This is a genomic window from Paenibacillus herberti (genome assembly GCF_002233675.1).
In the GTDB taxonomy this organism is placed as follows: domain Bacteria; phylum Bacillota; class Bacilli; order Paenibacillales; family Paenibacillaceae; genus Paenibacillus_O; species Paenibacillus_O herberti.
This window is the reverse complement of the sequence record NZ_NMUQ01000001.1, coordinates 1,300,487-1,531,172: the sequence shown is the minus strand read 5'-3', so window position 1 is coordinate 1,531,172 and position 230,686 is coordinate 1,300,487. Positions and strand designations below refer to the sequence as shown.

Annotated in this window: 199 protein-coding genes (2 of these 199 cut by a window edge); 48 read left to right on the top strand and 151 right to left on the bottom strand. The window is 47.6% G+C overall.

The genetic code is table 11. The annotated features are described in order from the left end of the window. A protein-coding gene (locus CGZ75_RS07035; RefSeq protein ID WP_089523508.1) for a lysozyme family protein crosses the window boundary here: on the top strand, positions 1-283 show its end. It extends 893 nt beyond the left edge of the window; the window shows 283 of its 1,176 coding nt (coding positions 894-1,176); its start codon lies off the left edge, out of view; its stop codon occupies positions 281-283. A gap of 68 nt (positions 284-351) precedes the next feature. Continuing rightward, on the top strand, positions 352-2,712 hold the full coding sequence (locus tag CGZ75_RS07030; protein WP_089523507.1) for a type IA DNA topoisomerase: 2,361 nt from the start codon (positions 352-354) through the stop codon (positions 2,710-2,712). Here CGZ75_RS07030 and CGZ75_RS07025 read toward each other — a convergent pair. Next, positions 2,673-4,499 (bottom strand): ABC transporter substrate-binding protein, encoded by a 1,827-nt coding sequence (locus tag CGZ75_RS07025; protein ID WP_089523506.1) that lies wholly within the window; start codon positions 4,497-4,499, stop codon positions 2,673-2,675. The genes CGZ75_RS07030 and CGZ75_RS07025 overlap by 40 nt on opposite strands. Positions 4,500-4,690: 191 nt before the next feature. Between CGZ75_RS07025 and CGZ75_RS07020 the strand changes: the two genes are divergently transcribed. Then, on the top strand, positions 4,691-4,882 hold the full coding sequence (locus CGZ75_RS07020; protein ID WP_089523505.1) for a hypothetical protein: 192 nt from the start codon (positions 4,691-4,693) through the stop codon (positions 4,880-4,882). A 91-nt stretch (positions 4,883-4,973) separates the two neighbouring features. Here CGZ75_RS07020 and CGZ75_RS07015 read toward each other — a convergent pair whose 3' ends face one another. Then, on the bottom strand, positions 4,974-5,726 hold the full coding sequence (locus tag CGZ75_RS07015) for an HAD family hydrolase (RefSeq protein ID WP_245850734.1): 753 nt from the start codon (positions 5,724-5,726) through the stop codon (positions 4,974-4,976). 99 nt (positions 5,727-5,825) lie between these two features. Beyond that, a complete protein-coding gene (locus CGZ75_RS07010) occupies positions 5,826-6,044 on the bottom strand; it encodes a hypothetical protein (protein ID WP_089523504.1) in 219 nt (72 codons plus the stop codon). A gap of 180 nt (positions 6,045-6,224) precedes the next feature. Here CGZ75_RS07010 and CGZ75_RS07005 point away from each other — a divergent pair, with 180 nt between their 5' ends. From CGZ75_RS07005 to CGZ75_RS06995, 3 genes are all read left to right on the top strand, one after another. Then, a complete protein-coding gene (locus CGZ75_RS07005) occupies positions 6,225-6,947 on the top strand; it encodes a phosphonate ABC transporter ATP-binding protein (RefSeq protein ID WP_089523503.1) in 723 nt (240 codons plus the stop codon). Positions 6,948-7,025: 78 nt separating this feature from the next. After that, positions 7,026-7,637 carry a DUF3298 and DUF4163 domain-containing protein gene (locus tag CGZ75_RS07000; RefSeq protein ID WP_089523502.1) on the top strand — a complete coding sequence of 204 codons (612 nt, stop codon included), beginning with the start codon at positions 7,026-7,028 and terminating at the stop codon, positions 7,635-7,637. Between the two features lie 118 nt (positions 7,638-7,755). Continuing rightward, positions 7,756-9,369 carry an amino acid permease gene (locus CGZ75_RS06995; protein WP_176444709.1) on the top strand — a complete coding sequence of 538 codons (1,614 nt, stop codon included), beginning with the start codon at positions 7,756-7,758 and terminating at the stop codon, positions 9,367-9,369. Between the two features lie 722 nt (positions 9,370-10,091). Here CGZ75_RS06995 and CGZ75_RS06990 read toward each other — a convergent pair. After that, positions 10,092-11,075: a YpdA family putative bacillithiol disulfide reductase gene (locus CGZ75_RS06990; protein WP_089523500.1), complete on the bottom strand. Its 984-nt coding sequence runs from the start codon at positions 11,073-11,075 to the stop codon at positions 10,092-10,094. Between the two features lie 167 nt (positions 11,076-11,242). Here CGZ75_RS06990 and CGZ75_RS06985 point away from each other — a divergent pair, with 167 nt between their 5' ends. Beyond that, positions 11,243-11,764 (top strand): ADP-heptose synthase, encoded by a 522-nt coding sequence (locus CGZ75_RS06985; RefSeq protein ID WP_089523499.1) that lies wholly within the window; start codon positions 11,243-11,245, stop codon positions 11,762-11,764. 40 nt (positions 11,765-11,804) lie between these two features. On the opposite strand, the gene xerS is transcribed toward CGZ75_RS06985, so the two are convergent. Further along, complete coding sequence (gene xerS, locus CGZ75_RS06980; protein WP_089523498.1) at positions 11,805-12,890, bottom strand: tyrosine recombinase XerS; 1,086 nt, start codon at positions 12,888-12,890, stop codon at positions 11,805-11,807. Between the two features lie 168 nt (positions 12,891-13,058). Beyond that, complete coding sequence (locus CGZ75_RS06975; protein WP_089523497.1) at positions 13,059-14,195, bottom strand: metallophosphoesterase; 1,137 nt, start codon at positions 14,193-14,195, stop codon at positions 13,059-13,061. A 201-nt stretch (positions 14,196-14,396) separates the two neighbouring features. Between CGZ75_RS06975 and CGZ75_RS06970 the strand changes: the two genes are divergently transcribed. Continuing rightward, on the top strand, positions 14,397-14,909 hold the full coding sequence (locus CGZ75_RS06970) for a hypothetical protein (RefSeq protein WP_089523496.1): 513 nt from the start codon (positions 14,397-14,399) through the stop codon (positions 14,907-14,909). A 56-nt stretch (positions 14,910-14,965) separates the two neighbouring features. Here CGZ75_RS06970 and CGZ75_RS06965 read toward each other — a convergent pair whose 3' ends face one another. Further along, positions 14,966-17,341, bottom strand: a complete 2,376-nt coding sequence (locus CGZ75_RS06965) for a heavy metal translocating P-type ATPase (protein WP_176444708.1) — start codon at positions 17,339-17,341, stop codon at positions 14,966-14,968. 176 nt (positions 17,342-17,517) lie between these two features. Here CGZ75_RS06965 and CGZ75_RS06960 point away from each other — a divergent pair, with 176 nt between their 5' ends. From CGZ75_RS06960 to CGZ75_RS06890, 14 genes are all read left to right on the top strand, one after another. Beyond that, positions 17,518-17,934 (top strand): ArsR/SmtB family transcription factor, encoded by a 417-nt coding sequence (locus tag CGZ75_RS06960; RefSeq protein ID WP_089523494.1) that lies wholly within the window; start codon positions 17,518-17,520, stop codon positions 17,932-17,934. A 108-nt stretch (positions 17,935-18,042) separates the two neighbouring features. After that, positions 18,043-18,972 carry a tyrosine-type recombinase/integrase gene (locus CGZ75_RS06955; protein ID WP_141136687.1) on the top strand — a complete coding sequence of 310 codons (930 nt, stop codon included), beginning with the start codon at positions 18,043-18,045 and terminating at the stop codon, positions 18,970-18,972. Positions 18,973-19,061: 89 nt separating this feature from the next. Further along, the gene (locus tag CGZ75_RS06950) at positions 19,062-20,387 is read left to right on the top strand and encodes a DRTGG domain-containing protein (protein ID WP_089523492.1); all 1,326 of its coding nucleotides are present in this window, start codon (positions 19,062-19,064) and stop codon (positions 20,385-20,387) included. Positions 20,388-20,759: 372 nt separating this feature from the next. Continuing rightward, on the top strand, positions 20,760-22,067 hold the full coding sequence (aceA, locus tag CGZ75_RS06945) for an isocitrate lyase (protein WP_089523491.1): 1,308 nt from the start codon (positions 20,760-20,762) through the stop codon (positions 22,065-22,067). Beyond that, positions 22,064-23,677: a malate synthase A gene (aceB, locus tag CGZ75_RS06940; RefSeq protein WP_089523490.1), complete on the top strand. Its 1,614-nt coding sequence runs from the start codon at positions 22,064-22,066 to the stop codon at positions 23,675-23,677. The genes aceA and aceB overlap by 4 nt, the downstream gene beginning before the upstream one ends. 658 nt (positions 23,678-24,335) lie before the next feature. Further along, the gene (locus CGZ75_RS06930) at positions 24,336-24,896 is read left to right on the top strand and encodes a copper amine oxidase N-terminal domain-containing protein (RefSeq protein WP_141136686.1); all 561 of its coding nucleotides are present in this window, start codon (positions 24,336-24,338) and stop codon (positions 24,894-24,896) included. A 67-nt stretch (positions 24,897-24,963) separates the two neighbouring features. Continuing rightward, positions 24,964-26,049 carry a hypothetical protein gene (locus tag CGZ75_RS06925; RefSeq protein ID WP_089523488.1) on the top strand — a complete coding sequence of 362 codons (1,086 nt, stop codon included), beginning with the start codon at positions 24,964-24,966 and terminating at the stop codon, positions 26,047-26,049. Positions 26,050-26,083: 34 nt separating this feature from the next. Beyond that, a complete protein-coding gene (locus CGZ75_RS06920) occupies positions 26,084-27,421 on the top strand; it encodes an outer membrane protein assembly factor BamB family protein (protein WP_176444707.1) in 1,338 nt (445 codons plus the stop codon). Between the two features lie 120 nt (positions 27,422-27,541). Further along, the gene (locus CGZ75_RS06915; RefSeq protein WP_089523486.1) at positions 27,542-28,129 is read left to right on the top strand and encodes a TetR/AcrR family transcriptional regulator; all 588 of its coding nucleotides are present in this window, start codon (positions 27,542-27,544) and stop codon (positions 28,127-28,129) included. A 69-nt stretch (positions 28,130-28,198) separates the two neighbouring features. After that, positions 28,199-29,395: an MFS transporter gene (locus tag CGZ75_RS06910; protein WP_141136684.1), complete on the top strand. Its 1,197-nt coding sequence runs from the start codon at positions 28,199-28,201 to the stop codon at positions 29,393-29,395. Positions 29,396-29,833: 438 nt separating this feature from the next. Then, on the top strand, positions 29,834-31,045 hold the full coding sequence (locus tag CGZ75_RS06905) for an IS701 family transposase (protein WP_089523485.1): 1,212 nt from the start codon (positions 29,834-29,836) through the stop codon (positions 31,043-31,045). Between the two features lie 757 nt (positions 31,046-31,802). Further along, complete coding sequence (locus tag CGZ75_RS06900; RefSeq protein WP_245850733.1) at positions 31,803-32,351, top strand: class I SAM-dependent methyltransferase; 549 nt, start codon at positions 31,803-31,805, stop codon at positions 32,349-32,351. Between the two features lie 324 nt (positions 32,352-32,675). Further along, positions 32,676-33,722 carry a zinc-dependent alcohol dehydrogenase family protein gene (locus tag CGZ75_RS06895; RefSeq protein WP_217900047.1) on the top strand — a complete coding sequence of 349 codons (1,047 nt, stop codon included), beginning with the start codon at positions 32,676-32,678 and terminating at the stop codon, positions 33,720-33,722. After that, the gene (locus CGZ75_RS06890; protein ID WP_089523482.1) at positions 33,719-34,069 is read left to right on the top strand and encodes an antibiotic biosynthesis monooxygenase family protein; all 351 of its coding nucleotides are present in this window, start codon (positions 33,719-33,721) and stop codon (positions 34,067-34,069) included. Before CGZ75_RS06895 ends, CGZ75_RS06890 begins: the two co-directional genes overlap by 4 nt. Before the next feature lie 220 nt (positions 34,070-34,289). Here the strand turns inward: CGZ75_RS06890 and CGZ75_RS06885 are convergent, their stop codons facing one another. Together CGZ75_RS06885 and CGZ75_RS06880 are read right to left on the bottom strand one after the other, a co-directional pair. Continuing rightward, complete coding sequence (locus CGZ75_RS06885; RefSeq protein ID WP_089523481.1) at positions 34,290-35,315, bottom strand: FecCD family ABC transporter permease; 1,026 nt, start codon at positions 35,313-35,315, stop codon at positions 34,290-34,292. Then, the gene (locus CGZ75_RS06880; RefSeq protein ID WP_245850815.1) at positions 35,299-36,300 is read right to left on the bottom strand and encodes an ABC transporter substrate-binding protein; all 1,002 of its coding nucleotides are present in this window, start codon (positions 36,298-36,300) and stop codon (positions 35,299-35,301) included. The genes CGZ75_RS06885 and CGZ75_RS06880 overlap by 17 nt, the downstream gene beginning before the upstream one ends. Positions 36,301-36,672: 372 nt before the next feature. Between CGZ75_RS06880 and CGZ75_RS06875 the strand changes: the two genes are divergently transcribed. The 3 genes from CGZ75_RS06875 (at position 36,673) to CGZ75_RS25105 (ending at position 41,483) form a co-directional block, all read left to right on the top strand. Next, positions 36,673-38,805 (top strand): family 16 glycosylhydrolase, encoded by a 2,133-nt coding sequence (locus CGZ75_RS06875; RefSeq protein WP_089523479.1) that lies wholly within the window; start codon positions 36,673-36,675, stop codon positions 38,803-38,805. 38 nt (positions 38,806-38,843) lie between these two features. Next, positions 38,844-40,955, top strand: coding sequence for a family 16 glycosylhydrolase (locus CGZ75_RS06870; RefSeq protein ID WP_089523478.1), 2,112 nt, complete (start codon positions 38,844-38,846; stop codon positions 40,953-40,955). Positions 40,956-41,072: 117 nt separating this feature from the next. After that, positions 41,073-41,483: a hypothetical protein gene (locus CGZ75_RS25105; RefSeq protein WP_176444706.1), complete on the top strand. Its 411-nt coding sequence runs from the start codon at positions 41,073-41,075 to the stop codon at positions 41,481-41,483. On the opposite strand, the gene CGZ75_RS06865 is transcribed toward CGZ75_RS25105, so the two are convergent. Further along, a complete protein-coding gene (locus CGZ75_RS06865; protein ID WP_089523477.1) occupies positions 41,436-42,263 on the bottom strand; it encodes a LysM peptidoglycan-binding domain-containing protein in 828 nt (275 codons plus the stop codon). The two genes, CGZ75_RS25105 and CGZ75_RS06865, sit on opposite strands and share 48 nt — an antisense overlap. A 342-nt stretch (positions 42,264-42,605) precedes the next feature. On the opposite strand from CGZ75_RS06865, the gene CGZ75_RS06860 reads away from it, so the two are divergent. Beyond that, positions 42,606-43,736, top strand: a complete 1,131-nt coding sequence (locus CGZ75_RS06860) for an RNA-guided endonuclease InsQ/TnpB family protein (RefSeq protein ID WP_089523476.1) — start codon at positions 42,606-42,608, stop codon at positions 43,734-43,736. A gap of 636 nt (positions 43,737-44,372) precedes the next feature. On the opposite strand, the gene CGZ75_RS06855 is transcribed toward CGZ75_RS06860, so the two are convergent. Beyond that, positions 44,373-44,714, bottom strand: a complete 342-nt coding sequence (locus CGZ75_RS06855) for a hypothetical protein (protein ID WP_245850732.1) — start codon at positions 44,712-44,714, stop codon at positions 44,373-44,375. 323 nt (positions 44,715-45,037) lie between these two features. On the opposite strand from CGZ75_RS06855, the gene CGZ75_RS06850 reads away from it, so the two are divergent. The 3 genes from CGZ75_RS06850 to CGZ75_RS06840 all read left to right on the top strand — a co-directional run bounded on the left by CGZ75_RS06850 (position 45,038) and on the right by CGZ75_RS06840 (position 47,025). Next, positions 45,038-45,190: a MerR family DNA-binding transcriptional regulator gene (locus CGZ75_RS06850; protein ID WP_245850731.1), complete on the top strand. Its 153-nt coding sequence runs from the start codon at positions 45,038-45,040 to the stop codon at positions 45,188-45,190. Continuing rightward, positions 45,187-45,702 carry a GNAT family N-acetyltransferase gene (locus tag CGZ75_RS06845; RefSeq protein ID WP_089523475.1) on the top strand — a complete coding sequence of 172 codons (516 nt, stop codon included), beginning with the start codon at positions 45,187-45,189 and terminating at the stop codon, positions 45,700-45,702. Before CGZ75_RS06850 ends, CGZ75_RS06845 begins: the two co-directional genes overlap by 4 nt. Positions 45,703-46,152: 450 nt before the next feature. Then, positions 46,153-47,025 carry an AraC family transcriptional regulator gene (locus CGZ75_RS06840; protein WP_089523474.1) on the top strand — a complete coding sequence of 291 codons (873 nt, stop codon included), beginning with the start codon at positions 46,153-46,155 and terminating at the stop codon, positions 47,023-47,025. Between the two features lie 42 nt (positions 47,026-47,067). Here CGZ75_RS06840 and CGZ75_RS06835 read toward each other — a convergent pair whose 3' ends face one another. Both CGZ75_RS06835 and CGZ75_RS06830 read right to left on the bottom strand, forming a co-directional pair. Then, the gene (locus tag CGZ75_RS06835; protein WP_089523473.1) at positions 47,068-49,713 is read right to left on the bottom strand and encodes a GH116 family glycosyl hydrolase; all 2,646 of its coding nucleotides are present in this window, start codon (positions 49,711-49,713) and stop codon (positions 47,068-47,070) included. Between the two features lie 337 nt (positions 49,714-50,050). Then, positions 50,051-51,745, bottom strand: a complete 1,695-nt coding sequence (locus tag CGZ75_RS06830; protein ID WP_089523472.1) for a CocE/NonD family hydrolase — start codon at positions 51,743-51,745, stop codon at positions 50,051-50,053. Between the two features lie 314 nt (positions 51,746-52,059). On the opposite strand from CGZ75_RS06830, the gene CGZ75_RS06825 reads away from it, so the two are divergent. Then, a complete protein-coding gene (locus CGZ75_RS06825; RefSeq protein ID WP_089523471.1) occupies positions 52,060-52,677 on the top strand; it encodes a TetR/AcrR family transcriptional regulator in 618 nt (205 codons plus the stop codon). 197 nt (positions 52,678-52,874) lie between these two features. Here the strand turns inward: CGZ75_RS06825 and CGZ75_RS06820 are convergent, their stop codons facing one another. The 6 genes from CGZ75_RS06820 to panD all read right to left on the bottom strand — a co-directional run bounded on the left by CGZ75_RS06820 (position 52,875) and on the right by panD (position 56,273). Next, a complete protein-coding gene (locus CGZ75_RS06820) occupies positions 52,875-53,504 on the bottom strand; it encodes an HAD family hydrolase (protein ID WP_089523470.1) in 630 nt (209 codons plus the stop codon). A gap of 362 nt (positions 53,505-53,866) precedes the next feature. Then, entirely contained in the window at positions 53,867-54,259 is a 393-nt protein-coding gene (locus CGZ75_RS06810) for a VOC family protein (RefSeq protein ID WP_141136682.1), read from the bottom strand. 97 nt (positions 54,260-54,356) lie between these two features. After that, on the bottom strand, positions 54,357-54,608 hold the full coding sequence (locus tag CGZ75_RS06805; RefSeq protein ID WP_245850730.1) for a DUF2812 domain-containing protein: 252 nt from the start codon (positions 54,606-54,608) through the stop codon (positions 54,357-54,359). Continuing rightward, on the bottom strand, positions 54,605-54,934 hold the full coding sequence (locus CGZ75_RS06800) for a PadR family transcriptional regulator (protein ID WP_141136742.1): 330 nt from the start codon (positions 54,932-54,934) through the stop codon (positions 54,605-54,607). The genes CGZ75_RS06805 and CGZ75_RS06800 overlap by 4 nt, the downstream gene beginning before the upstream one ends. Positions 54,935-55,099: 165 nt before the next feature. Beyond that, positions 55,100-55,837 carry a YheC/YheD family protein gene (locus CGZ75_RS06795; protein ID WP_089523469.1) on the bottom strand — a complete coding sequence of 246 codons (738 nt, stop codon included), beginning with the start codon at positions 55,835-55,837 and terminating at the stop codon, positions 55,100-55,102. Positions 55,838-55,862: 25 nt separating this feature from the next. Next, positions 55,863-56,273, bottom strand: a complete 411-nt coding sequence (panD, locus tag CGZ75_RS06790) for an aspartate 1-decarboxylase (RefSeq protein WP_089523468.1) — start codon at positions 56,271-56,273, stop codon at positions 55,863-55,865. Positions 56,274-56,393: 120 nt separating this feature from the next. Between panD and CGZ75_RS06785 the strand changes: the two genes are divergently transcribed. Continuing rightward, entirely contained in the window at positions 56,394-57,623 is a 1,230-nt protein-coding gene (locus CGZ75_RS06785) for a threonine synthase (RefSeq protein ID WP_342745652.1), read from the top strand. A 90-nt stretch (positions 57,624-57,713) separates the two neighbouring features. Here the strand turns inward: CGZ75_RS06785 and CGZ75_RS06780 are convergent, their stop codons facing one another. The 8 genes from CGZ75_RS06780 to CGZ75_RS06745 all read right to left on the bottom strand — a co-directional run bounded on the left by CGZ75_RS06780 (position 57,714) and on the right by CGZ75_RS06745 (position 71,359). Continuing rightward, positions 57,714-59,585 (bottom strand): beta/gamma crystallin-related protein, encoded by a 1,872-nt coding sequence (locus CGZ75_RS06780; protein ID WP_176444705.1) that lies wholly within the window; start codon positions 59,583-59,585, stop codon positions 57,714-57,716. Between the two features lie 40 nt (positions 59,586-59,625). Further along, positions 59,626-61,347 carry an extracellular solute-binding protein gene (locus CGZ75_RS06775; RefSeq protein ID WP_089523465.1) on the bottom strand — a complete coding sequence of 574 codons (1,722 nt, stop codon included), beginning with the start codon at positions 61,345-61,347 and terminating at the stop codon, positions 59,626-59,628. A 327-nt stretch (positions 61,348-61,674) separates the two neighbouring features. After that, positions 61,675-62,667, bottom strand: coding sequence for a golvesin C-terminal-like domain-containing protein (locus tag CGZ75_RS06770; RefSeq protein WP_089523464.1), 993 nt, complete (start codon positions 62,665-62,667; stop codon positions 61,675-61,677). 470 nt (positions 62,668-63,137) lie between these two features. After that, positions 63,138-66,260, bottom strand: a complete 3,123-nt coding sequence (gene lacZ, locus CGZ75_RS06765) for a beta-galactosidase, LacZ type (protein WP_089523463.1) — start codon at positions 66,258-66,260, stop codon at positions 63,138-63,140. Positions 66,261-66,511: 251 nt separating this feature from the next. Beyond that, on the bottom strand, positions 66,512-66,886 hold the full coding sequence (locus CGZ75_RS06760; RefSeq protein WP_089524594.1) for a VOC family protein: 375 nt from the start codon (positions 66,884-66,886) through the stop codon (positions 66,512-66,514). 248 nt (positions 66,887-67,134) lie between these two features. Further along, a complete protein-coding gene (locus tag CGZ75_RS06755) occupies positions 67,135-67,785 on the bottom strand; it encodes a response regulator (protein WP_089523462.1) in 651 nt (216 codons plus the stop codon). Then, positions 67,760-69,040 (bottom strand): sensor histidine kinase, encoded by a 1,281-nt coding sequence (locus CGZ75_RS06750; RefSeq protein ID WP_089523461.1) that lies wholly within the window; start codon positions 69,038-69,040, stop codon positions 67,760-67,762. The genes CGZ75_RS06755 and CGZ75_RS06750 overlap by 26 nt, the downstream gene beginning before the upstream one ends. A 96-nt stretch (positions 69,041-69,136) precedes the next feature. Beyond that, complete coding sequence (locus tag CGZ75_RS06745) at positions 69,137-71,359, bottom strand: MMPL family transporter (protein WP_089523460.1); 2,223 nt, start codon at positions 71,357-71,359, stop codon at positions 69,137-69,139. Positions 71,360-71,566: 207 nt separating this feature from the next. Here CGZ75_RS06745 and CGZ75_RS06740 point away from each other — a divergent pair, with 207 nt between their 5' ends. The 4 genes from CGZ75_RS06740 to CGZ75_RS06725 all read left to right on the top strand — a co-directional run bounded on the left by CGZ75_RS06740 (position 71,567) and on the right by CGZ75_RS06725 (position 73,614). Continuing rightward, complete coding sequence (locus tag CGZ75_RS06740) at positions 71,567-72,016, top strand: LytTR family DNA-binding domain-containing protein (RefSeq protein WP_089523459.1); 450 nt, start codon at positions 71,567-71,569, stop codon at positions 72,014-72,016. A 242-nt stretch (positions 72,017-72,258) separates the two neighbouring features. Next, positions 72,259-72,660 carry a hypothetical protein gene (locus CGZ75_RS06735; RefSeq protein ID WP_245850729.1) on the top strand — a complete coding sequence of 134 codons (402 nt, stop codon included), beginning with the start codon at positions 72,259-72,261 and terminating at the stop codon, positions 72,658-72,660. An 11-nt stretch (positions 72,661-72,671) separates the two neighbouring features. After that, positions 72,672-73,064, top strand: a complete 393-nt coding sequence (locus CGZ75_RS06730) for a DUF3021 domain-containing protein (protein WP_245850814.1) — start codon at positions 72,672-72,674, stop codon at positions 73,062-73,064. Between the two features lie 22 nt (positions 73,065-73,086). Then, the gene (locus CGZ75_RS06725) at positions 73,087-73,614 is read left to right on the top strand and encodes a hypothetical protein (protein ID WP_089523456.1); all 528 of its coding nucleotides are present in this window, start codon (positions 73,087-73,089) and stop codon (positions 73,612-73,614) included. 75 nt (positions 73,615-73,689) lie between these two features. Here the strand turns inward: CGZ75_RS06725 and CGZ75_RS06720 are convergent, their stop codons facing one another. The 10 genes from CGZ75_RS06720 to CGZ75_RS06675 all read right to left on the bottom strand — a co-directional run bounded on the left by CGZ75_RS06720 (position 73,690) and on the right by CGZ75_RS06675 (position 86,938). After that, positions 73,690-74,664 (bottom strand): phosphotransferase enzyme family protein, encoded by a 975-nt coding sequence (locus tag CGZ75_RS06720; protein WP_089524593.1) that lies wholly within the window; start codon positions 74,662-74,664, stop codon positions 73,690-73,692. Between the two features lie 67 nt (positions 74,665-74,731). Next, on the bottom strand, positions 74,732-75,595 hold the full coding sequence (locus CGZ75_RS06715; RefSeq protein WP_089523455.1) for an AraC family transcriptional regulator: 864 nt from the start codon (positions 75,593-75,595) through the stop codon (positions 74,732-74,734). A gap of 159 nt (positions 75,596-75,754) precedes the next feature. Then, on the bottom strand, positions 75,755-76,384 hold the full coding sequence (locus CGZ75_RS06710) for a class I SAM-dependent methyltransferase (RefSeq protein ID WP_089523454.1): 630 nt from the start codon (positions 76,382-76,384) through the stop codon (positions 75,755-75,757). Positions 76,385-76,419: 35 nt separating this feature from the next. Beyond that, complete coding sequence (locus CGZ75_RS06705; protein WP_089523453.1) at positions 76,420-77,628, bottom strand: macrolide family glycosyltransferase; 1,209 nt, start codon at positions 77,626-77,628, stop codon at positions 76,420-76,422. 77 nt (positions 77,629-77,705) lie between these two features. Further along, complete coding sequence (locus CGZ75_RS06700; protein WP_245850728.1) at positions 77,706-78,434, bottom strand: N-acetylmuramoyl-L-alanine amidase family protein; 729 nt, start codon at positions 78,432-78,434, stop codon at positions 77,706-77,708. A gap of 161 nt (positions 78,435-78,595) precedes the next feature. Then, positions 78,596-80,431, bottom strand: a complete 1,836-nt coding sequence (locus tag CGZ75_RS06695) for a sensor histidine kinase (protein WP_089523452.1) — start codon at positions 80,429-80,431, stop codon at positions 78,596-78,598. Then, complete coding sequence (locus tag CGZ75_RS06690) at positions 80,428-81,129, bottom strand: response regulator transcription factor (protein WP_089523451.1); 702 nt, start codon at positions 81,127-81,129, stop codon at positions 80,428-80,430. Before CGZ75_RS06690 ends, CGZ75_RS06695 begins: the two co-directional genes overlap by 4 nt. A gap of 177 nt (positions 81,130-81,306) precedes the next feature. Further along, positions 81,307-84,258, bottom strand: coding sequence for a LamG-like jellyroll fold domain-containing protein (locus CGZ75_RS06685; protein ID WP_089523450.1), 2,952 nt, complete (start codon positions 84,256-84,258; stop codon positions 81,307-81,309). A 344-nt stretch (positions 84,259-84,602) separates the two neighbouring features. After that, complete coding sequence (gene ureC / locus CGZ75_RS06680; RefSeq protein WP_089523449.1) at positions 84,603-86,315, bottom strand: urease subunit alpha; 1,713 nt, start codon at positions 86,313-86,315, stop codon at positions 84,603-84,605. Next, positions 86,312-86,938 carry an urease subunit gamma gene (locus CGZ75_RS06675; RefSeq protein ID WP_089523448.1) on the bottom strand — a complete coding sequence of 209 codons (627 nt, stop codon included), beginning with the start codon at positions 86,936-86,938 and terminating at the stop codon, positions 86,312-86,314. The genes ureC and CGZ75_RS06675 overlap by 4 nt, the downstream gene beginning before the upstream one ends. A 506-nt stretch (positions 86,939-87,444) precedes the next feature. On the opposite strand from CGZ75_RS06675, the gene CGZ75_RS06670 reads away from it, so the two are divergent. Continuing rightward, positions 87,445-87,738, top strand: coding sequence for a hypothetical protein (locus CGZ75_RS06670; protein WP_089523447.1), 294 nt, complete (start codon positions 87,445-87,447; stop codon positions 87,736-87,738). Between the two features lie 100 nt (positions 87,739-87,838). Here the strand turns inward: CGZ75_RS06670 and CGZ75_RS06665 are convergent, their stop codons facing one another. The 28 genes from CGZ75_RS06665 to CGZ75_RS06530 all read right to left on the bottom strand — a co-directional run bounded on the left by CGZ75_RS06665 (position 87,839) and on the right by CGZ75_RS06530 (position 122,855). After that, positions 87,839-88,720, bottom strand: a complete 882-nt coding sequence (locus CGZ75_RS06665; protein ID WP_141136679.1) for a glycine-rich domain-containing protein — start codon at positions 88,718-88,720, stop codon at positions 87,839-87,841. Positions 88,721-89,039: 319 nt separating this feature from the next. Continuing rightward, positions 89,040-89,825, bottom strand: coding sequence for an ABC transporter permease (locus tag CGZ75_RS06660; protein ID WP_089523445.1), 786 nt, complete (start codon positions 89,823-89,825; stop codon positions 89,040-89,042). Next, the gene (locus CGZ75_RS06655) at positions 89,818-90,720 is read right to left on the bottom strand and encodes an ABC transporter ATP-binding protein (RefSeq protein WP_089523444.1); all 903 of its coding nucleotides are present in this window, start codon (positions 90,718-90,720) and stop codon (positions 89,818-89,820) included. The genes CGZ75_RS06660 and CGZ75_RS06655 overlap by 8 nt, the downstream gene beginning before the upstream one ends. Continuing rightward, positions 90,701-91,651: an ABC transporter ATP-binding protein gene (locus CGZ75_RS06650; RefSeq protein WP_089523443.1), complete on the bottom strand. Its 951-nt coding sequence runs from the start codon at positions 91,649-91,651 to the stop codon at positions 90,701-90,703. The genes CGZ75_RS06655 and CGZ75_RS06650 overlap by 20 nt, the downstream gene beginning before the upstream one ends. Before the next feature lie 102 nt (positions 91,652-91,753). Further along, on the bottom strand, positions 91,754-92,035 hold the full coding sequence (locus CGZ75_RS06645) for a DUF3784 domain-containing protein (RefSeq protein ID WP_089523442.1): 282 nt from the start codon (positions 92,033-92,035) through the stop codon (positions 91,754-91,756). Positions 92,036-92,267: 232 nt separating this feature from the next. Beyond that, positions 92,268-93,266, bottom strand: a complete 999-nt coding sequence (locus CGZ75_RS06640) for a phosphotransferase (protein ID WP_176444702.1) — start codon at positions 93,264-93,266, stop codon at positions 92,268-92,270. 181 nt (positions 93,267-93,447) lie between these two features. Continuing rightward, positions 93,448-94,752, bottom strand: coding sequence for an N-acetylmuramoyl-L-alanine amidase (locus tag CGZ75_RS06635; RefSeq protein ID WP_425436476.1), 1,305 nt, complete (start codon positions 94,750-94,752; stop codon positions 93,448-93,450). 114 nt (positions 94,753-94,866) lie between these two features. Next, positions 94,867-95,340, bottom strand: a complete 474-nt coding sequence (locus CGZ75_RS06630; protein WP_089523439.1) for a DUF4358 domain-containing protein — start codon at positions 95,338-95,340, stop codon at positions 94,867-94,869. After that, on the bottom strand, positions 95,337-96,482 hold the full coding sequence (locus CGZ75_RS06625) for a DHHW family protein (RefSeq protein ID WP_245850727.1): 1,146 nt from the start codon (positions 96,480-96,482) through the stop codon (positions 95,337-95,339). The genes CGZ75_RS06630 and CGZ75_RS06625 overlap by 4 nt, the downstream gene beginning before the upstream one ends. A gap of 17 nt (positions 96,483-96,499) precedes the next feature. Then, complete coding sequence (locus tag CGZ75_RS06620; protein WP_089523438.1) at positions 96,500-97,906, bottom strand: MBOAT family O-acyltransferase; 1,407 nt, start codon at positions 97,904-97,906, stop codon at positions 96,500-96,502. A 29-nt stretch (positions 97,907-97,935) separates the two neighbouring features. Then, complete coding sequence (locus CGZ75_RS06615) at positions 97,936-98,598, bottom strand: GDSL-type esterase/lipase family protein (RefSeq protein ID WP_089523437.1); 663 nt, start codon at positions 98,596-98,598, stop codon at positions 97,936-97,938. A 104-nt stretch (positions 98,599-98,702) separates the two neighbouring features. Next, on the bottom strand, positions 98,703-100,526 hold the full coding sequence (locus CGZ75_RS06610; RefSeq protein WP_089523436.1) for a sensor histidine kinase: 1,824 nt from the start codon (positions 100,524-100,526) through the stop codon (positions 98,703-98,705). Next, the gene (locus CGZ75_RS06605; protein WP_089523435.1) at positions 100,523-101,197 is read right to left on the bottom strand and encodes a response regulator transcription factor; all 675 of its coding nucleotides are present in this window, start codon (positions 101,195-101,197) and stop codon (positions 100,523-100,525) included. The genes CGZ75_RS06610 and CGZ75_RS06605 overlap by 4 nt, the downstream gene beginning before the upstream one ends. 44 nt (positions 101,198-101,241) lie before the next feature. Further along, complete coding sequence (locus CGZ75_RS06600; RefSeq protein WP_089523434.1) at positions 101,242-102,318, bottom strand: Gfo/Idh/MocA family protein; 1,077 nt, start codon at positions 102,316-102,318, stop codon at positions 101,242-101,244. A gap of 202 nt (positions 102,319-102,520) precedes the next feature. Continuing rightward, positions 102,521-103,714: an oxalate decarboxylase family bicupin gene (locus tag CGZ75_RS06595; protein WP_089523433.1), complete on the bottom strand. Its 1,194-nt coding sequence runs from the start codon at positions 103,712-103,714 to the stop codon at positions 102,521-102,523. A 133-nt stretch (positions 103,715-103,847) separates the two neighbouring features. Next, the gene (locus CGZ75_RS06590; protein ID WP_089523432.1) at positions 103,848-104,219 is read right to left on the bottom strand and encodes an iron chaperone; all 372 of its coding nucleotides are present in this window, start codon (positions 104,217-104,219) and stop codon (positions 103,848-103,850) included. Positions 104,220-104,240: 21 nt separating this feature from the next. Beyond that, positions 104,241-106,496 (bottom strand): ATP-binding cassette domain-containing protein, encoded by a 2,256-nt coding sequence (locus tag CGZ75_RS06585; protein ID WP_089523431.1) that lies wholly within the window; start codon positions 106,494-106,496, stop codon positions 104,241-104,243. Between the two features lie 123 nt (positions 106,497-106,619). Next, positions 106,620-107,018: an SRPBCC family protein gene (locus tag CGZ75_RS06580; protein ID WP_089523430.1), complete on the bottom strand. Its 399-nt coding sequence runs from the start codon at positions 107,016-107,018 to the stop codon at positions 106,620-106,622. Further along, positions 107,015-107,344 (bottom strand): ArsR/SmtB family transcription factor, encoded by a 330-nt coding sequence (locus CGZ75_RS06575; protein WP_089523429.1) that lies wholly within the window; start codon positions 107,342-107,344, stop codon positions 107,015-107,017. Before CGZ75_RS06575 ends, CGZ75_RS06580 begins: the two co-directional genes overlap by 4 nt. Before the next feature lie 214 nt (positions 107,345-107,558). Continuing rightward, on the bottom strand, positions 107,559-113,264 hold the full coding sequence (locus tag CGZ75_RS06570) for a HAMP domain-containing protein (protein WP_089523428.1): 5,706 nt from the start codon (positions 113,262-113,264) through the stop codon (positions 107,559-107,561). 58 nt (positions 113,265-113,322) lie between these two features. Then, the gene (locus CGZ75_RS06565) at positions 113,323-114,579 is read right to left on the bottom strand and encodes an ATP-binding protein (RefSeq protein ID WP_245850726.1); all 1,257 of its coding nucleotides are present in this window, start codon (positions 114,577-114,579) and stop codon (positions 113,323-113,325) included. A 297-nt stretch (positions 114,580-114,876) separates the two neighbouring features. Then, entirely contained in the window at positions 114,877-115,863 is a 987-nt protein-coding gene (locus CGZ75_RS06560; protein WP_089524589.1) for an alpha/beta hydrolase, read from the bottom strand. A 186-nt stretch (positions 115,864-116,049) separates the two neighbouring features. Further along, positions 116,050-117,417, bottom strand: coding sequence for a sensor histidine kinase (locus CGZ75_RS06555; RefSeq protein WP_089523427.1), 1,368 nt, complete (start codon positions 117,415-117,417; stop codon positions 116,050-116,052). Beyond that, positions 117,417-118,088, bottom strand: coding sequence for a response regulator transcription factor (locus CGZ75_RS06550; protein WP_089523426.1), 672 nt, complete (start codon positions 118,086-118,088; stop codon positions 117,417-117,419). The genes CGZ75_RS06555 and CGZ75_RS06550 overlap by 1 nt, the downstream gene beginning before the upstream one ends. Before the next feature lie 113 nt (positions 118,089-118,201). Beyond that, positions 118,202-118,828 carry an HAD hydrolase-like protein gene (locus CGZ75_RS06545; RefSeq protein ID WP_425436475.1) on the bottom strand — a complete coding sequence of 209 codons (627 nt, stop codon included), beginning with the start codon at positions 118,826-118,828 and terminating at the stop codon, positions 118,202-118,204. 42 nt (positions 118,829-118,870) lie between these two features. Further along, positions 118,871-119,350, bottom strand: a complete 480-nt coding sequence (locus CGZ75_RS06540; protein ID WP_089523424.1) for a DinB family protein — start codon at positions 119,348-119,350, stop codon at positions 118,871-118,873. 129 nt (positions 119,351-119,479) lie between these two features. After that, the gene (pepF, locus tag CGZ75_RS06535; protein WP_089523423.1) at positions 119,480-121,279 is read right to left on the bottom strand and encodes an oligoendopeptidase F; all 1,800 of its coding nucleotides are present in this window, start codon (positions 121,277-121,279) and stop codon (positions 119,480-119,482) included. A 166-nt stretch (positions 121,280-121,445) separates the two neighbouring features. Beyond that, positions 121,446-122,855, bottom strand: a complete 1,410-nt coding sequence (locus tag CGZ75_RS06530; protein ID WP_089523422.1) for a HEAT repeat domain-containing protein — start codon at positions 122,853-122,855, stop codon at positions 121,446-121,448. Positions 122,856-122,967: 112 nt separating this feature from the next. Between CGZ75_RS06530 and CGZ75_RS06525 the strand changes: the two genes are divergently transcribed. Further along, the gene (locus CGZ75_RS06525; RefSeq protein WP_089523421.1) at positions 122,968-123,807 is read left to right on the top strand and encodes an AraC family transcriptional regulator; all 840 of its coding nucleotides are present in this window, start codon (positions 122,968-122,970) and stop codon (positions 123,805-123,807) included. A gap of 299 nt (positions 123,808-124,106) precedes the next feature. Here CGZ75_RS06525 and CGZ75_RS06515 read toward each other — a convergent pair whose 3' ends face one another. Both CGZ75_RS06515 and CGZ75_RS06510 read right to left on the bottom strand, forming a co-directional pair. After that, a complete protein-coding gene (locus CGZ75_RS06515; RefSeq protein WP_089523419.1) occupies positions 124,107-124,694 on the bottom strand; it encodes an RNA polymerase sigma factor in 588 nt (195 codons plus the stop codon). Next, the gene (locus CGZ75_RS06510) at positions 124,687-125,415 is read right to left on the bottom strand and encodes a hypothetical protein (protein WP_089523418.1); all 729 of its coding nucleotides are present in this window, start codon (positions 125,413-125,415) and stop codon (positions 124,687-124,689) included. Before CGZ75_RS06510 ends, CGZ75_RS06515 begins: the two co-directional genes overlap by 8 nt. Before the next feature lie 171 nt (positions 125,416-125,586). Between CGZ75_RS06510 and CGZ75_RS25725 the strand changes: the two genes are divergently transcribed. Both CGZ75_RS25725 and CGZ75_RS06505 read left to right on the top strand, forming a co-directional pair. Then, entirely contained in the window at positions 125,587-125,754 is a 168-nt protein-coding gene (locus CGZ75_RS25725; RefSeq protein WP_245850837.1) for a hypothetical protein, read from the top strand. After that, complete coding sequence (locus CGZ75_RS06505) at positions 125,723-125,998, top strand: cupin domain-containing protein (protein ID WP_245850813.1); 276 nt, start codon at positions 125,723-125,725, stop codon at positions 125,996-125,998. Before CGZ75_RS25725 ends, CGZ75_RS06505 begins: the two co-directional genes overlap by 32 nt. A gap of 48 nt (positions 125,999-126,046) precedes the next feature. On the opposite strand, the gene CGZ75_RS06500 is transcribed toward CGZ75_RS06505, so the two are convergent. Both CGZ75_RS06500 and CGZ75_RS06495 read right to left on the bottom strand, forming a co-directional pair. Next, positions 126,047-127,105, bottom strand: coding sequence for an RNA-guided endonuclease InsQ/TnpB family protein (locus CGZ75_RS06500; RefSeq protein WP_089523417.1), 1,059 nt, complete (start codon positions 127,103-127,105; stop codon positions 126,047-126,049). A 434-nt stretch (positions 127,106-127,539) separates the two neighbouring features. Continuing rightward, a complete protein-coding gene (locus CGZ75_RS06495) occupies positions 127,540-128,124 on the bottom strand; it encodes a TetR/AcrR family transcriptional regulator (RefSeq protein ID WP_089523416.1) in 585 nt (194 codons plus the stop codon). A 133-nt stretch (positions 128,125-128,257) separates the two neighbouring features. On the opposite strand from CGZ75_RS06495, the gene CGZ75_RS25100 reads away from it, so the two are divergent. Together CGZ75_RS25100 and CGZ75_RS06490 are read left to right on the top strand one after the other, a co-directional pair. Next, complete coding sequence (locus tag CGZ75_RS25100; RefSeq protein ID WP_176444701.1) at positions 128,258-128,422, top strand: hypothetical protein; 165 nt, start codon at positions 128,258-128,260, stop codon at positions 128,420-128,422. Next, positions 128,406-128,774, top strand: coding sequence for a hypothetical protein (locus CGZ75_RS06490; RefSeq protein WP_141136678.1), 369 nt, complete (start codon positions 128,406-128,408; stop codon positions 128,772-128,774). Before CGZ75_RS25100 ends, CGZ75_RS06490 begins: the two co-directional genes overlap by 17 nt. A 138-nt stretch (positions 128,775-128,912) precedes the next feature. Here the strand turns inward: CGZ75_RS06490 and CGZ75_RS06485 are convergent, their stop codons facing one another. From CGZ75_RS06485 to CGZ75_RS06450, 8 genes are all read right to left on the bottom strand, one after another. After that, positions 128,913-130,496, bottom strand: coding sequence for a response regulator (locus CGZ75_RS06485; RefSeq protein WP_089523414.1), 1,584 nt, complete (start codon positions 130,494-130,496; stop codon positions 128,913-128,915). After that, complete coding sequence (locus CGZ75_RS06480; RefSeq protein ID WP_089523413.1) at positions 130,493-132,256, bottom strand: cache domain-containing sensor histidine kinase; 1,764 nt, start codon at positions 132,254-132,256, stop codon at positions 130,493-130,495. The genes CGZ75_RS06485 and CGZ75_RS06480 overlap by 4 nt, the downstream gene beginning before the upstream one ends. A 69-nt stretch (positions 132,257-132,325) precedes the next feature. Next, the gene (locus tag CGZ75_RS06475; protein ID WP_089523412.1) at positions 132,326-133,924 is read right to left on the bottom strand and encodes a type 2 periplasmic-binding domain-containing protein; all 1,599 of its coding nucleotides are present in this window, start codon (positions 133,922-133,924) and stop codon (positions 132,326-132,328) included. Between the two features lie 87 nt (positions 133,925-134,011). Beyond that, positions 134,012-134,884: a carbohydrate ABC transporter permease gene (locus CGZ75_RS06470; RefSeq protein WP_089523411.1), complete on the bottom strand. Its 873-nt coding sequence runs from the start codon at positions 134,882-134,884 to the stop codon at positions 134,012-134,014. Positions 134,885-134,902: 18 nt separating this feature from the next. Beyond that, the gene (locus CGZ75_RS06465) at positions 134,903-135,808 is read right to left on the bottom strand and encodes an ABC transporter permease (protein WP_089523410.1); all 906 of its coding nucleotides are present in this window, start codon (positions 135,806-135,808) and stop codon (positions 134,903-134,905) included. Positions 135,809-136,232: 424 nt separating this feature from the next. Then, a complete protein-coding gene (locus CGZ75_RS06460) occupies positions 136,233-136,370 on the bottom strand; it encodes an adenylyltransferase/cytidyltransferase family protein (protein ID WP_089523409.1) in 138 nt (45 codons plus the stop codon). A 128-nt stretch (positions 136,371-136,498) separates the two neighbouring features. Further along, a complete protein-coding gene (locus tag CGZ75_RS06455; RefSeq protein ID WP_089523408.1) occupies positions 136,499-137,977 on the bottom strand; it encodes an Lsa family ABC-F type ribosomal protection protein in 1,479 nt (492 codons plus the stop codon). 318 nt (positions 137,978-138,295) lie between these two features. Then, complete coding sequence (locus tag CGZ75_RS06450) at positions 138,296-139,132, bottom strand: helix-turn-helix transcriptional regulator (RefSeq protein ID WP_089523407.1); 837 nt, start codon at positions 139,130-139,132, stop codon at positions 138,296-138,298. Between the two features lie 121 nt (positions 139,133-139,253). On the opposite strand from CGZ75_RS06450, the gene CGZ75_RS06445 reads away from it, so the two are divergent. Together CGZ75_RS06445 and CGZ75_RS06440 are read left to right on the top strand one after the other, a co-directional pair. After that, on the top strand, positions 139,254-140,273 hold the full coding sequence (locus CGZ75_RS06445) for a Gfo/Idh/MocA family protein (protein ID WP_176444700.1): 1,020 nt from the start codon (positions 139,254-139,256) through the stop codon (positions 140,271-140,273). Positions 140,274-140,285: 12 nt separating this feature from the next. Further along, a complete protein-coding gene (locus CGZ75_RS06440; protein WP_089523405.1) occupies positions 140,286-141,218 on the top strand; it encodes an aldo/keto reductase in 933 nt (310 codons plus the stop codon). Positions 141,219-141,484: 266 nt separating this feature from the next. On the opposite strand, the gene CGZ75_RS06435 is transcribed toward CGZ75_RS06440, so the two are convergent. From CGZ75_RS06435 to CGZ75_RS06320, 24 genes are all read right to left on the bottom strand, one after another. Then, a complete protein-coding gene (locus CGZ75_RS06435) occupies positions 141,485-142,879 on the bottom strand; it encodes a sulfatase family protein (protein WP_089523404.1) in 1,395 nt (464 codons plus the stop codon). Continuing rightward, positions 142,876-144,282 (bottom strand): sulfatase family protein, encoded by a 1,407-nt coding sequence (locus tag CGZ75_RS06430; protein ID WP_089523403.1) that lies wholly within the window; start codon positions 144,280-144,282, stop codon positions 142,876-142,878. The genes CGZ75_RS06435 and CGZ75_RS06430 overlap by 4 nt, the downstream gene beginning before the upstream one ends. Next, on the bottom strand, positions 144,279-144,833 hold the full coding sequence (cysC, locus tag CGZ75_RS06425; protein WP_089523402.1) for an adenylyl-sulfate kinase: 555 nt from the start codon (positions 144,831-144,833) through the stop codon (positions 144,279-144,281). The genes CGZ75_RS06430 and cysC overlap by 4 nt, the downstream gene beginning before the upstream one ends. After that, positions 144,830-145,864: a Gfo/Idh/MocA family protein gene (locus CGZ75_RS06420; RefSeq protein WP_089523401.1), complete on the bottom strand. Its 1,035-nt coding sequence runs from the start codon at positions 145,862-145,864 to the stop codon at positions 144,830-144,832. Before CGZ75_RS06420 ends, cysC begins: the two co-directional genes overlap by 4 nt. A 3-nt stretch (positions 145,865-145,867) precedes the next feature. Next, positions 145,868-147,283 (bottom strand): sulfatase family protein, encoded by a 1,416-nt coding sequence (locus CGZ75_RS06415; protein WP_089523400.1) that lies wholly within the window; start codon positions 147,281-147,283, stop codon positions 145,868-145,870. 18 nt (positions 147,284-147,301) lie between these two features. Then, positions 147,302-148,138: a sugar phosphate isomerase/epimerase family protein gene (locus CGZ75_RS06410; protein WP_089523399.1), complete on the bottom strand. Its 837-nt coding sequence runs from the start codon at positions 148,136-148,138 to the stop codon at positions 147,302-147,304. 292 nt (positions 148,139-148,430) lie between these two features. Continuing rightward, positions 148,431-149,816 carry an extracellular solute-binding protein gene (locus CGZ75_RS06405; protein ID WP_089523398.1) on the bottom strand — a complete coding sequence of 462 codons (1,386 nt, stop codon included), beginning with the start codon at positions 149,814-149,816 and terminating at the stop codon, positions 148,431-148,433. Between the two features lie 259 nt (positions 149,817-150,075). Beyond that, a complete protein-coding gene (locus CGZ75_RS06400; RefSeq protein ID WP_089523397.1) occupies positions 150,076-151,458 on the bottom strand; it encodes an extracellular solute-binding protein in 1,383 nt (460 codons plus the stop codon). A gap of 209 nt (positions 151,459-151,667) precedes the next feature. Beyond that, positions 151,668-153,062 (bottom strand): extracellular solute-binding protein, encoded by a 1,395-nt coding sequence (locus CGZ75_RS06395; protein ID WP_089523396.1) that lies wholly within the window; start codon positions 153,060-153,062, stop codon positions 151,668-151,670. 56 nt (positions 153,063-153,118) lie between these two features. Further along, a complete protein-coding gene (locus tag CGZ75_RS06390) occupies positions 153,119-154,522 on the bottom strand; it encodes an extracellular solute-binding protein (protein ID WP_089523395.1) in 1,404 nt (467 codons plus the stop codon). A 118-nt stretch (positions 154,523-154,640) separates the two neighbouring features. Next, positions 154,641-155,552: a carbohydrate ABC transporter permease gene (locus CGZ75_RS06385; RefSeq protein WP_089523394.1), complete on the bottom strand. Its 912-nt coding sequence runs from the start codon at positions 155,550-155,552 to the stop codon at positions 154,641-154,643. Between the two features lie 6 nt (positions 155,553-155,558). Next, the gene (locus CGZ75_RS06380; RefSeq protein ID WP_089523393.1) at positions 155,559-156,437 is read right to left on the bottom strand and encodes a carbohydrate ABC transporter permease; all 879 of its coding nucleotides are present in this window, start codon (positions 156,435-156,437) and stop codon (positions 155,559-155,561) included. A gap of 4 nt (positions 156,438-156,441) precedes the next feature. Further along, positions 156,442-158,739 carry a DUF5696 domain-containing protein gene (locus CGZ75_RS06375; protein WP_089523392.1) on the bottom strand — a complete coding sequence of 766 codons (2,298 nt, stop codon included), beginning with the start codon at positions 158,737-158,739 and terminating at the stop codon, positions 156,442-156,444. Next, positions 158,732-159,358, bottom strand: coding sequence for a YIP1 family protein (locus CGZ75_RS06370; RefSeq protein ID WP_089523391.1), 627 nt, complete (start codon positions 159,356-159,358; stop codon positions 158,732-158,734). Before CGZ75_RS06370 ends, CGZ75_RS06375 begins: the two co-directional genes overlap by 8 nt. Next, the gene (locus CGZ75_RS06365; protein WP_089523390.1) at positions 159,300-160,799 is read right to left on the bottom strand and encodes a hypothetical protein; all 1,500 of its coding nucleotides are present in this window, start codon (positions 160,797-160,799) and stop codon (positions 159,300-159,302) included. Before CGZ75_RS06365 ends, CGZ75_RS06370 begins: the two co-directional genes overlap by 59 nt. 43 nt (positions 160,800-160,842) lie before the next feature. Beyond that, entirely contained in the window at positions 160,843-161,730 is an 888-nt protein-coding gene (locus CGZ75_RS06360; RefSeq protein ID WP_089523389.1) for a carbohydrate ABC transporter permease, read from the bottom strand. Positions 161,731-161,734: 4 nt separating this feature from the next. Next, the gene (locus CGZ75_RS06355; protein ID WP_245850812.1) at positions 161,735-162,619 is read right to left on the bottom strand and encodes a carbohydrate ABC transporter permease; all 885 of its coding nucleotides are present in this window, start codon (positions 162,617-162,619) and stop codon (positions 161,735-161,737) included. 80 nt (positions 162,620-162,699) lie between these two features. Continuing rightward, positions 162,700-165,651, bottom strand: a complete 2,952-nt coding sequence (locus CGZ75_RS06350) for an extracellular solute-binding protein (RefSeq protein WP_089523387.1) — start codon at positions 165,649-165,651, stop codon at positions 162,700-162,702. Positions 165,652-165,678: 27 nt separating this feature from the next. After that, positions 165,679-166,797 (bottom strand): ABC transporter ATP-binding protein, encoded by a 1,119-nt coding sequence (locus tag CGZ75_RS06345; protein ID WP_089523386.1) that lies wholly within the window; start codon positions 166,795-166,797, stop codon positions 165,679-165,681. A gap of 101 nt (positions 166,798-166,898) precedes the next feature. Next, positions 166,899-167,825 (bottom strand): AraC family transcriptional regulator, encoded by a 927-nt coding sequence (locus CGZ75_RS06340; protein WP_089523385.1) that lies wholly within the window; start codon positions 167,823-167,825, stop codon positions 166,899-166,901. Positions 167,826-168,050: 225 nt separating this feature from the next. Beyond that, the gene (locus CGZ75_RS06335) at positions 168,051-169,157 is read right to left on the bottom strand and encodes a Gfo/Idh/MocA family protein (RefSeq protein ID WP_176444699.1); all 1,107 of its coding nucleotides are present in this window, start codon (positions 169,155-169,157) and stop codon (positions 168,051-168,053) included. Positions 169,158-170,313: 1,156 nt separating this feature from the next. Next, entirely contained in the window at positions 170,314-171,195 is an 882-nt protein-coding gene (locus CGZ75_RS06330; protein WP_089523383.1) for a prenyltransferase/squalene oxidase repeat-containing protein, read from the bottom strand. Between the two features lie 24 nt (positions 171,196-171,219). After that, positions 171,220-172,167: a helix-turn-helix transcriptional regulator gene (locus CGZ75_RS06325; protein WP_089524588.1), complete on the bottom strand. Its 948-nt coding sequence runs from the start codon at positions 172,165-172,167 to the stop codon at positions 171,220-171,222. A 79-nt stretch (positions 172,168-172,246) separates the two neighbouring features. Continuing rightward, entirely contained in the window at positions 172,247-173,533 is a 1,287-nt protein-coding gene (locus CGZ75_RS06320) for an amidohydrolase (RefSeq protein WP_089523382.1), read from the bottom strand. 93 nt (positions 173,534-173,626) lie between these two features. Here CGZ75_RS06320 and CGZ75_RS06315 point away from each other — a divergent pair, with 93 nt between their 5' ends. Next, positions 173,627-174,637: a MerR family transcriptional regulator gene (locus tag CGZ75_RS06315; protein ID WP_089523381.1), complete on the top strand. Its 1,011-nt coding sequence runs from the start codon at positions 173,627-173,629 to the stop codon at positions 174,635-174,637. A gap of 325 nt (positions 174,638-174,962) precedes the next feature. On the opposite strand, the gene CGZ75_RS06310 is transcribed toward CGZ75_RS06315, so the two are convergent. The 38 genes from CGZ75_RS06310 to CGZ75_RS06125 form a co-directional block, all read right to left on the bottom strand. Next, entirely contained in the window at positions 174,963-176,012 is a 1,050-nt protein-coding gene (locus tag CGZ75_RS06310; RefSeq protein ID WP_089523380.1) for a YeiH family protein, read from the bottom strand. Positions 176,013-176,053: 41 nt separating this feature from the next. Next, positions 176,054-177,013 carry a hydroxyacid dehydrogenase gene (locus tag CGZ75_RS06305; RefSeq protein WP_089523379.1) on the bottom strand — a complete coding sequence of 320 codons (960 nt, stop codon included), beginning with the start codon at positions 177,011-177,013 and terminating at the stop codon, positions 176,054-176,056. After that, positions 177,010-178,080 carry an Ldh family oxidoreductase gene (locus CGZ75_RS06300; protein ID WP_245850724.1) on the bottom strand — a complete coding sequence of 357 codons (1,071 nt, stop codon included), beginning with the start codon at positions 178,078-178,080 and terminating at the stop codon, positions 177,010-177,012. The genes CGZ75_RS06305 and CGZ75_RS06300 overlap by 4 nt, the downstream gene beginning before the upstream one ends. A 77-nt stretch (positions 178,081-178,157) precedes the next feature. Next, positions 178,158-179,312 (bottom strand): UxaA family hydrolase, encoded by a 1,155-nt coding sequence (locus tag CGZ75_RS06295; RefSeq protein WP_089523378.1) that lies wholly within the window; start codon positions 179,310-179,312, stop codon positions 178,158-178,160. Positions 179,313-179,316: 4 nt separating this feature from the next. Further along, entirely contained in the window at positions 179,317-179,595 is a 279-nt protein-coding gene (locus CGZ75_RS06290; protein WP_176444698.1) for a UxaA family hydrolase, read from the bottom strand. A gap of 38 nt (positions 179,596-179,633) precedes the next feature. Then, on the bottom strand, positions 179,634-180,365 hold the full coding sequence (locus tag CGZ75_RS06285; protein ID WP_089523377.1) for a sulfite exporter TauE/SafE family protein: 732 nt from the start codon (positions 180,363-180,365) through the stop codon (positions 179,634-179,636). A gap of 9 nt (positions 180,366-180,374) precedes the next feature. Next, positions 180,375-181,838, bottom strand: a complete 1,464-nt coding sequence (locus tag CGZ75_RS06280; protein ID WP_217900046.1) for an NAD-dependent succinate-semialdehyde dehydrogenase — start codon at positions 181,836-181,838, stop codon at positions 180,375-180,377. Between the two features lie 19 nt (positions 181,839-181,857). Further along, positions 181,858-182,826, bottom strand: a complete 969-nt coding sequence (locus tag CGZ75_RS06275) for an MBL fold metallo-hydrolase (RefSeq protein WP_089523376.1) — start codon at positions 182,824-182,826, stop codon at positions 181,858-181,860. Then, the gene (locus CGZ75_RS06270; RefSeq protein WP_176444696.1) at positions 182,823-183,635 is read right to left on the bottom strand and encodes an SDR family NAD(P)-dependent oxidoreductase; all 813 of its coding nucleotides are present in this window, start codon (positions 183,633-183,635) and stop codon (positions 182,823-182,825) included. Before CGZ75_RS06270 ends, CGZ75_RS06275 begins: the two co-directional genes overlap by 4 nt. Then, positions 183,613-184,719, bottom strand: a complete 1,107-nt coding sequence (locus tag CGZ75_RS06265; protein WP_245850723.1) for an aldose 1-epimerase — start codon at positions 184,717-184,719, stop codon at positions 183,613-183,615. Before CGZ75_RS06265 ends, CGZ75_RS06270 begins: the two co-directional genes overlap by 23 nt. Positions 184,720-184,778: 59 nt before the next feature. Further along, complete coding sequence (locus CGZ75_RS06260; protein WP_089523374.1) at positions 184,779-185,882, bottom strand: mandelate racemase/muconate lactonizing enzyme family protein; 1,104 nt, start codon at positions 185,880-185,882, stop codon at positions 184,779-184,781. A gap of 18 nt (positions 185,883-185,900) precedes the next feature. Next, positions 185,901-187,022, bottom strand: coding sequence for a hypothetical protein (locus CGZ75_RS06255; protein ID WP_089523373.1), 1,122 nt, complete (start codon positions 187,020-187,022; stop codon positions 185,901-185,903). Between the two features lie 38 nt (positions 187,023-187,060). Beyond that, positions 187,061-188,056: a Gfo/Idh/MocA family protein gene (locus tag CGZ75_RS06250; RefSeq protein ID WP_089523372.1), complete on the bottom strand. Its 996-nt coding sequence runs from the start codon at positions 188,054-188,056 to the stop codon at positions 187,061-187,063. A 17-nt stretch (positions 188,057-188,073) separates the two neighbouring features. Beyond that, positions 188,074-188,898, bottom strand: coding sequence for a carbohydrate ABC transporter permease (locus tag CGZ75_RS06245; protein WP_089523371.1), 825 nt, complete (start codon positions 188,896-188,898; stop codon positions 188,074-188,076). Positions 188,899-188,927: 29 nt separating this feature from the next. Continuing rightward, on the bottom strand, positions 188,928-189,803 hold the full coding sequence (locus CGZ75_RS06240) for a carbohydrate ABC transporter permease (RefSeq protein ID WP_089523370.1): 876 nt from the start codon (positions 189,801-189,803) through the stop codon (positions 188,928-188,930). Between the two features lie 59 nt (positions 189,804-189,862). After that, positions 189,863-191,137 carry an ABC transporter substrate-binding protein gene (locus tag CGZ75_RS06235; RefSeq protein WP_089523369.1) on the bottom strand — a complete coding sequence of 425 codons (1,275 nt, stop codon included), beginning with the start codon at positions 191,135-191,137 and terminating at the stop codon, positions 189,863-189,865. Between the two features lie 31 nt (positions 191,138-191,168). Further along, positions 191,169-192,023 carry a sugar phosphate isomerase/epimerase family protein gene (locus tag CGZ75_RS06230; protein WP_089523368.1) on the bottom strand — a complete coding sequence of 285 codons (855 nt, stop codon included), beginning with the start codon at positions 192,021-192,023 and terminating at the stop codon, positions 191,169-191,171. Between the two features lie 18 nt (positions 192,024-192,041). Then, on the bottom strand, positions 192,042-192,971 hold the full coding sequence (locus CGZ75_RS06225) for a dihydrodipicolinate synthase family protein (protein ID WP_089523367.1): 930 nt from the start codon (positions 192,969-192,971) through the stop codon (positions 192,042-192,044). A gap of 161 nt (positions 192,972-193,132) precedes the next feature. Beyond that, positions 193,133-193,894, bottom strand: a complete 762-nt coding sequence (locus CGZ75_RS06220) for an IclR family transcriptional regulator (RefSeq protein ID WP_089523366.1) — start codon at positions 193,892-193,894, stop codon at positions 193,133-193,135. A 146-nt stretch (positions 193,895-194,040) separates the two neighbouring features. After that, positions 194,041-194,925, bottom strand: a complete 885-nt coding sequence (locus CGZ75_RS06215; protein ID WP_141136677.1) for a hypothetical protein — start codon at positions 194,923-194,925, stop codon at positions 194,041-194,043. A 78-nt stretch (positions 194,926-195,003) separates the two neighbouring features. Then, positions 195,004-195,453: a hypothetical protein gene (locus CGZ75_RS06210; protein WP_089523364.1), complete on the bottom strand. Its 450-nt coding sequence runs from the start codon at positions 195,451-195,453 to the stop codon at positions 195,004-195,006. 140 nt (positions 195,454-195,593) lie between these two features. Next, entirely contained in the window at positions 195,594-196,043 is a 450-nt protein-coding gene (locus CGZ75_RS06205) for a hypothetical protein (RefSeq protein WP_089523363.1), read from the bottom strand. Between the two features lie 67 nt (positions 196,044-196,110). Then, complete coding sequence (locus CGZ75_RS25095) at positions 196,111-197,187, bottom strand: GNAT family N-acetyltransferase (RefSeq protein ID WP_176444695.1); 1,077 nt, start codon at positions 197,185-197,187, stop codon at positions 196,111-196,113. Positions 197,188-197,357: 170 nt separating this feature from the next. Beyond that, complete coding sequence (locus CGZ75_RS06195) at positions 197,358-197,819, bottom strand: hypothetical protein (protein ID WP_089523362.1); 462 nt, start codon at positions 197,817-197,819, stop codon at positions 197,358-197,360. Between the two features lie 37 nt (positions 197,820-197,856). Next, the gene (locus CGZ75_RS06190) at positions 197,857-198,318 is read right to left on the bottom strand and encodes a hypothetical protein (protein WP_089523361.1); all 462 of its coding nucleotides are present in this window, start codon (positions 198,316-198,318) and stop codon (positions 197,857-197,859) included. Between the two features lie 77 nt (positions 198,319-198,395). Next, positions 198,396-198,983: a TetR/AcrR family transcriptional regulator gene (locus CGZ75_RS06185; RefSeq protein WP_089523360.1), complete on the bottom strand. Its 588-nt coding sequence runs from the start codon at positions 198,981-198,983 to the stop codon at positions 198,396-198,398. 6 nt (positions 198,984-198,989) lie between these two features. After that, positions 198,990-199,433, bottom strand: coding sequence for a VOC family protein (locus CGZ75_RS06180; RefSeq protein WP_089523359.1), 444 nt, complete (start codon positions 199,431-199,433; stop codon positions 198,990-198,992). Positions 199,434-199,609: 176 nt separating this feature from the next. Then, positions 199,610-200,080, bottom strand: coding sequence for a hypothetical protein (locus CGZ75_RS06175; RefSeq protein ID WP_089523358.1), 471 nt, complete (start codon positions 200,078-200,080; stop codon positions 199,610-199,612). Positions 200,081-200,296: 216 nt separating this feature from the next. Further along, a complete protein-coding gene (locus tag CGZ75_RS06170) occupies positions 200,297-201,625 on the bottom strand; it encodes a hypothetical protein (protein ID WP_089523357.1) in 1,329 nt (442 codons plus the stop codon). A gap of 17 nt (positions 201,626-201,642) precedes the next feature. Then, a complete protein-coding gene (locus tag CGZ75_RS06165) occupies positions 201,643-202,566 on the bottom strand; it encodes a hypothetical protein (protein WP_089523356.1) in 924 nt (307 codons plus the stop codon). Between the two features lie 17 nt (positions 202,567-202,583). Then, on the bottom strand, positions 202,584-203,396 hold the full coding sequence (locus CGZ75_RS06160; protein ID WP_089523355.1) for an inositol monophosphatase family protein: 813 nt from the start codon (positions 203,394-203,396) through the stop codon (positions 202,584-202,586). Continuing rightward, positions 203,393-204,457, bottom strand: a complete 1,065-nt coding sequence (locus tag CGZ75_RS06155) for an ABC transporter ATP-binding protein (RefSeq protein WP_089523354.1) — start codon at positions 204,455-204,457, stop codon at positions 203,393-203,395. The genes CGZ75_RS06160 and CGZ75_RS06155 overlap by 4 nt, the downstream gene beginning before the upstream one ends. After that, positions 204,454-205,302 carry a carbohydrate ABC transporter permease gene (locus CGZ75_RS06150; protein WP_245850722.1) on the bottom strand — a complete coding sequence of 283 codons (849 nt, stop codon included), beginning with the start codon at positions 205,300-205,302 and terminating at the stop codon, positions 204,454-204,456. The genes CGZ75_RS06155 and CGZ75_RS06150 overlap by 4 nt, the downstream gene beginning before the upstream one ends. Positions 205,303-205,320: 18 nt before the next feature. Then, complete coding sequence (locus tag CGZ75_RS06145) at positions 205,321-206,280, bottom strand: carbohydrate ABC transporter permease (RefSeq protein ID WP_245850721.1); 960 nt, start codon at positions 206,278-206,280, stop codon at positions 205,321-205,323. Between the two features lie 63 nt (positions 206,281-206,343). After that, a complete protein-coding gene (locus CGZ75_RS06140) occupies positions 206,344-207,753 on the bottom strand; it encodes a sugar ABC transporter substrate-binding protein (RefSeq protein WP_089523353.1) in 1,410 nt (469 codons plus the stop codon). 20 nt (positions 207,754-207,773) lie between these two features. After that, positions 207,774-208,862 carry a LacI family DNA-binding transcriptional regulator gene (locus tag CGZ75_RS06135; protein WP_245850720.1) on the bottom strand — a complete coding sequence of 363 codons (1,089 nt, stop codon included), beginning with the start codon at positions 208,860-208,862 and terminating at the stop codon, positions 207,774-207,776. Between the two features lie 150 nt (positions 208,863-209,012). After that, positions 209,013-209,504 (bottom strand): hypothetical protein, encoded by a 492-nt coding sequence (locus tag CGZ75_RS06130; protein ID WP_089523352.1) that lies wholly within the window; start codon positions 209,502-209,504, stop codon positions 209,013-209,015. A 179-nt stretch (positions 209,505-209,683) separates the two neighbouring features. Then, positions 209,684-210,079: a hypothetical protein gene (locus CGZ75_RS06125; RefSeq protein ID WP_089523351.1), complete on the bottom strand. Its 396-nt coding sequence runs from the start codon at positions 210,077-210,079 to the stop codon at positions 209,684-209,686. Between the two features lie 323 nt (positions 210,080-210,402). On the opposite strand from CGZ75_RS06125, the gene CGZ75_RS06120 reads away from it, so the two are divergent. Further along, positions 210,403-211,974 carry a hypothetical protein gene (locus CGZ75_RS06120; protein WP_089523350.1) on the top strand — a complete coding sequence of 524 codons (1,572 nt, stop codon included), beginning with the start codon at positions 210,403-210,405 and terminating at the stop codon, positions 211,972-211,974. 119 nt (positions 211,975-212,093) lie between these two features. Here CGZ75_RS06120 and CGZ75_RS06115 read toward each other — a convergent pair whose 3' ends face one another. The 7 genes from CGZ75_RS06115 to CGZ75_RS06085 all read right to left on the bottom strand — a co-directional run bounded on the left by CGZ75_RS06115 (position 212,094) and on the right by CGZ75_RS06085 (position 221,550). Continuing rightward, positions 212,094-212,273 carry a hypothetical protein gene (locus tag CGZ75_RS06115; RefSeq protein ID WP_089523349.1) on the bottom strand — a complete coding sequence of 60 codons (180 nt, stop codon included), beginning with the start codon at positions 212,271-212,273 and terminating at the stop codon, positions 212,094-212,096. 373 nt (positions 212,274-212,646) lie between these two features. Then, the gene (locus CGZ75_RS06110; RefSeq protein WP_089523348.1) at positions 212,647-214,317 is read right to left on the bottom strand and encodes a type 2 periplasmic-binding domain-containing protein; all 1,671 of its coding nucleotides are present in this window, start codon (positions 214,315-214,317) and stop codon (positions 212,647-212,649) included. A 29-nt stretch (positions 214,318-214,346) separates the two neighbouring features. Beyond that, positions 214,347-215,231 carry a carbohydrate ABC transporter permease gene (locus tag CGZ75_RS06105; protein WP_089523347.1) on the bottom strand — a complete coding sequence of 295 codons (885 nt, stop codon included), beginning with the start codon at positions 215,229-215,231 and terminating at the stop codon, positions 214,347-214,349. 12 nt (positions 215,232-215,243) lie between these two features. Continuing rightward, a complete protein-coding gene (locus CGZ75_RS06100; protein ID WP_176444806.1) occupies positions 215,244-216,101 on the bottom strand; it encodes an ABC transporter permease in 858 nt (285 codons plus the stop codon). A gap of 86 nt (positions 216,102-216,187) precedes the next feature. After that, a complete protein-coding gene (locus CGZ75_RS06095) occupies positions 216,188-218,098 on the bottom strand; it encodes a family 20 glycosylhydrolase (RefSeq protein ID WP_089523346.1) in 1,911 nt (636 codons plus the stop codon). A gap of 142 nt (positions 218,099-218,240) precedes the next feature. Further along, positions 218,241-219,878: a response regulator gene (locus CGZ75_RS06090; RefSeq protein ID WP_089523345.1), complete on the bottom strand. Its 1,638-nt coding sequence runs from the start codon at positions 219,876-219,878 to the stop codon at positions 218,241-218,243. Continuing rightward, complete coding sequence (locus CGZ75_RS06085; protein ID WP_089523344.1) at positions 219,853-221,550, bottom strand: sensor histidine kinase; 1,698 nt, start codon at positions 221,548-221,550, stop codon at positions 219,853-219,855. Before CGZ75_RS06085 ends, CGZ75_RS06090 begins: the two co-directional genes overlap by 26 nt. Positions 221,551-221,752: 202 nt before the next feature. Between CGZ75_RS06085 and CGZ75_RS06080 the strand changes: the two genes are divergently transcribed. After that, a complete protein-coding gene (locus tag CGZ75_RS06080; RefSeq protein WP_089523343.1) occupies positions 221,753-222,964 on the top strand; it encodes a multidrug effflux MFS transporter in 1,212 nt (403 codons plus the stop codon). Positions 222,965-222,981: 17 nt separating this feature from the next. Here the strand turns inward: CGZ75_RS06080 and CGZ75_RS06075 are convergent, their stop codons facing one another. From CGZ75_RS06075 to CGZ75_RS06055, 5 genes are all read right to left on the bottom strand, one after another. Beyond that, complete coding sequence (locus CGZ75_RS06075) at positions 222,982-223,611, bottom strand: TVP38/TMEM64 family protein (RefSeq protein ID WP_089523342.1); 630 nt, start codon at positions 223,609-223,611, stop codon at positions 222,982-222,984. Next, on the bottom strand, positions 223,608-224,804 hold the full coding sequence (locus tag CGZ75_RS06070) for an MFS transporter (RefSeq protein ID WP_089523341.1): 1,197 nt from the start codon (positions 224,802-224,804) through the stop codon (positions 223,608-223,610). Before CGZ75_RS06070 ends, CGZ75_RS06075 begins: the two co-directional genes overlap by 4 nt. Positions 224,805-224,913: 109 nt before the next feature. Next, the gene (efeB, locus tag CGZ75_RS06065; RefSeq protein ID WP_089523340.1) at positions 224,914-226,143 is read right to left on the bottom strand and encodes an iron uptake transporter deferrochelatase/peroxidase subunit; all 1,230 of its coding nucleotides are present in this window, start codon (positions 226,141-226,143) and stop codon (positions 224,914-224,916) included. Further along, positions 226,143-227,318 (bottom strand): iron uptake system protein EfeO, encoded by a 1,176-nt coding sequence (gene efeO, locus CGZ75_RS06060; RefSeq protein ID WP_089523339.1) that lies wholly within the window; start codon positions 227,316-227,318, stop codon positions 226,143-226,145. The genes efeB and efeO overlap by 1 nt, the downstream gene beginning before the upstream one ends. A 41-nt stretch (positions 227,319-227,359) precedes the next feature. Then, complete coding sequence (locus CGZ75_RS06055; protein WP_089523338.1) at positions 227,360-228,856, bottom strand: FTR1 family iron permease; 1,497 nt, start codon at positions 228,854-228,856, stop codon at positions 227,360-227,362. 192 nt (positions 228,857-229,048) lie between these two features. On the opposite strand from CGZ75_RS06055, the gene CGZ75_RS06050 reads away from it, so the two are divergent. Together CGZ75_RS06050 and CGZ75_RS06045 are read left to right on the top strand one after the other, a co-directional pair. After that, positions 229,049-230,389, top strand: coding sequence for a hemolysin family protein (locus tag CGZ75_RS06050; protein ID WP_089523337.1), 1,341 nt, complete (start codon positions 229,049-229,051; stop codon positions 230,387-230,389). A 2-nt stretch (positions 230,390-230,391) separates the two neighbouring features. After that, positions 230,392-230,686: the beginning of a hemolysin family protein gene (locus CGZ75_RS06045; protein ID WP_089523336.1), read on the top strand. It continues 758 nt past the right edge of the window; 295 of the gene's 1,053 nt are visible here — the first part of the coding sequence; it begins with the start codon at positions 230,392-230,394; its stop codon lies off the right edge, out of view.

The window sequence follows — 230,686 nt, the reverse complement described above, 5'->3', positions numbered from 1 at the left end:
GTTTGCCATTACTGGGCAGGAACAGAGCTTTGTGCCGGAAGATCACGATCGCGCCAAAGAGATGGCTAATAATCCGTTCAATGTATATTACAGTTGGCAGAGCTTCAATACGACCATTGAGGAATCTTCCATGATCGCCGCCAAAACGGTGGTCAATCTCAGCAAAAACCGTCCGGGAGATCAGGATCCGATTAATTGGATCAACCGCAAATATGCCGAGGACCAGAACTGGTCCGTAGGTGTGAATGATATTCTGGACATGCTGGAGGATATTGCTGCCTGAGCCTTGGCTCGGCAGCCTTCCTCCCTTTGCTGTAAAATTCCTCCTTGGATTAGAGAGGAGTCGGTTGATTGAAGACACTCATTATTGCCGAAAAACCGGATATGGGACGGACAATTGCCGCCGTCATGGAGCCTAGAGCAACGAACCGCCGCACTCATCTTGAGGGCGAGCGGTTTATTGTTACTTGGGCCATCGGTCATCTAGTCGGTCTTGCCGAGCCGGATGATTATGATCCTAAGTACAAAAAGTGGCAAGACGCCGACTTGCCGATTATACCGGATAACTTCAAGCTATCCCCGAATCCTCGTACGAAGGATCAGCTCAAGGTCATTGGAGAGCTTGCACGCAAATGCGAACGGATCGTCAATGCCTGTGATGCCGGGCGGGAAGGGCAGCTTATTTTTCATCTCATCCGTCGGCATCTGAAGCTGAGTCAGCCCGTTGATCGGTTATGGATATCCGACTTGACGCCGGAGACGATTCGCAGGGGCTTTCAGCAGCTGGCAAGCGATGAAAAATACGCTCCACTTACGAGGGCGGCACAAGCGCGAAGCGAAGCGGACTGGTTGATCGGTATGAACGCATCTCGTGCTTTTACGATTCGCCATCGCACGTTATTGTCGGTTGGCCGGGTGCAAACGCCTGTTTTGGCGCTGCTTTACGACCGCTATAAAGAGATTGAGGCGTTCCAGTCCGAAACCTATTACCGGATCGAAGCTCAATTCCACCAGAAGACGGTTAAGTACAAGGGAATCTGGCAAGGAGAGAGGCTGACGGATGGAGCGAAAGCTCAGGCGCTAGCTGAAAAGGTGAAAGGGAAAAAAGGGCGCATTTCCCGTTATGACATCGTCGAGTCGAAGGAGTATCCTTATCGGCTTCATGACCTGACGCTGCTGCAGCGTGAAGCGAACGGTCGTTATGGCTTCCCTGCCAAAAAAACGCTTGATGTAGCGCAGGCTCTTTATGAGAAACATAAAGTTATTACATACCCAAGAACAAGCTCCAATTACGTGACCGAGGAAACGGTTCCGGTAATGGCCAAAGCACTAGATATGCTGCGTGGTACGGAGTATGCCGAGCTGGCGGTCGGAGCGGATCGCTCCAAGGTGCATAAGGGCAATAAGGCTGTGTGCAACCCGTCCAAGGTCGAGGACCATCATGCGATTTTGCCGACACCAAAAAAGCCAGGCTCACTGAACGCGGATGAAAAGAAAATTTATGATCTTATTGTGCGCCGCTTTTTATCCCATTATTACGGTCCGGCTGTGTACCGCAACCACACCGTGCTGACGGAAGTGGAGGAGGAAACTTTTCGTACACGGGTTAAGCAGTTGCTTGATCCAGGCTGGAAAGTGACGCAAGGCCAAGCGGACAATGAAGAGAGTAAAAAGAGCCGAGGCAAAGCAAAGAAAAACGGCGACGAAGAAGAAGAGGACGAGCAACTGCTCATTGATGGTGAATTCACTGTTGACGCCGAGGCTCCGGTGCTTTGCAAAGGGGCAAAAGCGGAAGAGAAGGCGACGCAGCCTCCTAAGGCTTTTACGGAAGGAACTCTGCTCAAGGCGATGGAAAGCGCAGGCAAGTCCATGGAAGACGAGGAGCTGCGTGAGACGATGCGAGACAGCGGTCTTGGCACTCCGGCGACACGAGCAGCGACGATCGAGAGGTTGAAGCAGGTTGGGTATATCGTGGCCGTAGGCAAAAAGCTCGAAGTTGAGCCCAAGGGCATTGCCGCAATCGAGTTGATTCGCGGGGCTGGCGTTAAGCTGCTGGCTTCTCCGGTCATGACCGGCCAATGGGAGCGGAGATTGGTGCAGATTGCCCGGGATGAAGCCTCCCATGAGACATTCATCGATAAGGTGAAGCAGTTCGCGAAGTTGATTGTTGAAAAGGTTCGGGAGCAGGCTCCAGCGCCAGCCGGTACTTTTCAGGAGCAAGAGCGCGGCAACGGCCGCCAGGGCGCTCGTAAAGGGACTACTCGTCCTGCTGCTGGCCGGGCGGCAAAAGGCGCGACAGATGCTGCGAAGGGTACGGCCGCGTCTAAAGGCGCAGGCAGCAGCCGAGCTGCGGCCGCAGCTGGCAAAGCGATTCGATCCGCGGCGGCAAACGGTAAAGGTGCTGCTGATAGCCAAGGCTCGACAACCGGCTTGAAAGTGCTGGGTCGATGTCCTCAGCCCGGCTGCAGCGGCGCGATAGTTGAAGGTAAGCGGGGCTACGGCTGCTCACAATTCAAAGAAGGCTGCCGCTTCGTCATTTGGAAGGAGCAGCATGGTAAGAAGATCAGCTTAGCGATGCTTCAATCGCTGCTCCAAAAGAGACAGACAAGCCTTCTTACGTTCACGAACGAGAGAGGGGCCGCCGTGAAAGGAAGATTGCAGCTTGAGCTTCCTTACAACGGGGAGCTCAGACTTGTCACTGCCGATTCCTGAGCATCGGATACGAGCCATATGTCTTTGAAATCCATCCATCCCAGCTTATTGATATCGATTCCGCGTACAGAAGGATGCACATAAGTGCTGATTGTCCGATGGATCAGCGTAGTAACCTGATGTTCGTCCAGCAAGCGTTGCTCGATTTGGCGGAGCAGAGAGCGTCTCTCCTCCGATGTTTCGGCAGAAAAGAGCAGATCGAGAATCCGCCTTACCCAGACAGCCAGAGCGTTATCGGTATGCTGGCGTACATAGCTGGAATCCTGCAAGTAGATTTCAAGCTCGCAAACTTCATCTTCAGCGAAAACCAGATGTAGTAGAATACAATCGGCTTCCATCACTAGATCAGGGGGATATACCGCTTGCTGCTGCTCGCATCGAATCTCTACCGGGACGCCGATTTCTGCGCAGCGCGCCTTAATCCATTTGGCATCACGAAGCTGCATGGGGCCAGTAAGCAGCTTGATCGGCGTGCCGTCATATCCGCATTCCTCCAGCAGCCGGATGGCCGTGTCAGGCTCGTATCGCTCTAATGCGGGATGCTGATGGGTTTTAGGCATATAGCTGCGAGCCGGATAACAGTGATCACCGCTCATTCGGCTCATTCCTTGACGGTCGATGGCCAGATCAATCGCTTGCCGGAAGGCGACTGATTGCTGCGGGCCGGACTTCCGGCGATTCCAGGACAACAGGCTGCAGCCATGATTAATGGTCTGAATCTTTCCCCAGCTCTGCTCTGGTCGAACCGCCATACGGGTGTCACTCGCCATGATCTGCCCCCATTTCTGGCGTGTTTCCGCGGGAATATCTTCTGGCATCACAGCAATTTGCACCTCATCCAGGTAAGCGCGTCCTTGAAAATAGGCCTCATGGACGACCAGGTCCATACGTTCGGCTGTCCAGCGATTGAGGCGGAATGGCCCTGTACCCGAAGGCAGCTGCCAATAACGCTCGGGATCGTCCTGCAATAAGTCTGCGGGCAGGATGGAGGCGACGGCAGAGCATAACAGTCTAGGCAGTAGACGGTTTGGCTGGCGCAGCGAGATCCGTACGGTGCGGCTGTCTATCGCGGTTACCGCGACCATCGTTTCAAGCAAGAAGCGGTTCGGCTGCCCGTCTGCGAGCCTTTGCAGCGTAAAACATACATCCTCTGAGGTCATTTCCTTGCCGTGATGAAACTTGACCCCTTTGCGCAGATGGAAGGTCCAGACACGGGCATCCTCGCTGCTCTCCCAATTATGGGCCAGCGCAGGTACGATCTTGTCTTCCCGCGCGTCGAAGCCGAGCAGTCGATCGAAAATTTGATGGATCAGATGAGAGTCGAACGAGAAGAACAGCCGTGCAGGATCGAGGGATACGGGAGGGCGATAAACAGGGAGGCGGAAAATATCCCGCTGCGCCTGCATGCCATCAACAAGCCGATCAGAACCAAAGTGGCCGTTAAGAAAATCAACAAAGCGATCGCGTGCTGAGGTGCGGTCACCGTGGTGTTGCATTAGCTGGAACGCCTTCTGATAATCCCCTTCAGACGCCATTAACTTGGCGGTATCAAGCAGGAATTGTTCTCTGCTCGTACAGAACTCGATGCGGGAGCGGATGCCGCGGCCACGGCCGGCATGCCATATGATCCAGCCTTCATCTTCCAGCTTGCGAATAATCAGCTTGACGTTTCGTTCCGTACAATGGAATAGCCCTGCCAGCTCTTCCAAAGTTGCTTCTACCTCGGTATCGCGGTCAAGAATTCGATAATGGTTCAACAGTAACAAAAATCGTTCTGCACTCAGCACTGCGGTTCATTTCTCCTTTTATGCTGCCGTTTTCAGAGGGACAAGCTGTAAAAAGTGGAAGGAAGCGTTTTCCAGTCCAGAAAAGAGGAAGCTATCTTTTATTATTGTACACTTTTTGTTCCTGTTATGTCATGAGATACTTCTTGTAGGGCCGGAACACCAAACTTACGACCCGCAAGGAGAGAAAAACAATGTACGAAACAATTTTCAGGCATGAGATGGATATTCGTTACTACCATCAAAACAACACGCAGGAGAGTTATTTATCTGCCGTGAACAAAAAAAGCCCGCAAGCTAATTCTTCCGATTATTTAGGCGGAGCAAGTCGCCAAATATGGAAACCGCTGCATGCTATAGTTCTGTTCACGGGACTCAGAAAATGAGGGGCCGACCGCAAGCGAAGCTGAGCAATAAGCAAAGGGCATGAGAGGAACCGGTAATCCGGAACCACTCATGCCCTTTGCTTATTTTGAATCAGGGGAGCTGCTGACGATAGTTGTCTATACCAGAGGGAACGTCGCGCAGATGCTGCAACTGCAGAAACGCCCCCTTAGGCTCCACTTCAATATGGATAATATTGTACAGCCATTCCGTCTTGGCTTCCACGTGAATGGCATGAATGCCGGCCGTTAGAGCTGGAACAACATCAGTACGAATGGAATTGCCAATCATCCACGTATTGGCGCGATCAAATCCGCCATCTATTAGAATCTGTTCCAGTGCTTCGGTGTTTTTATGCTGGCGGATGTAAATTCGCTCTCCAAAAAACCGCTGCAGCTGTAGGCGATCTACCTTGCGCTGCTGAATCAAAGGCTCACCGCCTGTATAGAGATGCAGCTCATGACCCGCTGCCAGAAGTGTCTCCAATGTCTGCTCCATGTCGGGATAGGGCTCCGCCTCTTGCTCGTACACGCTCTGGCCCATGCTCCACAACAGGTCGATTTCATTGGAGTCCTCGCTGCGACCAGTAAGGCGGCTGAAATCAATATACGTGTCCAAGAAGGATTGTGGAAAGTGGTCGCTCATAAATCCACTGGCTTGAACGCCGGCAATATCGATTTCACTCTGTTTCTGGCGGATGACGCCTTCAGTTAGATCGGGATAAGACGCGAACCAGACGAGCATTGCATCGACGAACTGATCAATGACCAGGTTGAAATATTTATTGCAATGTATAAGGGTATCATCTAGATCGAATAGGATGGTTTGCGGGATCGGTGTGGTCATTGCGGTAATATCTCCTCTGGATAGACTGGATGGGGTCAAGACTTCCTTCAATCTACCTTAAAGAAGGAACGTCAGTCAATTCAGGAGATGGTAGGCCGATCAGGCGTAGCGCTGCGATTTGGCAGCAAGATCCCTCTTGATGAAAGCAATGCGTTGTCGTACGTAGAAGTCGCGGCTCTCGCCCTTGAGCTCGGAAGGGGTGAGCGCGGATTGAGAGTCATTGTCGATAATCGCAAGACGGCCATCATCATAAAACTTGAAGGTCAGATCACGGTAGGGACGATGGCGCTCAATGAATCGAAAGTGGTTGCAGTTCATTTCGATCACACTCCTGATTAAGAGTAGATAGTAGAACATCTGTTCTATTTTTATTATAGCAAACATTTGTTCGTGTGGAAAGAGTTTTTTGTTTACCGTACACTGGTAAGATAGGGAATCGACAACGATTGCCGGACCGGGGTTATGTGCCGGACGGCCAGAAGGAGCGCAGCAGCAGCCATGATCCATATCGCACATCTGAAAAAACAGATTCCAGCGGGACCAACGGTCCTTGATGATATTAGCTTCCGCGCAGATGACGGGGAGTTCATCGCAATCAAGGGCGCAAGCGGCAGCGGCAAATCGATGCTGCTCAAATGCCTCGCACTGCAAGAGAGCTGGACTTCCGGAACGTACAAAGTAGACGGAAAAGAAGTGTCCACAACTGGGCTAGGCCGTTACCGAATCCGCAAAGAAATAACATTGATCGAGGAGAAGGCGTCTCTGAATCTGAGGCGGACCGCTCTGAAAAACGTGTTGATCGGCTCTGCGGCGCAAGCTTCGATATTCCGCCGTGTAACCGGGATGGTGCGCAGTGACGACTACATGGGTGCAATGGACATGCTTGAGAAGCTCGGCTTGTTGGACAAGGCCCATAACAAGGCGGACCAACTTAGCGGGGGAGAACGCCAGCGCGTAGCTATTGCCCGGGCATTAGTGCATGGCGCAAAGGTATTGCTGGCAGATGAGCCTGTCTCAGGACTTGATCCCCATGCTGCGGATAAGGTGCTTGGAGATCTCAAGCAGCTATGTAAACAGCAAGGCCTAATCGTTATAGCGGTTATGCATCAGGGCGACTGGGCAGAACGATATGCAGACCGGATCATCGGCCTTAATGCCGGTAAGCAGGTACTGCAGGTTAGTGGACGTAGACTTACCGAGCGCGAAAAAATGTTGCTTTAACGGATAACGGCATGATTCCCCAACCTGACCGCATACAATCGGGTAGACCGATTCTATGGATATGGCAGGTGGAGAATCATGCCGTTTGTTCAGCCGGCAGGCATTCATACTAGCCGCGTCGTTAGGCCCAAAATCGAGCTTTTGTTGCCCGTCGTCACTTTGCCTGGTGACGAGGATGCGGCAGCATCGATCAATGCGTCGATTCGATTTGCGGCCAGAACACTTTTGGAAGATCAGGGCTCTCTCGAGGACCCACGCTCCCAGATGCTAGGTTATTATGAGATCAAGAACAATCAGAAGGGGGTTCTCAGCCTCTCGCAATTCAATTATGCCTTTACTGGCGGAGCCCATGGCCTTACGCTGCAGCGGTCGCTGACCTTCATTAATTCGGAAGGAAAGACTGTCCCACTCTCAGGGTTATTTAAAAAGAATGCGAATTACGTGAGCCGGCTTTCGGAACTGGTAGCCAGACAGATCAAGCAGCGGGGGATAGAGACGCTTCAACCCTTCACAGGAATCCGCGCCGATCAAGATTATTATATTGCGGACCGGGCATTGATCATATGGTTCAGCGTTTATGAGATAACACCCTATGTGTACGGCTTTCCCTATTTCCCAATTTCTGTCTATGAACTCAGCGATTTGATCAACGAGGATGGTCCTCTGGGCGTTATGGATGTGAATGATTGAATCATGCTTACGACTGTCAATAGGTGCCGGATAACGAACCGAATATCGGATCGGATTTCGGCACTTTTCGTTTTGCATGAGGAGCGGAAGGGTTGGCTTACCAAAAGGGGGAGCTTTCATGTGGATGTGGGCCGGATTTGCTTTTTTTTGTTTGACCGCCGTCTTCTGGCTGGCTGCATTTGCTCTGGCGGAGCATCGCCGTATGAATAGCGATTATCAAACGCTAACGCGATATGCCGCTTACATCCAATTCATGCAGGATAAAACGGAGCTGAACCGATATGGAATTGCTCAGCAGCTGAAGCGGGGCTTCGGTCCGCTAGTCGCCTTCAGCATTCCGTTCAACAGCATGGCGTTGATTGGTGGCGGAGCTTTACTTTTCGCCTATGTCGGATTTTCAGGCAGCGGCAGCCTAATTGTATGGATTTGGCCGATATTAGGGATATGTGCGCTGGCAGTCCATGCGGTACAGGCCGAGCTGATGTCTTCGTTTCCGACAGCAAAAGGGGGGGCGTATGCTGCAACTTTGCTTTCCGGAAAAAGTGCAGGCCGTATGTCTGCTCTACTGCAGCTAGGCGGGCAATGGACTCTTGTTGCCTATCTGAATTTTGAAGCCTCTCGATGGCTCGGTCAAGCATGGGCGGGCTGGCAAGGAGGTTCAGCGACGACAGCTGCCGTTACGTTTTTTATCGTGTTCCTGTTGCTACAAACGCTCGCCTGCCTAGGAGGAAACAGGTGGTACGCCAGCTTCCAGGCTGGGAGTGCGATCGTTCAACTCGCTGCATGTGCGGTCTTGCTCCTTGTGCTGGCGGCCGCTTTATGGCCAGACTTCGCCTATTCATCTTTAGCAAAAGGATCTTCTGAAACCATTTCTCGTGTTCCCGTGGAGGAAGGATGGCTTGTCGGTCTGCTCCTTTTGTGGCGCTTATTTGTCGCTGGAGGTTCTGCCGAATCAGCAGCGGAGGAAACGATTGAACCGCGCATGCGCCTTCCATGGGGACAGTTCCAGGCGGCTGCATATGTGTTCACCGCTGGTTACTTGCTGCTGGCGCTGACCGCCATGTATGGCCTGGCTCATCCCTTCAGCGGTCATTCCGCTTTCTTGATCGAATCTCTCAGCGTCGTTGTTAGGAGCCGTCCAGCTTTTGCTGCAGCCTTAACTTTGCTCATCGTCCTTAGCCTGTTTACCGCTGCGATGTCGATTCTGTTCGCTTCGACGAGGCTTCTAGGCGCGTTGGCGCGCGAGAGCTCATTGCCGACTCTGGAAAAGCTCGGCCGCGTACAGGGCAAGCGGCGCAGCTTTACGGGAGCAGCTTGCTTGGCGGGGCTTATGCCGGCGGTCATTGCCGGCGTTCTGCTGCTGATGCCCGTTTCATGGGGCAGTACAGCGGGCTTGTTGCTTGTGCTTGGTTTACTTCTGCATCATGGAGGGTTGCTCATTCCGATGACTGGGCTGCTGCGAATAAGTCGCGGAGCGCAGTCTCTGGAAATGTATCCATTATGGCCACTGGGCCGAGCCAGGCAATCGATTTGCTGGATTGCAGTAGTTTTCCTGCTCATCTTGTCTGGCTTCGCTGTCTTTTACAGCCCCTACGGGGCATTAACGGCTGCAGGCTGGGGAACCGCTTCATATGCGCTGATCTATTGGCGCCGCTATGCAGCGGAGGATAGGAAAAAGAATACGACGAGCCGCCAGGATTTGCTGCAGCTGGAGCGATCTCATCCGCAGTAGACGGTGTTGATAAGGGTAGAAGTAGAGGAAATAGTGACGGGAAATGTTCAGAATAGTCTATGATATTTCCCGGGGAAGCGCATAAAACAACAAGATGGAGAGCATTTCGACATCCAGTGACGGAACGACGCAACCGATGTCGAGGGCTGTACGACTTTAAAGAAAGCAACTTTTACAGCATGCAGCGGATTGAACGACAGGCTACAAGTACAACGACTACTTGTTCGACAGTCTACAAATACTACATCTGCATAGACGTTTGTCTACGAGTACTACATCTATTTGAACGGCAGTTTATGTAATAGAGCCGCAGGGAAGGCGGTTGGCGAGTATTTCAGCTCCGTTAACGATAATTTAGAAGCAGAGCAGCTACAAAAAACGGCATTTTACGCGTACTGTAACTACTGAAATTCAATTCAGGAAGCGGGTTGCTCCAATGCGCCCGCTTCTTTTTATACTGATGACGGTAAAGGGAGAGCAGTGGATGGATGGCAGGTTTAGATGGGACATTTTATCAGTCAACACTGGCATGCCGATGTCTGTAAACTTTTATCCAACAGCGTATATCCATTTTGTCGAGCTTTTAACTTTGTAAGGATAGTTATGTAAACCATTAGTGGCATTAAATAAATCGGGTAAAAACTCGAAGCAACCGTTAAAAGAAAAAGAGGAAGGCTAGGGACGAGTCTGCCGAAACAGACTGTCCCCTTCTTCCTCAGTTTTCAGAATGGAGCCGCCTGCCAATGATCGGCGATCCTCACCCCGTGAAAACGGCCGGTCTCGATAAAAATCTCGTTGGCCTCATGGCGTGAAGCGACAACACCGGCAAGATAAATACCGGGAACATTGGTTTCCATCGTCTCGCTGTCAAAGAGCGGATAGCCCTCCGGCTCAATCGCAACACCCATCGATAATAGGAAGTCGCGGTCGGGATGAAAGCCCGTTAGAGCAAGCACAAAGTCATTTTCTAGCTCATATGGTACGCTTTCTTCACCTTGAATGACGATATTCCCCGGCTTGATAGCAACGGTTCTAGAGTTAAAAAGCATCCGTATGCGTTCTTTGCGCACGAGACTTTCAAAAACGGGCCTGACCCAGGGCTTAATGTGAGGCGAGTAGTCCCGCTTTCTGTAGATAACGGTCACCTTAGCGCCCACCCGTTCCAGCTCTAAAGCAGCGTCTATTGCGGAGTTGCTGCCTCCAATAATCGCAACTTGCATACCGGTATATGGATGCGCCTCCCGAAAGAAATGACTCACTTTAGGCAGATCCTCTCCGGGAATGCCGATTCGATTGGGATGGTCAAAATATCCAGTGGCTATCACAACGGCCTTAGAGGAATAGCTGCGTTTTTCTCCATAGCGTGCCGTCGTGTGGACAAGAAAACCGCCACTTTCCTCCTTAATTACAGCCTCAACCTTCTCATAAGCGTTGATGCGAATTTCGCTCCGTAGAGCGACGGTACGGTAATAATTAAGCGCCTCTAGGCGTGAAGGCTTCTCTTGTGCTGTCGTGAACGGCACATCGCCTATTTCCAGCAGCTCTGGAGAGCTGAAAAAACTAAGATAAGTCGGGTACTGTGAAATAGAATGGACCAGGTTCTCTTTTTCGATGATCAGGGCATCTATTCCGCGGTTGCGGAACTCCAGTGCGGCAGCCAGGCCGCAAGGTCCGGCGCCAATAATGATAATCTGTTCTTGCTGCAAGGGTACAGTCGACCTCCGTTTTTAGCGACTTATGCGCCTGTTCTACTTGCTATTGTACCTTCGCCTTATTTTGCAGGCAACTAGAGCTAAGCCCTATGGCACAGAAGCTAATTCATGTATAATGGATTCACTAACATGGTAACGTTGCTTGAAGAGGGGGATCTGGAATGCAGCGGAGATTTGTTATTGAAGCGGTGATGGTGGCGACTTATGGACAGCTGCTCGTTCCGAGCCTGCCAGTTGACTTCGTACTGCCTTACTCCACTATTCTGGAGCTTTACGAGATGAAGGACAGCCCAGAGCCTGTCATGGACGACCCGACAGAGGATGCCTTCGTACGCGGCAAAATCGGGGAGCTGATTCTGTTTTTTGAAGACTCGCTGAACCGCAAAAAGATCGAGAGAGCACTTCAGATGCCTTGGAGAGAGAGCTCACCGCTCATTTTGAACGATCGCATTCAGTTCACGGTTGTGAACTCCATGGACAATGCTCATTATGGGGAGTATTTTGATCCCGTGGAGACGGAACTGTTATTGACCGCTTCTAAGCTTGAGATTCCGATCCTTTCGGATCAGTATGAATTCCAGGACCGCCTCATCGAAGCTGAGGTACCGGTCCAGGTGTTTGATATTGAAGATTTTGATTATGCTGTTGAAGAAGGCGCTATGCCGCAGCTTTGGGATCACTGACCGTCCCACCGACCGTTTGGTGCCTGTTGGCGAGTGATTTTCACTCATCCTTACGGATGCGGTCGATAGCCTCCTGCATCGTTTTGTCGGTAAGATGAGCGTAGATCTGGGTCGTGTCGGGCGAGGCGTGGCCTAGCTGCTCCTGGGTTTTATACAGATCATTGCGCAAATAGTAATCCGTAGCGAAGGAATGCCTGAGCTTGTGCACGGATAGGTACGGCTTGCCGAACCGCTTGGCATACTTGAGGACCATCTGTTGGATGGCCCTTTTTGTCATGCGAGAACCCTCCGATTTACCATTGGCTACAGCGAGAAAAAGAGCTTTTTCTCTTCTTGGAGCAGCATAGCGGTTATCGCGAAGCGCAGTGTACTCCTGCAGGTCCTGAACCGCCTCTTGGCGAAAATAGACCGGTACCTTGAACGTATCGTCATTGCTGCCCTTACGGTAGGCATAAACGAGCTTTTTTTTGAGATCAAGATCGTCCAGATTGAGATTCAATACTTCAGAGACACGTAGCCCGGAGTGCAGAATTAGGCTGACGATACAGGAATCCCGGACCGAATTTTTCTCAAAAGAGGAAAGGCCCTGCTTGCTGAGCGTAGCATCAAGGCCGTAATCATGCTTCACATAACGCAGAAACTCGCCTAGCTCTTCCTCTTGCAGCAACTTACCTTCCAGCTTAGCCGCAGTATCCTTCGGTTTATGCGTTCGTTTGATCGCTACCTTGGCCATGACGTTGCGCTTCAACAGTGGATAAAAGTCATCATCCTCAGCAATCTGGCTTAGATAGTGAAAAAGAGAGCGCAGCGAGCTTAGCTTGCGCGAGACGGTCGTTCGGCTGTTCGCCTGGATCGGTTTAGAGGCGAGGAACATCCGGTATGCGTCGATGCTATCCATATGCAGCTTTTCCAGCTCTTCCAACGTAATCTTCGAGATGACAGGGCCGGCAGCAAGCCCTTCGGCAAGCAGCCAATTGAAAAAGGCCTCATAATCCCGGACGTACTCCAGCAGGGAGGAAGGAGACAGATCAGGCAGCTTGTAGTTGATGAATTTTTCCACAAACCACGGCATGGAGGGAACGCGCCGGTCCAGCTCCATGCGGTCTTTTACCTTCAATAGGTTCATTAGCTTCGTTCCTCCATTCAATATGTACAATTGTAACAATCAAGGATCGAGTGGACAACAGAGTTATTTACGAGCAAGTATCTTTGTAAGAATAGTTATGTAAACCATATTCGAATTTTAAAACCGCAGGTCAGAAGGCCTGCGGCCGGGGTCAGGTCGGGGGAATATTTACTTCTTAAAAGTAAACGTCACTAATAATACTTCGCTTCTACTAAACAGTCGAATTGGAGGGCCCCAGCTGCCGAATCCAGAGGAAACGAGAACATGAAGAGCGGACTTTCTCATATAACCCCAATCGAGCTCAAAAAGGCGGCGTGTAACGAGATGGTTAGGTGCAAACTGGCCGCGATGGGTATGTCCGCATAGGAGCAAATCTGCACCAGCCTCAGCTGCTTGAGCAAAGCCATATGGCTGATGGTCCATCAGGAAAATGGGAGCTGACGCATCGGCTTGGCTAAGCAGCTCTGCGGTGGAGATTCGGCCTTCAGCCGACATCGCTTCTGCTGTTTTGTCCTTGCGACCCGCGATATAAAGACCGCCGGTTTGCACCACCTGATCCTGTAGCACCGGTATGCCAGCCTCGGCCATTTTGGCCGTGTATTCGGAAATATGGCCTCCATAATATTCATGATTGCCGAGGACGGCGTAAGTACCGAGAGGCGCTTTAAGCTGTGAGATGACTTTGGCCATATTTTGCCTAATAAATGGCTTCACACTATCGTCAATTACATCTCCTGCGAGCAGTATGAGGTCAGGCTCCAGTTCCTTGCTAATGCGCACTAGCCTAGACAGGTGGCGCTTGCCGACAATATCGCCCAGATGAATATCGGATGCGGCCAGCAAGGTCAGACTTTCACGGCCTGGGACATGTTTGTCCACATGGAGGTTGAAGCGGCGCACGATCGGACTCCAGGCATTGCGGCTGCCCCAAACGAGAAGCAGGACGAGCAGAAGCAGGACGGACCAGCCCGCAGCCTCATTGTATTTCTCGCGTCCCACTCCAGCCGCAGCAGCGATCAGCCAGCCTAGGTTGGCCAAAGGCAGCAGCAGGATCAAGAACTCAATGACCGCGAGATAATAAGAAGCCGCCAGTTTGAATAGTCGCACCGGTAGGCCGCCCCACAACCTTATAAGTGCCATCGCAATAAGATAAGAGAGGGAGAGGAATGACACGACAAGCCACATCCAAACATGCTGATCAATCCCGAGACTGCTTAGGAATAGCGAAAGATTCCAGCCAATATAATACGTAATGGCTGCAAATAATAAAAGGAAAACGGTGAAACCGATTATTCTGCGAAGCATGTCTGCATTCTCCTTTGTCTGTTTTCACACTTACATAAATAGAGTACCGTGTTTTGTAACTTTGTTGCAACCTCTTGGCAGGTTGATCCGTTTATAATGATATCAGAAGCTGATTCATCCCCGGCTTCACCGGGTAATAACCGATTAGATCGAGTTACCGGGCAGTAGTTTTTCTAGGATTAGAAAGGGAGACGAGCCATTATGAAAAAGAGCCTTCTCAGCATTATTGCAACCGCGTCGATCTTGTTTTACTTCATCTCAACGGCTAATGCCGTGGGCGGGGATTATCAGCCCTTCCAGAAGACGGTAGACACCCAAACAGACTACATTAATGGACTTAGTTATAAAGACGGCAAATGGTACATAAGTGCCGATCAGATCAATTGGTACGAAGGTAAAGAGGCTGACGCCGAGTTCCTCAAAAATGAGCCTGATTCCGGACTGGACAGCGCTCCTGACGGTTACTATATTGTGAACAACGATCCTTCCGTGAAGATGTACGAGGTATCACCGGATGCAGTGGTTCTCATGCAGATTTATGACAAAACCGGCGATCCAGCAGAGATCACAACGGAGTGGAATGAGCCAATGGCTGTGGATCAATTCGCTAAGCTTTTTCCTAAGAACGAAGTACTTGATCTGAGCGATTTCCCTTATCACCTCACGGTGAAAGACGGAGTTGTGACCAAGATTGTTCAGCAGTTCATCCCTTAATAGAATAGAACAAATAAGACGCCAGCAGCGGAATCAATCCGCTGCTGGCGTTTTTGTTAACTTGCTTGAGATGTTGTAGAGGAGGAAGCTTTGCGAGACGGAAGAAGTAGGATCATACTGACCAAGGACACCAGGATCGTTGCTCCCATATCGGAGAGAATGGCGATCCAGAGTGTCAGCCAGCCTGGAATCGTCATTAGGAGGGCGATGATCTTCAGTCCAAGTGAAATGCTGATGTTAAAAGCGATAATGCGATTCGTCAGCTTCGCGGTTCGGATTGCCGAAGGCAGCTTGCCCAAATGATCTTGCATAAGCACTAGATCGGCTGTTTCGATGGCGCTGTCCGTACCTTTGCCCATGGCAATCCCGAGATCAGCGGTAGCAAGAGCAGGAGCGTCGTTGATGCCGTCGCCGATCATGGCGACCCGCCCAGCCTTCCTAAGTTCTTTGATGCGGTCTACTTTGTCTTCTGGCAACAGGCTTGCTTCGTAATCTCTAACTCCGCTTGCTTCAGCCATCCGTTTCGCAGAAATTGCATGGTCGCCAGTCAGCATGACGGTTCGGCTGATTCCGGCACGGTGAAGCTCCTTGACCACTTCCGGTGTTTCAGGTCTAAGCTCATCGGAGAGGCCGAAGATTCCTAACACTTTACTTTCATCCGCTAACAATACGAGCGTAAGGCCTTGTTCCCGATAGGACTCGATTTTTTCTTTGGCCTCGGGGGCGTTGCTGAGCTCCAGTTGATCGAGAAGTTGTGGGCTTCCCAGTACATAGGATTTTCCATCGATTGTCGCCGTTAATCCGCGTCCCAAAGCAGTTTGCGTTTCAATCGTTTCATGCTCAACGCGCTGTTCCTTCATATAGCTCATAATTGCCGTCGCCAGTGGGTGAGAGGAACCACTTTCCATGGACGCTGTTACAGGGAGGAAGCGATCATCCCAGCTTTGTACAGCGGCAACATGTGGTTTCCCTTTGGTGAGCGTACCCGTTTTGTCAAAAGCAATGATCTTAATTCGTCCCAGTTGCTCCAGAAAAGCGCCGCCTTTGACCAGTATGCCTTCTCTAGCGAGCTTGGTAATGCCGGCAAGAATAGCGACTGGTGAGGAGAGGATGAGCGCGCACGGACAGCCTACAATCAGCACTGCCAGCCCTTCGTAAAGCCAGTGACGCCACTCTCCACCAAAGAACAGCGGTGGTATGAGCATGACCAGAGCAGCAATAATCATAATTGCCGGAGTGTAATACCGTGAAAAACGGTTTATAAACAGCTCCGTAGGCGTTTTGGATTCCTGTGCCTCCTGTACCAGCTGCAGAATCTTGGCTAGGGAGGACTGTTTAAACGCCTTATCAATCCGGATTGTCAGGCTTCCTTCCTGATTCAAGCTGCCGCCAAAAACGGTATCGCCGGCTTGTTTGTCCACAGGGATCGATTCACCGGTGATGGCCGCTTCGTTGACGGAGCTATTTCCCGTCAGAATCGTTCCGTCCGAAGGAATTTGCGCTCCGGCGCTTACGAGAACGGTATGGCCTTCGATCAGATCGGATACTGCAATGGAGCGCTTTTGGCCGTTTTCAAGCAGGATTGCCTCTTTAGGGGCAGCGTTCAGAAGCTTTTCCATGGACTGTCTGGCCCGATTCATACCTAGTCCTTCAAGCAACTCGTTGATACCGAACAGAATCGCTACTAGCGCAGCTTCTTTCCATTCTTGAATGGCGACAGCTCCAATGAGCGCCACGGTCATCAGCGTATCCATCGTAAATCGCAGCTGAACGAGGTTGCGTAGGCCTTTCCAGAACGTTCTCCAGCCACTAAGCCCAATTGCGGCCAAATATAGGATTACAATGATGCTGTAAGGGAAACTGTTTTCTGCTACAAGTGCCACTAGAAATAAAGCAAAGCTGATACCGAGCTCGATGTAGATGCCCTTGCCGACAGAGTGGGAATGATCATGTCCATGATGGTCATCATCGCCGTGAGCATGGTCGTGACCGTGACCAGCGTGAGAGTGTGCATGGCTATGATCACCGTGGGAGTGCTCATGCTGACTATCCCCATGACTGTGGTTATGTGAAGCATGGTCGTGGCTGTGGTCATGATTGTGATCATGCGAATGATTATGTTTGTCTCCGTCTGTCGAGCAGCCGCAGTCGCTTGAAGAACATGAGTTCGCTTGCTCGGCCATCGGAAAGGGAGCTTTCAAAGCCGCAGCCGATCCTGGTCCATTTAGAGCCGCTTGAATGATAGCCCCATCGGATTTCAAAATTTTACGGACGCGATCCATCTCGATTCGTTCGTCTACAACTAGCCGTGCAGAGGAATAATGCAGCGTTGCTCCTTCACCATGAGGAAGTTTGCGGATTTGCCGCTCCAGGTCCATGGCACAGTTACCGCAGCTGAGTCCCTTCACTCGGAATTCATTCAAAAGTATCATCCTTCCTAAAGCTTCTCTTTACATATGAATACTTGTTCACATAATATGATTTATAAGAGATACAGTCAACCGTAATACGCCTAGTTGCTGAAATTTCATCATGTCCGTAAAACTTCCGTTTAATGCCCGGGATTTGTTATAATGGTAGACAAGCCTAATGAACCGGAGGAATGGATATGAAATCGGATGCTTCAAAAGTTCCTGAACCCTATTCTTCCGATTTCCGAGAAGAGGATCCGGTGGAGGTAGAATCAGAGCATGCTGTTCCAGAGGTTCAGCAGGATCTGACCGCCGTGAAAGCAGCGATGCTGGATGATGAATCCGCGCTTCAGCTGGCGGACTGGCTGAAGGCTTTCAGCGATCCGACGCGGGTCAAGCTTGTAGGAGCTCTGCTGCACAGCGAGCTATGCGTGCATGATCTGACCGTACTGCTGGAAATGAACCAGTCGGCCGTATCCCATCAGCTGCGATACCTCCGTAACATGCGAATCGTCAAGCGCCGCAAGCAAGGCAAAACGGTGTATTATTCTCTCGATGACGATCATGTGGAACAGATTTTCCGCCAGACGTTGCAACATATTCGGCATTCCTGAGCCTTGGAGGATGCCGTTTTTTCCGGCTTAAAAGTTGCGTGAAATACATATTTTACGCAACTTCATTTTATAGAGGTTTTTTTATAAGAAGGAAAGGAGTTGGAAGGCTTGTCTGCGACCAATCATGAGCTTCAGGAGACATATGGCGAGGAATTGGAGCTGTTCAGCATCTGGATGAAAAACCAGGGCATGACGAGCTCAACCGAAAAAGCTTATCTGGCGGATGTCAGACAATATTTGTCGATGTTGTACCCAGCTGATCTGGAGAATACCGGTAAGCTAGATATTATGCGCTATTTATCGCGCAGCCGGGAGGGAGGAGCCGGAGATGAGGCGCGGAACCGTAAACTGTCGTCTTTGAGGGCATTTTATCGATCGCTGAATGAGATGGATCGGCTGAGCAGTAATCCGGCTGCGCTTACACCAAAGTCAAGGCAGCAGAAAAACCGTATTCCGGTGTATTTAGAGGAAGGGCAGTTGCAGCAGCTGTTCCAGCATGTAGAGGGCAAACATCGGGAGCGCAATCTGTCCATTTTGCTGCTGATGGCATATGCCGGACTTCGTGTCGGTGAAATTCACCGCTTAAATATTCATGACCTTAAATTAGATGGGATTTTATCGGTACTTGGTAAAGGACGCAAGTGGCGCTACCTCCCGCTCCCGGACAGCTTGGCAGGACTGCTTCGCCGCATGATGGAAGAGAATCTGCTGGAGATGAGGCAGGGCAAGGAGCAGCCGATGTTCATCAGCCAGCTCGGGCGCAGGCTGTCGATTCGTATGATTCAGACGATTGCAGATGCAACGCTGCGGCGGCTGCAGGGCGAACTTCCCGAGCTGTCTATGAAAAAGTTATCCAGCCATAAGCTGCGACACAGCTTTGCAACGATGCAGATCCGCAGCGGCACGGACATCCGTACACTTCAGGAGCTACTCGGCCATGCGAGTATCGAGACAACGCAGATTTATACGCATATTGACAACTATCAGATGAAGGCGGCGATGGAGCAGATGTCAGGAAAGCTGCCTTCGCTTGGGTGAGTGAGCTTCCTTGCTGACTGTTTAGATTTTAGTTTATGATGATTTTATAGAATTAATAGAAGCGCTCTTGATAACGGGAGGAAGTCGATATGGGACCAGCCGATTTTTCTACCAAGCATGATCAGCTCATTACTTATATGGAAAGTTTAGAGGTTGGAACCCGCGTTTCGGTGCGCAAAATCGCTCAGGCTCTTGATGTGAGCGAAGGCACGGCTTATCGAGCCATCAAAGAGGCAGAGTCGCGCGGCATCGTAAGTACGAAGCTGCGTACCGGTACGGTGCGGGTAGACAGCCGCAAGCAGGAGAAGATCGACAAGCTGACGTTCGAAGAGATCGTGTCGATTGTCGACGGCCAGGTGCTCGGAGGGAAAGCGGGTCTGCAGAAGACGCTGAACAAGTTTGTCATCGGTGCTATGCAACTGGAAGCAATGATGGGATACATCGAACCAGACAATCTACTTATTGTTGGTAACCGCGACAAGGCGCATTATAGTGCGCTTTCGCTCGGTGCCGGGGTGCTGGTGACAGGTGGTTTTGGGACCAGCCAAGAAGTAGTAGAGCTGGCCGACAGGCTTGAGCTACCGATTCTCAGCAGCACCTATGACACGTTTACGGTAGCAGCGCTGATCAACCGGGCGATTTATGATCGTTTGATCAAAAAGCAGATCGTACTAGTTTCGGATATTTTGCGCCATGATCTTCCTCTGGCTTATTTACATAAGAATGATCTTGTCAGCGATGCAATGCGGCAAATTGACGAGACGAATCACAATCGCTTCCCCGTTGTCGACGATGACATGAGACCAATTGGCATGGTGACAACGAAGGATTTGATAGGAGCTCAGCTGGAGGAGCCTATTGCAGACCGTATGACGTCTCATCCCAAAACTTGCACGCCTCAGACCTCGGTGGCAACAGCAGGTCACATGATGGTAGGTGAGGCGATTGAGCTTTTGCCGGTTGTGGCCGCAGATGGAAGGCTTGCCGGTGTTATTAGCCGTAAGGATGTGCTGCAAGCGATGCAGCAGATTCAGCATCAGCCACAGAATGGGGAAACGCTGGAGGATCAGATACGGCGTATGTTCAATGAAGGACGCGAAGAAGATGGGCGTGTTTATTACGAAGGCCCCGCCGAGGCGCTGTTCAGTAACACGATGGGCAATTTGTCGGAAGGTGTGCTGTCCGGCCTTATCCATCATGCCGCGGTACGCACCATTCGCGATCATCGACGCAGCAACCTGATTGCGGACAGCCATTCCGTGTATTATTTTGCTCCAGTAGAGATTGATCAGATGCTCCGTCTGTACCCGGTCCTGATCGAGCTGAGCCGCAAGTTCTGTAAGGTCGAGGTTCAGGTATTTGCCGATGGCCAAAAGGTCGCACAGTCGATGCTGACTGCAAGGTTGATGGAATAGGTTTTACTGGTCATTTCAAATTTGTTGAGCAGGGTACGCGCCATACAAAAAAGACCGCGAGAAGCGGTCTTTTTTTGTGCCTCCAAATCTGTACTATAACAACAATAAAAATAGACAAAACAGTATTGAACTTTTGTGGATCTCTGTTATATAATAACATCAACAAAAAGAAACAAACTATAACAGAATGGAGCTGGTCCAGATGGATTGCCCGCACTGCGAAGGAAATGGAGAACTGGAACTCTACCCGCTAAGGAGCTTGTCCCAGCAAGTTGAGCAGAGCGCATCCACTGTGGCACCATCCGGATTCGAGCGCTGTCCGCGCTGTGAAGGATCTGGCGTTCTCGAGCTTGGTTATGGAGGGGAGTTCTGATGAGCCGCAACCAGGAAGATCAGAAGCAGCAGCTGTTGGAGCGCTGGAGCGCCCCTCGTTACGACGGCATCGAGCGGCCTTACAGCACGGAAGATGTGCTAAAATTGCGAGGATCGATTTTAATCGAACATACGATCGCATCTCGATGCGCAAGCAAGTTATGGGACTCTCTGCACGAGGAAGATTTCGTTCACGCGCTCGGCGCGCTCACCGGTAACCAAGCGGTCCAGCAGGCAAAAGCCGGCCTGAAGGCCATCTACCTAAGCGGTTGGCAGGTCGCTGCGGATGCCAATCTGGCAGGACAAATGTACCCGGATCAGAGCTTGTATCCCTCTAACAGCGTGCCGAGTGTGGTGAAACGGATCAATCAGGCACTGCAGCGCGCGGATCAGATTCAGCATTCGGAGGGCAGCGGTGACATCGACTTTTTCATCCCTATCGTGGCGGATGCGGAGGCTGGTTTCGGTGGGGCGCTGAATGTGTTCGAGCTGATGAAGTCGATGATCGAGGCGGGAGCAGCAGGTGTACATCTAGAAGATCAGCTCTCTTCGGAAAAGAAATGCGGCCATCTCGGCGGCAAAGTGTTGCTGCCAACCCAGCAGGCGGTACGCCATCTGGTATCTGCGCGGCTGGCGGCTGATGTACTGGGAGTTGATACGGTGCTGATCGCCCGTACCGATGCACATGCAGCTAAGCTGCTCACTAGTGATGTTGATCCTGCGGATCATCCATTCTTAACGGGCAATTGCTCCTCGGAGGGCTTTCATTACGTGAGAGCCGGACTGGATCAAGCCATTGCTCGCGGGCTGGCTTATGCTCCTTATGCTGACCTCGTCTGGTGTGAAACTTCGGAGCCGGATTTGCAGGAAGCGCGTCAGTTCGCGGAGGCAATCCACGCGGCATATCCCGGCAAGCTGCTCGCCTATAACTGCTCCCCCTCCTTCAACTGGAAAAAGAAGCTCAGCGATTCGGAAATCGCAACCTTCCAGCAGGAGCTCGGCAAGCTTGGTTACAAATTCCAGTTTGTCACGTTAGCCGGATTTCACGCACTCAATTACAGCATGTTCACGCTGGCTCGCGATTATCGCGATCGCGGCATGGCCGCGTACTCCGAGCTGCAGCAAGCGGAGTTTGCCGCTGAACCGCTTGGTTATGAAGCGACCAGACACCAGCGGGAGGTTGGTACGGGGTATTTTGACGCGGTAATCCAGGTTGTCAGCGGAGGACTGGCCAGCACAGGTGCACTGGCTGAATCAACGGAGGCAGCGCAGTTTGCAGCAGCTACCTCCGAGGAGGAACATGCATGAACGAGCAGCAGTTGGCTGGACTCACGCTGAATGCGCCTAAGCTGGAGCCGGAAGCCGAGCAATGGCTCCACCCGGAGGCACTCGCATTCGTCAGGCGATTGGAGGAGCAGTTCGGGGAGCGGCGCCAAGCATTACTGCATGAGCGGGCTCGACGGCAAGTGGCGTTCGACAGCGGAGAAAAACCAGACTTCCGCCAAGATACCGCCCCCATTCGCAGTGGTAATTGGAAGGTTCAGCCCGCTCCACCGTCGTTGCAGGATCGGCGTGTGGAGATTACCGGCCCAGCGGGGGATCGCAAAATGGTCATCAACGCGCTTAATTCGGGCGCTCAAGTGTTCATGTGTGATCTTGAGGACGCCAATTCTCCAACCTGGAACAATACTGTTGGCGGACAACGCAATATACGCGATGCATATGCCGGTACGATCCGCTTCACGAGCCCGGAAGGTAAGTTGTATGAGCTGGCCGATCGACCTGCTGTGCTGAAAGTACGTCCACGGGGCTGGCATATGGAAGAGAAACATGTTCTTCTGGACGGCCAGCCGATTTCCGCAAGTTTGTTCGACTTCGGACTGTTCGCTTGGCATAATGCTCGCGAGCAAGCGCTAAAGGGTGAGGGTGCCTTCTTGTATCTCCCCAAGCTGGAGAGTATGGAAGAGGCTGTACTTTGGGCGAATGTGTTTCTTCATACCGAAGAGGAGTTCCATCTGGAGCGGGGGACATTCCGTGCGACGGTGCTGATCGAGACGCTGCCAGCTGCATTTGAGATGGAGGAAATTCTCTACGCGCTTAAGGACCATATCGACGGACTCAATTGCGGCCGCTGGGATTATATCTTCTCCTATATCAAAAAGCTCCGCCGCCATCCTGATATCATCCTGCCCGATCGCGGCTTGGTGACGATGGACACGCCGTTCATGTCCGCGTATGCCACGCTTGCGGTACGAACATGCCATAAGCGCGGCGCACATTGCATTGGCGGTATGGCCGCACAAATACCGATCAAGAACAACCCCGCCGCCAACGCCGAAGCACTGGATAAGGTTCGCCGAGATAAGCTGCGCGAGGTAAGGCTCGGTCATGATGGCACCTGGGTCGCCCATCCGGCGCTTGTGCCGGTCGCAAGAGAAGTGTTTGATACTCTTATGCCTGGACCCCATCAACTCGGAGCTATTCCGGATGGGCCGGATTGCACTGCGGAACAGCTGCTGGAGCTGCCGGAAGGAGTCATTACGGAGCAAGGTGTCAGAACAAATCTGTCCGTCGGCATTCAATATGTAGCGGCTTGGCTGGGCGGAACAGGAGCGGTGCCGATTCAAGGGTTGATGGAGGATGTGGCAACAGCGGAAATATCCCGTGCTCAGCTGTGGCAGTGGCTACATCATCCAAGAGGGATACTGGCAGATGGACGGCGTTTTACGGGAGAACTGCTAGATCTGTGGCTGGATGAAGAGTTGGAGCGTCAACTAGCGGAAAGTACGGACAATGGGATGAAAATAGAATTGCTCCGCCAAGTTGCTGAATTGTTCCGCGAGATGACCGTCGCGGAAGAACTGCCTGAGTTTTTGACGACAGTCGCTTATCCCTTCCTTCGTGACATGAACTATTAATGAGATAAATCAAACTAAGAAAGGTTGATGATTACGATGAAAATGAATCCTTCACCAGGTCTCTATCCGCTGCCTATGTCAAATTCCTCGGAGACCCCGACATGCTTCACCTGCGAGAGCAAACCAGCAGCTACGGGTGAGCTTCTCTGTGCAGACTGCCAGTCAACGACTAACTTGAATAGCTCCCACTATTACATCAAGCAATACTATTACGATCATTGATGGAGAAAGCTGGCGGCTGTATAGTAGTTGCAATCAGCAATGATACTTTCTTGTAACGGCTGCCCGGATGTGGGTAGCCTTTTTATTTTAACCATCGGGGAGGGGTCTACGAAGCGGGAAAGTTGAGAATTATGACGCAGCCTGCGATGAGCCAGTAACTGGCTGCATTGGAGGCGGAGGTTGGAGAGCCTTTATTCATAAGACCAGCACGTAAAATGATTCCGACCGAGCGAAGGAAAGAGCTGTATTCCCGGCTCGCTCCGCTCATTGAAGTACTTGAAGAGACGACGATTGGCTTCAATGTTGTTTCATCACCGACTCAACCCGCCGTAAAAAGCAGATCAAATTTTTGATTATTCCCGTAACTTTCCATATTTGTATGCGTCTAAGTTTGAGATAATCCAGGTTTTCAATCGGTTAGAGGGGGTTCATTCATTTGGCACGATTAAAGAGGTCTTCTCTTATACTTTCTGCGGCAATGGCCGTCTGCTTGCTATTATCTATTCCCGCTAATGGAGCTTCTTCCAAGGCAAGTGCTGCCGAAGCAAAAGCAGGCGGTATCCGGCTTATTTTCAACGGTTCCGAGTATAAAACCAAAGCTGCTGCATTTATTGACAAAGGAGTTGCATTTCTCCCGTTAAGGGATGTCGGCGGGCTGCTTGGAAGCATAGTGAAATGGGACATAAATTCAAAAACGGTGCTCATGAGCTATCCTGAGCTTTTGGTGAAACTTAGCGCTGACTCTATGGAAGCAGCCGTTAACGATAAAACGATTCGTTTATCAAGCCCGCTCCGCAATGTAAACGGGACGTTGTTTGCTCCACTACGATTTTTTGCGGAAGTGACAGGGGCGAGTGTGCAATGGGATTCTTTAACGAATACAGCCACTATGAAACGCCTCGATGATTACGATGACATGCTGGAGCGACAAGGAGCTTGGCTTAACCGAATTACAGCTCAACAACAAAATAATTCGACGAACAAAAGTGAGTTATAAAAACCGTCTTGAGCCGAGCGTGAAGAGTTACCAGACGTACCATTCAGACAAATGGAAGCAATATAGCGTGCTAACCGACGGGAAGACGGTTACGGTCTACAACGAAGCCGTTTCGGTTGAGAAGGAATATGACATACCAAAGCTGACAGGAGTGAATGATATTTATTCCATCACTGCCATTGGCAGCGATTATCTAGTTGTACGTCCCCAGTCGTCCGGAATGCTGACGCTTATTGATCTTAAAGACAACTCCGTCGTTGTGCTTGCTGATCAACTGCTTGAGGGAAAAGAGCTGGAATACGCCCGTACCAATACAACCCCATACCGTGGCGATGAATTGCGTTACATAGGCGACATGGGTAACGGAGTGCTGGATTTTTATATGGATAGTCCAATAGACGGTAAAAAGGATGTTTATACTCGCTTCTCCTATGAGCGGCCTTCATACGAAAAGGAGAGGGCGGCGCTTCCGAAACGCCGAAATGTTTATGAGCTTGCTGCTATATGCACACCAGAAACATTAAAAGAAGTTAGTATGCAGAGTGGAGATCTAACGTATGTACCGCTTCTCAGTGCCAAAAAAGAAGATCGTAACCCGCTAAATGCAGTGTGCGGAGTCTTGAAAAAGCTGGCTGCCAAGGGAGTGGAGGAATCGTTTGAGGAGGAGGTGTTCCCGGACACCTTTTTTCATGGAGTTTGGGTTGATTTTAAAGATGGGGACTCCATATCGCTTTACGGAGCCTCTGGTGGAATTGCCACAGGGATGGGATTTGGCAAAAGGCTCGTGCTGCGTGATCAGGAGGCCTCCCGTGTATTTAAACAACTTTATGTTTCAAAGCCAGAGTTAAGCTTGCAGCCTGGGAAGGCTAAAATTGGCGATATGGTTCGGATCAAAGGGCATAATGATTCCTTTTGGAAAGAAACGAGTGAGGTTGCCGTGTTTTGGGAGCCGCTTCTTTCGACCGATGCAAGTACGAGCGACTCGAGGTTACTGATTTATACAGGAAAAGCCCGCTTTGGGATGTTTGATTTTAGTTTTAAGCTACCCGTTACAGGTAAAGCTTCAGACGGTACGATGAAGCCGCCCCAGGCAGGGAAGGGAATGATTCGGGTTTATGATTCAGCCCCTTTTGAGATCGTTGCAAAGAAATAAACAGATTAATGAGGGATTAAAGGAGGAAGTTAGGATGATGAAAAGATCCCTGACATCAATTAGCGCGGCAGCAGCCGGAGCGGTAATAATCCTTTCAGGATCATTAAACAATACAGCTACTGCATCTGCGCCTTACGGCAGCGGACAGAATTATACGCTGGAAACTTCCTTTGCGTTTGAAAATACAACGCCTGCCGCTGCGCCGATATGGACCGCGGATATAGACAAACCTGCAGAGCATAGTCGCGTCATCGTGCCACCTGTACTTAATGACAACAAGGTGTTTTATGTCAAATCCGGCAAGCTTATCGCCCGCGATATGACTAAAGGCAAGGCTCTCTGGAGCTTTGGTGCGAAGCTCCAAGGTGATACGGTTACGGCCGCTGACGGGTTTGTATTTGTTGGGGATAAATCCGGCAATGTATTCAAAGTGAATCCGAAAACAGGCAAAGGAGCGAAGATTTATCAGACAAAAGAGAAGATGATTTCCCGTGTATTGGCTGACGATGGGGCATTATACATATTTTCAGGCACAAAACTGGCCTCTATTAAAATATCGTCCGGCAAGCTGAACTGGTCCGTTCCGAGCGATAGCGGCGGCAGCGGTAATACTTATATGTTGGATAACATATTGCTCGCAGGTGCGATGGAATCAGGGGCTCTCACAGTTAACACTTATTATGCCTTTGATAAAATGACAGGGAAAACATTATGGAGAATGGACGGCAGCCATGGCGCGCTACTGAAGGTGGACGGGGATCGTTTGTACTTTAACGATGACTGGCCGCGTATGGATGGGACGGAATATCTCGCTAAATTGGATATCGTCAATGCCAAAACAGGGACAATAATCGAAGGTCTGAAATATGGGAAACCTGATCCTAACATGGATAATCTGGGTCAGAGTCCCAAAAGAGTCACAATCGAAGGAAATACCGTTTATATCGTAACCCAGACGGACAAGGTGCTTTTTTATAAGTTGACCAACGATCCAAATGCCGTAAATGCAAAATCGATTAACACTGGAGGCGAGCTAATCGCGGGTCCGTATAATGGAAAGTTCTTTTATCAAGCTCCCAGCAACCTTGGCATTTATGGGCGTAAACTGTCTGATGGGACGCTTGTGTACTATGAGGGACTGGATAATCCCGCAAGCCAGGTGAATTTTGTTCATTCTGGCATGTATGTTGGTCAGACGGACGGCGAGGTATATGCACTTAACGTAAAGACGGCCAAGGCGGAGTTCCGTTTTCAGACAGATTCTCGGAGATATGGTCCTTTCCAGGTAGCAGGAAATATGCTTTTTGTACAGGGGGAAGGCAAGCTTTACGCATTCCGCCTATCCAACGATCTTATTAAGCCAATCAGTTAAACAGTAGAGTATTCATGCGCGGCTCACTAGGGCTGCGTATGAAAAGACGTTCTTGACCGATCGTTCCGAAATGAATATACTGTGGCTAAAGGGAACTAACATCGAGGGGAGAAGAGGAGAGTGGCGCGACCGAAAGAGTTCGACCCTTCCGAGGCGCTGGATAAGGCTTTGGAGCTATTTTGGGTGAAAGGATTTGAAGCGGCTTCCGTTCAAGAGTTATGCTCAGCCATGGGCATTAACCGTGGGAGTCTTTACGAGACATTCGGAGACAAAGAAACGTTGTTTGTCAGCTGTATTAACCGGTTCCGCGAAAAACAGGAGCGCGAGCTGTTCTCGAAGCTGGAGCGGCGTGAGGCCGATCCGCGGCAACAGCTGCAGGATTTTTTGGAAGCTTCTGGCGAATCCACCATGCATAATCTGTCGCGCGGCCGGGGCTGCTTTATGGCCAATTCAACGCTTGGTTCGGCGGCCTTGCTGCCGCCTGTGGTGGAGTGTGTTGAGGCTTATATGACTTACCAGGAGGATGTCCTGTATCGTTTCCTGGAGGATGCCGGCAATCGCAGCCTGCTTCGGCAGGGCGTTAACACTCGTGAGACTGCCCGATTCCTGCTGGTGATAAAGCAGGGAATTCATGCTAGCGCCCGCACCGCGACTGGACGCGAGACGATACCGGATGCGTGCCGGATGGCGATTGAAGCCGTGTTCTAACGGTTTCCCCATGTTCATTTTGGAACGATCGTTCAAATAAAATTATCGAACTGTTAGGAGGTTGCTTCCATGAAACGAATGCTTTCCATTATTCTTATTATGTCCCTAGTGGCAACCGCTGTATCTCCGTTGTTTCCGCTTTATCGTCTCCGTTACGGACTGAACAGCCTGGAGCTTAGCTTGTTGTTTGTTTCCTATGCGGTTGTGCTGCTTCCAGTACTGCTTATCACGGGGGCCCGCGGCGCCTTTTGGGGGTTGAAAAAGGTGATTCGACTTGCGATCTGGCTGGCCGTCGTCTCGTCGATCCTGTTTTTGGCCAACAACGCGCCTTGGATGCTTTACGCAGCCCGTATGCTGGAAGGCGCAGCTTACGGACTGTTCACAGGTGCGGCGGTTCCATACCTGCTGCGCTTTGCTTCGCAAGGCCTCTCGGCTAGAGCTATTCTACTCTCGGGAATTACGATTTCGTTTGGCTTTGGCCTTGGGCCGGCCATCTCCGGATTAATTACGGAGTACATGCCCGCTTTTCCTTCGCGTACGCCATATCTTTTATTCATTTTTCTTTTGCTAATCAGCGCGGCCTTGATTGAGACACTGCCTAACAAGAAGCAGACGGAGGACGATGCACGGGGTAAAATCTCCATTGGCGTCCCGGCGGGCATGAGCCGACACTTCTGGTTGATGGCTGCCTTGCCGGTATTTACGCTTTTCACCATAAACGGCATTGTTCTCTCGTTAATCCCGACATTCGTCGTCAGTGTGTTAAAGAGTACGGATCTATCCATCAGCGGACTTCTCGCTTTGCTGTTGCTGGGCGGGGGAGCACTGCTGCAGTTACTGCCATTACCTTCTCACCCTGTAATTCGCTTAAGAGCCGGTCTCGTCATTTTGGCCGCAGGAGCGTGGACGGTTGTGCTCTCCGGGCAGGAGAGCAGTCTTCTACTGCTCTGGATCGGTGTCGCCTTACAGGCGCTAGGCACTGGATGGGTGTTCCAAGTTAGCCTGCGGCTGGCGGGTGAGCTGCCTGAAGCTAAAGATCGCCCGCGGGTTATCACCACTTATTACCTGGCTGCATATTCGGGCTTCATTGTGCCAATAGCCGGTCTTGGACTGCTGAGCAACGTATTTGGCATGACCAAGGCGATGGTGGTGCTGGATGCGGCGAGCATGCTGCTGATTCTTTTTACCATTGTCTATTCCTATTATTTCAAACGAGAATATGAAACATTGAAGGACGTCCGTATCACTGCTGCCACTTTGGATTGAATTCGATATCAGCAATTTGGTCTAATCCCAATAATGTCGTTGGCTCTTGAGGTATGATTGGCGTTTATGACTCTACCGGGAAGAGTATCAGATAGCAATTGTATTTTGAAATCATCAAGAGGCGATCCGGCTCCGTTTATTGGGGTGGATGATTCGGGAATTTAGGCATCGTGGATCTCCTGCCGCAGGTTACTGATGCACTGTCTACATAGATGTATGCTCCTCCAGTGACTAGGCATGCGCCTATAGTTCCTGCCGCAAACAATTTAAGTACGCCTTTCAAAGTTCCACCTCCTTTCCCTTAATACCGTTTAATACTATAAATGAGCAAATTCACTTCCAGTGAACTGTAAAATGACAAAAAAATAGAGACATTGCGTTCTCCTTGTGGTAAAAAGTAGTCACCACAACCGATTTTCACACCAAGGAGAAATTGCTATGTCTCATACCGTCATCGTACCTGATCATTCCGCGCTACGCAACTACTTGTTACAGCAGCGTTTGCCGCTTTACTACTCTAAACCTGTCGTCGCGCATATCGAGACATACATGGCAGCCGCTACGGCGAAAGGCTTTCGTGGCAAGGTTGTGGATCTGGCCGAGTATAGTAACTGCCATCGTACAACGCTTGGACACTTTCTGGCTGAAGGCAAGTGGGATGAAACGGTGTTGCAAAATAAAGTCAAGAACGAGTCGCTTCGGCGCGTGGTCCAAATCGCCAACCAGACGGCAGAGCCGCTGTTTGTCATTCATGATGATACGATCTCCAAGAAGACCAAGCCTTCGTCACAGGCACAATCTCCGATAGAACAGACCGGATTTCATCATTCTCATCTGGAAGGAAAAATCGTATGGGGCCATCAAGTGCAAGCGACGGTGGTCCAAAGCAGTGACACTTCATTAATTCACTCTATTGACTTGTACGACAAAACGAAAACGAATCCCGACGGCACCCCGTATACGAAAATCGATCACGTGTGCGAGATGGCTGCTACGCTTCCACTTCCACCTCATGGCGGCTATGTGCTTGTCGATTCTTGGTTTACAGGTACACGGGTCATTGATAGCTACGCCTCTGCTGGGTATCACCTAATAGGGGGTCTTAAAACCAATCGAATCATTTACCCGCAAGGCATTCGCATTTCCGTGCAAGATTTTGCCGCCCATATTCGCAAAGAAGACGTTCGCCTTGTGACCGTGAACGGAACTTCGTACTGGACGTATCGATATGAAGGCACCTTAAATGATATTGAAAATGCCGCTGTCCTTCTGTGCTGGCCAGAGCAAGCGTTTGGCGTGCCCAAAGCCCTACGTGCTTTTTTGTGCACCGACGTCTCCTTGGATGCCGAAACGATTTCCACGTACTATAGCAAACGTTGGCCGATCGAGATCTTTTTTCGCCAGTCTAAAAATAACCTGGGTTTCGACACGTACCAGGTTCGTTCGGCAACTGCCTTTATCCGTCTGTGGGCGCTGCTGGCCTGGACGCATTTGTACTGTACCACCGGTCTAGAACGACCTTGCCCATTTGGCGATGGATTGCGTACCGTTCGTAAGCAAGTCCAACTGGATCGGCTCCAGTTTGTCTACGATTGCGGTCAGAATGGGATTCCGTTTGACGTTGTTCGTAAACAATTTAAATTGGCCTAAGTGTATTTAGGATTTTCTGTATCCGATTTTGCTCGTTTATAGTTTAATAAACATATCCATTGCACTCTGGTACGGGTGTGATTTTTGTTAACTTCAATTGAATTTCCTACTTGTATTGATGAAATGACCTGGATAGAGGTCGTAAAAAGTGTAGGAGAGTTTTGCAGCCATCGGAATGAAATTTTTCTTAAGTGTGTCTTTGCTGTCGCCGGGTTCTCCGTTTTGTGCAGGGCACACAAACTCTTAGACGATAAATCCGGAAAAATTGTTTCCTCATATATCCAAACCAGTATGAATAAATGAGAGATGGAGAGTTATGAATTCGGGAGACAAATAAATATATTGGGCAGGCTTGTGGCAGCGAAGTCATTAAGGACAAAGAAATTCTCATATCTAAAAATAGGATAATGCAACTCTCTTATTTACACAGGGACGGCGAAGTTTGGACTGTTTGATCTGAAATTCAAAGTACCCGCTTCCGGCAAAGCAGCGGATGGCACGATGAAACCTCTTCAACTAGGAAAAGGAACGATAAGAGTCTTAGACTATGCTGAAATCGCTGCCATCAAATTGTTGCCGACAAAGTAAATATCATCTTAACAGCGCCACGGCCAATTAGGGTTGGGCGCTTTTTTTAATTGGTACGAGCAGCGGGAGCCCGTATATTCTAATTCAAAGAACATCTATCGGAATTTAACCATATCATACTTCCATCAACTGATTTCCGAAAACAGGAAGCGAAGTGAAGGGCATGGGAATGAATCAACCGCTGCTGTTTTTTAAAAAGTACATGCATGACCCCAAATACATGGGCAGCGTGGTGCCCAGTTCACGGTTTTTGGCTAAGCGGATGATTAGTGCAGCGCACTTGGAGCAGATCCAGACTGTCGTTGAGCTTGGTTCGGGAACCGGCGCGCTCACCCGAGAGATTGTGAAGCGGGTCGGCCCCCAAGTCCAAGTTATGCTTTTTGAAAAAGACGAACAAATGAGGGGAATTCTTCAGCGTGAATTTCCCAAATGGATGTGCAAAGAGGACGCCCTGCAGTTAAATGACTATCTCAAAACAGACGGCATAAGCGGAGTCGATTGTATTTTCAGCTGCCTGCCCTTTTATAACTTTACTTCCGATATGAGGCTAGAGATGATTCGCCAATGCGTTGATGCACTTAAGCCTGGGGGGCAATTGATCGCTTTCCAATATTCGTTGCAGATGAAGGGGATGTTAACCGAGCATTTTGAAGTCGAAAACATTTCCCTCGAGCTGTTGAATTTCCCGCCTGCTTTTGTTTATGTTTGCAGAAAATAAGGCAACAACCAGCCAAACGCCGATTTTGCTGTGCTCCAGCTGTTTTGACAAGCAATCGATCGGCGGTGGCAAGGGCTTGGGCAGTCTCGATGATACCAAGGAATTTAGCCTAGTGTTACAATTCGGCGGTTGTCTCCAACATTGACATATCGGGAAATTTCGATATAATCAGGTTAAGGAGGTCGTGGAGGTTATGGAATTACTCGAAATATTCAAAGCTCATTCAAACCGTACACGCCTTGAAATCTTGATACTACAAGCAAAACGAAGCACAATCATCAGTGCTCATGGTGAGATTACAGGGAAAGGAGTTTTGTAATTTTTTTGCCACAAAGTATCGAAAATTCCCGATATTTCTTTTTAACGAAAAGAGGAGGATTTACTATGAAAGCGATCATACTTAAATCATTTGGCGGCCCGGAATCGTTCGAACTTTGCGACGTGCCCAAACCTGTGCCGCACGCGGGGCAAGTCCTGGTCCGGGTACATGCAACCTCCATCAATCCGTTGGATTACCAGGTCCGACGTGGCGATTATTCCGACTTGGTGCCACTGCCAGCCATTACCGGACACGACGTATCTGGCGTTGTCGAAGAAGTCGGGCCGGGTGTAACAACATTCTCTCCAGGAGACGAAGTCTGGTACACCCCGCAAATATTTGACGGGCCAGGAAGTTATGCTGAGTACCACGTTGCTGCCGAAAGCATTATCGGGAAGAAGCCTTCCTCGCTGAGCCACCTTGAAGCGGCAAGCCTGAGCTTGGTTGGCGGGACGGCGTGGGAAGCGCTGATCGTTCGTGCGGGGCTAAGAGTGGGGGAAAGCATTCTCGTACACGGCGGCGCGGGAGGAGTCGGTCATGTGGCGATTCAGCTCGCAAAAGCCATGGGAGCAAAGGTGTTCACGACCGTGCGCGAAGCAAACTTTGAGTTCGCTCGGAGTTTGGGTGCCGATGTAGTCATCGACTACAAAAAGGAGGATTATGTCGACGTCATCATGCGGGAAACGGGCGGCCTCGGAGTTGATGTCGTGTTCGATACCATCGGCGGCCACACATTGTCGCGCAGCCCTGATGTGCTCGCACAACTTGGCCGCGTGGTCACGATCGTGGATATTGCACAGCCACAAAACCTCATTGAGGCTTGGGGTAAAAACGCGAGTTATTACTTCGTCTTCACAAGACAAAACCGCGGCAAGCTGGATGAGTTGAGCGCATTGGTAGAGCGCGGTCAGCTGCGGCCGCATGTTGGCGCCGTCTATTCGCTTGCCGACATTCCGCTCGCCCATGCCCGGCTGGAGAGTCCGAGCAACGGTATCCAAGGAAAAATCGCGATTGCAGTCGAGCCGTCGGCTCATCTTAAAGGTACATCATGATTTATGAGATCGCTCTACTCCCCGTCCACAAAGAACACATGGAATCGTTCAGACGTGCATTTGCCGAGGTCGCTCCTTTACTCAGCCGCGCAAAGGGTTACGGCGGTCACTTCCTCGCGCAAGGGATCGAAACCCCCCAGCTATTCAATTTAATCGTGCGATGGCAATCACTCGAAGATCACACACCGGGCTTCGAAGCGAGTGAAGACCATCGAATGTTCATGATGGGCTTACAGGAATATTTTTCGGAAGAACCGAGGGTCTATCATATTGAAGGGGCAGCTTTTGCTACGGGCGAACATGATGATTTGAACAGCGCCGTTGGCATGGGAATGCAAACACCTTAAGGATTTTGTGGCTTTAAAGCAATTGACAGTCAGAAGGCACTGTTCCTGGGGTACTGCCAACAATATGCGGATTTTTGTACGCTACGCTCTGTTTGACAGAAAAAATGCCGGTATCCTGTATGTTAAGGATTACCGGCATTTCTCAGTAGAGTAGAAAAAACGCCAAGCCGTACATAATTGAGTACTTAGCGTATATTTTCGTTAAATGTTGACGGGAGCCCTATATGATATGGGACCCTTTTTTCCTTAATAAATAGACGAAAAAAGGAGCGCCGACTGCACCCATCATAATTCCTACGGGCAGCTCAATTGGGGCAAAAATGATTCTAGAGATCGTATCAAATACGACAATGACCGAGATGCCGATTAGGGCGGAGGCCGGCAGCTGCAGGCGATAATCATGGCCAAACAGAAGGCGGGTCACATGCGGAACAATCATCCCAAGAAATCCGAGGAGTCCCACTACGCTTACGGCGCTGGCCGAAAGGAGAGCTGCAATTGCAATGACGAACAGTCGTGTGGCCTCAACACGCAGTCCTAATCCTTTTGCGTTTTGCTCATCCAAGGTGAGAATATTCATCCGTCCGGCAACCATTAGTGCGCATAAGCCTCCGATGATCGTGTAAGGAAGAAGCTGCATAAAGTGCGGCCAGGTTTTGGCGGATAAACCTCCTACCATAAATAACAGGGCTCCGTCCACACGATCGCTGTAGAAGACCAGCATGGCCGAAATACCGGAACCGAAAAACGACGAAACGGCAATCCCTGCCAATATAAGACGGACAGGCTTTACTCCATTTTGCCAAGCCAGCGCATATACTAGCATAGCAGCGCCAAGTGCACCCAGAAATGCAGCCGGCGTCATCAAATAACTATAGGCGGGGAATAAGATGATCATACCGATACCGAATAGGCCAGCACCTGAGGAGACACCTATAATATGCGGATCAGCCATCGGATTTCTCATGACGCCTTGCAGCAACGCTCCCGCAAGAGACAAGTGAATACCTACAATGGCAGCGACCAATGTTCTTGGAAACCGGACATTCCATATAATATCATGGGCACCGCCGGTTACCGTACCTCTGAACACACTAATAATCTCGGGGACGCTAATTTTAACCGCGCCTTGCACCAAGCTGAACAAGATACTGGCCAACGCAATCAAAATCAGGAAAATGAAAACTGCTGTCTTTGATGAAAAGGGGAGGAAGCCTTTCGTTCCGGCGTTACTCTTTATAAACATCAGGATACACCAATTTAGCTAAGTAGGCGAAAGGTTGATCTATACTTAATCCTGGATTATTGACGAAGTCCGAAGGCAAAAACGATAATCGACCTTCCTTAACCGCACGTAGAGAAGACCAAGCCGGATTACTTTTCATGTCTTCCTCCAATTTCTTCTTTCCATCCTCCTCCGTACCATGAACCTCAAGAAATATGAAATCCGGATCAGCTTTAATGAGAGCTTCTAGACTGTAAGGGACGGATCCTGGCCATTTTCCTGCTGGCATTTCATCGGCTACGTTATTGAGCTTTAAGCGGCTTGTTACATCCAGCGTGAGTGTACCACTTTGTTGAATGGAGACACCCATTGGCATAATTGTAATTGCTGCAAAAGATTTTGTTTCACTAGGAATCTTTTCTACAATCGATTGAATGCGCTGCTGCGTCTCCTCAAGCGCTTTCAATGCCTCTTGTTCTTTGCCAAGCAGCCCACCGAACAACTTGCCGGCCTCTACAATCTTGTCATAGGTATCGATTTGGGTTAGTGCAAGAGGAATGCCGCTGGCCGCAAGGGATTTCCTCAGCTCACCATGGAAGAAGGATTGTCCGATGACGAGATCTGGCTTTAAAGCGATTATTTTTTCCAGGCTGACGGCCTGTATTTCTCCTACATTCTCGGCAGTCTCCGCTCCTTTGGGCAACGTCGTGCCTGCTGCCGTCGCTAATCCAACTGGCTTCCCTCCAAGCTGATAGAATAAGGCCAACGCTTCAGTGTTCAGTACAACGATTCGCTCCGGCTTCTTCGCAAGAATAATTTCCTGATCCGAGGCGTCTTTGAAGGTGAGGAACGTAGCTGTATTTCCGTATTCGGCTGTTTTAGTCTTCTGCGGTGCGGGACTAGCCGACGGTGAATAACCAGGTGTTTGATTATCGGCATTGGCAGCACATGCTGACAGCAGCAGTACAACCGCCATAAAAACGGCAAAGAATAAACTCCATTTCATTTTAAACACGAACTTTTTCCACCCTTCGGTTTTGATTCAGATAGTATCTTAACGTATTTCCGTTTTTTTCAAATGACCAATTGTAGCTATAAAAGAAGGGAGGTTTTGAACTTTTTGGGGAAAAGATCATTGTGACGGGACATGACTAGGAGTGATGCGAAATATTTCAAATAAAATAAAATATTTACCAAAAATATTGAACTTTTTAGTAGATGTATAGCCCTATACTATTTGTTGAAAGCGCTTTCTATATAGGTTGGGAGGTAGATTAGGAGGGGATACGGCAGTTCATAACTATTGGCAGCGATGCAGGATCCAGTGTCATATTTCGCTGAGCAACAGGCAATTTAAAAAATTTAGGAGGAATTAGAGATGAGATTATCCACAAAAGGGTTTAGTTCGATACGTACGGTGCTGCCTATCTGTCTGCTGATGGCCGCGATCACTCCTGCTCTTACACCGGCGCCAGCTTTTGCCGATGCTCCTGCTGGTCAAGGCTACACCTTATACTACTCGGATGAATTTGAAGATAACGCTGTTAATGAGAATGACTGGATGTATCGTGATGCCGGCCCGTATAGCAAAGGCTATAACAAAAAAGAAAACGTGCGGGAAGCGGACGGGGCGCTGAACATTGATTTTAAGAAGGAATTGATTAATAGCAAGTCGTACTACACGTCCGGCGGTGTCGTCACAAAAAAGGTGTTTGGCTACGGCTATTATGAGACACGAGCGAAGATCTTCAATGGTACGACAGGTTTACATGGAGCCTTTTGGAGTATGGGACTGAGCAATCATTTATCCCAAAACAACATTACGGGATTAGCGGCAGAAATAGCTGCAGGTAACTTGCCATATTACAACCAAATAACGGAAATCGACGGATTTGAAAATCCGAATTCGGGAAATCACATATCCACGGGAACCGTTACTCATGTACCTGGTTATGCAGGACCACGCAAAGGGGTGGATGTGCCGAATATTGATCAGTGGCATGTGTACGGTTATGAATGGACGCCGGCGGCTATTAAATTTTATGTAGACGGTGTTCTGCAGCATGTGATTGATCTGTCCGTGACGCCGCAACCCTTTTCTCCAGCTAATTTCTGGCTGACGTCCTTGGTTGGTTATGATGTTGCGGATGACAGCAAGCTCCCAGGGACTACGCAATTCGACTATTTCCGTTACTATAATAAGAACTATTCTGGTGCCAACCATATTGGAAATGCAGAAATGGAGTATACAGCTAAAGAAACGGCGCGAGGTTATACCGATCAAGATACGCCTAGTTGGATCGAGATAGGAGATAAAACAGCTAGTTTTATGACGACAACGGATGCCCATAATGGATTGCGCGCCTTGAAGCATGCGAGTTCTAGCAATTATCAAGTGACGACTAAACAGCATTTGAATGGACTCGCCAGTGGAGATTATCAACTAAGTGCATGGGTAAAGAGCTCTGGGGGGCAGACGCAGGCCAGAATGGGCGTGTCTAACTATGGCGGGACGGAGATGTATGTAGATATTCCCGCATCGTCGACTTGGACAAAGGTTACTTTGAACAACATTCCAGTTACCAGCGGTCAGGCAACTATCGCTCTCACGTCAAATGCAGACTCTACGGAGTGGATGCTTATCGATGATGTGAGCTTCCACGATACTACGCCGCCACCAATTGAAAATGGAAACGAGTACGAATACCAGGCAGAAGCGCTGTCAGCTTCTGTATCTGCTGGGGATCAGTATTCGAGTTATACGGATTCAGCTGCGGGGAAAGTTTTTAGCGGCTTCCTTAGTAATAGTATCGGTGATTACATTCAGTATAATGTGAATGTGCCTCAAGCAGGAACATACAACGTGTTTGTGCGTGATCGCGTTGCGGCCAACAAAGGAATCTATCAACTAGCCGTCAACAACGCAAACGTGGGCACAACCGCCGATCAGTATGCGACAGTAACTGGTTTTGCTGAAAGCAGCCTAGGTACAGTAACGATAGGCGCGGCAGGCAATCAAACGTTCCGTTTTACGGTTACGGGGAAATCTGCCGCATCCAGCGGTTATACGCTAGGTTTTGATTCAATCAAACTGGTCAGAGCCGATAAAAAATATGAAGTTGAACTACTGCCAGCTAGCGTATCCGCTGGGGACTGGGAATCGGATTTTACTGACACAGCTGGAATAACAAGCAACAGCTTGTTAGGGAATGCAATTGGCGATTACATTCAATATACGGTGGGTGTAGCTCAACCCGGAACATACAACGTATATGCTGGCGATCGCCTGGCTTCCAATAAAGGCATTTATCAGCTGTCTGTGAACGGGACGAATGTGGGTTCCGCGGTAGACCAGTATGCATCGACATCCGGTTATTCTAAAAGCAACCTAGGCACCGTGACAATAGGGGCAGCCGGCAGCCAGACATTCCGTTTCACCGTTACAGGGAAAAATGCTGCAGCTAGCAGTTATGGTCTCGGATTCGATTATATTATTTTAGTCAAAAATTAAATGAATTAACGGAGAACTTTACTGGGAGGTATAAACACATGAATTTATCAACTCAATGGAAAAAAACGATTCGCGTGACAGTACCCGCATGTTTATTAACCGTTACTGCTCTGGTTTTTCATTCAACTTCGGCTTCCGCAGCTGCTCCAGACGGCAGTTATTCACTTTATTTTTCCGATGAATTTAATGATGCAGCGGTTAATCAGAACGATTGGTTTTTCCGCGATGCTCCTGTTATCGCTGATGGGAACGGTTACAATCGTAAAGAAAATGTGCGGGAATCTGATGGATTGCTGCATATTGATTTCAAGAGCGAAACGGTAGACGGTCACGCAGTTAGAACCGGAGGCGGTATTATCACCAAGAAGGCGTTTGGTTATGGCTATTATGAAATGAGAGGAAAGCTCTTTAAAGAAACAGCAGGTTTCCATACGTCTTTCTGGAGCATGGGGCTGAGCAATCATCTGGCCGCAAACAATGTATTGGGCTTGGATGCAGAAATTGCCGCAGGCAATTTGCCTTATTACAACCAAGCGACTGAGATTGACGGTTTTGAATATGACTCACCTTATAATTACATGAAATCCGGGACTTATACGTGGCTTTTAAACGAATGGGGTGGTCAATATGCGGAGAAACATCACAGCTTTAACTTCACGAAGGATGATTGGCACGTATTTGCATATGATTGGGCGCCTACGTACATTAAATATTACTTAGATGGACAACTAGTTTTTACGATCGATACGATTGCGACGCCTCAACCGTATTCCCAAGCTAATTTTTGGCTAACGGGGCTTCCGTATCAAGGTCTTCCGGACGTTACAAAACTGCCAGGCGAAAGCCAATTCGACTATTTCCGCTACTATTCCAAGAGTTATCCTGGAACCAACCAGATTGCCAATCCGGGAATGGAACTCAGGCCCGAAGAAACGTTCCGTGGATACACAGACCAGGATACGCCAACCTGGATTGAAACAGGTGATAAAACGGCTAGTTTTATGACGACACCGGATGCCCATTCGGGTAAGCGTTCTCTAAAACATGCAAGCACGAGCGATTATCAGGTGACGACCAAGCAGATTCTACATGGGCTTGCCAATGGGGTTTATTCGCTAAGCGCTTGGGTGAAGAGTTCAGGTGGACAGGCTACAGCCAAAATGAGTGTGCTGGACTATGGCGGCACCGAACAATTTGTCAATGTTCCAGCAGCTTCTGACTGGACGAAGATTACATTGGATAATGTTCAGGTTACGAACGGTCAGGCAACGGTCGCTTTCACCTCGTATGCGAATTCGACGCAATGGATGCTGGTTGATGATGTGAATTTTGGCGAAAAAATGGTCTACCAAGCGGAGTCGCTGCCTGTAAGCACTTCCGCCGGAGATTCGCAGGCAAACTATAACGATACTGCTGCAGGAGTGTCCTTTAATAACTTAAACTCGAACAGCCCTGGAGATTATGTGCAGTACACTCTCAACGTGTCTAAACCAGGAACATACGCGGTATACTCGAATAACCGGGTTGCTGCGAATAAAGGGATGTATCAGCTCTCCGTTAACGACGCCAATGTAGGCGGAGTGGTGGATCAATATGCGGCTGCATCCGGATATACAGAGGGCAATGTAGGCGTAGTGACGATTGGCGCGGCAGGCAGTCAGACGTTACGATTTACGGTCACAGGGAAAAATGCCTTATCTAGCGGTCATAGCCTAGGATTTGACTCTATTAGGCTGGTTGATTGCACAACGATTTACGAAGCGGAGTCGCTGCCGGCAACTACATCATATGGCGATGGGCAGAGTAACTTAAACGATTCATCCACTGGGACGTCTTTCAACATGTTAAATGCGAACGGCATAGGAGATTATGTGCAGTATACGCTCAATGTGGCGGATCCAGGAACATATACGGTATATGCAACTAGTCGAATCGCCAATAACAAAGGAAGCTACCAGCTCTCCGTCAATGGCACAAATTTAGGCGAGGTGGTAGATCAATATTCGGCAGCAAGCGGGTATTCGGAAAGTAACTTGGGCACAGTGACGATGACGGGCAATCAAACGTTCCGATTTACAGTTACAGGGAAAAATGGTGCATCTAGCGACTATGATCTAGCATTTGACTCCATTAAGCTAGTTAAAAACTAAAGGAAAAGCCGTCTCCTTGAACTGTGACCCGTAAGATGGACACTTTGAAAAAAGTGACCTTCTTGCGGGTCATTTGTGTTTAAATCAAGATAATGAGAACAGAGTGAGGTATGGAATATGGGCAAAACTAGTGGCGCATCAAAAATATTCACCGAATACGAAATGAAACAACTGGAATTAAACCGAAACGTTCAGCACGTAACGGACAAAGCCATTACATACGCTCCGGCATTTAAGTTGGCTCGTGCAAGGGGAATTGTTGGGATAACGCCTCCATGGAGTCTTTCTTTGGTCATAACTTTGCCAATTGGTATTTCCGTAATGAAAGTTAAGATACTTATCACCTCGTTCCAAATCATTCTGCGGCAGGACCTGATCACGCATCGACGGCTGGATCGTATGGGAGTTCTTGTGCAAACAGCCTTGACCGTTAACCGGTCAAGGCTGTTTGCAAATCGTTATGCGATAGAGCAAGCCCACCTATTTAGCAGGCTTGGCCGGGATGGTGATCGAAACTCCCGCTTTTAGACCGGCATCCGCATCTAGCCCATTTTTCTTAGCTATGTGGCCCGCATGCTTGCCAGTGCCATAAAAGCGGATCGAGATGCGATAGAATGTGTCTCCGGGAAGGACGAGATAAGTCGCCGGAAGCTTGACCTTGGAATAGTCGATCTCCTTCGTGCCGTTCGTCGATAAGCTTTTCTTGCCTTCTGAGGATGGCTTCGACGATCTCGGAGGCAGCGTCAGCTTGTCACCTGGCTTCATGTCGTTCACGAAAACAATGCCGTTCTTCTCTGCGATCAGCGAGACGTAGTCCTTAGAGCCGTATTGCGCGACCGAGATTGATGTTAACGTATCGCCTTCCTTAACGATATAGGTGCCTCCGGATCTGGAAGCAGTTGATTTCGCCGAAGGCTTCGCTGGAACCTCGGTCGGCTCCGGTTTCTCTGTCGGTTGTGCCGGAGCCTTGTTTGGCGTTGCTGTTGGAGACGGATTGGGCTCTTCATAGGCGCCTTCGTCCGGCTCGGGGGAAGGCGCCGGATCCACGCTTGGAGACGAGGATGGAAGCGGCAACTCCGATACTGCCTGCAACTCCGTGCCGGTCGGGACGGGCGAGGGCGAGGCCGAAGGCAAGCTGGAGGCGAGCTCCTGGTTGTCCTTGTCGAAGGGATACATGACAAAAAAGAGAGCGAACAGCACGACGGCCAGTCCTGCGGCCGCCAGTACCCCGTTGATGACGGTCGTATTTTCCTTCTTTTTCCGCTCCGATCGGGAGCGGAAGCCGGTTTCATGCATGTCGGACGGCATAGGGACCTCCTTGCGAGAAATTGCGTTCAGATAGAACCAGTTTACCCCAGATTGAAGACGTCGTAGATAAGATGGGCAAAAATCAGGTCCTTTGGACTAGACTGTTCAAACACTACATGCTACTCGCACGTTATTTAATAGGTAATTAGAAATGGAATGAGAAGGACGTAGCCTAAGCGAAGGCACGGAGGTGAATTCAACACTTTTAGTGTCAGGATTCTCCCGTCCTCTATAGGCGGGGGATGAATGACATGCTTGTAGGATAAGCTCAGCTTCCTTTGACTGTTCGCCTATTTTATCACCCATTTCGTGCTAAAATAGGAATGAAGGAGGTGAAGAAAATTGCTGATAACAACGAAGATTAAGCTCATTTTGGAGCAAGAACATCATGAAAAATTGCTAGAAACCATGAAACGATATAACGCTGCTTGCACCTTTATCAGTCAGTTCGCTTTTGAGCAGTCCGAATATAACCGCATCAAACTACAAAAGCTCGTTTACTATGACGTTCGCGATAAATTCCAGTTATCGTCTCAGATGACCATTCTAGCTGTACGCAAAGTAGCGGATGCTTATCGTGCGGATAAGGCTAAAAAGAAAAAGGAATACAAGAAGCCCAAAGGCAAGAAAAACGTGGAGAAAACGATTTCGTTTCGTGAAACCGGTGCAATGAGCTATGACGCGAGAACGTTATCGTTTACTGGACTAGAGCTTGCTTCGATCTTAACGCTGGATGGACGCATTAAGGTGCCGATGGGGATCAGCCCATATCATCAGGGTGTTATGCAGGGCAGGAATATCCGAGGACAAGCCGACCTTGTTTGGCATGATGGTGTTTTTTATTTGTTACTTGTAGTTGAGCTTCCAGACAACGAGCCCTACGAGCCAATTGACGCCATAGGGGTCGATCTGGGCATAAAGAATATTGCTGCCGATAGCATGGGAGAATCCCACTCCGGCGATACGGTTAATGCGGTAAGGTATCGGAATGCCAAACTTCGTGCGAAGCTCCAAGCAAAAGGAACAAAGTCCGCTAAACGTCTACTTGCTCGCCGCAGACGCAAAGAAGCCCGTTTCTCCAGGGACGTGAATCACTGCATATCCAAGCATATGGTTGAGAAAGCCAAAAGGCACCGTTCGCTGCTTGCACTAGAAGACTTAACAGGCATTCGTGAACGGATAACGGTTCGTAAGGCTCAGCGTCGAAACCAGCATGCTTGGGCATTTGCACAGCTTCGCTCGTATATCGAATACAAATCCTTGATTGCAGGCGTGCCAGTCGTTCTCGTTGATCCACGCAACACAAGCCGAGAATGTCCACAGTGCGGGCACATTGCCAAAGAGAACCGCAAAACGAGAGATTGGTTCCGTTGTCAGGCTTGCGAGTACGCTGCTCCTGCCGACAATGTTGCTGCTCTGAATATTCGGAGCAGGGCACTCGTCAGCGTGCCGAACGTAGGAGTCGCTATCTAAGGACTACTTACAAGCACCCACCTCTAAGCGTAGCGAAGGTGGTGTGTAGTTGACCACTTATGTGTTAATATATAAAGTAACAATCTCCTAAAACGAATAATTTGAGAGTAGAAAGATCAAAAAGGAAGAATTGGAAACCAGATCGAAAGTTCTATAGGGGTAGTAAGCTGCGACCAAACTATTATGCTCGGATAATTGGAAGAGCATAATAAACAACAAGAATCCTTTATGAACTGTTTCTAGAACAGAATTGGGATTTTGACACACTAGTCCCGCAATGAAGAAGTTTAATTGTGGGACTAGTGTCAAAAAATCTAATGATAGCGTTGAGTCATCATTGAAGATGAGGATGCAATTGTGACATTGGACAACAATAAAAGCACTGCAAATTCAAAAGCCCCCTTTTATTTTAACCATACATATTCACAAAACTCGTATTTTATACATATGTCTGTGATTGTGGAAAACCCCTTATGTATCAATGGTTTTTATATAGTGTCATACATTATATATGTCTTTTTCAGATATCAAAATTATAAGTTCCAAGGTTTCGCTCTCCTTTCGCGCTCCGGCTCTGCTCCGCCGAGATCTTCCGATGAACGAAAAAGCAGCTGATAGCTGCGGCCATTTTTCCTCCTATGATTCACTTATTATGATATTTATGTTGGACTGAATGTCCGCTTGCAGGAATGCCTTTGCTTCTTCATTTCCTGTCAACTGCAGAAAAATAGGCTCTTCTGTATGGCGCGCAATGACCGTAAATGTTAAGAATGGACAGCATTTTCGCTCCATGCTTACCCATTCATTGATAAGCTGCAGCGTTTCCGCATCTCCAGGAAATTGATATTGATATCCGTTTTCAAGCTCGGAAATGCTGATCCTTCTTGTTTCAAGCCCTCCCCAGATACTTTTGTACTCTACGCGTTGTTCCCTTGTAAATACAGTATGACAGCATGCCACCGGTATATCTTGTTCCATATCTCTTATGCTCCTTTCGTCTTGCAAGAGTTGCAACCACATCCTGTTGACATACAAGTGGATCCATTTGTTTTTCGTCTATGATAAATCATGATGGTAACTACGATGAATATAAGCGCGACACCAGCAATAACAAACGGATTCAAAAAGAAGGAGGATATCCCTATAACAGCTAGACCTCCAATAAGCGGCAGCGCGCAGCATAAAGCGCATGCCCCTAATATTCCAAGACCGGCAAGCCAACTGCCCTTTTTCATTTACATCACCTTCCAAGAAAGTTATAATGCAATTCATAAAACATAAAGCTAACTTTAAGTCAAGAGGTGATTGTTATAGCTGGATTGAGTATTGGTCAGCTCGCGGCAAAGGCAGAGATTAATGCCTCGACGCTGCGTTATTATGAATCCGTTGGGCTCCTTCCTCCTCCTGAACGCAAAAATGGTCAACGCCGATATAGAAAGGTGGGAGATTTTTGATAGAAACAAAACGTCTTATAATTAGAGAAATGGTGCAGTCCGATTATGATGCATTGTGCGGAATATTGTGTGATGAGGAAGTAATGCGTGCTGCTTATGAAAGTGCATTCAACTTAGAAGAAGCACAAAATTGGCTTAACAGACATCTTAAAAGATATGATGAGTATGGTTTTGGACTTTGGGCTGTTGTATTAAAAGAAACAAACGAAATGATTGGTCAATGTGGCTTGACAATGCAAGGCTGGAGAGAAAAAGAAATTTTGGAAATAGGATTTTTGTTTCAAAAAGCGTATTGGCACAAAGGTTACGCAACAGAAGCGGCAATTGCTTGCAAGGAATACGCTTTCTCAGTTCTTAATGCAAATAGGGTTTATTCTATTATTAGGGATACAAATATAGCCTCTCAAAAAGTTGCTGTTCGAAACGGTATGAATATTATTGATAAAGATACTAAGAATTTTAGGAATATAGATATGGAATTTTTTCTGTATTCTGTAGAGCGAACAAAATGAGCATAATACAAATTAAAAAACAATTGATAATGTAATATGCCTTTAAATTTTGCTGGAGAACTTATCTATGTTCGTTTTGTTCCAAATGTGGTTCTACGTGACGAATTTAGTCAGGTGAGTTCTAAATAAACAAAGGAGCCCCAACTTGTGTGGAGGCTCCTTCGCGTTTCATTGAAATTTCTCGAACTCATTTTTTAGCCAAATCTGATTCTGCTGAGCAACATATTGTTTATCAGATGCTCCACCAGTTCGGCCTTTGTGGACTGCATATAACGCTGTCTAACACGTTCTAGGTCACGGTTAATCTGATTGCTCAATTTTTTGCATTACTTTACTCTCGGGTAGCAGAATAAGTATTTGATTGAGTGCTGAGTTTAGTTCAACTCTCATCTTAAAATTATTACTGTAGTTAAGACTAATTTATATGTATAAATAATTGGAGGTTTCCCGATGAATTACTCATTCACTTCCCGCAAAACAGATGACAGAAGCAATGTCGATCTGGCCTTATACGAATGCGGTGCAGAGCAGTACCGCCCTAACTATCATGTTGGGCCGGCTGCAAGAGATTATTATCTGATCCATTACATCGATAGCGGCAAAGGGAAGTTTATAACGAAGAACCGAACCTACGAAGTGAGCAAAGGAGACGGTTTTGTTATTTATCCAGGAGAAGCCGTATACTACGGAGTTGAGGAAGACGACCCGTGGCATTGCTACTGGGTAGGCTTCCATGGGCTGAATACTATACAATATCTAGAGCATTGCGGCTTGAACGATGAGAATCGCTTGTTTCATTTCGATGATGACGGCCTTCTAATCGATAATATGTCAGCTATCATTCAATCATCCAGCAATTATTCCGTACCGTATATTAAAAGCTTAGGATTATTGTATATTTTCTTTTCTCTATTAACAGAGCAATACAATAAAAATAATAAAAATAGCACGAATTTAAGCAAAGAAAATATACATGTGCTGCAAGCTGTGCAATATATTCAGCATCAATATATGCACGATTTTAAAATATCCGAGCTTGCCGACCGCTTGGGGTTTAATCGCAGCTATTTTTGTTCTATTTTTAAAAAGCATATGAAGGTTTCTCCCAAGCAATACTTAATGAATATTAGAATCTCTCGAGCCTGTGAGCTGATGAAACACTCCGATCTGAATATTTCTGAGATTGCCCGCTCCACTGGCTTCAACGATCCGTTATATTTCTCCAAAATTTTTAAAAAACTAAGATTTCATTCTCCGCAAGTATATAAAAGTCAGGAGCTATGGAAGCAAGAAGACAACTCCCTAGTAGACAAAACAAGGTAATACCCTTTGAAAGCGGTAATACCTTGTTTTTACAATGATTATTTATTGAGCTTCCCGGAACGCGACTAATTTCATATCGGGTTTAAGCGAGATGATTCCATCAAATTTTATGATTGTGCGGTCTGCATTTTCAATAAATTTGAAACTCAAATTCTCGCCATTGACCTGTATTTGTTCAATTGACTTGATATTCAGAACGAGTGTTTGAAAGCTTATTTCGCCGACCGTACACTGGAGCTCAAAAGTATCCGACTTCTTAATGAAGCGGCCATACCCGGAAGGCGCAAACCAAGGAGCTTGAATGCTCTCCACCGGAGGAACAAACGTAACCGTGCTTTTTGGAACATCCAATTTAAAGCCCGAAGCAGATAATAGAATCGACCATCCCGCCATGGCCCGGTAGTAATGATCGCCGCATTCTTCATGATTAAATATTCTTCCCGCATGAATATACCTTTGATCCACGTTATGGGATAACTCAATCGCCTCATTAACATGTCCATACTCCATTAATGCCGATACAAAAGCGAACTCAATACCAGACCAATTGGCCTCTGCCTGAACATTGCGATGGGTATATAACGTTGGTTTGGCATGCTTCGGGTATACCGCATTGATGAGTCCCGTCTCCGTGTGGTAATTATGATTAAATACAGCTTTCAGCGCTTTTTGTGTCAGCTCTTCCGGGATGAAATTGCCTAATCCGATCAGCTGCGCAAACCACTGTCCATCAATTTGATCCGCCATGCAGCACTCATCTCTTACTTCGCCATCCACCCACAAGCTAAAATACTCGTCATTCCATAACTTCTGTTCAAAATTCTTTTTGCCAATTTCCAGCATGTTCTGCCATTTGATTTTAAGCTGCTCTTCTCCAAGGTCTTCTGCCAAGCGGGAGGCCGCAAGCAAAGCCGCCAACCACAAGCTGCTTATATAAGACGGCGTTCCTTTGAATTGCCACGCATCATACGTATTGCTTGCGGTCTCCGTATCCGGCAAACAATCTCCGTCCTGGTCTATTTTTTCAATGCTGTCCATAGCCAGTACGATGGAATCCCAAAGCCTTCTCACATAGTCGATATTGCCGGTCCAAAGATAATCGCGGCAAACGAGCAAGACGTATTGCGGATTCATGTCCACGCGATCAAACCCGTTATCTACGGAACAAAAATCGGGAGTAAAGAAATGATGCACTCTTCCGTCTTCTCTTTGAAACTTTGCCCCTAGCTCCATCTGCCCTAGCTGCAGATCCGGAAATAACGCCAACAGATTAAACGATCCCTGATACGTAATATCCATCGTATGAAATCCGCAGCTTCCATAACCTTCCCAAATGGAAAAATCCCCTTGTTTAGACCACCAAGAGCTTTTAATTACGGTATTTAATTGATTCGTCCAATTGTTCACGAAAGAAGGATGAGTGTCAGAAGCGACTACCTCGTTCGCGAACCTTTTCACCTTATTTAAAATATCGTTCGAATTGGCGCTCAGATAGTCATTCACTTCTTTGGCATCCTTGAACCAATTCGTATACATATGCCCAACAAAGCCGCCTTGATCGCTAAAGTGATTCGGGAAATACCAAGAAACGATAAACTGAATATCCTTTTTCTCTCCCGGTTTTAACGTAACACTGGAACAAAGCGCGGCATCTCCCCAAGCCTCATGCCCTTCGGCATCTTTAAGGATGCTATTCATTTGTTCTCTGATGACGCGTATAAATTTTATTTTCCCGGCTCTATCCGCCAACAGCGCTTGATCGATCTCAAGAATGCGTTGATATGGAGGATTTGAGCTAGCTATTTCAAGAATTTGTGACATCAGCTCGTTAATCTGCAGATCGTTTAATTGCTGCAGCTCGTCATCGGTTATCTGGGCGATATGTCCAGGAAAGGTCTCCGTCCCTAAGTTCGGCAGCCTGCCCGTCTCTCTAAAGTCAAACAGATACGATTGCTCCGTAACGCCAAATTCGCCCTCTAACACAAAATTAGCAAAGTAGCTGGAGAAATCACCTTGAATATAACTGTTATCTCCACCGCCGACGGAAAAGCTAATACTCCCGTTTTGTTGGTGAGAGTCGTTCGAATCGCTGCTCATTGTAACGGAAACACGATCATCGCTTTTGTGAAGGCGATTTTTCAGCTCCCGGTTACTCAACCCTCTATTAATCGGGTTTTTCAGTTTTCCGAGCAGGGATACTTCGACATTCTCGTCGCTGGTGTTTTCAATCGAAAAAGTCGCATAGAACCCTGGAGTTCCGCTTACACGAGAATCTAAAGGTACAAAAGGAGAAGTGAACTCCGAACGAATTTTAACGGGAAGACTTTCATCCAAGTAATTAAGCTCACTGATTGGAAAAGACGCCTCATAGTGTATTTCTTTGACTTCTTTGTGCCAGGAATACATCATCGACCGAAACTCTCCGCCATCCAAGTCATGGGACAGTTTTCTGAATTTCGGCATATCCGTTCCTTGTTTGGTGCGGATATAAAAAGGCATTACATTTGTATCGTAATCGTACAGGTTTTCCAGCTTGTATTTTTTAGCTTCTCGCGATGCCCATTGCCCCAGGTTAAAAATATGCCAATCCTTCAGCACGCCATTTTGATTGATTTCTACCGTCCCTGAACCAATCCCACCTAGAGCCATTCCATTTCGCTGCATTTTCTTGTTTATAATCGTTTCCATGATTTCGCTGATCCCTCCTGTTGATCAAATTATAGTCCTGATGAACGTGAAGGGATTATACACAAAATTTGCAGAAATATGGACAAATGTTAGTTTTTTGAACACAAGATAGGACTACTAATCTCAACCAAAAATAGCTGTTTGGTATTGTAGGACCATTTATAAAATTAGATTCAGCCTTTTCAGTTAAAGTTATTATGGGTAAAAGTGGTGTCAAACTAATATTGGATTAACAACTCCACAAGCTCTCATTGCATTATAAGATTAGGTCCAAAATGTTTTCCAATGGAAACATTTTGGACCTAAGAACCCCCCCTACATTTTTACGAAAATAATACTAAATTTGCTTGGGAATCACCGGTACCAAGAGGAATGAATCATACTTCCCACCTGTATAAATCGAATGAGTTCCTTTGTTCACTGTAGCAGTGTGCCCATACCCCCTTGACCCACCTACTGAGTTTTCTGCGTTAATTATTTCACTGCCTTTTATAATCAGCACCAAACTTTCTCCACTATTTAAGAGAATGCTTGAAGGCAATATCTCAATTTCTACCGGCACAATCTCACCTTTAGTAAGCTTCAATAATCTCTTGTGCTTCAGTACCGGTTGATAAGAAGTAGATCTCTCCGTATCCAGCTCTCTATGGGAAACCCTTAGCCATCCATTGGATACCTGACCGTCTTCAATATGGTTAAAATCAGGTAGATACACTTCATTGCCACGTTTGTCATACTTCTTAATGCCGACAAAAATATCCATATCATCCGTGTCACCTGCGGAAACCCAGAGTTTGAGCTTCATAATTCCGGTCAGCTCGATGTTCTCGTCAGTTGTAAAAGTAAACTTTAAATCATTGTTTTCTGTCTGACCAGGCTCGGCATTATAGGTAAGTTTGATTTCTTTCTGAACAGGGTTCTGCTGCAGGGAAGTCGCTTCACCATTCAGATGAAGTTCAGTATATTGAGTACTAGCTATCGGCCATTCATTCGCACTGCTAATATGTCCCTTATAGAATTTCTCTCGGACCTCATAACGTACCCGAGGCGTATCCATCCAATCATTCTCAATGCCTTTCAGGAAATAATCGAAGAACTCCTTCTGTAATTCCAGCGATTCACGCAGATAGTAGGTTTCCCACTCCTTGCGGCCGTGGACTAGCAGCCACTTGTCTTTGGATGAAGCCTGTTTAAAACCTTCAAAGGTACCGCGGGAATGCAAGCCATGAGTTGACCAGCTGGCGCATACCAACATTGGTACATTAATATCGGACAAGTTGACCTGTCTTTCTTCCCAATACTCATCAAGTAACGGATGCTCTTTCTGCGCCTCAACCATACCTTCTACTTTATTATTTGGCCATCGGCCTTTCAATAAATCCTCGAAAGATGATGTGAACACTGTTTCCGGTATTCCGCCGTGAAAGTACCATTCCCGGTAAAGATCAGATGTGCCTTCCCATGGGATGATCGCTTTCAGATGAGGAGGATTCGTAGCGGCCACCTGCCACTGAGTCATGGCCAGATACGACACGCCGTTTAATCCCACATTTCCGTCGCACCATTCCTGAACGCCGGCCCATTCGATGACGTCATGATAATCTTGCGTTTCCTGTTTCGTCCAAGGATACAGTTCACCCTCCGAATTTGAACTCCCCCGTGCTGCGATTTTTACCATTACATAGTCGTTTGGCACCCAAAAACCGGGATCAGGTGACTCAAAGGGTGTATAAAGTGATGTGACGATACTACCTAACGTCGGCCAGACTTGACGAAAAATATCATAGGGAGGCAAGCCATCTTTATTATATGGATCCATACTCATTACTGCTGGAAACTTTCCAGGTTTATCAGGACGGAATACATTGACGTATAGCGTGATTCCATCCCGCATTTTGATGGGAACATCCTTTTCCATTATCATCTCTTGATTTCCATAATGCGCAGTAGTCATAACTATATTGTTCAAACCTGATTTAGTGTCATTGGGATGTGTTGGTTTCAGATCAGGGCGTCCCATAAATTTGTTCATTTTAAATTACTTCCTTTCATTTAGAAATGGATTGTCAGATCCATTAGATTCATTAGCTTAGCTTAAAACAGTATCTCCAAATTTGAGTGAAAATTGGCTTATTTAATGTCTAATTTAGCTTAGCGTAAAATTTTTATTAAAATGTTGGCTGTACCCCTCCTCAATATTTAGTTATAATAATGAACAACCTGTTGTTTATTACACTTCAAATTATAAAATTGGAATAGGTTCGGTACAATAATTAAAAATGGAACATGTGTTGGTTACGGAACATCTTTAATCATTGTGTTGGGTAAAATAAAGGAGGAATTGGCATGCGCAATATTAATCCTGATTTACGTGTCATTCGGACCAAAGAATCTATTCGACACGCACTAGTAGAATTAATAAATGAAAAAGGTTTAGAAGCAATTACGGTTAAAGACATAACAACTATGGCGAAAATAAATAGAGGCACATTTTATGCACACTATCAAGACAAATATGATTTAATGATTAAATGTGAAGAGGATATTATGATAGATATGTCCAAAATTACAAAACAAAACTACCCTAGTGTTATTGCCGCACTTGAAACTGACTCCCAGAATTTGGCGCCATTTTCGTTTGCAGTTTCATTATTTGAATATTTAAATATAAATAGTGGATTTATGAAAGCGGTGTTAGGTCCAAAAGGGGATTTATCATTTCAAACAAGACTGAAACAATTTATGTGGGAAACACTTTATGGAAATAATCCAAACGCATTTCTAAAGGAAGAAAATTTCCTTGTGCCAGGACAATATTTAGCTGCATATATGGGAACTGCTATAATAGGTGTAATCCAACAATGGTTGGAAAGCGGCAGGAAAGAATCTCCTCAAGAAATGGCCCGTATCTTAACGAACTTAACGGTTAATGGTCCCTACTTTGCTGCTGGTTTAAAAAAATAATCTTAAACATGACTATTTGCTCCGCGATGAAGATGTATGTGTGAGCTAGTACTCATGCTGCTCAACGGCTTTGATATCTGCTATTATGAACTTTCAGGCTTTTTTTTGGCTCATAGCATATTGACACAATATCACCATCAATTATGAATCAATCATGACCCCATTCGATTTATTGACACACGCTGGCAAATGCTCACTCAGGTTACATTCAGAATAATGTCCTTTAGTTCAATTAGAGTCTTAATTCGATAGCTGGCCTGTGTGAAGTCATGTGTTTTTGTGAAGTCGTTATGGACAATAGCACAGTCGATACCAGCCGCAACGGCTGAGTGTAACCCTCTGTTTGAATCCTCTACAACCAGCGTCTCTTCTTTGGTAGCTCCGAAGCGCTTTAGGCCGGTCAAATATGGTTCCGGGTGCGGTTTGGTGCGCTCGTAGTCTTCGCGAACAAGGACGAATTCCATGAATTGTTTAATCTGGCGCTTTTCATGAATAAGTTGAAAATCAGCACGTTTTGCAGTCATCACGATGGCCATGCGGACGTACTTTGACAGTTCGACTAGAGTTTCAACTACGCCTTCAATCTCTATGGCTTCTGTTCTTAAATATTCCTGATAATAGACGTTGCGGACCTCACGCTGCTTGCTGATGGTCTGTGCCGCCCTAGCTTGGGTCCAAGTGCCCAATGACTGGGTCATGTCGCGGAGGTATTGATCTTTATCCAGGGTAAATCCAATGTCAGCCAGAGCACGTTCTCCCGCTTTGTAATAACAGAATTCAGTATCAACCAGAACACCATCATGATCGAAGAGTATGTACTTTTTCATTGTTTCGTTCTCCTTTGTAGCTGCGGCAACCATAAGTTTCTTGTTCTTGCGAGTTCTAATCTCGTCCTACTTTCGACTTCGCGAGCAACTTTTCGTTTTATTAATTCGTGAATTAAATTAAACCTTCCTGCCCATCAGCTAGTCATATAAAGAAATGTGGCTAGGCGATCAGTTGGTCCCCATGCTCCTGATGTTATGTAATTTTGGCTCCACCTATATCGAAAGTTTTCCCGATGAATTATCGCACACCAATTAATAGCATGTCTGCTGATGATATTGGAACTTTAAGAGGTAACCTCTTAGCCTTTCGGCAGTTTCCTCCCCTCCCGCATCAGACGAATACGGCGCGGGATCTAATTCGTCTAACCAATGATCCGGGTGACGAGCTCAGGTTTCCACTGCACATACTCGACAAGACTACCGTCAGGATGCCGAATATTGTTGAACGCACCGGTTTCGCACTCCGTGTATGGCACCACCATAGTTGCGCCCACACTGATTAGTTGCTCTGTGATCCTGCGGAGATCGGTGACGACCACTGGTCCAGTGGCTTTTCGAGCCCAATTAAGGGCGTCGTCCTCACCGGCGATAACAAGGAAGTCGCCAATAGCAGCTTGTTCCACCTCCAGCGAGCCTATCTGCAGATCGGAAGGGTCGCCGATGATCGTGGAAAGCATCTTTGGGTCATCAGACCAGAAGCGCAGATCAGCGGGTCGGCCGACTAGCATTTCAAGAGTGGGCAGTGCATCATCCATGGAACGAACAGTCGCGCATAAGTCTTCAGAATCATCCGGCCATCAGTCTTCACATTCTCTGCAACTTCCTTGGTCGGGAACTTAGGATCATCTTAGGTTACCAGTTACCACTCTGCAAAAGCTTAACCCATCCACCTTCTAATAAAGATTTAGACAGCGAATTGGTCTGATTTTTATCGAACCCGATCCTATATGTTCTTTTTCTAGACTCGCCTTGCTGAAAATAAAATTTCCGTGTTCCTCGGTTTATTTTCACTAATTCATGACCCTTTTCTGCCATTGATGAGAGCCACTCTTCGGTTTTCTGCACATCGTAGCTCCAGAATGGCTTAAATACTTTTGTAATCATAAAAACCCCTCCCCGTACTTCAGTGCATTCTGGTACAGCTCTTTAAGTCTATCGATCTCAGCAGTAATTAATTTTTGTCCAATTTCTGTCACTCCGTATACCGTTTTTCTTTCCTCGTCGGCAAATACGGTTATAATCCCGTCTTTCTGCATTTTTGTTAAAGTTCCGTATACAGTGCCTGAACCTAATCGAATCCGTGAATTGGATATTTCCTTCACGTGTTTAACAATTCCATATCCGTGACGCGGTTCAGCTAAGGAAAGGAGGATATAAAATGCCGTTTCTGACATGGGTATATACTTTTTCATCACTTTTTCAATGTCCAGTATATCCACCTCACTTGTCTTTGTATCAATCAACTATGTCCTATCTCTATATATCACGTCGTGACTATATCACAGCGTGACATAATATTCAACAGTAACTAAAAAAGACCTGTCGGCACCCATCTCCTCAGGTCGTTAGTCGCGTTGTCGTTCCAATCTCTAAGCTTATCCTTTCCATCCATCTTTATAGGTTGCAGCGATCTGCTTGATTTTATGATACGTCTTACGGTCGCGAAGTTTGGCGAATAACGCATGCGACGGATAATCTAAATTCACCTCAATAATCCAAATATTCCCTTTTTTATCTATGCCAAAATCAATTCCAATCTGCCTTGAATATTTATAACGGTCGGCGCGTTGGCAAATTCGGTAGCTAAGCTCCCGTAGCTGTGCCTCTTTTTTGGCGATGCCCTGCTGCCCGGCGCTGCTCAGCGCAGCAGAAACCGTCTCCACATAACCCCCTCCGCGCCTGACGTTTGTGATGATGCTATTTTGTCCCGCGACTTTGGCCAGCATCCCGACATAAGTCCATTTGCCGTGATGGCGCATCATCATGACTCGAATGTCAAACGGTCTCCCTTTCGTACGCGCGAGTGGAATGGCTTTCTGAACAACGAATCTTGGTTTGCTCTGGATTCCCAACTTCTGGTGCAAAGCATCCGTGGTCGGTAGAACGGCGGCAGGTTTGCCCCGGACTTTGACATACGTGTACGTCCCCTGCTCTGTCTTCCAAGCCTTTATGATTCCTATCCCTTGATGCTCGTCATTCGGTTTAATATAGACAGCCTTATAATTCTTTAGAAAGCGTTTAAGCGACGCGCTGTTATACTCGACTGTCGGGGGCATATGACGACGAATAACGTCGTCTCCGGAAAAAAATCGGTGAAGCTGCCATTTTCCCATGTGCGCCTGCCTTTCTCCCGCAAGGTTACTCTGAGTGATGCTCGAGATTCCGGTCCTGGCGCTGAATCGTCAGATCCAGCTCTTCAACGTTCTCGATCCGATTGGTTCCGTCTACATAGACCACCTGAGGACGCAAATGGATAAGCTCCTCTTCGTTGAACAGTCCCATACTGAGCACGATAATCAGATCTCCAGGTTCGAATAATAGGGCAGGTGGGCCGTTCAAACAGACCTTGCCGGAGCCTTCGGGGGCAGCAATGGCGTAGGTGATCCAACGCGTAGCATTGCGCAGACTCGTGATTTGGACGATTTCCTGCGGCTCAATATTCGCTGCTTTCATTAGCAGCGAGTCGAGTGTGATGCTGCCGACGTAGTCCAATCTTGCCTCGGTGACGGTAGCTCGATGAATTTTGCCTTTGCACATGTTGCGAAGCATGTGAAGTGCGCCTCCTTCAAAATAACATCCAATCATTATATGGGTTTTCGTTAATTAGGTTTGGGCTTTATGTCTGAACTAGGCATCTGCAGTTGCATTCTCTCCCGTTTGGCGTAGCTTATGGTAGGGACATTTGTGATAGAAGAATCTACCATGCTCAACAAGGAGATAAAAATGAACAAGTGTTGGTTAAGATGTGTAAAATGTTCGCGACAATCGGAATTTCAATTAGAAGGCCGATGCGCTCAATGCGGGGGAACGCTGCTCGTAGACTATGACTTGGAAAAGGTCCGTTCGACGTTTACTAGGAACAGTCTGTCCCAGCGCAAGCTCTCATCGCTCTGGCGATATCACGAATTACTGCCAGTCAGGCATTTAGATTCAGCTGTATCGCTCGGCGAAGGAGGAACGCCTCTGATTCGTCTGCAAGGGTTGGGATCGACACCAGACAAGAAACAAATCTGGATTAAAAGGGAGGAACAAAATCCGACCGGCAGCTTCAAAGCGAGAGGGTTTTCGGTATCCGTCTCTCTCTTAGCCGAGAGAGGCATCACCAAAGTTGCCGTTCCATCGAATGGCAACGCTGCCTCCGCGTTAGCGGCTTACGCCGCTCGTGCGGGTATTGAAGCGCATGTTTTCTTACCAAGCGACTGCCCGCCGTTGATCGTGGAAGAATGCAAGCTATATGGCGCGCATGCCACGCTTGTGGACGGCATGATTCACGATGCGGGAAAAGTGATTGAAGATCGGAAAACGGAGCAAGGCTGGTTCAATGTTGGAACGTTACGCGAGACAGGCCGTGTTGAAGGCAAAAAAACGATGGGCATAGAACTCGCCGAGCAGCTTGGCTGGCGGTTGCCAGATATCATCGTCTATCCGACCGGAGGCGGCTCCGGAATTATTGGAATGTGGAAAGCCTTTCACGAATTGATCGCGCTTGGCATGGTAGAGGGAGAATTGCCTCGTTTTATTAGCGTTCAAGAGGAAGGCTGCCAACCGCTTGTTGATGCCATGGCGGATGCTGCAGGCGCGTCAAAAGCTATCAAATGCGAGATCGACCATTCGGTAAGCCCGACGGGTTTACGAGTTCCTTTGCCTCCGAATCTGGATCTTGTCGTTTCTATACTGAAAGAATCGAGAGGAACTGCGATTTCCGTCAGCAAGGACGAAATAAAATCAGCACAGCTAACCTTGGGCAAGCAGGGTATCTCTTCCTCACCGGAAGGTGCCGCCACGCTTGCAGGCTGGTTGAAATTGCAGCATACAACCGATGTCGACTCTGCAGCGACGGTGGTGCTTTTTAATACGTCGCATGCAATGAAGTATTATCCTGTTGGCGTATCGAATTAGTTTCACGATCTAGATGAAAGCCCAAAAAGACCTGGCAGCGCTTAGCCCCCGCCCCAGGTCTCCACTGTAAATAGACATGATAAATCCTGTTTAAGTCGGCAGAACCTTGATTGAGCTGGCCTTGTCATTCCACCCCCCTAAGCTTGGATTGCTGGAAGTATAAGTAATAGAATTCCCTTGATAGTTCTCGTTTTCATAAACGACCGCTTTGTAAGGTCCGACAGTTCTGACTGAAGAAACCTGATCATTCCCAAGTATTGATCCTCCCATATCGGACACATCGGAAGTCAGGCGCATAAACTTCCCCTCATAATTGGAGTGCTGATACACGAACACCCCGTTTTCATTTGTGGTTGGGATGACTTTAATGGAGCTGATTCGATCGCCCCATCCTCCGAGGCTGGCAGAACCATTGACATTGTATTGATAGGAATTGCCTTGATAATTGACATCGTCGTACACCTCAACCCGGTAGTTACCGACGATTTGAATGGACGAGGCCGAATCGTTGCCGACATTCGTTAAGCTCATTCTAGGCTCATCGCCGGTTAAGCGAACTCTTTTACCAGTAAAATTATCATGCTCATACACATACACGCCGTCATCCTGACCTGCTCTGTCAACCCGTGCCGATGTTGCGGTGTTGTCTTGACCGAGCGTGCTCAGATCAGCAATGCTGGATGTAAGAAGCGTTTTTGTTCCCGTAAACCCGGAGTTCGTAAACAGCTCCACTTTATAAGGCCCGACGATTTTAATCGAGCTTGCTGTGTCGTTGCCTAGAACAAAATCAGTCAGGTTATCGACATCTCCAAGCAGACGGTTTACTTTACCTTGGTAGTTTGGATGTTCGTACACATAGACACCGTACTCAGTGCCGCTTGCATCCTTTTCCTTCATGTTAAGCCGTTTAATGACGTTTACAATATCGGTATAATTGAAAAAGTCCGTCTGGATGACATTAACACCCTTGCTCGGCCAATCGCTTTGCAGACCGTTCATGACAATGGCATTGGCAGAAGCAGCTACGCTGGCGACGGAAGTGCCGATTGCCGGAGTGACCATATTTTGCAGAATGTGCAGTTTATCAGGATGCTGTGCGGCCACATTTACTTCTGCTTCAATGTCGCCCCTCAAGCTCCCCGCGTTGTCCCGGTTCATCCAGACGGAACGCATATCGAGGCTTCGATTCCAAATATACGGCTCGTTTTTAAATTGACTTGGAACCGGTCCTGACGCTTTTGTTGTTGCTCCCGACCAGTAATTATGAGAACCGTAATAAATGAGAACCCGCTTATTCTCTGCCCACATCTGACCCAGCGTGGTGTCCACACCATAGGATTGCGGCAGCAGCATATCGCCAAGATAGTACATGAGCCGGTTTTTCAGATGTGTGTAGCTGACGTCGCTCATGACATGAAAAAGCTGAAAATCAAGAATGACAATTTCTTTCGGGTTGGCATCGAGGAAGCTTTTGGTGGATGCCAAAATCTCTTCCATGCCTTCGCCATAAAGGCCGTGCATCGTACGGAGCGTTGTCTCCTGGTTACGGAAAGTAAGGCCGTCGAACCATTGGTTCGGACCAGGCCGCAGATCGATATATCGGATGCCAGCATTCAACTGCTCCGCGACATTAAAGTCTTGAGTTCTGCCTTGTGCTTTGGCAACATCCGTAGGAATAACATATTGATATATTTGTGTCGTGTTGATCAAATCGGGTGACAATGCATTGTCGAAGCCAGGGTCGTCAAAAACACCGGTGCCGGAATCATGCGACCCGGGAAGAATGACATCGCGGAGCTTGGTGTTAGCAAAGTTTGGATTTATTTGGTTTACCTGTTCCATCCAATTTCTGTTTGTAGAGGAATTGAAGTCTGCGCTTGCCGGAGTAGGAGGGATAACCGTCACACTTGCAGACAACATTAACAGCGTTAAACCTAATATCCACCCTTGCTTTTTACGCATGCAGACACGGCTCCTTTGGGTAAATCTGTTTTTTTGTTTGTTAACGAGATGGTTTGAACTTAATTTTCGTTTTTTCATCGCTGTTCTTTTGCTCAAGCAGCTTGAGGTAATCGTCAAGTCCGGCTGCCTGCATCTGTTTCAAAGCACTATCGATAATTTTTTGCGCCTCTGCTGCGCTGTTGCTGTAGTAGGCTTTAACCAGACTATCCTTGTATTTTGTAAATGCTGCAGTCAGATCCGTTCCCGTCGTGAACTCGTTCAGGAACGATTTGGGCGTATAGGCGTCAACTACCGTCGCCTTGGCTCTTTTTTCATCCCACTTCCAATATTCGATAGCTTTTAGGCCAAGCTCGCTGTCCTTCTTCAGCCTGTCACCGTATTCCATCTCGCCAAAGTCTTCCATATCGGCTTTATCCGTTTGGCCGAGCAAGCCGCCCCAGAAGTTTCCGACTCCAGCAAATCCGAGCTTTTTCGCCTCGGCGGCATTGGAAGCTTTTAGGTCTAACACCTCTTGTTTGACGAGTGGGTTACCCTTCTCATCCAGCGTATAATCCCGTCCTTCAATACCGTATTTCCAGAGCAGCTTGCCTTCGCGGCTCGCCAGGAAATCGGCGAATTTAACGATCTCTTCCGGATTTTTCGTCGTGGAAGGGACGGCCCAAGCGGCATAACCGCTCTTGAAGTCAACTTGCATTTGATATGGATTGCCCTCGACATCATTAAACGGCCCGAGTGGCAGGTAGTGCAGATCTTGATTAAAGTCGAGATAGTTGTTCATATCTCCGATAATGCCCCACGTCTGGTTTAAAGCTCCTTCTTCAGCACGGGCTTGATCTATCGTGTAAAACTCGGGATGCATCAGCTTTTCTTTCAGCAACTTTTGCATGAACTCTACTTTTTTCATTACGACAGGAGTCTGGGCTTCATGCAGAATCTTGCCGTCCTTGCCTTGATAGATCCACTGATCGGTATCTCCCCATTGCAAGTCGCTGAACATTTGGCCAACTTCCTTACCGCCCCAGTAGCTAGGACCGATCGGAACGACCGGATTACCGGTGGTATCTTTAAAGTTTCCGGCTTTGATTTTTTTCGCCAGTTCGTACAGTTGCTCCGACGTGTTGATTGAGCTTGGATCGATTTTCAGAGCTTCTGCGATATCCTTGCGGATATAAGGACCTCCGACATATTTGCGGGTTGTATAACCGCCTTCGCGGTTAACATCCATATGCACGATGTACGATCCTCCGTTAAATTCGGGACGGAACATAACGCCATACTTCGTATCATTAGACAGGAATCCGTCCGATAAATAGTTGCTGTACACTTTTGTATCTTTAAGTAGCGGTGTCAAATCGGTAAACATGCCCTCGCGTGCCGCTTTAAGCAAAACAGGCATTTCCTGGCGGCCACTGTTGTTCAGATAAAAGGCGATGAAGTCTGGCAGGTTGCCCGATGCGATCCCGGCGGTAAGCCCTTCAATAGCTTTGTTCGCTTTCATAACTTCCACTTCGTAGTCGATTCCAGTCATCTCTTTAATTTTTGCAACTATTTCCGGGTTCATTTCGGAGGTTTGATCATCAGAATCCATAAAGATAAGTCCCTTAATTTTCCGATCCGCAATCCAAGTAGCCGGTTTATCGGCCGGCTTCGCAGACGGTTCTCCGCTAGCGGCCGGCTTTTCGTTGCCGGCGTTGGAGCATCCAGCTAGCAGAGAGGCCACCACTAATGGTACTGCAACCAGCCTCACCCATTTTTTTCTCATTCTTTTACCCCTTTTCCCAAATTAATTTATGAAGACGCTGATTGCGCTTTCACCAATGGTCATAGCTTGCAACTAATCTGGTATCGATTTCATATTGAGGCAGTGCCGATCCAGATAGGCTTCGACTGCGCACCTTACATGTCTATAAAACAATCGCATCTCTTATTCCTGCTTCTTGTATTAAGAAAAGTAAGTAATGAAATTTTCATAAAGCGGCAATGCAAAAAAACCAAGGAGTTAAGCAGCCTGTTGCCGCTCTGTTCCTTGGGTAATTAGCTATTCAGAAGATTACAGCTGCAAAAATGGACTTTCCGCCTCTCGGAAAAACTAAGGGGTTACACGCATGAATTGAACCGCATCTGCTCGTACCACTTCTTCAGTATTCCCCGGCTTAGTGACTTCCAATTTGACAGATGCGGACGAGCCCACTGCAAAGTTGAATCCACTCCCATCCCCCAGCTCTACCCAGGACGAACCGTTTTGTTCCTGGTTGATTGCGAATACCTGGTTCCCTTCCTGAAAACTCACGGTATATTTAGCCGTTTTGTCACTGTATATATGGGCAGGATACATGACAAGAACTCTGTACTTGCCTGCCTCTGTAATCGTTGGAGTCCAAGTTGCAAAAGCGCCGGTGCCGGATGAATATCGGGTTGCCGACCCGTTATATCCTGTGAGCCCGCTACCTAACCAGGAACCACTCTCGCTATAGCCCGGCTCGCCGTTATCGATTGTAATCGACGTTTGTGGGGAGCCGTTAACTGCGCTAACCGCGAAGTTGTCAAACTGCCGAAGGACCCAATTATTGCTTCCCCAGTCTGTCGTTCCGATGGTCGTATTCCCGCTAAAATAAGTGGAATCGGTTACATTTGCAACCATAATGCCACCTATGAATGCTTTGATATTGTTCCCGCTAAACTCCAAAGATAATGTTTTCCACGTGTTAACGCCGAATCCAGTGACCGTGCCACTGGACAAAGAAGTTCTGCTGCTAGAATCTTTTCTGAGCAACTCCCAATTCCCAGAAGTATCCAAGCTGAGCCAGTGCCCTTTACGCTCATACTCGGAAGTATATTCCGCCGTGTTATCTATCCTGCCTCCTACATACACTTTTCCCGCTTCCTCTGCGAGCGCATCAACTTGGACTTTATAATTCGTCCATGCCATGTCCCCGATTTCGGATATTGGATCCCTGACTTCGGAATAAGCCCAGTGAATCGGTTTATCCGTAACCACTTGTCGGAGTACTTTTCCGGTTCTTCCACCGCCTGCGGTTGCAATCTCAAAACCGCCCCCTGCATCGACAAAATACTTCGCCATACTTCCAACATTGGAGTTATCGAAATTGTCGCTGTACGGGAATGGGAAAACGTGAACAATTCGGTTAAGTACCTTTCAGGCAGTGCAGGAAAATTTGTTTATCGCAGCTTGGGGCGGTTGCCGTCAACCCATTTCAGGTCCAGCAAGTGAGATCTTCTTTTTTTCCTATTATTCACACCCTTTTCAAGTTAGTTTTATGTAAACCCGGTGTACACGAGCCAGGATCAACACCTACATCGCGTAACCTAGGGAGTTTTCCATAGGCATGTGCTGCTGAAGTTCTTGAAATTCGCTGCTGTCATCTCCTAGAGAAAAATTTTATGTAAGGGGTTTCATTAAATCTGCAACTAGTCTAAAAGAGATCGCTCTCTATGGAGTTCCATATCTTCGTAAGATGGTTTCAAATATCGTATCCCTTTTTAAATAACAAAAAACCTCGGCTGCTTGAGCTAGCCGAGGCCTTTTGTTATTTAGTTAACTCTACCCTGCAGCGTAAAGCTGAATGAATAGCTTTTATCAGCCAGCAGCAAAAATTCCGGATGCGGCTTTGAACCCCAGGTATCATCACCACCGACACCCATTTGACGATAATGGATACGGACAACCGTTTTGTCGCTTGCCGGCAGTTTATAGACATGATCATTTGCCTCAAGCTCAAATGGTGTATAGGGTAACGCGTTCAGCTCGAAAGTAGGTTCGCCTGTAATATGCAGCGCAACACCACTTTGATTAGAGATCGCGGCATGACGGACATCCACCTTGTTACCGCATTCCTGCGGTCTTAGATAAGGCACGAATTGATCGGCAACTTTACCTTGATGCAGGCCGATTTTTGCGCTCAATTGACGATCCAAGTAGGATTCATGCGGCCCTTTGCCATACCACTCCAGGTCTGTAAACGAGCCATCCATACTAAACATGATACCGACTTCAGGAATTTCTGGCAGGTTGCTTCCTGGAACCAGCAGCTGCTGTACTTGGATCGCTCCGCTACCCAGAATGGTATAAGTAATCGAGCAAGCCGATTCCGATGTTGTGGGCAGCACATAAGCGGCGTGTACGATAACACGATCGGCAAGCGACTCCCAACGCAGCGAGCAAAGCACACGTTCTTCGCCTGCACTTCTCCAAGTTGCACAACGCTCATGCTGTTTATTGCCGCGGTCGTTATCCGTGTATGCGCGCCAGAAGTTCGGCATGAGCGCATCCTGGAGAAGTTCACTTCCGCCAAAATTATAGGAAACCAGGCTGCCGGTTGCTGTATCAATTCCAGCAGTGAAAGTCTCGCCGCTTACAGTCAACAAGCCGGATTGAACGGCAACATTAACCGGACTGTAGTTCTTCACAGCCTCAACAACAGCTGCAACTGGCTTCTCAGCAGGAAGCACGAATTGCTCGAACGACACTTCATGACCGGCTTCCGCCCACTTCTCCGCTTTCTTCGTCACAAAGCTGATCGTAAGCACGGCTTCCCCGCTTTGTTCACGCTTCGGCAGCTCAAGCTTAATCTCTTTGCCCTCAAGAGGCGCGACCGCTACGGTAACATTACCTTCCGCACTTATAACACCTTCCACGGCAATCGTCCACTGAAGCAAATAAACCTCTAAATTCATAAACAGGTTTTTATTTTTAATGGTGTAGATGCCTTGTGCGCCATCCACTTCGGTAATGGTTATATTTTCATAACATTTCTTAGCTTCAATCAACTTTGGTGAAATGGAACGGTCGGCAAACAAAAGGCCGTTTCCACAGAAATTTCCAGAATGTGGTGATTCACCGAAATCTCCGCCGTACGCTAAATATTTCGTACCGTCCGCTTCTGTTTTCCAAAGGCTTTGGTCTACCCAGTCCCAAATAAAGCCGCCCTGCAGCACCGGATAACGATCAAACAACTCGGTGTATAGATGCAATCCGCCCAGGGAGTTACCCATAGCATGGCTATACTCACATAGAATATAGGGCTTTTTCGGTCCGGGCGCATTTGCATAATCAATCAAACGATTCGGTCGTATATACATGTAGCTTTCGATATCGGTGGCATCGGCGGATTGCTTATAATTCACAACACCTTCATAGTGAACGATCCGTGTCGGGTCTGCCTCGCGAAGGAAATCATGCATTTTCACGAAATTATCACCGCCATACGCCTCATTGCCAAGCGACCAGATGACGATCGAAGGATGATTTTTATCCCGCTGCATCATCGAATTCGCACGGTCAATAACGTTCGCTGTCCATGCTGGAATGTTGCCAGGCACCGTCGTCGGAAGCATCTCGGTCTGACCGCCGGTCCAAGTGCCATGTGACTCCAGATTGGTTTCGTCAATTACGTACAAGCCATATTCATTACAAAGCTCATACCACAACGGATTGTTGGGATAGTGGGCGGTACGCACGGCATTGATATTGTACGCCTTCATAAGTTTAATGTCCGTAATCATATCTTCAAGCCCCATCACACGGCCAGTGTCACAGCCAAACTCATGGCGGTTAACTCCTTTGAAGACGACGCGCTGTCCGTTAATGAGCATTAGTCCATCTTTAATCTCGAACTTTCGGAAGCCCGTCTGCGTGCTGAGTGCCTCAAGCAGTTCCCCATTCTCATCCCTCAGGCTAATAACGAGCGTGTAGAGGTTCGGCTCCTCTGCGCTCCATTTCAGCGGATTGATGACATGCGTCGAAACCTCAACTTGAGTTTCCGCAATACTGCTGCCAAGCGTTGTTGTTACCGTGATCCGATCTACAAACACAGCGTTCCGCTGAGCATCATACAATTGTGCCTCAACAGTAACGGAACCCATATCGGCTTCCCAATAATTCGTCAGCGTCGCTTTAACTTTAAGCTCTGCATCCTTGTACTCCTCGTCAAGCTCAGTTGTTACGAAGAAATCGTAGACATGCGCCTTAGGAACCGTATACAAGTAAACATCGCGGAAAATACCACTCAGCCGCCAGAAGTCCTGATCTTCCAGCCAGCTGGCATCGCACCAGCGATACACCTCAACCGCAAGCTTATTTTCGCCTGCTTTCAAATAGGGTGTAAGGTCGAATTCAGCCGGTGTAAAGGTATCCTCGCTGTAGCCCACCAGCTCGCCATTGACCCACACGTAGAAAGCGGACTCCACGCCTTGGAAGCTGATAAAAACAGGTTGCCCTTGCCAATTATCTGGCAGCGAGAATGTACGGACATACGAGCCCACAGGATTGTACAGGGTTGGCGCAAACGGGGACTTCAATTCCGGCTCTGACGTCTCCCATGGATAGCGAAAATTCGTATACTGCGGGTAATCGTATCCCTGCAGCTGCCAATGTCCAGGTACCTTAATGTCATTCCATTCTGTATGATCAAAGCTGTCCTCGTAGAAATTCGAAATTCGCTTGGACGGCGACTCCGCAAAAGCAAACTTCCATATGCCGTTAAGCGACATATAATTGCGCGAAGCCGGGCGGTCGTTGTTTAGCGCTTCTTCCACTGAATCAAAAGGCATTAGTGTTGCGTGCGCTTTCATTCGATTAAGTTCAAAAATTTCCGGATTATTGTTCCATTCCGGATAGCCGTTGGTCGTCGGAGTATACTTAAACTTTTGTTTCATCAAAGTTTACCTCTTTCGTCATTAAGAAGGTAGGTTCCACGAATGAATGAACGATTCGGAACCCTCTCTCTTTTTATTAGAATAGTATAGAAGAATTGATAATTTAATATCATTCAGCAAAACAACAAAACATAGTACTTATTCAACGATATTTTGTAGCTTTCCTGAGAAAATAAAAGACCGGAGACGTTTGACATGTCTCCGGTTAATTTCATTAGTACGACCTCTATTTTTTTATTAAAGAAACGATCTTATTTCTTTTCCGATACAGCAAAGTAATTTTCTTCATTGTCGGCAAAGTTAAAAACTCTGCCGGAGGGAAGTTGCACAATGTCTCCAACTTTGATGTTCTTGTTCTTGAGATCGCTGTACAACGCATCGAAATTGTCCGTGAAATACATCATAGATGGTGTCCCGAGATTCATTCCAGGGTTCATTTTGGCAACTAACTCCTTACTGTGAAGAACAATGCTAGTTGCTGCACCCTTAGGAGCGACTTCAATCCATCTCATCGGGCCATTGGTTTCTTCCACGATGACCTCGAAACCTAGTTTTTCTGTCCAAAAATCTCTGGATGCGTCTTGGTTATCCACATACAACATAACTTGGCCAATTTTGTTGATCATCATTTATACACTCCTCATATGAAATAATTTAATTGTCGGCTCAAACCGAAGGCTGTAAATCCGCCGATTCGCATCGACTCGTACTTCCACAATCCTGCAAATCAAATATAAACAATAAGGAATATTCTTGTCAAGGAATACATAAAATTAGCCCGACTTGAATTACTCTGTATGAGTTCAATCGGCTCCCATTGTGGAACGTTGCGTCAATACGCCCTTTACAGCTAAAAATAAAGCAGGTGCGAAATTTAAAGCTTAACCCAACCATTTTCAACGGCTATTGCAACTGCTTGGGATCGGGAATCGACCCCAAGTTTGTTGTAGACATTGGTTAAATGAGCTTTCACGGTGCGTTCGGAAATAGCTAGACGAACGGCTATTTCTTTGCTTCGCAACCCTTGAGCTGCTGCCTGGAGCACCTGTTGTTCTTTAGCGGATAGCTCGGTCGTAATAGGGCTGGCCGGGGTGGGCTTCAATCGCTCTCGCTGAACGGCCATGACCCGGGACAGGATGTCCTGCTGCAGCAGCGTTTCCCCGCGCAGCGCCGCATCAATCGTTCGGAATAGATGCTCCCTGCCGGTATCCTTAAGCAAATACCCTTTTGCGCCCAGTGACAATCCCTTCATCATCCATTCATCTTCGTTATACGTAGTGAGGATGACGACCGGAATATCAATGCCGCGGTCAATCATCGCTTCCATCGTTTCCAGCCCGTTCATCTGCGGCATGTACAAGTCCATCAGAACGAGATCTGGCATACTCTCATCCATAAAACGAAGGGCTTCGTTTCCATTAGCTGCCTCACCAATGACTTCATAATTATCCTCGGTCTCCAGAATCATTTTAAGACCTTCTCGAACGACGAAATGATCGTCAACAATCAGAATTTTGCAATTCATGGTTCAGTCCTCCCTCCTCCCTGATTGAAATAGCGTAATGATAGGGTACATCAAGCTTCACCAGAGTGCCTGATGCACGATCGCTCGAAATGGCAAGCTCCGCATGTAAGAGGCGGGCGCGCTCCTGCATAACGATCAACCCGTAGTGTCCCGGCTCATGAGTGATCTTTTCGACATTGAAGCCGGTACCGTTATCGCGAATTGTAAGCAAGAAACGATCTTCGTTATACCGCATTTCAATCCTTACTTCCGAAGCCTTTGCATGACGGGCAATATTCGTCAGCGATTCGCGAACAATATACTGCGCATGTTCGAAAAGTATTTTAGATAACTCTGGTATGGGGTCGAGCATTAGTTCAACCCGAATGCCTGTCGCCGACGTGAAACGTTCCGTCTCGAGCCGCACCGCATCAGCGAAAGATTGCGCGGGTTCGGCAAGAAGCCTCAGATTGTCGATCGCTTGGCGTGCCTCTGCGAGGGCTATCCTTGCGCTTTCTCTAGATTGCCTTATGATTTGCCCGGCACGATCCATATTGCCTTTAGCAATATGAGCATCCGCAGCGTCGAGCTGCATCACGATGCCGGCCAACCCCTGCGCAAGCGTATCATGTAGATCACGCGACATCCGCTGACGCTCATTCGCAAGCGTCAGTTTTTCGACTTCCCCATGTGCCTGCTCCAGTTCTTTCAAGAAGCTCTCCGTGCGATGCCTGGCAATCACTTCATTGCGAAATATACGTGTATAGGCAATGATAATCACATTTAACATAGTAAAAGCCGACAGATTAAAAAGCAGGTGTAATGAATCGTCGATTGACAAAACGATGATTGTAACAATGGGATAAAAAACCAACGCAACACCGGCGACCTTCAATTTACGCTGATAAATTACCACACTCTGCCCGATCAGCAAGGAGTATAAACCAGTAATTGGGGGGTATCCCTGTGGCATCAAGAAAGCGCAGATTGTAATCAGAATCCCCTGGAAGCTGATATAAAACCATGGTTGACGGCGAGTGAGTGCCTCGGAATGCCAGTAAAGAGCGCAGTGAAGCAATAGGACGAGGTGAAAAAACAGCATTGGAATCGGATTAAACTCGAGAATCCACTGCATCAGTACCGATGCGATATATATCCCCATAATCCAGACAAGAATATGTTTGCGCGCATCCAGAAGCGTAGCCGGGATATCGGTAGATGAGCTTTTTTTCCAATCTTCATCCTTATTATGCATTCCATTTCCTTCTCGATTCACCGTGAGGGCTCCTCCTTTTTTTAGTTTCGTCCATGTATTTATATCGGCAAGAGAGCGATCGCAGCAAGCGATCGCTCTCGATAGTATACCCTCTCTTTACCGGGTAGCACTTTTCTTCGCTTTAGTAGCTGAGACCGCTAGTTGATCATCGCTTGATGCGGAGAAAGATTTATCTTCTTCAAGGGCAGAGCCTTCCACATCGATATTTGGTAGGATTCGGTCCAGCCATTTCGGCAAATACCAGGAGGAACGGCCCAGTAAAGTCATGATCGCCGGAAGTACAGCAAGTCTTACAACGAAGGCATCGATTAGAACGCCAAAAGCTAACGCCAGGCCCATGGATTTGATCATTGTATCTTCCGCAAAGACAAAACCTGCAAACACACACACCATGATTAGAGCTGCTGCCGTGACGACGCTGCCGCTGCTCTTAATTCCGAACAAAATCGCGCCCTTGGCGTCATTTTTATGAACGAACTTCTCGCGCATGCGGCTGACCAGAAACACCTCGTAATCCATCGCGAGACCAAACAGGATGCCTGCAGTCAACATCGGCAAAAAGTTGAGTATCGGTCCCGATTGTGTAATGCCAAACAAATTTGCCAAATTTCCGTCTTGAAATACGAATACAACAAATCCAAGCGTCGCTGTCATCGTCAGCAGGTATCCAAGCACGGCTTTGAGAGGTACAAGCAGCGAACGAAATACAAGAAGCAGCAGAATAAAGGCCAGACCGACTACGAGCAGGCCGAATACCGGCAAGGCTTCGTTCAGTTTTTTTGTAATATCGACATCCATTGCTGTCGATCCGGTAACCATCAGCCTGACTCCGTACTGACTTTCCGTATCTTTCGACTTTGCACGAATCGATTCTACGAGCTTGCCTGTTTCTTTGTCAAGAGGGCCGCTTTGCGGAATAACGGTAAGAATGGCCGCGGCTCCATCCTGATTAGGAACCGGAGGCGCGGTATTCGTAATCCCTTCCATGCCGCTTATCTCTTTAGCAGCCTGTGCGATTGCCGATTGAGGATTCTCAACGCCGTCCGCTGTAGCAAGCACGATAAGCGGACCATTGAAGCCGGCGCCGAATCCATTGGCCAGTAAGTCATAAGCTCGTCGCTCCGTTGTCTCCTCAGACTTCATCCCATCATTCGGCAGACCGGTCTGCAGATGTAGCGCCGGGAGGCTGATGAAGCCGAGCAGCAGAATACCAACTAGCGCAACAGGAAGCGGAAATTTGGTAACAAAACGTCCCCAGGCATTGGATTCCCGTGCCGGAACATAGCTGTTCTTGTCTCCAGCGGCTTTTGGCATTAAACGATCACCAAGTAGCGACAGCACGGCAGGCACAACTAAAATCGCAATTAGGACGGCGATGAACACGGTCAACGCGGCACCAATTCCCATAACAGTAAGGAAAGGAATGCGGGTGACAGACAGGCCTATTAATGCAATAATTACGGTTATTCCGGCAAAAACAACGGCACTCCCTGCCGTACCGGTTGCAGCCGCAATGGATTCACGAATGCTCTTGCCTGCCAGTAAATTCTGGCGGTGCCGGGACAGAATAAACAAACCGTAATCAATTCCCACGGCAAGTCCGAGCATGATGGCCGTAGTAAGCGATATCGCCGCCAAATCGACATAATTTGAGCCGATTAGAATAAGCAGAACACCAATCCCAAGTCCTAAGATTGCTGTTATAATCGGCAGCCCGGCGGCAAGCAGCGACCGGAAGAAAATAAGCAGAATCAGGAAAGCCATGGCGATACCGATAACTTCCGAAATGACCCCAACTTTCGGTATTTCCGGTGAACCGGAAATACCGCTTTTCTCCACTTGGAATCCAGCATCCCGCAACTTTTCGACTTGCTGATCCAACGCTTCAATGGATGATGCCGTCACATCTGCGCCAGTTACTTTATACGTAATCGTTGTATAACCAATTTCCTTGTTTGGACTAATTGTGCCGAAATCATAAGGGTCTGCGATCGATTCCACCGCATTATCCCGTGAAATAGTCTTTAGACTAGACTGTATGGCCTGCTTCGTATCCGACGATTCCAAAGACTTTCCTTCGACTTTGAAGACAAGTTGAATCGTACCGGGATTCAAGTCTGTTTCTGAAGGAAATTTTTTATCCATAATCTCCAGTGCTTTTTCGGATTCCGTGCCTGGTACGGTCATTTCCCCTTCAAATACTGGGCCTACACGCATTGCGACGATTGCAGCCAGCAACAGAACCATTATCCCGCCGAACAGCACCGACTTTCGCCATTTAGCGGCCCATCCGCCGACAATATATAAAACCTTTGCCAAATGAAATCTCTCCTCTGTAATTCGTGTGATAAGGTGAGTATAGAGGAGATTAAAAAATCCGATAACGTACGAATGGGCAAGCACGGCATGTACCTTCGGGTAAATGAGGGCAAGCTATTGAAGATTCGTTGACCTATCGTCGCTTTGTACAGGGCTATATGATACAATTCCTGAAAATCTTACGTCAGGCGGTGTGATGAGATTACGATGAAGGTTAAAATCAAAATCATTCCGGAGAAGATCGAGGAAAGCGTTCTTTTTCTCGCCCATCGAGTAACCCCGTTTATTCAGAATCTTATTCAACTAATCGAAAATAACCCCTCCTCCTACCTCTTCATAAGCAAAGCCGGAGAACAGCGGGAACGAAAATTGGATTATTCCAGCATCTTGTACTTGGAGTACTTGGAAAGAAAAATTTTTGTATACGCGAACGATGACGTTTATGAAATTCCAGGTCCACTGTATAAACTGGAACATGCTATGCCAAAATATTTTGTACGCATATCGAAATCGGCAATCGTGAATGTCTACATGATCCGAGAGTTTGAGACGAGCTTGAACGGCAATATAACCGCTCAATTAACGAATAATGAGAAATTAATCGTTTCAAGGAGATATGTCAAAGAACTAAAAGAGCATCTGCAACGACTGGAATAACCGCTTGTGACGATAAATCCGCCGCTTGTGTCGGATCGGCTATGCTTCATACAACAGCCAAACTACAATAAACGAGTACCAGGCAAACGACAATCTGCCTGAATCTCAGAATAAAATAAGGTAAGGAGTGAATGATTTTGATAATTGAAATATTTAAACTTACGCCCGTTTATGTATGGTTGTTGCTAGCTTTTTTAATTCAGAGAGGGATTTCTACATCGCAGGAGAGGGAAGTCAATATTTTGAAATCGTTTCTTGTTCCCGGCATCTTCATACTTTGGGGAATGTACAATATTTTATCCCAATTTGCTCACCCTTACTACTCGCTCCTCGTTTATGCCGTGTTTCTATGCATCGGCATTTACCTGGGAACTAAGCTATATCAAAATAACTATCGCTTTTTTGTAAAAAACGGCGCCGTCTATCGGGCCAAAAATTATTTGCCGTTCTACATTATTCTTGTTAACTTTGTCATCAAATATTCCTTGAATATTTACATGTATACCGATCCCGAAGCTATTAACAGACTAAGCTTTAATGTGCTCTACACGGCAATCAGCGGCACCACGGTCGGGCTTTTCTTTGGCGGTATCCTTATTACGTATCGATATGTCACGAATCAGCGGGGAAGTTTACGGGGGTAGCCATGAGGTTGATGACGCGCGTAATTAATGGACTCGGTTTAGGCTCGTTCCTCTGTTTGTTCGTCTCTTTGTTTAATGAGACAGCGCCGCCGGTTATGACGAAAGAAGCCGTGTTGAGTATATTCGTGATTTCGGCTTGCGCCGGCATGTTAAGCCTTCTTTTTGAAGTCGAGCGTTTCAATTTTTTGATGGCGTTAGTCATGCATTTTGTTTGTATCAACCTTGTCGTCTGGGCGCTTTCTTTTTTCAATCCTTGGCTGCAGGGCACCACATGGATGGGCTACTTGGGTAGTATGTTTGTTTTTTATAGCTGCTCTTGGCTGTTTCTCGTGATCAGAGATAAACTTATCGCAAGAGAATTGAACCAATGGATTAAAAGAAATGCCAATAGGAGTCAATCGTGAGCATAAACGGAGAAAAAGGTATATGTTAATTCTAGTAATAATGATCTTGTATATGGCCAAAAAACAAATGAAATACGAAAAAGTTTCATGGTTACGATTAGGAACTATTCCTGCCTACTGTTTAATTATGCTCTTTGTCACGTTTGAATGGGAGCTTCGCAGCTTCTCTTACCTGGCCGTTTTTATCTTGTGTGCTTATTTTATTGCGAAGCTGCAAGTCAGCGGGGTTAAAGTGAAAACTGCGCCATTCGGAGTGAACGCACGACAACAGGCCGTCGAGATGTGTACCGGGATGAACTACCTATACGGCTGGTTCTTAGTCGTCATCATCATTGTTCTGACCGAATTTGCCCGCGGCGAACTTCATGATACCCGCACTTTGCGCGAAGAGCTGATGAAGGAAATCGTTCCTTTTATGGTTTTTTCTAACGGCACGAATAATTGGATGATCTGGGCTATAACCGGCATTACCAGCTCCTTCTACGCAATCCTGCTGATGCGAAAGTATCCTGCTGTATATCTCAACAAATTGAACCACTATCGAAAATGAACGAATCACACGGGTTTAAATTAGCCTCGCTCTGTTAGGCCCTCTCGGGGCATAACAGAGCGAGGCTTCTCATTTTCATTCCCAACATGGTGTGCCTGTAAATAAAAACCCTTCCCCATTTGCATACCTGCCAAATTCACGAGATGCACATTTTTCCACATGTGTCGGCAGCCAATTGTTCGATTCAGGCATACCAAGAGCGTTCCTCATTCCGATTAACACTAGCGAAATAAATAAGGCTTCTATTTGTGCCACATAATCATTTGGCAGCGGAAAGTGCTTTCCATACGAATCAATGTATTGCTGTCTGGCATTGGGATGAATAAAAGTAAATGTGATGGCCACGTCAGTGAGAAAAGGACCGAATCCACACGCACCGAAGTCAATGGGATTTGCAACCCCATCTACAAACACGATATTGGGAGGAACGATATCACCATGCAATACTCCCCAAGTCAACTTATTTATAGGGAGAGTGTCGAGCAGGTCCATCGCTTTTTCTCCAGCGGTTTCAAGAATCTGAACATCGTGTGCATCTAATAACCCATCTAGCCCCTGCTGTTTGAGCAATTCCAGAGCATTCTGTATGCGTGCACGATTAACCGTTGGACGGGTAAAAGATGAAGGTGGCTGCCACTTACTGGCATGATGATGCAATGCTGCCGTCATTTCTGCCGTGGATCTCAATTCTTGTTCGCTGGTAAAGTATTGTTTTTGCTCGCCTTCCACCCAGCTGAGCATTGTGCAATTTATATCGTTCACTTGCGTAATAAACGATCCTTGCATATTGCGTTTTGGCTTAGGAAGGGTGAGACTAGTATCGCGATTAAGCGCATCCAGCCACAGCATTTCGGAATCCAGCATATCTGGGCTTGTCCACATTTTCTCAAGCGTACTGCTATTAGATTTGTGAACACGCAGACTGTATAAAAACCCCCGATGATCTTCAATTTTGAAAACCGCTGCACCGCTTTGAGCTATAGGCGATACCGACACAACGTTAATATCGTATTGTGCAAGGGCATGTTGTGCAATGATTGTATTATCCATTTTGTCCACACTCTCCAAAGGAAATCGCTCCTAACACTAATGTGTGAGTATAATACTGTACGACCACCTACGACTTAACGACAGGGATCCAAACTTCCATTTCATACATGCCATTGCCTCTATCATAGGTCATTTCAAACTCAGGACCGTTTGCGAAATTAAAATCACAAGTCGGAAACCATTCCCCCCAAATACGTCTCCACAAATCATGAATATTGCTTTGTCCCGCGGGGTTTAGGCCAGTTGAAAAAATAGCATATGTTTGTGGCGGAATATGAAGCTTTTCAAACCCATGCGGCAGGTCACTCTGAGGCGTGAAATAACCGATCATGTAGGAGTAGTGCTCACCATTGTGGTTGTATAAAACCGCATGGATCTGGCCATGTTCCTCCAATCCTGCAGCGGTACGGATTCGCTTTACGGTTCCGTCGGAAATGCAATTCTCCCAAAATTTTGGTATTTCAATGAATGGATTTTCGCCAACGGCATTGATCAAAGTTGAAACGCCGAACATTTCAAAGGCTGGATTTACTTCGATTCTGTAGTTCATCTCCACATCCCCACGAATTGAAATATGAAAAGATAACCGAGGATAGGCCTTGAGCGCCACGCCATTGTCACGTACTGACATCGGCGCCACACCATGCATTTTTTTGAAAGCTCTAGCAAATGCTTCAGGCGATTCATAACCATACTTCAATGCAATGTCGATGACCTTTACACCACTGTTTTGTAGTTCAAATGCGGCAAGGGTAAGCCGCCTGCGGCGAATATATTCCGCCAATGGAACACTCGTTATGAACGAAAACATTCGCTGAAAATGGTACGTTGAGCAACAGGCTAATTTAGCTGCTTGTTCGTAATCGATTTCTTCAGACAGGTTTGTTTCGACATATTCCATTGCATTATTCATGCGGTCTAGCCAATCCATTAGGGTCCTTCTTTCAAGTTTAAGTATAGGTAATCGTGGGAAAAGGAACCTTGCAATTCTTGCACAGAAATATCAGGGTTGCCAGTAAGCATAAAAATACGACCGCCTGGTAACATTGCCGGGCGGCCGTAACTCCATATTTCCGTTTACACTAGCTACTTATAGTTCTTTTTTACACTTCACCATGTTAAATATAAATGGAGTTTTATTTTCCGCATTTTTATGCGGCTCGACGATTTCCGAAATTTCTATCAGTCCATATTTTCCGAACTCTTGTTTGATCGAGTCAGAATCATAAAAGAACATTTTCAGCCCTTCCATGATCTCAAAATAGTCTTTGTCCAGTTGTGTTCCCTTTCCAAACATGGGGGCTTCTTTTGAAATAGTAACAAAAATCATATATCCGTTTGGCTTTAGCTGATTAAAGCAATCTTGAATAAGCTTTTCTCTCTCAAGACCATTCAACAAGTGGATAAGCGCATAACAAAATATACCGTCATAAAGCTTGTTATCAAAGGGCATATCCGTTACTGAACCATGGAAAATAGTACAATTAAGCTCGTTTTGCCTTGCCAAATCAATTGCTGTTTCTGAAATCTCAATACCGGTTACATTTATTCCGTTTTCAATAAAAACCTTTGCGTTCCTACCATATCCAATACCAGGTATCAATATATCGTTAACTTTCTTTTCGAGAAAAAAGTCCTTAGTCAAAATTGCTGAGTGTGAAGCTTCAAATCCCCACATCATTTGATTATCGATAAAACTTGATTCCCAAAATTCTGTCATCCCTCTACCTCCTACCTGTTTATGGAATATATTGTCTACGTACGCTGCTTCACTTCGCCCGAAGGGATCCCGTGCAGCCGCCTGAATCGATCAGCTTCCTCTAAAGCCGCCTGAACTCCACCCGCCTCGCGTAAGCTGAGTCCAATCGTTTCGGCAGACGTTTTGTATGCAGCCGTCTCCATAAGTTCATCTACGGCAGAGCGTAAGCTCTCGGCGGTAAGATTGCGCGGTGACAGCTTGATACCGGCACCAAGTCCAGTGACCCGTGCGGCGACCTGGGGTTGATCGGCTCCATGGGGAATGACCACAAGCGGAATGTTAAAATACAGCGCCTCTGACGTGCTGTTCATTCCGCCATGAGTGACAAAAACAGAGGTCCGTTTCAAAATGTCCAACTGTGGGATATGGGAACGGAAGATGAAATGATCTGGTGCCTCGTCAGCAAAGCTAAGGTCGGCTTTTTTTCCGGCAGAGACGATGACCTGAAAGCGGGGATCAGGGAAAGCTTCCAAACATAATCGGAAGAAATCCTCGCCTTTAGACACAACTGTCCCCATGGAGATGTACACAAGCGGTCGATCATCCAGTTGATAAAAGGGAAAGTCGTTCGGATCTTGCCTTGTAGATATGACTGGGCCGACAAAAGCGTAGCTGTCATCCAATGTCTCCGGACGGGGCTGAAAATAGCGGCTCGTATACACGAGGTTTAAGTCACCCCATTGTGAGAAAACTTCGGGGATCGTCGGAGCGGGAACGCCGTATTTCTGCCCAAGAGCCTCTGCCAGTTGGCCGATCTCCTCCAGAAGGACCCCTCCTTTGCCCAATCCAGGCTCTGCGGAAGGAGCTTTTTTAGTTTCACTAGAAGAGGCAAACGAGGCATGAGAAGCGATGTGAGGAATTTTTAGGATATGAGAAATCAGCTTGCCCCACCCGAATAACGAGTCATGGAAGACGAAATCATACTTATGTTTTGCGGCTTCTTCTAGAACGACTGGCAGGATAATATCAGCGGATTTGAGCAGGATGATCACAAACTGAAAAAAGTTGATCTCTCCCTGTGCTTGACCATCAATAAAGCTTGGATAAGCTTTGAAAGTAATACCTGCAGCTTCGACCTTCTGTCGCATATCTTCTGTGCAGAAGAAATGAACCTCATCGTCATTTTCCATCCAATGCCGGACAATAGGGAGCATCGGGTTTACATGGCCAGCACCAAATCCGCCGACTGCTAATATTTTTGCCACTACGGCACCTCGATTCCTTAGTCTATTCCTTTACTTCTAAACAATTATACTTCTTTCGAATAGACCAAAGTCAATATCTAATACTGGGATAAATATTCAACAATACCCTCTGCGATCAAGTTCGCTGTATTGGTTTGGAACTCTAATGATTGCATACGCTGTTCATCCTCTTTATTTGAAATAAAACCTAACTCCAACAGGATCGAAGGGCTTTCATTCTCTCGTAAAACATGATAATCGCCAGTAGTGACACCTCGATCTCTTACTTCCATGTCTTGCTCAAATATTTTTTCATGAATAAGGTTTGCTAATTGCTGATGCTTATCATCACCGTAATAAGTTGTTATCCCTGATACGTCACTCGATTCAAAAGCATCGTAATGAATACTTATAAATAGATCGGCGTTATGATCGTTAGATATTTTCGCTCGTTCTGCAAGTGACAGTGATTCATCCTCGTCACGGGTTAAGATCACCTCTGCTCCTGTCTTCTCTAACAGAAGCTTTTTAATGTTTTGAATGGTATGGAGCGTTATTTCTTTTTCTTCCAGTCCAGATTGGCCTGTTGCACCGACATCACGTCCGCCGTGACCAGCATCAAGAACGATCTTTTTCCCTTCTAATACCTTTTCAGTAGAGGAAGAAGAGGGGTTATTAACATTAATAGCAGCTTCCTTACTTATTAATTCAGTGGTTATTTCAGTGGCAGTCACTTCTACTTTGAACAGTACTTTGTAGAAAAATAATGCTGCAATTGCAATTAAGAAAATAAAGATCGTTTTTCTCATCATTGTTTTCATTTTCATAGGTTTGTCTCCTCACTTATCTCTTGTAGTTAAAAGTGTACTCGCGAGAGATAAAGACAAAATGGAGCCGAAATGAAGATGAAATGAAGATGGTTACAAAAAAACACTTGTATGACGTTGTTAGCTCACGTCATACAAGTGTTTTTTTAAGTCCTATACAACTATGCTTTTTTCAAATAAAAGTAAAACATCACGCCGTCAAGCGTATTCACAGAACCGTAGGATACACCATGGAGCTCCAAAATGTTTTTGGAGATCGCAAGTCCGAGGCCGGTGCCGCCTGATGCTCGATGTCGTGCAACATCTCCACGATAAAATCGATCCCATATTTTATCCAGCTGTTGGGCAGGTATTTGCGCACCTTTATTTTCAAAACTAACCTTAATCAACTCTTGCTCCTCGCGAACGACAATATAGATGTGCTCATTATCAGGTGTATACCGTATCGCATTGGTTAAGAAATTCGTGATAACCTGCTCGATCCGATTCTGATTAGCCATTACTTCTGCGGATATTAAGTCGGTATGCAGATGAAGTTGCTTAAGCGCAATTTGATCCATGAGCTGATCACAAATCGTTTCAATGCTTTTGTCGATGCAAAACGGCTCCATCAGCATTTTGTAGGTGCCTGATTCAAATTTGGCTAGCTCAAGCATATCGACAATAAGCCTATCCATCCGGTCTACTTCCTTTTCCATGGCTTCAAAATAATGCTCTCTTTTATGGGTTGCAACATCATCCTTCAATATAGAAATGCAGCTTTTCATTATGCTAAGCGGTGTCTTCAGCTCATGGGACACGCCTGAAATAAACTCTTTTCTCGTGCTTTCCAATTGTTTTTCTTTCTCAATATCCTGCTGCAGCTGCTCAATATACGAATGAAGCGTATTCGATAAAGAGTTGATGCTTCTAGATAAATCTCCGATCTCATCACTTGATTTGATTTCAATTTTTTTCGAAAAATCCAAATTTGCGATCCGTTTAGTCGTCTCATTAATTTGCAACAAAGGTCTGGCAATTTTTCTTGAATAGTATAAAGAAACAAACACAATAAGAAGCAGCACAAGTGCAATCATATACACATAATAATCTTCGAGCATTTGTACGGCTTCATCAACGGGTTGCAGCGACGCCATGGAGAAAATGTAGCTCGGTTGGCCCGTATGATCTTTTATAGGGTCAATGAATAGCTTATATTTAACGTCATTTTGCGTAAAATCAAGGATTTGCTGTTGTTGAGAAGCTTCGTCAAATAATAAGTTGGCTTGAAACTGCTTCATTCTTTCCATAAACAAGCGATTCGTATAGATGAAGCTAGAAGACTCATTCCCTTTGGGTAAAAGGACCTTTGTAATCGTTCCGCTCATCATTAAACCAGGAATTGGGGTATATTCTACCTCAGGACTTTGAGCAACCTCTTTTTTTTCTGATTTTTTGATTTGTAATTGGAGCTCATATAACTTTTTAGCTATAATCTCATTTCTCCAATTATCTTGGCTGTTTTCTACAGCCAGTTCATAAGGTATTAATGCAGAGTCCTTTACGTACATAGAAAGATCAACAGCTGTTCCGGGCTTTAACAGTTCAGACAACTGATTTTGATTCGTATCTAATACCTCATCAATGCTCATCAAATGATACAGAGGTACGGATACGATCTTATTTGACGAATCAGGTTCGTTTTTATTCGTAGCTGTTTTGATTTCCAAATAAAAATCATTTGCATTTTTTAGGTTGCCATAGCTGTCTAAAGTGGTAATCCACGTGTTATTTTCGCGATAGAAATCTTGTTCCAGCTTCTGAAGGGCTAAAACACTTCCATCGCTATTTAACAAATCCGATTTAAAGGTTTGAATATTAGCTTGTATATCGGCTACTTTCCGATTTGCATAATATTGTTTGAAGAAGATTGTTTGCCCCAAATAAACTGCGGCTAAGATGAATAAGCATAACAAAGTGGTTAATGTAAATAATTTAAGGACAATGCTTCTTCTCATAAATCACCGTTGAACTTATATCCGGTTCTTACAATAGTTGTAATCACTTTGGATTTATCGCCAAGCTTGTTTCTTATATTGCGGATATGCGTATTTACGGTACGATCATCACCTTCGTATTCGTATCCCCATATTTTTGTAATAAGCTGCTCCCTCGTAATGACAATTCCTTTATTTTGCATTAAATACGCTAGAATTTGAAACTCCGTATAAGTCAGGTATACCTCCACTTCATCTACCGTCAAGGTTCGAGAAGGCAAATGCATACGTAAACCGCTGGCCAGTAATTGTTTATCTGTACTTGATCCCGCAGTGTCCGCCGATCGTTCAATGGGGTACCTGCTATCCAAAAGACGCTTCGTTCTAGCTAATAAAACAGGCGGGCTATATGGTTTCGTGACATAATCATCCGCACCTAATTCGAATCCGAGCAAAGTATCATCTTCGTCTACTCTTGCCGTCAACATGATGATAGGAACATTGGAGCTTTTTCTTATCCGTCTGCAAACAGACCAGCCATCCATCCCTGGCAGCATAATATCAAGAATAATTAAATGCACCTCATTGGCTTCAAATAAGGATAAAGCTGCATTTCCGTCCGCAGCCTCCAGCACATTATAGTTTTCATTCATCAAATAATCTTTTATAATTTCCCGTAAAATCTGTTCGTCCTCTACGATTAATATCGTTTTTGCCACTTCTATTGTCCCTCCCATGTAAACGGACACTTTGTATACAAATTTATTTTAACCTATCACACTCCGATGAAGATAATGTAAAGAAAAACAAAAAAGGGAGTCGATTTCTCGACTCACCTAAAGCTGTAGATGACAACAGAACTCTGGATAGATTCCTTCATCTGAATTTACAGGGTGTTAATTACCCGCCACGAACAAATCATTAACCTCCGTGCCGCTCAAAGCGCGGTTATAGATTCTAAAATTGTCAATAGAACCATCCCACTCTTCATTGTTAGAGTCAGGCGTTTTATGGCGTCCTACACGCATGGCGTCGGTGGAGGAAACCGCTGTACGTGAAGCAGTAGCCACTAATTGACCATCCAGATAGAGCTTTAATATTCCTGCGTCATAAGCAAGGGCTGCATGGTGCCAGCTGGAGTCTGCCGGAATTGTACCTGTCGATACAGTCACAGTTCCACCGAGGAAGCTGGCAAGCTTCCCATCTGCTCTTCGGAATAACCAGCCTCTTCCATTGGTTCCTTCTTGCTGCAAAATCGTTTGTGTCTGTCCTAATGTTGTCTCCAGCTTCACCCATGCTGCAGCTGTAAATGAAGTTGTTCCGGGATTGACGACGTTCGGCAATTGAACATAGTCGTCTACTCCATCCAGTTGAATGGCGCCTTGTGTTTTTCCAGCGGTTGTCCATGCAGAACCATTCATCAATGTTCCTGTGAAGCTATTGCCGGAAGCATCTACAGCGGCCGTTCCACCTGTCTCATCAAACTTCCAATGCCCTTTTAAGCTTGGATCAGCAGGTACAACAGGTGCAGGTTTAAGCTTAATGGCCGTAATGGAATGCGCCGGGAACGTGTATGTGAATGAGTTCGCTCCAACACTTACATCCATTTGTTTATTGATGGCCACTCGGTTAATTGGTTGTTGGTCGTACTCATTATAATCCAGGAAAGCCATCGGATTGTCTGGATTAGTGGAATTTAGAGTCCACACTTCAGCTGAGCTGTTTCCAGTAAATCCATTAAGATTGATTGCAGTTTGAACACTATTTTCACGGCTATCATTCACTACGGTTACATACACATTGCCGGCATCATCCTTCGTTGCTCCGGCGGTAAAATAGCTTTGAGTAAGGTTAGAACGTACCGTTTCAACTTTTCTTGTGCCAGTCATGTTGGAGAACAATTGAATCGTCAGCGCTGTGGCAGTCGGGATAAACTGATCTTCTTTTGGATTAAACATCGCGTTATCCGCAGCGCTTACCGAAGTAGATCCTGGCGGCGCCGAAGCGGGATCAAAGTCGACCAACGTATGTTTGTTCGCTAACGTGACATTAAGTTTCATAAAGCTGAGCAGCTGTTTGCCGACATACAGACCTTGATCAAGCGATCGCAAATAATGAGAGAAACCATCCGTCGCATTCGGGAGTGGAACCCATCCAGCTATCCCATACTCGGACACCATAATTTGTTTGCCGTGATTTGGGCCAAGCAGATTATTAAATGAATTATTCGGCCCGGTAAAATAATGCTCCATTGAACCAGGCTTTCCCATCACTGCATCGTGGAATGCTTTGGCGTACTCTTCCCCTCTCGGCACATTAGGCAACGATATCCCTTGTCCATAGGGATGAATAACGATACCGTCAAAATAATTCTGGGAATTTTCAGCTACCAATTCAGCAGTAACGCCTCCGAAAACGATGAACACTTTAATCGACGGATCAACAGCTTTCATCGCCTGAAAATAATCCACGAAACCGTCATGGTTCACGGTTGAATAGGTAACATAAACGTTATTGTCCGGACGTTTACCCTTCACGTTATCCCCGAAGGTGATTTTTCCAGTATTAAAATCAATCATGTAGTGCTTGTCGGTTGAGAGAGAATTCGCTAAGGTCGCGACTTGTGTCCATGTTTCAGTCCCAACTTCCACCTTGTACGCACCCGCAGCCGAGCTCATCGGCGCATATCTTGCATAATATTCGCTTGTTTTTGCCACGTAAAGGTCGGGTTGAAACTGCGGATCACTGTATGTGATCGAAATCTCATCTCCAGGAACAGGAGTCAAACCATTTATATTGTTGCCGAATGTAATTTTGAAAGTGCCCGCAGCGGCATCCATCACGCCATTTCCATAATGCTGAGCAGTAGGTCCCGAGGAATTAAAGGTAGCCACCTGCGTCCACGTCTGACCATTTACTTTAATTTCCGCAGGCGTTCCTTTTACTTGGTATTCCAAATTCGCAGTGCTTGTCCCCGCTCTTGGCCGGAAATCATTAAATCCAACCGCAGGCTGCCTGTTGTATGAAGAATGGTAGACCGTTCCAGATACCGGAGCGGGATCATCTCCCCAGAGATATTTATGTTCGGCGTTGGATGAGCCCAACCATTCCTCCTGCCCCCCGCCTAGATCCATTTCATTGCCGACTTCCCAATACTTGACATTGTAAGGCTCTGCATGTCCGTTATTGACTCGAAGCTCAGCCCAGTTGATGCCTCCGATTACTACATTGCTATCTTGCGGCCGCCCATTCATGTACGCAACGAATGCTGCCGCTTCCTGCGCGCCGGATAAGCAACTGCTGGATGACCATTGCAAATTACTCCACTCCGAAGAACCATTCGGATTTATTTTCCCCAGGCATTGACCACCAGACCATCCAGAGGCGTCAATGACCACATTTCCCACCGCTCCGGTACGTTTAATCATTTGACCGTATTCGTCAGGGCCAAAATCATTGGAAGTAGGCTCGCCCGTTTTGCCATGGACGTTCTGCTTGCGCTCCGCGTGCGGTCCGATGCCGCGCTGCCACTTGTACTTATTGGCTACCGTACCGCCCGGAAAGCGGAGCATGTTGATCCCGTTATTTTTCACTTCATCAATAAGCTTGCTGTCTAGCGAGTTGGTTGCCGAATTCCAGGAGCCGAATCCTCCATAGATATAGCGGTGGTTGGATCCAAAAATAGTGCCGACCTCACCCTTGTCTACATTCGTATTTACAGTAAGCGTTAGATCTTCTGCAGCATGGGCTTCAGGCAGGTTAACCCATGGAGTCGATCCCAAAGCTAAAACTCCAGCCATTACGAGTAAAAAGGTTTTACTTTGCTTGCCTACTACGCGCTGTCTCATCGTCTACCTCCTAAGTAGTTACAATTGGAAAAGTGGAAACTAGACCCACTACACGATTAAGTTCTCGATCAACACCTCCCTCGCCACTAATATACAGTGAATTCCAGTACATTTTTTGTCTAATATTCAGTTGGAATGTTCCTTTTTGAGGTTCCACCAACTGGCTCAAACTATCTCATCAAAATATAGCAACTTTATTGACCGTAGATGCGGGATTTTCATCGGTCCTCTTTATAGGCTAGCGCATACAATAAAAAAACCAACCGGAATCCTTTCGGATTTCGGTTGGTTTTTTATGTTAATGATCTGTCCAAATGCATGACGGAAAGCTCCGTGTAAAAACTCTAACTTAGGAAGTATAGCTGGGCAAGCGGAAGCGTGTCGGAAGGTCGGCACACGAGGGATTGGCCATTGACCGTTACCGTGTAAGTTGTGGGATCCACCTGAATATCAGGGGTTTCCCCATTTAGAATCAGATCTTTCTTAGTAACGGTTCGACAGTTCCGCACGGGTTTCAACTGTTTGGTTAGTCCGAGCGCCTCTAACGTTCCTGCGTCAAGCGATGCTTGGGAAACGAACGTTGCGCATGAAGCCGAGCGAACACTTCCATAACTACCGAACATCGGTCTGTACATATACGGCTGCGGAGTTGAAATCGAAGCGTTCGGATCCCCCATTAGCGCATGAGCGATCATGCCGCCTTTCAGAACCATTTCTGGCTTCGCCCCGAAGAACGCGGGCTTCCAGAGCACTAAATCCGCCATTTTGCCAACTTCGACCGATCCAACGTAACTGGATATTCCATGCGTAATGGCGGGATTAATCGTGTATTTCGCGATATACCGCTTTACGCGATTGTTGTCGGCTCGCTCGTCGCCGGGTAAAGGACCGCGTTGTTGTTTCATTTTATCAGCGGTTTGCCATGTTCTTGTGGCAACTTCACCTACGCGACCCATCGCCTGCGAGTCGGAACTCGTCATGCTGATCGCTCCGATATCATGCAGAATATCCTCCGCGCCGATCGTCGTCTCCCTGATTCGAGAGGCGGCAAAGGCGACATCCTCGGGGATTCTCGGATCCAGATGATGACACATCATAAGCATATCCAAATGCTCATCTAAAGTATTACGCGTGTAAGGCATCGTAGGGCTTGTTGAGGAAGGAAGCACGTTTGGCATGGAAGCTACGCGCAGTAAGTCCGGAGCGTGTCCACCGCCTGCTCCTTCTGTATGATAAGTATGAATGGCGCGGCCGTTAAAAGATCGAAGGCTGTCTTCCACATAGCCGGCTTCATTTAACGTGTCAGTATGAATATTAACCTGTATGTCGTATTCCTCGGCGACGTTTAAGCATGTATCGATCACGTAAGGGGTGCTTCCCCAGTCTTCGTGAATTTTAAGAGCTCCGACTCCCGCGAGCACTTGTTCTCTTAGCGCAGCCGGTTGAGCGCTATTTCCCCGACCAAGCAGAACGAAGTTCATCGGCAAGGAATCTGTTGCTTGAAGCATGCGCTGAATATGCCATACACCTGATGTGCAGTTGGTAGCTAACGTACCCGTGGCTGGACCAGATCCGCCTCCGACGAACGTCGTAGTGCCACTCTGCAATGCGATTTCGATTTGCTGCGGGGAAATGAAGTGAACATGGCTGTCGACGCCTCCAGCCGTTACAATCAGATTCTCGCCGGATATAACCTCTGTACCAACACCAATGTACATATTCGGAGTAACACCGTCCATGATCAACGGGTTTCCGGATTTCCCTATTCCACTGATTAATCCGTCTTTTATGCCGATGTCTGCTTTCACAATTCCCCAAGTATCAATAATAATGGCATTCGTAATGACCGTGTCCAGAACGCCCTCATCCCTTGTTGCGAGCGGGTGCTGCCCCATTCCGTCCCGGACCGTTTTTCCTCCGCCAAATACGCATTCATCGCCATATACCGTAAAGTCTTTTTCTATTTCGATTTTTAGTGATGTGTTGCCGAGGCGAACACGATCCCCAGTTGTCGGTCCGTACATGCTTGCGTAGGTTGCACGATCAATTGTTTTCATGACCTCGCCCTCCCGTTGATTTTGCCTGCGAAGCCGTGAATCTCTTTGGAGCCTCCGATTTCGACCAATTCGATTGTTTGCGTTTCATTAGGTTCAATTCGAACGGACAAACCAGACGGAATATCTAGACGATAGCCTTGCGTGCCTTCTCGTTCAAAAGTAAGCGCAGCGTTGCATTCGTAAAAATGGAAATGAGAACCTATTTGGATAGGACGACTGCCCGAATTGGTGACGGTCCGAGTAATGCGTGATCGATCGGGAAGAAGAACGATAGGTTCTTCGGCAAATTCATAGGCTCCCGGCATTGTTGTGGCTGTAGAACCTTCTATCGGATCATGGACGGTAACTAGCTTGGTGCCGTCTGGAAAAGTCGCTTCGACCTGTACTTCGCTCAACAATTCAGCAACGCCGTCCATCACTTGCTCCGCCGTTAAAATGTGGCGTGCCTCTTCCATAAGAGCACGCACGGTTTTTCCATCGCGGGCGCCTTCTACGACAAAACCCGTGATCAGCGCAATGGCTTCGGGGTAGTTGAGCCTGACTCCTCGGGTTAACCTCTTCTGCGCCATGTCGGCGGCAAGATACATTAACAGCTTCTCTCGTTCTTGCACAGTCAAATTCATAGAACAAGCCTCCCTTTGCCACGAACATAACATTATATGTTATGAAATGTAGTTATGTAACAAGATTTAATAAGAATGTAGCACGGTTCTTAATTAAGGTCAATAATTAATGTTAGAAAACATAACATAAAAACGTGTTAGGAGAGTGACAAGCTAGAGTAGCTGGGGATTTATTGGTGGATTATATCTAAAGAGGGATGATCCCTTGCAGAGATGAGGAGTACGGGCTCTTACGGACCTTGTGCCCAGTGCGCCGGTACCGTTGTGCCAGTTGAGATAGACCCCGAGCGCATGATTGCTCCTGAACTGTCGCTCAAGAACGGTATGGCTACGACAAGGAACCTGTTTCGTTTAAATTCAAAAAGATGGAGTGTACGGACTATTATCAGGGCTGTGTATCCGATCTTCAGACTTTTATCGACGGGCGTACCAGCAGTAAAGGCAATCTGAGGATGATCTCGTTTTTCTCCAAACAGTCGGAATGTCCAGCGTGTGAGGGAACGGGAATGAGCAAAGGCGTGCTGGACATCCAAATTTCCCGTTTTACGCTGGCTGAGGCCAATAAGCTACCGATACCGGAAATGTTACTCTTCATCAAGAACTTGGAACATTCGATGAACCCGCATGAGTTCGAAATCGCCGGTCCTATCATCAGAGAACTCGAGCTTATTCTTCTCTACTTGAACAAAATTGGTCTCCGGATGCTGCCTCTAATGGCTTCGCAGGGAGCTCTTCCGGCAATTTTTCTTGAATCGCCGGGCATTGGACAGATACCGGTTGAGGCATCATATCCGATGTAACGCAGAGTATCAAAAATTGCTTTGACGTTGTTTTCGGGAGAAAATCCAAAAAGGCTGTTCCCTCGGCAAATTTGCCACTGGAACAGCCTTTTTGAATACACTAGCTTCCACCGCCACCACAACTGCTGCCACCACCGCAGCTGCTGCTAGAACAACTGCTGTTGCTGCTCGAATCACTGCCACTGCCCGAGCAGCCGCTTCCCCCTGAACCATCGGTAGACCCGCTCCCAGAATCCCCTGCGCAGCCAGACGCGGCACAAACGCTTGCCGACGAGCTATCACCGTTACGGTCACGAGGTAATTGTTCCTCCATTTCCATGGCATACGTATCCTGGTGATAGATCGAGTACATAACCATGAGCCCTGCAAAATAAACGCCATAAGCAGGATTGGTTAGATCCATTTTCTGTTTTGCGTTAAGCCGCACCGCCCCCTTCAGAGAGCGTGCACGATCGCTCTGGTGAGTCAGTTTATCGAGTAGATAGCTGACCAACTGAGGGTCGGCGTCCTCTCGGAAATATCTACGCCGCAGTTCTTCCTCCGGCAGGGATTGCAGCTCCTTCAATCGGATATTATCAAGAGGATGTCGGAAAAACGGCCCCCAAGCAATTGGCGTAAAACTATGGATTCGGAAAAGATAGGAATAGATTAGGTCAAACCAAGCCCGCCCGCCTGGATCGGGTACGGATTGAACGGCCGGTGCATGATGAAGCATTCCGCCCAGCATTTTACTTCCGAAGCGCTCGTATTCCCGAGTATACATAATCATTTCGTGCCAAACGCCATCAACCTCGTCACTGAACATCGGTACACTTTTAAGCACCGAGCAAATGGCGAAATATCGCTTCAATTCAAATAACAGCAGTTCGAAGCGATCCTCCGCTACATGGGGATGCTCGGTCAGATACCGTTGTCTGATCTGTTGAATATAGTCGTCGGATAAAGCCTGATCAAGTGAGGCAATCGTCCTCGCCATGGGCACTTCCGGCAATGCTCCAAGGTGGCTCCAGCTTGTTATTTCCGCCTTCGCTTCGGCTAGGTATTTTGCACGCTGGACCGTCTTTCTATGTTGCTCCAGCCTTCTCCTTGCCTGCTGGGCCCTCCCTTGAATACCATTTGTTTTTTTTATGCTTCCGATGACAAGGAAAAAAATAAGAAAACAGAACAAAAGGATGCACGGGATTATAATTGCTAATACGAAAGGTTGAATTGGTTCGCCCTCCCTTTAATGGATGCCCTAATTTTACCATAACTTCTCAAGGGAAAGCCTGTTCTTGTTTGGAATCTCGAAAAGCAAAATTTCACAGGGGCAAATCCTTTTGTTTGAACACCCGTAAGCTAAGCATATAAAGGATAATTCCAACAACGGCGAGTGCAACATACTGTATCGTATAATTCTCGCCGTGCAACACGGCATCCGTATTAAACAAGGAGTTCATGGAGATATACTTTAGTTTTTCCAAGCTGCTATCGACGTCTCCCATCAACTTAAGAAGGAAAAACGCCATCGGTAAGCCCGCCCCCCATGCCAAAGAATTCTTGGTGAGATTGAATACGCAGGAGAAGAAGAAGGAAATGCCGCTTGTTGCGAACATTAAGAGAAACAACCCTATGTTTAGCGCGAAGTAATTGGACAGGCTTATTTGAGTGTCCCCTTGAAACGTTTGTATAGAAATAAATCCAGCCACAGTAACGATCAAGATCATTAGGAGCAGCGATGTAATCAAATAAGTCGCTTGCGTTAGAACGACTGTGCTTCGTTTGGTTGGAGTTGAGAGTAAATAAGCCATCGACCCCCTATCCACTTGCGACGCGATGAGACTGTTGGCAGTCATAATGATGAATACGATGGGCAGAAGGATTCCATGAATCCCATAAAAGGTATTGGAGAGCATGCCGAGGAACGTAGCCTCACCAAGCAAGCTCGCAAGCGGTGTATCCTTTACCAAGCCGGACATATCAGATATAGTGCTGGGATTGAATACAACGATGAGCAGAACATGTAACACGGTCATTATCACCGTAAAGATAAGCCATAACTTAATATTAGACTTAAGCGTTTGTTTGAAAATCGCTTTGCTAAGCATGAGCTTTATCCTCCTCATAGATTCCTTTGAAGTAATCCTCAAGCGTATACTTAATTTCCTTAATGAATTTGATAGGATAGCCCTTTAAAGTTCTAAATAAAGGGTTGATGTCGGCATCGTTGATTCCTATAATCACTTGATTTTGTTCGTCGCGTCTCGTAAGGATAGTAAAAGCTTCGCTCAAAAAGCGAAGATAGTCCTCACGGGCTAGAAACTCGATTTTATACTCTTTGTTCTCATTGTGCTTGACCTCGGAGGTTCGTTTGACCGCAATAAGCTTTCCACCCTTGATTAAGGCCACCTTATCGCATGTGTGTTCAACTTCCTCGAACATGTGGCTCGACATGAAGATCGTTGTGCCCTTATTCTTCTGCTCGTTCAAGATGTCAACGAATTGAGCCCGCATGAGCGGGTCTAACCCTGTTGTTGGTTCATCTAAAATCAGAATGTCGGGATCGGCCATAAAAGCTGCGACAATCGCGGTTTTCTGTTTCATTCCTTTGGACATTCTTTTCAAATTGGCCGTGGGATCAAGCTGCAGTTGGTTGATAACTTTCTCCGCATAGGTCATATCCGTTAATCCCAATAGTTCCGCTTGCCTTCTTAAAAACTCCGTTCCCGTAGGCGCATCTGGAAATGCAATCTCACCAGGAATATAGCCGATCATTCTCTTGAGCTGGGCAGAATCCGTCCATCCATTCTTACCATTAATGGTCACGGAACCGCTTTGCGGTTTTAAGAATCCCATCATATGACGTATGGTCGTTGTTTTACCGGCTCCGTTCGTCCCTACAAATCCAAAAACCTCGCCCTTTTCGATCGTTAGATCAAGGTTGAATACACCTTTGCCATGCCCGTAATCTTTAGTTAAGTTTTTAATTTCGATGTAAGACATCCGGAATGGCACCCCCTGCGTCGTTCGAGTTGCGGTCATAGAACTTCATGAAATAATCCTCTAAAGTGAACTTGATCTCCGAAAAGAACTTTACCTCATAGTCGGCAAGGAGGGAGATTAAGCTGTTGATATCCGCATCATTGATTCGCAAGGTGGTCTGCAGCTTGTGAGGCGTTAAAGTTAGGACTTCAATTTGTTGAATCGACATCAATTCTACGCCAAATCGAGTAAACGCCTCTTCGGTTATAAATTCAATCTCGTAGGTTTTGCTTTTGTTATGCCGTAAATCATCTGCAACGAAAGACGAGATCAGCCGACCTTCCTTGATGATCGATATCTTGTCGCAAGTCGCATCAATTTCGGAAAAAATATGACTCGAGATCAAGATGGTTTTTCCCCTCTTCTTCTCTTCCTTTATGAACTCAATAAAGAAGGTTTGCATAATGGGGTCAAGCCCGCTTGTCGGTTCATCAAGCACAAGTATGGCGGGGTCATGCATGAATGCCGTCACGATCGCGAGTTTCCGTTTCATGCCTAGTGACATTCGCTTCAAGCTGCCGCTTGGATCGAGCTCAAACTTGTTTATCAGAGCTTTTGTATGTTTCATATCCTTAATCCCGCGTAGATCCGCCATCATTTTAATAAAATCGGTCCCGGTCAACGACTCAGGCAGCGCGATTTCTCCTGGCAAATAGCCTAATTCCCTTTGGATATCGCTCGCGCGCTCCCAGCTATTGAGCCCGTGCACCAAGGTGCGTCCCCTCTGCGGACGGGAAAAACCCATGATATGACGGATAGTCGTTGTTTTACCGGCTCCGTTCGGTCCTAAAAACCCATACACTTCCCCAGCTTCGACGCTGAAAGAGACATCGAATATTCCTCGACTATGACCATAATCCTTAGTCAAATGTTCAATCTCAATGATTGGCATAGTAGCTCTCCTTCCATCACAGTCAACAAGGATCAGACTCGAAACAGTGAAGCCAATCGGCTTCACTGTTTATATACTCTATGATTGCATAAGGCTGAATAATTATCTGTCAACCATTCTCGTATTTACATAACCGAGCAAAATAACAAATCCCACTATACTAATCGGGAGCACCACTTCAGCATCAGGGTTGTCTATTAATCCGGCTACGATCATTGCAATGCCTACAATAAAGTTATAACTCCCTGCTAGCTTTGCCAACTTTTCTTTATCCCGCACACGATGCTGGTTAAAGCCGGACAGCAACCAGGTTTTTTTCTGGACTCCGACAAGATGAGCCAAAACCAGAAAGACAACCCCCAGAAAGATCAGATGTGGTGTCATAATAGTGCACCTCAGTTCTTTATCCAAAATTGTAAATCATGATTTTTGAATTCATTCCACTTAATTAATTCGATTCCTGTGTTCACTATCCCCTCTAACAATCGTTTCTATTTTCTTATACTTTTCATAGCTATCGTATTCCCAAATAGCGAATATTTCTGTGGTCAATTCTCTACTCGGTACCATCCATCGTCCACATATTACGTCCAATTTATATATGTTCCTTTGCTAATCAAAGCAAATATCCTGCTATGAGTTTATTAATTTTCTCGCCATTATTATTCAACCAATCGTTACGAGTAATGAATTGATTTAATATGTAATTAAAATTCTGCTCTATATCCACTCCTGAATATTGCTGACCAATATAAATATGAAGAACAGCAATATGATATAGCTGAGTTAATAACTGTAATTGATTCAACTCATGAGATGTACATTTTCTAAACTGAGAGTAGCCTTTAATATATGCCTCCACCATTTTCCAAGAACCGTCGGTCAATTGAAGGATATGATTAAGCGATATTACAAATTCCATAAAGCTGACGTCAAGAGACGTGAAATCAAAATCTAATACGCCTGACATTCGATCACCCGTTGCCAGTAAGTTGTAGATTAACAAGTCATGGTGAACAAATTGCTTAGGTAGATCATCGATTAGATGTATTTTTCGTTCCAGCGTAGAAATCATTTCTTGATAAAAGGTCATGGACTTTGAGGGAATGTGAAAAGGTGGTTTATTGAAAAAAGCGTCAACGTTGTTGAAATCAGCGAGTGGATGCAGTTGATTAAACCTAGAAAAGGGCATGCCTTTGTAGTTCGTATCTCTAGCTTTGAAATGCAAAAGTGCGGAAGAGACTTCACCAACCACACTTCCGAAATTTTCAGCTTGTTGAATCGTTGCCATCTCGGGGATTGTGCCCTCAATAAATGAGACGACTGCACCTAACGTTCTGTCTCTGAAATGAATATATTGGTTGCGTGCTAATGTTGGCAAAAATGCAGGCACTTCAAATGAAAGATTGCTACTGTTTAAAAAGGTTGTAATTTCCGCTTCTAATTTAATGCTCTGCACGTTTTTAGTATGGGAATTATAAATGCGAACAACATATTTATTATTATCTATCGTAAGAAATTTCGTTATGTTCGTTAGACCAAAAGGAACTGGTTGAATCTCATAATGGGTAATTTTAAAATAATGACTCAGTAACTCATCGATTTTCTCTTTCAAAACCATCTTTCCCTCACTCTGTGAAATTATCTTATTTTCAAATTAAACTATATCTCATTAGATATATGAATTAAAATAGACAGCTGGGCCTAGTCCGCAGCTGTCCATCCAACTTCTTTAAATCTCTAAACCGAAAAGGACTAATCCTTGGTGTCAGAACCGGCAAGTCTCCGTTTATTCGTTATTCCGATTGAAAAGCAGGAATTTGCAATAAATCCGGAATCGTAACGTAGGAGTAGCCCTTATCTTTCAGTTCAGGAATCATTTTCTCCAAAGCTTCAATCGTGTTTGCAAGCTGGTTTTTTCCATTGGAGGTATGCTGGAGAATGATTCCTCCGGGAAATAATTGTTGGCGAACCAGCTCCAAAATATCCTCTGACGGTGTTCCTGACCAGTCTGTGGTATCTACGGACCAATTGACGACAGCCAAATTCATTTCGTGAATTTGCTCCAGTTTTTCTTTGCCCAGCGAGCCGTAGGGAGGACGAAACAAAGTAGGACGATAACCAACGATCTCTTCAAGCAGCGTTTGTGTATCTTCAATTTCCTGTCTCATTTCTACTGCAGAGAGGTTCTTAAAGTCTGGGTGAGACCAGGAATGGTTGCCGATTATATGTCCATCCTCAGCAATAAGCTTTACGATATCGGGATTGGCTTCGGCTTTGTTCCCTAAGAGGAAAAAAGTCGCTTTAACGTCATGCTCTTTCAAGATTTTCAGAATTTTCGGAGTTACGATACGATCCGGGCCATCGTCAAAGGTTAGAGCAACCTGCTTTTCGTCTTTGTCAGACCCATTATAATAAATGGTTTTCTCGATCTTCTGCTGATCTTGGAGATCCGGAGATGATACGGTTTGATGTGAAGGCTGTTTTCCGTTAAAATACTTCTTCAGCGCTTCATGAATGGCGTTGGCCGCTGTCTCCTGTCCCTTATCGCTTAACAGCATTTCTTCCTCTTTTGGATTAGTTATATATCCCGATTCCACGATAACAGCTGGTACTTGTGCCGTTGATAAAATAATATACTGGTCCTGCTTCACACCGCGATCCCGAGTGTCCAATGCCTTTGAAACTCCTTTCTGAAGTGTTTGAGCAAGAGCCAGGCTATTTTTCTTGAAATAGATTGTTTCTGTTCCAGAAACCTCTTGATCCTCATACGTATTCCCATGAAGAGATATAATGGCGTCTGCTTTCCATTCATTTGCCAGCTCGGCCCGTTCCTCTAACTCGATAAATTGATCATCCGTTCGGGTCATTTTGGTTTCAAACATAGAGTCTTGGCGGAGCAATTCGTTGACGCGATGAGCTAAAGACAAGTTGGAATCTTTTTCATTGGCTCCGCTTGCTCCCGTTGCTCCCGGATCTTTGCCGCCATGTCCCGCATCGATTACGATTCTGAATTTCACAGGAACTGCCGAATTGGATTTGGACACGGAAGCAAGGGGATCAGTGAAAGAGCCGACACTCCGGATTACGAGAACTATCATGATGATGGAGAGCAATAACAGCACTAAAGCAGATGCCGTGTTAATATACTTGCCGCGTTTACGTACTCTGTAACGGACCATGACTCCTCCTTAAACGTTTGATTATTAACACGCCTATTTCCATGCAGCGTCAAATGCTTCTTCAATACGGTCTGCATTCGCAGAAACCGTAAAGAGAACAAACGGCCCTTTGGATCGGAGCACATGTTTTTCAATCAGGTAATACTCTTTGGGCCGATAGTCTTTAAATTTAACGGTTTGCGCCTGAATTCTTTGTTTAATTTGTTCCATCACGCTTGCGGTTTCGCTTGCATGTTTGACTTTGATGATAGCCAGCTCGTCTGCTTTCACATTGGATGTCGCAGTATACAGTACAAAATCCTCTATATCGTCAGCCTCTATACCGTATAATTTCCGCAGCTTATCCGCATCCTGTTGCTTCATTCCGCTTAAATCCGTCGCTTTCTCCATATGCTCCGTGAGCCCTGTAATAGTCGGGACTTTGCCTGTCCCGGCATTGTCGGAGCAGGCGCTTAAAAGTCCGATGACCAATGCCAGTGCAAGCATGAGCATGCTTCGTTTTATCATGATGCTTCCTCCGATAAATTCAGAATGGATGGGTCTTCAAAGAAGGTTTTGATATTGTACAGGATCAACATGTCCCGATATTCACGCTCTCGTGTAAGGTCAAGAAGCGAATCGGTAAAATAACGAAGATCCACGACGTCGATTTCTCCATAATGTTTCGTCAAGAATGGAATCAGACTATTGGCATACGAGTCCTTAATAACCAGCAGCTTTTTCTCTGGCGGACCATCCGTCACGATCCGAATCAAGGCGTGATTGCCACCCAAAAAGACAGCGTATTTGTCCTTTTCATTGAGCCTATCCTTTTCATACAAGGATTCCGTCACACGACCTTCCTCCACATAGGCAACCTTCACTGGGCCCTCCTGTTTTGGTCTATAAATGCTGATTTCGTCAGGTTTAAGGCGACGGAACCCGCTTTTCGAATACAGCGACCCGTAAAATTCATCCGTTGCCAAATCGATCCGGAACGAGCTCTCTTCCTGCGGAACGATTCCCAATTGGTCGCTAAGTTGGCGGTAGGCGTAATAAGCGCCTTTTGTAGTCCAATGATGGTCCGTCTTATAAAAGAGGGGCTGATCACGCTCCGCATACAGGGCAGAGTAAGCATCGGTAACCTGGATGTTTGGGGGCAGCAGCCCTCCTATCCGCTTCAGATCGGCTAGCTGGTCTCCGACGGGAACATGAGCCGGCAGCTTTTCAGGGAACAGCGCGGCGGCGGTCGGCACGAGCATGATTACTTTGCGAAGACCGGGCACAGCCCCGTCAAAAGCCCGAATCGCCTGCGCCCTTTCTTCCAGCTCGGCATCTGACGGAGATGTAAAGCGCTCCATCAGATAACCGTCCTTACCAAGAAAAACGCCATTGCTTTCTTTTTTTCCCATAGCGCGGTCTAGATCGGTCTTCATTCCCACCCAGATGTTCCGGAGAGCAACTTGGTCCGAGGCAGAACGTTCGTAGTCGGAAGTGAATTGCCCCGAAATTAGAGTCCGCAGGGAAAAGTCAGGCCGTTGTTCCAGCACCCGATTCTCTGTATCTGAAAAGGACCTTTCCGGCGTCAGCACGTTCGCCAGAGCCATCGCGCCAATATAGAAGAACAGCAACAATCCGATAAGGGAACGTGATTGGGCCATGCGTCTCATCGTAGTTTCATCCCCCCTCAGAATCGGAAATATAAAAATGGATTATAGGTTTGCGCGACCAGATAAGCCGTCGACAGAACCAGCGCAATCAAATAAAGAACCGGAACGGCAGCCGTACCTATGAGGCGATGCTTGAAGGTAAACCGCAATAACCATTTGCGTGGGAGCGGTGTTGCGCACAGGGCAGACAGCGCCAGCACGAGGCCATATGTCGAAAGGTCGTAAAGCGCCTGACCGTTCGCCCATCCGTTCGCGGCGAAACCGATCATACTGCCGATAAACGCCCAAGCTGTTTCCATCCGCTCGAATTCAAAAAACACCCAGCCGATAGCAACAGCCAAAAGCAAATACAGGTGGGCTACAGGACGCGGCAATCGATTCAGCCATTTCAGCAAAAACAGCTTCTCGAGCGTCACAAGCAATCCGAAATACAATCCCCAAACGACAAAATTCCAACTGGCACCATGCCACAAGCCGGTTAAAAACCAGACAATGAACAAATTTAGCAATTGCTTGTTCATCCCTACTCGATTGCCGCCTAGCGGAATATAGACGTATTCGCGGAACCAGGAACCGAGCGATATATGCCAGCGCCGCCAGAAATCCGTCACACTCCGGGAGATGTACGGGTAATTGAAATTAATCTTCATATGGAAACCGAGCATTTTGGCCAACCCGCGTGCCATGTCCGAGTAACCGCTAAAATCAAAGTAAATTTGCAAAGTGAATGCGGCGATGCCGAGCCAGGCACCAAGAACGGTAATATCTTCAGCCGGCGTCGCTTTCACACTTGTCCATAACAGACCGAGATTGTTGGCCAGCAGCATCTTTTTCGCCAAACCGCGAATGAATAATTTCGCTCCCTGACCGAAGCGCTGCAGCGTTACATTACGCGAGACCAATTGCCGGGCGATGTCTCCATATTTGACGATTGGCCCGGCTACGAGTTGAGGAAACATCATCACATAGGTCCCGAAAGTGATAATATTCCGCTGCGGCTCCATTTTTCCGCGATAGATGTCGATCATATAGGACAAGGTTTGGAACGTGTAAAAGGACAGACCGATCGGCAGCGGAAGGTCAACAGCCTGCAGATTCAGAGAAAACCATTGGTTCAGATTGTCGACAACGAATCCGGCGTATTTGAAAAAGCCCAGCAGACCCAAATTTCCAGCCAAAGAAACGAAGAAAACGATTCTGGCTACTTGCTTTCGATGCCTGAAACGGTGGATCAGAAGCCCGTTGACATAATCGAAGACACTGGCAAAAATCATTAAAAAGATATACAGTGGTTCTCCCCAAGAGTAGAAAATAACACTTGCAAGGAGCAGAACGACGTTCCGCAGCCGTTTGGGCGATAAGTAGTAAAGGAGCAGGACGGTCGGCAAAAATTGAAACAGAAAAATCAGGCTGCTGAAAACCACCGTTTATTCCCTCCCCAATTGCCCCGTGCTCATTTGGAAAGACCATTCAAATGGTCGAGTAGAAAAGGATAAAACGCTGCTTGAAAATGAATGCCGTCGGTGTCGTACAAATCGGTATGTTCGGCAACGAGAGAGGTCAGATCGATATAATTCACCTGCTTTTTCGCGGCAAGCGCCTTAAGCCCTTCGTTGTAATCCGCGATGTTGCGATAACGCGGTTCCGTTTTCTCCGCTTCAGCCGTCACCGGCGTCACAGACAGAAGCGTAATGGTCGATTTAGGAAGTTTATCCTGAATGGCGTCAATCAGTCGTTCATATTGCTTCAACGAGTATTCCTTCGGATTATCTGTAGGCCAAAGGATATCCGTTGAACCTAAATGAATATAGACTTTTTCGGGCTTTCGAGCAGCCAACTTGTCCACATCATCGTCCATTAACGTGAATTCGGCTGTTTTTCCCGCACCGGCCAGCACGTTTTCCTCGTTTAATACATCGTGAAAAGACAGCCCTTCTGTAATGGAATCGCCAAGAAAGACGCTTGTTCCGTACAGTTCTTTGTAATTAATAGGCGGCGTTGTCGCCGTTGGTTTCAAAGTAGCTTCAGCTTGTCCACCATTACCTTGATTTCCACAAGCCGCCAGCAAAAACACCATTGCGATAACGAGCATTACCAAGCTTTTATTCTTCATCATTTCTATCCCCTTTCGTTCCTTCACAAGGAATATTACAGGGGTGATATATAGATCATGTGCAGACAAAATGCAGATGAAATAAAAAAAGCGCAGAACATGAAGTTCTACGCTTCTTGCCCTTTGCTTAATTCAAAATAGAATCGTACCCCATTCTCGGTATTAACCGCTCCGAATTGCGCATGGTGTAGTTTGAGAATTTGTCGGCATATCGCCAGACCTAGGCCGGTTCCACCGGTTGAGCGTTGGCGGGACTCATCGATTCGATAGAAACGATCCCAAATTTTGTTCATTTGATCTTCTGGGATGTGGGCGCCGTAATTTTCAACCGTTATGACAACCGTCTCGGGTTCCTCAATCATTCGGATAAAAATGTTCTCCCCTTCTGGCGTATAACGTATGGCATTGGTGAGGAGATTTACAATTACTTGTTCGATGCGCTGCGCGTTGGCGACCACTTCTAGGGGAATAAAATGAGTGTGCAAAAGCAACTGTTTACCGCTTAAGTCCAAAGCCAGCTTGTCACAAACTCGCTCTAACAAAGCATCGATGCGGAAGGAGGACATCTCCATTTTGTACGTGCCGGATTCGTATTTTGCCAACTCTAGCATGTCGCCAACTAGCAGGTTCATCTTCTGGACTTCATCTTTCATGGCCGAGAAGTAGTGGTCCCGTTTGGGGCTGTCCGGTTTATCTTGAATAATGTAAAGACAGCTTTCCATAATGCTGAGCGGTGTTTTTAATTCATGGGAAACGTCGGCAATGAACGCTTTTCTTGTTAGCTCCAGCCGTCTCTCCTGTTCAATATCTTGTTCCAATCGATTGATATGGTCATGCAGCATGTTTGAAAGTCCGTTGATGTTTTGCGACAGTTGACCAATCTCATCTTCCGTGTTCACCGAAATTCGAGTGGAGAAATCCAGACTGGCCATTCGCTGAGTAACCTCATTAACGCGAAGTAATGGGCGAGCAATACGCCGTGCGTAATAAAAGGAAACCAGGGCAACAAACAGCAATGCGCCCAAGGCGATATAGATGTAATAATTGCGCATCACTCCCGCGGCCTCGTTTACAGGCTGTAGGGAAGTCATAGCAAACACATAAAAGGGAGCTCCGGAGCTGTCCCTCCGCTGGTTAATGAATATTTTGTAGGGAACATTATTTTCCACGTAATCAATAACGGTGTTTTCCTTTTCGGTGAATTCTCCATATAGAAGATTCGCTTGAAATGTCTTAATTTGCTCCAGAAATAAGTGGTTTGTGTAACGGGATTCCGCCGCTCCTTCGGGCGTTTGCAGCTTGGTTACCGTGCCTTCCACAAGAATGCTAGTGTAATGCTTACGATATTCCGTCACTCCCAAGCGGGAGGAGACTTCGTATTCCTTGTTGGTGAAGGTAGTATTCTCAAGGCGGTTCTCCGCCCACATCTTGGAGATGTGGCTACCAATTCGCTGCGGCACAAACTGATCGTTCATGAGAAGACCTTCTATTGCGATGCGTTCTTCAGGTTTAACGAAAAAATCAAGCAAAAAGGGATTGTCACTTCTAAGTTCTTCCACATCCATCATCGTGTACAAAGGAATGGAGAGGGTTGTACCAGATAGAGCAGGAGCTTCAGGCACACTATCCAACTTTACCTCGGCTTTGAAGTTGTCCGTGTTTGACAGATAACCTGCAGCATCCAATCTGGCGACCCAAGTGTTGTACGTTTGGTAAAATTGTTGTTCGATTTCAAAGGCGCCTTGAGCGTCCTCCGTTTCTTCCCACTTTTCTGTTGAAAGGGTATCCAGCGCGCTCTGAACGCTCGCGACTTTCTGGCGGACATAAAATTGCTCAAAAAATAAGGTTTGTCCGATAAAGAGACCTGCGACAATAAAGAGAGACAAACTTACGGTGAGCAAGAACAATTTGAAAACAATGCTTTTTCTCATGCGTTATCCTCAAATTTGTAGCCTGTACGAATGACCGTAACAATATGATCCGCATGCTCTCCGAGCTTGGAACGCAGATTACGGATATGACTGCTGAGCGTCCGTTCATCACCCGCAAATTCATAACCCCAAATTTTCGTAATAAGCTGCTCTCTTGTGAAAATCATGCCTTTGCTACCCATCAGACAGGCTAAAATCTCAAATTCCGTATGGGTCAGGTTGCAAGGTAAGCCGTTAATCGTAACGCTTCGCGAAGGTAAATTTAGCATGATCGCCCCGCCGGACAGCGTTTCTCGCGAATGATGACGATGCTGACCGCCCAGAAGCCGCTTCACTCGAGCCAACAAGATAGGGGGACTGCAAGGTTTGACAACATAATCATCCGCCCCCAATTCAAATCCCAGCAGCGTATCATCCTCGTCAGACCGTGAAGTCAACATAAGAATCGGCACGCTGGACGTTTTGCGTATCCGTCGGCAGACCGACCATCCATCCACTTCCGGCAACATAATATCAAGGATGATAAGGTCTACCTCATGTTCCTGAAATGTAGCTAAAGCCTGCTTGCCATCGCCAGCTTCTACTACGTGGTAGCCTTCATCCACCAAGTACTCCTTCATAATTTCCCTCAGCACTTGCTGGTCTTCCACGATTAAGATTGTTTTTGACATTTTGCATCCTCCGGGACCATTGACATAAGAATCCGATAGTTGCTTTATAGCACCCAAGGCTGGGTCGTCGTAGTTAGCTCTTCGCCGGACTCGATAGCCGACAGCATCATGATGGACAAATAATGATCTTGCAGCGCCTCTTCCAATCGGTAACAGGATGGCCCGCCCTGCACGTAGTCCGCCATCTTTGTCAAGCTCGTCGCAATGGCGATCTCATCATCGGATAAACGCCCGGGAACAAATGGACTTTCATATACCCATTCATCATTTGCCGTTATCCCGCGGTGATAATACCCTTCCAGATTGCCGTTGTGACCGGTATCAACTCTGCGGAAGCTGCCGCATATAGGGGTCTTGAAATCCCTTAAATATCGGAAGGTTTCATCCGTTACTTCTCCTCGGCTTCCGCGAACGAGAATACGATTGTGGCGAATCCAAGACAGATACTGATCACCTGTAAAATCAAACATAGCCAGCTTGTCCCCAAAACGAAGCGTAGCGATATCCTGTACCGAGTCACGGATGGCTTCACTATCGGGAGGTCCATATCGATCCGGGCCTTTCACAATTTTGGATGTAAACCTCTGTCCGCTAATAACGGCGTTTTCAAAATCAATGCCAAGCAGCTTGCGAATCAGACTAATGCCATGGTAACCGTGAGCGGCCGATACTTGCACCTGAGAAACGTCGCCCAGTTTACCCGAATGTACAAAAGCAAGGCGTGCGGCATGCATCGGCTGGTACAAATATTGTTCCGCTACCTGTACGCGCCCCTTAAGCTTGCGCAGCGACTCGTATAAGGAGATCATGCCCGGAATGTCCGGGGCAGGAGGAGTCTCGGTTAATACGGGAATGTTTCTTTCCGCAAGCTTCAGCGTGCAGGTAGGAATGGCCTCCTTGGAGACAGAAACGACCGCGAACTGGAGAGGCCCGCTTGAAGTAAAAGACTCCATATCGCGATAGGTTTTCACGCCCCACTTTTTCTCAATCTCCCTGCCTCGTTCCTCGTCACGAACTAACATAGCGCGGACAGCGAATAGCTCGGGCAGCATTTTCGCAATCCGCAAATAAAACTCGGCTCTCCATCCTCTACCTACGATGCCGAACTCAATTAAAGACATAATCATTTCCCTCGCTTTACGTTTATGTTTACTTTCGAGAAAAATCAGAACATTTCACCTTCTATCCATATTACGGTTGTTAACTCTATTAATCTATATTTTTCGTTGAGGTTCTTTGGATTAAAAATGGACAGCTGCACTTAGCCTGCAGCTGTCCACCCTTTTCAGCTATCGATCGTTCGATCAATTTACCGTCGTTATTTCATTTAGGATAGTAGGAGAATCCCGGATATTTAACGACTGGCGACTTCACTTTGGACAGCGCATCCAGCAATTCCGGTCCGACATTCAAATTGTCGCGAACCAATTCGCGAGGGGTAAGGGCCATCCATTGGTTTAATGAAATATCGGCAAATCGGTCGCTCTTGAACATTTCCAAAAACCATAAGCTTTGAGTTCCGGTATTTTGAATATAGTGTCCATAAGCGAAGGGTACATAACCAACATCACCTGCTCGATAATCAAATGTGCGAGCGACCCCGTTCCCCGCAAATACTGTCATGCGTCCCTGTCCAGTAAGGTAATATTGCCACTCATCGTTATTAGGATGCCAATGCAGCTCCCTCATTGCACCGGGTTCAATCTCAACAAGCGCCGCTGCAATCGTTTTTGAAACAGGAAAGTTCGTTGAATCCACGATTCGGACGCTTCCGCCAGGCGTTTTAATTGGTGTTTGCGCCAGCAATTGATGCTTGAAGCTTTGTGGGATAGTCCCGTATGGTGACTCGACTTTCTGGCTTTCGAGCGAACCGGGAACTCGATCTTGAAAGATGTAAACTTGATCGGAAGGAATAGTTGAAAAGGCGCTCTCCGGCACGCCAAAGTTAGCTGACAGCACATCTTTGGGCGTATGTGCAAACCAATCGGAGATAGATAAGGTATTAAGGTCGGAGAAGCTGCCGTCATCAAATACGAGCAAAAATTCACATCCTTCATCAAGCCCCTGAATGGAATGGGGAATTCCCGGAGGGAAGTACCAGAGATCACCCGGCCCTACGTCAGCGATGAAGTTCCGTCCTAATTGATCCACTGAAGTTATGCGTGCCCGCCCTAATAACATATAGGACCATTCTGCTTGCTGATGCCAATGAAGTTCACGCACTCCGCCCGGCGTTAAACTCATATTGACGGCCGCCAGCGTGGTCGCAATCGGTAAGTCTCTTACCGTGACCTCACGAGACCATCCCCCGTGATTTAATTGCATATGAGTATCCGAGAATGAGAATTTCAAGTTAGGAATCAAGCCGGAATCAGTAACCGGTGGAACCAACATATCAGGGTTCTCCATATCCCGCATAATATCTCGCGGACCGAAATCGGGCCCCCCTGCACCATCACTGCGAATGGGCTGCGGCACATTATTACGTTCCCCTGGAGTCCCAGATTGATTTTCCATCGATTCACTCCTCTGATTTTAATTTCTCTACACTATGAGATAAGAATAGTGCGTATGACTTTAGACAAAAAAAGCAACCTCCATGGTGAGGTTGCTCTACCCAATCGTATAAAAGTAAGGCGTTCAGCTACATTTACTTCCGCCAAAAAGTAGAACAGTCCGCCTTGTCCATAATATTGAACTCGATCATTTTCTGGAGTAAGGAGTAATCAACTGGACTATTCCACTTGATTCGTACCAATAGATTGGTGTGATCGTAGCCGGCCTGCACAATTTCATCAGCAAAGTGCACCATCCCGGCTCTTTCTGGGGCAACGGCTAGATGTTGTTTGGCTGTACTAAATCCAATAATATAGGTGTCGTGATCAGTGAACATCGGTTGATTCCAAGCCATGATTGGAGCTAAGTTTGGATAGTTGTTCCTCACCCAACTCAGAACTTCTTCCGTTCTCTCCCGATGCCCAGGATGATCAATTCGATCTAGAAATTGGGCGAAAACTTCCATCATGTCCCCTCCTGAACTATACTACTTCAAATATTTCCCCGTAATCGACTGCTCCGCATGGATGATCCCCGCCGGTGTTCCCTCAAACATGACCTGGCCGCCCTTGCTGCCCCCATCCGGTCCCATATCAATGATCCAATCCCCTTGACTAATTACATCCAGGTTATGCTCAATGACAATGACCGTATTGCCTGCATCCACGAGGCGGTTCATGATCCCCAGCAGTTGGCCAATATCTGACATATGAAGTCCAGTCGTCGGCTCATCCATCACATATATGCTGCCCTTTTTATGCAACTCGCTTGCCAGCTTGATGCGCTGGCATTCCCCGCCTGAGAGCGTGCTGAGCGGCTGGCCAAGTGTAATATAGTTCAGCCCCACGTCGCTCATTGCCTGGAGCTTGCGTACAACTTCTTTTAGCTGGAAAAATTCCAACGCTTGCTCCACCGTCATCTCAAGCACATCGGCAATTGATTTGCCGTTCAACTTATACTCCAACACTTCTTCCTTGAAGCGTTTACCTCCGCATACCTCACAAGGCAACTTTACACTGTCAAAGAAGGAAATATCCATGTACACAGCGCCAAGCCCTTGGCAGTTCTCGCAAGCTCCCTTGGAGTTGAAGCTGAACAAACCTTGGTTGACCTTATTGGCAGAAGCAAACGCTTTGCGCACATCATCCATAATGCCCGTGTAGGTTGCTGGATTCGAGCGCGTTGAAATCCCAATTGCCGATTGGTCAATGACGATTGCATCCGGATGTTGGCTGAGGAATACTTCGTTAATCAGGGTACTTTTACCTGAGCCGGCAACACCGGTAACGACTGTCAGCACTCCGGTTGGAATGTCTGCACTTACGTTCTGCAGGTTATGCAGTGTGGCATTTTTGATGGACAGCTTGCCGGATGGCTGCCTGCAACCTTGCTTAAGCTGAAGCGGTCGTTTCATATGGGTTCCCGTCAGTGTATCTGTCTCCAGCAGGCCTTCGAAGCTGCCTTCATAAATGATATTACCTCCGCGTTTGCCAGCGTGAGGCCCTACGTCGACGATATGATCCGCCACCTTAATTACGTCGGGATCATGTTCAACAACAATGACCGTATTGCCTTTGTCGCGCAGCTTCTGCAGTAATTCATTTAACCGATGTACGTCACGGGGGTGTAAGCCGACGCTAGGTTCATCGAAAATATAAGTGACATCCACGAGGCTGCCGCTCAGATGTTTCACCATCTTGACGCGCTGTGACTCACCGCCGGACAAAGTATCCGTTTCACGGTCCAGTGTTAAGTAATCTAATCCAATGTCCACTAGATGCTCTAACCGTTCCGCAAGTGACTTAACGATTGGGGCGGCCACAGGATCACCGATTTCCCGAACGACACGAATGAGCTGCCCAACCTCCATAGAGGACATGTCGGCAATGTTAAGTCCATTTATTTTGCAGCTCAGCGTAGCCTGATTAAGTCTTGCGCCGCGGCAGCTGGAGCAGGGACCTTCCGAAATGAACGGTGCCACTGTTTTTTGTGTGCGCTCGGACTTCGCCTTCACATCTTGCTTGATGTATTTGTTAGTGAATTTCTCGATGACACCTTCCACCGTAATATTCGTTGGTTTACCGGCGAAGTCCATTTTGATTTTTCGTGCTTTGGAGTAGAGTAGTTGTTCCAGTTCCTCATCCGTATAATCGCTCAGCTTTTTGTCGAGATTGTAGTCTCCCGCCTGTATGACCATATTCCATTCCCAACCGCCCACCGAATAGTCCGGCAGCATGAGGGCTCCGTCATTCAATGACTTGGACATATCCACCGCTTTACTCATGTCGAGGCCTAGCTTGCGGCCGATTCCATTACACTCGGGACACATGCCTTGCGGATCATTAAACGAGAACATATGAGCTTGACCAACATAGGGCTGACCTACTCGGGAGAAAAGAAGCCGAAGAATCGGGGAAATATCCGTAATCGTGCCCATCGTGGAATGAGATCCGCCACCCAGCCGCTTCTGATCCACAATAACGGCCATGCTCAGGTTCTCGATCCCGTCCGTATCCGGCTGTGGAACTTTAGGCAAGAATGTGCGCACAAACATGCTGAAGTTTTCATTAAGCAGTCGCGTGGATTCTGCGGCGATCGTATCAAAGACGATTGATGATTTGCCAGATCCGGACACCCCGGTGAAAATCGTGATTTTCCGTTTGGGGATGCGTAAGGATACGTTTTTGAGATTGTTTTCCCTCGCACCTGAGATAACGATATACTCCTGATTAGAATCGCTCATCTTGACATCCTTTCCTTAATAACCTTTAGATACTGATCAAAGCAAACATAAACCGGCTGCATGTAGGTTGCAACCGGTTTATGTGGATTCCCCGTTCGATACAGCTGTTTATTTTTAGATAATCTATTGTGCCAACAATTTTTCAAGCTGGGATGTCCAGTTACCCCAGCCATATCGTGCGCCTTCAAGTCCGTGAACGTTGGAAAATCCAGTTTGTTCAAGATGAAGATTCACTTTTCCGTTCCCTAAATCATGCAGCGTCCAGGTAACGGTGTGTTTTTCTTCACCAACAGCCCAAGTATAAGACAATTTGTTGGGTTCATCCACGAGAAGAACTTCGCCGTTGATAACTCCATCCCAATATTCATTCGGCTCGGCGCGGAACTGAAACCGATGTCCTTCAACCGCTTTAAAATCATTTTCCAAGACCCATTTGGCAAGCTTGCTTGGATCGGTTAAGTAGGTCCAGGCCTTCTCAATGGTTGTTTTATATTCATGATCGACGGATAGTACTAAACTCATTCTTCTTCCTCCTCTAAAAGTTGTTCTAAGCGAAACATATTTGTACGCCAAAACTTGCTGTAGAACGCGACCCAATCTTGAACTTCTCTGAGTGGTACGGCGTTTAATCTAAATCGCGTTTCTCTGCCGACTTTTCGGTCTACTACAAGTCCGGCCTCTTTAAGAATGGTCAAATGCTTGGATACCGCTGTACGGCCCATGTCAAACTGTGCCGTTAATTCATGAAGCGGTACCTCTTCTTCCTCTGCTAACAAACGAATCAGTCGGCGCCTGGTTGGATCTGCAATCGCGTCAAACGCATCCCGTACCCCTTTGCTCTCGTTCACAACACCCTCTCCTAAGTATTATTGTCAAGGGATGGCCTCTAATTTCATTTGCTGCCCTTCGGGCGTAACACCCTATCTGACACCTATTGGTGTCGATTTAATTTTAGGCCACCATTTGGTGTCGTGTCAACAACATTTTAAGCTCCACATGCTCTAGCATTTAAATTAGATTAAAAAAGACTGTCGAGAAGTTCCCGACAGCCTGATAAAAACATCAATTATCCAGCCATGTGCGCATCATCGATAACAGCTGGGCGCTGTTGACCGGTTTTGTGATGTAATCCGAGCAACCAGCTTCGAGGCAAAGTTCCCGGTCTCCCTTCATAGCTTTAGCCGTAAGTGCAATAATGGGAAGGTTCTCGAATTTCGCCTTCTGCCGAATGGCGCGAGTCGTTTCGTAACCATCCATTCCCGGCATCATGATATCCATCAGCACGATTCCAATGTCCGGTGTCTGTTCCAGGAGGGCGATGGCATCCTGGCCTGTTTCCGCTGGAATGACTTTCATTTGATGGCGTTCCAAAATGGTAGTGAGTGCAAAAATATTCCGGATGTCGTCATCCACAACAAGTACATTTTTATACTCGATCATTTCATCCGAATTATGCAGTTTAATCAACTTTTCCCTTGAACCAGCCGGCAAGTTATCCGTCTTGCGGTGCAGGAATAGGGTTGTTTCATCAATCAGACCGGCATTTGACTTCACTTCTTTGAGAACCGCCATTTTGACTAACTCATCCCACTCATTCTCCTCAGCCGGCGTCAATTTTTTGCTCAAACGGGCTATAACGGGAACCCGCTTGTTTTTGGAGTTCTTGTGCATATCCCGGACGAACCGGATTAGATTCATATCCGGCAGGCTGTTGTCCAGCACTACACAATCCATTTCTTTTGAGTTGATCTGGTTCAACCCTTTGCGTCCTGTGTCCACAGCCGTGACCTTGATATCCTGGTTGCCCAGCAGCTCTACCAATTGCTTGCGCTCTTGCTCATCATGGACGACTACCAGCAGGTTCTGAGCCTTCTTGTCCGCAAATTGGTTCAAGCGATCCAACGCATTCTCCAGTTCCTCATTTGTCACCGGTTTCCGGAAGTAATTGTAAACTCCCTTTTGCAGCAGGAGTACCTCTTCCTCGTCGACTGTCATGACACAAATCGGAATATGCCGTAGATGGATATCGTTCTTCAGCTGCTCCAGCACCAGCCAACCGTCGATATCTCCAAGATGCAGATCCAGTATTATGGCGATCGGGTTGTACTTATGAACGAGTTCCAGGGCATCCGAACCGTTTGCCGTGATGACCGCTTTGATCCCTTTCTTACGAAGGAGATCGAGAATTATGGCATTGAACTTGTGATCATCCTCAATAATTAGGAATACACGATCTCCCGGCTCGAGGTTATCCCGATCGTCAACCAATGCGTCATCCGCCGGCTTGGCCAGGCTGCTTCTGCGTTTGAGCGGGGTGATATCAATTACCTCCGGAACATGGATCTTTTTGGGCGCAGGTTCCGTTGCTTCCGCTTCTATTGGAAGGTACAGATTAAATACACTTCCCTTGCTCACTTCGCTGTATAAGGTTATTTCTCCGCCCAGCATCTCGGCAATCTCCCTGGATATGGCAAGCCCTAAGCCCGTTCCGCCATATTCCCGGTTTGTGCTGCCGTCCGCCTGCTGGAAAGCTTCAAAAATGATCTGTTGTTTTTCATAAGGAATCCCGATCCCCGTATCGCTGACGGAGAAGCAAATGACCGCTTTAGCACGATTCAGTGAGTCATTTTCTGAGTTCCAGCCCCCGTTCGCTTTTTTGATTTGGAGCATGATCTGTCCTTGCTCGGTAAACTTAAAGGCGTTCGAGAGCAAGTTTTTCAAAATTTGCTGAAGCCGTTTGAAATCTGTTACTACACTCGCCGGTACGCCAGAATCAACTTGAATCCGATAGTTCAGTTTCTTCGCTTCTACCATATGGCGGAAGGTACGGTCCAGTCCGCCTGTCAGTTCAGCCAAAGGTACTTCGCTGTAGTCGGGCGTAATGGTGCCAGATTCGATTTTGGACAGATCGAGAATATCATTAATAAGGTTAAGCAATTCAAATCCGGAGTCCTGAATGGTCTTCGCAAACTTAACCTGTATCTCATGAAGATTTTCATCCGGGTTCTCGGCAAGCTGCTCTGCCAGCAACAGCAAAGAATTCAAAGGAGTACGAAGCTCATGCGACATGTTAGCTAAAAATTCGGATTTATACTTGGACGTGAGAGCAAGCTGTTCCGCTTTCTCTTCCAAGTATCGCTTGGCCACCTCTACCTCCTGGTTCTTGCTTTCCACTTCCGCCTTCTGCAGCACGAGCAGCTTTGCTTTATCCTCGAGTTCATCGTTCGTGTTCCTCAGCTCCATTTGCTGCTTTTGGAGCTCTTCGGTGAGGGACTGGGATTGGATAAGCAGTTCCTCCGTACGTTGGTTCGCCTGCATCGTATTTATCACAATTCCGATCGATTCCGTAAGCTGATCCAGGAATGCGATGTCGATATCACTGTACGGGCGGAAGGATGCCAGCTCCAGAATAGCGAGAACCTGATCTTCGAAAATAATCGGTAACAAAACGATATTGAGAGGTGTAGCTTCTCCCAAAGCGGATGATATCACGACGTAGTCTCCGGGTACGTTGGTAAGCAGAATACGTTGTTTCTCGATTAGACACTGACCGACCAACCCTTGCCCAGCTCGGAATTCATTCGCCAAATTTTTGCGGCTTTGGTAAGCATAGCTGGCAAACAGCTTAAGCACCGCTTCGCCGCTCGTCGGTTCATTGATATAAAAGACGCCGTGTTGCATCGATACGAGTGGAGCAAGCTCGGACAGGATCATGCGGCTGACTGCATACAAATCCCTTTGTCCTTGCAAGAGCCTTGAAAATTTGGCGAGATTGGTTTTGAGCCAGTCCTGCTCCGTATTGATCCGGGTCGTTTCCTTCAGGTTCCGAATCATTTCGTTGATGTTATCCTTCAGCGTTGCAACTTCACCGGATGCGGAAACGTCGATGGCACGTGATAGATCGCCGTTTGTCACCGCTGTTGCAACGTTAGTGATGGCGCGCACCTGGGTAGTCAACGTACTCGCCATATAGTTCACGTTGTCGGTGAGATCGCGCCAAGTACCAGCTGCGCCAGGCACGCTTGCTTGTCCGCCCAGCTTTCCTTCGGCGCCTACCTCCCGCGCTACGGTAGTCACCTGGTCGGCGAAGGTGGCCAGCGTCTCAATCATATTATTAATCGTATCTGTCAGTTCGGCGATTTCGCCTTTCGCTTCCACGGTCAATTTCTGCTTGAGGTTGCCGTTCGCAACTGCGGTAACGACCTTAGCGATCCCGCGCACTTGATCCGTCAAATTGGTCGCCATGATGTTAACGTTGTCGGTAAGGTCTTTCCAGATTCCGCCGACACCGCGTACTTGGGCTTGTCCGCCTAGCTTGCCGTCCGTACCGACCTCCCGCGCCACACGCGTAACCTCAGATGCGAACGAATTGAGCTGATCCACCATCGTGTTGATCGTGTTTTTCAGTTCCAACAGTTCGCCTTTGACGTCTACGGTAATTTTTTTAGACAAGTCCCCGTTTGCAACCGCCGTCGTCACGCCGGCAATGTTACGCATCTGGATAGTCAAGTTGCTGGCCATGTAGTTGACCGTATCCGTCAAATCTTTCCACGTGCCTGAAACATCCTTTACTTCCGCTTGCGCACCGAGCTTGCCATCCGTGCCAACCTCCCGCGCTACACGTGTAACCTCAGATGCGAAGATCGATAGCTGATCCACCATCGTGTTGATCGTAATCTTCAATTCAAGGATTTCGCCTTTGACGTCTACGGTGATTTTCTTGGACAGGTCGCCTTTGGCTACCGCAGTCGTAACGTCCGCGATGTTCCGCACCTGGTCCGTCAGATTCCGCGCCATATTATTAACGCTTTCGGTCAAGTCCTTCCAGGTGCCGCCGACGCCGCGCACCTGCGCTTGTCCGCCGAGCTTCCCGTCTGTACCTACCTCACGTGCTACCCGCGTAACCTCGGAGGAGAACATGGAGAGCTGGTCTACCATCGTGTTGATCGTATTTTTAAGTTCAAGGATTTCTCCTTGAACATCTGCTGTAATTTTTTTGGACAGATCACCGTTCGCGACCGCCGTTGTCACAACGGCGATGTTGCGCACTTGATTGGTCAAGTTTGAAGCCATATAGTTAACGCTCTCCGTTAAATCACGCCATGTACCGGCAACGCCTTTGACCTGGGCTTGTCCGCCCAGCATGCCCTCGGTACCAACCTCTCGCGCTACCCGCGTAACCTCGGATGCGAAGGTAGAGAGCTGATCCACCATCGTGTTGATTGTGTTTTTGAGCTCGAGGATTTCGCCTTTTGCGTTAACTGTGATCTGTTTGGACAGATCGCCTTTTGCAACCGCAGTCGTCACCTCAGCGATATTACGCACCTGATCGGTAAGCGTACCGGCCATAAAATTAACGCTATCAGTCAAATCCTTCCAAGTGCCGGATACGCCTTTAACATCTGCTTGTCCGCCCAGTATTCCTTCTGTTGAAACTTCTCGCGCCACACGCGTAACCTCGGATGCGAAGTTGCTGAGCTGATCCACCATGATGTTGATAGTGCTTTTCAATTGGAGGATTTCGCCTTTTGCGTCAACGGTAATCGTCTTCGACAAGTCGCCCTTCGCAACAGCGGTTGTCACTTCCGCGATGTTCCGCACCTGATTGGTTAAGTTGGAAGCCATATAGTTAACGCTCTCTGTCAAATCCCGCCAAGTGCCAGATACACCTTTAACGTCCGCCTGTCCGCCGAGGATGCCTTCCGTACCGACCTCGCGTGCCATCCGAGTAACCTCGGAAGCAAACGTCGACAATTGATCCACCATCGTGTTGATTGTGTTTTTCAATTCCAGAATTTCGCCTTGTACATCAGCCGTAATCTTCTTGGACAGGTCGCCATTTGCCACAGCAGTTGTAACAACCGCGATGTTGCGCACTTGGTTGGTCAGATTGGACGCCATATAATTAACGCTCTCCGTTAAATCCCGCCAAGTACCGGATACACCTTTAACGTCCGCTTGCCCGCCGAGTTTGCCTTCCGTGCCGACCTCACGAGCTACACGAGTAACCTCGGAAGAGAACATGGAGAGCTGATCCACCATAGTGTTGATCGTATTTTTGAGCTCAAGAATCTCTCCCCGCGCATTTACGGTAATCTGCTTCGACAAATCACCGTTAGCGACAGCAGTTGTTACCGCTGCGATATTACGTACTTGATCCGTGAGATTTGTCGCCATGTAATTAACGCTATCCGTTAAGTCTTTCCAAGTACCAGATACACCTTTAACATCTGCCTGTCCGCCGAGGATTCCTTCCGTACCGACCTCGCGTGCCACACGTGTCACCTCGGAGGCAAAGGTGCTGAGCTGATTCACCATCATGTTGATGTTGCTCGCCGTTCTCTGGAATTCACCGGTAAGCGCCCGTCCTTCGATTTCCAGCTCCACCTTCTGGGAAAGATCGCCTTTGGCCACGGCGTTAATTACCCGGACCATCTCACTCGTTGGTTGAATCAAGTCGATGACTAGACCGTTTAACGAATCGGTGATCGTTTCCCATGATCCTCCCAGATTTTTCTGCACAAACCTTCTCGAAAGATTTCCTTCTTTTCCGACAACCTTGGCTACTGTCTGGACTTCATGCACCAGACCTTCCTGAATATCCATGATCTCGTTAAACGTATCCGCAATCTTGCCAGCCACACCTGTGCGGTCATAAGGCATTCTGTAGGAGAAATGGCCTTTCTTCATCGCCATTAAGGCGTTGAGCAGTTCACCGCCATCAATTTGATCACCGTTTGTTTCGTTGATTTGGTTTTGATCTCTCATATTCTCAGCCCTGTCCCTTTTCTACGACATATTTTTGAATGACCTGTTCTATAGCGTCTTATCGAAATGGTTTGGCTACAATCGTAAAGATAACCGTTGCGCCGGGTTCTTTAGACGGTTCTACCCGTATCATGCCGCCCATCAATTCAACCAGGGATTTGCTGATGGATAATCCAAGTCCCGTACCTCCGAACATACGAGTGGTTGAAGCATCCAACTGGGAGAATGGTTGAAACAATTCGTTTATCTTATCAGGAGGAATCCCGATCCCGGTATCCTTAATAATAAATTCAAGCGTAAGAGAATCCGATGTCTCCGCAAGCTTGTTGACCGTGATGTACACACTGCCTTCCTGCGTAAACTTGACGGCATTGCCCACAAGATTATTTAACACCTGACGGAGGCGGTTCATATCTCCTATTAAATAAGCCGGTAAAGACGGGTCAACGACCACCACCATTTCCAGATTCCGTTCCCTGGTTTTGGCTGTAAACAAATCAATTGTTTCCATTAGGCAGTGCTGAAGGGAAAACGGCTCCTCTTCCAATTTCATCATACCGGACTCGATCTTGGAAAAGTCGAGGATATGGTTGATGACGGATAGCAGTGCATTCCCGCTTGTATGGATGATCCCTGCTATCTCAGAGTATTCATCCGGCAAATCTGAGGCAAGCAACAGATCCGACATGCCAATGATCCCATTCAGTGTAGTTCTCATTTCATGGCTCATCATAGCCAGAAATTCCGATTTAACGCGGGATGCGATTTCCGCGGATTCTTTGGCTTGGCCGAGCTCCTGATTGGTTTTCTCCATCTGTTTGGCTTGTTTCTTCAACATTTCGCTTTGGATTTGAAGCGTTTTGTTAGCTTCATATATGCTGACGTAACCCTCGATTTTGGACTTGAAAATTTGCGGAACGAAAGGTTTCGTCATATAATCCATAGCGCCGACGGAATAGCCAGCGAAGATATGCTCCATTTTGTTACTAGTGGCTGACATAAAGATAATGGGTACGTATTTGGTTTTCTCCCGGGTTCGGATAATGCTGGCCGTATCGAACCCGTCCATATCGGGCATTTGCACATCCATGACAATGACAGCAAACTCCTCTTCCAACAAACATCTCAAAGCTTCCATCCCGGAATATGCCCGAACCAGACGGTAGGGTTCTCTGCTAAGAACGGCCTCAATGGCAACCAAGTTTTCCGGATGATCGTCTACGAGCAAGATGTTGACGGGAAGATCCATGGCGCCCCTCACTTTCTTACCTGACAGCAATTCCTTCCAGATGATGAAGCATTTTGATTTAATCATAGCTTCTTATAGTGACCCTGTAAACTTTCGCCTACCGGCCCGTCATGGCTCTCACTGATGGTCATTCATAACATTTTTTTATCCATCATGATGCTGGGTCTCTCTCTGCTTTTCTTCTTTTCTCAATAACAAGGGGGATCAGCGCAAACGCACCGACAATAGTTAAACCACCGCTAACCACATATACCGACAGCAAGGAAAACGATTCCTTCAAATAGCCGGATATGAACATACCTATCACCAAAAGAAAGCCCGGACGCTGGCGAAGTATCTTCGCACAGAACGACCGGGCTTTGCTTAATTTACTATTTCCATAAATCCCTTAAGGCTTTCCACGATTTCTTTTGACCGAGTATGGTGCAAATAATGTCCTCCTTCATATGTCATCACTTTTCCATGTATAGAATCTTTTACTTGCTCTTCATGCAGGGGCAGCCATCCTTCTACGTCTGTATTATTCGCTTGTATAAAGAAAAGAATAGGGAGATCTTTAGGGAATGTTAAATGTTCAGCTGCTTTAAAATTAGCTTTAATATGTTCCATTTCATTCAATAAGCTTGTGTTAAAAGCGTTTTTGTTAGCAAGAAGTCGCATTTGTTCTTTTATTCCATCATCAAATGGCAAGCCGTCATATGGATTAGGACCCAGTTTCGATATCAATCTGGCCACACCTGATTGTTTCAGAAATTTAAATGTTTTTATTGGAAATTTAACATCCATTCCGCCTTGCGTTGGAACACTGGTATCGATCCCGACAAATGCACTCACTTCGTTTTTATATTTGCTGACATAATCGAGTCCGTATATACCTGCAATGGAATGACCCATTAAAATATATCGATCAATTTTCAGACCCTGTAAGGCTTCATGAAGTTCACTTACAATGTTCTCTGTGGTCCGATCCTTTTTGGTTGTATCGCTTAATCCATAACCAAACGGCTCAACCACGACTACTTTGTAAAATGGGGACAGCTCATCAACTAGCGGCTTGAAATCAAGCGCAGGTGCAGCTGTTCCATAACCAGGCAGGAGCACGATTGTTTCTTCGCCTTTTCCTTGAATCAAGACATTCATCTTTTTCCCATCTACAGGTACTAACTGGCCGTAGGTTTCTATTTTTGCTTGCTCTGACTTGTTGCTGATTATGTTAACGACAAAAACAATAGCTAGAAAAAGAGCAATTAATATAGCTATAACTCCTAGCGTTTTAAGTAGGATGAAAAGTACCTTTTTCATTCCCTTGGTCTTCCTCTTTTTCATAACCGCTTCTGGTTCCATTTGCATCTTCTCCTGTCTTTTATCGGCTGCTAATGAGAGCATATGCGACAAAGATGTACTCCCCATGACGTCAGTATGAACGGAGTATGAACAAGCAAAAAAAGCTACAGCGTCACATGCAAGAAAGCTTGCACATAATGCCGTAGCATGGAGAATGCGAATTAATCCTTCCCGATGATCCCTTCTGATTAACTAATCCGTTGGCGTTGTAATAGGCAAGGTGACTATGACAGTCGTTCCTTGGCCAGGCTCGCTTTCCACTTGAATGTCACCGCGATGAAGCGATACGATCTGTTTAACGATGGCAAGTCCCATTCCGCTGCCGTCATACTTGCGGCTGTGGGAACGATCGGACTTGAAAAACCGTTCAAATATACGCTTCTGGTCCTCAAGGGGAATGCCAATGCCACTGTCGGATAATCGGACGATCACGTTTTGGTTATCTTGTTTGATACTGACACTAATAACGCCCTCATCCCTAGAAAATTTGATGCTATTGCCGAGTATATTCGTCCATACCTGGTTTAAAAGATCATGATCAGCCAGCAATCGAACGGTCTTCAAATCGAGTTCGAAACGGATGCTGCGCGCCGACCATTGCGGCTGGATTGCGACGATCACTCGTCTAATTTGTTCATCAAGGTTGAACGTGACCAACCTCAGCTGATGTGACTGTGCTTCGAGCAAACTCAGCTTCAATAAGCCATCGCTCATCTTGGACATGCGATCCGCTTCAGCGATAATAATATCTAGATAACGGCTTCGCTCGTTATGTTCGACATCTACTTGTTTGAGAGCTTGAGCATAACCGGAAATGGAGGTAAGCGGCGATTGAACCTCGTGAGACACATTGGATACAAATTCCCTACGCATCTGCTCAAGCTGTTGTAAATCGTGCATCATTTCCTCGAAGCTGCGAGCCAGTGTGCCGAGCTCTCCCTTTTGCTTAATATTCAGCTTGACGTTGAAATCTCCACCTGCTATTTGTCTAGTCGCCGCTGTCAGCTTTTTGATCGGTCTGACTAGGAAAATGGCAGCAACCAAAATAAAAAGGCTTCCAGCTATTAATGAATAGATTGAAAAGTTCAAGATCCACCTTATAGCAAACGCACTAGAAGGAGGCGCGATTGGCTCCACAAACATCGCTTTTGTTCCCATTTCCGTTTTTAAGGGCAGCCCTAGGAGAAGAGTAGCAATACCACTTGGGTTAACTTGAACAACTTCTCCATCTAGAACTCTTTTCACTTGCTCTTTAGTTACAGTGATAGGACTTTGTCCGTGAAGCGCTCCATAAGACCGGAACTGACCCGAATCTTCATATATTCGAATATGATAAGAATTGAGCTGATTCATTCCACTTACGAGTGTGTCCGCTTCACTTAATGGAAATGTCTCGTAAATCCGGACGATGTCCTGGCTAAAGTAACGTAAGGGGGTTTTCAAGTTTTCATTCAATTTATCCTCAAATACCCAAGTTGCCACAAAAAAAGAAAGGATCGTGCCTCCAATGACGGAGACTAGATAGATTAAGACTACGCGAGTATAAATAGAGCTGATCATTAGTTAACCTCAAGCCGGTAACCAAGTCCACGCACCGTCTCGATTCTAAAATCGGAAGTGCTCACGAACCGTTCGCGCAAGCGCTTAATATGTACATCTATCGTTCGATCATCTCCAGCATAATCGAGCCCCCAAATTTGATCGATCAATTGTTCGCGCGTATAAACTTGCCCGGGTGTTCCAGCCAGCTTATACAGCAATTCGAACTCTTTGAGCGGCAATATGAGGGATTCCGTTCCACTCAGCACCTTATAGGTTTGGCGATCAAGAATGATATTGCCGAATTGGATCATCTGTGTGGAGCCAATCCGATATCGTTTCAGCAATGCTCTAACACGGGCCGTTAACTCCAGCGGATCGAATGGTTTCGTCAAATAATCGTCCGTCCCAAGCTCGAACCCTTTCACCTTTTCCCATGTTTCGCCTCTCGCAGTGAGCATAAGTAACGGGAGATCAGGATTGGCTCTTCTGAGTTCTTTGCATAACGTCCAACCATCCATAATCGGCATCATAATATCGAGCACGACTAGATCAACATTCGTGGAAGCGTAGACGCCTAGTGCTTCCTTGCCATCCGCAGCTTCAACTGTTGTGAATCCGTCGTTGCGTAAAAATAAACAGACAAGTTCGCGAATGTTCGCATCGTCGTCAGCAACCAGTATAGTAGGCATTCGTTCCCTCTTTCTCTGTTTCCTATCCTATGGTGAAATTAGTTAGCGACATTAATCTATTTTGTTAACTACATTAATCACTTTAATTAATGGCATTGATCATCGTTCACAGGCTACAAGTCAAATATCCCTCTTAGCTCAAGTAAATCATCTATCACAACATCAGCTTGTTTAAGCTCGTCTTCTTGTGCAAAGTCAAAGCGGCAGCCTATCGCCATCAGACCATTCTTTTTAGCGGCATTGATGTCAGACAGCCTATCGCCGACTACTGCTGCTTGTTCGATGTTGTATTTCTTTAGAATATGACGGACAAGATCCGTTTTGTCTTGAGTTTCTATTTGCTGAATACTGAACGTCTCCGTCACCCAAGCGCCTAAGTTGTAATAATCGACGATAGCTTTCAGATAGTCGATCAGCCCATTGCTTGCGATAAAAATGGGGCAACCCGCTTGTTTCAAGGAGTCGAAAATCTCATAAACATGAGGATACAGAGCTCCGCTTCCATTATTAATATTGGCGATCAGCTTCTCAAGAAAATATCGATCCGCAATTTGTCTAATCTCATTTGAATGATTGGGCATTAAAGTCTCCCAAACTACAGGTAGAGGGACTCCCATGATTTCGCGATATTTTTGTATGGGAGTCCCACCCGACCATTCATTGCGAGACTTCAAATAGGTAAATGTATCCTCGAGAGATAACTCTAGAATTTTATTTGTCTGAAAAAGCGTTCCATCCATATCGAATATTATCGAAATCGGCAAAGTGTTTCTCTCCTCTTCTTAACGATCAAACAATCCTCTGCGAATCAAGTTTGCCGTAATCGGCCCCTTCCCAAGTTCTCGCGACCATACAGATAGCTGGCCGATATGATGAATCTCATGGGCGAGAACATGTCGCATGATCTCCCCATATCTGAATTTCTCCCACTCGCCTGCATCATTCTTGTCGGATAAAATCTGGTTTTCCATACCGCTATTCCAAGCCAAAATGAATGGAGCAATTTCCGCATGGCAACGTTCGGAGTAGTCTCTGAGCTTTTGCACGCTGGCGCATTCCTCGAATGGAGGCATTTCAGTTTCTATTTTCCCTTGCAAGCCCCTTATCCAGCTGTGCTCGACATCAACAATGTGAAAAAGCGTATAGAGAATACTGCCTGGGCCGCCTATGCGCGACTTGAGCAATTCTTGCTCGTCCACCGACTCGCACCATTCAAACCAATCCCTGCGTACTTGCCAGTTATATTTGAATAGTTTCTGCATGGCGTACAGCCTCCTTTTATTTTTCGACGATGGCGAAAAAGCTATTTTCGTTAAGAAAAGCGAGCCGCGCATAAAAACGCTGCTCGCTTTTTGCTGAATTCCTAGATTTATTAACGGGACAGAATGTTTTTAATACAAGCTCTCCAGCTCATCAATAAGTGAACCTACATAAGCTGCAGCGGTACGAATCGGATCTGGCTGCGACATGTCTACGCCGGCCAGCTTGATTAGTTCAAGCGGGCTCATGGAGCCTCCTGCTTTTAACACTTCGAGCCAGCGATCCACAGCAGGCTGCCCTTCCTCTCGGATGAGCTGAGCAGCAGCAGTTGAAACCGTAAGTCCAGCCGCATAGGTGTAAGGATAAAGGCTCATATAATAATGCGGCTGACGCATCCAAGTCAGCTTGGCATTGTCATCGATAACGACATCTTCTCCCCAGAATGAGGACAGGATGTCTCCTTTTAACTCACATAATTTCACGGCTGTAATAGGCACATCTTTCATCGCAAGATCGTATACCCGGCGTTGCAGCTCCCCTTCGAGCAAATGGGTAACAAAGTTATGGAAATAAGTGCCGAGCAACTGGGAAATAACCCAGCGGCGCATTCGAGGGTCATTCGAGCGTTCCAACAAGTGATCCGCTAAGAGCAGCTCGTTCATAGTAGAAGGAGCTTCGATAAAGTACAGAGAAGGTCTAGAGTTCGTTATACGTTGGTATTTGCTCGCTAACATAAGATGACCGGCATGTCCCACTTCATGGGCAAGTGTAAAGGCGCCTCTCATGTTGTCTGCCCAGCTGATCAAAATATAAGAATGGACACCATGGATGGACATGCAGAACGCACCCGTCCGTTTCCCAGCGTTATCTGCGTAATCGACCCAACGGTTTTTAAAGGCATCCGCTACAATCTCGCCGTATTCCGGACCAAGAACGGAAAGGGCTTCTTTGATCAGTTCCCCTGCCTCCTGGAATGAAATTTCAGGATTGAAATCAGGGTCAAGTGGAGCTTTCAGATCTGCGAACGTCATTTCGTCTAACTTCAGCACCCGTTTTTTGAGGGCGGCGTATTTGCGCATATGAGGAGCAAGCTCTGTCTGCAAAATATCCAAAATATTGCTGTTCATATCCGCAGTGACCTGCTGCGGCTTCAAAAGCATGTCCGTAACCGAGTTGTATCCGCGCAAACGCGATTCAATTACCTGGCGTTTTACTTCCGTACTATAGGCTTCGGCAAATGTATTACGATATTTATAGAGAGTCTCGCTGAACGCTTTAAATGAATTGCGGCGCAGATCCGTGTCCGGGGACTCGACATATTTGTTCTCATAAAGCGCAAACGAAACCGGGACCTCTTCCCCTCGTCCATTCTCTGTTGGCGGGAATGTCATATCAGCCAGTTTGCTGCGTTCATAGATGCGATAAGGCGCGCCGAGCACCTCTCCAAAGGAAGCTAACACCTTTTCTGTTTCGGCTGTCAGCCTATGAGGCTTGGTTTGCAGAAGCAATCCGAGACTGCGTTCAAAGTCCTGAAGACCAGGTTGCTCGTTTATGTACTGCTCTATCGTTCCTTCGGGAAGGGCGATAATTTCGGATTTGATAAAAGAAAGAGCTGAACTGACCTGCGAGGATAGATCACGCGCTTTTGCAGCATTGGTCTGATGCTCCGGGTTGATGCTGTCTCCCGATTGATGCAAATAGGCAAAGGCTTGTACTCGGCTAAGTCTGCGTTGCAGCTCTTCCTGTGCATGAAGGCAGGCCAGCAGTTTATCTGCCCCTTCGCCGAGTTGTCCTTCATACTTCGTAACAGTGGAAAGATCCTGTTGAAGAGCGTTCAGTTCATGTTCCCATTCCTCATGGGATTCAAAAATATCCTTCAAATTCCAAGTTGATTGCGCATCCACTTCTGCCCGAGTTAAAATTTTCGACATTCGCCAGCACCTCATCCTGTTATTTTAATAGACTCTTATATGATACCAATTAATCCCATAGAATCATAGTTTCATGGAGCTCAGCCGCCTAACTTTAGTGTTAATAAAAAAGGACTCCCTTCTATTTAAGGGAGCCCCAACTAGCTTATTCGCCTGACGGCATGAATTAGAACGTACTTGCTTTAGTTGTATCCGAGCACCAGCGGAGATTAAACAGCTCGCGTAACAAAATATCCCTTGCCTCTGGGCTGTCGATATAACGCAGCGCCTCAGCGGCATGGCCGCGCACGTACCGGTTGGAATCTCCGAGCGCTTCCGCCAGCTCAGGGATGGCATCTGCCGCATCGCTCTTAAGGCGCAGCAGCGAAAGCGCGGCCATGAACCGGGCTTGCACATCCTCATCACGCAAACCGCGAATGAGAGCAGGCACGATCCCCTCGGACGGCTTGCCGATAAATCCAAGTGTCTCTATAACTTGGCGGCGTACCTCGGCAGAGCTGTCACCGAGCAATGCCGCTAGCTGAGGAATTGCTGACGCTGCCAGCTCTCTCAATTCGCCAAGCGCAAAGGCGGCATGGATGACAACAGTATTGCTAGGTTCTCCTAATGCTTTCAACAAACCGGCAACAGCCTCTTGGCCCGCTGCAGATAGACCATAGGCTGCCTTGCGGGAGATTCGATTGTCCTCATTCCGCAAAGCTTCCAACAGAGCGCTTATTCCGCCACTTCCACTCGCAGCCAAGCTATAAGCGGCATTCAGAGAGGTTGGCTCATCCGGTCCAGCGAGCTTGGCTGTCAGCTGTTGAATCGCTTCCGGATCTTCCGGCATCGAGTTCGCGAGGCTGCCGATTTGGCCGGACAACCAGTTCCAATTTTCCTCCCAGAGGATGGACTGATCAAGCGCTTCATGGCTTTCTTCTGCTGATGGCGTCCAGATCGGATCTATGTTGTTCCATGTAGGAGCCGTTGGAGCTGTCGTCCTCATGAATTCAAACTTCAGCATATACCTTGGCTGGCCGATTATGTTCGCAGTTGAGCGATGCCAAACATCATAATGAATCAGCGCAAATGTGCCTGCCTCGCCTTGCGCTGTCACTTCAGCCGCGGGATTTTCCTCATCAAAAACTCGGGATTCAAGGAACTGAGTACCTGGGAAAATGCCTGTCGGTCCAAGCTCAAGAGGTGTATCTTGCGGAAAATACATGATCATTGCCCACCAAGGATGATGATTGCGCATCCGGCTATAACCCCAGTAACTATCCTTATGCCATCCTCCAGGCTGCGGGGAAGCGTTGAAGTGGCCATGACGATGCGTATGCAGCAAATAATCGGGACCTAGCACACTTGTAAGCGCGCCAGTGACAACGGGGTGGTCGAATACCTTTTGCAAATCGCGGATTCGTGGAAGGATGTTGTTGCCTGGGTTACCCTCTTCTTGATACACATCATTCAATTGGGCGACAAGACTATCATGAAAGGAACGTGGGAAATCTGTGTTCAGCAGCAGCACTCCATCGCGGATAAAAGCTTTCATTTGATCGTCTGTGAGCAGAACCGGTTGGTGAGAATTTGTCATAATCGAAGTCCCTCCTAGAATCTGATACACTGATTATAGATTCCGTTTCCGAGGGAAAAAATGGACGTTCCTAAGGGATAAGGGGATAAAACTAAGTTATGGAGCTGGATGAATGAGTCTTCCACAGGAAGAATCCACACTGCTTGAACTGCTCGACAATTTGCAGATTCGGGTGCAGGTCGCTCACCGTACCCAGTGCTCCGCTGATTGGCGGGATTTGGACTTTGTGCCTGAATTCAACCGGCTTTATTTCATTATGGATGGTGAAGGTTGGCTAAAAGTGGACGGCCGGGAGTGCTTCCCGAAGCAAGGCCAGCTTTGCCTGATGCCGGCTTTTGTAAAGCAATCCTATTCGGCTCTTGAGGAACGGCAGCCTTTTAATAAATACTGGTGCCATTTCACCGCCGGTGTTGGACCGTTTGATCTTTTTCAATGGATTAACGCGCCGCTCTGCATTGATGTACCGGACCCGGAACGGATGCAGAGTTTGTTCGCCGAGCTGGACGAGCTGCATAAACGCCGCTCCCTGGTATCTGTTTTGAAAGAAAAATCTGTCATGCTGGAGATCGTTTCTTCCTTTCTGGAACATATCCCGGTGCAGGTGCTCAAACATCGCAGCGATGAAATGCAGCGCATTCGCATCATCCAGGATTATGTGGAGGCCCATCTGCATGAGAGTCTAAGCGTCAATGATATGGCGGGCGCTCTTCATCTTCACCCGAACTATTTCATTTCGTATTTCAAAAAACACTTCGGCATGCCTCCCGCCAAATACGTCAATCGCAAACGGATGGAAAAGGCTCGGCTGCTGCTCGCCTCGACCGCTCTTAGCATTAAGGAAATTGCCGAGCGAGCCGGCTTCCCGGATACCCATCACTTTGCCAAGTCATTCCGCAAGGAGACGGGACTAAGTCCGACGGAATATCGGTTGGCTTATGGCTCCGCACCTTGAAGTTGTAAAGTAGGCGTTAGGGGGGATTATTTAATTCCCCTCCCTTTTGTTCCTCATTATCCTCCACGCTATGTTCTCAACAAGTCCTGTAACCAAGTTGATGTCGTTCTGAGTAAGGCACAGAAGCACGGTTGGCAAAGGCAACTGCCCGGTTTATCCGAGCTATTTGTCTCGACAATCGGAAGTCGTCCCTTACATTGTCCGATTCCAAAATGCGAATTAGAATTTCTTCGGATTCTGTTTTCGTCAGTGATACATTTTCAAGCCAATCTGCTAAAGAGCCTCCCACATCTTTGAACTCATTCCAATCCGAACTGTTCAACAGCAATCCCCTCCTCCATCCGCTCGTTTTGTTTCAGTTCAAGCAGAACACGCTTTCTGGCCATGCTGATTCGATATCTAACCGTGCCTGCTGGTATGTCTAGCAGCTCGCCGATCTCTGCACTGTTCATTTTGCCAACCTGATGAAGAATAAGCACGCTGCGAAGTTCCTCCGACAAACGACTGACGGCATCCTCAATACGTTGAACATTTCGTTTGATTTCGTAGGTCTCTTCGGGAGAACGAGCAAAAGCTCCTTGAACAACAGCCTCTTGTCTGATCCTGCTCTCCGTTTTGTGGCGCGTTGTGCGTTGGCGGTAATAGTCGGTAATCAGATTTTTTGTGATTCGAAATATCCAGAAACGGCAGTTTTCCCTGCCTATCTCATAACCTACATGGATTTGCCTCCATGCCCGGAGAAACACTTCCTGCATAAGGTCTTTGGCAATTTCTCTTTGCCCAACTCGTGTGAGGATAAAGGCGAATACAGGCTGATGATAAGTTTGATAAATCTCTTGAAAAAAGACATGGTATTCTTGATTTTCTTGACTTTCTTGATCATCCATAAGCCGTCACGTCGTCAAATATACTGGAATCTAGTATACTGCCACCCAGTTGTTCAACTGCGAGTGCAGTTAAAATAGGCACAAGCTTTTTGTCTGCCATCAAGGTGCCTGATAAAACAATCTCTGTCACTTTTTCCAGAAGCAGATCCTTGCTGACGTCAGATTCAATCGTAAAAGTTCCATTGAGCATCATAACTACCGGTTTTTTCAAGCATTCAAAAAACTCTCTGCCAAATTGGCCTTGGCCCATAAAAAATCTTGAATTGTGGTGGTCATACGGAATTATTTCCCCGCTCGATTGAGTAATGCAAGGAGTTAATATACTCTCACTTCCCCGAGGAATGAAAAGTTGCCCAACAACAATGAGCTGTTTGTAACCAAACTTCTTTGGAGGGGACGTAAGGATCAACTCACCTGTTACCAAAAGAATATCCGAGCCGTCGACGCTGCCATTTTCGAGAAATTCTCCCCCGACTTTCAGCGTACCGCCTATCTGGTTCACTTTACTACCTTCAGGCAATGAAATAATCGAACCGACAGCTTTCATCGGAATGCTCGCTATTAAACCTTGGAAGGAGTCAGATAACAGAATCGTCCCCACTGCTTCTATTGCAGTAATGTTGCTCAGTTCCTCCATAGATTTCATGCGTCTCAAATCCAAAACGCTTACGGCAGAAATACGCCCTTTTAATTCAACATTATCGGTTTGTTCACTCATCATCGCTCAACCTCCGCTTTATCGTGGTTTTCACTCCTGTCTCTATAAAACGGATGAAAGTGATAACTGTTGGCTTTAGATGGCTCGTCTACCCTTAAATTGAAAAAAAGGGTTATGGGACAATGTTACGAATCTATTTAGGAATTAATTCAATATGAACGTAGGAGAATGTAAATGAATGATCTTATTCACGAGTCTGTTATACAATTGGCTGAAAAATTACAGCTTCCAGAAAAAGTAGTTAACATTGATGAAATGCCTTGGGTTCCATTTACGGAGAATCATTCTTGTCATTTTAAACCATTGCGGTTTGATCTTAACCCTTTTCAAAATCAAAAGTAATCAAGTTCTAGGTAAACATAGACACACAGGTGGGGCAGTGATTGGTTATAACATTCAAGGGACTTGGAGATATGAAGGGCGGAATTGGGTGGCTACGCCAGGTACATTTGTCTTTGAACCACCTGGAGACATTCATACACTTATTACGGAAGACGAAGAAGTGTTGAACCTCCACACGGATGAATCCGTGGGATTCTTAGCTCGTTTACGGACGCAGGCCGTTTCCGTTTTGTCCAGCGGCTAAGTTAAGGGCTCGTTCATTGGCCCATCCTAGTCCAGAGCATCTAGCTGACTAGGCTGTTCGACTATGACCATCGAACACAGGTTGTCGCATGATATTAATCGCTCCAACTCTGTCTCTGTGCGCTTCATATCCGCATTGGAAACACCTGTACGTTCTATCCTTTGCTTTGTTCCGTTGTTCGCAGGAAGGGCATGTTTGGGACGTATACGCAGGATCAACTTCCTGCACAGAAATTCCTGCCAACGCCGCCTTATAGCGAATGAACGATTGCAATTGATAGAAGGACCAGTTGTGCAGATTCATTGCGTTTTTACGACTTGTTCTTGTCGTTTTGCGAATACCAGCAAGGTTCTCGAGCTTAATAACTCCCACGCGTTCCGCAATCGCCATATTGACGATTTGGCGGCTGATTTTGTGGTTTTGATCCCTCATGTACCTGCTTTCCTTATCGCGGGCTTTACGAATGGCAGATAACTTCTTAAGTTTTCCTAGCTTCCGGCGATTGGAATTGTACTTACGGCGAATGTACTTATTCTTTCTGCCGTTGCCAACAAACTTCGTTTTACCTGTGGACGTCACGGCAACGGCTGGAACCTTGAGCCCTAAATCAATGCCCATCGTTTCGGTTCCGTCTTGGAAGGTTGCAGGGTGTTCGATTGCTACTTGCACATACCATTTGCTAGACTTCTGTACAACACGAAGCAGCCCCAGCTTACTGGATGCAAACAAAGCCTTGTCGCGGTCTGTTGGCGTTGCAGGAATGGTGATGCGCTGCACCTTGCCATCCCTCACAACGGGAAAAGCAACACCGTCGTCGCGAATCGAGTAGTTTTGATTGTTGACATAATAAACACGTTTTTTCAGTACAGGACGTTTCTTGTCTTTTTTGGATTTCTGGTAGATGCTCCTCGCATCACGAATAAGCTGATTCTTAATCGCGGATGGGAGATTCGCTTGTACTGTCTTGGAAGTCAACTTGGGGAATGAACCCTGCCTTTCGGCTTGTTCCGTTAAGCGATTGACGGTGTTGATGTACTCGTTGCCCATTTGTATCAGTAGAGCAGGATCACTCGGATAAATGCGAATCTGAGTCGTTATAGGTTGCACGTTGTTCACCCCCTTGATTTTCTGACCTTCGACAGAACGCTTCATGGTTTCATTCGGGTATGTTCGCTGCGAGAATCGTGTCCATAGCAAAGGTGGTAGTGAATCAGCTCGTTTTTGTTGTTCTATATCCGTTTTCCATAATTCTATTGTATCCGTTTACTTTATTTACTGCAGCAAATAGAATCAAAAAAGGCAAGACGATTAAGGTAGGGTGAAACCTCCCTCTCGTCTTGGAGTCTATTCATCCCACGGCTGAAGCCGGGGGATGAATAGACTCGGATTCTGTAATGCAAAAAATTCAAATTCGAGATGATCTTATCTATTAATATTCGAGAAAAAACCAAATAAAAAGCGGCAATCCAGGACCTCAAGTTAAAGTCCAAGATTGCCGCTGTTCTTACCCAAGATAATACTAAGTATAACCTTGTATTCGATTACTTCGCAGTTAATGATCGGCGAACAAAATGGAACACCTCGGTCATAGACTGCTCCTTCGTCATGTCTTGGTCCCGGCCAATGTAGAACCGCTCCGCCGCATTCTCTACCAAGTTAATGATGAGCTTGCTCGTCCATTGCATATTGGTCTGTTCAATAATTTCCCCGTGCTCAATACCCCGTTCGAGCTCCGTTTCGAACCATTCATAGTACGGTTGATAGATGGATTCCCAGATCTCCATCGAATGATCGATCGCGAGACCGGAATAACAAAGCACGATGACGTCTTTGTACTCGTCCGTAATAGTGTAGATTGCTTCGATAAACGTCTGTAAAAAACCGTCAAAATCGGTATGTTTATTGGTGTTCTCCTTCATTTTCTCCATCGTGATCGAAATCAGGTTTTGCGCGATGGCTGGAATCAAGGCATTTTTGGAACGGAAGTATAAATAAAAGGTACCTTGGGCTACGCCGGCCTTTTTCACGATGTCAGAGATAGAAGTGTTGTACAAGCCTTTCTCTGAAATGATCTCGATGGCTGCCTGTAAAATCAGCCTGTACTTGTCATGCGTTTCAGTACTCACGGGCGCCCTCCTGATTTTGACTGAATATCATTCACCATTCACTCGTAATGCAACTATATAACATCACCTATATCAATTCAAGAATTAGGGACGCCCAGTGAAATTACTTTATGCTCAATCAAGGCAAATGGTTATGGCGATCGTATTTCTTGATGGGCGTATTTCCACTTTTCTGATAAATGGCTCCGGAGATACACTTGTTTCCACCACCCCTATTCTGATTGGAGATATCGGTCTGCAAGTCACAGGAGCGCTGAGCGACCCGGAGAAACATCTCGAGCGTGCGCGTAGCTCTTAACGGAATGATCCGTACTTCAACGGCGGATTTTGAGTCGGCAATCATTAACATCACTGTTGAACGCAACGGTGCAGACACGCCAGGTTCCGGAACAGTGGTTTTCGCCTACACTCTCGAAACGGAAGATGTCGCCTTTTACAGCCCGATAACAATTTCGGCTGGAGATTCCCCGCCGACTGCAGACGTAATGGCCGGACAAATCCGCTACACGATTTACATCAGCGCTTTTAACACCGAAACCACAGTTCTGGCTGGACCTGTGACCTTTAACGGCTTGGCTTTACCGGGAATTCCGTCACGTAATCGCATTTCAATGGATCGGCCTCAGCAGGTACAACAACTTAATCCGTAGCAAGACATGAAAAGCCTGTCTCGGCTGAGACAAGCTTTCATGTCTTGCATTTATTTAAGGATCAGCTGCAATAACGGTTCGTCCAGATGCGATCCATTCCGTCGTCTACCCAACCGCCAATCGGTCTGTGCTGTACACTCAGTTATCTGCAAAAAACTTTTGCGGAGAAGTTCCGGTAATTTTTTTGAACAGGGTGCAAAAATACTTTTCATTGTACACGCCAACCGCCTCCGCAAGCTCCAGGTTGGAGTAACTCCGTTTGCGCAGCAGCTCGATCGCGCGCTCAATTCTTCGTTTAGCTACGTAGTCGGTAAAATTGATGCCCAGTTCTTTTTTGAACAGCTCGCTGACGTAAGACGGATTCAAATGGATATGCTCAGCCAAAATACTAAGAGAGATGGATTCCGTTAGATGATCCTCCACGTACCTCTTTGCTTTGACTATTTCCGGACGCAGGCCGCTGCCCTCCGTCGCAGTCTCGATTTGCTGCCAAACCAGACGCAGCCTCTCGATCAGCTGATGCAGCCTGATGCAGCCCGCAAACGATACTTTAGCCTCATCTTTCTCCGCTGAGAGCAGCCGCTGCCGCAGCCTAGAGCACCAGTTTTCCATATAATGGATGAGTCGCGCCGGATTTGCCCGGTAATTGCCCAGCAGCGCCAAAAGCGGCGTCAGCGTTTCGCGGGTCGACTTGGCGCTCATGCGTTCCAGCGCACGCTCAAAGCGTTCCGTCAGCTCCATCCAATCGTTTTCGGTGTAGACGAGGCGTCGGCTTGGTGTTACAACCGTTCCAAAGCCCGTATAAAACGCATCCGTCAGAGCGCTTTCAGCTTCCTTGAATGTCGTGGAAGCCTGGCTCCAGCCGTTGCAAGCCCGGCTGACTCCTACGGACACCGAAATCCGCAGGTACGTTTTGATCGCTTCCACAAGCCTCCTTCCCAACTCATAACAGCTTCGGTCAAGAGCCTGTTCGCTTATAGATGGCAGACTGGCGCAAGCTGCGATTACATTCGGCTGCAGCTCGCAAACGAAAGAACCCCCGTTCTCCTGCAGCACCTCTTCAATGATATTGTACATGGCATATTTAAGCTTGTTGCGATCGGAAGGCGAAAATTCGGCGCAGAACGCTTCGTAATCGTCAAATTGGACCGAGAACCCGGCATAATGGCGGGCATCAAATCCAGGAGCCAGCTCCGCGCTGCGCCGCTCCATAATGGAGGCGGAGATTTCTCCGTTCAGCAGCTCCTCCAGCAAATGTTTGCGCAGGCGGTACCTGTTTTCCTTGACTGACCCGCTCAAGCTGAGCAGCTTGGACTCCTTTTCCTCCCTGGCTATAATATTGTCGCGGACTTTGGACAAGGCGGTCAGGACGTCCTCCTCCCGCAGTGGCACTTTGACCAAATATTCAAAGACGCCCATTGTAATCGCCTGCCGGGCCGTCGAAAAGTCGGAATAGGCGCTTAAAATCAAAATTTCAATGCGTGGCATCCGTTCGCGAAGCTCGCGAATCAACTCGATTCCGCTCATGCCGGGCATGACAATGTCAGTCAAAATGAGATCCGGCTTCAGCTGCGCCACCTTTTCCAGCGCTTCGTCCCCGGAAAAGGCGTGCCCGACAAGGCGGAAGGGCAGCTGTTTATCCGTCCAGCGCTCAAAATACCGCTGCAGCCGATATACCATCGGCGGCTCATCATCTATGACGAGGCAGGTTATCTCTCTCATCGGCTTCCTCCCTCCTGCGCCGGTTCATCTGGAAACGTAAGCGTTATCGTTGTGCCGCGCCCCGGCTCGCTTCTAACGATAAGCCCGTAAGCTTCGCCATAGTTCAGCTGAATGCGCTGATGAATGTTATACAGGCCGATTCGCTTCCGCCGATCCCAATTGTTCTCGGACGACCCGGGCTCTAGCAGCCTGGACGTTTGATCCTCTGTCATGCCGATGCCGGCGTCCGCAACCGCAATTTCCAGCCTGCCGCCGCGGCGCTGAGCCGAAATGCGGATGGCTCCTGGCTTTCTTCCGCCGGCGTACCCATGGAAAATACTATTCTCAACAATCGGCTGCAGCGCCATGCGAAGTACGGGCAGCTTCAGCGTTTCGGGATCAATCTCTTCCACAAGCTCGAATTGGCAATCATAACGAATCTGTTGGATATATAGATAATCCCTGACATTCCGCAGTTCCTGCTCCAGGCTAGCCCGGTCAGAGAAGTCGGTAATTCCATATTCCAAAATCGAAATCAGAGCCTCGATAATGTTATCTACCTCATGATATCGTTCAAACGCGACCACATTGCTGATCGAGCCCAACGTATTATAGAGGAAATGCGGATTGATCTGCGATTGCAGCACTTGAATCTCCAACTCTTTCTTTTTGCGCTCGCCGAGATTGACATGCTCGACCAATGTCCGGATCTGGCCTAACATATCGTCGAAGGTAGACGCCAGCTTGCCAAACTCATCCTGCCGTGGGCTGGATATGGCAATGTTGAGATCGCCGTGCTGAACCAGATTGATTTTGCGGATGAGATAATTGACGGGAATTCGGATCATCCGAGCGACGAACGCGGCCGTCAGTATACTTAGCAAGAAGCCGAGCAGGAGAATACCGATAAAAAAGGTTTCCAGCCGATTCAACGATTGCTGCAAATCAATCCCGTCATAAAGCGTGAATATCGTCCACTTTGTACGAGGATTAATCGTCTTCATAATCGTCACCGACGTTCCGTCAATCCGCTCTTCGAATACATCGTCCTTCGCTTCAACAAGCTCACGCCCGTCCCGCCCGTCAAACTGCAGCCGATGATCGATCACCTTGAACAGCCGGCTGCCGGACGGCTCCAGTATGACCTGCCCTTCACGGTCCATAATGCCAAGCTGCAGATCGGAGCGGCCTCCGCCGATGCGCTGCAGCCTTTCCTGGAGCGCGGTCAAATTAAGATCGACGGCAAGCGCCATTGGCTTCCCCTTCACCGTAATGGCGCGTACGAACGTAACCGTCCAACCGGAGAAAAAGCTGGCATAAGGCTCGCTGACATTAACAGAGCCGTAACTGTTGCTGAACGCCAGCTCGTACAGCGGCCTTCGGTCTTCGCGAGAATCATTTATAATTTTGGTAACCGGATTGCCGCCGAGTATGGAAAGATCTTTATGGATCAGATACACATCCGAGAGCATCACAGAATTTTCCCGGTAGACACTTTCCAGCGCAGCCTGCGCGGCTTCAAGATCATCGCGCCAAGAAACGGCGGATGATGAAAGCTGGGCGATCGTATTTTGCATCAGCAAAAAGTAGAGGTCGATGTACTCCTCTTCTTTTTTGAGCATCTGGCGCGCCTGTTCGAGCTGACTTGCTGTAATCTCGTTTTCGATATACCGGTACGATAATGCGCTTATGATCGCTTCGGAGCTTAATACAAACACAAAACATACGAGAAACAGCCGGAACGAGATGCCATGAAACCAATGTCGGATGCGCTCTTTCATGGAACCCGTTCTCCTCCTATAGAAACAGGGAAAAGAAGAGGCAGTTGCTCCCCTTCTCCCAGTTATTTCTTATTTCATTACTCCGTCATCTTTCAACTGCTGCTCGTAAGCGGCAACGGCATCAGCTTGCTTGAACTTGTCATCAAGCGTTTTCACATACTTGTCCCAGTTGCTGAGCGGCTCTTTGCCCGTCACGAATTTCAGCATCATTTCGTTGACGTATTTGAGGCGATCTTGAGCCATAGGGTCCGTATCGACGATGCGCGGGTTGATGTTGTTGTCTTTCAGATAACTCCTATTTAGCTCCTGGTTGGCGTTGGTCACCGTCGGGTTTTTGAAGTCAAAGTATACGCTGTCATCGGATTTGCGGACAAACGCATAGTTGTAACGCCATTCGATTTCCTTCTCGTTATAAGTTGATTTGTCGATCAACTTGAACTGGCCACCCGTTTCGGTGAATGTTTTATCTTTGATTCCGTAGGACAGGTAAGGATACGCTTCTTTACTCGTGTACAGGTACTGGATGAATTCCATCGCCCGTTTCGTTTTGTCCGCATCCTTTAATACTTCCTTGGAAAGCCCGAGCAGCGATTGCTGGAATACCTTTGCGTCCAGAATCTGGTCGCCGTTAGGTCCTTTTGGAGGCGCAATTTGCTTCCACTCCGGAGTGCTGCCGCCCGTCTCTTTCATCTTCTGTTGGTCAGCTGGTTCCATCCGGCGCCAGTCCGCGACCATAACGCCGACTTTACCTTGATACATTTTATTGTCAAGCTTCAGTCCGTCGTCGATCGTTACCCAGTCCGGGTCGACCACTTTTGCGTCAATCATGTCCTTGATAAATTGCAGCGCTTCTTTCGTTTTTGGATCGGTATTGTATACGACAACCTTGCCGTCTTTCATATCAACAAAGTTAGGCTGTACACCGAACATCCAGAAAATTTGCTGGAACCCTTTCGGGCCGGCCGTGCTGTATCCCAGGCTGCCATCTTTTGGCAGCATCGCCACGAATCCGTAGGTGTCGTTTTTGTTGTTACCGTCCGGATCATCAAATGTAAATGCTTTCATCACTTCAAGCAGCTCTTGCGGATTCGTTGGTTCAGTCAGATTAAGCTTTTTCAGCCAGGTGGTGTTGATCCACCAGCCGTTTACTCCGCCTACACCTTCCGAAGCCGGAACGCCGATCGTTTTTCCTTTGTATTTCATCGGCTCAAGTCGCGTTGGATCAAAGGAAGCCATCAAATCCGGGTATTGTGCGAGCACCTCGTCCAAGTCAGCCAGCAGGCCTTGGTCGTAATATTTGACAGCCGAAGCCCGGTCCGGGAACGTGATGATGTCAGGGATTTGGCTGGACGTAATGAGCAAGTTAAGCTTATCTTTCCAGTTCTCGCCGCCAAGCGTCATCTCGAGATCGATGTTGTTGTCCTTCTCGATCATTTGACGAATTGGATCCTGCTCCAGCGCCGGCATCGGCGTCGTTTGGCGGTAACCAATCGTGTTGTAGAAGCTGAGCTTGATTTTTTTGTCTGTTTGCTCGCCCGACTGAGGTTGCCCGGATGCTGCTGGCTCCGAATTGTTGCTGCCGCTGTTGCCGCTTCCGCTGCAGCCTGCAACGATTCCGGACAAAACAGCCAAACTGAGCAGCAGGCTGGCATACGATGTCTTTTTCATGATAGTAACCTCTCCCTTTTGTTATATTGTAGCATGCAATTTATATCAAGAGTTGAACTCAAGATACCGGATAGTAAGACTGACTGGTCAGCCCTTGACGGAGCCGACGAGCACACCTTTTGTAAAGTGCTTTTGGATGAAGGGATACACGGCGACGATCGGAAGTGTTGTCACGACGACCGAGGCCATCTGCACCGACACCGGATTGACGGAGTTGGCCGCCTCAGCGGCATCCCCGCTAATGGCGACGGATGCGAGCAAGATTTGCCGCAGGAATAGCTGCACCGGCTGGTTTTCCGGGCTGTTGATGTACAGCAAAGCGTCGAAGTAGCTGTTCCAGTGCCAGACGGCATAGAAGAGTCCGATTGTAGCGATTACTGGCATAGACAGCGGCAAAATAATGCGGACTAAAATCGAGATTTCGCCGGCTCCGTCGATGCGCGCCGCCTCGTCAATCGCTTCGGGCAACTGCTCGAAAAAGCTTTTGACAATCATCAGATAAAACGCATTAACCAGACCTGGAATGATGAGCGCCCACTCAGAGTTGAGCAGCCCAACTTCTTTGACGATCAAATAACTCGGAATCATGCCTCCGCTGAACAGCATTGTGAATACGACGAACATCAGGAAACCGCTCCGTCCCGGCATCGCCTTGCGGGAAAGAGGCAACGCCATCGTGACAGTGAACAGCATGTTGAGCAGCGTGCCGACGACTACGCGAAAAATCGTAACCTTGTAAGCGTCGAACAATCGGCCTCCTTGCATGATTTCCTCATAAGCCGTCCATGTAATGTGGGATGGAATGAGGACAAGGCCGTCCTTTCTGATGACTTCCGAGATCGGGGTCAGCGATACGCTGATAACGTATAGAAACGGAATGACGCAAGTAGCGGCGAGCAAAGTCAGCAGCGTATAGTTAAGTCCTTTTCCAAGACGGTTCCAAATCGTTACTTGCTCCATGGGATGGGATTCTCCTTTCTACCAGATCTGTCCGTCAAATTTTTTGGCCATTTTATTGGCGCCGAGTACGAGCACAAATCCGATGATCGATTTGAACAGACCGACCGCAGTTGCAAGCCCGATGCGCCCTTCCTGCATGCCGACTCGATAAACCCAGGTTTCGATGACGTCGGCATTCTCCTGGTTGAGCGGGTTCAGCATAATGAAGATTTGATCGAAACCGACATCGAGGATGGCGCTAAGCCGCAGCACGAGCAGCAAAATGATTACGTTGCGAATGCCGGGAAGCGTAATATGCCATAGTTGCCGCCAACGGGAAGCTCCGTCTACTTTGGCAGCTTCGTATAAGCTTGGATCGATGCCCGCCAGCGAAGCCAGGTAAATGATTGCGCCCCAGCCGACCGACTGCCAAATGTCCGTAGTAACGATGAGCGAGCGGATCATGCCCGATTCGGTCAGGAACGAGATGCGCTCTAGGCCGAATGTGTTGAACAGCTGATTGACCAAGCCTGATCCTGGCGCCAAGAAGGCGACCAGCAAACCGTATATGACGACCCAGGACAAAAAGTGCGGCAAGTACGTCAGCGTCTGGATTGTTCGTTTGAAGCCGTTGGATGTAACGGCGTTGAGCATCAGCGCAAGGATGATCGGCGCCGGGAACGAAAAGATCAGCTTGTATGCCGAGATTAGCAGCGTATTGCCAATAATTTGACCTGCGTATACGCCGTTAAAAAAGGTCTCGAAGTTTTGCCAGCCGATCCAAGGGCTTTCCCATAATCCTCGCAAGACGTTGTAGTCTTTGAAGGCAGCAGCGATGTACACCATTGGTACATATTTGAAAATAACGAAATACAGCAGTCCCGGCAGCAGCAGGGCGTACATCACGCCATATCTACGCATAGCATTTTTTGTTGCGTGAACCATTGGACGCGCCTCTCTTTCATCTGAGTTGATTTGTACTTTAATTGTACCGCCGCCCCAATCGGCAGCTTTCTGATTTCTTCGGTTATTGGTCTAATATTTTAGGAAATAGGATCTGAATGCGGTTGGTATGATTGGAAGTTTCGGCGTATTCATGCGCAAAAAAGAGGCCGCCTCCGAAAGTCATCGTTAGATGACTTGGGACGACCCCTTCTTCACTAATTTTTCACTAAGGTGATGTAGTCTTTACCTGTGACGGTAAAACGGAACGTCTGGATGCCTGTTGTGCTGATGACTACCGTTCAAGTTTCGGGACGAAACAATTGGGAGAACACAATTTTATTTTGTTCGGTTTAACAAAGGATGAATATATGGATTTTCTTCACAAAAGTTGACATCGTCAATCCTTCATTATCTGTTTTGTAGTTTACTGAAAATCGCTACATTCACATGATGTCATGACACCCACAACCAGTTTTTTGAACGTTTTAGATGTTCGCTCAATGACATTTAAATGACCAAACGTAATGGGATCAAAACTTCCTGAGTATATTGCTGTTGTCATAGCGAGTCCTCCCTATCCAAAAACAGCCAACACTCGGGTCGGCAGTTTTTGTTTATATTCGATGAATTTGAGGAAACGAACACGGAAGCGGAGCGAGTTCCGTTGTTAAATAAATGCAGCTTTTATAATCAAAGCTCCACAACTTTTGTCGCAATATTACTGCAAAATTCGCGGTCATGCTCCACAAATAGCAAAGTCGGAGAATGCTCAAGCAGCAGCTCTTCAATCTGCATGCGGGAGATGACATCGATAAAATTCAGCGGTTCATCCCAAATATGCAAATGGGCCTTCTCGCAGAGGCTATGTGCAAGAAGCACTTTTTTCTTTTGGCCGCCACTGAATGCTGAAATATCTTTTTCAAACTGAATCCTGGCAAAATCAAGCTTTCTCAAAATGGCTTTAAACAGACTTTCATCAATTCCATTGTGCCGGGCGTAATCGGTCAAATTGCCCTCCAAATGCGACGTATCCTGCGATACATAGGAAATCTTCAGCTGACTGCCTTTACGGAACGTACCCGTATAGTTAAGCTCCTCCCCGCAAATAAGCTTGATTAGGCTGGACTTGCCGGAGCCATTTTTGCCCGTAAGTGCAATCCTCTCTGCTTGCCCAATCGTAAAATTGACCTCGGAACAAACCACTTTCTCACCGTAGTAAATCGAAACATTTTCGAGCTCGACTAGTTGATTTTTATGATATGAAAGCTGAGAAATCTTCAAGCTGTCCGAGCTTTCTATGTTTTTTAGGAGCTTTGATTTTTCATCCATGGCACTTTGCTGTCTATGTTCAATGGATTTGGAACGCTTCATCATCTTGGCAGCTTTATGGCCAACATATCCCTTATCAACTCTCAAGCCGGAATTTCTTGTGCCGTTTTTGGACTTTTCCACTTCATGCGACCAATTGCTCGTTCGTCTGGCTGATTCAGTTAAATTTTTGATGTCCTTTTTGAGCCTATCGTTCTCAGCTAGCTCGTACTTATCCTGCCTCTTCTTGTTCTCCCACCAGGCGGAGAAGTTCCCCTTCTGGATGTCTATGTTCGTTCTATTAATGGAAAGGATATGGTCGACACAGTTATCCAGAAAGGCTCTGTCATGAGATATGAGAATGAACCCTCGTTTGGAATTGAGGTAATCACTGACAAGTTTCCTTGCTTTCATGTCGAGATGGTTCGTCGGCTCATCAATTAACAGGAAGTTATTTTCCTTGAGGAAAAGCGTCGCCAGCAATACTTTGGTCTGCTCTCCATTGGATAAAGAGCTAAATGGTCGGTATAAAACATCATCCGATACATGCAGCAAGCTAAGTTCACGCATCAATTCCCAATGAGCATAGTCCGGATGAATGCTGCTGATGAGATCTAGCGTCCCTACTTCCTTGTTCTCGACAGGGAAAGGGAAATAATCAAAGCTCACTTGAGCGGAAATTAATCCGCTGTATTCATATTTGCCTTGCAATAGCTGAAGAAAGGTTGTTTTCCCCCTGCCGTTTCTACCGGTAAATCCTAATTTCCAGTCGGTATCGATCTGAAAGCTAACATTGTCAAATATATGATCGTAACTGCCCTCGTAGGCAAATGTAAGGTTGGAAACATGGATTAGAGACATAATTATATCCTCCTGTATTCAAAAAAATAAGAGCTACAAGAAAGTTACTTTCTTGTAGCTCAAATAAATACAGCAAATCTATCCCGTGCCGGAAATAGATAAGGATATGGCGTATTTGTTCGAGTTAAAGAAGATGGTAACTTTCTTGCATGAATAATAAAAACGCAAAAATAAGCGTAAATCGCTTATATTTTGTTTTGTATTATTAGCAAGAAATGTACATCTTCCCAACTCCAATCGTCAAAATGTAACGCCATTTTATCATAATGATCCCTATACTTCAACAATTATAGTTGAATTTTATTCCAAATGAGGGGGCTAGTTCTGGAACAATTTACGATAATCTGTAGGGGTCATCCCTTCATGCTCCTGGAATCTCTTGTTGAAATAACTGACGCTTGGATAACCGGCCTGATCCGCAATATCCCCGATTTTGGCTTCTCTATGTTCAAGCAGCTTTTGCTTGGCCATCTGCAGTCTGGCGCGAGTGATGAACTCGGAGGGCGTCATGCCCAGTGCATTGCGGAACAGCTTGCAGAAATAAAAAGGGCTCACTTGCGCCCTGTCGGCCCATTCCTGCAGGATGAACGGCTGGGCGGCCTCTTCTTGCAGGAGTGGCAGCAAGGCTAGAATTCTGTTTTCAGCCGGGCTCGTGCGGGGTTGCGCAATCGGAACGGCTTGGTGCACAAACTCCGCCAGCACGGCATATACGAGCGATGACAGAAGAGCCGGACGGTTCATGCTGTTCAGCTCGGCTTCCTGAAGAAGCGCCAGATGCGCTTCCTCCCATGCCGTTGTCTGTCGAAGTCTCCAGATTCGATTATTATGAAAACCCCTTTCAATCATATAATCATGCAGTTTATCACCATAAAAATGAACCCAACGAACATCCCAAGGATCGTCATTACTGCTGTAGTAACGCTGTTCTTGAAGCGGAAAATACAAAAGTAATTGGCCCTTTTGCAACTCATGAATCTCACCGTCTACTTCCGCATACCCCTTGCCAGATGCGACATAGTGGATGTTGAAATTGTTCAAAGCCCCCTCCTCTCGATAGACGGAATGCTCGGGAGCATCGGTGTACATTCCGACCGATTCTGGAAACACGAAATAGGGAATATCACGCAGCGTGATTAAATGAGCATTCTTTCTCATGCTTCACCTCCAAATGACAATATCGTATTAATCTATTCAAAATATTATTATTTTTATTGGGTCTGTCTTAGATTATAATCTCAATATCATCATAGTCAATGAAGGAGGAACGATTAGAATCATGAACAGAAAGCTTAGTTGGGGAGTTTTGGGAGTAGCATCAATCGCCCGTCGCGCTGTCATTCCAGGATTGCTGGAATCGCAATTCAATGAAGTGAAAGCCCTTGCAAGCCGGGATGTCGCTAAGGCCAAACAGGCGGCTGAAGAATTCGGAATTGAGAAAGCTTATGGCAGCTATGAAGAGCTCATCTGGGACGATGCCATCGATGCTGTCTATATCCCGCTTCCGAATCATCTGCACCGTGAATGGGCCATTCGAGCTCTGCAAGCTGGCAAACATGTATTATGTGAAAAGCCGCTTGCCTTGACCGCAGCCGAAGCTGAAGAGATGGCGGCAGCTGCTGCAGCGTCGGGTAAAATTCTCGCAGAAGCCTTCATGTACCGTCATCATCCTCGTTACGATATGATTCGCAGTATAATCGCCTCTGGTGAGATCGGGGATATCAGGAATATCCACGCTACCTTCACTTTTAATAGTTCCGGCGGCGCCGGAAACGTCCGCTTCCGGAAAGAATGGGGTGGCGGCAGCTTGTACGATATCGGCTGTTATCCTATTACAGCAGCACGCCTGCTGCTCGGGCAGGAGCCCGAAGCCGCTACGGTCCAAGCCCTCTTTTCACCGGAGCATGATAATGTCGACATGATGGCTTCAGGACTGCTTGAGTTCCCAGGGAATGTCGCAGTCAAGTTCGATTGTGGGATGTGGGCAGCTTCCCGTAATCATCTGGAAATACTCGGCATCGAAGGTCTGATCGAAATTCCCTCCGCTTTTGTCGCCGGGCCTGACCAAGGCGCCAACTTCTTTGTTACATCAAAAGGTGTTCGTCGTGAGGTCGAAGTGCCGAAGGTTAATCAGTTTTCCTTGGAATGTGATGATTTTGCTCGGACGGTGCTGTTTGGCGAACCGCAGAAATTTACGCCTGACGACTCGATCCGCAATATGCGCGTAATAGATGCTTGCCTCCGCTCGGCTCACGAGCGAATTCGGGTCGAGCTGCAACCTCAACCTATACGCCCCTAAGGAGGAGATCGGATGAAAACCATTGAAATCCGCGGTATCGATAAACCAGTATCAGCTCTGATCAAAGGAACAGACTACTTTTACAATGACGCATACGAAAAGGCAAGCGCTAATATGGATGCCTTTCTGGCCATCGGCGGCAACACCGTTGACACGGCTTATATTTACTGCAACGGACAGAGTGAAGCTGTCCTAGGCCGTTATATGGAGGAGCGCGGCAATCGGGACGATCTCGTTATTTTGACAAAAGGCGCCCATCCAGATCACACGGGTCCTCGCGTCAATCGTGAAGCGATTCGCAGTGATTTACTCGAAAGTCTCGAACGGCTGCGTACGGATTATGTGGAGCTCTATGCACTGCATCGAGATGATCCCGCCGTCCCTGTGGGAGTTATCATTGAAACGCTTAACGAGCATATAGAAGCTGGCCGTATCGGCGCGATCGGCGGTTCCAATTGGACATGGCAGCGCCTTCAAGAAGCTAATGAATATGCAGATGCGCACGGCCTTGTCGGCTTCACATTCAGCAGCCCGAATCTTAGCCTGGCCAAAGCCAAGGAAGCGTTCTGGTCCGGCTGCGTCTCTGCCGATGAGGAAACACTCCGCTGGCATGAGCAGCAACAGCTTCCTCTGCTGTCCTGGTCTTCGCAGGCGCGCGGCTTTTTTACGGGCCGCTTCACGCCGGAAGTGCGTGACAACGAGGATCTCGTCCGTGTTTTTTATAGCGATGAGAACTGGGAACGCTTTCGCCGGGCAGGACAGCTCGCCCAGCAAAAGAATGTGACGACGATTCAAATCGCGCTTGCCTACGTATTGAATCAGCCGTTTCCGGCTGGCGCGCTGATCGGCGCTCAGAATAGCGATGAGCTGCTTTCATGCCAGGCTGGAGCTGAAATTAAGCTGACGCAAGAAGAACTTGATTGGCTGGATCTGACGGCCGAGTAGCCGGAACAAGAAAGCCGTTCGCTGCGCGTGCAGCGATAGCGAATAGTACATTTCCAGCGCATTTACTCACTGAGGATGGAATGACATCGGACTGGAAAAGGTCCTTGCGCGAACGTCCAATGGAAGAGCCTTGGGAGCTTTGAGCTTCCGAGGCTCTTTTAGCGCAGAAAAAACCGTATCCCAGCATTCACCTCATCTGCACCAAAATGGTGCAAGGAATGAATACGTGAATACGGTACAACCAAATCCCCAGCTGAGCAAGGTTGTTACAGCTTCCGCCCTTCCAGCAGCTGTCCATCCAGCCAACTACCACGCAAGATACCGTCCTTCGTCTTTTTTAGCTCCCCATGCAGCGAACGTCTGAGCGAGCTGAGCGTTTCCCCGCACTGCGGATCTGCGATTCGGTTAATGAGCTCATTGGGATCATTAACCAAATCGTATAGCTCATCGAGATCGGTCGGATTCCATATATATTTCCAGGTAGACGTCCGGATCATCCGTTGCACATAAAGGCCGAACTGCTGCCCATTGTATGTACAAACGACGGACGTACGCCAATCTTCTGGAGGCTGCTCTTCAAGCAGCGGCAACAGCGAGCGTCCGTGGAATTCCTCAGGCACTGGAAGATTCAGCCATTCCAGCATTGTTGGCGGCAAATCAAGCGTATTATATACAAAGGAATCGCAAATTTGTCCCGGAGCAATCACTCCAGGATAGCGAATGGCAAGCGGTACCTTCACGACATCATCATATAGAATATAATGTTTATCCATCATGCGATGGCCGCCGCACATATCACCATGATCCGATGTATAAATGACGATTGTATTCTCATCTTCGCCAAGCTCGGCCAGAGTCTGCAGGATCATGCCGACGGCATCGTCCATCTGGCTAACAATGCCGTAATAACGAGCAACTGTAGGCGCCCAGTCCTCCCATGTAAAATCTTCAAGCCCCCAATTGAGCAACTGCTGCCGCTGAATATAAGGTTTATTCTCGAAGGTATCCCCAAAGCTTCCCCATACGGGCACTTGCTTCGGATCATACAAGGAAGAGAAGGGCTCGGAAGGCCGGCAAGGCGGATGAGGCTCCGTAAAATTAATTCTGGCATGCCACGGACCGCCGCTGCGAGATAGGTCTTCTAACATTTCGCAAGAGCGTTTTGCCAGCCAATGCGTAGGTGCATCATCAAGAGGCACGGGATCAGTCTCTCCCAGAACGCCGTTTGCATAGCTGAGCTCAGGGTACTTGGCCGCGCGGAATGCGGTATATTCCTTATCGGAATTGATATATCGGTCATATCCGAACGCAGTCGGGTCAGCTGTGGAGCTTCCTCCCCATTTGCCGATATAACCGGTTGCATAATGGGCAGCCTGCATATCTTTCGCCCAAGAATAATCATTTTTGGTCAAGCTCGGTATAGGCAGCCCTATGCCATCATTCCAATACGCTCCGAAGCTTTCGGGTCTCCTGCCGCATATAAAGGATTGCCTGGACGGGCCGCACACTGGAAGCGGCGTAAAAGCATTCGTAAACCAAATCCCATCCTTAGCAATTCGGTCGATATTCGGTGTTTGAACCGGGTATATTCCGCTGATGCCCGTACAGTCGTAGCGATGCTGATCCGACATCAGGATGAGAATGTTCGGCTGCTTTGTCATCGTTGCTGCTCCTCTAAAGCCCGCTGTTTACGCTCGACAGCATCATCAAATTTGCCACGGATTGGGTCGTTCCACCACTCATCCCAGGAAAGTCCGTATTGGCCCAAAATCGTTTCGATCCGCTTGCGGAACGGCAGTCCAACCTCAAGCTGCTTCTGCATCGGATCTTCTCTGCCTGCCAATTTACCCTGAACCCATTCATCGATTAAAAGCTGCAGCTCATCGGCCAGCTCTGGCATAAGCTCCGCAAGGTTAATCGTTTCCCCTGGATCTGATTTCAAGTCGTACAGCTCGCGCGGTGGACGCTTGAACGGACCTGAATCATAGGTCACGATCAGTTTGTAATTACCGTCTGTTACACCTCGTGCTGCTTGCCAAGCACATTCGCTCAGGAAAACTCGATCATGAGTTCCCGACGCTTGACCGTTGATTGCCGGCCAAAGGCTTTTACCGTCCAAATCGTCCGGGATTTGAATACCTGCCGCTTCTAGTAATGTCGGCATGAGATCGACCTGCTGCACAAGACCTGGAACCCGTCTGCCGCCAGCAATCCGATTCGGCCACCTAATAATAAGCGGCACGTTCACCGTCGCATCATAGAGACCGCAATGATCCCAATAAATATCATGCTCCGTCAAGCTCTCCCCATGGTCACCGAACAGGACGAGCATCGTATCCTCAGCCAAGCCAAGCCTTTCCAGCTCCTCATCCAGCTCACGGAGCCGATCATCCAGGTAACGAACTTCCGCATCGTATAAAGCATTCATATACTCGGCATCTGTAACGCTGCCCAGCATGTCATAATGATGATACTTAAAGAACGGATAGGCTGCGCTATTATAGGCTTCATCCATACTCCGATTGGACGGATCGTATGGGTTCTTTTCCTGATCATAGAAGCTCGGGATATACTTTTCTGGCGGCAAATACGGCGTATGCGGATCCCAGTAATGAAGGAAGAGGAAAAATGGTTCGTCTCCCTTAGTCGAAAGCCATGATGTAGCCAATTCATTGATTGTTTTGCCATCGATCCAGCGCTTACTGCCGGAGGAATTCATATAATGCCGATACCCTCGCGCGAACCATTCCTTCAGCTGGTATAAATTATCTACAGCAGCCGTTGTATAACCCGCGTTTTTCAGTAAGGAAGGCAGCCATTGCACTGACTTCGGAAGTGAATTGAGCTCGGAGCCGTGAGACACGACGCCTGTCGTTAAACCGACCTTGCCTGTGAAAATGCCCGTATGAGCAACCTCCGTCGGAATGTCGGCGGCGTAAGCCTTCTCGAACAACACCCCTTCAGAGGCGATTTTATCGATGTAAGGGCTTGTTGGCTTCTTATAACCATACGCGCCGAGTCGATCGGCGCGTAGAGTATCGAGTGAGATGAATATAAAATTCATACCATCTCCTCCTTGCGGGAGTTTAAGTAACTGGCTTGCTTGAGCCAATTATAAACCAGGCGGGCATTTTCCTGTACGCTGCCATGCTCGGGGTACAACGTGATTTCAGGATGGTCCGGAATCTCATAAGGGTCGGATATACCGGTGAAACATTCGATTTCCTTGTTCCGCGCTTTGGCGTACAAACCCTTTACATCCCGACGCTCACAAGCCTCGAGAGGGCTATCGACGAACACCTCTGCGTAATCCACAATTACCGAACGGGCATAATCCCGCATTTCCTGATACGGCGTTATTGCGGATACGATCGTAATGACGCCATTACGGGCCAAAAGCTCACTTACATAAACAATGCGTCTAATATTTTCAATTCGCTCTTCATAGCTAAAGCCGAGCCCTTTGCATATTCCAGTTCTCAGCTCATCACCGTCAAGCAGCTCTGATTTTATGCCCACTGCGCGTAGCTGCTGCAGGAGCTCGCGGGCCGTTGTCGTCTTGCCCGCGCCTGACAGCCCTGTAAACCAAACAACGCACCCGCTTTTACTACTCATGCTTGCTGCACTCCCTCACGCTTCTCGTCATAGATGTCACTGATGCGAATTGGCGCACCGTTCTCAAGCTGGGAGCGGATTGCCGCTTCAATGATTCGTTGTACCGCTAGGGCGTCTGCACCCGAAGCGGATATTTGATCCGGGGGAACCCCGTCCTTAACTTCCTTAATAAAAGCCCCGATCCGGTTGAAGAAGGTTGAATCGAATCCTGATGGACTTGCGAAAATGGAATTTTTGAACACGCGCTGTTCATCGCTTCCGCTCGGATAGAGCGTCAGGCTCTCATACACGTTATCGAGGACGAATCTTCCATTCGTCCCTCCCACCTCACATCGTTCAATGGGATGTCCGCCATGCATATCGTAACTCCCCGTCAAATGCCCAACCGCACCGGAAGTGAATTCGAGATTGATAGAAGCCGTCGACCAGACGGAACGCCCGGGAGCTTTGGTCATAAAGGACTGCACCCTTGCGACATCGCCGCCAAAATAACGCAATACGTCGAATGAATGTGGATGCAGCGCCCGCAAATGGACCCAAGGCGTAGATTCATTGCCACTGCCGATGGTCAGCTTCATATTAACGAACAAGAGCTGGCCGAGCTCGCCTTGACTGATCCACTCTTTCGCTCTCTTCGCTGCGGGAACAAAGCGGTGATTGAGGTTGCAGGCGAGCCGCACACCTCGTGCGGCTGCTGCATCGACCATCATACGCGCCTCATGCAGGCGATTCGAAATAGGCTTCTCGACGAGAACATCTTTGCCTGCTTCAATGGCTTGCATCGTTGGCTCCAGATGATGCGAGCCATTCTCCACGCCACCTGTAGCAACACTTACAACATCGATATCTTCATTAGCAAGCATGGACAGAACATTATCATAGGGCGTTGCACCGAATCGCTCGGCAGCCGATCTTGCCATGTCACCGCGTAAATCACATACAGCGACCAGCTCAACATCGGGATGCTCCTTGTACACGCGACAGTGCAGGAGACCGATATGATTTAGGCCGATTACGGCGACTCTAATCATCGCTTATCCCTCCACTACTTTTTCCTCTACCTCTTTTTCTTGCAACTTGCGGGCATTGCTCGCTGAGCCGATCCGCATCGTTTCGTATGCTTCCTGAGAATCCTTGAACGGACCGCCTTGGTGACCGTGCCAGTTCAGGTTTGTAATCATCGGATTCGCCCGTCCAGTGGAATCTTCCCTGCGGCTGATATGGGCTTCCATACGGCCAATCAGCAGTTTCACAACTTCAGGCTCCTGCTCGGCTACATTGTTCAGCTCCTGCGGATCGAGAATCAGGTTATACAGCTCGATTTCTGGTTTGAAGTGGAAATCCGGCTCCAGAGCGACGATCAGCTTCCACTCTGGTGTACGCCAGCCATGCTTGCGCATCCAGGTACACTCCGTAATGTAGAACTCCGGCTCACGTTCTAGTTCCCCGCCATTGATATACTCAACGAGACTTCTGCCGTCAAATGTTATCCCCGTCTCTATGCCGAGTAACTCGAGCACAGTAGGCATAATATCTTTGATCTGGGTATGATCGGACATCCGTTTGCCTGCCGGTACCTTGCCAGGGAAGCGCAGAATGAACGGAGTAACCAGATTCGTTTCATACAGCCCGTGATGGTCGTAGTAGCATTCATGCTCGTTCAACGTTTCGCCATGGTCAGCTGTAATGACGACAAGCGTTTCCTCCTCAATGCCCAGTTCCTCTAATGCGGTAAATATACGGCGGATGCAGGCATCCATATAGGCGACAGCACCATCATATTGGGCATCAACATAATCCGAGTCGGTGCAGTCTTTTGGAATCCAGGAGCGAAGATAGTGAACGAACGGCTCAAAGTTGTCCATGCCTTCCAGCGACCTGTTATTGGGGTCTCTTTCGTTGCCTTCATAGAAGAGGCGATCGAAGGGCTGTGGCGGCAAATAAGGCGAATGCGGATCCATATGCCGAAGGAACAACAGAAACGGTTTGTCTTCCGCAGCAAGACGTTTCAGTTCCGGAATAGCGACATCGTTCATGCGTTCTGCCTTTGGACTTCGGCCTGATCCGTCTGGTCCCCAGCCGTCGTAATCAAGATAAAGATCGAAGCCTCTTGCCGATGCATTACCGGAAAAACCGATGCAAGTCGTATTGTAACCCCGCTCGCGAAGCACCTCGGCCAATGTCTTCACATGGCCGCCGAGACCGCCTTCATGGCGAAGCGCTACGACGTCGGTCCCGAAGCAATCCATACCTGTCAGCATCGAAGCATATCCCGGCGTAGTCGGCACGCTTGGGCTGAAATGATTTTCAAACAAGGTACCTCCCGTAGCATATTCGTCGATATGAGGTGTAGTCAGCTTTGTGTATCCATATGAACTCATATGATCTCGACGTAAGCTGTCGATGCCCAGAAACAATACATTCGGTTTTTTATTCGTGTTTGCGCTCATGATCATCAGCTCTCCTTATTATCCGTTTTGACGCTGCAGAGCGTCGTCTTGCGATGGTCTTGCTCCAAGCGCCTTCAGGCAGCCATTTAAATATCCGTAGCTTTCTGCGGCCACGATCGATACTTCGGCAAGCGAGTGTCCGGCCGCCCCGATCACTTCCAGACAAACTGGACCCTCGTAATTGCCGTCTGCAAGCACTTTGCAGTAGGCGGCAAGGTCGATATCACCACGGCCGCAAGCTTGCTGTCCAATCGCTCCCGGACCTGCGCTGCGTCCTTTGCAATCCCGGATGTGAACATGCTTCACTCTTGACAATACTTGCGGCAGTGCTTCCTCCGGATTCTCGCCTGCACGATAAACATGGCTTGGGTCCATGTCGATTCCAAATCCCGCACTGTCTATCGCCTCCATTGCGCGCAACGTTGTTGGCGTATTATAGATTGCGTTGCCAACATGGGCTTTCACGCAAAGCGTTACTCCATAAGAAGCAGCCAAGTCGGATAAACGGGATAATGTCGCGATCGACTGCATCAGGTCTGCTTCGTCATTGCTCTTGCCGCCAGGACCGACGTTGACAACCGGAATTCCAATCGCTTGCGCAGCTTCGAACGCTTTGGTCAAGCGTGCTTCATCAAGCGATGCAACTTCCATGGACAGGTACGAGACGCCGTATTCCTTAGCTAAGCGCTTCAGCTCTTCGGCTTGTCCTTGCCAGGCATCTAATACCAGATGTTCACACATGCCTTGAATGGCGGAAAGCTCAACACCGTCATAACCGCATAATGCAATATGTTTTACAGCCGTCTCTACGTCGAAGTCTTTGAACAATACAGAATTTACGCCTAATTTAATCATGATTGCTCCTCCTAGTGAGCTCATCGTTCCAGGAACAGATGGCTATAGTTATATGCTGGTTTTGCTATTTGTGTCCATTTTAGTCGGTGGCAGACCTAGCCTCAAAGCGTTTTCAGACAATATCATGGTCGATCAGGACGAATTGCAAGCGGTTACAGAAAAAGTAGGAACTATTGGAGCAAAGTGGCCGCTTAGCTGGAATAGAAAAAGAAGCATCATACGAGCCAGCATCTATTCGATGGCAGGTAGATGCTTCTTTTTTCACAAATGCTAGAGCTGATGTTATCCTCGATTATTTCGCCAGTTCATCCAGCTTTGCCTGCGTGTACTGCGTCATATGCTCCAGAAAAGCTTTTGCCTCGAGCTTGCCGCTAATTACATCCCCATATTTCGCGTTTAATTCATTCTCGAATTCAACAGGAACGTATGGCGGTGTCTTCTGAGCTCGTTGGACGATGTCATAAACAACTTTCATGGCCGGATCTGTTTTGGCCTGCTCAACTAAATAAGGATTATCCTTGATGGCAGAAACACTTCCACCATTTTTCAGCTTGAATTCAGCGGCAGCTTTGTCCATGCTGATCCATTTCAAAAGCGCCCAGGTGGCAGCTTCATTTTCTTTTTTGCCTAGCGTCGTCATCATCATGGAGTGACCACCAAACCAGAGTGAAGAAGTCGGCATTGGCACAAGCTCCAAATCTGGATTGAGCTTCAGATTCTCTTGAACATGTCCAACAACGGCCGCTTCAAAAAGCGATTTGCCGGCAATTAAGCGGGATGTATTTTTAGGTAAGGATTCCTGAAGTTTTTTAATCCGTTCATCATCGATATTTTCCCGTTTGAATCGGACCAACCATTCGAGAGCTTCGACGATCTTTGGATCGTGGAAATTAACTTTGTTTGTTGCCGGATCGTAAAAAGTAGTAGAATCCGCTCCGTTCATATAAGCAAATGTCAACAAGCTATTAAAGTTTCCATACAGCTCTAATGGGGAGAACGTGGTCATCACTTGCTCACCGTTCTCAACTACCCAAAATTCCTTTGCAAAATCCTCAAACTCCTGAAGGGAGTTCATTTCCGGGAATTCTGTGTGTCCATACTGTTCCAACACTTCGCGGTTGTAGACGATAGAGAAGTTGGGATCAATCGCATAAGGAAGCTGCCATATTTTTCCGTCCGCACTGAATCCTCTTTTGTAAGCGGGTTCATAAAAATCATCGGATTTAAACGTCGGATCCGCCTTAATGAATGGTGTCAAATCTTGAATCAGATTATCTTTGATCCATTCGCTTGGAAATCTCCCGTCCAAAAGAATGTCGGGGTTATCCCCTGCAGAAATCAAAGCTGGCAGATCATTCGTCAATTGTTGCATATAAGTCACTTTGATATTGGGATAAACCTTATTGAACTCCGCCATCAACGAGTTGAAGTAGTCGGACCAGCCGCTTCCAAATATAGAAAGAACCTTCACCTCTCCACTTATTTCCGTATTGTTTGTTGGTGCAGGAGCCTCCGTAGCCGTAGTATTTGTGCTCGTATTACTACTGGTATTACTGCTGTTCGATTGATTCGCCACATTGGCGACTCCGCCCCCACCTCCGCTGCACGCTGCTAGCAAAGTAGTGACCAATCCAATTGCACCAATCATTTTAAATCTTTCTGTTGTCTTTTGACCCATTTAGACCTTCCTCCCTTTGATTGAAGTTGCTGGCCTGATGTTTGACTTTGTTTGGTTTGTTTGGTTAAACGATGGTGACAACCCCAGCGTAGCCTGCCATTTCATTAAAATCAAAGCGCTTTCAGACAATATAGTGGCCGATTATGCCAATTTATGGAGCAGGTGAAATAATGCCGACTGCATCAAAGACTGGCCCCTTGAACTGGAAAAACACCCCAAGGTGGAGGCCCCAGGGTGCAGAAGGTAAACTTCTATTCGGTTAAGATTTTTTTTCGTCCAGCAAAGCTTGGATATAGGTCGTCATATGATCCAGAAATGCCTTCGGCTCAAGCGTTCCGTTGATCACATCCCCGTATTTACGGTCGAATTCGTCCTGGAATTGAACCGGCGGGAACGGCGGAAGCTTTTTCGCTTGTTGTAGAATGTCATATGCGACTTTAAGCGCTGGATCGGACTCCGCTTGCTGCAGCAAGTAAGGGTTATCCTTCGCCGCGGATATCGTGCCATTCAGCTGGAGATTGATTTCGGCCGCTTCCTTGCTGGAGCTGAGCCATTTAATCAGCGACCATGCCGCCTCTTCGTTCTCTTTTTTGCCGAGTGTTGTCATGAAGAGCGCGTGTCCGCCCAGCCAGAGAGAATTCGACGGCATTGGAGCGAGCTCCAGATCAGGATTGAGCTGAAGAGCCTGTTGGACATGCCCCACGACGGAAAGCTCCATCAGCGATTTGCCAGCAATGAGGCGGGATGTGTTTGCCGGCAATGAATCCTGCAGCTTCTTAATCCGTTCGTCATCGATGTTTTCCCGTTTAAAGCGAACAAGCCACTCAAGCGCTTCTACGATTTTCGGATCGTTGAACGTTACTTTATTCGTGTCTGGATTGTAGAACGTGCTTGCGTCCGCTCCGTTTAAATAGGCAAAGGTCGTGAGACTGTTGAAGTTCCCGTATAGCTCCAGCGGAGAAGATGTCGTCATCACCTGTTCCCCATTTTCCGCAATCCAGTAGCTTTTGACAAAATCCTCAAACCCCTGCAAGGAATTCATATCCGGAAGCTCCGTATTGCCGTACTGCTCCAACACGTCGCGGTTGTATACAATCGTAAAGTTCGGATCGACGGAATAAGGAAGCTGCCACACTTTTCCATCTGTAGTGACTCCTCTTTTGTAAGCGGTCTCATACAATGAATCGGCGCTGAAGGACTTGTCCTTCTCAATAAAAGGCGCCAGATCCTGGATCAGATTGTCGGGAATCCAACTTGCCGGATAGTTCCCGTTGCCGCCACCCGCCAGCATGATGTCCGGCGTATCCCCGGCCGAGATCAGCGCCGGCAAATCATCGATGCCTTGCATCATATACGTCACTTTCACATTTGGATAAGTCTCGTTGAATTTTTCCATCATTTTTTTGAAGTTTTCGGCTGGGCCTCCTGCAAAGATAGAAAGAACTTTAATATCGCCTTTGACGGCGGAGTTATCCGGCGTGGAAGTCTGTTCTGCTGTCGTGCTCGGCTGCGGGCTTGTCCCAGCATTAGCGGCATTGTTGGCACTGTTATTGCCTGCGCCCCCGCTGCTGCAAGCCGCAAGCACGGTCACCAAACCGATTGCACCGATCGTTTTCAATCCTTTACGAGCTTTCTGTCTCATGTAGACTTTCCTCCTGTAGTTGAAGTAGCTGGCATGTTGTTTGGTTTGTTAGTTCGATTCCTTTCGACAAGTTTAGTGTAGCCGCTGGATTTAGTAGGCATCAAAGCGCTTTCAGACAAAACAATGGCGGATTATGCCAATTTATAAGTAATGATTAAAAAAGAGCATCTGCCGTCGATTGGGACGGCAAATGCTCCTCTTCCGATCTATTACTTCTTCAATTCATCCAACAATGCCTGAGTATACTTGGTCATATAGTCCAAAAATGCCTTAGGTTCCAGCTTGCCGGACAGAACCTCTCCGTATTTCTTGTCGAATTCACCTTCATACGGCACTGGCAGGAACGGAGGCACTTTTTGGGCTTGCTGCAAAATTTCAAGGGCAACGGCCATTACAGGATCGGTCTCCGCCTGCTCAACCAGGTAAGGATTATCCTTGATGCCGGACAAGCTCGCAATTGTTTTTAGCTTTATTTCCGCCGCTGCTTTGCTGGAGCTTATCCATTTGACAAGCGACCAGCCGGCTTCTTCGTTCTCCTTTTTGCCGAGGGTGGTCATGTGGATTCCGTGACCGCCCATCCAGAGCGATTCGGCAGGCATCGGTTTCAATTGCGCGTCGGGGTTGACCTTGAGAGCATCACGGACAGCGCCGACAACTCCCGGCTCCAGCAGCGATTTACCGGCTGCGAAGCGTGACGTATTGGCTGGAAGGGACTCATTCAGCTTAGTCATCCGGCCATCGTCGATGTTTTCACGTTTGAAACGCAACATCCATTCCAGCGATTCTACAATTTTCGGATCATTGAATGTCACCTTATTCGTTTCCGGATTATAAAAACTGCTCTGATCCGCACCGTTGAGGTAAGCAACCGTAATCAGGCTGTTAAAATTGCCGTACACTTCAAACGGAGAATATGTGGTCATGACCTGGTCGCCATTTTCGACTACCCAGTACTTTTTCAGAAAGTCCTCATATTCAGCCAAGGAATTCAATTCAGGAATTTCTGTATCGCCGTACTGCTCCAGCACCTCTTGATTGTAAATCATCGTGAAGTTGGGATCGACCGTATACGGGAGCTGCCATAATTGGCCTTGAACGCCAAGTCCGCGATTATAAGCCGGCTCATAGAACATATCAGCCGTTATTTCTGGATCTTTCTCCATAAGCGGCTTCATATCCTGAATAAGTCCGTCCGTAATCCAGCCGATCGGAAACCGACCGCCGTCGGAAATGATGACATCGGGATTATCGCCGGCCGATATAAGTGCAGCCAGATCGTTAATGCCCTGCTCCATATGCGTCACTTTGACATTGGGATATTCTTTATTGAATTCGACCATCATCGTGTTGAAATTTTCAATGGCTCCACCGCCGAATATCGATAATACTTTAATCTCGCCTTTAATGGCCGTTTTATCGATTGCCGGCGGCTGGCTTTCCACTGGCGTGTTTGTTTCTACATTCACTGGTGCATTTGTTGCCGAATTGCTGCCTGGATCATTATTCGTTCCGCTGTTGCCTGTCCCGCCGCTGCAAGCTGCAAGTGTCATCACCAAGATGATGGCGCCAATCTTATTGAACCCTTTTTTTATTGATTGCATCATAAAAAAATCTCTCCAATCAATGTAATAGTGGGCTTACTGTTTGCGCTTATGAAGGATTATTTACCCTTAATTTCATCTAGCAGCGTTTGCGAGTATTTTGTCATATGATCCAGGAAAGCCTTCGGTTCAAGTACACCCGTCATAACATCGCCGATTTTTGCATTGAATTCTTCCTCAAATGGCACTGGCAAAAATGGCGGATGTTTCTTCGCTTGCTGCAGCACCTCATAGGCTGCTGCAAGCACGGGATCGGATTCAGCCTGCTCGACCAGATAAGGGTTATCCTTGATTGCAGATAGGCCCGAATCAATTTTGAGCTTTGCTTCCGCGGCAACTTTGTTGGAGGTGATCCATTTGATCAGCGACCAGGTGGCCATTTCGTTTTCTTTTGTACCGAGAGTTGTCATGGAAAGGCCGTGTCCGCCCACCCAAAGTGATTCGGCAGGCATTGGTTTTAGTTGAATATCCGGATTGGCCTTCAAGTTTTCTCTGACATGAACGAGAACCGCCGGCTCCAGCAGCGACTTACCCGCCAAAAAGCGAGACGTATTTTCCGGCAGCGTTTTGTTAAGCTTCTCAATGCGCTCGTCATTGATATTTTCCCGTTTAAAGCGCACCATCCATTCCAGCGCTTCTACGATTTTGGGATCGTTGAATGTTGCCTTATTCGTCTCCGGATTGTAAAAGGTCGTTTGGTCCGCGCCGTTCAGAAAAGCCATTGTAATCAGGCTGTTGAAGTTGCCGTATACTTCAAAAGGCGAAAAAGTAGTCATCACTTGCTCGCCGTTCTCAACCACCCAGTATTTTTTCAGAAAATCTCCAAATTCCGGCAATGAGTTCATTTCCGGCAATTCCGTATCGCCGTACTGCTCCAAAACTTCCTGGTTATACATCATCGTAAAGTTGGGATCAACCGTATAAGGCAGCTGCCACACCTGACCGTCAACGCCAAGGCCCCTGGTGTATGCGGGCTCATAAAACATGTCGGCCGTAATTTCCGGATCGTTGTCCATAAACGGCTTCATATCCCGGATCAGTTTGTCCTGGACCCATTTCAATGGAAAACGCCCGCCGTCGGCCAAAATAACGTCCGGCTTTTCGCCGGCGGCAATGAGAGCCGCCAAATCATGAATGCTCTGTTCCATTGCAACCACTTTGACGTTTGGATACTCTTTGTTAAAGTCCACCATCATTTTTTTGAAACTGTCAATTCCGGCGCCTAGAATCTTCACCTCGCCCTTAATGGCGGTTTTATCTATTGCAGCCGCAGGCGGACTTTCTGGCGGACTGTTCGTTTCTGCGCCAGCCCCTTGATTGGCCGCGCTGCCGCTGTTATTCGCTGTGACTGCTCCCCCGTTGTTACCTCCACCACCGGTGCATGCTGTCATAACAGATACGACTAGCATCACCAAGCATAAGGCACTGACCTTTTGGAACCGTTTGCGATTTCCTGTTTTCATCGCTTAATTCCTCCAAATGAATGGTATGGTCCTGTAATTTAGCTTAAGAACAGTGCCAGCCCTTAGGCCCCTCCCTCACTCACCTCCTTTCATTTGGGAAACTGCGGGGGGATACGCGCTACTCGATCAATCCCGTCCGCTCTACTCCTTCGACGAACCATCGCTGAGCGATGGCATATAGAATAAGCGGTGGCGTGATGATGAGGAAGCTTGCGGCCATGCGGATCGTTTCATTAAACATGTTGTCGGCGTCGCTTTCATAGAACCCCTTGAGCACGGCCTGCAAGTTGTTCAAGCTGAGCGTGAGCGGAGTGTTCTCCGGTCCCACGACCAGTGCAGTCATATACGTTTCATTCCAGTGCCAGATGAAGGAAAACAGGAACACGACGAGAATCGCCGGTTTAGCGAGGGGAATGACAATACGCGTAAGAATCCGCAGCGAACCGGCCCCTTCGATGCGCGCGGATTCGTCCAGCTCCTTCGGTAGCGTGCGGAAAAACTGTGTAAAAATAATGACAAACAGCGAACCCCGAATGCCGTGACCGAACATTGCCGGGCCGATTATTGCGAATTTGGTGCCCATCCATCCAAGCTCTTTAATGAGCAGGAACATCGGAATCACAATCGTTTGGGGCGGAATAAGGAAGCTCAGAATAAGCAGTCCGAACAGAATCGACTTGCCGGGAAAATTGAATTTGGCGAAGGCGTATCCGGCCAAGGCGCATGCCATCACGTGAAAGATCGCTCCAAAGCCGCTGATCGTCAGGCTGTTGACCAGTCCTTTCCCATAATTAAGTCCTTCCCAGGCCAACTTGAGATTGTTCCACTCCAGGCTGCGCGGAATCCAGCGAACGGATGGATCTAGCAGATCAACCTGATTTTTGAACATTGTTGAAATCATATAGAACAATGGATTCAGATAGAGATAAGCAATGTTGAGCAGCAGCGCGTACAGTACCAAATTCATAATCCAGCCGTTTTTTTCCTGGTTTCCGAACAGCATTCTTCGTGTCCAGGCTACTTTATCCATGGGGCTTTACCTCCGCTTCTCGGATTGACCGTCTATTCGTTTGAAGAACCATATGACGAGCAGAATGAGCACAAACGCGATGGAGAAGTAGACCCAGCCCAGCGCGCTGGCATAACCATAACCTGTATATTTCATATGGTTGGTAATCAGGCCGAGAATCGGGCTAAACGGGAACGTGAACATCTCGACAACAGTATAAATCGTGTTGAGCAAAATGAATGGCGTCAACGCGGGCAGCGTTATTTTCCAGAACGTTTCCCAGCGCGAAGCGCCGTCGATTCCCGCCGCCTCGTACACCGGCCGGCCGATCGTCTGCAAACCGGCTACGATGATGATGATTTGAACGCCGGAATACCAGAGTACGATGACAAATTTATTCAAGACGGCGAGCAGCGGATCGGAGAACATTTTAGGAAGATTGCTCTCGATATAGGGCTGAATGTTGTACTGCTCCAGCAGCGATAACCCCGCAGCTCCTTGGTTAAAAATCTCGTTCAGCACTTGGCCTGTGGCAAATATAACAGGCAGGAAAAAGATCGCGCGAAACACCCCTTTGCCCGGCAGCTTCATGTTCAGCATGATTCCGACGAGCAGCGAGAACAGCACGATGACCGGAATCGTCAGGATCGTCTCCTGCATGTACCGGACGAGCATCAGGGGGAAGTCACTGTCCTGCAAAAACGCATTTTTGTAGTTGAGGAAGCCGACTGGCTGCATAATCAGCCCATCCCCGGTTACCCGCACATTTTGGAAGCTCATATAAAAGGAATAAATGAGCGGATAGAGCACAAACAATCCAAGTCCGACCAGCCATGGCGTCAGGAGGGCATAAGCGGAGAAGGCTTCGCGGGCTTCTATGGAAATTCTGCGTTTGAAAGGCAACATGCGCTTATCCTCCTTTGCCGGCCATAGCGAAATCGTTCGGTTTGACTTCCACGCCGTTGCCGCGGTAAGGAGCATCCCCGTAGTTGACGATGACGCGTTGGCCGTTTTCGTACGTTGTTTCAAATACATCTTTGTCCAAGCTGCGATGATTCACGATCATTTGATTCTGCAGTCCGCCGAGAACGGCGTTGGCCCGCTTGTATTCCTTGACGATCGTGTCCATCCATTCCGAATATTGGCTGCTGAAAATGTACCTGGTGAACGTATCCTTCAAAAGGCCGGGGTCTTCGAAGGTGAGCAGATAAGACGGCTGAGCGCCGTATTCCACGGAACGCAGCAGCTCGGCGTTGAACTCATCGCGCAAATTGCCGGGTTTTCCGGAATAGCTCACCAGGCCGTGAATGGCGATGGGATAAAACGGCACGCTCTTTTGGGCCAGCAAATCGTAGCTCGGGCTGAGCGGTAAGTCACTGATATGGTCAGCTTTGCCAAGAACAAACGAATTGCCGTGTGAGACACGAACGCTGCCGAGCTCGGATTTCGTTTTGCCCAACATCTCAGCGAAGATCGAGGCGGTAGCGCCGCGGCTGAACGGATTGGCGGGGGTATTGTCGGAGAATAGCACCTCACCGATGGAATTATGATGAACACCGTCCACGCCGAAATCTTTGTACGTCGGTAAGCTTTTTTCTAGTTCCTTCAAGGATAAGTCAGGCTGCATCCAGTATTTTTTGGTCGCTTTTCGGAAGGAAAATCCGCCTGAAGGCCCCATCTCGTCTTCCACAACCCGGGTGTTGGAATCCCTTACAGCCTCTTCCCTGGCGACAAAACCTTTGCCGGAATAAGCAATGACAAAGTTGTCGTCCAAATAAAAGCGGCTACCGCTGCTCTGCACCTTTTTAATCAAGCGTTTAAGCGCATCCGTTCCGCCCAAAGCCTCCTCCGGAGGCAGACGATCCGGCAGATAGCGCATGAAGCCGCCGTTGGACCAGCCTTCAAACACGATGTCCATGCCGGTTATGCCGGAGGCCGCAAGTTTATCCACGATGTCGGCTGCTTGATCAAACGTTGTTGTCGTCACCAGCTTCGAACCGAACATGCTTGGCTCGCGGTCCCCGCCGAAAAACGCTATTTCCAGCGGCAAGCTCTCCGGCTGCGATTCAACCCGCTTCAGCCCTTTCGTTTCCATTAGATAGCTGCGGTAAGCCGACGCCATGCCGACGTAATTGATCTGCTCCGGCTTATCTCCCTGCAAAAAGTAATACCGGATTTGGCGGTCTTCCTCCAGCCGCTTCTCGTCGTAGACGTTGAAGCCTTCCCCGAAGCTGCTCGTTTGCCGGTAATACTCTTGCCGATACTGGAATTGAGGCGCGATCCAGTTGTACGAAGTATAGAGCCCGCCGGGAGTCGCGTTGATGTTGGCGTTTGTCTCCCCTTTTGTAATAATTCCGAACAGTGCATTCTGTCCATACGATATGCCGAACACCGGAAGCAGCACATCCGACGGATCGTCCGGCGAGCCACGGAACGATTGGGTCGATACGGACAGATCCATACCGTAGGTTTCGCCCGTATAACGGAACGGATATTTGCCGTTAGGATCGAATTCGATCGTCGCGCCCATGCCGCTAGGCACGAACATATGCCCGTTCGGCATGTCGCTGTGTGCCGCCCCAAAAAATGGGAATGCCCATAAATAAACGAACTGGGTGTTAGGGCCTTCCTTAATACGGTCGGACGGAATATCTACCTCAAGGTAGCCGTCCTTCATCGACACAACGAACACAAAGCTGCTTTCAATCGATTTCAGATCAAACGTAATTTCCGCGCCTTCGTCCGTTTCCTTCACGGAGACCGCTGTCCTCAAATCGGAGAAATTGCCGTATTTGAGCTTGGATCCGGCTTGCCGCGTATCTACGTATTCCAAATAAAAGGCAGAATCGAGATTTTTGCGCCAAACCCCTTTGACCGTCTCGGAAGCCAGCGACTGCTCGTCAGGGTTGCTGCGCCAAACATGATTGTTACGCTTATCCGTAACTGCAATTCGTCCGTCGGCACCGACTTCTAACTTAAACTTGCCGGTTTCCTTCACAACCGCTGCCGTAAAAGGACCTGTTTTAACTGCAGGGCCTTTTGAGGTTTGCACGGTTTTGGCGTTGGTCGGCCCTCCCTTGCCGGCTGCCGTTATCGGGGAAGCCTCCAGCTCTCCCTTCACATAACGGAATCCGGCTACGGCAAACGCGCCTACCGCAATTACCACAACCGATAGCGCGATCAAACGCAGCCATTTGGCTTTACCCACGGAACGACACCTCCTCATAGAGCTGCCGGATGAAATCAATCAGCTGAACGCACAGACCGGCGAAGATCAGAATCAGCACCCACATCGCCAGCATGAACAGCAGCGATAAAATGGTAATCCAAATTGTTTCTCCGATATCATAGTTGTGGACTTCCTGAACAAACACGATGAAGAGAAATACGGTCCAGCCGATAATCAAATAGTTGAAAAATTGATAGATAGAGCTCTCGCCAATCGTCAACAGATTAGAGAGCAACGCCAGCGGCACCGAAAAAAGAATATACGGCACAAGCGCGTAAGAGCTGCCGACGATAACATCGACAAGCCTGCCCTGCCCCCGGTTAATGGAGCTGACCATGTAGTTGGCCAGCACCCAGGTCACCCACGGTATAGCTACCTGTGCAAATAAAAACCATGGGTTGACGAATTTAACATCGATCGGATTGAAAATAAAGCTAGTCGTGATCTCGGATAGGAGAGTCGCCAGATAAGCAAGCGCAAGCAGTATCGCCGCCGAACCAAGACTTCCCCGCCTCTCGTACCTCAGCTCCCAGAAGCCGTCAACCGGATGCCGAAGTATTCGAATGGCTTGTTTGAGATTTAGCACCAGGTCTGCCATCGCCGTTCCTCCACTTCATCTTTTTCCAGAGCTTGACCGCCGCCGCATAAAGGATTAGAAGCACAAGACCAGAGGTTACTACCGTACTAAAGTTGTTTTGCAGCCAGATGACGCGAAGCTGCCAGAAGGAATCCGAGTACCCCTTCACGTCCCGGGCCAGCCGGAATTCCCGCATCGCATTCTGCCATTCGCCCTTACGGTAAAAGGACTTTGCCAAGCCGAGATGCGCCTTGTAATATTTGCTGTTCAGATGTAGCACTTCTTGCCAGTAGCGCTCGCTATCCTCGTAACGTCCCAACATGAACAGCTCGTTGGCCTTATGCACCAGTTGGGCAAATTCCGTCTGGCGGAAGATATGAATCAGGTTGGACATTCGGTCGGAAATGTACAGATTTCCTTTGGAATCAACTGCAATGCTGGACGGGTAGTTGAACAGGCCAAGCTTGTTGAAACCTTCGTTCTTTCCGCCGAACGAGAACAGCATGCCGCCCTGCGGATCGTATTGATACACACGCCCGCTTCCAGCGTCGATCGCGGACATATTCCCGTTGCCGTCGACCGTTATATCCTGGAACAGCCGCTCTTCATTCGTGAAGACAGTCTGGGCGCCGAACAACCGATTGCCAAGCAGATCCTTGCCGGCAAAGTTGAATTTTTTGAGCTGACCCGTGTCGACGGATATGCTGGTTGTATAGATCAGGCCGGCTTTATCGATCATGACGTTGCTAACGGAGCCGGGTTGCTTTGTTATTTCTTTTTTGAGCTGTTCTTCGGTATAAACTTGGCGTTTCAAATAATCCAACATATTAAAAGGGACATTATTCGCGCCGAAAAAGCCTTGAAAGCTCCCCTCTTCCGGGTCGATCACCGTTAAGCCCTGATAGCCGTTTTTAGTTGCGACGTACAGAAAGCCTCGTTTATCCACGGTCAGCTTCACCGGTTCGAACTCGTAGTCGCGGGGAAGCAGCGTTGTGTCCGGGCGTTTGTATTCTTTCACGAAGGCTCCAGACCTGTCGTAAACGGCAATGCGTTTGTTGCCAGTATCGGCAACGTAAACATGCTTCTCGTCGACGTAAACTCCGTTCGGTTCTTTCAACTGGCCGGGGCCTTTTTGCATCCCGAACGCGGCGACGTAGCTTCCGTTTGAGTCCAGCTGCACAATCCGGTTGTTTTTGGAATCCGCTATGAACAGATGATCCTGCCCGTCGATGAACAAATCATTGGGATTGTTCAGATTAGGGGGACCTCCGTTAACATCCGGCGGCACCATATTCAGCCCGATATAACCGGTAGGCACGTAGGCAGGCTGGACAAAAAACTGCCCGTTCCCGCTGTCGTAGGAAAACGTTCGGTAAGGAAGCTCCGCCTGTGCGGCCGGCGGTTGAAGCCAGGGTCCAGTTACAAGCACCGCCGCGATTACAAAGCGCAACCATTTGGGCATGCCTGCTCATCCTCTCCATTTGGGCAAGTTGTCGCTATCCCGGTCATTTGATGCCGGAATGCATCATCGTCGTAATTACTTTCTTCTGCATCGCTAGGAAAATGATAAAGTTCGGTAGAAACAGGAGCAGCGCTACCGCCGCCGCAGCGCCTTGATTGGCCACGTTGTTGGAGAGATTGTTTGTCAACGTGTTGACAAAAAACGGGAGCGTTTTCATCGTTTCATCCTCCATGAACAGCGTAGACGTTTCATCGGAGGACCATGCCGTCTGGAACGAAAGGATGGCAGTTGTTGCGACGGCCGGCATGCACAGAGGAACGACGATTTTAGCGAAAATCCGGAGCTCTTTCGCCCCTTCCACCTTCGCGGCTTCCAGCAACTCATCCGGAATTTGGTCGATGAACTGTTTCATCAAAAACACTCCGACCGGCATTGCCACAAGGGGAAGCACATGTCCCCAGTACGTATTGATAATGCCGAGATTGCTAATGACGAAGTAACGCGGAATGCCGACCATCTCCGGCGCAAACATCAGCGAGATGATAATGCCGGAGAAGATAATGCCCCTGCCCGGGAACTTGTGCTTGGAAAGCGGATACGCGCACAGAACGCTAATCAGGCACGAGGTGAAAAACACGAGCACGCTCATCACGATGCTGTTGAACAAATACCTTGTCACCGGCACGGCGGACGACTGCGTCACGACGATCAGATCGGTGAAGTTTTGCAGCGTTGGCTGTTTCGCGATAAAGGTTGGCGGATACAGAAACAACTCGTTAAACGGCTTCAGTGCATGATTGACCAAATAAACAATCGGCAGCAGCATGAAGGCGGCGAGCAGCGTCATGGCGACGAACAAAATCCATTGGAACGTCGTCATTCGGCGCAGTGAACGGAACCCTTTTTTTAAGTTGTACGCCCAATCCCGCATGAAGTCATTCCTCCTTCGAACCGAACAGCTTCCAGCAGATCCGGCTCACGATGTAGGTCATGACTAGCAGCAACACAGATATGGTTGAGGCATAGCCCATCTCGTACCGGATAAAGCCGTAGTCGTCGATATGATTGATCAGCAAATGGCCGGAATATTGCGGTGACGGATTTGAGCCCGACAACTGAGTGCTGATAGAGCCGGCTTTCAGCGTCCCGACGACGGCCATAACCGCACCGAACAGCATCTGCGGTTTCATGGCAGGAATCGTAATGTACCAGATTTCCTGCAGCCGGTTGCGAATTCCGTCGATGCGGCCTGCCTCATACAGCTGCGTATCGACGTTTTGCAAACCGGCCAGCAGCGCTAGGAAACCGACGCCCATGCTGCTCCACAGCGTCACGAGAATCATGACCGTCATCAAATATTTTGGGTCCTGCGTCCAAAGCACCGGCTCGCTGATGATGCCGAGCTCCAGCAGGAAGCTGTTCAAGTAGCCCAGCCTATCGCCGCTGAAAAAGATCAGCCACACGACAGACATCGCCACGCCAGCGGTCATCGACGGCGAGTATAACGCCAGCGTATAGAAAACCCGGATTCTCGCCGGAAGCTGCGTAATGAACCAGGCGAGCATAAACGCCGCCATATAACCGAGCGGGCCGACGATAATGGCAAACTTGAACGTATTCGGAATCGCATACTTCCAGAAAACCATGTCTTGGGTGAGCAGGTTCTGATAGTTCAGCCAGCCGACGAACTTTGGCGGTTCGATTGCGTTGAAATAAGTTAAGGACAGTATGATCGCCGCTATAGTCGGAATGACGATAAATAAAAGGAATGTAATTAAAAAAGGTGCGATGAATACATAAGAAAGCCAATTTTTCCTCATGGACGTTAAGGTCGAGGCAATGGCAAGCTTTTTCCGGCGAGTAGCACGCGGGGGACCCGCCGTTGTGACCAGTTCCTGGCTCATTTTTCGCTCTCACCTCCGACCTGCGGCTTGACTGAAGGAACGTCCAGCTTACGGACCACATTGCCATCTTTATCGACAAATCCGAACTCCTGCTGTTTTCTCAGCAGCTCCCGATTGATTTCGAAGATGGCTCCCTCCAGTGATTCGCGGAAATTCATATTGTCGAGAACGGTTCGATTCCAGGCAAAGCCAAGCTCGCGTCCGGTAAAATATCCTCCGGGAACGTTCGGAATTTCCTGGAACCACTCCAGCTGTTTGTTAATCTCGGCGGCATGCTCCTTGGGCCAAGAAATCTGCTGGAAAGCTTCTTTATTAGCGGTATTCCAGCGGAACTCGACGCCGTTGAACATCTCCATGTCGTTGCCGAAGCGCGTTTGCGTCTCCGTTGACGTCCACCATTTCAGGAAATCCCAGGATTGTTCGGGATTCTCGGAGGACTTGAAGATGGACCCGGCTTGAATCGCTCCGCCGCCCCAGCGCTCGATATCGCCGTTTTCATTGCGGGTGCCGGGAAGCGGCGCAACCGCCCATTGCCCGGAAATTTCCGGTGCGGCTACCAGCAGCTGCAAATACAGATTAAAATCGGAGAGGCCGATCGGGATATTCCCGTTGCGGAAATGCATATAAAAATTCGGAACTTCCTGCGGCAGGCCGTAAATATTGAAGAAATCGGTCCACTTTTTAAACGCTTCGAACGACTGGGGAGAATCCAGGCCGGATTTGAGCCCGTCTGGGGTATAAAAGGATGCGTTGTTCTGGTAGAAAAACGGTACATAGTTCGTTGAAGGGATGTAAAAATCGTAGCCCCGCTGCTGCAACGTTGGAAGCATGACATAGATGTCTTCCCATGTTTGCGGTACTTTGAGCTTGAGCTCCTCCAAAATATCTTTCCGATAAAACATCACATTGAACATGATCGTTTCCGGAAGCGCATAATCGCCCTGATCATAGTGGAAAGGAACGAGCGAGCCCGGCAAGAACTGCTTGGCGACGCTGTCGTAGTCCTTGAACTGGCTCAGGTCAAGCAGCGAGTTGCGAATCGCCAGATCGGCCGGCATCCCCTGATCGAGCCCCAGCGCGACGTCAGGTTCCCGGCCCGCCGAATTGCTCAGAATCAGCAGCTGCGGGTTCGGCATAATGTTCACATTTACCTTAATGCCCGTTGAAGGGGTGAACTGCTCGTCAGCCATTTGCTGCATGAGCGACACGTAATCCCGGCCACGATTGACCCAAACGGTAATCGCCGCATCTCCATCCTGACGCCCGTAATCAAAATAATCCGGGGAAAACGTCATAAAAAACGTTTTGACGGTGTTGGTCATCACTTTCCAAGTTGATGGAGTCACATCCGGAATCTCGGCTGTCGCTTTTGAGATATAGATTTGATCCAGCATGAGCGGCTGCTTGGTCAGCTCCAAGGAAAAAGTGGACAACGTTTCCTGCACCGAGGTCAAATTACCGAGCTTAGTGGGCAGATCGTTCGGCCGGTCGGCCAGGCGCTGCAGCTTGGATACGGCGTCGCGGATCGTGGCCGTACCGCCGGCCTCCGTGCCGTAAAGCTCTTTCATGTAAGCCCAAACATCATTCAGCGTATCCCTCATCTTTTCCAGCCTTTGTTTGGCGTCGGGCAGCTGCTCGGTGATGTTCCAGTCCCGATTGACGTCCGCATTGTCGCCGGTCAGAAGCCGGACGAGCCGATTGATGTCTTGAACTTCCGAGGACACATACTGAATCGCCTCGACGATCGGCGTAACAGGAGCATTCGTAACGGTCATCGACAGATCATGTTTGCCTTTGGTTAAGTAAAAGAGGAAAGGATCTTCTTTGCTCTGACCTAGCGAGGTCATCGACCAGTTTCGCCGATAAGAAAATGAAAACGCTTTTAATTCCTCGTAAGGAATTTTGCCGTCAATCCGAATTTGCCGGTAGGCATTGGAGCCTTTATTAAAGTTTTGCATGTATTTCAAATCGATCTTATACAGGCCATCATCGGGGACTTCAAATGTCCATGCCGCCGTTTGGCCTCCGCGAACCCAGTTTGAGCCGCCCATCGTATTAAACACGATTTTTCCGTCGGATTCCGGCGAGGCTAGATCGTCCCGGCTTGCCTGCATCTGCACTGAAGGCTCCGACTTTACGCTCATCTGTTCCGCTTCAAGAGCTGTATACCAGTTCGGATCTCCGCCGCCCTCTTGCTTGAGCTCTTTTTTTGCTTCTTCGTAGGATGGGATATTTCCCGGAGCCTGAAGCGTAATCCGATCGATCGCAATCGGCTCGTATACCGACTGGATGCGAATGACCTGTTTGCCTTGGCTCAGGTTCCAGCGCAAAGGCTCGTTGCTTGCATAGGAAGACTCCATCAGCTCCCGCTCCTGCCAACCTTTCACCGCTAGCTGGCCGGGACGGATTTGATTGCCTTTTTTATCCGCTTGAGGCGGATAATGTTCATCCTTCCACTGCAGATCGAGCTTGATGCTCTGGGCTTCCACAAAGGGAGACTTGCCGTTCACCGTAATGGCGATTTGATTCGGAATGCTGGAATCTTCCACTGAATAATAATGAAGCCGCAGCTGATAGAGCCCGCTTTGGGGAACGTCGATTTCATATTCGACCCACTGTTTTTCGTTCAGCAGCACCGAATCGGAGCTTCCTGCCAGCGGCTCAGGCTTTACTTCGGCGGAAGCGTTGGCGTAATCGGAGGCACTCAAAGCAATATCTGAAGTGTTTGCGTCCTTAACGCCTTCCTCGGACCACTTCTTGAGCACCTGAGAATAAATCGGCTCCGCCGAAGCCGCTGCCGGGATCGATATCGTTTCAGGATTTGGCAGCGTCCCTCGGGTAACGGTTCCATTTGCATAGGAGGGAGTCAGCAGTATGCCGGCAGTTAGCGAAACGACAACCGGGATCGCCCAGATTCGCCGTCTCCTTCGTGGCGGATTGTTCATCATTTGGCCTCCTTTACAGGTATTGGCGCGCTACCGGATCGCATTGCCGGTTTCCCGATGGAAAAAGTTGATGAATTCGCTCTTCATCGTCACTTCCAGCCTTGTTCCATCCGCATATTTCGTAAAGGCCGGTGCCCGAATAACGAGCTTTTGCTCATGCCCGAGGTCTAGATGAATATACCGATCCGCACCCATCAACTCCGAGAAGGTAACGATTCCCGTAATCTGGGTTCCATCCGTAGGTGGTTCATCCAGCTCCCGCACGATTTGAAGGTTCTCGGGGCGTATTCCCATCGTCACGGATCGGTCGACGTTGCCCCCGGCTCTAAGCGCCTCATGCATGGAATAAGGAATTTCCATAAAAAAGCGCTTGGTGCTGAAATATAAGCTTCGCTCCTTTTCCATGATCGTCCCTTGCAAAAAGTTCATTTCGGGCGAGCCGATAAAGCTGGCCACAAACCGATTGACCGGGCGGTTGTAAACGACCTCGGGCGTATCTACTTGCATGATCAATCCATCCTTCATCACGCAGATGCGTGTTCCCATCGTCATTGCTTCCGTCTGATCATGAGTCACATAAATCATTGTTGTCGCCAGCTCGCGATGCAGCTCGATGATCATTTCGCGCATCTGTACCCTCAGCTTCGCGTCCAGATTGGACAGAGGCTCATCCATAAGAAACACCTGGGGCGTTCGCAAAATTGCCCGGCCGAGCGCAACCCTCTGCCGCTGGCCGCCTGACAGCTGTTTGGGCTTCCGTTCCAGCAGATGCTCGATTTCAAGCGTTCTGGATTGGGATTTGACGGACGATTCTATCACATGTTTTTCCGTTTTGCGCAGCCGCAGCCCAAATGCCATGTTTTCAAATATGCTCATATTGGGATAGAGAGCATAATTTTGAAAAACCATGGCGATGTCTCTCTTTTTCGGCGGAACATCGTTAACGAGCTGGTCACCGATATAAATATCACCGCTGCTGATTTGCTCAAGACCTGCGACCATTCTGAGGGTCGTCGACTTGCCGCATCCGGATGGGCCAACCAGAACCATAAACTCCTGATCCTCGATCTCCAGGTTGAAATGATCGACGGACAACTGACCCGATTTGTTGTATCGCTTTACGACATTGTTGAATAACACCCTTGCCATTGATGACCCCTCCATTTCGTTCTGAATCGGCCCTCCAAAGTGCTGGCCTCTGATCGAGACCTACTACCGACCACTGGCCAACACGTAAGGAATGGCTCCGTTTATATGGATTCAGTTAGCTGGTTCTCAAGACACGTTCGGTATTGACTCGGAGAGCAGCCGACATGACGGAAAAATAGACGGCTGAAGAAGGAAGGATCTTCATAACCGACCATTGTCGCAATGGAAATTACTTTTTCATTGGACTCCAAGAGCAGATGTTTGGCGCGTGCGATCCGAATATCATGCATGACATCGACTACACTTTTCCCGAGCTCCTGGCTCATGTATCGGTTGAGCTGGCGTACGCTAACATTGAACAGCTCAGAAAGCGATTGAAGCGTTATTTTCTTGTCGTAATTACGTTCCAAGTAACCATAGATGCGCCGGGCCGTAATTTCACGGTCCAATCGTCGCGGCGAAGCAACCGTTCTGTGCTTCTGCATGAGCGTATAATATCGGGACAGCAGGATCAGCAATTCAACCAACTGCAGCCGGATAATAAAGGTGTAACCAGGGCTTCGGTTACCGCTTTCCCGGAGCATGCTTTCCAGAATGGCCAGCACGGATGCCGCATCCTGTCCGCTTAAATTAAGTTGATGGTTAAACCTAACTTCAGTATTCAAGAAAGGATGTACGTAAAAATAATCCATAGACCCTGAAATTCCCAGCTCACGCAGGAGGGTGTCAGAAATGAAACTCGGCATGAATAGACAATTGATGATTTCCATTCTCTCTTCGCCTTGGACCATGTAAGAGTGCGTTTCACCTGGATTAATGATGATTACGTCGCCGGTTTGAATCTCATAGTCGATTCCGCCAAACCGATGAACGCCTTTACCCCGCACTACATATACAAGCTCCACGAAATTATGACCATGCTCTTGAACTGCTCCCTGTATGGTCTTCATAATGTAAAAAGGAAATTGTTCATTCATAAACGAGTCGCTCTGCAGTATATCCTTCACTTTGGTAGCTCCACCTTTCATAAAGGACTTCTCCGGTTGATCGCCGCTAATTAACGCATCACATCGATCGAATGCAGATGAAGAGCGGATACTGGGGGCTCTTCACCAGAATTCGATGGATGGGTTATGGATTGTCAGCCGCATGTCTGAAAAGCAATCTGTCTCAATAAGCATGTCTGATTCAATTTACACCATGACCGGTTGAAAAGAGTAACAAGTTTCAACCGGTCGCTGTATGGAAGTGGATTACTTCAATGATATTGGGTCGCCAGACAGTGGCGGCAGCGCATGTGGTCTTACGACTTCTCCGCCCCGCTCATACGACTCGATGACGGCAAAAGTATATTCAAGCACGGCCAGTGCATCCCGGCCATTCGCTCGCAGCTCCTCACGGGGAACTCCGTTCGAAATATCTTCTAAAAAGGCGTGAAGCCTATTGTTGAAGGTGCGGTTGAAATCTTTTGTACCATAATCGGTTACTTCCGCTTTTACCGGCTCGCTGATGCCCGGAATGCCTCTTTCTGCTCTCCATAACGACAGCTTCTCCACACAGTTTTCGATTGTAAAGGTACCTTTTGTACCGGCCACTTCAGCGCTCCACCAGCCGCCCAAGCCATACACGGTATCCCCTCTTTGGCTAAGCAGATAACCGACGCCGCCATTGGCGAATTTAACGTGAATGCTGTTGATTGAAACCATCACATCGCCTGCGTTTCTGCGGAAGCCTGGTTGGTCCGAGAAGGTTTGGATGTGTGTAATATCACCACAGAAATGGCGCATTACACTGAAAGGATGGGTTAAAAAGGCTTTCATATGGAAGTAAGGATGCCCTTTCACTTTAGGTGATCCAGCTGGCCCGTAATTGGCTTCGCCGCCATTAAAGCCCATTTTGAGCAGGCAGTAGACGAGTTCACCGACTTCGCCGTTGTTCATGTACTCCATCGCTTTTTCAGCGGGTGGTGTGAAATAGTGATTCAAGTTGCAGCCAAGATAAACCTTCTTCTCTTCGGCAAAAGCCACGAGCTCTCTGCCTTGGCGAATGTCATGACAAAGCGGCTTCTCTACGAGGACGTGTTTTCCGTAGCCGATCGCTTCCATAGCAGGTTCAAAATGCCAGCTTCCATTCTCGATTCCCCCAGTGGCAATGTCTACGATTTGCAGATCGGGCTCGCCCTCAATCATATCTTTCAGGCTATAGTAAGCCTTTACGCCATAGCGTTGGGCCGCTGAATCCGCACGTTCCTTCACTACGTCGCAAACGGCGACAAGATCAGCCAGTTCGTCCTCTTGGTAACATGCAGCATGATTATTGCCGATTCCGTTTAATCCTACAATTCCGATTTTAAGTGCCATCTTATCGTTTCCGCTCAGCGACCATCGGCTGATTCTGGAAACTCCACCTCCTTGTAGTTGTTGACCAGTCATCATTATCAGCAGGTACGGAAAAGTTCAACCACTCGAGAAAGCGGTTACAACAGATCAAAAGTCTTCACCTCAAGAATAGTCTTATCCGCAGGTTTTCTCCTTTGCCGCTTGCTGTACCTCTTCATCTTAATCCCCCGCTTCCGCCGTTTCATTGCCGATTAGGACATTAGCGTTTTCGATCAGGACTGTTTATGTAAGAAATCACCTAACAACCTAACGATTCTCTTCATCTAAGTTGGAGATATGATTACATATTGCGAACCAAATTACAATAGAAGGAATTTAGTCTAATTGATATTTTTGATTTTGATATACGTATGTATTTTTAATGGAATAATTATATAAATGATAATTAAGAATACAATTATAGAAATACTGAAATGTATTATTTGACTACTGTAAATGAGGAATTGTTCGACTTCAAATCGAGGGGAAAAGGAAGTTTTTTACCAATAGTTGATCATTTCTGACACAATTCATCTCCTGAATCGAGATATTCCGATAGCTTCATTATACCAGCTCCGCAATTTAGCTAAATTATGATTCCTTACAAAATCGAGTAGGATCGGTTGATTGTTACGAAATAGTTCATAATTATAATTCCATCAATCATATTGTTGGGGTTTTTACATATATTTATATAATAATAAATGGCTCTATTTTAAAAGGAGCGCTTGGCCATTCATCCAAACATCCGCTGCTGACTACCTTCGGGCAAAGCGTCCAACCTACTATCGTCATACCGTTAAATTATAGGCAAAAGAAACTGTCTACCGAAAACTATGACAGCGACTTTTGCCTATTTGTATTTCATTTATGCGTCTATCAAGCAAGCAGTAAACAGGTTTGATCGTTTCCGTTCCCTTGGATGGAGCCGTATGCGATGGAACTACGAGAATGAGTCCGATTAGACCATCAATATCAGTTGAGAGTATTCTTCATATCGGATTTTCCATAAGTCTTTACGCGAGTTCAATGTACGATCGTCCAACAAAGCTTCGATGACATCCAGGCAAACATGCCTTCCAGACGGCATCCCTATATTTTCAATCGCGTCGTCGAGTCTCAAGTCAGGTGTTATCGGTCAAATCATCCCAAAGGACCTCAACGTTAATAACCGATCTATCGTGATACTCCCCCGCCACTCCGCTTCTCCACCAGAGCTGACCGCCGGCCAGTTGATTGACCATCCTCCATCCTCTTGCTGGTCGCGGATAAGAACTTGTACATGTTCTGCGAAATCCGCATCCGTCATAAATTTGCTCATGTAGCTATCACGGGTTGGAGCCCAGTCCAGGACCTTATGGACATACCCCTCAGCTTTTGGATTACGCTCGATTATACGGCTGCGGTTCACCCATTCATCAAAGATAAGCCAGATTTTGCCGGCTCTCTCTTGCTCAGGAGTATGCTGCAAAAATGAAATCCAATGAACAGCATCATGATAGCCATGTGGCTGCGTATTTTCTACAACGCTCCAAACATAGGCTACATTTTTTAAAAACCAGCCCTCCTGAAAAATATCTGTTCTTGTCTTCTGTTTATACAATAAACCGAGGATTCTCCCTGTCGGGTTGATCGAAGGCTGGTCATCCTGTTGGGCTGCCCACCAAGGCGCATGCGGGTATTCGCTTGCACTGCGGAACACAAACGGAAACCCGCCATCCGGCAAAGTTATTTCCTTTAAGTAACGGATGACTCCGTCAATCATACGCGGATCAAAGTCATCCATCTGATCCATGACCATAAGCGCCATTTCGATCGGAACCGGTTGACTGTTCGGGCAGCGAATGTCAGGCTCCAACGCATTGCCAAATCCGCCATCCGGATTCTGGTAGGCACGAAGCGCCTCAATGACCCTCTCCTTGGAGCCCCCTTCAAAGTAAAATTCATATTTTCTGCGATCCAGCAAACGGGCATTGTTATAAATAAATGGCTTAGCACGATTTAAAATAGACTGATCCATTATAAAATAACCTCCTTCATGGAATTAAAGTTTATATCTGTCACAAAGCTCTTTTGACATCGAATAGATTTCCTGTCTTAAGCTCGAGGGTTCTATTACCTCGGCATCCAGACCGAGTGTGAAGAAAAAGCGTATCGCCCACTGCCACTGGGATGCCGGACATAAAAAATCGACTTCCCACTCTTCTTCTGAAACCTGCCTTACCTGCTCACCAATATGGAAATCTTGTTCAGCCAACAATGCGCCACGATAGGTCAACTTCGCCCGAATTCGCTGTAAGGCTTCATCTTGATTACCATGTTGCTGCTGTTGCCCATCATGTTGCTGAACCTTCTCGATTACCTCATCCGAAGGTTCCATCATCTCGATCGTCTCAAATCGATCCACTCGGAATGTTCTCTGCTCCTCATGAGTAACCGAGTATGCTTCGCAATACCAAAAACCATGAGCCGTATATATTCGTCGAGGCAGAAGCTGCAGCCAACGCTGATTGTTTTCTGAGCTGTACAGAGCCTGAATCCAGCGAGATTGTGCAGTGAGCTCCAGTAAAACAATCAAATGCGGAGTTTTCACCGTGCGTGCTGGAACCTCTATTTCAAAATAATCAAGCATCGGCTCGATTACATGGATCGTCTGCTCCGGCAAAATCGCCTTGATTTTATCCGTAACCGTCCATCTTGCGCCATTAAATGGCGTATCCGTCATTTTCGTCATGGCGCGCAGAGCGAATAGAACCGTCAACGCTTCCTGTGAATCCAATTGCAGTGGAGGAAGCTGGAAACCTTCCATTAACCGGAATCCACCTGTGGGGCCTGTCATCGAGTACAAAGGGATGCCCATTTCAGAAAGAGATTGCATGTCGCGTAATATTGTTCGTTTGGAAACTTCGAATTTATCGGCCAGCGATTGAGCAGTCTCCAACCTTTGCTGCAAAGCAATCAATATCGCCATCAGCCTATCGGTCCGTTTCACCGTTTCACCCCGCATTTCTACAGCCATTATAACAACAAATTGATGACATCAAGGATGTCACCAATTCTATGGTCCCTAGTTAAATTCCTTCTGTAATTCGCTTGGCGCGGCTTGAAACTTCTTTATACAATTGTTCTTCATCGATAGTGAGCAGTTGTCCCCCTCGCATGAGCACTTTACCATTCACAATTGTCGTATCCACATCTCCGCCATTTGCGCTGTATGCAAGAAGAGATTCGATATGGTGAATCGGCTGCAGATGGGGCTTTAACATATCCACTAAAATGATGTCAGCCCTTTTGCCGATTTCGAGGGTGCCGACTTGGTCAGCAATGTTCAGCAGTTTGGCGCTTTCTCGGGTTGCCATGCGTAATGCCTGTGAGGCGGGTAATCGTGTCGGATCACCGTAATCCAACTTTTGCAGCCAAGTTGCACTCTTTATTCCTTCAAACATATCAACGGTCGTTGCGCTTCCTGCTCCATCGGTGCCTAAACCTACCGTTAAACCTTGCTCGATCATATCAAACACCGGTGCAATGCCGCATCCTAGCTTTAAGTTGCTGACAGGGTTATGGGACACCCCGCCTCGCATTCCTTTTAACAACCCTATATCCCGACGGTTCAAATGAACACAGTGAGCTAACAAAACATGCGCCCTCTCAAAGAGGCCAATATGATATAAATACTCGGCTGGAGTTTGATTGTATTTGTCTCTGAGTTTAATGACCTCTTCTTTCGTCTCGGCCAAATGAGTATGAATGGGTACGTTCAGCTTCTCCGCTAGAGTTATCACTTCGATAAAAGGCTCAGGCGGACATGTGTACGGAGAATGAGGCCCCAGCATTGTCGTGATCCGCCCATCCGCCTTGCCCCCCCATCGGTTGATCAGATCAAGCGCTTCGTTCATTCTCCTGCCGCCGTCAGCCGCTAGAAAAATCAATCCACGCGTCAAAGAGGCGCGCATACCGACCTCCTCAACTGCAAAAGCAATTTCATTCATATTGATATACATATCTGCAAACGTCGTTGTGCCGGACCGGATCATTTCGGCCATGGAAAGCTTAGCGCCCCAATACACATCTTCTGGGGTCATTTTTGCTTCCGCAGGAAGCATTTTTTTGTCCAGCCAGTCCATCAGCTTGAGATCATCGGAAAAACCTCTCAATAAACTCATCGGTGTATGTTGATGGGCGTTAATCAGCCCCGGCATTGCTGCCATGCCCGTTGCCCGTATTATCTCATCAGCGTCAGCCGTTATTTCCGCTCCAATATCCGTAATGCGATCACCTTCAATCAAAATATCGCCCATAAAAGGAATCTCGTCATTCATCGTTAGAATCGTAGCGCCCTTAATCAGTGTTTTCATAACGTTTAGTGCCTCCTATAGTTAAGCTGTGATACGATTACCTTAAACGTTTCCGTTACGTGAAGGTCAAGGCTCATATAAAGGCGGGATAGGATGAAAATCAAAGAAGCGGCGGAGAAACTCAATATTTCTGCCCGCACCATTCGTTTTTACGAGGAAAAAGGGCTAATCAAACCCGATAAACAGGAGAATAACCAATACCGCGAGTTCAGCGAGCAGAATATATGGCGGCTGCAAACCATTATTGCTTTACGGGAAGCAGGCATGGCCATTGGCGATATCAAACAAGCGTTGGAAAAAATCGAACATGCAGATAAGCAGGAGTTGCAATATTATCTGGAGCTTCAGCGCTCCGTGTTATTTTCCAAGTGGCTAGAGATTAAGGGGATCATCGAGACCACTGACGGGATGATCGAGAGCTTAAAAAGAGAGCAAAAACTTCCGCTAGATAATATCTATGAACTGGCAGAAGGTTCAAAAAGACTGCGCGAACAGAGGAATTGCTGGCAGGATAAATGGGGCTTTGATCGGTTGGCGATAAATCATGATGAGCGTGTTCATAATGATGGCTTGCGGGAATACAAGGATTATGAGGAAGCCTTGCAATTAACGGTGAAATGGCTCAATCCAGCTCTAGGCGAGCAAGGTTTGGATATTGGAACCGGCACAGGGAACTTAGCTGGAAAGTTAATGGAAAGGGGTGCGGAAATGGCCGGGGTCGATCAATCGAAGGAAATGCTGAAGCGTTGCCTATTCAAATATCCCAATATGGAGACGAAGCTGGGCAATTTTCTAGCCCTCCCTTATTTAGAGAGTCGATTTGACTTCGTCGTCTCAAGCTTCGCCTTCCACCATCTAACGGACGAGCAGAAGGTGCTTGCCATTCATGAAATGCGCCGAGTGCTGAAGCCGCGCGGGCGTATTTGCATTACTGACCTCATGCTATCGGAAAAGGAACTGGAAACAGCAGAAAGCGAAGGAGGACTTGAACTGCCCCCTTCGCTCATGAATTTGCTGCAGCTATTAGATGAGCTTGATTACCTGACCAAACATCAGCAAATTAATGGGCTGCTGCATATCGTATATGCTGTTCCTATAAGGTAGCTCTTGAGGAAAGCTGGCCCAACGCCCAATCTGTACGATGGGTATTGACAGATGAGTACCCTATACCTATATAATAAACACAAGTAATCCAATGCGAATTAAAAAAAAGGGCGGTGATCCTTTTGGTACAATGGGTTCAAGAAGCAACAGTTGCTTTGTTATTCGTAGCCGCTTCATTTTTTTTCATCATGGAAGTTAGGCAGGATAAACACTTGGAAGATGAAGTTCGCGGCTTTTAAATCAATGTTGATTTCTATAAAAAAAGTACGACTTGCCCACTCATTTTCCATGAGCAGGTAAGTCGTACTTTTTCTTCTTGGAACAATCAATAAAAAACAGCAATTAACAATTGGCCTAATAGCGCCAGCACAATAAATCCGGCGATGGCAACGATGATCGCGTTTTTCCCCACCTTCTTAAAATCACCAAGCTTGATGTTCAAGCCAAGCCCTGCCATAGCGGTGGCCAATAAAAATACGCTTATCGCTATTAGCGTCTTAATGAGCGCTTCAGGCAATATCCCCATCGTGTTGACGATGCTCATCGCCAAGAACCCAAAAATAAACCACGGGATCGGCAAGTTTTTGAATCCTTTTTTCGCCCCTTGCGCCCGCTCATCCTTTGAACGGTAAAAGTAGGCCAAAATCAAGGCAACCGGAATTAATAAGGCAACTCTACCGAGTTTGACGACAATCGCTGCGTTGCTCCCGACCGTCCCACTTGGTACTCCTGCTGCTATGACATGTGCCAATTCATGCAGAGTTGAGCCTGCGAGCACACCGTACAAGTAAGGTTCTAATCCCATATAGGGATATAAAAAAATATAAACGAGCGCCCCAATTGTACCAAGAGTGGCTATACAAGCAACAGATATTGCCGTTAGTTCCTTTTTGGCCCCAATTAGAGGAGCAACAGCGACAATCGCCGCAGCTCCGCATATAGCGGTACCGACTGCAAGCAGCGCCGACAGATGTTTGTCGACTCCCATTTTATGACCGAGATAGATCATAACAAGTAACGTGACGGCGATTACAATGATATCAATCAGTAAAACGGATAATCCCGCATCGGCGATTTGGCCCAAATTCAAGCGCAGCCCCATCAATATAATGCCTGCTCGCAGCAAGTATTTACTGCTGAAGGTTATGCCGGCGGATGCATCAAGGGGCACATCCATAAACGAGTTCCACACTACACCGAGCATAATGGAAATAATCATGATACCCATAATCGAGAAAAAGGGAAGCTCAGCGATATTTCCTGAAATATAGGCTAAAACTACCGTCAGCGCAATTCCTTTTATAAGCCCTTTCCAGCGGTTGGCCGATTGCGGCTGCATCTTACTAGGCTGGGATTGAAGCTGTACGGATGGCATGCGAACGATCAACTCCCTGACGTTGAGCTCATCTCTATTCCTTACCTTCTACCATTCACTCTGCACAAAGAAGGTTTCCCTTCCATTTCGCTGATGATTTCATTGGAAACGAGTTCGGCAGTACGGATCTGGGATTCTTCGGTCAATCCTGCTATATGGGGAGTAATAAGGCAATTAGGACGTTTCAGCAGCGGATGGTCCGGTGGGGGAGGCTCCTGTTCCAGCACATCCAGAATCGCACCGCTGATAACTCCGTTTTCCAGTGCTTCATTAAGCTCAACTTCATGGATTATGCCGCCACGGGCGCTGTTTATAATAATCGCTGTCCGTTTCATTTTGTGGAAAATCTCACGATTGAATAGATGTCTTGTATGCGCCGTAAGAGGTACATGCAGACTGATATAATCGGATTCGGCAAGTACCCGGTCCATCTCAACAAGCTCGATCCCGCTCTCCGCTGCAGGAAAATCGTACGGCGCAACAAAAGGATCGTATCCAATCACTTTCAAGCCAAGCGCACGGGCGCGCACGGCAACCCGATGGCCGATCTCCCCGACTCCGATTAGTCCTAGAGTTTTGCCTGCTACTTCGACGCCGGTATATTTCTTTCGATTCCATCCGCCGGATTTCACATCCCGATCAGCCCCGTGCAAGAAGCGCGCAGAAGCGAACAATCCGGAAATGACATACTCGGCAACGGAGGTCGCATTAGCGTTTTTACCGAAAATAATCGGGATATTTCGGTCTGCGGCCGTCTGAAGATCGATATTATCGAGCCCTACGCCGAGCCGTCCGATCACCCTTAGTTGATTACCCCAACCCAACAATTCCGCGTCAACCTTCGTTTGATTACGGACGATGATAACCTCGGCGTTTTGCAATTCCATCTGCAGCCGCTCGCGATCCTTCCACAGCTCGGGATCGTAGAGCACTTCCCAGCCTTGCTCTTGCAAGAGCTCAATACCAATCGGCCAATTGAGTTCGGTAATGATCGCTTTCATGAGCGGACTCCTTCCAGAAAAGCTATTCCGGCTTCTTCGCCAAGCCGTTTCAATTCGCCGACAACTTCCAGAGGAACAGTCAGCCCAGCGCCGGAGCGCTTGGTATGTTCTTTCGATCTGCGCTCTCCTGGATAAAAAATTTCATCCGTACCGGATGCTTTTGGTGACTCTTTCATCTCTCGAAGGAGCTGATCCGATAGATCAAAATAATCGTCCATATCCATCCACTTAGCTATATCCATCAGGATGAAGCTATGCCCGACATTCGCAGGCGGGTCCTCGTCCCTGTAAAGGTTATTCACATGCGGACCGTATGCCGCTCCACTTAGCACGCCGCACATCATTTCGATCGCCAGCGCAAGCGCATAACCCTTGGCACCGCCAAGCGGAAGCACCGCTCCGCGCAGCGCTGCGGCCGGATTGACCGTTTCAACGCCATTTTCATCCATCGCCCAGCCTTGCGGAATGGACTCGCCCGTTTTATTTGCCAATATAATTTTGCCTCGCGCGACCACGCTCGATGACATGTCAATGATAACCGGCGGTCCGCTGCGGCTCGGAAAGCCGAACGCAAGCGGATTCGTTCCCAAAAAAGCTTTTTTGCCTCCCCATGGCGCAATTCCCGGAGGAGAATTAGTCATCGCGATCAGGGCCATCCCTTGCTTGCAGACTTGCTGACAAAAATAAGCGGCCGTTCCGAAATGATTGCTGTTGCGGACAAAAATACCGATCATGCCGCTTTCTCGGGCAAGCGGTATTGCCTGCTCAATCGCGCGATAAGCGACCACCTGTCCTAAACCGTTGTTGCCGTCCACTCGTAAAATTGAGCCGAGTTGCTCAAAGTTTATGTTGGCAACCGCGGAAATTCGTCCTTCTTTCATTCGCTTCACATAAATGGGCAAACGACTGATGCCGTGGCTCTCGTTGCCTTCAAGATCCGCCCGCACCAGAGAATCGGCGGCAATGAGTGCATCCCCCTCCGCCATTCCTAGCCCCATAAGAACCTCTTTGCCAAACTCCGTCAATTGTTCCGCCTGGAAAGTGACTATGTTGCTTCGCTCAGACAAAAAATCACCCCATAAAACATGTAGCCGGATCCCCTATGAGACATCCAGCTACATGCCTTTCAATTTAGGTGTAATCGTTACGCGCTGCGATAAAGCTTCGTCATCACAAATTCCTTATGTCCAAGCGCTTCGGCAGCCGTTAAACGGCCGTTAACGACGCGGCACAGATAGTCCATCAGCAAATCACCTGCTTCGGTCAGGTTGATTTCACGGGAGAGCAAGCCGCTGCAATCGACGTCCACATGCTCGTTCATGGAAGCGACGGTTTTTGGATTGGCTGTTACTTTAACGACTGGCTCAATGGGATTGCCGATAATATTGCCTTGACCGGTTGGGAAAAAGTGAAGCACCGCTCCGCCTGCCGCCATCAGCGTAATGCATTCGGCTGCAGCCGATGATGTGTCCATGAAATAGAGTCCTGGTCCATTGCCTGGCATTTCGGCTGGCTCAAGGACGCCGATAACCTGCTTTGTACCTGTTTTTTCAATATTGCCGAGTGCTTTTTCTTCAATGGTAGACAAGCCGCCCGCAATATTGCCTTGTGTCGGTTGAGAGCCCAGCAGATCAACACCAGAGCTTTTGATCTCAGAAATATAATCATCGTAGATCGCCATGAACTTCTCGCGCAGTTCTGGCGTGGCGCAGCGATCAGCGATCAGATGCTCCCCTCCGGTCAACTCGGACGTTTCTCCGAAAAACACGGTTGCGCCTGCATCAACCAACCGATCAACTGCTTGAGCGACGGTTGGACATGAGCCAAGTCCTGTCGTTGTGTCCGATTCGCCACATTTAATGCTCACCGTGAGTTCGCTCAGTTCGATAGGCTCGCGCTGCAGCTCGGATGCCCATTGAACAAATTCTTTAGCCTTCCAGGAAGCTTGGCGGACCACTTCCAGATCGCCTGTACCCTCGATGGAAAAAGCGGCAACCGGCTTGCCGGTTTTGGCAATGCCTTCGGCAATAATATTCGTCCAATTAGGCTCGATGCCGATTACGATAACTGCGGCTACGTTGGGGTTCGAGCCTGTGCCGATCATCGTACGAAAATGAAGCTCCAAATCCTTGCCGTATTGCAGCCTGCCGTAAGCATGAGGCAATGCCATCGTACCTTGAATATGATTGGCAACCGCCTCACAGGCAGCATTGGATATATCGTCAACCGGAAGAATGATGACATGATTGCGAATGCCGACCTTGCCGTTTTCACGTCTGTATCCCAGTAGTTGTTTCATCGCTCTACCACCTCAATGTTTTGATATTGTGCGTATGGACGTAATCGCCGAATTTAAAGCCATCCGGTGCAAAACCAATAGGCAATCCATACTCGATGACATGCCCATCCTTATCGATATCCGACACCGCTATCTTGTGTCCAAGCGGAATCGAACTTGCCGCTACCGCTTCAATCGTTGAATCATCATCCATGTAAACGCCGATTACTGTCTCGCCCGCCTCGATATCCGAGGTGGCAACTCCAACATGATCGCCTTGTTTATGGATCAAAAACTTGTGCACAGCGATAACCTCCAATAACTCATTTTTTTGAACTATCTCTATCCCACAATTAGGCGAATTGCTGACAGCGCAACGATAAGATAGGCCCATTTTTGGATGGCAGCCCGTGACATGCGATTAAACAGTAGGCTGCCAAGCATGACCCCGGCAAGAACAGGCACAACTCCTGTCATCGTATAAAACCAAAACACTTGGCTAATATCCCCGCTCCATCCATGCAAGCCAAGTGTGAACAGATTGGACAGGATAAAGACGGCCTGCAGCGTAGCATTATAATCCTTTTTTTCTTGAAACAGATGGATAAAATAGAGCGCATAAATGGGTCCGCCGATTGCAAACGCCCCGCCAACAAAACCTCCGACCGCTCCGATTCCGACCGCCGTCCCGTTCCACTTCATGAAACGCTGGAATTTGTTTTCGATCTTCGGACGAATGGAAAGGTACAAGACAATTGCAATCAGCATATAACCGAGCCATTGCTTGGCTGCCGCTGTTTCACCCAGATAATGAATAAAGGTAAAAGCTGCCACCCTGCCTATCACTGTTCCGCATAAAACCCAAACCATCATGTTCCAGCGGATATACCGCCATGAGGTTAGAAGCACATAGGAAGACATAACGATCGTAAGCGCCAATATGATTAATGTGCTGTCTTTGACCGAGAGAAAAGCGGTTAGGATGCCAGCTGCGAACAATCCAACTCCAAATCCTGCCGAACCCTGCAAAAAACCGCCGATTAACAAACCGCCCCATATGATCCATGCTTCCATCACAAGCGACTAAACCATTTTTATGGAAATATATTTGGTTTCCAGGAACCCATCTAGGCCCTGCCTGCCGCCTTCGCTGCCTAGCCCGCTTTCCTTCCACCCGCCAAATGGAGCTTGAACGACCGTAGGGAGCGCATCGTTGATACCAACGATCCCATACTGCAAACCTTCTGATATGCGGATCGAGCGCCCGAGATCCTGCGTAAAAGCATACGCCGCCAATCCGAACTCCAATGCATTTGCTTTGGCGAGAACTTCTTCTTCCGTGCGGAATGTGATAAGGGGAGCAATTGGGCCGAACGTTTCTTCCATGCAAATGGCCATCGACTCATCGACATCGGTAAGCAGGGTAGGCTCGACAAACGCTCCGTATGACAAAGCGGAATTATTCGGCTCCCATCTCTTGCCACCATGCAGTAATCTAGCCCCTTTGCCCAATGCATCCTCGACCTGTTGAAGCACCTTGGATCTGGCTTCTTCATTAATCAGCGGGCCGATCTCGACTCCCGGTTCCATACCGTCGCCAATTTTCAGTTGCTTGACCTTCTCGAGCAATTTGATCGTAAACGCCTCCATAACCCCCGCTTGCACATAAACGCGGTTGGCGCATATGCATGTCTGCCCTGCATTACGGTACTTGCTAACTAGACAGGCTTCCACCGCTTCATCCAGATTGGCATCGTCAAAAACGATAAACGGTGCGTGACCGCCAAGCTCCATCGTCATCCGTTTCACTTGAGAAGCCGCATCTTGCAGCAAAAGCTTGCCGACCTCGGTCGAACCGGTAAACGCAATTTTGCTCACTTTTTTGTTGGATAGCCATTCCGCGCCGACCACGCTGCCTTTTCCCGTGACCAAATTGATAACCCCAGGAGGAAATCCGCATTCGTGAAATACCTCCATCAGCTTAACCGCAGTTAATGGCGTGGCGTCCGCAGGTTTCAACACGACTGTGCAGCCAGCCGCCAAAGCGGGGCCGATCTTGCGGGCAATCATGGAAGCTGGGAAATTCCACGGCGTAATCGCTCCAACGACTCCGACTGGCTGACGGATGACGATAATTCGTTTATCTTCAGCAGATGCCGGGATCGTTTCTCCGTAAATTCTCCGCGCTTCCTGCCCGTACCAGATCAAATAATCGGCGGCAATCATGACTTCACCGATGGACTCAGCAAGCGGTTTCCCCTGCTCCAATGTTAAAATTTCGGCAATCTCATGTTTCCGTTGTTTTATTTTTTCGCCAGCGATAATGATTAGAGCCGCACGACTAGGAGCCGGCATTCGGGACCAGGTTTGGAAAGCCTCATGTGCATAGTCAACCGCCCGTGCGGCGTCTTCGCGGGTTGCAGCCGGAATCGTACCCACTACACTCCCCGTGGCCGGATTGAGGACATCTCTTACGCTTGAACGGATGGATCGGACCCATTCACCATTCATGTACATGCGCCCCTCCATCTTGGAGGCCTCGTTCATTTTGCTCACCCTCCTCGCTTCAGTTAAAAGAATACAATCGCAGCCCCTCGTCAAACGACGAACGCACACTACCCTCGCGAGATTTCTCCAGCAAATGCGCGGATAATGGATCGCATAACCCGTTCCAGGCCAACTCCGGCCAATAACCGAGTTGTGTTCCCGCTTCCAGGCATAACTCTCCGAGCGTGTACTTGCGTCCTTTGGGAAGCAGCACTAAAACATGGTCTAACTGCCTCGTCAATTCCATGCTTTCGTCCAGAAAACGTTGAAAAGCTGCAGCTTCCATAACCGGGAAGTGGGAGCTGTACACAACATCCGGTTGCAAGGAACGGAGGAGCTGGATCGTGTCCCTGTAGCTGCCACAATCATAATAAGGTGGTGGAGCAACCAACTCTCCTGCTGTATTCAGTAGCCCGCAGCCAAGCACAGCATCTCCAATGACCGCGGTTCGGGAGCTCTGCTCCCAAAAAATGAGATGCCCCGGAGAATGACCGGGCGTATGGAGCAATTGCCAGTCCCCCGCATCTCCAAGCTGAATCGTTTCTCCGCCGATTAAACTCATATCAATCCGTCCGCCACCACCGCCGCGTTCCTTCAACTGATCGATCCGCTCTGCCGTTAATTGGAGTCCGTCCGCCGCGTGCATGTTGTACCGCTCGGTTATAATCCGTTCGGGATCGGCAATCCAAGCAACATCGGCGCGATGTGCCATCGAGCTCAATTGCGGCATCCAATGCTTCATTTGCGCGTAGCCGCCAAAATGATCCACATCTGCATGTGTGATGACGAGCAGCTGTTTTTTCTGCGCTGCCTCGTCCGAACTGACATGACTTTGCCAATAAGGAATCATCTCCTGCTGCGGCGTCGAGGCGATGCCGGTATCGATCCATACGACCGTATCCTCACCCTCCAGCACATGCTGATAAAGCGGTTTATTACCGCCGATTAAACATGGAATTCGGTGCAGCCTTTTGACGGCTAAACTCATGTGACAAGCCTCCTATTGAGCAATCGGCCACCGTCCGCTTTATACACAGCCCCAGTCAAGAAGCTTGCGTCGGATGAAGCGAGGAATACGGCCAGCTTGCCGGCATCGGATGGCCTGCCGAGCCTGCCGACTAGCGTACCGGAAGACGCATCCAGCTCAGGGGGCACTTGTTCAAAGTCATCCTGCCCCGGCGGATATTGATCCTGGGGCAGATTACGCCGGACCGAGTCCGCATAAACCGCCCCGAGCGAAATCCCATTTACCCGGATTTGGTATGGAGCCAGCTCAACCGCCATCGACCGGGTCAATACTTCCAATCCGCCTTTGCTCGTGCAATAGGCCGCATAACCGGGCAACGGGCTTTCCGTCTGGATGGCAAGCAGGTTAAGAATGATTCCACCGTTTCCCTGTCGGACCATCAGTCTGGCCGCGGCTTGACTGAGCAGGAACGTGCCGGTTACGTTGGCTTGCATCACATAGTCCCACTCCTCCACCGACAGCTCCAGAAAAGGCTTGAGCGGCTCAACGATCGCTGCGTTATTGACCAGTGTGTCGATGGTGCCATAGTCGGCTTCAGCACGCTCAATAGCCATGACGATCCCCTCGGAAGAGGTCAAATCCATGTGGATGAACTGCGCCGATCCTCCGCCAGCCCTGATCTGCGCTGCGGTCGTTTCACCGGCGGATTCATCCTTGTCGGCAATAATCAGCTTACAACCGTGACCAGCGAACTCCAGTGCGATGCCTTTGCCGATGCTTTTGGCCGAGCCTGTCACCATTACGACTTTACCTCTCAACCCTTCCGTCATCCGCATTGGTCTCCTCTCTATCAAATTCAGCATACATTCTGCTTGCCGCTTCCCATTGTGCGCCTGGCTGCAGCATGACAAGACCACTCTCTTCTGCCGGAAGGTTCAGATTTGCTGCATTAACTGCGCAGGTTTGCGGCTCGACACATATGAAATCCCCTGCTGCCGAATCATTCCACAACACCCAATGACTATAAGGCTGACCTACCTCATAGATGAGCTTGATGTTCAGCTTCCGATCCGTCAGTTCCATCGCATTGATGGGGATGCCTTCGCTGTTGAGCCGAGGATTCGCCGTATAATAATCGGCCCATTCCCTGGCGAATGGAGATGTTCCACTACCCGCAATGAGTAGGTCCTCACCTTCTAAAGGCAGTAGTATTCCCGTTGGCAGCATTCGTCCATCGGTTTCCCATCGCTCGCCGAGCGTAACGCTCAAGTTGTAATCCTCCGCTTTTCCTTCTGGGGAAAATGGAACCTGGAATGCCGTATGAAAGCCCAGCATGCAGGGCAGGGGATCGTCCCCGGTGTTCACAATGCTCACCTGCTGCAATAGACCCGATGCCGATAGCGAGTAACGGATGCGGAATTCGAATTGATGAGGAAACTGAGCATAAACGGAGTGGAATTCATCCACTACCTGGCCGATTTCTGCGTACGCTTCATCCCCATTTGTGCCGCTATTAAGAATTAGCCATGGTTGGCGTACAAATAGCCCATGGATGTGATTGCCGAGGGACTGCTCGTTTATCGGAAATCGATACGTTTTGCCAGCGGCCTGGAATACTCCCCCATCGATACGATTGGGCGGAAACAAGACGGGAATGCCGTAACGAGACGGCTTCTCGTTAAATTCTGCCTCCTGATCGGGACGAGGGGAACGAAGGAAGCGATATTGCCTCAGGCCAAACGAGATCAAATTTCCGCCCTGCTCGGGAAGAATAGTCGCCTCATAACCATGCGACTGTAGTCGCAGCGCTTTGCAGCCATATAAATCCGTCGTTTCGCAGCTTGCCACCGCATCGGTTTTGCCTGGCTCAGCAGTATCAGCATGGCTGGCAGCATTTGTATCTCCTACCCCCACAGTAATCCCTCCCTCCCGTTTTCCCGATGAACCCTTTGCAGCACATGGTGGCGAGTCAATTACTCCGAGTAGAAGGACACTTTATGCTCGTCGACCTCAATTCCGAGCCCAATCCCTTCCGGAACATGGAGACAACCGGCCGATCGTTGCAAAGAACTCGTGAGCAAATCATCCTCGTTGAGATCGTATGAGATCGCGCAAGGATATCGCAGCTTCGGCAGAACAGCGGCAAAATGCGCGTCCGCTGCTTCGCAGATGCCGAGCGGCAGCCGTTCGCCAAGCGTCACATCAACATCAAAAGCGCGAGCTGCATTAACGATTTGCATTGCTGGATATAACCCGCCGCATTTGGATAAATACAGATGCAAAATATTAACGGCTCTATTCTGCATAAGCGCCATCGCTTCATCCAACGTCCAAAAGCCCTCATCGGCCATGATTGGTGCTTCGATAAGCGACATTAGTTCGCGTGCGCCGTTAATATCCCAACGCTTCAGCGGCTGCTCAATACTTTCCAGGCCATTCGCCTCCATCCGCTTAATAATGGAGACCGCTTGTTTCAAATTCCAAGCCTGATTGGCATCGGCCCGGATGGGAATGTCGGGTCCGAGATGGTTGTGCAGAGCCGTAATTCGGGCAACATCTAGCTTTTCATCCGCTCCAACACGAATTTTCACCGTGCGATAGCCCTCTTCGACAAGACGCTCGGCAATTTGAACCGAGTTGTTCACGTCGCCGATGCCGACATTTTTGATCATCGGAATTCGATCGCGGTAAGAGCTGCCGAGCAGCCCAGACACCGGAAGACCGAGATATTTGCCCTTCATATCATGAAGCGCAATATCGATTGCCGCGCGCGCCGGATTCCAGAAGCCGATTCGCTCCATCACCATCATTTCTACACGGTCGATCTCATCATGAATGTGGCCGATGTCCAGCGCATTACGCCCGATTAGCAGATCGGACAGGTAATACTCGATCAAAGGTTTTATAGTCGGGAACGGAATGGTCGCCTCTCCCCACCCTACCACTCCATCCTCTGAAACTAGCTTTACTAGAGTGAATGTCGAGTGGGTAGGAATGGTCCCTCGATGCAGCGACCAGGTTCCCTTCCGAGGCACCTTGACGCCATAAACGTTAACCTCGCGCAGGATTGCCTTCATACTTCCATCCCACCTTTCTTAGTTGGAATAATGGTAAAAAGCCCGGTTCGCATGCACGACATGTTTCAGGTCGGTAAGGTTTGTCGTGGTTCCAGTGCGCTTGTCGGTCCATACTCCATTGGATTCTGCAAGCCACCAGTACAGCACGTTTACGCCTCGGCGCAAGTTGTTCCATAAATAGTAGGAGCGAGCAAAACCGGTCACGCTCAAGCTTAGCTTGCCTTGCTCGTTCTCCAGCTCGATAGTCCAAGCGCATGGAATTTCAAATTTGCTTCGCGGATCGATCCAGTGCCGGTCCATCGTCATTCGAATCTCGCTCTCTCCGTAGAAATCGATCAATCCGCCCGGGCTGATGACCTTGGCACGATATACACCTAAATCCGGACGGGCCAGGAAAAACACTTGAAAATCTCGTGAAAAGGCATTGTGAATAACGAGCCCTCTGCCCTTTAATAACGACGCTGGATCATAGGTTGTGGACAAATGAACATGCCGTTCATGCCAGGCCATACCTGATACTGGTATCGTTCTATTCGGTGTCACCAGCTTGCCGTCTGCATCCACATAGATCATGTGCCAGCGGTCACCGATCTCTACAGCGCTCTTGGTCGGGTCCGTCATCCAGATTGCCGGATCATTCGCCTTAAATGTAAAATCGTACTCTATTTTGCGATCTTTGCCGTGTACCTTCCAAATAGGAGGCGCAGCCTCGTAGGTCATACCGCCGATTTCCCATACTGTCCGATCCTGCTCACTGCGGATAGTCAGATCGCTGGCAGGTCTAAGATCTTCGACTCCATTCCAGCCTGTGAGGTGAAAATCATTGTCGTTCATCTGCTGTTTCTGATCTTTGGTGTAATGAACGTCGACTACCATCGTCTGTAAAATGCTTGCTTCCTCGAATGCAAAGGGACCCTTTTCCGGCCTTGAACGAAAATGATAAGGCGAAGTCCAGACCAGAGTGTCATGCTCTCCTTCAATCGAGCGAATGCCCCATCCATTGTTCTCCCATAAATCGCGGTCGTGGTTGCGCGCTTCCTGCATATAACCCTCATAATCGCTAGGTGCTACGTTGTAGGGCTCGGCGGCCGTCTTCTCGTTTGTTATCTTCTGCCCGGCTCCCGATTGATCATTCGACATTCTATTCCCTCCAACCTTATCTAGTAGGATCAAATAGGCTATAAGTGGATTTTAGATCCTTTGTCCGACGACTCAATGCAAGCAAAAGCCATCTTCAAGCTTTTTAAATTGTCCGCCCCTGTAAGGACCGGTGTCTCGGAGCCTGCAAAATAAGCCAATGCATCCTTCAGCACCTCAGCATTCAAGGTAAGAATGTCGAGCTCGGCTTCGCTCTGCTCTTCAGCGGGCCAGATTCTTTCACTGTTCAGCAAAATATTGCCTTTAACCAAGCTGAGCACACCTTTGGTTCCTTCAATCTCCCAATGTCCGGGATAGCTCTCTCCTGGCTGGTCGGTGGATAACCCGCGGAATAATGCTCTGCTGCCATTACTCATGTGGAATAAGGCAATCGCACTCTTTTTCCCCCATACCTCTTCATTCCACGGCATATTCCAAGCATCGGCGATGACCGATTCGGGTTCTAGTCCCGATATCCAGCGAATCAGATCGAACTGATGGATCGCGCATTCTAGCAGCAGCGGATGCGGCTGGTACCATTTATCCCTTACAGGTCCCTGTTTGGTAAAATAGCTGTCCGCCTGAATGTAGGCAATATCTCCAATCATGCCGTCGCCAATTAGCTTGCGTAGCTGCAGCACCGACTCCATAAAGCGGATTTGCTGGGCGACGACCAGCTTTTTCCCTAATCGAGTCGCTTCATTAACCATCGTGTCTGCCGTCGCAAAGCTATCACTCATCGGTTTGACGACGATGACATTCAACCCGAACCTCATGGCCTCAATCGCATTTTTGTAATGGAACGCATGGGGCGTTGAATCGATAATGAAATCAGCCTGGACCCGGTCGTAAAACTCTTTGCTCGCCCAGCTTGCGCAGCTCTCTTCCGGCAGACCAAAAAATTCACGCGCCTCTTTCAAATAAGACGGATTGGGGTCGACTAATCCGACGATCTCAACGCCATCAATTTGGATTAACCCTTTTCGCCACGTTCTTCCGAACGTTTCGCTGCCGACACCGATTTGCACAGCTCTCATCCATATCACTCCTTCATTTATCCTTTGATCGAACCTGCGGTTACGCCTTCAATGAAATAACGTTGTAAAAATATATACAGGACAATCATCGGAATCGAAATGACAACGACAGCTGAAAAGAGCAAAGGATAATTGGTCAAGTATTCGCCCTTAAATTCTAGCAATTTCAGCGGCAGCGTCTTAAGCGCTGACGATTTGAGCAGCAATAGCGGTAGTAACAGGTTGTTCCACACGATCATCAGCGCAAAAATTGCCAGTGTTGCGACAGAAGGAAGGGAAATTGGCATCGCTATGCGCTGATAGATATACCATTCGTTGGCTCCGTCCATCTGTGCAGCTTCAATCATCTCTTGCGGAATTGTTTTCATAAAGCCGGTTAATATAAACACGCCAATCGGGATAATAAACGCCGTTTCTACGAGTACTAGCCCCAATTGCGAGTTCGTTAACCCTAGCTTCGACATCATAATAAATAGCGGGATAATGCTCGTTTGGGAAGGAATCGTCATGCCTAGTGAAAAGAAGGCAAATAACAGTGCAGCCTTCCGGCCGGACATTCGGGTTATTCCGAAGGCGACCAAGCTCGACATAAAAAGAATGGATGTGATGGAGAAAAGCGTGACGACTCCACTGTTTTTGAAGTAGAGAAGCATATTTTCTTGACGGAATAATTCAAAATAATTCGTTAGCGCAAACGATTCCGGTAGACCGAATGGGTCCTGAAACAGTCCCGACATCGACTTAAAGGTAGCGAAAAACATAACGGTAAATGGCAGCAGTACGATCAAAACATACGTGATCAGCAGCACTTGTTTACTCGTTTTTCCGGCTAGCGCTTTCATTTTTATCACCCCACTTTAACTTAAGGTGTTCAATAGACGACGCGATCCGCTTTGAGCAGCCGGAATTGGAAGTAGGTCACGACCATGATGATCAGCATCAGCACAACAGCGGAAGCTGTCGCATAACCGAAGCTATAGTAGGTAAAGGCCTGATGGTACATAAACGTAGACAATATTTCACTGGCATTGTTAGGTCCACCATCGGTCATGGATATAATCAGGTCAAATGATTTAAAAGATTGGATCGTTGTATAAGCGAGCACGATGGCTGCAGATGGTGCTAGCAATGGCCATGTAACATAACGGAACGCATTCCATCTGCTTGCCCCTTCGATATTGGCGACTTCGTACAGATCCTTCGGAATCGATTGCAGACCTGCGATAAAAATAATCATGACCTGGCCGGTATGACCCCAAAACTGCACAAATGCGATGCTGTAAATGGCCAAATTGGGCTCTCCCAGCCAAGAGCGGGCAAGTGAATCGAGACCTAGCGAATTCAGCAATAGATTTAATGAGCCGATATTGGGATCGTAGACGAACATCCATATGAAGCCAATCGATACCGATGAAACGACCGTTGGAAAGAAAAATATCGTTCGATAGAAAACGTTCAGCTTGGTGTTTTTCATAACGAGGATGGCAAAAAATAAGGAGAGGCCGAATTGGAAGATGATCACGGTTAAGCTGAACTTGACGTTGTTGCTTAATGCTTTGCCAAATATGGGATCTTGTGCGAGGTCGCCGTAATGCTTCAAGCCAACCCAATCAAAGCGGTATGTCATGCCGTCCCAATTGGTTAAGCTGAGCAGCAGCGAGGAACCCGCAGGCAGGATAAAAAATATGGAATACAAGATTAAGCCTGGAAGAATGAAAAGCCATAATGTTCCGTTTCTCGCTTTCAAATGAGCGCCTCTCCCTTCTCTTGGAAGATGAGGGCAGAGCGCCCCCTGTGTCTCCCCGCCTATTTCGTAAGGTTGCGGTCAATTTCCGCTTGAGTTGTGGAGATCGTCTTCTCCACACTTGTTCCGCTAACAATCATATTTAATGATTCGTTAAGCGCCGTTTCTATTTTTTTGTTCGTGTTGATCAGCCTTGGCTGGAACACGGTTTTCTTCGACGACCACTGGCCTTGGATGCCTAATTCTTTCGTTTCATACTTAACATTTTTGACAGTCAGCAATTGTCCAGTAGCATTTGCATATTCGGAAGCGATTTCAGGTTTTGTGAGGAATTCAATAAATTTTGTTGCCCCTTCTTTGTACTTGGATTTTGCATTAACGCCCAACATGAACGTTGTCGTGTGAATACCTTCATACTTCATATCGGCAGCTGAAGTTGTGATCGGGGCCAGCAAACCTTGTTCAATATTCGGATTTTGCTTGGCAATGGTCGCCATCGCATACGATCCTGCGGCAAGAATCGCGCCTTTTTCCTGAGCGAAGAGGGCCAGCGCTCCCTCATATTTGGTGCCTGTTGCATTTTTCAGGATGTATCCTTTATCAACCAATAGTTTGAATTGCTCCAGTGTTTTGACGAACCAGGGGTCCGTAGCTTTAACTTCACCCGTTTGAAATTTCGTGAACGTATCTTTGTCAGGCATATTGTTCATTACAAGCGTGTTGATCAGTTGTCCCGGCGATACATCGTAACCGTAGAGAATCGGAGTAATGCCGTTTTCTTTCAGCTTTTGGCACATCGCGAGAAATCCATCCCAATCGCTTGGCACCTGAATTCCTAGTTTGTCGAACAAGCTTTTATTGTAAACGGGAACATTGTAAACGAGCTGATAAGGTAAAGCATATTGTTTACCGTCCGATTTCCCCGCCTCGATCAGCTCCGGAGTGAAGTTTTCCAGCAGTGGAGAGCCGCTTAAATCCTCGAAGGATTGTGATTTCAGCAAGTTATTGAATTGTGCACCTGGAGCGGAGACAAACACATCGGCTCCTTCCCCGGATAAAATCATCGCTTGCAGAGCATTCGCGTAGGGGTCCCCGGAACTGTACACCGTCATGTCAACCTTAATGTCCGGATTTTGCTTTTCGAATTTAGCGATGATGCTTTTGAACGCTTCGGTATCTTCACCGCGCCAATGGATAAAATTGATCGTTTGTTTATCCCCTTTTTTCCCATTTGCACCCGCCTGCTCATTCGAACCCGTACCACCACTGCAAGCCGCAAGGAGCATCGTAAAAGCAATGATTAAAGAAAGAGCAATAGCTGACCTCTTTTTTATCATTGAAAAGCCTCCATTTCAGATCGTATAGGGTTCATTGCTGGTCGGCATTTATCCCCTTGATGTGATTGCTCACAATGCCTAAAGCTTGAAGCATTTGATCTTCGTGTACATGCTCCAGATAAATATGAACATGCGGCTTACTTCGCAGCAGATGCTCCAGATAATGGGGATAATTCAACAATCCGGTACCGGCAGCGGGCTGAACCATTTTCCCTTCGTAGATCAAGAAATCCTTGGCATGCGCCAGTAAAATATGCTCGCCCAGTCGCTCGAACGCATCATCCATAACGGATTCCTGCTGATCCATATTTGCTTCGTCAATGAAGTTACAGGGGTCCATAACGATTCCCAGATTGGAGGTCGGGTATTTTTCAAGCATGCGCTGCATCCGCTCAGTCGTATCGATTACATTTTTGGTGAAACCTTCAAGCGCCAGATGAACGCCCCATTTTTCCGCTTCCTCAAGCAACTCAGAAACAATATCCGTAAGCAGATTCCAATTATCCTCACTTTGATTGCCCGCATGCCCTTCAAATTGGTTTTCAATATTGAGCGTTCCTGTTTCTGTAGCGACGGAGCTGGAGCCGAAATCTCTGGAAAAGCGGATATGCTCCTTTATTCTGCGAATCCCTCGATTTCTCTCCTCAACATCCGGATGGATTAAATTCGTGTAGCAGCCTAAGGATGGAATACGGATCCCATGCAGCTCGAACGCTTCCGCCACATGATTGGCAAGCCCTGTGCTCAGCTTTCCAGGTGATGAATCGATATCTCGAATCCATTTCAAATTTACCTGAGTAGTACGAAAACCATATTGACTCATCGCCAGCGTTAATTCGTGGAGCGTCTTCACACCAAAAGAGCTTGAAAGAATCCCTATATTCATTCGGGTACCCCTTTTTAATTAAGATGGGTAGCTAAAATAACCGAGGTCTTTCAAAGAGCTTTGCAAATCCGCTAACTCATTCTCATTCAGCTGCCTTAAGGGCGGGCTAACCTTGTCAGCCATCACATTACGCAGCTGCAACACTTTTTTGTGCGGGGCGACAGGGCATGATTTGACAAGCATTTTTTTTACCTTGGAGCAGATCGTCTGCCAATAGAACGCTTTGGACAAATCTCCTTCAACATAAGCTCTGTAAAGTTCGATATAAGGCTCCGGTACGGCCGTTGAACCGGCCGAGATGGCCCCGTTTCCGCCAATACATAGGGAGGCAAAAATTTGGTCGTCATTACCCATCAGCTTAATTTGCTCGGGTCTCGCCGCTTGTACCAGCTCGTAAAAATTAGAGAAGTCCATGCTGCTTTCTTTCATACCGTGAATATTGAGATGTTTTTGCGACAACTTGGCAAAGAGAGGAATGGAAATGGCATTTTTGGCATTGGAAGGAATGTTGTATAAATAAATCGGAAATGGATCGAGTTCTTCAGCGATCATGGAGAAATATTGCAGAAGAGCTTGCTCATCCATGGAATAATAACTCGGCGGGATAACGGACACCCCATCCGCACCGATATCCTTGGCATGATTGGAAAGCCGAATGACTTCTCCAACTTTGAAAGCTCCTGAATGAACGATAACCGGTACTTGTCCTTGTACCTCTTGCATAACCATCTCGGCCATTTTCATTCGAACGCCTTCGGTTAACAGTACTCCTTCACCTGTTGAGCCTAGCGGGAATAACCCATGAATCCCTTTGTCTAGCAAAAAATATACTAAGCTCTTGACACCTTCCAGATCGACATCGTCGCCCGATGCAAGTAAAGGTGTTACCATAGCCGAAATAATTCCGTTCAAACTTTTCGACGAATCTGGAATACTGGATTGTGCCATCAATACGCTCCCTCCGTATTTGTTTCAAATATGGGATAACGTCTCTTATTTGGTACAAACCGAGTATATCACATCCGTTTTTCGGAGTAAATCAAAACTTGTAAGCCCTTTCAATCTTGTTGATTCAGACAACAATATCGAGACTTTGATAACGGGGCTGTTTAGTTCTGAAATCCCAGCTGCTCCGAGATCAGCCTCGTTGTCTCTTTGATAGTTGGAATATGGGAATCCAACTGCTCTAATGAAAAGCGGTAGGATGGCCCTGATACACTAAACGCTGCTATGACCTCATTACGATGGTCGTAGATTGGACCGGCGATACAATAGATACCTTCGCGATTTTCCATTCGATCGATTGAATATCCTTGCTCTTTTATGACTGCTAACTCCTGATTTAATTTTGCTGCATCCGTTATACTATAAGGAGTTTGCGGTGGCAGTCCGACTTCTTGAACAATGCGCGCCCTTTGCTCAACACTTAAATGTGCCAACAGCACCTTGCCTGCCCCTGTACAATGAAGCATAATTCGGGTTCCAATTTTGGAGAGCAATCCGACTGGCTGAGGACTATCGATTTTATCGACATAGACGGCGTAACTGCCATCCAATTGAATTAGATGCACTGCCTCTTGAGTCGTTGCAGACAATTGATGCAAATAAGGCGAGGCAATATCCTTGATTTTCAGGTCATTGGTTAGAGAATCTGTCAATCGAAGCAGCCTATACCCCAATTTAAACTTTTTGCTCGTTCCAACCCTTCGCAGATAAAAGGATTCCGTAAGCGAGATCACTAGTCTGTGCACCGTGCTTCTGCTTAATCCTGTTTCGTTGACAATTTCAGTAACCCCTATGCCTTCTGAGCCCGACTTGGCGCAGGCTTCTATGATTTCCAATGCCTTTAAGGATGGATCTAGTTTTTCCATCTGCTCTTCCTCCCACTTTCATTTGAATGTGTTAAATATGGACATTTAGTCCATATTAGCACAAATTGACAAATTTGAATATGATCCAATGAAGACATTAAAAAGGCACCCCAGCCCCGGCTTACGAGTTTAAGGGTACCTTGCTTTTAAAATTTCCGGTGAACAACAATCCGTCCCTCGCTTGATAGAATTCCGTTATAATCCGCCACATCGTCAAAGGAAACAATGCTCCAAGGCTGGACCCAGCTTTGTCCCATCTTGTTCAGGACATAGTCTTGTGTTAGGCAAAATGCGGCATGCTGCCCAATTCCTTGTTTATCCTCCCAAACTAGTACATCTAGGGTCTGATTATCTGTAACCTGCGACTTGTCCTCGAACGTTGCGGTAACCCCATAACCGAGAGTGGCCAGACCACGACGGAAAGGACTTTCATGAAGCCATAAATCGATTATGGATTGAGCGTGATCAATTCTTCCGGAAGCAAACGCCAATGTGGCAGCGAAACAATTGGCCCCGGAACTATCCGCAAACCGATTGGCATAACGCATAACGAGCGCTTCTAGATGGGACGGCAAGTCAGGCAGCAACTCATGGTGGAGCGAGGAAGGCTGTTCAGCGAGTCGTTCCCATATCAAGGCCTGCATCAACGATTCTTGGACAGCATGCTGCAGTGAATGCCAGCCTTCATATGTAAGTACAAGCCATTTTTCCCCGTCGTTATCTATAGTATCGATGTCGGTATGGGTTAAAACTTCGGCCTGTCCATGCTTCTGAAGCCATGATTCGGAATAAAAATATCCTCTTGAAAGCTGCAGCTGCTCCTTGCGGATGTCACTGAGCAGTTCCGGCGGCACTCTCTTCAAATCTTGTGGGCTCGCAGTCCACACATAGTTGAACGCTTCTAACTCCCAGAAGCGAATTTCCATTCCAAAATGAAGGCCGAAATTAGAATAAGTTTTATAGAATTCCCCTGAGGTCAGGATGACGAATCCCAGCTTTTCCAGCTCCCAGACCAATTCCTCATTTATCAAGAAGTAAGGCTCATGGTTGTTAAATAAACGAAAAGGCAACCAGTGATTGGCTGCCTTAACGGGAAAAGCTTAATTGCTCTAATCCGTCGTTCCACTCGAAGCGGACCCGTTAAAAGTTACTGGACCGGATACTAAAAATGCACCCGCTGAAGCGCTGGCAAACAAGGTATAACGAATTTGCCCTGCCAACACCTCCGCTGCAGTAGGGAAGTCACCCGCAACAACGACTAATGGACTGAATGAGGGTACGAAGCTCGTTTCGAAGTCTTCTTGAAATACTACGGTGCCGGCCCCAAACGTATCTGTCCCATTTTTTTCGACGGTAAGTGTAATGATTGCATCGAGTTCTGAATTAGCTACAATCCCAGCCATTCCAGTCAGCGACACTCGAACATTATTTACGTCCTGAGCGGCTACGACCTGAAGCCCAATATCTCCAATTAATAACGGGGTTCCGGCTATGAGTTCGGCACCGCTGCTATCAATGAGAAAAGTGGACACGCGTTGATCCAAAAATTGAATAGCCATTTCTATCACCTCCTATTTGATAATAGTATATGAAGGTTTTAATAGATTGGTGTTAGGTGTCTTCCCATTATTCTTATGCAAAAAAAAAAACGAAAAGACAGCCAAAAATTGGCTGCCTTAACGGGAAAAGCTTATTATCTCTAAGTCGTCGTTCCAGTTGAAGCGGACCCGTTAAAAGTCACTGGACCGTTCAGTGTAAGCGACGTCCCTGAGGAACTAGCAAACAAGGTATAGCGAATTTGCCCTGCCAACACCTCCGCTGAGGTTGGATAGTCACCCGCAACAACAACTAATGGACTGAATGCGGGTACAAAGTTCGTGTCGAAGTCCTCACGGAATATTACGGTGCCGGACCCAAGTGTTCCCGTCCCATTTTTTTCGATGCAAAGCGTAATGCTTGCATCGGCCTCTGGATTCGCTATAATCCCCGCCATTCCAGTCAGCGACACTCGAACACTATTTATGTCCTGTGCCGCTACGACCTGAAGTCCAATATCGCCAATTAGTGTCGGAGTATCGGCAATCGATCCGGTACCACTGCTATCAATGAGAAAAGTGGACAAGCGTTGATCCAAAAATTGAATGGCCATTTCTATCACCTCCTACTTGATAACATAGTATATGGAGGTTTTAGTAGATTGGTACTAGGTTATTGATCTACTTAATTTTACGCTCATATAAATTCGCGCTCCATCTAGGATCATCATGTCTCCCACAATAAACTAGCCCTTGGCTCCGATAGTAATCATTCAATGTTGGATTGTCAGCCATGCAGTCCAGGCGCATCCATGTTTTTCCTTTATTTTTAATATAAGCTTCTGCCCAATCCAGCAATCGGCTTCCGATTCCTTGTCCCTTAATATTCCGCGAGACGGCAAGTCGATGCACATAACCGGCTTGATCATGGAACAAGTCGCCCCATATTTCTTCATATTCCCATTGGACAGAGAAGCAGCCTGAAAGCTCACCATTCATATAAGCGACGAAAACTTCTTTTTCACGGATAAATTGCTCCATATATTCGCGAGTAAAGTCTTCTTCACCCCACTGAACGATCCCTTTCATGGAGCGAATCCACTTGGCAGCTTCTACATACAAGTGCTGCATGGCGTCAATATCTTCGCTCTGAGCTCTCCTTACTATAAGCCGCCCACTCCAGTCATGCTCCAGCATTGACGCGGTTTCGAGAGCTCTCTCTGAACCATGCAGCCTGGAAACGATATGAAGCGCCGCATCGATCCCGGCTGTAACACCGGCTGACAGGACGATTTTGCCGTTATCAACATAACGAACGTTCTCGACAATCGTTGCCGATTGAGGTATAACCTCTCGCAATAGATCAAAGGCTCTGCGATTAGTCGTAACTTTTAAGCCATCCAATAGATTAGCTGTGGCCAACAGGAGAGCTCCTGTGCAAACTGACAATACAAGCTCAGCCTGCTCGGCCATTTCACGAATCCAGGTCGTAATGACTTCATTGTGCATCGTTGTCCGTGCCCCTATGCCCCCCGGTACAATTAATATATCCGGTACAGGACAGTCGTCAAAGCTGTATCTGGGATTCATACTCAAACCGCTTATCGTGTTCACTGGAATCGACCTCTCTCCTACCGTGTACACGTTAAAGTCTTCTCCCCATTTGCTCGACACGGCAAAAACATCAAAGGGGCCCGCAACATCAAGCAAATCCACTTTTTCATATACCAATACTGCTACATTTCTAGCCCTTCTCAACTGTGGATCGCTCCTTGTATGTAATGATTTAACCTAACAGATGAACGCCGTTTCAAGCTCCCTATAATCAAACATGACTCCGCATCTATTGGCAAGCATCAATTTATCAGCACGAAAAGACAGCCTGTAATTGGCTGCCTTAATGGTAAAAACTTTTGGATTTCTTTACTCTAAGTCGTTGTTCCAGTCGAAGCAATGCCATTAAATGTTACAGGGCCGGCTAATGTTTGTGTCGTATTTGAGACACTAACAAACATGGTATAGCGAATTTGTCCTGCCAACACAGCTTCCGCAGGAGGGAAGTCACCCGCAACTATAGGGAACGCACCGTAAGCTGATATTCCTTGCGAGTTGAAAACCTGCTGGAATATTACGGTACCAGATCCAAACGTGTCTGCCCCATTTCGTTCGATACTAATCGTAATGTTTATATTGATTCCTTCAATTGCTACAACCCCTACCATCCCCACCAACGACACTATTACACTATTTATGTGCTCTGGGACAAGCTGAGCTGCTACGACTTGAAGTCCGATATCTCCAATCAATAACGGTGTACTGGTTATAAGATCGGTACCGTTGCTATCGGTCTGGAGAGTGGATAGCCGTTCATCTAAAAATCGAATGGCCATTTCTATCACCTCCTAAAAATCGTTCAAATTCCTTACTCTAAGTCGTTGTTCCAGTCGAAGCGATGCCGTTAAAAGTTACTGGGCCGGATAATGTTGGTGTCGTATCAATGACGCTTACAAACATGGTATAGCGAATTTGTCCTGCCATGACGACATCTGCAGGAGGGAAGTCACCCGCAACAACAACTAGGGGGCTGAATGCTGCTACTCCTTGCGAGTTGAAATCCTCTTGGAATATTACCGTGCCAGACCCAAATGCATCTGCCCCATTTCGTTCGATACTAATCGTAATGCTTAGATTCGGACCTTCAATTGCTGTAATTCCTACCATTCCAGTCAGAGATACTCGAACACTAGTAAGATGCTCCGGTACAAGCTGAGCCGCTACAACCTGAAGCCCAATATCTCCAATTAATAACGGGGTATCGGATAGCGATCCGGTACCGCTGCTATCAATGAGAAAAGTGGACAAGCGCTCATCTAAAAATCGAATGGCCATTTCTATCACCTCCTATTTTATACCATAATATATGGAGGTTTTAATAGATTGGTACTAGGTTAATGTTTGAAAATCTATCATTGAGTGCTAAGACTTTGAATAACTGCTGAGATGACGGACATCACCTCTTCAAGAGACTTGTCTGTATCCGGGTTCTCGGCAATCCACAGGGCAGATTCGTTCAAGGCCCCTGAAAGAAAATGCGTCATTGCATGCAGGGGCAGCGGCTTGAGATGCCCCTGTTGTTGCATCAGTTGCAACTGCTCGCGCAAATGGCGCATTGAATTCTCTTCGTCCATGATGCGCCAGGTTTCCCAGCCTAAAACAGAAGGGCCATCAATGAGCAGGATCCGTTTCCTTTGTGGTTCGACGGCTGATGATACGAAGGCGCGGCACCCAAGTATCAATTGTTCCCATGCTTGTTCGCTGGCAGATGCAGCTTGCTCAACTTGATCTCCGACTTCTTTCTGAATCGATTCCAGTACAAGCTGAAACAGCTTTTTTTTACTCTTGAAGTGATGATAAACTGCACCTCGCGTCAGCTCTGCTTCCGCAGCGATGACTTCCAATGAAGCATTGGCGTAGCCAATCTCCGTGAAGTTTTTTCGAGCAACTTCTATCAGCTTTTTAACGGTTTCCTTCGTTTCTTCCTTGTTTCTTTTCATTTAGGGTCAACCTTTCTTCTCATCCCATACCTTCTCTCTATATTGCTCATTAAAGGCGTCCGATGGGGGGATGATCTTGATGACATCAATCATAACACCGTTTGGATCGCTCGTTATAAAATGCCGCTGGCCGAATTGTTCATCACGAATATCTAATTGCAGAGGTAGTTGTGCGTCTTTTATAAGTCGTTCATATTCGGCGTCCACATCATCCACCTCGATGTTAAGAATCAATCCGCTGACTGAGTCACGAAAAGCAGCTGGAATGGTGGGATGTCCAAGCTCGAGGATGGCTAGCTCGAACGCCGTTTCCTCGTCTCTCTTCATCTGCAGGCTGACATACCAATCTGCTTCAAAGACAGTCTCGAAGCCAAACCATTCTCGATAGAAATTAGCGGTAGCCGTTACGTCCACTGTAATGAGGACGGGATAAAAGCCGGTGATTTTCATTTGCAACTCTCCTTCGAGTTTATTTATTCCAATTTAACATACATACTGTATGTTTGTAAATTAATTAAAAGGGGGGATTAGTTTGAACATAAAGAAGGCTGTCGAGACTTTCTTGACAGCCTGGACAGCCAGTGACTGGCTGTCTTAACGGGAAAAAGTTTTGGGATTCCTTTACTCTAAGTCGTCGTTCCAGTCGCAGCGGAGCCGTTAAAAGTCACTGGACCGGTTAGTGTTGGTGTCCCCATAAGGACGCTGACAAACATGGTATAGCGAATTTCTCCTGCCATGACGACATCTGCAGGAGGGAAGTCACCCGCAACAACAACTAGCGGGGTGAGTGCTCCTCCTCCGAACGCGATGACATCCTCCTCGAATATTACGGTGCCGAAACCAAACGTATCCGTCCCATTTCGTTCGATACTAATCGTAAAGTTTAAACTGATTTCTTCAGGTCCTTCAATTGATACAATTCCTACGATTCCAGTCAGAGACACTCGAACACTAGTAAGATGCTCAGGTACAAGTTGAGCCGCTACAACCTGAAGCCCAATATCTCCAATTAATAAAGGGGTATCGGATAGGAGTTCGGTGCCGCTGCTATCAATGAGAAGAGTGGACAAGCGCTCATCTAAAAATTGAATGGCCATTTCTATCACCTCCTATTTTGTAACATAGTATATGGAGGTTTTAATAGATTGGTGCTAGGTCTATTATTCAAAGTTAATCAGCTGTTCATGAGCAAACTCCGCATTCTTTGCAGTTCGACGGCTGATGATACGAAGTTGCAACATTTCAATCCATCAAAAAAAGACAGCCAATGGTCGGCTGTCTTAACGGGATAAGATGAACTTATATAAAGGTAGTCAATTCACCATAACTGAAGTCGCTTTATCATCCATCGGTCCGTTGGAAATATTGGTGAGACCTTCTGAGAAGGCTTGGCTTGCCCCTTGAAAGCTGAGATCCGCGTACAACGTAGCGTTATACTGAGATCCAATAATCGACACGGAAGTGATGGAATCGTTCCCTACGAGGCTGTTCCGCAGATCGCCGATGTTTTGAGTCGTATGCAGCATCCTGCCTTGACGATTAGGATGTTCGTATAGATAGACACCGGGTAAATCATTGCCCATCCCGTCCCTTTTCACATATGTGTACGAATAGGTACCGAGATTGTTCAGCATGTAATCGACCAAATTAGCCGGGTCAAAGAAAACTTGGCCTGTCGGGCTGTCATGATCCTTATACCCTGAGCCCCATGGCGCATTCGCAGAGTCATCCATTCCATCGCCGCCATTAAATACCCCGAATGAATCGAATAAATAAGGGTCGCCATATTCGGTGCGCCGATCCCACAGTGGCGTTAGCGGCACGGCTTGATAAGACACAGGCGTGTACGTGCCGGCGTTATAGGCATTCAAAACCGTAGTCCGATCCGGAATCGCAGCTGTGGAGCCAACCTGGTATTTGATTCCACCGAAGCCTTTATTCGGACTCCAGGGGCTTAGATTATGGCCGAAACGTGTTGTATTGATCTCAAGTACATTGCCGTTTGAAGAGGCAAACACTTCTGGATGTGTGCCATCCCGCATCGTAATCGTACCGTCAAAATTATCGTTTCCATTCGTAAAGCCTGAGCTGACACCTTGAATGTGATATTGATAATATGTGCCATGCTGCTTGAGCGAAGCGAATACCGGCTGGCCGAAGCCAAGATTTTGGGGTCCTTTGCGTACGAGTAGGAACATACCCTCCATATCATTCTCATGCCGATCCTGATGGATGTCGCTGTCATCTCTCGCGTAATAGTTCCAGTAGCTAACATAATAATGGGTTTCTGTCTCTTTGACATCGTAGTACACATAGGATTGCAACGTCGTGCGAAAATCACCCAGGCGATCCCAATTGTTATTCGCTTTCCAATCTCCGTCATAATTGACATTCGTGATGAAATCGGCCGAAATATCATAGCCGTAGGTGAAGTTTAAGTAACCCGGTTTGCTGGTCCCTTTTTGTCGCACCTCCTGATGAATATCAGGCGCGAACTTTTCTGCAACCGCTTGATACCGAGCCAACACATCCCCTTCACTTGCATACACGGAATTTGCATTTACAGGCGCTGCTTGCGAGAGAACAATGGCAGGAACCGTTAACAAAATGGCAAGCGAAGTTACGATGAGTTTCTTAAACATCCTTCCACCCCGTTCCATTAATATGGATTGCGTTCACTTTGATAAAAGCGTTCGGGCCATTCCATCTTTGGATGAAAGTTATAAAGGAGACAGCTGGTTTGCAAAATGGCATTAGCCCAGCGTGTTTTGAACATTAGCGGCTTCTGCTCGAGCCAGTCTAATGGATCAACTGGTATTGAAAAATCGGTATACTCTTCAAACGTGCCTGTGTATTGCTCGGGCCAGAATCGTTTCAGGGGATGAGCAGCCTCTCGTCCACCTGAGCTCACATGGTCATAGGTCTTTTTCAACCAGTCCATGATGGGCACACCGGTCAACGGCTCCGTCATCCCCTCCCATCCTTTTAACAACGAGCCATGTTTACCCCATTCAACACGGATGACTGCACGTTGACCGTTGTTCCGCGCTTCTTCCGCTGCTGCTTCGGACTGAATGACCCGACTGTGGAAAAAGCTCATCACCCTCGTCACATATTCCTCGCCAGGATTGTACTCAATCCATATTTCCTCATGATCGCATGGCTCAAAATCGTCGGGATAATCGTAGTCATCCGCCCAGAACAGATGATAGCCGATCAACGGAAGTGTTGGATGGTGGATCGCCACCACATCCATCAGAGGAAAACATTCCTGTGCCGTTATGTGGAGCATTGGGCAAAATTTCTTGATCAGCCGGATTTCTTGATCCGAAAGTTCCATCTGCGGGTCCTGCTTCAATACGGAACGATATTGCTCGCCAGAACGACGTAGATTCCCATCGAGATGGTAATACTCCGCCTGCCAGGATATATAGGCCACATTTTCCGGGCAGGCTTTTTTCAATAATTCAAGCTGAGCAATCGAGAGCTGGTAATACTCCGTTGCCGAAATCGTCCCATTCCGGACAAGCTCCATCCATTGCTCATGTGCCGATGTCATTTCGGAGGTGAAAATCGAGATCATGACATGCTGTCTCCTTTCTACCTTTTAAGCCCAGCTAGAAGCTCGTCATGGATCGTGCTATTCGATGCGACAAGGGTGTCATGATGAAGTTCATATTCATTCCCATCAAAATCGGTCAATCGCCCGCCGGCTTCACGAAGAATTAAAGCGCCAGCTGACGTATCCCAAGGATGAAGCCCCTTATGCCAAAATCCCGTCAATCTTCCCATAGCAATCCAGCATAGGTCGAGACTGGCTGCACCGATAATTCGCAGGTTGCGGCAGGCTCCAGCCAAATGGTCCATTTGTTTGACAAGCAGCGATTGGGGTGCCCACTGCTCGGCTTGAAAGCCGGTTGCGAGCAGGGCCTCCTGCAGCTTTTGTTCTCTCCCCGAAGTGATCACTTTGCCGTTACGGCAGGCTCCTCCATTCCTTCTCGCATGGAACAGCTCTTCGGTCAGCGGATTATAAACAACCCCGATAATCGACTCTTGATCTCGAACAATTCCGATCGATACGGCAAAATGGGGAATGCCGTGAATGAAATTCGTCGTTCCGTCAATCGGATCGATAACCCAGCCGTATCCCGCCCCCTTGCTTATCAAGGCTTCGTAAGAATTCAAGGCGCCGTTATCTTCTTCCGACAATATCCAATGATCGCTGTAATGGGCTGAAATTAGACTTTTCAAAAGCGCTTCGCTGAGTAGATCAACGTTCGTAACCAGATCGGAACCGTTTTTTTTCTCCAGAATCTGGTCCCAGTTACCGGTTTGGGCACGGATTAGCTCGCCTGCTTGCTTGGCATAGTCGATAGCGGACTGCAATAAAGACTCTTCAAACTCTTGACTCATACGGCAAAAGCCTCCTTAATGCAATGCTCGGTGTCTATGCTTTGGCCGGTGGATTTATCGAACACAGCGATTTTTTGCAAATCTGCCGAACATACAATAGGCGTTCCGCGATCAGCTCGATAGGACGCATCCGCAAAAAAACGCACTAGCTTATCGCCAATTCTGGCACTAACAAGATTGGAATGGCCGAGAGGCTCAACGAGGCTTACTGTCGCATTCATAATGACATTCCCTTGATTGCCAAGCTTGAGATCATAAGGACGGATGCCAATCAAACGGCTTTGTTGATTTTCTTGAAACGTGTAAGATTCGCCGAGCTTCATTAAGTCCCCGCTTATGAAGTTCATAGGCGGTGTGCCGATAAACTGTGCGACGAATAAATTAGTAGCCTTATTGTAAAGATCCATCGGTGTACTGTACTGAATAAGAGAACCATCCTTCATTACCGCTACGCGGTCAGCGATCGTCATCGCTTCCTCCTGGTCATGCGTAACCATTACCGTCGTAATTCCGATTTCCTTTTGCAGATGACGAATCTCCTCACGCATCTCGATTTTCATCCGCGCATCCAGATTGGAGAGCGGCTCATCGAGCAGCAACAAACGAGGTTTTTTGACGATTGCTCTAGCCAGAGCGACCCGTTGCTGTTGGCCGCCCGATAGCTCACTAGGCTTGCGCGCGGTCAGATGCCCTAATTGCACTTGTTCGGCCGCTGCATGCGCACGAAAAACGCGCTCTGATTTTGGAACCTTCATCTGCTTAAGGGGAAACATAATATTTTCGAGCACGGTCATATGAGGATAGAGAGCGTAACTTTGGAATACCATTCCGATGTTCCGATCCTTCGGCTCTACATGATTAATAGGCTCATTATCAAAATAAATAGTGCCATCCGTAGGTTTGTAAATTCCCGCGAGCATTAGCATCGTGGTTGATTTTCCGCAACCGCTAGGTCCAAGCAGCGCAACGAATTCACCATCTTGGATGGTGAGCGATAAGTCATTAACGGCATTACCTTGCTTATTAAAGGCCTTCGTTACTTGCTTCAGCTCGATTTTCATACACCTTTTCCTCCCGTTGCGTTTACTTGCATGAGTGATTTTTGAGTGAAGATGAAGAACAATAGAACCGGAATCATGTAGAAAATGGATACGGCGCTTAAAAGACCATAATTGATGACATTGGGGTTGCTCATCAGCTTCTGCAGATAAGCGGCCAAGGTAATATTTTCATCGCTTAGAATAAAGGTGTACAAGAGCAGAAACTCCGACCATCCGGCCAGGAAAGCAAAGATGGCGACGGCCGCGATGCCAGGCTTGATCAATGGAATGACAATCGTATACCACACTTTGAATCGTGTGCAGCCATCGATTAACCCCGCCCACTCCACATCCCAGGAAACATCATCGAAAAAGCCTTTAATGATCCAAGCCGTCATCGGAATTTGCAGTGCCGTTTTGACAAGAATGACGCCCCACAGCGAGTCAAATAAACCTAAAAAGTTCAAAATGTAAAATACGGCAATCAGCAACGCAACGCTAGGAAAAGCATGTAGCAGCATCGTTGTTTTAAGTAATCCCTGACGCCCAGGGAAGTTCAGACGAGACAACGCATAGCCCGCCATCACGCCGATAATCAACTCCAAAATCGTTAAAGAGCCGGCAAATAGGAAGGAATTTAGCGTAGCGGTCCAGATACTTGGCATCTCCGTGCCATTGATAACGACGTCCGACCAAATGAACTGCCAGTTATCCAGCGTCAAATTCGTTGGGATAACCCCATATTTCATCTGAGTTGTAAACGAATTTAAAAGCAGCCAAATATACATCAAAATAATAGGCAGTGTAATGATGCCCAAGACGACATATGCGGTCATCGAGGGCAGTCGGCTTTTTTGTGTTTTCAACTTGCGTCCCCCTGTTCGTTATTCAATTCTCGATGACTTGATCATTTTATCCATTCCAAATATTCTCCAGAAAATGAACGTGCAGATCAAAGCAATGACGACAAGAACAAGAGCAACAGCAGATCCATAACCATATTCGAAACTTTGGAATGCTTTATGGTAGGAATACAGCGCCAGCACCTCGGTCTCAAACAACGGGCCGCCTTTGGTCAATAGAAGGATGTATTCATAGGAAGTGAGCAAAGACAATAACTGCCATAACGTAACGAACATAAGCGGCCATTTCACAGCAGGGATAATAATATCAAAAATGATCGATCGTTCTGCAGCACCATCCACTCTTGCCGCCATGAACAAGTCGCCTGGAATCGATTTGATAGCCGCTGAGAAAATGATCATTCCGTACGAGGCTCCGATAAGTCCATTCGCCAAAACGATGGCTGTCATAGGTTGATCTGCCAGGAAGTTAGCCGGAGGCATATCAAATATCATTCGCAAGCTGTTTAAAACTCCGTATTCGCTTGGATCAAAAAACCATAACCACAGGAGGATATAAACGACTGGAGGTGAAATCCTTGGCAGCATCCAAATCGTTCGAATGATCAGCCCGACCGATTCCTGTTTGATGAAATAAGTGGTCAGTAGGGCTAACGAAAGTCCCAAAAAGATATTCAGCGATAAGGTGAGCGTTACATAAAAAACCGTATTGAGCATGATTTCGCTTAAGTTGGGATCGGAGGCCATCTTCTTGAAGTTTAATAATCCGTTTAAATCCCAGACCATAGATGAATCCATATTCGTAAATGCCAAAATAACAATTAACACAACGGGTGCTATAAAAAATATAGTAATTAGGATGAGAAAGGGTCCCAACAATACCGCTGGCAATCCCCATTTTTGTAAAAATCCCACGATGCGATTCGGATTCGAGTTCCCTGTATTTTTTTTTGCACTGACCACCACATTAGGCTTTCCCATAGTGCTCCCCCTTGGTAAGTCATGCCCGGGCGGGCGAAACGTCCGGGCATGCGGCTCAGGTCATTAGTTTTTAATGATTAGTTCATCGCCAAGATCGTTTTTCAATTGAGTCTCAAGATCTTTCAATGCCTCAGCTGGAGTTTGTTTTCCAAGCTCTACCGCTTGAATGGCTTTGAACACAGAGCCGCTGTATTTGTTGAAACTTTCGTGATTAGGCAGGAAGGTTGTGTACTCGGACATGTAGGCAACCCCGCCTAAAGTCACATCCGCTTTGAAGTTGGGATCATCTGCTGCGGCTTTTGTAATCGGTAAGTGGAAGGTTTTCAGATTATGCTCGGTTTGCAGCTTGGGATCAACGACTAGTTCAAGCAGACGATTGACCAAATCCTGATGTTTAGTGCCCGATGAAACCGTATACACGATCGGATGCGACAAAGTCACGGGCTTTCCGCCCTTCTCAGCAGCAGGAATCAGCATCATGCCCATCCGCTCATTTACCCACTTTGCGTCCACTTTCCCAATTTGATCATGGTAAGCATCAGCCGCCCAGTTGTTTACGTTCCAGATGCCGCCATAGTAAAACAGTGCTTTTTCATTCACAACGATTTTATGGACATTTTTAAATTCCATCGTTGTCAGATTATCCGGAATTAGTTTTTTCTGAGCGATATCGTAGTAGTACTGAAGCTGCTTCTCAACCGCTTTTTTATCAAAAATAATTTTGTTTTGAGCCGCATCATACAATTCTGCCCCGAAGTTGTAGGCTAACGCTTGGAAGTCAGGACCGTTAGTCGGGCGATGCACGATTCCAAACTCAGCTGCGCCTTTTGCTTTTGCTTCTTCCGCAACTTTGGTCATATCATCCAGTGTGAACTCGCCCTGTTTCACTTTTTCCGGAAGCTCATTGATCTGCTGATCTGTCCATCCGAGCTTTTTTAAAATTCCTTTGTTATAAAAGACAGGTCTTGCTTCTGTGTCCTGCGGAATCCCCCAAATTTGTCCCTGGAAGGTTACCGAATCCCACAGAATAGGGAACAGATCAGCGTATTCTTTGGATTCCTTTAAGCTATCCAGCGGCAAGATGTACTTGCCTTTGGCCAACATCCCGATTGACTCATGGCCAATGGCAAAAATATCAGGTGCTTTGTTCGATTTGGAAGCCAGCATGAACTGTTTTAGAGAATCATCCCAGCTACCGTCGAAGGATTTTGTTTCTAGCTTAACTTCCATATTTTTTCCTTGTGTCTTCAACTCTTCATTCAGGACAACGGCTGCTTTAACCAGGTTATCCACACGCGTCTTCTCGATGCCTGTCGTTTGTGCAGATAAGGTAATGACTTGCAGTTCCTTCCCATCTGCGCCTCCTCCAGCATTAGCGGCTCCAGCTGGTTTATTTTCACTATTGCTGCACCCTGCAAGAACGCTGGAAAGCACGATGGCTGATGTTAAAACAGCCGTTAACGATTTTCTCATGATATTAACCCTCCAAATATTTATTTGGTTCCCTTGGTTGAATATCTTACTTTGAGTTCAGGTACATACATAGGCAGATCCTTCGTGGTGGTAATACCTTGAATTTCTTTGTCTAAAATGCTCACCGCATCATGCCCCATTTTTGTTTTAGAGCTATGAATGGTAGATAAAGAAGGATTCGCCATGGCGGCATAGTCAATATCGTCAAATCCCATGACGGCGATATGTTCTGGAACCTGTAGACCCTTTTCATAAATGGCCTTTATCGCTCCTAATGCGATCATATCGTTGGTTGCAAATAAGGCTTTGAAATTAGGGGAACGTTCCCACAATTGTTGAAACCCTTTGTAACCTTCGTCAAATTGGGAGGAATTGGCGTAGTATATGCGGTCATCGTCCAGGGTAAATCCCTCACGTTGATACGTTTTTTGAAACCCCTCTAATCTTAACTTGTGACTTCGATGTTCCAATGGCCCGGATATGACTGAAACCGCTGTCAATCCTAGCGAAAGCATGTGCTGAGCTGCGAGCTCACCCCCTCTCTCGTCATCGTTGACAAGATGGATCACATCGGAATGATCGCAGGTACCATTCACCATGACAAAAGGAATATACATATTTTTAAAGTAATCAATCAGCTCATGATTAAGCTTACTCACTAAAATAAGTCCATCTACGCGCTTTTCAAGCAAGAAATCGGCTGACTTGCTCGTTAGATCCTTATCTGTCATAACGAATATGGAATAACCTAATTCCGAAGCCTTCTCAAGTATGGCATCTAGAATTTTTCCGTAAAAGGGATGTGAAGCGATTGGGTGGTGTTGGCGATAAATGATGACGCCAATATTTTGTGTTTGGCGAGCTACCATGGCCCTGGCAACGCCATTCGGTCTATACTGAAGCTTTTCAATGGAAAGGAGTACTCTCTTGCGTGATTCAGGACTGACATATCCCGTATTGGAAATGACTCGTGAAACGGTTGATTTGGAAACGCCCGACATCTTGGCAACATCCATGATGGTGTACTTCAACTCAATCTGGCACCCCCGCTCACAATTCATATGTGGGAAGGTTCCCACATTGGTCAAGTTAGGTAGCTGTTTACTCATGTGTTGCTCATCACTTCCTCATAATAGCATACTCCTTTTCTATTTAGCATCCATTTTTTTCTTGTTAAATTGTAAAGCCAATTATTCAAATTTAGCGCACTAAAAAACAGAATCCAGCTTGCTGGATTCCGTTCCGTTTCCTCGAATGGATTATTTCCAATCGGGGCTTTTAGCGGCTTTTTCTGCACGCTGTCCCTCAACCAAGATTTGCTCGGCTGTTTTGCCTTTGGTCACGATGCCGATGCTCTTAGCCTTCTTTACTACAGCTGCTTTATGAGCTTCGGCTTTAGTGGCTTTCGCTTTTTGAGCTTTCTCGGTACGCTTGATCTCCACGCTAATTTGCTCGATCGTTTTGCCTTTGGTTACAATGCCAAACTTCTTGGCTTTTAACAGCGTGGAAGCCTTTTGAGCTTGTTTTTCAGCACGTTTAACTTCAGTGTTAAGTTGATCTACCGTTTTGCCTTTGGTCGTAATTCTGAATTTCTCCGCAGCTACATAAATGCGCTCAACGCTCGTATTGGATCCCGTCATCACGGATTGGTATTTCGTACTTCCTTGCTCATTTGCCGAAACGGAAGCCATTACTGGAACCGACATTACAATTGCGCCTGCCAACATGAGTCCGGTGATTTTTTTCAACATGATAATCTCTCCTCGGTGTATGTGTTTGTCTTTCATGACTTAATAATATCGATCAACGATGGCATAATTATCGAATAATGATGGCAAAAGCATGTCACGACAAGGGAATTATCTCCAGTAATAGAAACAGGGTAACTCAGGCTCAATCTCCCTAAGCTACCCTCTTCAATCAACTTAGCCTACTGCGCTTCCCAAATTTGAATGGAGTAAGCAGGAAGCGTCAACATTAATTCCTGACCGTTTACGCTAGGCAGCGCTTGATCAGTTACGTTTTTGTCATAGTGGTGACCAGCCCATGCCTGGCTGCTGCCAGCATCGATTTTAAACGTAAACGGGTTGCCCGTACGATTCGGCAAGGCAAAAGCAAGCTTGCCTCCAGGTGTTTTCCAAGCCATGATCCGATTATCCATGCGCACGACTCGCTCATCGACCTGCAAACGGACCGAATCCCATTTTATATGCTTGGAAAAAGGCGATACACCGTTCCAATTTGTTTTAATGTAGTCAAAATATCCTTTCTGGATGTTCGCGTATTTACTGAAATCATTGTCGTCATACGGTCTCCAAAGCCCCAAACCGTATCCTTCTGATTCAATATTGTAGGTCGGCTTCAAAGCATGCAGCCAGAACCAGGTCGATAGGCTGGGCGAGCGGCGGCATATCTATTGCGCCTGCATCGACTTGACACAGCCATAAGGGCGAGTTCTAAATCAGCTTCATGATTTAGAACTCGCCCTTATATATGCTTCCCTTCCCTATATAGCCTGCTGTATTCGCTCATCTTCAGGCGCATGCGATGCCAATTTCAATTTCCTGAAAAACCTGACGAACGCGTCTTCAAACAAGCTCATAATACATACAAATAATACAGTTGCTTTAAAAGGAGGTATATAAGATTATGAAACATAAGTATTCAAAAAAAGGAGCTCTAATATCAAGCAGACCTCATCATGCAGATCATTGCAAGCCTTGCAAAATATCAAGAAAGCCCTGTCTCGTTACGTTTACGCCTCTTCAGGCGGATATTTTTGAGGGGCTGCTAGATAATTTGGCGGTTGCAATATCAAACTCATTTGTCCCGCCAGATGGACCGCTCCCAGCTGTACTGAAAGTGCTGCAAAATCTCATTGTTAAATTGCCTCTCACGCTGAGCAATCAGGCCGATCTGCTTGCAGCTACTGAGATGGCCATTAACGCCTATCAGCAGTCCGAAGGCTGGAGCTCTGCCGCTGTAGCCTCGACCCAGATTGTGCTCACAGACCTGTACGCCCTCAGTTTGGTTGCCTGTGTCGCAAGCGATATTAAGGATGGATGGGTCATCAGGGTCCGGCTCGCCGAAACGAATCTTGCTGGAATTGAAAGCGGTGTTCCTCCTGTTATTTCAGGAACGATTCTTATCTTAGACGGCGGCAATCAATTTATGGATCTAAGCTTCAACCGTAGCACAGGTCTGCCAACTGAAGGGGTGATAGCAGGAAACGGCTTTGTGTCCCCAAGCATCCCCGTTACTACGAGTGGCAACGTCGAAAATGTTTCGATTGTACTTGCTGACAACAGAGGGGGGAATAACTATGCTTTCTCCATGCCGCGGGCGGGAACGCTCACCGCAATGACCGCTAGTTTCAACCCGGCTAACGTTACTATTGATGGTCCGCCTATTACAATTCTGGCTCAGCTATGCCGTGCCCTACCTAGTGATTCTCCTTATACTCCGTTTGTTGCTATTCCAGGGACGACAGTCCAGCTGATTCCATCTTTATCGGGAGTTGTGTCCGGCATCAACTGTGTAGGCAGCCTGACTGGACTCAATATCACCCTTAACCCGGAGGATCGCCTCATTCTTTTATTTACCATTTTTACAATCGGAATATCTGCAGTCGATCCTGGAACCATTATAGGTCTTGGAAATGGCGTTCTTTCGATTGCACCGGTGAACGCGCCTCCCACAGCGAACATCCCTATCATTCCGATTGCCAGTCATTTACCGGTAGATCTGAGCTTCGCTGCCTCTACTCCAACAAACGTTGGAATAGTCGGTTTTGGATTCAGCGATAATGAACCATTCCAGTCATTTGCATCCCCAATCGTTGTAAATCCGTTACTTAACGCGTTTGTCACTCCCATTACAGAAGCGGGAACGATTACGTCAATTGCGGCTTGCTTCGGTATTGTAGCCAATCAAACGCTGGAGAGCAGCGTTAATATTATTGTCGGAGCGTATCTGTATACGCCTGCAAACAATACCGCTACTCCAATTGGAACGACGCAATTTAGATTTCCTACTCTGCTGCCAGGAACATATACAGAAACTTCCCCAGGCGTTCATATTATCCAGACCACAGGATCCCTCCCCCTCAGCCCGGGAGACAGCTTAATTCTGGTATTTAGCGCTATCGGACTCGGGTCAACCAGCGGGACGATATCAGGCTGGGCGAGCGGCGGAATTTCCATCGAGCCTGTTTCGACTTAACAACATAAAGGGCCAGCCTCAGGTCATTATCATGACTCAAGGCTGGCCCTTATCCATAATATAAACGATTGTTTTCTATACAAGATACCGCAGAGATGCGGCGAATACGATATTGCCTACTAAACTCTGCAGCAGCGCTGGTTGTAAAAACGCCACACATCGATGGCTTCCCACATCTCGGTTGTGACCAATCCGATTTTTTCGAGGTAGGCGAGCATGATTTTACTGCCTGCCATATTTGTTGCATTTCTAACAGAAAAATCCGTTTTCAAGTGTGTGATGTTCGTGGTAAACTTCACTTTAAAGGTGCTCCTCTCTTTGGGTGACGTTGTCTTCGCAAACACCATTCTACCAAAGATCAGGGCACTTTTTTATATTTTTATAAGGACTTATTTTCGTAATTCAGGTTTAATGGAGGCTTGACGTCTTGGTTATTTTGAACAAATTTAATTTTTTCAATTTTCAGTCATATTGTGATTTAAAGTTTATGCAACGCTAGTGAACAAGTATAAGGGGATAATGAAGGAGAAATACGGAATGGTTATTGCAAATAATATACAAGCATCCATTCATCCCGCCACCTAAAGGGTAGAGGTGGGGGAATTCTGGTTATAAATCTGATAAATACAGCCTGTTGAGATTTCTCAACAGGCTGAGCCACGATAACGCAAGTTATCTATTTTTGTTCCACTCATTCACTTCTTTCGTAATTTGCTCCAGACCTAACTTGTTCAGCTTAGCGACAAAAGTATCAAACTTATCAAGCGACTCCGAGCCCATGATTACTTTTGTGTAGTACTCCATCTCGCTTTTGACAATTGTGCTCATTTTATTTTTCATCGTTTCGGTCGACGCGCCGTAATACTGGTCCATCATAAACAGGTTTTTCGTATAATACTGATCCATAATAGCGAATGACCCTGTCTCCCCGAATACTTTCTCGAACTGGGCCACTTTGTTATCCCCTGCTTTGAACTTCACAATGTTGTCGTAGTAGCTTTTTTCTTCAGAGTTTAACTTCGAAGTGTCTCCGGTTGCAAAAGCTTCCTTAACGTGGAGATGAGCGTTCATGTTCTTTTTGGAAGGCCAAGCTCTGATTTGGTTCAAATGGGCGGCGCCGGTATCGAGATTGCCGATATATTTATCATAATCTTCCTTGCTGGAGCCCCAGTTCTTCTCCGTCCAGAAGTTGAGCAGTTTGATCAGTGCTTCTGGATGTTGAAATTCCTTTTTCACCACGTAGTAGTTAGCTACATTCAGCTTCACCTGAGGCCGGGCTGGTTTATCATCATTCGATAAAAGCGCCATCGCTCTCCAATCTGAATTAGGGAAGTTCTCCTTTGTTGCTTGCAGCGGGTACATTCCGTTCCACATGGCGCCGAATTCAACGCCGACCCGGTTAGCACCAGCGAGCTCGGCCGCTTTGCCAGAATCCTTCGCTCCAAAGTCCTGTTCGATAAACCCATCCTTATACAGCTTTTGCAAATAAGCCAGCGCTTCCTTCATTTCCGGTTGCACGCTGCCATAAACAAGATTACCGGAATCATCCTTCACCCAGCTTTTTGGATAGGCATGGAAGCCGTTAAAGATGCCGACAGCATCGCCTACGCCAGGGCTGAGGAAGTCTTTATTCAACATAAGACCGACGGTATCTTTTTTGTTGTTCCCGTCCGGGTCCCGCTCAACAAACGCACGAATGACGTTATACAGATCGTCCATTGATTTAGGCGTTTCGAGGTTCAGCTTTTCCAGCCAATCCAAGCGAATCCACAGGAAAGAAGCAAGATCGCCGGAAGAGTCTGTATTGGGAATGGCAATTAGCTTGCCATTGAAGGTAGCTGAATCAAAAGCGATGTCCCCTTCTTCATGCATAATATCCTTCGTCAGTTTCGATGCGTATTTCTCGTAGATTGGCGCCAGGTCTTTATGAATCATATCCGTTTTGGACAGAGTCGCCAGTTGCTCTTTCGTTACGACCATAATTTCGGGAATATCGCCGGAAGCGATAGCTACGCTTGATTTCTGGAAGCTCTGATCGTCCCCGCGGGCAATCCACTTGTACGTAAGCTTGATTCCGAGCTCCTCCAACTGACCTTTAGCAAACACATTGGTGTTCAGCTGTTCATCCTTGAACTTATCCGCAAATGACGCGCCAACGGAAAAATGAGTGGAAACCTCAATCGGAGGATCGTATTTGGCATTGGGATCAATATTTTCGTTAACGGCAGCGCTGACAGTTGGTTGCGGCGACTTATTTGATGCATTCTGGCCGGAGCAGCCCGCTAATGCGGCGACCGCGAGCGTTAAGACAGCGGATACTTTGAACATCACCTTTTTATCCATGTGATTTCCCCCTGGCATTTGGTTTGAATTTATCCCTTCACGCTACCAAGCAGCATGCCGCCTATAAAATATTTTTGCAAAAAAGGATAGATCGCCATAATTGGAACCATAGAAACGAAAATTTGCGCCGCCTTGACCGTTTTGTCGGAAATCGCGCTTAACTCTTCTAAGTCGTCAGGCTTCAGATTGGTCAAATCGGAGCTGACGATAATGGACTGAATGTAGGTTTGCAGCGGATAATTGTCAACATCATTCATATAAATCATGCCGTCAAACCACGAATTCCAATGCATGATGAGAATGAGTAGCCCGTTTGTCGCCAGCGAAGGTATAGACACCGGCAAGTACACATTCCACAGTGTGCGCAGATGCCCTGCTCCGTCGATGAATGCCGCTTCCTCCAGTTCTTCGGGAATTTGCCTGAAGAAATTGAGCATGAGCAAGATGTTGAATACAGGAACAGCAGTTGGCAGCACCAATGCCCATATGGAATCCATCAGTCCGGCTGACTTGACCACCATAAAAGTAGGGATCAGGCCGCCGCCAAAAATCGTCGTGAACATGAAAAACCACGCGTATACGGAACGGCCTTTGAATTTACGGGAATCTTTGGACAGCGGGTAAGCAGCCAGAAGCGTCATGCACATGCTCATCGTCCCGCCGATAAGCACCCTTTCCAGAGTCACACCGAACGAAGTGAAAAAGGCCGAGTTTTCCAGAATATAGCGATATGACATCCAAGTAAAATCCTTCGGCCATATCGTAACCAGCCCAGCTGATGCCGCCGATTGTGAGCTCATCGACAGCGCCGCGATATGCACAATTGGGAATAGGCATGCACAGGCTAGCGCGATTAAAAAGCTATAATTAACAACGATGAATAGCTTCCTCCCAAACGTCGCATTTTCTACCATTGAACTGGCCTCCTAGAAAATTCTGTAATTCACAACTTTATAGGCCAAATAGTAGGAAAACGTTATGAGCACGAAGGATACGATTGATTTGAACAATCCAACTGCTGTAGCGACGCCGTATTGCATCTCCTCCATGCCGATCCGGTAAACGAATGTATCTAGAATATCGGCGCTCTCATATACCTGCGGACTGTACAAATTGAAAATCTGGTCGAAGCCCGCGTTCAAAATGCTCCCGATGTTGAGCAGCATTAAGAGCACGATAATGCCGCGAATGCCCGGCAGCGTAATATGCCAGAGCTGCCGCGCGTATCCCGCACCGTCAAGCACGGCCGACTCATACTGCGTCCGATCAATCGACAGGATTGCCGCCAAATAAACGATTGTATCAAAGCCAACTTCCTTCCACACATTGGATACGATCAGCACGGCTCGGAACCAGGTTCCTTCTCCCAAAAAATAAATGGGCTGCATGTTCAGTGATTTGAGGATGTTGTTGATGATTCCGCCTGACGGGGAGAGAATGTCGATCAGAATGCCTGCTAGCAATACCCAGGACATAAAATGCGGCAAATAAACGATTGTTTGAAAACCTCTTTTGAACAAGGTCTTTTTGATTTCATTCAGCGACAGAGCCAGCAAGATGGGACAGACGATTCCCGCGGCAATTTTGAGAATGGCGATTAAAAAGGTGTTCCAAAGAATCTGCTTCACATCAGGGAACTCCAGCACATAAGTGAAATTATCCAGTCCAATCCAAGGCGAGTTGAACCATCCGTTGGCAGGCACGAAATCCTGAAAAGCAATGACGATGCCCAGCATCGGCCCGTAGCTGAAAATCAATACGAGAATAACGGGCGGAATCAGCATGAGATGCAGTGGAAGTTCCTTGAAAAGCTTTTGCCTGTTTACTCCTTTGATCAGATTCAAGTCCAATCAGCTCCCTTCCCCTGCAGTCATTCCCTGTTTTTGAGCTGGATTTGGCGAAGCAAGACCTGCCCGCTCTTCTCGTTCTGCGGGATAAATGTAATTCCGTTTAGCCCTTTATCCGGGAATGGATTGGCCAACACGATTTTATACCAAGTTTGGTTTCCATTTCGTACTGGAAGCGCTGAGCCCGATACTTGAATGAGTGTCCGGTCGAATTCATAACTATCGAAGCGCTGAGATAATTTCAGACCCCATGAGCATTCAAGACTGGAAATATCGGTACCGTAGTTGACCGGAACTCGAAGCGTTTCTCCATCGTCGAACGTGATTTCATACTCACCAAGGAAATCTAGCAGCGGATCGATGAATCTGCCGTCAAAAAACCATTCAAATTCTCGATAAAGGGTTGAAGCATGTGTGATCTCGATATGCGGGCCTGCGAGAACGGAGTGATTTTTATAGCGGAACAACTCCTCGAACACTTCTTCAGCAAGCTTTGGATACAAACTCTCGTCATAGTTTTCCTGCCAGAACATCCGGTTGCCATACACAATGTTGAAAAAGATTCCGTTCCGCTGCAGATAGTTCTCCTTGAGCGCACTCCAATTGGAAATTGAAGCTCCCTGAATGCCTTTTGCCAAGCGAGGCGTCCATCCCGGGATGCCTGGCCCCTCAAAGTTGCCATATACCGTATACAAGTTCCGCTCAAGCAGCTGCTCGTCAAAATGTTTCCCGAAAAACCAGTACCAGTGCATGATTTGAATGTCTTTCGGAATCATATCAATGGCCGGATAGGTTGCTGGTATGACCTGCTCGACGTATCCATCCTGACTCAGGATAATGCGCTGGGCTCCGGCATAGGCGTGGACGCTACTGCCCCCGCTGTTCAACAGCTTTTCTCCCCAAATCATCGTACGGATGCCCTTATCTACTAAAAATTGATTGATTTTAGTTAAATCTTCCCTGTATAACGCCGCGGCATCTTTTCCTCTGCAGGCTTCGCACACCGCGATCGTATACAGCTCGTCATGTCCAACATGCACCGTCTGCGGCCTGAACACATCTACGATTTCATCCAACACATCGAATAACAGCTCATAACTCGCCGGGTTTGAAGGGCAATACGTGTCAGGATACGGATCATCCTGTCTTTCCGCCAGCTCCGGATGTCTCGTCAGCAAGTAATCGCAATGGCTGAGCGACGGAACCTCGGGAATAACATCAAGTCCTCTTGCTGTACAATAATCGATCAGCTCTTTGACCGAGTGCTGCGGTAGCCAGTCTCCGCCGCCATTCTCGCAGTGAATGGAGTTTTTCTCCCATGTATAGCGGTTTTGAACATCCTTTCCCTTGCCTGAATATTCGCGCATTTCGTCGCAATATTCTTTCCAGCCTTCATTGATTTCCGGGTGGCGTTTGTACTCCATCGCTCCGCCGACTTCAACAACAATCGTATTGTAGCGATAGTAACAGGCCATATCGATAAAGCTTTTGAAATACTCCATGTCCTCTGCTGCCGGAAGATACACTTTAAGTCCGCGGAATGAGCAGAGCGGCACATTATAAATAAGGCCCTTTTTCAAGTAACCCTGCTCACTCATCTGTTGGAGGGAATATGCCCCGTACAGCAGTCCCCTCATACTCTCCGCGTAAATACACACTTCTTCGCCTGCATCGATGGCATAGCCGTCCTTATTTGACTCCAACACAATTCCAAAAGTCTCGTTGATTTTTCCGGTGATCTCTTCATCCATCCCTCCGATAAATCGGACGGCAGTAAAGATAGTAGAATCACTTTCATGAACTAGATTATTTCGGACTAGACTATCCTGGACAATCCGGCTCAGCAGCTCACTGCCTCCTTCAATTATCGTGCTGTTTGTCAAAAAAGCCCCATCTTCTCTTAGTCTTTCGTAGCGGTTAAGCTTATTCATCATCCTGTATGACCTCCTTCGTAAGCTATGGATCAAAAGAAATAAAGAGAGTACGCCTGTTTCCTGCGCTCTCTCTTCATGATAAAACGGAGCTTATTCGCCCGCTATTTCACAATCTTGATTTCGCTTACATAATCTTGACAACTTATTGCGAACTCCGATATTCTTCCGGCGTCAGCCCCGTTTCCTTTTTGAAAAAGCGGGTGAAATAACCGGCAGTTGAGAAACCGAGCTGTTTGGCCACGTCCTGAATAAGCATTGGGCTAATCGTCAGCAAATGTTTGGCTTCGCTAATTCTCTGAGCGGTAATATACTCCGATAGAGTGACCCCGCCCCTCTGGCGGAACAGCCGGGATAAATAATCGGGATTCAAAAATACGAGCTCGGAAAGTCGTGTCAGCGACAAATCCTCCTTCAGATTCCCTTTAATATAACGTTTGATTTTGATGATGACATCATCCTGTATCCGGGCTCCTTGCGACTGCTGATAGTGAAAAAAGCTGTTCGCGAGCTCCCGGAAAAAAGGCAGCACCTCATTCCAAATAGGCGGTATGGAACAAGCGGAAAGCTTGCCTACACTTGCTCTGTAGTAGGCATCCTCTGCTACGCCAAGCTTGTTGATAACCGATACCGCATGCAGCGATAGCGAATAGTACATTTCCAGCGCATGCGAATCATCTAGGCTTATTTGCCGCAGTATTTCCTCGATTGTATCCAGGCTATGAAGATAAACCGCCTTTTGACCTGTTTCATAAAGATGGGATAGTCTCCCCATTTCTTTTTTCAGTAGTTGAATAGGCTCAAGCTCACCCGGAGTCGCTCTGGAATGTTCGGTTTCCAGCCTATTTTTTTCCGTCAGAATAAGCCGCCCTTCATTGCTGTGATACATGAATAGAAGCTTCAAAAATGAAAACTTCTGCGGAATCGCTTCCCACTGTACAGGTTCTGTTAGCCAGGCAAACGAGATGTTTGTATTTAAGTTTTTTTGACAAGCCTGTTGAATCGTTTCCAGCGTTCCTGCAACAAAGGTGCTGAGCCCATTCCACGAAGCTTTTTTCAATTCAAAAGGCTGGAGAAACAGCACTAAATACGTCCGATTGTAAGTAAGATGAATCAGCTTCGCGAGAGGCGAAAGATAGTGCAAGCAAATCGTTTGCAGCGCTATGAACAGATCGTCCAGCTCATGCCGCGGAATATCTGCTGTAACCCCTTCAAGTCTCACAAGGAGCATTAAAAGCGGTTCGCCTCGATCAAGTTGAACATCCAGCTGCTGTAGCTCACTCTGCTTCCCATCGTCTGCGGATAACAGGCCGTCCAAAATATCCGTGAAAAATAGAGAGCACATATGATCCGTCTGTTTCCTTCGTGTCACCTGTGCATCAGCAAGTAGAGTTTCCATGATTAAGCTTTCTTCCAATTCACGAATGCTGTCCGCGACTGTTTGAATGATTTTGCGGTCACCGTCCGATTTGAGAATATACTTTACATTCCCATGTTGAATCGCTTTGTACACATAGTCGAATTCATCATATCCCGTCAGAAAGATGATCCGGCAGCGAGGCCACTTCGCTTTTACTTGTTCCACCATCTCCAGTCCGCTCATTTTCGGCATATGAATATCGGTTAACACAATATCAATTTTCGTACCCGAAAGTATGGCCAGAGCTTCAAAAGCTGATGCTGCTTTAAAAACGGTCAAATTCAGCTCCGCTTGCTCGTTGAACAGATCATACAACCCGTCCAATATGTGCTTCTCATCATCCACGATCAATAGATGAACCATTATTGTCCTCCGTTTCCAGCAGCTTCATGATGATCTTTACGCCGCCAAGCTCAGATTTACCTACTTCAAGCCCGCTTCCAGGTCCAAACTTATACTTTAATCGTCGATCTACATTAAGTACGGCCGTCACTTCCGCGTCATGCTGCTCCTGCCCCAGCAGAGCTTGCAGCGCAGCAATTTTATCGTCCGGGTTATCACCGTTGTCCTCCACTTTGATTTGCCATCCCTTATCCATTGGCGCAAAAGATACTTTCAGCAAACCACCTACCAGCTTGTCTTCCAGCGCATGCACGAATGCGTTCTCGACGAGTGGCTGCAAAACGAGTCTTGGCACCATCATGTCACGGCAATGTTCAGGGGGCTCATCGAACAGAATCGAGATTCGGTCGTGGAAGCGGATCTGCTGAATACTGGCATAATTCAAGGAATGCTCTACTTCAACCGCCAGCCTTACCGTATCACTTGTATTGCGGGTTACGAACCTAAAATAACTTGCAAGCTGATCCACAAATTCGGTAGCCTGTTCCAGCTTTTCCGCCTTAATTAACCGCACGACCATAAACAAGCTGTTATACAGGAAATGAGGATTAATTTGCGACTGCAGCTGTTTAAGTTCTGCATTCTGCAGCAAAATTTTCTGCTTGTACACCTGGTCGATCAGCTGCCGGACGCTAGCAAGCGTGTTGTTGAAGCGATCATAAATATAGTTGAATTCATCATGTCGATTATGATGGATGGACAAGTTCAAATTTCCTTCCTCCACATTCCGGAATGCTCTGACGATTTTGGCGAGTGGAATTCGAATGGTACGGTTCGTATAGAGAAGGAAAAGCAAACCTGCCACGAAGGTCAGAATGGAGAAAATCCAGAACCAGAACACATGCCGATTAACGGTCTCATAGATTCGATCCTTTAAAATCGCTTGAGAATATAGAAGATTGAATTCTTCTGATTTGGCTTGAATCGTAAAATAATCTCCCTTCCGCTGGGGCGCATTAATGATTGATTGGATCGTGAATCCGCTTCCAAATGTTAAAGAAAGATTACCGGTGTACGGACGCTCATTCGAGCTGTCCATGTCCCGCTTCAGCGTTTCGGTCGACAGTTCGATCTCAACAATGAAATCAGGCATATAATCGGCTGTTGTTCCAAAGGCAAGCAACGGTGAGGCCGCTTCCATAAATAGTTTTTTATCATCGGTGACGAGTTTGTGAGGGGAACTGAGCCGGTGGACCTTAAGCATGCCGGGTTCTAGCGACTCGAGACCTTCGGTGGCGGAAATGCTGATTTGCGGATTTGGAGCCAGCAAACGTACATCTTCGATCCATTCGCTGCTGCTTTTGATTGATTCAAGTCTGGCTCGTATGTAAAGAATCGATTGGATTTTATCATAGCTTTCCAGCGTTTCCGAGGCGTTTGCCAGTTGGATAACAGAAGGATCACCAAGCATCTCGTATTGCATAGTGGATATTCGATTTAAGCGGCTCTGAATATCGTTGATATAATAATTGGCTTGCGCCTGAGCCGACTGCGTTATTTCTTGTTTAATCTCTGTTTTACTCCAGTTGTACATATAAAAACCGAGCGCATAGATTGGGATAAGAGCGATGAGGAAGCTGATTAAGAGCCGTTTAAAGATGCCGAACCTCCATTTATTTCCCCACAATGGCATTCGCCTGCCTCTCCTATTTGACACACGGACTATTCCGTCATAAGCTAAGCTCCATGATAGCCCCCTATCTAAATTTACAACAAATTAGGAGAAAAGAAATGATTTACATTTGCAGAATAAATAAATGTCCCCCCGTACCCCGATGACCCTGTGCAGCTTGGATGATATCTGAGATTAGGCACATCTGATAGGGGGAATAACTTTGAATAGAAAAATCTCAACTCCATCCTTGTTTTTATTGATCGTGCTCATCGGTTTCCCGCAAATTAGCGAGACGATTTATTCACCGATCTTGCCGGATTTGGCATCCGCGATGAGAGCAAGCGATAATACGATTCAACTGACATTTGGAATCTACTTTTTAGGTTTTGCTTTGGGCGTGTTCAGTTGGGGCAGGCTCTCCGACTTTATCGGGCGCAGACCTGCCTTGTTATGGGGCATATTCGTCTATGCGATTGGCTGTATCGCTTGTTATCTGTCCGACTCTGCCTACTGGCTGCTGCTGAGCCGATTTGTCCAAGCCTTTGGCGCCAGCGCTGGCTCTGTCGTTACCCAGACGATTATTAGAGAATGCATGGAAGGGTCCAAACGCCAAGCGGCATTTGCTACGATCTCTGCTGCGTTAGCTTTTTCACCCGCAATGGGTCCGCTAATTGGCGGCTGGATGGATCAAGTTTTTGGCTATGGAGCTGTATTTCTTGTTTTGATCGGGATGAGCGTGGCGATATTCGCCTATGCTTATTCATCCCTTCCTGAGACAAAGGTATCTGCTGCGGCCATAATCAGTCTTTCCTCCGTGAGTAAAAGACTTGTGAAAGATAAGAGAGTGTGGGCATTCGGACTGCTGATCGGCACAACCAATGGAATCTTGTTCAGTTATTATGCGGAAGCACCGTTTCTGTTTATTGAGTTTTACCATTTGACTCCCGGTACGTTTGGCTTTTTAGGCATCTTTGTTGCCTTGGCGTCCATGCTTGGCGCCTTGCTGTCGAGAAAGCTGTCGGTCCGGTTTTCAGCGGAAAAGCTCATCGTAACCGGTGCGCTCATAACGACGCTTGGAGCGATGCTTTTAATGGGATGCTCCTATGTTGCGGTAAGCAGCTCCTTGCTCTCCCTCGCTTTCATTGTCCTGTCGGTATTTACTTTACTGGCGGGCATTGGCCTGATGATACCGAACTGTCTCAGCGTTGCGCTTGTCGCCTATAGCGATGTGCTCGGCACAGCGGGAGCGATGTTTGGCCTGGGCTATTATGCGGTGGTCAGCCTCATTACAAGCGGCATGAGCTTGCTGCATAACGATTCTTTACTCGTGATGCCGGTTTATTTCCTCCTGCTGGCTTTAATGATGACCGCTGTCAGCATGATCCTTTTGAGCTTGAACAAAGTTAAGCCGGGAACGGCTCCATCAGCATAAAAATAACAAAAACCCGTTCACGGACGGGTTTTTGTCTTTTTAACGTATTTGTAGGCCAAGTAGATCAAGCCAATAAACAGAATGTAGATCAACAGAACGGTGATCCAATGTGTAGCTCCGGACGCTGCGCTATCGCCTACGTAGGCAAAAACGAGCATCGCCGGTATTTTCCCAAGTACGGTCGCCAGCAGAAATGCGGGAAAGGAAAGCTTGAACACACCACCGTAACAATTGATTAAAAATGCCGGCATAATGGGAATTATTCGACCGGTAAACACAGCCCAAAACACATTGTTGCGGACCATGGAGTGAAGGGATTGCAGCCTATCAGACCGCTCTAAATACGCCAATCCCTGCTGTTTGAACATGGAATAAAAAAGAAAGTAGGTAACTGCCGCAGCAATGCTCGAAGCCGTTAAGTTCACTATTCCACCGAGCAGCAGTCCATACTTCGCCCCTACGATTGCCCCTATAACTCCGAATGGCACAAAAGGTACAGCTGCAAACACGATGGCAAATAGAAAGGTAACAAACAATTGATTGTTGCCTTCGGCCTGAATCCAATCCAAAATTCGTTGTTGCTCCGAGAGAACCAGAATAAACAAAGCGATGTAAACAATCAAAATGAGCCATTTTGAGTATTTCATGCTGCCGCCCTTTTACGCATATAAGAATTCAATTTCTCCGAAAACAAGAACATTGCCGCTGCCATCAGGAACAGATAGAGGGGAAGCAGCTTCATCGAGATATTGCTTGCCAGCAAGCCGAATAACGGAGGCATCAATGTGCTGCCCGTATAGGCCACAGCCATCTGGTAGCCCATAATCGTCTGGGATTGGCTTTTGCCGAATCGCACCGGCGTTTCATGCAGCATACACGGGAATATTGGTGCGAGTCCCAAGCCTACAATCATAAATCCGGCAAGGGAGAACAGCGGCTGCAAAGGGAGAATCATTAGAAGCGCGCCGGCCACGGCCAACCATTGCCCGCCGCGAATCAAATCGCGATTACTAAATTTGAACGTTATAAAACCAGTGATGAATCGTCCAATCGTAATCCCAGCAAAATAAAGCGATAACCACTTCGCAGCTTGATCAGCAGGCAGCCCTTTTGTGCTTACGAGGTAGCTGCTCTCCCATAGTCCAAGCGTTGATTCCACGCCGCAATAGAACAAAAAGGTCATCAAGGCTAACTTGACGCCTTTAATCTTCAATGGCCTGATGGCCTTGTCAGAGCCCTCCTCTGGTTGGATCGAATCAGTTAAATCCGGCTCGGAGCTTCGATGATACTTCAGCTCCATCAGACGCCACAAAGGAAGGCTAAGCAGCAAAAGAACAACTAATCCTAGTTGAATATAGGCAACCGACGAATACCCTTCCCTCCACGAACCGGTCATCAGTGATTGAGCCATTATAATCGGGCCGAGCGTAGCTCCCAAGCCCCAAAAGCAATGCAGCCAGCTCATATGGTGGGCTTTGTAGTGAGCAGCAACGTAATTGTTGAGCCCAGCATCAACAGCTCCTCCGCCGACTCCAAGCGGAATCGCGAATACAACGAGCCATGCAACCGAAGGCGCAAAGGAAAAGCCTACTAGGGCGCCTGCAGTCAACATACAGCTGACGAGAGTAACCTTGCCTGTGCCAAAGCGATTGATAATGGGACCACTAAACAGGCTGGACACAATAGTTCCGACCGTAATCGTCATAGACAGCAGTCCAGCTAGCCCGAGCGGACTGTTCAGTTCCTGATGCATTTCCGGCCAGGCGGAGCCTAGAAGAGAATCCGGCAAGCCCAAGCTTATGAATGCTAAGTAAATAAGCAGCAGAAAAAATGTAGCCATTGCTTCCCCCCGTTGTCTCCCATAAAGATCAAGACGTTCATTATCTCTTATGTCTCCATGCAATGTACAATGAAAAAACCATCTCCCGCAAGCACGGAGATGGCTAATTTTATATGTCTTTTAGCAGAGACTGTCCGATATACTCTCCTTCTCGGACTCCCGCCGGACAGGCGTAAAGCGCGCTTGCAATATGCTGAGTATACTCATTCAGCCGATCCCTGCTCTGCATCAGCCGCAGCATCGGGATGAATTGCTCCTGCGGATTACGCTGATAGCTGAGGAACAGCAGTCCGGCATCGAGCTGTCCGGTGCGCGGTTCAATCGCTCCCGTATAGGAGTATGCGCGCCGATGAATGCTTTGGCGGGACTGCTTGGCCAAAGCGACATGTGAATCCACAGGCTGCTCCGAGACTGGCACAGGATCAAACTCGCCGACAGCACCATAAGCAGCTCCGCTTTCCTTCGATCTACCGAACGTATCCTCTTGAGCCTTCAAGGAGCTGCGATCCCATACTTCAAGCAGCATGCGGATTTTGCGGTAAGCCAAATAGGAGCCGCCCCTCATCCATTCCGGTTCCCCAGTTCCAGCCCAAACCACTTCATCAAAATCGCTCTGATGAAGCTTATTGGCCGTACCGTCCTTGAATCCAAACAAATTGCGCGGCGTTTTTCCATCAGGAGGAGCGCTGGTGAAGCCTTCTTCCATCCAGTTCAAAATAGCGGTTCCCGAAGCGAGCCGAATCAGGTTGCGCAAGGCATGAAAAGCAATCTGCTGATCATCCGCGCATACTTGCACCGCGATGTCTCCGGCTTGAAAGGCGGGATCGAGATGATCCTTAGGCATGCGGGGAATACGGCTCAAATGGCTAGGCTTGCGCCCAGCAGCGCCGAATCTGTCCTTGCCATCGTCCAGAAAAAAGGACTCGCCGAACCCGTAGGTAATCGTCAGCTTGGCGGCGCCTAAATCCATTGCCTCCCCGGAATCGGCCGGAGGCAGCAAATTATTGCCGCTGCTCTTCCGGTATCCACCGGCTGCGGCGAGCGTGCTGAACTTCGTCCATTCCTTGAGCATGGAGATGAGATCCGCTTTGCTGTCTGTAATGATACGGAAGCTACCCAGATACAGGTATTTCTGCTGCGCCGTAATAATGCCCGCTTGATGGGCGCCGTAAAAGTTCAGCCTCTCGTCATTGCTGAGCGCTGCTGGAGCGTTGCTTTGACCAAACATTGACAGTGCTGCACCGGCTCCCCCTCCTCCAACGGCAAGAGCGGCAGCCGCTACGGCCGAGAGCTTCAGAAATTCACGGCGCGAGATGCCTGCATCTTTTTTAGGCTGCATTAGAGAATCGCCGCCGTTTGAGTCATGAGCTCCGACAGCTGGCTCAGTTTGTCGCTCAGCTCTCGAATTTGCTCGGTTGTCAGCTTGTCATAGGCGATATAGCTGCCGTTCTCCTGATAGCTTCTCAGCAGAGATTCCATATCTTGAAACTGTTTATCGATCCCAGTTGCCAAGTCAGGATTATGCTCATTCAAAGCCGGAATGATGGCGAGATAAACCGTTTTGGAACCGTTGATGTTGGCGGCAAGATCAACGAGGTCGGTCTTGGAGAAGATTTCTTCCTCGCCCGTAATTTTGGACGTTGAAGCCTCGTTGATCAGCTCGATTGCGCCGGCTACCATCGTTTTGGCATTCAGCTTGATGTCCTGAATTTTGCCCTCCAGCTCCTCTGTATCCTTCACCAGCTGATCGGCATAAACGTCCTGACCCTTCAGCGACTTATCAGCCCAGAGCGCCTTTTCAATCCGATGGTATCCGGTCCAATCCTTCTCGTTCTCTACGTCGGCCAAGCGAGCGTCGATGCGTGGATCAAGATCGCCGAAGCTTTCCGCGACGGGCTCGATGGTCTCAAAATAGACGCGTGCCTTCGTATATTCCAGCTTGGCTTTTTCGGCGTCCCCGCTTTTGACGGCAGCGGCAAACGTTTTGGTGGCCGCGGCAAAGGATGTCGCTTGCTCTTTTACGAAAGCCTCGTAATTCGCCACAGCCTTGTCTAGCAGCTCGGATGAGCTCTCACTGGAAGGTTTGGCCTGCTCCAGTTTTTCCAGCGCCCCCATCAGATTTTGGGCTGTGACAGTAAGGGATGTGAAATCAATTTTGTCATAAGCGGAAGCCGAGAAAATAGGCATTTCATATTTCTCTACCTCGGTATATTCCAGCGGAAACGACTGGCGGACTGTATTTTCATAGGATAACCACAGTTCGTTGATTCCTTTGCCAAGCGCCTTAACTTGGTCCCCGTCCTGCTTGGACAAGGCGTCCTGAAGCTTGGTTGTTTCCGCCTTCATTTTGACGGTGCTGTCCTTAATTGTGGAGTCGACAGCCTGACCATCCGCCGCTGGCGCGGTAGTGGCTGAATTGGAAGCTTCGTTTGAATTGGTCGCATTCGAACATGCGGAGAGAAGAATAATACCGCTTAGAGACAGAACCTTCAACGCTTGAGTTTGATTATTCATGTGGACTTGAACCTCCAATTAATTTAAAAATATATCGAAAGCTAGGTTGCCGATTGGTCTTGCAGCTTCTCGACTCCCCGGGATCGCTTCGGCAGCAGAGCTGCCAGAGCAAGCAGGACGAGCACTAGCTGAGGAAGCGTGCTGTACCAGGACGGGTACAGGCTGATCGATGCCAGCTCTGGCAAATAATCGCTCACCGAGGACGGAATGACCCCGGCCATCTGCAAGCTATGAATGCCGGAGCCGAGAAATTTGAAGCAAAGATAAAATACGACCAGACTAGATACGATAAAGAGTGGCCGTACCGGAATTCTAGATCCTGCCAAGCGCATCAGCAATGCGACTATAGCTAACAAGCCGAACCCGGCGGCCAGACCGGCAATAATCGTCCCGGCGGGCATCCTTCCCGCCAATCCGACGAGGAACAGTACCGTCTCCAGTCCTTCCCGCACGATGGCGAAAAACGCCAGCAATCCGAAACCAAGCGCGTGACCTGTGGAGGAGGCTTTGCTCGTTTGGCCCTTCAAAAAGTGATTCCACCTCTGTATGTCCGCATTGCGATGAAGCCAGTAGCTGACATACAGCAGAAGCAAGCTGGAGACAATTCCCGTCCACCCGTTAAGCTTTGAATTGCCGCTTCCGATCGCAGCCGTGGAGATCAGCATCGCTACAACGAGTCCGGCAGCAATACAAAGAATGATCCCGGCCGACGTCCCGCCCACAATCCAGCGCTTTGCCTTCCGCGAATTGGAGCGCTCAGCAGCAACAGACAAGGCGCTGATAACGAGAACCGCCTCTAACCCTTCGCGAAACGGGATCAAAGCTGCATCCCACCACGAGTAGCCCTTTTGCGCCAGCGGACTCAAGCTTTGAGCCATTCGTTCCAGCACTGCCGCAGCCTGCGGTCGCTGATCTTCATTGGTCAGATAGGCGTCAACCAACACGAGATCTCGTTCCGTATGGTTGTAGACCGTTTGGGAGCGGCTGACAACATCGCCCTCAACGGATAACCAGCGGTTTTGCAGCTGTTTCACGAGCTTACCTGCCCCCGCCCAATCCTGCTTATCTGCCAGCTGTTTGGCCAGCTGTAGTTGGGTAATATAGGCGGACAAAGGGAACTCTATTTCTCGATCCGTGTTCGTATAAGCTCCATCCTCATACGCATGAAGCGAGAAGCTTAGCTCAGCAGCTGCGTCCGTGGCTTTAGGGACATCTTCAGTCAGCAAAGCTAGAGATAGCGCTGCTATATGCTTGTCGATCTCCAGAGCTAGCTCAAGCGAATTGGACTTTACCTTTGCTTTGTTCAGAGTCCACCATTTTTTGACCGCTTTGAAGGCGGGCTCCGCTTCCACGCGATTCTGCTCCTGCAGAGCGGCATACAACCGATCGGCAGCAGATGTTACAGAGGTGGCAACAGAATCGGTTCCTACAGCAAAGACATTGGTTGTCCGTATTCCCTGCCCCATCAGGAGGATAAAAACCAGCGCCAGCGAGATCAGCAGCCTGTTTGTCCCGATTTGAGCCCAGTTACAACGCATCGCTATCCTTTGCCTCCATGAGCTCGATTTCGAATGATAACTATTATCATTTAACTTGTAAATAATATACTACGGGTTAATTTAGTGTCAATCTATTTTCGAGAAGTTTGAACCTAACAGCGAATGCGTTATTAATTTCTAATTGGCGCTTTAATGAATTGGAGGTGAATCCCCTCTTATCGGGGAACTAATGTGGAACTAGCTACCATTTTGAATTTGCTCATCCTTGTCGTTTTACTTGCAGCGACCGCATTTTTTGTAGGAGCGGAATTTGCCGTAGTCAAAATCCGGATTTCCCGAATCGAGCAGTTGATCGCCGAAGGGAACCAGAAAGCGATTAATGCCAAAAAGGTTGCCAGCAACCTGGACTACTATTTATCTGCCTGTCAGCTTGGAATTACCGTGACCGCGCTTGGACTTGGCGCCATCGGCAAACCAGCTGTAGAGACGCTGCTGGAGCCAGCGTTCAATTATTTCAATCTTTCCGCATCAGCGGCATCGGCTGCTTCCTATGCGATTGCCTTTATTCTCGTTACGTTTTTACACGTTGTTGTTGGAGAAATGGCACCTAAGACGCTTGCGATCCAATTTTCCGAAAAGATGACATTGCTGCTCGCCTCTCCACTCTATTGGTTTGGCAAAATGATGAATCCATTCATCTGGGCGCTGAACGGCGCTTCGCGCCTGCTGCTGCGTGCGATTGGCGTAAAACCTTCCCCGCATGAGCAGGCTTACTCTGAAGATGAATTGAGAATCATCATGACTCAGAGCTTCGAGGGCGGCGAGCTGAATCAGACTAAGCTGGACTATATGGAAAATGTTTTTTCATTTGATGAGCGAGCCGCAAAGGACATTATGGTCCCTCGCACGGCGATGATCGCTTTGGACATTAGGATGAGCGATGCAGAAATTATTAGTATTCTGGATGAGTACAATTACACCCGTTATCCCGTCATTGAAGATGGCAACAAGGATCGTATCATTGGCGTAGTGAACGTGAAAAAGCTACTGCCTCATCTTGTAGCCGGCAGAGCGCATAGCCTGAAGGACTTCGTGCGCACGTTGCCTTTCGTCCTCGAAGTGACTCCTATCCAGGCAGCTATGATGAAAATGCAGCAGGAACGGGTGTTTATGGCATTGGTCATCGATGAATATGGCGGAACTTCGGGTATTCTAACGATGGAAGATATTTTGGAAGAGCTTGTTGGCGAGATTCGCGATGAGTTCGATGAAGATGAGGTTGCGCCTATCCGAAAAACCGGAGAACGAGAATACAAGATCAATGGCCTCGTCCTGCTCGATGAGCTTGAAAAGGAATTTGGCCTATCTTTTGAAAACAGAGAAGAAGTGGACACGATTGGCGGCTGGATTCAGGTTCAGACGGGAACGACCGTTCAGCCAGGAGATCAGATCCGAATGAACGAGTATATTTGGACCGTCGAGGAAATGGATAAGTTCCAGATTAAACAGGTCAAAATCAATTATGTCGATATCTCGAACGAGGAGGTGAATTCCCCGGCTAGAGGGGAATAATCATGATTGGATTAAATCTACTATTGATCGTCGTGTTTATTGGCCTTACTGCCTTTTTTGTCGGAGCTGAATTTGCCATCCTCAAGGTCAGAATGTCGAGACTCGATCAGTTGATTGATGAGGGCAACAAAAAAGCGGTTAAGGCAAAAAAAGTAGCCCATGATCTCGATTACTACTTATCTGCTTGCCAGCTTGGCATTACTATTACCGCCCTCGTGCTTGGCGCTTTGGGTGAGCCGACAGTTGAACGTTTGCTCCATCCGTTATTCGAGCGCCTCTATTTGCCGGATGCATTGT

What these genes read in the sequence shown, in the direction of transcription:
- CGZ75_RS07020 (WP_089523505.1), top strand. Translation starts at nt 4,691, where the DNA reads ATGTACGAAACAATTTTCAGGCATGAGATGGATATTCGTTACTACCAT.
- CGZ75_RS07015 (WP_245850734.1), bottom strand. Translation starts at nt 5,726, where the DNA reads ATGACCACACCGATCCCGCAAACCATCCTATTCGATCTAGATGATACC.
- CGZ75_RS07010 (WP_089523504.1), bottom strand. Translation starts at nt 6,044, where the DNA reads ATGAACTGCAACCACTTTCGATTCATTGAGCGCCATCGTCCCTACCGT.
- CGZ75_RS07005 (WP_089523503.1), top strand. Translation starts at nt 6,225, where the DNA reads ATGATCCATATCGCACATCTGAAAAAACAGATTCCAGCGGGACCAACG.
- CGZ75_RS07000 (WP_089523502.1), top strand. Translation starts at nt 7,026, where the DNA reads ATGCCGTTTGTTCAGCCGGCAGGCATTCATACTAGCCGCGTCGTTAGG.
- CGZ75_RS06995 (WP_176444709.1), top strand. Translation starts at nt 7,756, where the DNA reads ATGTGGATGTGGGCCGGATTTGCTTTTTTTTGTTTGACCGCCGTCTTC.
- CGZ75_RS06985 (WP_089523499.1), top strand. Translation starts at nt 11,243, where the DNA reads ATGCAGCGGAGATTTGTTATTGAAGCGGTGATGGTGGCGACTTATGGA.
- xerS (WP_089523498.1), bottom strand. Translation starts at nt 12,890, where the DNA reads ATGAACCTATTGAAGGTAAAAGACCGCATGGAGCTGGACCGGCGCGTT.
- CGZ75_RS06975 (WP_089523497.1), bottom strand. Translation starts at nt 14,195, where the DNA reads ATGCTTCGCAGAATAATCGGTTTCACCGTTTTCCTTTTATTATTTGCA.
- CGZ75_RS06970 (WP_089523496.1), top strand. Translation starts at nt 14,397, where the DNA reads ATGAAAAAGAGCCTTCTCAGCATTATTGCAACCGCGTCGATCTTGTTT.
- CGZ75_RS06965 (WP_176444708.1), bottom strand. Translation starts at nt 17,341, where the DNA reads ATGATACTTTTGAATGAATTCCGAGTGAAGGGACTCAGCTGCGGTAAC.
- CGZ75_RS06960 (WP_089523494.1), top strand. Translation starts at nt 17,518, where the DNA reads ATGAAATCGGATGCTTCAAAAGTTCCTGAACCCTATTCTTCCGATTTC.
- CGZ75_RS06950 (WP_089523492.1), top strand. Translation starts at nt 19,062, where the DNA reads ATGGGACCAGCCGATTTTTCTACCAAGCATGATCAGCTCATTACTTAT.
- aceA (WP_089523491.1), top strand. Translation starts at nt 20,760, where the DNA reads ATGAGCCGCAACCAGGAAGATCAGAAGCAGCAGCTGTTGGAGCGCTGG.
- aceB (WP_089523490.1), top strand. Translation starts at nt 22,064, where the DNA reads ATGAACGAGCAGCAGTTGGCTGGACTCACGCTGAATGCGCCTAAGCTG.
- CGZ75_RS06920 (WP_176444707.1), top strand. Translation starts at nt 26,084, where the DNA reads ATGATGAAAAGATCCCTGACATCAATTAGCGCGGCAGCAGCCGGAGCG.
- CGZ75_RS06910 (WP_141136684.1), top strand. Translation starts at nt 28,199, where the DNA reads ATGAAACGAATGCTTTCCATTATTCTTATTATGTCCCTAGTGGCAACC.
- CGZ75_RS06905 (WP_089523485.1), top strand. Translation starts at nt 29,834, where the DNA reads ATGTCTCATACCGTCATCGTACCTGATCATTCCGCGCTACGCAACTAC.
- CGZ75_RS06900 (WP_245850733.1), top strand. Translation starts at nt 31,803, where the DNA reads ATGAATCAACCGCTGCTGTTTTTTAAAAAGTACATGCATGACCCCAAA.
- CGZ75_RS06890 (WP_089523482.1), top strand. Translation starts at nt 33,719, where the DNA reads ATGATTTATGAGATCGCTCTACTCCCCGTCCACAAAGAACACATGGAA.
- CGZ75_RS06885 (WP_089523481.1), bottom strand. Translation starts at nt 35,315, where the DNA reads ATGTTTATAAAGAGTAACGCCGGAACGAAAGGCTTCCTCCCCTTTTCA.
- CGZ75_RS06880 (WP_245850815.1), bottom strand. Translation starts at nt 36,300, where the DNA reads ATGAAATGGAGTTTATTCTTTGCCGTTTTTATGGCGGTTGTACTGCTG.
- CGZ75_RS06875 (WP_089523479.1), top strand. Translation starts at nt 36,673, where the DNA reads ATGAGATTATCCACAAAAGGGTTTAGTTCGATACGTACGGTGCTGCCT.
- CGZ75_RS06870 (WP_089523478.1), top strand. Translation starts at nt 38,844, where the DNA reads ATGAATTTATCAACTCAATGGAAAAAAACGATTCGCGTGACAGTACCC.
- CGZ75_RS25105 (WP_176444706.1), top strand. Translation starts at nt 41,073, where the DNA reads ATGGGCAAAACTAGTGGCGCATCAAAAATATTCACCGAATACGAAATG.
- CGZ75_RS06865 (WP_089523477.1), bottom strand. Translation starts at nt 42,263, where the DNA reads ATGCCGTCCGACATGCATGAAACCGGCTTCCGCTCCCGATCGGAGCGG.
- CGZ75_RS06855 (WP_245850732.1), bottom strand. Translation starts at nt 44,714, where the DNA reads ATGGAACAAGATATACCGGTGGCATGCTGTCATACTGTATTTACAAGG.
- CGZ75_RS06840 (WP_089523474.1), top strand. Translation starts at nt 46,153, where the DNA reads ATGAATTACTCATTCACTTCCCGCAAAACAGATGACAGAAGCAATGTC.
- CGZ75_RS06835 (WP_089523473.1), bottom strand. Translation starts at nt 49,713, where the DNA reads ATGGAAACGATTATAAACAAGAAAATGCAGCGAAATGGAATGGCTCTA.
- CGZ75_RS06830 (WP_089523472.1), bottom strand. Translation starts at nt 51,745, where the DNA reads ATGAACAAATTTATGGGACGCCCTGATCTGAAACCAACACATCCCAAT.
- CGZ75_RS06825 (WP_089523471.1), top strand. Translation starts at nt 52,060, where the DNA reads ATGCGCAATATTAATCCTGATTTACGTGTCATTCGGACCAAAGAATCT.
- CGZ75_RS06820 (WP_089523470.1), bottom strand. Translation starts at nt 53,504, where the DNA reads ATGAAAAAGTACATACTCTTCGATCATGATGGTGTTCTGGTTGATACT.
- CGZ75_RS06810 (WP_141136682.1), bottom strand. Translation starts at nt 54,259, where the DNA reads ATGGATGATGCACTGCCCACTCTTGAAATGCTAGTCGGCCGACCCGCT.
- CGZ75_RS06805 (WP_245850730.1), bottom strand. Translation starts at nt 54,608, where the DNA reads ATGATTACAAAAGTATTTAAGCCATTCTGGAGCTACGATGTGCAGAAA.
- CGZ75_RS06795 (WP_089523469.1), bottom strand. Translation starts at nt 55,837, where the DNA reads ATGGGAAAATGGCAGCTTCACCGATTTTTTTCCGGAGACGACGTTATT.
- panD (WP_089523468.1), bottom strand. Translation starts at nt 56,273, where the DNA reads ATGCTTCGCAACATGTGCAAAGGCAAAATTCATCGAGCTACCGTCACC.
- CGZ75_RS06785 (WP_342745652.1), top strand. Translation starts at nt 56,394, where the DNA reads ATGGTAGGGACATTTGTGATAGAAGAATCTACCATGCTCAACAAGGAG.
- CGZ75_RS06780 (WP_176444705.1), bottom strand. Translation starts at nt 59,585, where the DNA reads ATGCGTAAAAAGCAAGGGTGGATATTAGGTTTAACGCTGTTAATGTTG.
- CGZ75_RS06775 (WP_089523465.1), bottom strand. Translation starts at nt 61,347, where the DNA reads ATGAGAAAAAAATGGGTGAGGCTGGTTGCAGTACCATTAGTGGTGGCC.
- CGZ75_RS06770 (WP_089523464.1), bottom strand. Translation starts at nt 62,667, where the DNA reads ATGGCGAAGTATTTTGTCGATGCAGGGGGCGGTTTTGAGATTGCAACC.
- lacZ (WP_089523463.1), bottom strand. Translation starts at nt 66,260, where the DNA reads ATGAAACAAAAGTTTAAGTATACTCCGACGACCAACGGCTATCCGGAA.
- CGZ75_RS06760 (WP_089524594.1), bottom strand. Translation starts at nt 66,886, where the DNA reads ATGATCAACAAAATTGGCCAAGTTATGTTGTATGTGGATAACCAAGAC.
- CGZ75_RS06755 (WP_089523462.1), bottom strand. Translation starts at nt 67,785, where the DNA reads ATGAATTGCAAAATTCTGATTGTTGACGATCATTTCGTCGTTCGAGAA.
- CGZ75_RS06740 (WP_089523459.1), top strand. Translation starts at nt 71,567, where the DNA reads ATGAAGGTTAAAATCAAAATCATTCCGGAGAAGATCGAGGAAAGCGTT.
- CGZ75_RS06730 (WP_245850814.1), top strand. Translation starts at nt 72,672, where the DNA reads ATGACGCGCGTAATTAATGGACTCGGTTTAGGCTCGTTCCTCTGTTTG.
- CGZ75_RS06725 (WP_089523456.1), top strand. Translation starts at nt 73,087, where the DNA reads ATGTTAATTCTAGTAATAATGATCTTGTATATGGCCAAAAAACAAATG.
- CGZ75_RS06720 (WP_089524593.1), bottom strand. Translation starts at nt 74,664, where the DNA reads ATGGATAATACAATCATTGCACAACATGCCCTTGCACAATACGATATT.
- CGZ75_RS06715 (WP_089523455.1), bottom strand. Translation starts at nt 75,595, where the DNA reads ATGGATTGGCTAGACCGCATGAATAATGCAATGGAATATGTCGAAACA.
- CGZ75_RS06710 (WP_089523454.1), bottom strand. Translation starts at nt 76,384, where the DNA reads ATGACAGAATTTTGGGAATCAAGTTTTATCGATAATCAAATGATGTGG.
- CGZ75_RS06700 (WP_245850728.1), bottom strand. Translation starts at nt 78,434, where the DNA reads ATGAAAATGAAAACAATGATGAGAAAAACGATCTTTATTTTCTTAATT.
- CGZ75_RS06695 (WP_089523452.1), bottom strand. Translation starts at nt 80,431, where the DNA reads ATGAGAAGAAGCATTGTCCTTAAATTATTTACATTAACCACTTTGTTA.
- CGZ75_RS06685 (WP_089523450.1), bottom strand. Translation starts at nt 84,258, where the DNA reads ATGAGACAGCGCGTAGTAGGCAAGCAAAGTAAAACCTTTTTACTCGTA.
- ureC (WP_089523449.1), bottom strand. Translation starts at nt 86,315, where the DNA reads ATGAAAACAATTGATCGTGCAACCTACGCAAGCATGTACGGACCGACA.
- CGZ75_RS06675 (WP_089523448.1), bottom strand. Translation starts at nt 86,938, where the DNA reads ATGAATTTGACTGTGCAAGAACGAGAGAAGCTGTTAATGTATCTTGCC.
- CGZ75_RS06670 (WP_089523447.1), top strand. Translation starts at nt 87,445, where the DNA reads ATGAGCAAAGGCGTGCTGGACATCCAAATTTCCCGTTTTACGCTGGCT.
- CGZ75_RS06660 (WP_089523445.1), bottom strand. Translation starts at nt 89,825, where the DNA reads ATGCTTAGCAAAGCGATTTTCAAACAAACGCTTAAGTCTAATATTAAG.
- CGZ75_RS06655 (WP_089523444.1), bottom strand. Translation starts at nt 90,720, where the DNA reads ATGTCTTACATCGAAATTAAAAACTTAACTAAAGATTACGGGCATGGC.
- CGZ75_RS06650 (WP_089523443.1), bottom strand. Translation starts at nt 91,651, where the DNA reads ATGCCAATCATTGAGATTGAACATTTGACTAAGGATTATGGTCATAGT.
- CGZ75_RS06645 (WP_089523442.1), bottom strand. Translation starts at nt 92,035, where the DNA reads ATGACACCACATCTGATCTTTCTGGGGGTTGTCTTTCTGGTTTTGGCT.
- CGZ75_RS06635 (WP_425436476.1), bottom strand. Translation starts at nt 94,752, where the DNA reads ATGATAGTTCTCGTAATCCGGAGTGTCGGCTCTTTCACTGATCCCCTT.
- CGZ75_RS06630 (WP_089523439.1), bottom strand. Translation starts at nt 95,340, where the DNA reads ATGATAAAACGAAGCATGCTCATGCTTGCACTGGCATTGGTCATCGGA.
- CGZ75_RS06625 (WP_245850727.1), bottom strand. Translation starts at nt 96,482, where the DNA reads ATGAGACGCATGGCCCAATCACGTTCCCTTATCGGATTGTTGCTGTTC.
- CGZ75_RS06615 (WP_089523437.1), bottom strand. Translation starts at nt 98,598, where the DNA reads ATGATGAAGAATAAAAGCTTGGTAATGCTCGTTATCGCAATGGTGTTT.
- CGZ75_RS06610 (WP_089523436.1), bottom strand. Translation starts at nt 100,526, where the DNA reads ATGAGAAAAAGCATTGTTTTCAAATTGTTCTTGCTCACCGTAAGTTTG.
- CGZ75_RS06605 (WP_089523435.1), bottom strand. Translation starts at nt 101,197, where the DNA reads ATGTCAAAAACAATCTTAATCGTGGAAGACCAGCAAGTGCTGAGGGAA.
- CGZ75_RS06600 (WP_089523434.1), bottom strand. Translation starts at nt 102,318, where the DNA reads ATGTCTTTAATTGAGTTCGGCATCGTAGGTAGAGGATGGAGAGCCGAG.
- CGZ75_RS06595 (WP_089523433.1), bottom strand. Translation starts at nt 103,714, where the DNA reads ATGGAAAATCAATCTGGGACTCCAGGGGAACGTAATAATGTGCCGCAG.
- CGZ75_RS06590 (WP_089523432.1), bottom strand. Translation starts at nt 104,219, where the DNA reads ATGGAAGTTTTCGCCCAATTTCTAGATCGAATTGATCATCCTGGGCAT.
- CGZ75_RS06585 (WP_089523431.1), bottom strand. Translation starts at nt 106,496, where the DNA reads ATGAGCGATTCTAATCAGGAGTATATCGTTATCTCAGGTGCGAGGGAA.
- CGZ75_RS06580 (WP_089523430.1), bottom strand. Translation starts at nt 107,018, where the DNA reads ATGAGTTTAGTACTATCCGTCGATCATGAATATAAAACAACCATTGAG.
- CGZ75_RS06570 (WP_089523428.1), bottom strand. Translation starts at nt 113,264, where the DNA reads ATGAGAGATCAAAACCAAATCAACGAAACAAACGGTGATCAAATTGAT.
- CGZ75_RS06565 (WP_245850726.1), bottom strand. Translation starts at nt 114,579, where the DNA reads ATGATTAAATCAAAATGCTTCATCATCTGGAAGGAATTGCTGTCAGGT.
- CGZ75_RS06560 (WP_089524589.1), bottom strand. Translation starts at nt 115,863, where the DNA reads ATGCAAATGGAACCAGAAGCGGTTATGAAAAAGAGGAAGACCAAGGGA.
- CGZ75_RS06555 (WP_089523427.1), bottom strand. Translation starts at nt 117,417, where the DNA reads ATGATCAGCTCTATTTATACTCGCGTAGTCTTAATCTATCTAGTCTCC.
- CGZ75_RS06550 (WP_089523426.1), bottom strand. Translation starts at nt 118,088, where the DNA reads ATGCCTACTATACTGGTTGCTGACGACGATGCGAACATTCGCGAACTT.
- CGZ75_RS06545 (WP_425436475.1), bottom strand. Translation starts at nt 118,828, where the DNA reads ATGGATGGAACGCTTTTTCAGACAAATAAAATTCTAGAGTTATCTCTC.
- CGZ75_RS06540 (WP_089523424.1), bottom strand. Translation starts at nt 119,350, where the DNA reads ATGCAGAAACTATTCAAATATAACTGGCAAGTACGCAGGGATTGGTTT.
- pepF (WP_089523423.1), bottom strand. Translation starts at nt 121,279, where the DNA reads ATGTCGAAAATTTTAACTCGGGCAGAAGTGGATGCGCAATCAACTTGG.
- CGZ75_RS06530 (WP_089523422.1), bottom strand. Translation starts at nt 122,855, where the DNA reads ATGACAAATTCTCACCAACCGGTTCTGCTCACAGACGATCAAATGAAA.
- CGZ75_RS06525 (WP_089523421.1), top strand. Translation starts at nt 122,968, where the DNA reads ATGAGTCTTCCACAGGAAGAATCCACACTGCTTGAACTGCTCGACAAT.
- CGZ75_RS06515 (WP_089523419.1), bottom strand. Translation starts at nt 124,694, where the DNA reads ATGGATGATCAAGAAAGTCAAGAAAATCAAGAATACCATGTCTTTTTT.
- CGZ75_RS06510 (WP_089523418.1), bottom strand. Translation starts at nt 125,415, where the DNA reads ATGATGAGTGAACAAACCGATAATGTTGAATTAAAAGGGCGTATTTCT.
- CGZ75_RS25725 (WP_245850837.1), top strand. Translation starts at nt 125,587, where the DNA reads ATGAATGATCTTATTCACGAGTCTGTTATACAATTGGCTGAAAAATTA.
- CGZ75_RS25100 (WP_176444701.1), top strand. Translation starts at nt 128,258, where the DNA reads ATGGCGATCGTATTTCTTGATGGGCGTATTTCCACTTTTCTGATAAAT.
- CGZ75_RS06485 (WP_089523414.1), bottom strand. Translation starts at nt 130,496, where the DNA reads ATGAGAGAGATAACCTGCCTCGTCATAGATGATGAGCCGCCGATGGTA.
- CGZ75_RS06480 (WP_089523413.1), bottom strand. Translation starts at nt 132,256, where the DNA reads ATGAAAGAGCGCATCCGACATTGGTTTCATGGCATCTCGTTCCGGCTG.
- CGZ75_RS06475 (WP_089523412.1), bottom strand. Translation starts at nt 133,924, where the DNA reads ATGAAAAAGACATCGTATGCCAGCCTGCTGCTCAGTTTGGCTGTTTTG.
- CGZ75_RS06470 (WP_089523411.1), bottom strand. Translation starts at nt 134,884, where the DNA reads ATGGAGCAAGTAACGATTTGGAACCGTCTTGGAAAAGGACTTAACTAT.
- CGZ75_RS06465 (WP_089523410.1), bottom strand. Translation starts at nt 135,808, where the DNA reads ATGGTTCACGCAACAAAAAATGCTATGCGTAGATATGGCGTGATGTAC.
- CGZ75_RS06460 (WP_089523409.1), bottom strand. Translation starts at nt 136,370, where the DNA reads ATGACAACAGCAATATACTCAGGAAGTTTTGATCCCATTACGTTTGGT.
- CGZ75_RS06455 (WP_089523408.1), bottom strand. Translation starts at nt 137,977, where the DNA reads ATGTCTCTAATCCATGTTTCCAACCTTACATTTGCCTACGAGGGCAGT.
- CGZ75_RS06450 (WP_089523407.1), bottom strand. Translation starts at nt 139,132, where the DNA reads ATGAGAAAGAATGCTCATTTAATCACGCTGCGTGATATTCCCTATTTC.
- CGZ75_RS06445 (WP_176444700.1), top strand. Translation starts at nt 139,254, where the DNA reads ATGAACAGAAAGCTTAGTTGGGGAGTTTTGGGAGTAGCATCAATCGCC.
- CGZ75_RS06440 (WP_089523405.1), top strand. Translation starts at nt 140,286, where the DNA reads ATGAAAACCATTGAAATCCGCGGTATCGATAAACCAGTATCAGCTCTG.
- CGZ75_RS06435 (WP_089523404.1), bottom strand. Translation starts at nt 142,879, where the DNA reads ATGACAAAGCAGCCGAACATTCTCATCCTGATGTCGGATCAGCATCGC.
- CGZ75_RS06430 (WP_089523403.1), bottom strand. Translation starts at nt 144,282, where the DNA reads ATGAATTTTATATTCATCTCACTCGATACTCTACGCGCCGATCGACTC.
- cysC (WP_089523402.1), bottom strand. Translation starts at nt 144,833, where the DNA reads ATGAGTAGTAAAAGCGGGTGCGTTGTTTGGTTTACAGGGCTGTCAGGC.
- CGZ75_RS06420 (WP_089523401.1), bottom strand. Translation starts at nt 145,864, where the DNA reads ATGATTAGAGTCGCCGTAATCGGCCTAAATCATATCGGTCTCCTGCAC.
- CGZ75_RS06415 (WP_089523400.1), bottom strand. Translation starts at nt 147,283, where the DNA reads ATGAGCGCAAACACGAATAAAAAACCGAATGTATTGTTTCTGGGCATC.
- CGZ75_RS06410 (WP_089523399.1), bottom strand. Translation starts at nt 148,138, where the DNA reads ATGATTAAATTAGGCGTAAATTCTGTATTGTTCAAAGACTTCGACGTA.
- CGZ75_RS06405 (WP_089523398.1), bottom strand. Translation starts at nt 149,816, where the DNA reads ATGGGTCAAAAGACAACAGAAAGATTTAAAATGATTGGTGCAATTGGA.
- CGZ75_RS06400 (WP_089523397.1), bottom strand. Translation starts at nt 151,458, where the DNA reads ATGAGACAGAAAGCTCGTAAAGGATTGAAAACGATCGGTGCAATCGGT.
- CGZ75_RS06395 (WP_089523396.1), bottom strand. Translation starts at nt 153,062, where the DNA reads ATGATGCAATCAATAAAAAAAGGGTTCAATAAGATTGGCGCCATCATC.
- CGZ75_RS06390 (WP_089523395.1), bottom strand. Translation starts at nt 154,522, where the DNA reads ATGAAAACAGGAAATCGCAAACGGTTCCAAAAGGTCAGTGCCTTATGC.
- CGZ75_RS06385 (WP_089523394.1), bottom strand. Translation starts at nt 155,552, where the DNA reads ATGGATAAAGTAGCCTGGACACGAAGAATGCTGTTCGGAAACCAGGAA.
- CGZ75_RS06380 (WP_089523393.1), bottom strand. Translation starts at nt 156,437, where the DNA reads ATGTTGCCTTTCAAACGCAGAATTTCCATAGAAGCCCGCGAAGCCTTC.
- CGZ75_RS06370 (WP_089523391.1), bottom strand. Translation starts at nt 159,358, where the DNA reads ATGGCAGACCTGGTGCTAAATCTCAAACAAGCCATTCGAATACTTCGG.
- CGZ75_RS06365 (WP_089523390.1), bottom strand. Translation starts at nt 160,799, where the DNA reads ATGCCCAAATGGTTGCGCTTTGTAATCGCGGCGGTGCTTGTAACTGGA.
- CGZ75_RS06360 (WP_089523389.1), bottom strand. Translation starts at nt 161,730, where the DNA reads ATGCGGGATTGGGCGTACAACTTAAAAAAAGGGTTCCGTTCACTGCGC.
- CGZ75_RS06355 (WP_245850812.1), bottom strand. Translation starts at nt 162,619, where the DNA reads ATGAGGAAAAATTGGCTTTCTTATGTATTCATCGCACCTTTTTTAATT.
- CGZ75_RS06350 (WP_089523387.1), bottom strand. Translation starts at nt 165,651, where the DNA reads ATGATGAACAATCCGCCACGAAGGAGACGGCGAATCTGGGCGATCCCG.
- CGZ75_RS06345 (WP_089523386.1), bottom strand. Translation starts at nt 166,797, where the DNA reads ATGGCAAGGGTGTTATTCAACAATGTCGTAAAGCGATACAACAAATCG.
- CGZ75_RS06340 (WP_089523385.1), bottom strand. Translation starts at nt 167,825, where the DNA reads ATGAAAGGTGGAGCTACCAAAGTGAAGGATATACTGCAGAGCGACTCG.
- CGZ75_RS06335 (WP_176444699.1), bottom strand. Translation starts at nt 169,157, where the DNA reads ATGGCACTTAAAATCGGAATTGTAGGATTAAACGGAATCGGCAATAAT.
- CGZ75_RS06330 (WP_089523383.1), bottom strand. Translation starts at nt 171,195, where the DNA reads ATGGATCAGTCTATTTTAAATCGTGCTAAGCCATTTATTTATAACAAT.
- CGZ75_RS06320 (WP_089523382.1), bottom strand. Translation starts at nt 173,533, where the DNA reads ATGAAAACACTGATTAAGGGCGCTACGATTCTAACGATGAATGACGAG.
- CGZ75_RS06315 (WP_089523381.1), top strand. Translation starts at nt 173,627, where the DNA reads ATGAAAATCAAAGAAGCGGCGGAGAAACTCAATATTTCTGCCCGCACC.
- CGZ75_RS06310 (WP_089523380.1), bottom strand. Translation starts at nt 176,012, where the DNA reads ATGCCATCCGTACAGCTTCAATCCCAGCCTAGTAAGATGCAGCCGCAA.
- CGZ75_RS06305 (WP_089523379.1), bottom strand. Translation starts at nt 177,013, where the DNA reads ATGAAAGCGATCATTACCGAACTCAATTGGCCGATTGGTATTGAGCTC.
- CGZ75_RS06295 (WP_089523378.1), bottom strand. Translation starts at nt 179,312, where the DNA reads ATGAAACAACTACTGGGATACAGACGTGAAAACGGCAAGGTCGGCATT.
- CGZ75_RS06285 (WP_089523377.1), bottom strand. Translation starts at nt 180,365, where the DNA reads ATGGAAGCATGGATCATATGGGGCGGTTTGTTAATCGGCGGTTTTTTG.
- CGZ75_RS06280 (WP_217900046.1), bottom strand. Translation starts at nt 181,838, where the DNA reads ATGAACGAGGCCTCCAAGATGGAGGGGCGCATGTACATGAATGGTGAA.
- CGZ75_RS06275 (WP_089523376.1), bottom strand. Translation starts at nt 182,826, where the DNA reads ATGAGTTTAGCCGTCAAAAGGCTGCACCGAATTCCATGTTTAATCGGC.
- CGZ75_RS06270 (WP_176444696.1), bottom strand. Translation starts at nt 183,635, where the DNA reads ATGACGGAAGGGTTGAGAGGTAAAGTCGTAATGGTGACAGGCTCGGCC.
- CGZ75_RS06260 (WP_089523374.1), bottom strand. Translation starts at nt 185,882, where the DNA reads ATGAAGGCAATCCTGCGCGAGGTTAACGTTTATGGCGTCAAGGTGCCT.
- CGZ75_RS06255 (WP_089523373.1), bottom strand. Translation starts at nt 187,022, where the DNA reads ATGTCGAATGATCAATCGGGAGCCGGGCAGAAGATAACAAACGAGAAG.
- CGZ75_RS06250 (WP_089523372.1), bottom strand. Translation starts at nt 188,056, where the DNA reads ATGAGAGCTGTGCAAATCGGTGTCGGCAGCGAAACGTTCGGAAGAACG.
- CGZ75_RS06245 (WP_089523371.1), bottom strand. Translation starts at nt 188,898, where the DNA reads ATGAAAGCGCTAGCCGGAAAAACGAGTAAACAAGTGCTGCTGATCACG.
- CGZ75_RS06235 (WP_089523369.1), bottom strand. Translation starts at nt 191,137, where the DNA reads ATGATAAAAAAGAGGTCAGCTATTGCTCTTTCTTTAATCATTGCTTTT.
- CGZ75_RS06230 (WP_089523368.1), bottom strand. Translation starts at nt 192,023, where the DNA reads ATGAATATAGGGATTCTTTCAAGCTCTTTTGGTGTGAAGACGCTCCAC.
- CGZ75_RS06225 (WP_089523367.1), bottom strand. Translation starts at nt 192,971, where the DNA reads ATGGCACAATCCAGTATTCCAGATTCGTCGAAAAGTTTGAACGGAATT.
- CGZ75_RS06220 (WP_089523366.1), bottom strand. Translation starts at nt 193,894, where the DNA reads ATGGAAAAACTAGATCCATCCTTAAAGGCATTGGAAATCATAGAAGCC.
- CGZ75_RS06210 (WP_089523364.1), bottom strand. Translation starts at nt 195,453, where the DNA reads ATGGCTATTCAATTTTTGGATCAACGCGTGTCCACTTTTCTCATTGAT.
- CGZ75_RS06205 (WP_089523363.1), bottom strand. Translation starts at nt 196,043, where the DNA reads ATGGCCATTCAATTTTTGGATCAACGCTTGTCCACTTTTCTCATTGAT.
- CGZ75_RS06195 (WP_089523362.1), bottom strand. Translation starts at nt 197,819, where the DNA reads ATGGCCATTCGATTTTTAGATGAACGGCTATCCACTCTCCAGACCGAT.
- CGZ75_RS06190 (WP_089523361.1), bottom strand. Translation starts at nt 198,318, where the DNA reads ATGGCCATTCGATTTTTAGATGAGCGCTTGTCCACTTTTCTCATTGAT.
- CGZ75_RS06185 (WP_089523360.1), bottom strand. Translation starts at nt 198,983, where the DNA reads ATGAAAAGAAACAAGGAAGAAACGAAGGAAACCGTTAAAAAGCTGATA.
- CGZ75_RS06180 (WP_089523359.1), bottom strand. Translation starts at nt 199,433, where the DNA reads ATGAAAATCACCGGCTTTTATCCCGTCCTCATTACAGTGGACGTAACG.
- CGZ75_RS06175 (WP_089523358.1), bottom strand. Translation starts at nt 200,080, where the DNA reads ATGGCCATTCAATTTTTAGATGAGCGCTTGTCCACTCTTCTCATTGAT.
- CGZ75_RS06170 (WP_089523357.1), bottom strand. Translation starts at nt 201,625, where the DNA reads ATGTTTAAGAAACTCATCGTAACTTCGCTTGCCATTTTGTTAACGGTT.
- CGZ75_RS06165 (WP_089523356.1), bottom strand. Translation starts at nt 202,566, where the DNA reads ATGATCTCGATTTTCACCTCCGAAATGACATCGGCACATGAGCAATGG.
- CGZ75_RS06160 (WP_089523355.1), bottom strand. Translation starts at nt 203,396, where the DNA reads ATGAGTCAAGAGTTTGAAGAGTCTTTATTGCAGTCCGCTATCGACTAT.
- CGZ75_RS06155 (WP_089523354.1), bottom strand. Translation starts at nt 204,457, where the DNA reads ATGAAAATCGAGCTGAAGCAAGTAACGAAGGCCTTTAATAAGCAAGGT.
- CGZ75_RS06145 (WP_245850721.1), bottom strand. Translation starts at nt 206,280, where the DNA reads ATGGGAAAGCCTAATGTGGTGGTCAGTGCAAAAAAAAATACAGGGAAC.
- CGZ75_RS06140 (WP_089523353.1), bottom strand. Translation starts at nt 207,753, where the DNA reads ATGAGAAAATCGTTAACGGCTGTTTTAACATCAGCCATCGTGCTTTCC.
- CGZ75_RS06135 (WP_245850720.1), bottom strand. Translation starts at nt 208,862, where the DNA reads ATGAGTAAACAGCTACCTAACTTGACCAATGTGGGAACCTTCCCACAT.
- CGZ75_RS06130 (WP_089523352.1), bottom strand. Translation starts at nt 209,504, where the DNA reads ATGTTGAAAAAAATCACCGGACTCATGTTGGCAGGCGCAATTGTAATG.
- CGZ75_RS06120 (WP_089523350.1), top strand. Translation starts at nt 210,403, where the DNA reads ATGAAACATAAGTATTCAAAAAAAGGAGCTCTAATATCAAGCAGACCT.
- CGZ75_RS06110 (WP_089523348.1), bottom strand. Translation starts at nt 214,317, where the DNA reads ATGGATAAAAAGGTGATGTTCAAAGTATCCGCTGTCTTAACGCTCGCG.
- CGZ75_RS06105 (WP_089523347.1), bottom strand. Translation starts at nt 215,231, where the DNA reads ATGGTAGAAAATGCGACGTTTGGGAGGAAGCTATTCATCGTTGTTAAT.
- CGZ75_RS06100 (WP_176444806.1), bottom strand. Translation starts at nt 216,101, where the DNA reads ATGCTGATTCCGCCCGTTATTCTCGTATTGATTTTCAGCTACGGGCCG.
- CGZ75_RS06095 (WP_089523346.1), bottom strand. Translation starts at nt 218,098, where the DNA reads ATGATGAATAAGCTTAACCGCTACGAAAGACTAAGAGAAGATGGGGCT.
- CGZ75_RS06090 (WP_089523345.1), bottom strand. Translation starts at nt 219,878, where the DNA reads ATGGTTCATCTATTGATCGTGGATGATGAGAAGCACATATTGGACGGG.
- CGZ75_RS06085 (WP_089523344.1), bottom strand. Translation starts at nt 221,550, where the DNA reads ATGCCATTGTGGGGAAATAAATGGAGGTTCGGCATCTTTAAACGGCTC.
- CGZ75_RS06075 (WP_089523342.1), bottom strand. Translation starts at nt 223,611, where the DNA reads ATGAAATACTCAAAATGGCTCATTTTGATTGTTTACATCGCTTTGTTT.
- CGZ75_RS06070 (WP_089523341.1), bottom strand. Translation starts at nt 224,804, where the DNA reads ATGGCTACATTTTTTCTGCTGCTTATTTACTTAGCATTCATAAGCTTG.
- efeB (WP_089523340.1), bottom strand. Translation starts at nt 226,143, where the DNA reads ATGCAGCCTAAAAAAGATGCAGGCATCTCGCGCCGTGAATTTCTGAAG.
- efeO (WP_089523339.1), bottom strand. Translation starts at nt 227,318, where the DNA reads ATGAATAATCAAACTCAAGCGTTGAAGGTTCTGTCTCTAAGCGGTATT.
- CGZ75_RS06055 (WP_089523338.1), bottom strand. Translation starts at nt 228,856, where the DNA reads ATGCGTTGTAACTGGGCTCAAATCGGGACAAACAGGCTGCTGATCTCG.